195 protein-coding genes, 1 tRNA gene and 2 pseudogenes are annotated in these 230139 nt (G+C 66.0%); 87 read left to right on the forward strand and 111 right to left on the reverse strand.

Annotated features, from left to right (window positions below):
• Positions 1-966: 966 nt before the first annotated feature.
• A complete protein-coding gene (locus ACQR07_RS20450; RefSeq protein ID WP_434903976.1) occupies positions 967-2295 on the reverse strand; it encodes an O-antigen ligase domain-containing protein in 1329 nt (442 codons plus the stop codon).
• A 165-nt stretch (positions 2296-2460) separates the two neighbouring features.
• Between ACQR07_RS20450 and ACQR07_RS20455 the strand changes: the two genes are divergently transcribed.
• Positions 2461-3303: a DUF6502 family protein gene (locus tag ACQR07_RS20455; protein ID WP_434903977.1), complete on the forward strand. Its 843-nt coding sequence runs from the start codon at positions 2461-2463 to the stop codon at positions 3301-3303.
• A complete protein-coding gene (locus ACQR07_RS20460; protein ID WP_434903978.1) occupies positions 3300-4565 on the forward strand; it encodes a DUF5666 domain-containing protein in 1266 nt (421 codons plus the stop codon). Before ACQR07_RS20455 ends, ACQR07_RS20460 begins: the two co-directional genes overlap by 4 nt.
• 795 nt (positions 4566-5360) lie before the next feature.
• On the opposite strand, the gene ACQR07_RS20465 is transcribed toward ACQR07_RS20460, so the two are convergent.
• From ACQR07_RS20465 to ACQR07_RS20490, 6 genes are all read right to left on the reverse strand, one after another.
• Entirely contained in the window at positions 5361-6998 is a 1638-nt protein-coding gene (locus ACQR07_RS20465; protein WP_434903979.1) for an ABC transporter ATP-binding protein, read from the reverse strand.
• A gap of 5 nt (positions 6999-7003) precedes the next feature.
• Positions 7004-8176 (reverse strand): ABC transporter permease, encoded by a 1173-nt coding sequence (locus ACQR07_RS20470; RefSeq protein ID WP_434903980.1) that lies wholly within the window; start codon positions 8174-8176, stop codon positions 7004-7006.
• A gap of 2 nt (positions 8177-8178) precedes the next feature.
• Positions 8179-9291 carry a microcin C ABC transporter permease YejB gene (locus ACQR07_RS20475; protein WP_434865591.1) on the reverse strand — a complete coding sequence of 371 codons (1113 nt, stop codon included), beginning with the start codon at positions 9289-9291 and terminating at the stop codon, positions 8179-8181.
• Positions 9292-9294: 3 nt separating this feature from the next.
• On the reverse strand, positions 9295-11172 hold the full coding sequence (locus ACQR07_RS20480; protein WP_434903981.1) for an extracellular solute-binding protein: 1878 nt from the start codon (positions 11170-11172) through the stop codon (positions 9295-9297).
• Positions 11169-13073, reverse strand: a complete 1905-nt coding sequence (locus ACQR07_RS20485; RefSeq protein ID WP_434904187.1) for an extracellular solute-binding protein — start codon at positions 13071-13073, stop codon at positions 11169-11171. The genes ACQR07_RS20480 and ACQR07_RS20485 overlap by 4 nt, the downstream gene beginning before the upstream one ends.
• Positions 13074-13400: 327 nt before the next feature.
• The gene (locus ACQR07_RS20490) at positions 13401-13952 is read right to left on the reverse strand and encodes a c-type cytochrome (RefSeq protein WP_434903982.1); all 552 of its coding nucleotides are present in this window, start codon (positions 13950-13952) and stop codon (positions 13401-13403) included.
• Positions 13953-14220: 268 nt separating this feature from the next.
• Here ACQR07_RS20490 and ACQR07_RS20495 point away from each other — a divergent pair, with 268 nt between their 5' ends.
• Both ACQR07_RS20495 and ACQR07_RS20500 read left to right on the forward strand, forming a co-directional pair.
• Positions 14221-14961 (forward strand): 3-deoxy-manno-octulosonate cytidylyltransferase, encoded by a 741-nt coding sequence (locus ACQR07_RS20495; RefSeq protein ID WP_434903983.1) that lies wholly within the window; start codon positions 14221-14223, stop codon positions 14959-14961.
• 21 nt (positions 14962-14982) lie between these two features.
• Positions 14983-15843, forward strand: coding sequence for a prephenate dehydratase (locus tag ACQR07_RS20500; RefSeq protein ID WP_434903984.1), 861 nt, complete (start codon positions 14983-14985; stop codon positions 15841-15843).
• A gap of 2 nt (positions 15844-15845) precedes the next feature.
• On the opposite strand, the gene ACQR07_RS20505 is transcribed toward ACQR07_RS20500, so the two are convergent.
• A complete protein-coding gene (locus ACQR07_RS20505) occupies positions 15846-16865 on the reverse strand; it encodes an LLM class flavin-dependent oxidoreductase (protein WP_434903985.1) in 1020 nt (339 codons plus the stop codon).
• A gap of 370 nt (positions 16866-17235) precedes the next feature.
• On the opposite strand from ACQR07_RS20505, the gene metF reads away from it, so the two are divergent.
• Positions 17236-18153 carry a methylenetetrahydrofolate reductase [NAD(P)H] gene (gene metF, locus ACQR07_RS20510; protein ID WP_434903986.1) on the forward strand — a complete coding sequence of 306 codons (918 nt, stop codon included), beginning with the start codon at positions 17236-17238 and terminating at the stop codon, positions 18151-18153.
• The gene (metH, locus tag ACQR07_RS20515; protein ID WP_434903987.1) at positions 18153-22022 is read left to right on the forward strand and encodes a methionine synthase; all 3870 of its coding nucleotides are present in this window, start codon (positions 18153-18155) and stop codon (positions 22020-22022) included. Before metF ends, metH begins: the two co-directional genes overlap by 1 nt.
• 841 nt (positions 22023-22863) lie before the next feature.
• On the opposite strand, the gene ACQR07_RS20520 is transcribed toward metH, so the two are convergent.
• Together ACQR07_RS20520 and ACQR07_RS20525 are read right to left on the reverse strand one after the other, a co-directional pair.
• The gene (locus ACQR07_RS20520; protein ID WP_434903988.1) at positions 22864-24588 is read right to left on the reverse strand and encodes a M48 family metalloprotease; all 1725 of its coding nucleotides are present in this window, start codon (positions 24586-24588) and stop codon (positions 22864-22866) included.
• Positions 24589-24606: 18 nt separating this feature from the next.
• Complete coding sequence (locus ACQR07_RS20525; RefSeq protein WP_434903989.1) at positions 24607-25257, reverse strand: LemA family protein; 651 nt, start codon at positions 25255-25257, stop codon at positions 24607-24609.
• A 590-nt stretch (positions 25258-25847) separates the two neighbouring features.
• Here ACQR07_RS20525 and ACQR07_RS20530 point away from each other — a divergent pair.
• The 3 genes from ACQR07_RS20530 to ACQR07_RS20540 are packed head-to-tail and all read left to right on the forward strand — an operon-like array spanning position 25848 to position 28707.
• Positions 25848-26981, forward strand: a complete 1134-nt coding sequence (locus ACQR07_RS20530) for an ABC transporter permease (RefSeq protein WP_434903990.1) — start codon at positions 25848-25850, stop codon at positions 26979-26981.
• Positions 26978-27697: an ABC transporter ATP-binding protein gene (locus tag ACQR07_RS20535; protein WP_434903991.1), complete on the forward strand. Its 720-nt coding sequence runs from the start codon at positions 26978-26980 to the stop codon at positions 27695-27697. Before ACQR07_RS20530 ends, ACQR07_RS20535 begins: the two co-directional genes overlap by 4 nt.
• Entirely contained in the window at positions 27694-28707 is a 1014-nt protein-coding gene (locus tag ACQR07_RS20540) for an HlyD family secretion protein (protein WP_434903992.1), read from the forward strand. The genes ACQR07_RS20535 and ACQR07_RS20540 overlap by 4 nt, the downstream gene beginning before the upstream one ends.
• Positions 28708-28950: 243 nt before the next feature.
• Here ACQR07_RS20540 and ACQR07_RS20545 read toward each other — a convergent pair whose 3' ends face one another.
• The 9 genes from ACQR07_RS20545 to ACQR07_RS20585 all read right to left on the reverse strand — a co-directional run bounded on the left by ACQR07_RS20545 (position 28951) and on the right by ACQR07_RS20585 (position 41068).
• On the reverse strand, positions 28951-29583 hold the full coding sequence (locus tag ACQR07_RS20545) for a glutathione S-transferase family protein (protein ID WP_434903993.1): 633 nt from the start codon (positions 29581-29583) through the stop codon (positions 28951-28953).
• 60 nt (positions 29584-29643) lie between these two features.
• Positions 29644-30237, reverse strand: coding sequence for a GNAT family N-acetyltransferase (locus ACQR07_RS20550; RefSeq protein WP_434903994.1), 594 nt, complete (start codon positions 30235-30237; stop codon positions 29644-29646).
• A gap of 4 nt (positions 30238-30241) precedes the next feature.
• Complete coding sequence (glpK, locus tag ACQR07_RS20555; protein ID WP_434903995.1) at positions 30242-31744, reverse strand: glycerol kinase GlpK; 1503 nt, start codon at positions 31742-31744, stop codon at positions 30242-30244.
• Positions 31745-32099: 355 nt separating this feature from the next.
• Positions 32100-32873 (reverse strand): SDR family NAD(P)-dependent oxidoreductase, encoded by a 774-nt coding sequence (locus tag ACQR07_RS20560; RefSeq protein WP_434903996.1) that lies wholly within the window; start codon positions 32871-32873, stop codon positions 32100-32102.
• Between the two features lie 252 nt (positions 32874-33125).
• On the reverse strand, positions 33126-34268 hold the full coding sequence (gene pimD / locus ACQR07_RS20565) for a pimeloyl-CoA dehydrogenase small subunit (protein WP_434903997.1): 1143 nt from the start codon (positions 34266-34268) through the stop codon (positions 33126-33128).
• Between the two features lie 184 nt (positions 34269-34452).
• Positions 34453-35643 (reverse strand): pimeloyl-CoA dehydrogenase large subunit, encoded by a 1191-nt coding sequence (gene pimC / locus ACQR07_RS20570; RefSeq protein WP_434903998.1) that lies wholly within the window; start codon positions 35641-35643, stop codon positions 34453-34455.
• Positions 35644-35933: 290 nt separating this feature from the next.
• Complete coding sequence (locus tag ACQR07_RS20575; RefSeq protein ID WP_434903999.1) at positions 35934-37121, reverse strand: acetyl-CoA C-acyltransferase; 1188 nt, start codon at positions 37119-37121, stop codon at positions 35934-35936.
• A gap of 19 nt (positions 37122-37140) precedes the next feature.
• Positions 37141-38805 (reverse strand): dicarboxylate--CoA ligase PimA, encoded by a 1665-nt coding sequence (gene pimA, locus ACQR07_RS20580; protein ID WP_434904000.1) that lies wholly within the window; start codon positions 38803-38805, stop codon positions 37141-37143.
• Between the two features lie 169 nt (positions 38806-38974).
• Complete coding sequence (locus ACQR07_RS20585) at positions 38975-41068, reverse strand: 3-hydroxyacyl-CoA dehydrogenase NAD-binding domain-containing protein (RefSeq protein ID WP_434904001.1); 2094 nt, start codon at positions 41066-41068, stop codon at positions 38975-38977.
• Between the two features lie 229 nt (positions 41069-41297).
• On the opposite strand from ACQR07_RS20585, the gene ACQR07_RS20590 reads away from it, so the two are divergent.
• From ACQR07_RS20590 to ACQR07_RS20630, 9 genes are all read left to right on the forward strand, one after another.
• Positions 41298-42170 (forward strand): IclR family transcriptional regulator, encoded by an 873-nt coding sequence (locus ACQR07_RS20590; protein WP_434904002.1) that lies wholly within the window; start codon positions 41298-41300, stop codon positions 42168-42170.
• A gap of 66 nt (positions 42171-42236) precedes the next feature.
• Positions 42237-43034 carry an ABC transporter ATP-binding protein gene (locus tag ACQR07_RS20595; RefSeq protein ID WP_434904003.1) on the forward strand — a complete coding sequence of 266 codons (798 nt, stop codon included), beginning with the start codon at positions 42237-42239 and terminating at the stop codon, positions 43032-43034.
• Positions 43031-43741: an ABC transporter ATP-binding protein gene (locus ACQR07_RS20600; protein ID WP_434904004.1), complete on the forward strand. Its 711-nt coding sequence runs from the start codon at positions 43031-43033 to the stop codon at positions 43739-43741. The genes ACQR07_RS20595 and ACQR07_RS20600 overlap by 4 nt, the downstream gene beginning before the upstream one ends.
• Before the next feature lie 13 nt (positions 43742-43754).
• On the forward strand, positions 43755-44633 hold the full coding sequence (locus tag ACQR07_RS20605; RefSeq protein ID WP_434865565.1) for a branched-chain amino acid ABC transporter permease: 879 nt from the start codon (positions 43755-43757) through the stop codon (positions 44631-44633).
• A gap of 2 nt (positions 44634-44635) precedes the next feature.
• Positions 44636-45652 (forward strand): branched-chain amino acid ABC transporter permease, encoded by a 1017-nt coding sequence (locus ACQR07_RS20610; protein WP_434904005.1) that lies wholly within the window; start codon positions 44636-44638, stop codon positions 45650-45652.
• Between the two features lie 11 nt (positions 45653-45663).
• Positions 45664-46887: an ABC transporter substrate-binding protein gene (locus ACQR07_RS20615; protein WP_434904006.1), complete on the forward strand. Its 1224-nt coding sequence runs from the start codon at positions 45664-45666 to the stop codon at positions 46885-46887.
• 341 nt (positions 46888-47228) lie between these two features.
• Complete coding sequence (locus ACQR07_RS20620; RefSeq protein ID WP_434904007.1) at positions 47229-48452, forward strand: ABC transporter substrate-binding protein; 1224 nt, start codon at positions 47229-47231, stop codon at positions 48450-48452.
• 252 nt (positions 48453-48704) lie between these two features.
• Positions 48705-49928, forward strand: a complete 1224-nt coding sequence (locus ACQR07_RS20625) for an ABC transporter substrate-binding protein (protein WP_434904008.1) — start codon at positions 48705-48707, stop codon at positions 49926-49928.
• A gap of 28 nt (positions 49929-49956) precedes the next feature.
• Positions 49957-51237: a glycerate kinase type-2 family protein gene (locus tag ACQR07_RS20630; RefSeq protein ID WP_434904009.1), complete on the forward strand. Its 1281-nt coding sequence runs from the start codon at positions 49957-49959 to the stop codon at positions 51235-51237.
• Positions 51238-51253: 16 nt separating this feature from the next.
• Here the strand turns inward: ACQR07_RS20630 and ACQR07_RS20635 are convergent, their stop codons facing one another.
• Positions 51254-51760 carry a MarR family winged helix-turn-helix transcriptional regulator gene (locus tag ACQR07_RS20635; protein ID WP_434904010.1) on the reverse strand — a complete coding sequence of 169 codons (507 nt, stop codon included), beginning with the start codon at positions 51758-51760 and terminating at the stop codon, positions 51254-51256.
• Positions 51761-51954: 194 nt separating this feature from the next.
• Between ACQR07_RS20635 and ACQR07_RS20640 the strand changes: the two genes are divergently transcribed.
• Genes ACQR07_RS20640 through ACQR07_RS20650 form a run of 3 tightly spaced genes read left to right on the forward strand, consistent with a single transcriptional unit; the run spans position 51955 to position 55490 of the window.
• Positions 51955-52995, forward strand: coding sequence for a branched-chain amino acid ABC transporter permease (locus tag ACQR07_RS20640; protein ID WP_434865558.1), 1041 nt, complete (start codon positions 51955-51957; stop codon positions 52993-52995).
• Positions 52996-52998: 3 nt separating this feature from the next.
• Positions 52999-54768, forward strand: coding sequence for a branched-chain amino acid ABC transporter ATP-binding protein/permease (locus tag ACQR07_RS20645; RefSeq protein WP_434904011.1), 1770 nt, complete (start codon positions 52999-53001; stop codon positions 54766-54768).
• Positions 54765-55490 (forward strand): ABC transporter ATP-binding protein, encoded by a 726-nt coding sequence (locus ACQR07_RS20650; protein ID WP_434904012.1) that lies wholly within the window; start codon positions 54765-54767, stop codon positions 55488-55490. Before ACQR07_RS20645 ends, ACQR07_RS20650 begins: the two co-directional genes overlap by 4 nt.
• A gap of 26 nt (positions 55491-55516) precedes the next feature.
• On the opposite strand, the gene ACQR07_RS20655 is transcribed toward ACQR07_RS20650, so the two are convergent.
• The 6 genes from ACQR07_RS20655 to ACQR07_RS20680 all read right to left on the reverse strand — a co-directional run bounded on the left by ACQR07_RS20655 (position 55517) and on the right by ACQR07_RS20680 (position 61950).
• On the reverse strand, positions 55517-56323 hold the full coding sequence (locus ACQR07_RS20655; RefSeq protein WP_434904013.1) for a shikimate dehydrogenase family protein: 807 nt from the start codon (positions 56321-56323) through the stop codon (positions 55517-55519).
• 97 nt (positions 56324-56420) lie between these two features.
• Positions 56421-57566, reverse strand: coding sequence for an ABC transporter substrate-binding protein (locus tag ACQR07_RS20660; protein ID WP_434904014.1), 1146 nt, complete (start codon positions 57564-57566; stop codon positions 56421-56423).
• A gap of 212 nt (positions 57567-57778) precedes the next feature.
• Positions 57779-58198, reverse strand: a complete 420-nt coding sequence (locus ACQR07_RS20665; protein WP_434904015.1) for an acyl-CoA thioesterase — start codon at positions 58196-58198, stop codon at positions 57779-57781.
• A gap of 258 nt (positions 58199-58456) precedes the next feature.
• Positions 58457-59221 carry an SDR family NAD(P)-dependent oxidoreductase gene (locus tag ACQR07_RS20670; protein ID WP_172183461.1) on the reverse strand — a complete coding sequence of 255 codons (765 nt, stop codon included), beginning with the start codon at positions 59219-59221 and terminating at the stop codon, positions 58457-58459.
• 25 nt (positions 59222-59246) lie between these two features.
• Positions 59247-61148, reverse strand: coding sequence for a feruloyl-CoA synthase (locus ACQR07_RS20675; protein ID WP_434904016.1), 1902 nt, complete (start codon positions 61146-61148; stop codon positions 59247-59249).
• 1 nt (position 61149) lies between these two features.
• The gene (locus tag ACQR07_RS20680; RefSeq protein ID WP_434865551.1) at positions 61150-61950 is read right to left on the reverse strand and encodes a crotonase/enoyl-CoA hydratase family protein; all 801 of its coding nucleotides are present in this window, start codon (positions 61948-61950) and stop codon (positions 61150-61152) included.
• A gap of 622 nt (positions 61951-62572) precedes the next feature.
• Between ACQR07_RS20680 and ACQR07_RS20685 the strand changes: the two genes are divergently transcribed.
• Positions 62573-62731 (forward strand): hypothetical protein, encoded by a 159-nt coding sequence (locus tag ACQR07_RS20685; protein WP_434904017.1) that lies wholly within the window; start codon positions 62573-62575, stop codon positions 62729-62731.
• A 260-nt stretch (positions 62732-62991) separates the two neighbouring features.
• Positions 62992-63318 (forward strand): hypothetical protein, encoded by a 327-nt coding sequence (locus ACQR07_RS20690; RefSeq protein ID WP_434904018.1) that lies wholly within the window; start codon positions 62992-62994, stop codon positions 63316-63318.
• Between the two features lie 400 nt (positions 63319-63718).
• Here ACQR07_RS20690 and ACQR07_RS20695 read toward each other — a convergent pair whose 3' ends face one another.
• The 4 genes from ACQR07_RS20695 to ACQR07_RS20710 form a co-directional block, all read right to left on the reverse strand.
• Positions 63719-64198, reverse strand: a complete 480-nt coding sequence (locus tag ACQR07_RS20695) for a DUF3237 domain-containing protein (RefSeq protein WP_434904019.1) — start codon at positions 64196-64198, stop codon at positions 63719-63721.
• The gene (locus ACQR07_RS20700; protein ID WP_434904020.1) at positions 64198-65514 is read right to left on the reverse strand and encodes a TRAP transporter large permease; all 1317 of its coding nucleotides are present in this window, start codon (positions 65512-65514) and stop codon (positions 64198-64200) included. Before ACQR07_RS20700 ends, ACQR07_RS20695 begins: the two co-directional genes overlap by 1 nt.
• 6 nt (positions 65515-65520) lie before the next feature.
• Positions 65521-66030, reverse strand: coding sequence for a TRAP transporter small permease (locus tag ACQR07_RS20705; RefSeq protein WP_315722155.1), 510 nt, complete (start codon positions 66028-66030; stop codon positions 65521-65523).
• 168 nt (positions 66031-66198) lie between these two features.
• The gene (locus ACQR07_RS20710; protein ID WP_434904021.1) at positions 66199-67218 is read right to left on the reverse strand and encodes a TRAP transporter substrate-binding protein; all 1020 of its coding nucleotides are present in this window, start codon (positions 67216-67218) and stop codon (positions 66199-66201) included.
• Positions 67219-67638: 420 nt separating this feature from the next.
• On the opposite strand from ACQR07_RS20710, the gene ACQR07_RS20715 reads away from it, so the two are divergent.
• Positions 67639-68052, forward strand: a complete 414-nt coding sequence (locus tag ACQR07_RS20715; RefSeq protein WP_434904022.1) for a PaaI family thioesterase — start codon at positions 67639-67641, stop codon at positions 68050-68052.
• Between the two features lie 13 nt (positions 68053-68065).
• Here the strand turns inward: ACQR07_RS20715 and ACQR07_RS20720 are convergent, their stop codons facing one another.
• Positions 68066-68950 carry a LysR family transcriptional regulator gene (locus ACQR07_RS20720; RefSeq protein WP_434904023.1) on the reverse strand — a complete coding sequence of 295 codons (885 nt, stop codon included), beginning with the start codon at positions 68948-68950 and terminating at the stop codon, positions 68066-68068.
• A 122-nt stretch (positions 68951-69072) separates the two neighbouring features.
• Here ACQR07_RS20720 and ACQR07_RS20725 point away from each other — a divergent pair, with 122 nt between their 5' ends.
• Positions 69073-69705 (forward strand): pyridoxamine 5'-phosphate oxidase family protein, encoded by a 633-nt coding sequence (locus ACQR07_RS20725; RefSeq protein ID WP_434904024.1) that lies wholly within the window; start codon positions 69073-69075, stop codon positions 69703-69705.
• A gap of 1 nt (position 69706) precedes the next feature.
• Here ACQR07_RS20725 and ACQR07_RS20730 read toward each other — a convergent pair whose 3' ends face one another.
• The gene (locus ACQR07_RS20730) at positions 69707-70435 is read right to left on the reverse strand and encodes a glutathione S-transferase family protein (protein ID WP_434904025.1); all 729 of its coding nucleotides are present in this window, start codon (positions 70433-70435) and stop codon (positions 69707-69709) included.
• Positions 70432-70557: a hypothetical protein gene (locus ACQR07_RS20735; protein WP_434865542.1), complete on the reverse strand. Its 126-nt coding sequence runs from the start codon at positions 70555-70557 to the stop codon at positions 70432-70434. The genes ACQR07_RS20730 and ACQR07_RS20735 overlap by 4 nt, the downstream gene beginning before the upstream one ends.
• A 95-nt stretch (positions 70558-70652) precedes the next feature.
• Here ACQR07_RS20735 and ACQR07_RS20740 point away from each other — a divergent pair, with 95 nt between their 5' ends.
• Both ACQR07_RS20740 and ACQR07_RS20745 read left to right on the forward strand, forming a co-directional pair.
• Positions 70653-71351 (forward strand): helix-turn-helix transcriptional regulator, encoded by a 699-nt coding sequence (locus ACQR07_RS20740; protein ID WP_434865541.1) that lies wholly within the window; start codon positions 70653-70655, stop codon positions 71349-71351.
• Positions 71344-71664, forward strand: a complete 321-nt coding sequence (locus ACQR07_RS20745; protein ID WP_434865540.1) for a YkgJ family cysteine cluster protein — start codon at positions 71344-71346, stop codon at positions 71662-71664. The genes ACQR07_RS20740 and ACQR07_RS20745 overlap by 8 nt, the downstream gene beginning before the upstream one ends.
• Positions 71665-71674: 10 nt before the next feature.
• Here the strand turns inward: ACQR07_RS20745 and ACQR07_RS20750 are convergent, their stop codons facing one another.
• From ACQR07_RS20750 to ACQR07_RS20765, 4 genes are all read right to left on the reverse strand, one after another.
• Entirely contained in the window at positions 71675-72067 is a 393-nt protein-coding gene (locus tag ACQR07_RS20750) for a hypothetical protein (RefSeq protein ID WP_434865539.1), read from the reverse strand.
• Positions 72068-72183: 116 nt separating this feature from the next.
• Positions 72184-72534, reverse strand: a complete 351-nt coding sequence (locus ACQR07_RS20755) for a DUF3307 domain-containing protein (RefSeq protein ID WP_434865898.1) — start codon at positions 72532-72534, stop codon at positions 72184-72186.
• A 270-nt stretch (positions 72535-72804) separates the two neighbouring features.
• Positions 72805-73686 (reverse strand): DUF6537 domain-containing protein, encoded by an 882-nt coding sequence (locus ACQR07_RS20760; protein ID WP_434904026.1) that lies wholly within the window; start codon positions 73684-73686, stop codon positions 72805-72807.
• A gap of 20 nt (positions 73687-73706) precedes the next feature.
• Positions 73707-74372, reverse strand: coding sequence for a Crp/Fnr family transcriptional regulator (locus ACQR07_RS20765; RefSeq protein WP_434904027.1), 666 nt, complete (start codon positions 74370-74372; stop codon positions 73707-73709).
• A 277-nt stretch (positions 74373-74649) separates the two neighbouring features.
• Between ACQR07_RS20765 and ACQR07_RS20770 the strand changes: the two genes are divergently transcribed.
• The 4 genes from ACQR07_RS20770 to ACQR07_RS20785 all read left to right on the forward strand — a co-directional run bounded on the left by ACQR07_RS20770 (position 74650) and on the right by ACQR07_RS20785 (position 78211).
• Positions 74650-75765, forward strand: coding sequence for a cyclic nucleotide-gated ion channel (locus ACQR07_RS20770; RefSeq protein WP_434904028.1), 1116 nt, complete (start codon positions 74650-74652; stop codon positions 75763-75765).
• Complete coding sequence (locus ACQR07_RS20775; protein ID WP_434904029.1) at positions 75762-76556, forward strand: enoyl-CoA hydratase/isomerase family protein; 795 nt, start codon at positions 75762-75764, stop codon at positions 76554-76556. Before ACQR07_RS20770 ends, ACQR07_RS20775 begins: the two co-directional genes overlap by 4 nt.
• A 157-nt stretch (positions 76557-76713) precedes the next feature.
• Positions 76714-77445 (forward strand): helix-turn-helix transcriptional regulator, encoded by a 732-nt coding sequence (locus ACQR07_RS20780; RefSeq protein ID WP_434904188.1) that lies wholly within the window; start codon positions 76714-76716, stop codon positions 77443-77445.
• A gap of 82 nt (positions 77446-77527) precedes the next feature.
• Positions 77528-78211 carry an acyl-homoserine-lactone synthase gene (locus ACQR07_RS20785; protein WP_434904030.1) on the forward strand — a complete coding sequence of 228 codons (684 nt, stop codon included), beginning with the start codon at positions 77528-77530 and terminating at the stop codon, positions 78209-78211.
• Positions 78212-78880: 669 nt separating this feature from the next.
• Here ACQR07_RS20785 and ACQR07_RS20790 read toward each other — a convergent pair.
• From ACQR07_RS20790 to ACQR07_RS20825, 8 genes are all read right to left on the reverse strand, one after another.
• Positions 78881-79528 carry a nitroreductase gene (locus ACQR07_RS20790; protein ID WP_434904189.1) on the reverse strand — a complete coding sequence of 216 codons (648 nt, stop codon included), beginning with the start codon at positions 79526-79528 and terminating at the stop codon, positions 78881-78883.
• A 187-nt stretch (positions 79529-79715) separates the two neighbouring features.
• Positions 79716-80963, reverse strand: coding sequence for an acyl-CoA dehydrogenase (locus ACQR07_RS20795; protein ID WP_434904031.1), 1248 nt, complete (start codon positions 80961-80963; stop codon positions 79716-79718).
• 119 nt (positions 80964-81082) lie between these two features.
• Positions 81083-82327, reverse strand: a complete 1245-nt coding sequence (locus ACQR07_RS20800; protein WP_434904032.1) for an acyl-CoA dehydrogenase — start codon at positions 82325-82327, stop codon at positions 81083-81085.
• Between the two features lie 120 nt (positions 82328-82447).
• Entirely contained in the window at positions 82448-83575 is a 1128-nt protein-coding gene (locus ACQR07_RS20805) for an acyl-CoA dehydrogenase family protein (RefSeq protein ID WP_434904033.1), read from the reverse strand.
• Positions 83576-83695: 120 nt separating this feature from the next.
• Positions 83696-85564, reverse strand: coding sequence for an AMP-binding protein (locus tag ACQR07_RS20810; RefSeq protein ID WP_434904034.1), 1869 nt, complete (start codon positions 85562-85564; stop codon positions 83696-83698).
• Between the two features lie 41 nt (positions 85565-85605).
• Complete coding sequence (locus ACQR07_RS20815) at positions 85606-86412, reverse strand: enoyl-CoA hydratase/isomerase family protein (RefSeq protein WP_434904035.1); 807 nt, start codon at positions 86410-86412, stop codon at positions 85606-85608.
• Positions 86413-86563: 151 nt separating this feature from the next.
• The gene (locus ACQR07_RS20820) at positions 86564-87322 is read right to left on the reverse strand and encodes an SDR family NAD(P)-dependent oxidoreductase (RefSeq protein WP_434904036.1); all 759 of its coding nucleotides are present in this window, start codon (positions 87320-87322) and stop codon (positions 86564-86566) included.
• A gap of 84 nt (positions 87323-87406) precedes the next feature.
• On the reverse strand, positions 87407-88066 hold the full coding sequence (locus ACQR07_RS20825; RefSeq protein ID WP_434904037.1) for a TetR family transcriptional regulator: 660 nt from the start codon (positions 88064-88066) through the stop codon (positions 87407-87409).
• Positions 88067-88202: 136 nt separating this feature from the next.
• Here ACQR07_RS20825 and ACQR07_RS20830 point away from each other — a divergent pair, with 136 nt between their 5' ends.
• The 4 genes from ACQR07_RS20830 to ACQR07_RS20845 all read left to right on the forward strand — a co-directional run bounded on the left by ACQR07_RS20830 (position 88203) and on the right by ACQR07_RS20845 (position 92888).
• Entirely contained in the window at positions 88203-89375 is a 1173-nt protein-coding gene (locus ACQR07_RS20830; RefSeq protein WP_434904038.1) for an acetyl-CoA C-acetyltransferase, read from the forward strand.
• A gap of 172 nt (positions 89376-89547) precedes the next feature.
• Positions 89548-91083, forward strand: coding sequence for an acyl-CoA synthetase (locus ACQR07_RS20835; RefSeq protein WP_434904039.1), 1536 nt, complete (start codon positions 89548-89550; stop codon positions 91081-91083).
• 251 nt (positions 91084-91334) lie between these two features.
• Complete coding sequence (locus ACQR07_RS20840; protein ID WP_434904190.1) at positions 91335-92405, forward strand: alpha/beta fold hydrolase; 1071 nt, start codon at positions 91335-91337, stop codon at positions 92403-92405.
• 96 nt (positions 92406-92501) lie between these two features.
• Positions 92502-92888, forward strand: coding sequence for a hypothetical protein (locus tag ACQR07_RS20845; RefSeq protein WP_434904040.1), 387 nt, complete (start codon positions 92502-92504; stop codon positions 92886-92888).
• A gap of 215 nt (positions 92889-93103) precedes the next feature.
• On the opposite strand, the gene ACQR07_RS20850 is transcribed toward ACQR07_RS20845, so the two are convergent.
• Positions 93104-93826, reverse strand: coding sequence for a hypothetical protein (locus ACQR07_RS20850; protein WP_434904041.1), 723 nt, complete (start codon positions 93824-93826; stop codon positions 93104-93106).
• 201 nt (positions 93827-94027) lie between these two features.
• On the opposite strand from ACQR07_RS20850, the gene mbfA reads away from it, so the two are divergent.
• The 3 genes from mbfA (at position 94028) to ACQR07_RS20865 (ending at position 97150) form a co-directional block, all read left to right on the forward strand.
• Complete coding sequence (gene mbfA / locus ACQR07_RS20855; RefSeq protein ID WP_434904042.1) at positions 94028-94999, forward strand: iron exporter MbfA; 972 nt, start codon at positions 94028-94030, stop codon at positions 94997-94999.
• Positions 95000-95066: 67 nt separating this feature from the next.
• Complete coding sequence (locus ACQR07_RS20860; RefSeq protein WP_434904043.1) at positions 95067-95597, forward strand: cytochrome b; 531 nt, start codon at positions 95067-95069, stop codon at positions 95595-95597.
• An 83-nt stretch (positions 95598-95680) separates the two neighbouring features.
• Positions 95681-97150 (forward strand): amidase, encoded by a 1470-nt coding sequence (locus ACQR07_RS20865; protein WP_434904044.1) that lies wholly within the window; start codon positions 95681-95683, stop codon positions 97148-97150.
• Positions 97151-97338: 188 nt separating this feature from the next.
• Here ACQR07_RS20865 and ACQR07_RS20870 read toward each other — a convergent pair whose 3' ends face one another.
• The gene (locus ACQR07_RS20870) at positions 97339-98427 is read right to left on the reverse strand and encodes a Zn-dependent alcohol dehydrogenase (RefSeq protein WP_434904045.1); all 1089 of its coding nucleotides are present in this window, start codon (positions 98425-98427) and stop codon (positions 97339-97341) included.
• A 291-nt stretch (positions 98428-98718) separates the two neighbouring features.
• Positions 98719-100503 carry an acyl-CoA dehydrogenase family protein gene (locus ACQR07_RS20875; RefSeq protein WP_434904046.1) on the reverse strand — a complete coding sequence of 595 codons (1785 nt, stop codon included), beginning with the start codon at positions 100501-100503 and terminating at the stop codon, positions 98719-98721.
• 125 nt (positions 100504-100628) lie between these two features.
• Between ACQR07_RS20875 and ACQR07_RS20880 the strand changes: the two genes are divergently transcribed.
• Positions 100629-101648 (forward strand): glutathione S-transferase family protein, encoded by a 1020-nt coding sequence (locus ACQR07_RS20880; RefSeq protein ID WP_434904047.1) that lies wholly within the window; start codon positions 100629-100631, stop codon positions 101646-101648.
• Between the two features lie 89 nt (positions 101649-101737).
• Positions 101738-102439, forward strand: a complete 702-nt coding sequence (locus tag ACQR07_RS20885; protein WP_434904048.1) for an SDR family NAD(P)-dependent oxidoreductase — start codon at positions 101738-101740, stop codon at positions 102437-102439.
• A gap of 198 nt (positions 102440-102637) precedes the next feature.
• On the opposite strand, the gene ACQR07_RS20890 is transcribed toward ACQR07_RS20885, so the two are convergent.
• A complete protein-coding gene (locus ACQR07_RS20890; protein ID WP_434904049.1) occupies positions 102638-103201 on the reverse strand; it encodes a GNAT family N-acetyltransferase in 564 nt (187 codons plus the stop codon).
• Positions 103202-103280: 79 nt separating this feature from the next.
• Positions 103281-103484 carry a DUF1127 domain-containing protein gene (locus ACQR07_RS20895; RefSeq protein ID WP_434904050.1) on the reverse strand — a complete coding sequence of 68 codons (204 nt, stop codon included), beginning with the start codon at positions 103482-103484 and terminating at the stop codon, positions 103281-103283.
• A gap of 114 nt (positions 103485-103598) precedes the next feature.
• Between ACQR07_RS20895 and ACQR07_RS20900 the strand changes: the two genes are divergently transcribed.
• The 3 genes and pseudogenes from ACQR07_RS20900 to ACQR07_RS20910 form a co-directional block, all read left to right on the forward strand.
• Entirely contained in the window at positions 103599-104519 is a 921-nt protein-coding gene (locus ACQR07_RS20900) for a transcriptional regulator GcvA (RefSeq protein WP_434904051.1), read from the forward strand.
• 117 nt (positions 104520-104636) lie between these two features.
• Complete coding sequence (locus ACQR07_RS20905) at positions 104637-105950, forward strand: MFS transporter (RefSeq protein ID WP_434904052.1); 1314 nt, start codon at positions 104637-104639, stop codon at positions 105948-105950.
• Positions 105951-106037: 87 nt separating this feature from the next.
• Positions 106038-106514 (forward strand): annotated as a pseudogene (locus ACQR07_RS20910) (CinA family protein); the annotation flags it as partial.
• 406 nt (positions 106515-106920) lie between these two features.
• Here ACQR07_RS20910 and ACQR07_RS20915 read toward each other — a convergent pair.
• The 10 genes from ACQR07_RS20915 to ACQR07_RS20960 form a co-directional block, all read right to left on the reverse strand.
• Complete coding sequence (locus tag ACQR07_RS20915) at positions 106921-108261, reverse strand: HlyD family type I secretion periplasmic adaptor subunit (RefSeq protein WP_434904053.1); 1341 nt, start codon at positions 108259-108261, stop codon at positions 106921-106923.
• 13 nt (positions 108262-108274) lie between these two features.
• Positions 108275-110017 (reverse strand): type I secretion system permease/ATPase, encoded by a 1743-nt coding sequence (locus ACQR07_RS20920; protein WP_434904054.1) that lies wholly within the window; start codon positions 110015-110017, stop codon positions 108275-108277.
• 193 nt (positions 110018-110210) lie between these two features.
• The gene (locus ACQR07_RS20925; protein WP_434904055.1) at positions 110211-110480 is read right to left on the reverse strand and encodes a GlsB/YeaQ/YmgE family stress response membrane protein; all 270 of its coding nucleotides are present in this window, start codon (positions 110478-110480) and stop codon (positions 110211-110213) included.
• A gap of 123 nt (positions 110481-110603) precedes the next feature.
• On the reverse strand, positions 110604-111587 hold the full coding sequence (locus tag ACQR07_RS20930; RefSeq protein WP_434904056.1) for an ABC transporter ATP-binding protein: 984 nt from the start codon (positions 111585-111587) through the stop codon (positions 110604-110606).
• 235 nt (positions 111588-111822) lie between these two features.
• Positions 111823-113235 carry an amidase gene (locus ACQR07_RS20935; RefSeq protein WP_434904057.1) on the reverse strand — a complete coding sequence of 471 codons (1413 nt, stop codon included), beginning with the start codon at positions 113233-113235 and terminating at the stop codon, positions 111823-111825.
• Positions 113232-113429: a hypothetical protein gene (locus ACQR07_RS20940; RefSeq protein WP_434904058.1), complete on the reverse strand. Its 198-nt coding sequence runs from the start codon at positions 113427-113429 to the stop codon at positions 113232-113234. The genes ACQR07_RS20935 and ACQR07_RS20940 overlap by 4 nt, the downstream gene beginning before the upstream one ends.
• A gap of 28 nt (positions 113430-113457) precedes the next feature.
• Entirely contained in the window at positions 113458-114507 is a 1050-nt protein-coding gene (locus ACQR07_RS20945) for an ABC transporter ATP-binding protein (RefSeq protein ID WP_434904059.1), read from the reverse strand.
• Between the two features lie 211 nt (positions 114508-114718).
• The gene (locus ACQR07_RS20950) at positions 114719-115621 is read right to left on the reverse strand and encodes an ABC transporter permease (RefSeq protein WP_434904060.1); all 903 of its coding nucleotides are present in this window, start codon (positions 115619-115621) and stop codon (positions 114719-114721) included.
• A 2-nt stretch (positions 115622-115623) separates the two neighbouring features.
• The gene (locus ACQR07_RS20955; protein WP_434904061.1) at positions 115624-116577 is read right to left on the reverse strand and encodes an ABC transporter permease; all 954 of its coding nucleotides are present in this window, start codon (positions 116575-116577) and stop codon (positions 115624-115626) included.
• 130 nt (positions 116578-116707) lie between these two features.
• Positions 116708-118381, reverse strand: coding sequence for an ABC transporter substrate-binding protein (locus ACQR07_RS20960; protein WP_434904062.1), 1674 nt, complete (start codon positions 118379-118381; stop codon positions 116708-116710).
• A 193-nt stretch (positions 118382-118574) separates the two neighbouring features.
• Between ACQR07_RS20960 and ACQR07_RS20965 the strand changes: the two genes are divergently transcribed.
• On the forward strand, positions 118575-120170 hold the full coding sequence (locus tag ACQR07_RS20965) for an ABC transporter substrate-binding protein (RefSeq protein ID WP_434904063.1): 1596 nt from the start codon (positions 118575-118577) through the stop codon (positions 120168-120170).
• Positions 120171-120355: 185 nt separating this feature from the next.
• Here ACQR07_RS20965 and ACQR07_RS20970 read toward each other — a convergent pair whose 3' ends face one another.
• Positions 120356-122584 (reverse strand): CHASE2 domain-containing protein, encoded by a 2229-nt coding sequence (locus ACQR07_RS20970; RefSeq protein ID WP_434904064.1) that lies wholly within the window; start codon positions 122582-122584, stop codon positions 120356-120358.
• 102 nt (positions 122585-122686) lie between these two features.
• A complete protein-coding gene (locus ACQR07_RS20975; protein WP_434904065.1) occupies positions 122687-129613 on the reverse strand; it encodes an Npun_F0296 family exosortase-dependent surface protein in 6927 nt (2308 codons plus the stop codon).
• Positions 129614-130200: 587 nt separating this feature from the next.
• Here ACQR07_RS20975 and ACQR07_RS20980 point away from each other — a divergent pair.
• The 3 genes from ACQR07_RS20980 (at position 130201) to ACQR07_RS20990 (ending at position 133476) form a co-directional block, all read left to right on the forward strand.
• Complete coding sequence (locus ACQR07_RS20980) at positions 130201-131007, forward strand: transglutaminase-like cysteine peptidase (protein ID WP_434904066.1); 807 nt, start codon at positions 130201-130203, stop codon at positions 131005-131007.
• Between the two features lie 196 nt (positions 131008-131203).
• Positions 131204-131953, forward strand: a complete 750-nt coding sequence (locus ACQR07_RS20985) for an ABC transporter ATP-binding protein (RefSeq protein ID WP_434904067.1) — start codon at positions 131204-131206, stop codon at positions 131951-131953.
• A complete protein-coding gene (locus ACQR07_RS20990) occupies positions 131950-133476 on the forward strand; it encodes a permease (protein WP_434904068.1) in 1527 nt (508 codons plus the stop codon). The genes ACQR07_RS20985 and ACQR07_RS20990 overlap by 4 nt, the downstream gene beginning before the upstream one ends.
• 6 nt (positions 133477-133482) lie before the next feature.
• Here ACQR07_RS20990 and ACQR07_RS20995 read toward each other — a convergent pair whose 3' ends face one another.
• On the reverse strand, positions 133483-134403 hold the full coding sequence (locus tag ACQR07_RS20995; protein ID WP_434904069.1) for an alpha/beta fold hydrolase: 921 nt from the start codon (positions 134401-134403) through the stop codon (positions 133483-133485).
• A gap of 111 nt (positions 134404-134514) precedes the next feature.
• Here ACQR07_RS20995 and ACQR07_RS21000 point away from each other — a divergent pair, with 111 nt between their 5' ends.
• Complete coding sequence (locus ACQR07_RS21000) at positions 134515-135333, forward strand: MBL fold metallo-hydrolase (protein ID WP_434904070.1); 819 nt, start codon at positions 134515-134517, stop codon at positions 135331-135333.
• Here the strand turns inward: ACQR07_RS21000 and ACQR07_RS21005 are convergent.
• Positions 135330-135782 (reverse strand): cupin domain-containing protein, encoded by a 453-nt coding sequence (locus tag ACQR07_RS21005; RefSeq protein WP_434865497.1) that lies wholly within the window; start codon positions 135780-135782, stop codon positions 135330-135332. The genes ACQR07_RS21000 and ACQR07_RS21005 overlap by 4 nt on opposite strands.
• A gap of 331 nt (positions 135783-136113) precedes the next feature.
• On the opposite strand from ACQR07_RS21005, the gene ACQR07_RS21010 reads away from it, so the two are divergent.
• Positions 136114-136578, forward strand: coding sequence for a DUF4399 domain-containing protein (locus ACQR07_RS21010; protein ID WP_434865496.1), 465 nt, complete (start codon positions 136114-136116; stop codon positions 136576-136578).
• Between the two features lie 88 nt (positions 136579-136666).
• On the opposite strand, the gene ACQR07_RS21015 is transcribed toward ACQR07_RS21010, so the two are convergent.
• The 3 genes from ACQR07_RS21015 to ACQR07_RS21025 form a co-directional block, all read right to left on the reverse strand.
• Entirely contained in the window at positions 136667-139456 is a 2790-nt protein-coding gene (locus tag ACQR07_RS21015) for a methyl-accepting chemotaxis protein (RefSeq protein WP_434904071.1), read from the reverse strand.
• A gap of 205 nt (positions 139457-139661) precedes the next feature.
• The gene (locus tag ACQR07_RS21020; RefSeq protein ID WP_434865494.1) at positions 139662-140918 is read right to left on the reverse strand and encodes an aminopeptidase; all 1257 of its coding nucleotides are present in this window, start codon (positions 140916-140918) and stop codon (positions 139662-139664) included.
• Between the two features lie 104 nt (positions 140919-141022).
• Positions 141023-141418, reverse strand: coding sequence for a GFA family protein (locus ACQR07_RS21025; RefSeq protein WP_434904072.1), 396 nt, complete (start codon positions 141416-141418; stop codon positions 141023-141025).
• 308 nt (positions 141419-141726) lie between these two features.
• On the opposite strand from ACQR07_RS21025, the gene ACQR07_RS21030 reads away from it, so the two are divergent.
• Positions 141727-142293, forward strand: coding sequence for a hypothetical protein (locus tag ACQR07_RS21030; protein ID WP_434904073.1), 567 nt, complete (start codon positions 141727-141729; stop codon positions 142291-142293).
• Between the two features lie 29 nt (positions 142294-142322).
• Here the strand turns inward: ACQR07_RS21030 and ACQR07_RS21035 are convergent, their stop codons facing one another.
• A complete protein-coding gene (locus ACQR07_RS21035) occupies positions 142323-143915 on the reverse strand; it encodes a hypothetical protein (protein WP_434904074.1) in 1593 nt (530 codons plus the stop codon).
• 137 nt (positions 143916-144052) lie between these two features.
• Between ACQR07_RS21035 and ACQR07_RS21040 the strand changes: the two genes are divergently transcribed.
• The 3 genes from ACQR07_RS21040 to ACQR07_RS21050 are packed head-to-tail and all read left to right on the forward strand — an operon-like array spanning position 144053 to position 147571.
• Positions 144053-145480 (forward strand): UbiA family prenyltransferase, encoded by a 1428-nt coding sequence (locus tag ACQR07_RS21040; RefSeq protein WP_434904075.1) that lies wholly within the window; start codon positions 144053-144055, stop codon positions 145478-145480.
• A gap of 9 nt (positions 145481-145489) precedes the next feature.
• The gene (locus ACQR07_RS21045) at positions 145490-146821 is read left to right on the forward strand and encodes an FAD-binding protein (protein WP_434904076.1); all 1332 of its coding nucleotides are present in this window, start codon (positions 145490-145492) and stop codon (positions 146819-146821) included.
• 3 nt (positions 146822-146824) lie between these two features.
• On the forward strand, positions 146825-147571 hold the full coding sequence (locus ACQR07_RS21050; RefSeq protein WP_434904077.1) for an SDR family oxidoreductase: 747 nt from the start codon (positions 146825-146827) through the stop codon (positions 147569-147571).
• Positions 147572-148445: 874 nt separating this feature from the next.
• On the opposite strand, the gene ACQR07_RS21055 is transcribed toward ACQR07_RS21050, so the two are convergent.
• The 7 genes from ACQR07_RS21055 to ACQR07_RS21085 all read right to left on the reverse strand — a co-directional run bounded on the left by ACQR07_RS21055 (position 148446) and on the right by ACQR07_RS21085 (position 155666).
• Positions 148446-149162, reverse strand: a complete 717-nt coding sequence (locus ACQR07_RS21055; protein WP_434904078.1) for an SDR family oxidoreductase — start codon at positions 149160-149162, stop codon at positions 148446-148448.
• The gene (locus ACQR07_RS21060) at positions 149159-150019 is read right to left on the reverse strand and encodes an ATP-binding cassette domain-containing protein (protein WP_434904079.1); all 861 of its coding nucleotides are present in this window, start codon (positions 150017-150019) and stop codon (positions 149159-149161) included. Before ACQR07_RS21060 ends, ACQR07_RS21055 begins: the two co-directional genes overlap by 4 nt.
• Positions 150016-150891 carry an ABC transporter ATP-binding protein gene (locus ACQR07_RS21065; protein WP_434904080.1) on the reverse strand — a complete coding sequence of 292 codons (876 nt, stop codon included), beginning with the start codon at positions 150889-150891 and terminating at the stop codon, positions 150016-150018. The genes ACQR07_RS21060 and ACQR07_RS21065 overlap by 4 nt, the downstream gene beginning before the upstream one ends.
• Complete coding sequence (locus ACQR07_RS21070; RefSeq protein ID WP_434904081.1) at positions 150888-151778, reverse strand: ABC transporter permease; 891 nt, start codon at positions 151776-151778, stop codon at positions 150888-150890. The genes ACQR07_RS21065 and ACQR07_RS21070 overlap by 4 nt, the downstream gene beginning before the upstream one ends.
• The gene (locus ACQR07_RS21075; RefSeq protein WP_434904082.1) at positions 151771-152778 is read right to left on the reverse strand and encodes an ABC transporter permease; all 1008 of its coding nucleotides are present in this window, start codon (positions 152776-152778) and stop codon (positions 151771-151773) included. The genes ACQR07_RS21070 and ACQR07_RS21075 overlap by 8 nt, the downstream gene beginning before the upstream one ends.
• Positions 152779-152792: 14 nt before the next feature.
• Positions 152793-154334: an ABC transporter substrate-binding protein gene (locus ACQR07_RS21080; RefSeq protein WP_434904083.1), complete on the reverse strand. Its 1542-nt coding sequence runs from the start codon at positions 154332-154334 to the stop codon at positions 152793-152795.
• A gap of 93 nt (positions 154335-154427) precedes the next feature.
• Complete coding sequence (locus tag ACQR07_RS21085; protein ID WP_434904084.1) at positions 154428-155666, reverse strand: dienelactone hydrolase family protein; 1239 nt, start codon at positions 155664-155666, stop codon at positions 154428-154430.
• Positions 155667-155826: 160 nt separating this feature from the next.
• On the opposite strand from ACQR07_RS21085, the gene ACQR07_RS21090 reads away from it, so the two are divergent.
• Positions 155827-156465, forward strand: a complete 639-nt coding sequence (locus ACQR07_RS21090) for a helix-turn-helix domain-containing protein (RefSeq protein WP_434904085.1) — start codon at positions 155827-155829, stop codon at positions 156463-156465.
• A 156-nt stretch (positions 156466-156621) separates the two neighbouring features.
• Here the strand turns inward: ACQR07_RS21090 and ACQR07_RS21095 are convergent, their stop codons facing one another.
• The 16 genes from ACQR07_RS21095 to ACQR07_RS21170 all read right to left on the reverse strand — a co-directional run bounded on the left by ACQR07_RS21095 (position 156622) and on the right by ACQR07_RS21170 (position 173042).
• A complete protein-coding gene (locus ACQR07_RS21095; protein ID WP_434904086.1) occupies positions 156622-157251 on the reverse strand; it encodes a hypothetical protein in 630 nt (209 codons plus the stop codon).
• Complete coding sequence (locus tag ACQR07_RS21100; protein ID WP_434904087.1) at positions 157245-158639, reverse strand: YadA family autotransporter adhesin; 1395 nt, start codon at positions 158637-158639, stop codon at positions 157245-157247. The genes ACQR07_RS21095 and ACQR07_RS21100 overlap by 7 nt, the downstream gene beginning before the upstream one ends.
• Positions 158640-158809: 170 nt before the next feature.
• Positions 158810-159865: an ABC transporter substrate-binding protein gene (locus tag ACQR07_RS21105; protein ID WP_434904088.1), complete on the reverse strand. Its 1056-nt coding sequence runs from the start codon at positions 159863-159865 to the stop codon at positions 158810-158812.
• A 1-nt stretch (position 159866) separates the two neighbouring features.
• Entirely contained in the window at positions 159867-160199 is a 333-nt protein-coding gene (locus ACQR07_RS21110) for a hypothetical protein (RefSeq protein ID WP_434904089.1), read from the reverse strand.
• The gene (locus ACQR07_RS21115; protein ID WP_434904090.1) at positions 160196-160954 is read right to left on the reverse strand and encodes an ABC transporter ATP-binding protein; all 759 of its coding nucleotides are present in this window, start codon (positions 160952-160954) and stop codon (positions 160196-160198) included. The genes ACQR07_RS21110 and ACQR07_RS21115 overlap by 4 nt, the downstream gene beginning before the upstream one ends.
• Positions 160951-161757, reverse strand: a complete 807-nt coding sequence (locus tag ACQR07_RS21120; protein WP_434904091.1) for an ABC transporter permease — start codon at positions 161755-161757, stop codon at positions 160951-160953. The genes ACQR07_RS21115 and ACQR07_RS21120 overlap by 4 nt, the downstream gene beginning before the upstream one ends.
• Positions 161754-162557: an ABC transporter permease gene (locus ACQR07_RS21125; RefSeq protein WP_434904092.1), complete on the reverse strand. Its 804-nt coding sequence runs from the start codon at positions 162555-162557 to the stop codon at positions 161754-161756. Before ACQR07_RS21125 ends, ACQR07_RS21120 begins: the two co-directional genes overlap by 4 nt.
• A 100-nt stretch (positions 162558-162657) precedes the next feature.
• The gene (locus ACQR07_RS21130; RefSeq protein ID WP_434904093.1) at positions 162658-163431 is read right to left on the reverse strand and encodes an SDR family NAD(P)-dependent oxidoreductase; all 774 of its coding nucleotides are present in this window, start codon (positions 163429-163431) and stop codon (positions 162658-162660) included.
• A complete protein-coding gene (locus tag ACQR07_RS21135) occupies positions 163431-163928 on the reverse strand; it encodes a 2,4'-dihydroxyacetophenone dioxygenase family protein (protein WP_434904094.1) in 498 nt (165 codons plus the stop codon). The genes ACQR07_RS21130 and ACQR07_RS21135 overlap by 1 nt, the downstream gene beginning before the upstream one ends.
• Entirely contained in the window at positions 163918-164727 is an 810-nt protein-coding gene (locus ACQR07_RS21140) for a FadR/GntR family transcriptional regulator (protein ID WP_434904095.1), read from the reverse strand. The genes ACQR07_RS21135 and ACQR07_RS21140 overlap by 11 nt, the downstream gene beginning before the upstream one ends.
• A gap of 127 nt (positions 164728-164854) precedes the next feature.
• Positions 164855-168022, reverse strand: coding sequence for an efflux RND transporter permease subunit (locus tag ACQR07_RS21145; RefSeq protein ID WP_434904096.1), 3168 nt, complete (start codon positions 168020-168022; stop codon positions 164855-164857).
• Positions 168015-169004 carry a divalent metal ion exporter adaptor subunit IhpB gene (gene ihpB / locus ACQR07_RS21150; RefSeq protein WP_434904097.1) on the reverse strand — a complete coding sequence of 330 codons (990 nt, stop codon included), beginning with the start codon at positions 169002-169004 and terminating at the stop codon, positions 168015-168017. The genes ACQR07_RS21145 and ihpB overlap by 8 nt, the downstream gene beginning before the upstream one ends.
• The gene (gene ihpA / locus ACQR07_RS21155) at positions 169001-170269 is read right to left on the reverse strand and encodes a divalent metal ion exporter subunit IhpA (protein ID WP_434904098.1); all 1269 of its coding nucleotides are present in this window, start codon (positions 170267-170269) and stop codon (positions 169001-169003) included. Before ihpA ends, ihpB begins: the two co-directional genes overlap by 4 nt.
• 59 nt (positions 170270-170328) lie before the next feature.
• The gene (locus ACQR07_RS21160) at positions 170329-170649 is read right to left on the reverse strand and encodes a hypothetical protein (protein WP_434904099.1); all 321 of its coding nucleotides are present in this window, start codon (positions 170647-170649) and stop codon (positions 170329-170331) included.
• 121 nt (positions 170650-170770) lie between these two features.
• Positions 170771-171409 (reverse strand): LysE family translocator, encoded by a 639-nt coding sequence (locus ACQR07_RS21165; RefSeq protein ID WP_434904100.1) that lies wholly within the window; start codon positions 171407-171409, stop codon positions 170771-170773.
• 19 nt (positions 171410-171428) lie between these two features.
• Positions 171429-173042, reverse strand: coding sequence for a hypothetical protein (locus ACQR07_RS21170; protein WP_434904101.1), 1614 nt, complete (start codon positions 173040-173042; stop codon positions 171429-171431).
• Positions 173043-173317: 275 nt separating this feature from the next.
• Between ACQR07_RS21170 and ACQR07_RS21175 the strand changes: the two genes are divergently transcribed.
• The 9 genes from ACQR07_RS21175 to ACQR07_RS21215 all read left to right on the forward strand — a co-directional run bounded on the left by ACQR07_RS21175 (position 173318) and on the right by ACQR07_RS21215 (position 181348).
• Positions 173318-174793, forward strand: coding sequence for an amidase (locus ACQR07_RS21175; RefSeq protein WP_434904102.1), 1476 nt, complete (start codon positions 173318-173320; stop codon positions 174791-174793).
• Positions 174794-174914: 121 nt separating this feature from the next.
• On the forward strand, positions 174915-175685 hold the full coding sequence (locus ACQR07_RS21180; RefSeq protein ID WP_434904103.1) for an SDR family NAD(P)-dependent oxidoreductase: 771 nt from the start codon (positions 174915-174917) through the stop codon (positions 175683-175685).
• 5 nt (positions 175686-175690) lie between these two features.
• Complete coding sequence (locus tag ACQR07_RS21185; protein WP_434904104.1) at positions 175691-175873, forward strand: DUF2256 domain-containing protein; 183 nt, start codon at positions 175691-175693, stop codon at positions 175871-175873.
• Between the two features lie 4 nt (positions 175874-175877).
• On the forward strand, positions 175878-176330 hold the full coding sequence (locus ACQR07_RS21190; RefSeq protein WP_434904105.1) for a DUF3429 domain-containing protein: 453 nt from the start codon (positions 175878-175880) through the stop codon (positions 176328-176330).
• A 64-nt stretch (positions 176331-176394) separates the two neighbouring features.
• Positions 176395-177144, forward strand: coding sequence for an aspartate/glutamate racemase family protein (locus ACQR07_RS21195; RefSeq protein WP_434904106.1), 750 nt, complete (start codon positions 176395-176397; stop codon positions 177142-177144).
• Between the two features lie 358 nt (positions 177145-177502).
• A complete protein-coding gene (locus ACQR07_RS21200) occupies positions 177503-178588 on the forward strand; it encodes an ABC transporter ATP-binding protein (protein WP_434904107.1) in 1086 nt (361 codons plus the stop codon).
• Between the two features lie 27 nt (positions 178589-178615).
• A complete protein-coding gene (locus tag ACQR07_RS21205) occupies positions 178616-179662 on the forward strand; it encodes an ABC transporter substrate-binding protein (protein WP_434904108.1) in 1047 nt (348 codons plus the stop codon).
• Between the two features lie 4 nt (positions 179663-179666).
• Positions 179667-180536, forward strand: a complete 870-nt coding sequence (locus tag ACQR07_RS21210) for an ABC transporter permease (protein ID WP_434904109.1) — start codon at positions 179667-179669, stop codon at positions 180534-180536.
• Entirely contained in the window at positions 180533-181348 is an 816-nt protein-coding gene (locus ACQR07_RS21215; protein WP_434904110.1) for an ABC transporter permease, read from the forward strand. The genes ACQR07_RS21210 and ACQR07_RS21215 overlap by 4 nt, the downstream gene beginning before the upstream one ends.
• A gap of 201 nt (positions 181349-181549) precedes the next feature.
• On the opposite strand, the gene ACQR07_RS21220 is transcribed toward ACQR07_RS21215, so the two are convergent.
• Positions 181550-181891 carry a hydroxyisourate hydrolase gene (locus tag ACQR07_RS21220; RefSeq protein WP_434904111.1) on the reverse strand — a complete coding sequence of 114 codons (342 nt, stop codon included), beginning with the start codon at positions 181889-181891 and terminating at the stop codon, positions 181550-181552.
• Positions 181892-181920: 29 nt separating this feature from the next.
• Here ACQR07_RS21220 and ACQR07_RS21225 point away from each other — a divergent pair, with 29 nt between their 5' ends.
• Both ACQR07_RS21225 and ACQR07_RS21230 read left to right on the forward strand, forming a co-directional pair.
• Positions 181921-183114, forward strand: coding sequence for an MFS transporter (locus ACQR07_RS21225; RefSeq protein ID WP_434904112.1), 1194 nt, complete (start codon positions 181921-181923; stop codon positions 183112-183114).
• Entirely contained in the window at positions 183101-184456 is a 1356-nt protein-coding gene (locus ACQR07_RS21230) for an amidase (RefSeq protein ID WP_434904113.1), read from the forward strand. Before ACQR07_RS21225 ends, ACQR07_RS21230 begins: the two co-directional genes overlap by 14 nt.
• A gap of 599 nt (positions 184457-185055) precedes the next feature.
• On the opposite strand, the gene puuE is transcribed toward ACQR07_RS21230, so the two are convergent.
• The 3 genes from puuE to ACQR07_RS21245 form a co-directional block, all read right to left on the reverse strand.
• Positions 185056-186483, reverse strand: a complete 1428-nt coding sequence (gene puuE, locus ACQR07_RS21235) for an allantoinase PuuE (protein WP_434904114.1) — start codon at positions 186481-186483, stop codon at positions 185056-185058.
• A 5-nt stretch (positions 186484-186488) separates the two neighbouring features.
• Positions 186489-186845 (reverse strand): hydroxyisourate hydrolase, encoded by a 357-nt coding sequence (gene uraH / locus ACQR07_RS21240; RefSeq protein WP_434904115.1) that lies wholly within the window; start codon positions 186843-186845, stop codon positions 186489-186491.
• An 89-nt stretch (positions 186846-186934) separates the two neighbouring features.
• Complete coding sequence (locus tag ACQR07_RS21245) at positions 186935-187828, reverse strand: LysR substrate-binding domain-containing protein (RefSeq protein ID WP_434904116.1); 894 nt, start codon at positions 187826-187828, stop codon at positions 186935-186937.
• A gap of 135 nt (positions 187829-187963) precedes the next feature.
• Between ACQR07_RS21245 and ACQR07_RS21250 the strand changes: the two genes are divergently transcribed.
• The 3 genes from ACQR07_RS21250 (at position 187964) to ACQR07_RS21260 (ending at position 190847) form a co-directional block, all read left to right on the forward strand.
• On the forward strand, positions 187964-188902 hold the full coding sequence (locus tag ACQR07_RS21250) for a ring-cleaving dioxygenase (protein WP_434904117.1): 939 nt from the start codon (positions 187964-187966) through the stop codon (positions 188900-188902).
• Complete coding sequence (locus ACQR07_RS21255) at positions 188899-189531, forward strand: alpha/beta hydrolase (protein WP_434904118.1); 633 nt, start codon at positions 188899-188901, stop codon at positions 189529-189531. The genes ACQR07_RS21250 and ACQR07_RS21255 overlap by 4 nt, the downstream gene beginning before the upstream one ends.
• A gap of 110 nt (positions 189532-189641) precedes the next feature.
• Positions 189642-190847: an amidohydrolase family protein gene (locus tag ACQR07_RS21260; protein WP_434904119.1), complete on the forward strand. Its 1206-nt coding sequence runs from the start codon at positions 189642-189644 to the stop codon at positions 190845-190847.
• Positions 190848-190853: 6 nt separating this feature from the next.
• On the opposite strand, the gene ACQR07_RS21265 is transcribed toward ACQR07_RS21260, so the two are convergent.
• The 9 genes from ACQR07_RS21265 to ACQR07_RS21305 form a co-directional block, all read right to left on the reverse strand.
• The gene (locus ACQR07_RS21265) at positions 190854-192086 is read right to left on the reverse strand and encodes a carboxylate-amine ligase (RefSeq protein ID WP_434904120.1); all 1233 of its coding nucleotides are present in this window, start codon (positions 192084-192086) and stop codon (positions 190854-190856) included.
• 21 nt (positions 192087-192107) lie between these two features.
• Positions 192108-193880, reverse strand: coding sequence for an N-acetylglutaminylglutamine amidotransferase (locus ACQR07_RS21270; protein ID WP_434904121.1), 1773 nt, complete (start codon positions 193878-193880; stop codon positions 192108-192110).
• 24 nt (positions 193881-193904) lie between these two features.
• Positions 193905-194732 (reverse strand): class II glutamine amidotransferase, encoded by an 828-nt coding sequence (locus tag ACQR07_RS21275; RefSeq protein ID WP_434904122.1) that lies wholly within the window; start codon positions 194730-194732, stop codon positions 193905-193907.
• A 225-nt stretch (positions 194733-194957) separates the two neighbouring features.
• Positions 194958-195785, reverse strand: coding sequence for a type 1 glutamine amidotransferase (locus tag ACQR07_RS21280; protein WP_434904123.1), 828 nt, complete (start codon positions 195783-195785; stop codon positions 194958-194960).
• A gap of 34 nt (positions 195786-195819) precedes the next feature.
• Positions 195820-196650 (reverse strand): hypothetical protein, encoded by an 831-nt coding sequence (locus ACQR07_RS21285; protein WP_434904124.1) that lies wholly within the window; start codon positions 196648-196650, stop codon positions 195820-195822.
• 140 nt (positions 196651-196790) lie between these two features.
• Complete coding sequence (locus tag ACQR07_RS21290) at positions 196791-197639, reverse strand: dienelactone hydrolase family protein (RefSeq protein ID WP_434904125.1); 849 nt, start codon at positions 197637-197639, stop codon at positions 196791-196793.
• A 90-nt stretch (positions 197640-197729) separates the two neighbouring features.
• Positions 197730-198254 carry a hypothetical protein gene (locus ACQR07_RS21295; RefSeq protein ID WP_434904126.1) on the reverse strand — a complete coding sequence of 175 codons (525 nt, stop codon included), beginning with the start codon at positions 198252-198254 and terminating at the stop codon, positions 197730-197732.
• A 29-nt stretch (positions 198255-198283) separates the two neighbouring features.
• Positions 198284-200263, reverse strand: a complete 1980-nt coding sequence (locus ACQR07_RS21300) for an SPFH domain-containing protein (protein WP_434904127.1) — start codon at positions 200261-200263, stop codon at positions 198284-198286.
• Positions 200264-200441: 178 nt separating this feature from the next.
• Positions 200442-201131, reverse strand: coding sequence for an HAD family hydrolase (locus tag ACQR07_RS21305; RefSeq protein ID WP_434904128.1), 690 nt, complete (start codon positions 201129-201131; stop codon positions 200442-200444).
• Positions 201132-201238: 107 nt separating this feature from the next.
• Between ACQR07_RS21305 and ACQR07_RS21310 the strand changes: the two genes are divergently transcribed.
• Both ACQR07_RS21310 and ACQR07_RS21315 read left to right on the forward strand, forming a co-directional pair.
• Entirely contained in the window at positions 201239-201991 is a 753-nt protein-coding gene (locus ACQR07_RS21310; RefSeq protein ID WP_434904129.1) for a hypothetical protein, read from the forward strand.
• Positions 201992-202135: 144 nt separating this feature from the next.
• Positions 202136-204160, forward strand: coding sequence for a YgiQ family radical SAM protein (locus ACQR07_RS21315; RefSeq protein ID WP_434904130.1), 2025 nt, complete (start codon positions 202136-202138; stop codon positions 204158-204160).
• A gap of 1019 nt (positions 204161-205179) precedes the next feature.
• On the opposite strand, the gene ACQR07_RS21320 is transcribed toward ACQR07_RS21315, so the two are convergent.
• The 3 genes from ACQR07_RS21320 to ACQR07_RS21330 form a co-directional block, all read right to left on the reverse strand.
• A complete protein-coding gene (locus tag ACQR07_RS21320) occupies positions 205180-206370 on the reverse strand; it encodes a right-handed parallel beta-helix repeat-containing protein (RefSeq protein ID WP_434904131.1) in 1191 nt (396 codons plus the stop codon).
• Between the two features lie 250 nt (positions 206371-206620).
• Positions 206621-206899 (reverse strand): HigA family addiction module antitoxin, encoded by a 279-nt coding sequence (locus ACQR07_RS21325; protein ID WP_434904132.1) that lies wholly within the window; start codon positions 206897-206899, stop codon positions 206621-206623.
• A 31-nt stretch (positions 206900-206930) separates the two neighbouring features.
• Positions 206931-207401 (reverse strand): hypothetical protein, encoded by a 471-nt coding sequence (locus ACQR07_RS21330; RefSeq protein ID WP_434904133.1) that lies wholly within the window; start codon positions 207399-207401, stop codon positions 206931-206933.
• 318 nt (positions 207402-207719) lie between these two features.
• Between ACQR07_RS21330 and ACQR07_RS21335 the strand changes: the two genes are divergently transcribed.
• From ACQR07_RS21335 to ACQR07_RS21345, 3 genes are all read left to right on the forward strand, one after another.
• Positions 207720-208037 carry a hypothetical protein gene (locus ACQR07_RS21335; RefSeq protein ID WP_434904134.1) on the forward strand — a complete coding sequence of 106 codons (318 nt, stop codon included), beginning with the start codon at positions 207720-207722 and terminating at the stop codon, positions 208035-208037.
• Between the two features lie 261 nt (positions 208038-208298).
• Positions 208299-209123, forward strand: coding sequence for an SDR family NAD(P)-dependent oxidoreductase (locus ACQR07_RS21340; RefSeq protein ID WP_434904135.1), 825 nt, complete (start codon positions 208299-208301; stop codon positions 209121-209123).
• Between the two features lie 168 nt (positions 209124-209291).
• The gene (locus tag ACQR07_RS21345; RefSeq protein WP_434904136.1) at positions 209292-209687 is read left to right on the forward strand and encodes a hypothetical protein; all 396 of its coding nucleotides are present in this window, start codon (positions 209292-209294) and stop codon (positions 209685-209687) included.
• A 61-nt stretch (positions 209688-209748) separates the two neighbouring features.
• On the opposite strand, the gene ACQR07_RS21350 is transcribed toward ACQR07_RS21345, so the two are convergent.
• Positions 209749-210993, reverse strand: a complete 1245-nt coding sequence (locus tag ACQR07_RS21350) for an NF038122 family metalloprotease (protein ID WP_434904137.1) — start codon at positions 210991-210993, stop codon at positions 209749-209751.
• A 270-nt stretch (positions 210994-211263) separates the two neighbouring features.
• Between ACQR07_RS21350 and ACQR07_RS21355 the strand changes: the two genes are divergently transcribed.
• From ACQR07_RS21355 to ACQR07_RS21420, 14 genes and pseudogenes are all read left to right on the forward strand, one after another.
• Positions 211264-212214: an aldo/keto reductase gene (locus tag ACQR07_RS21355; protein WP_434904138.1), complete on the forward strand. Its 951-nt coding sequence runs from the start codon at positions 211264-211266 to the stop codon at positions 212212-212214.
• Positions 212215-212508: 294 nt separating this feature from the next.
• Positions 212509-213624: a TAXI family TRAP transporter solute-binding subunit gene (locus ACQR07_RS21360; RefSeq protein WP_434904191.1), complete on the forward strand. Its 1116-nt coding sequence runs from the start codon at positions 212509-212511 to the stop codon at positions 213622-213624.
• Between the two features lie 117 nt (positions 213625-213741).
• A complete protein-coding gene (locus ACQR07_RS21365; protein ID WP_434904139.1) occupies positions 213742-215169 on the forward strand; it encodes an SWIM zinc finger family protein in 1428 nt (475 codons plus the stop codon).
• A 2-nt stretch (positions 215170-215171) separates the two neighbouring features.
• Complete coding sequence (locus tag ACQR07_RS21370; protein ID WP_434904140.1) at positions 215172-216566, forward strand: DUF5691 domain-containing protein; 1395 nt, start codon at positions 215172-215174, stop codon at positions 216564-216566.
• A 29-nt stretch (positions 216567-216595) separates the two neighbouring features.
• On the forward strand, positions 216596-217711 hold the full coding sequence (locus tag ACQR07_RS21375) for an ATP-binding protein (RefSeq protein WP_434904141.1): 1116 nt from the start codon (positions 216596-216598) through the stop codon (positions 217709-217711).
• A gap of 1 nt (position 217712) precedes the next feature.
• Complete coding sequence (locus ACQR07_RS21380) at positions 217713-220091, forward strand: DUF5682 family protein (RefSeq protein ID WP_434904142.1); 2379 nt, start codon at positions 217713-217715, stop codon at positions 220089-220091.
• On the forward strand, positions 220088-221272 hold the full coding sequence (locus ACQR07_RS21385) for a vWA domain-containing protein (protein WP_434904143.1): 1185 nt from the start codon (positions 220088-220090) through the stop codon (positions 221270-221272). The genes ACQR07_RS21380 and ACQR07_RS21385 overlap by 4 nt, the downstream gene beginning before the upstream one ends.
• A 44-nt stretch (positions 221273-221316) precedes the next feature.
• The gene (locus ACQR07_RS21390) at positions 221317-221712 is read left to right on the forward strand and encodes a hypothetical protein (protein ID WP_434904144.1); all 396 of its coding nucleotides are present in this window, start codon (positions 221317-221319) and stop codon (positions 221710-221712) included.
• 169 nt (positions 221713-221881) lie between these two features.
• Entirely contained in the window at positions 221882-222100 is a 219-nt protein-coding gene (locus tag ACQR07_RS21395) for an addiction module protein (protein ID WP_434904145.1), read from the forward strand.
• A complete protein-coding gene (locus ACQR07_RS21400; protein ID WP_434904146.1) occupies positions 222097-223425 on the forward strand; it encodes a M48 family metallopeptidase in 1329 nt (442 codons plus the stop codon). The genes ACQR07_RS21395 and ACQR07_RS21400 overlap by 4 nt, the downstream gene beginning before the upstream one ends.
• 67 nt (positions 223426-223492) lie before the next feature.
• Positions 223493-224071 carry a glycine-rich domain-containing protein gene (locus ACQR07_RS21405; protein ID WP_434904147.1) on the forward strand — a complete coding sequence of 193 codons (579 nt, stop codon included), beginning with the start codon at positions 223493-223495 and terminating at the stop codon, positions 224069-224071.
• Between the two features lie 2 nt (positions 224072-224073).
• The gene (locus tag ACQR07_RS21410) at positions 224074-224886 is read left to right on the forward strand and encodes a TIGR04222 domain-containing membrane protein (RefSeq protein WP_434904148.1); all 813 of its coding nucleotides are present in this window, start codon (positions 224074-224076) and stop codon (positions 224884-224886) included.
• Positions 224887-224959: 73 nt separating this feature from the next.
• Positions 224960-225784 carry an NAD(+)--dinitrogen-reductase ADP-D-ribosyltransferase gene (locus ACQR07_RS21415; RefSeq protein ID WP_434904149.1) on the forward strand — a complete coding sequence of 275 codons (825 nt, stop codon included), beginning with the start codon at positions 224960-224962 and terminating at the stop codon, positions 225782-225784.
• Between the two features lie 508 nt (positions 225785-226292).
• Positions 226293-226775: pseudogene (locus ACQR07_RS21420) on the forward strand (cobaltochelatase CobT-related protein); the annotation flags it as partial.
• A gap of 135 nt (positions 226776-226910) precedes the next feature.
• On the opposite strand, the gene hisC reads toward ACQR07_RS21420, so the two are convergent.
• The 3 genes from hisC to ACQR07_RS21435 form a co-directional block, all read right to left on the reverse strand.
• Positions 226911-227978, reverse strand: coding sequence for a histidinol-phosphate transaminase (gene hisC / locus ACQR07_RS21425; RefSeq protein WP_434904150.1), 1068 nt, complete (start codon positions 227976-227978; stop codon positions 226911-226913).
• 92 nt (positions 227979-228070) lie between these two features.
• A tRNA-Arg gene (locus ACQR07_RS21430) sits at positions 228071-228147 on the reverse strand.
• A 258-nt stretch (positions 228148-228405) separates the two neighbouring features.
• A complete protein-coding gene (locus ACQR07_RS21435) occupies positions 228406-229881 on the reverse strand; it encodes a sensor histidine kinase (RefSeq protein ID WP_434904151.1) in 1476 nt (491 codons plus the stop codon).
• Between the last annotated feature and the right edge of the window lie 258 nt (positions 229882-230139).

The raw sequence follows: 230139 nt of genomic DNA on the forward strand, positions 1-230139 counted from the left end.
AGCACGGTCATCCTGCGGCTGTCACAATCTTCGCCATCAATGAGCCCAAAAACTCAATTGGCTCACGGGCTCTACGGACCGAGGTCGTAGTAGCACTATCTAATGACGACAACAGAGTCTTGCTCACGATGCATTCTCCTACAGTGCCCGTGATTGCGCCCTCTCCCCCAAGGCGAAGCGAAGCTTCGCCAGGGTGGGAGAGGGCATGTAGGACAGCGCAGCGAATGCGGTCGGGTGAGGGGTATGCCTCTACGAGCGACACTCGCTGAGAGATACCCCTCACCCAACCGCATGCTCGGATGGGCCGCTCATGCCCTCTCCCACAAGGGGAGAGGGCGCTGTATCCGGCAGCGCTGCGCTCGCAATGACGCGGAGATAGCGGCGCTTAATCCGATACACCTATCAAACAGCATGACGACGAGCGTCCGCGGTCTCGCGGCCTAACTGGCCCGAGCTATGCGACGTCATCGCCCTCGACAAACAAGAGAGGGCGCAGGGAAGGCCGGGCGCCGGTCGCACCCGTGGTTGCGTGCAAAATGCACGCGGTAGTCACCACAGGTACGGGCCGAACATCCGGCCTCCCCTGCGCGATGGGCTTACGGCTTATACGTGCTCTCCCCAGGGACCGGCTGTCTTGCCCCTGTCGGCCGCAGGGCTCATCAGCGCCCGCGACCTTGACGCCAGCATCGGGGCGCCAGGACCACACGACTTCGTCGTCCGCATGATGCCGTTCGTCCGTGCGCATCCGCACACGCAGCATCATCGCGGCCATCGCATCCCGCACCCAACGTCCGTGACGACGCGTACGCCCCTCTCGTGGGACGGGACGGAGCGATGAATGGCGCTGATTTGCCCGACGGCGCAAGTCATTTCTTTTTTACGGAATGACTTGACTGAAAATCAGAACGCGCGCCCGACGGGCAAATCATCGCAGAGCGCCGCCCCTGGCACGACCCCGCTTCGCCATCAGATGAAGCCGACGACACCGTCGCGATGGTCATCGGTGTTGCGGCTGAGGCCCGGTCGCAGGCCTTCGGGTGGAGCGCCGCCGCGCCGGAGCGCGACACCGCCGGCGACGCCGACGCCGATCACGTAGACCCATCCCTCGTTGACGTCGAAGCCCTGAGAGCTCACCAGCGAGCAGAGGAAGGTCTGCAGCACGACCATCAATCCGATCCCGTCCGTCCAGCAGGCGGTGCTGAACAGGCCGATATGGCTGCTCCACATCGCATAGAGAACGATGAGGCCAGCCAGCCCCCATTGCCATGCGACGCTCAGACTCTGGCTCTGCGGATCGCGCACGGCCCCGAGCGGCGCTGCCGGCGCCGCAGCAGCGCTCCCGGACGGACGCATGACTCCGGTGCCGTGACCGAACAACGGAGCTTCACCGAGCGATGCGAGGGAGCGCCGTAATTCCGCCAGCCGCTCCGCCGGGCCGAAGCCCGGCGATGCCGACGGGTGATGGTAGGCCACGATGGCGCCGATTGGCCTGCTCAACAGTGGCGCGGCGGCCCAGGCGACGCCTCCGGTGGCGGCGACCGCCGCCAGCAGGACCACCGCGATCCGTCGCCTGAAGCGACGCAGGATCAACGCAAGCAATAGCACGGACAGACTCATGCATGCGGTAGGGCCGGGACGCACGATCAGCTCGTGCACGAAGAACATCAGACTGAGCGCGGCGAGGCCTGCAGCGCTCCGGACCTGCCCGCGCTGAAGCCACGCGAGAGCCGCGGTCATCAGCGCAGATGCACAGAGCAGACATTGCGAGCGCCACCCAAGCTCGTGATCGGTCCAGACGCCCGAGCCCGTCGACACGTTCGCTGCGAACCAGGGGAGCATCATCGCTGCCATCGACGACGCGACAAAGCTTGCAAACACCCAGCTCGCGCGCTCCGAGCGCTTGAAATGATGAAACAGGAACGGAATGAGAAGCAGCTTCGACACCGGATTGATGGCCTGCAATCCGGCTTCCCAGGGTGCGTCGGACCAGAGCACGCCGAGATCGGCCAGCGCAAACAGCGCGAGCGGCAGCACACAGGCCGGAAGCGCCAGGCCCCTGATCAGCTCATCCCAATCGACCGACGGGATGACCAGGATCAGCCAGCCGACCATAAGGACGGCCGTCGCCGTCGTCGACCACGGCAGGGCTGCCGCCGTCAGCACCACGAGCAGGTCGGTCGTGAGGAGATAAGCGGGCGTCTCGGTCCAGGGGCGCGTCGCCCACCCGGTGTCGCCAGGATTCGGCCCGTCCGAAGCGCTGCCCTCGACGTTCATGAGATACGCCTCCTGGAGCATTGCGAACTCCTCGTTCAGCAGGCCGGCGATGGCGCCGCAACGCTTCCTGGCATCGCGGAACCACACGGTCCGTGGGTTGAACGCCCCTCCAATACGTGGGAAATTTTCACACGTCAAGGAATGTGTGGGATTGTGTCCCACTGCGCGACCGGCTAAAATTTGGCCATGGATCCGAAATCCCGGACGCCGTCGCCGTTGACCGCGACGCAGCTGCAGGCGCCGCTGGCGCGCCTGCTGCGTCCGCTCGTGCGCCTGTGCATCCGCAGCGGGATGACGTTTCCGGCGCTGGCCCAGTTGCTGCGCGAGCTGTTCGTGAACGTCGCCGAGCATGACTTCGCGCTGGACGGCAAGCCGCAGACCGACAGCCGCGTCAGCCTGCTCACCGGCATTCACCGCAAGGAGGTGGCGCGGCTGCGCGGCGCGGGTGCCCCCGTCAACGTGGTGCCCGCGACCTTGTCGCGCACCAGCGCCATCATCGCGCACTGGCTGGCCGCCCCGGAGTTCACCGACGCCAAGGGCGACCCGCTGCCGCTGCCGCGCACCGCCGAGGACGATGCGCCGTCCTTCGAAGCGCTTGTCTCGACGATCACCAAGGACGTACGCCCGCGCGCGGTGCTCGATGAATGGCTCGACCGCCAGCTGGTCGCGATCGATGCCGACGACAACATCGTGCTCACGGACACCGGCTTCGTGCCGCGCGGCGACGATGACCGCAAATGGTACTATCTCGGCCGCAACCTGCATGATCACATCGCGGCCGCAGCGGACAACGTCTCCGAGGCGACACCGCGCTTCATGGAGCGCGCGGTGCATTATGACGGGTTGTCGCCAAAGCTGGCGCGGCGGCTCGAGGCGCGCTCGCGCGAGCTGGCCATGGAGGCGCTGAAGACCGCCAATCGCGAGGCCAACCGTGCGCTCGCCAAGGACAAGGGCGGCGATGCCCGCTGGAATTTCGGCGTCTACATCTATCTGGAAGAGCCGAAGGACAGCGAGGACGGCACAACATGAGCCGGCCGCCGCTGCTCTCACGCCGGGCCCTGCTCAGCGCGCTCTGGCTCGCCGGAACCTCCGCGCTGGCGTGGGGGCAGACCCGTGGGGGCAGCGACCAGGGCCTCGGCGGCACCGGGCTCAACAGCGGCCAGGATCAGGGCATGGGCGGCACCGGCATCGTCGGCGTGATCCAGCGCTTCGGCAGCATCTTCGTCAATGGCGAGCGCGTCAGCTACGCGCCGAACGTGCCGGTGGCGATCGATGGCGAAGCCACTTCCGTGAAGGCGCTGAAGATCGGCCAGCTCGCCCGCGTGCTGGCGCGGCGGGACGCGAAAGGGACGCTCGGCACCGGCCGGATCGACGTCGTCAGCGAGGTCACTGGACCTATCGAAGCAGTCAGGCCGGGCGAGCTCACCGTGCTCGGCCAGACCGTGGTCTCGCCGGGACAAGAGAGCTGGCGCAAGGTTGGCACTCCGGTTGCGGTGTTCGGTCTCCGCCGCAGCGATGGTGCCATCGTCGCCAGCCTGGTGGATCCACGCACCACGACCACGAGCCGGATCACGGGCGTCGTAGTCCGTGACCGCAACGGCGCCCTCGCGATCGGCGGCCTGCGTCTCGTGGGTGCCGATCAGACGCTGGTCGGCCAGCGTGTCCAGGCCGAAGGCCGCGTGGCGCAGGGCGCGATGCAGGTCGCGCGTGTCAGGCCCGATGATCTCAAGGACTTCGCGCGCGCCAGCCGCTTGCTGGTCGAGGGCTACGTCCAGCGGGTCGGCAGCGAACTGCGGTTCGGCTCGGGCTATGTCGCGCGCGACAATTCGCGCTTCCAGCCTGCGGGCGAAGTGCGCGTCGTGATCGACGCGGTGCCCGACGGCGCCGGCGGACTGCGCGCCGAGTCGGTGCAGTCGGTCGACCGCTTCCCGGGCGAATCGGTGCGCGGCCCACAGGCGCCGCGTGGCCAGGGTCCGATGCAGGGCCCTGGAGGACCGAGCGGTCCGGGTCGCGGCGGCAGCCCTGGTGGTGCCAGCCCGCCGGGCGGGCCAGGCGCGCCGAACAATCCGGCCGCCCCAGGCCATCAGGGTGCGCCCGGCTTCGGCCGCGACAGCGGCATGTCCCCTCCGGGCAGCATGGGTTCACCCGGCGGCTTCAACTCCGGCGGCGCATCGAGCCCCCCAGGCTTCGGCGGCGCGCCCGGCGGTGCTCCATCTGGCGGAGGCGGCTTCGGCGGCGGCAATGGTGGTGGTGCTGGTGGCGGCGGTGGTGGTGGTGGCGGCCGGCGCTGAGCGCGACGCGGACGCTGCAACCTCTCCCCGCTCTTTGCCTATCGAATGCACACATTCGATTCGAGCTTCCCAGTCGGTTTGACGAAAAATGTGAGTCATCAGAGACGCTTGCTTTGATGGTGACAATGTCGGACGGCCCAAAGCAAGTGTTCGGCTAACCCGTTGAGGAAGAGTCGGTTTTCGAGATGTGTGAATCCGATAGCCGCTCTTTGCGGGGAGAGGTCGGATTGCGTAGCAATCCGGGTGAGGGGCATGCCACATACGCAGACCCGATCGCAGGTCCATCGGACGAGCACGAAAATGGTGAGGCGCACTCGAAGTCATTGTCGAATTGGACTGACAAATGATTCTTGGCAGATCAGCAGCACCACCCGCGTGGCTGCCCCTCACCCCGTGAAGAACGGGGAGAGGGAGCGCACCGCGCTTGCGGCAAGGACTGCACCATATTGGAGATTGACGCTTCAGTTAGTTCATTGAGCGACTCTCGGCCCGCACACGCGCTGCAACCTCTCCCCGCCCTTTGCGGGGAGAGGTCGGATTGCGCAGCAATCCGGGTGAGGGGCATGGCGCATACGTGGCTCGGATCGCAGGTCCATCGGACGAGCACGAAAATGTTGAGGCGTAGTGGGACTCATTGTCGAATCGGAGTGACAATTCATTCGCGGCAGATGAGCAGCACCGCCCGTGCGGCTGCCCCTCACCCCGACCCTCTCCCCGTAAGAACGGGGCGAGGGAGTGCACCGCGCTTGCGGTGACTACTCGGCTCAACTCCGGAGTTGGTGAACTACGAGCGCCTCACGTCGCCGCAGTCCCATTCCCCGCTGTCTCGTTCCGGAACGCCGCAGCAAACAGTGCCCGCGTGTAGTCCGTCTTGGGCGACTTGAACAACTCCGCGGCCGGGCCCTCCTCGACCACCTTGCCGTGGCGCATGACGATGAGGTGGCTGGCCAATGCAGCGACGACGCGCAGGTCGTGGGAGATGAACATGTAGGTCAGCTCGCGCTTGCGCTGCAGCTCGCGCAGCAGCTCGACCATCTGCGACTGGAACAGCATGTCGAGCGCCGAGGTCGGCTCGTCCAGCACGACGAAGGAGGGCTCGAGCACGACGGCACGGGCGACCGAGATGCGCTGGCGCTGGCCGCCGGAGAATTCGTGCGGATAGCGGAAGCGCGTCGCCGGGTCGAGGCCGACATCGTTGAGCGCCTTGACGACCTTGGCCTCGCGCGCGTCGTCGGACAGATCGGGCTGATGCACGGTCAGGCCCTCGGCGATGATGTCGCCGACGGACATGCGCGGGCTGAGCGCGCCAAACGGATCCTGGAAGACGATCTGCATGTCGCGGCGGAACGGGCGGACGTCCTTGAAGGTCAGGCCCTGGATCTCCTTGCCGAGAAACACGATCGGGCCGTCGGAGGAAATCAGCCGCAGCATCGCCAGGCCCAAGGTGGTCTTGCCGGAGCCGGACTCGCCGACCACGCCGAGCGTCTCGCCCTTGCGTACGGCGACGCTGACGCCATCGACCGCCTTGATGTGACCGACGGTCGAGCGGAACAGGCCGCGCTTGATCGGAAACCAGACCTTGAGGTCTTTGGCCTGCATCACCACGGGTGCGTCGGGCCGCGGCGGCGCCGGGTCCGGCTTCGGCTCGGCCGCGAGCAGCGCCTTGGTGTAGGGATGAACAGGCGCGGTGAACACCTGCTCGACCGGGCCCTGCTCGACGATCTTGCCGCCATTCATGACGCAGACGCGATCGGCGATGCGGCGGACGATGCCGAGATCATGGGTGATGAACAATAGGCTCATGCCGAGCCGCGCGCGGATATCGGCGAGCAGCGCGAGGATCTGCGCCTGCACGGTGACGTCGAGCGCGGTGGTCGGCTCGTCTGCGATGAGGAGATCCGGCTCGTTGGCGAGCGCCATCGCGATCATCACGCGCTGGCGCTGGCCGCCGGAGAGCTGGTGCGGATAGCTGCCGAGCCGCGTCTCCGGCTCGGGGATGCCGACCTGGGTCAAGAGCTCGAGCACGCGCGTCCGTGCAGCGCTACTGGAGATCGGACGATGCAGATGCAGGATCTCGCTGATCTGCCGCTCGATCGTGTGCAGCGGATTGAGCGAGGTCATCGGCTCCTGGAAGATGATCGAAATCTCGCTGCCGCGGATGCCGCGCATCTCGCCTTCCGACAGCGGCAGCAGATCGCGCCCTTTGAAGCGGATGCTGCCTGAGGGATGCGAGGCGACGGGATAGGGCAAGAGCTTCAGCACGGAGAGCGCGCTGACCGACTTGCCGGAGCCGGACTCGCCGACCAGCGCGACGCATTCGCCGCGCTTGATGTCGAACGAGACGTGGTCGACGGCGGTCGTCGCGCGGCCTCCCTGGTGGAACGCCACCGAGAGATCGCTGACCGACAGGAGCGGCTGGGTCATCGCATCCATGGCGTTTACCTGAACGTCTTGCGCGGATCGAAGGCGTCGCGCACGGCCTCGCCGATGAAGATCAGGAGCGACAGCATGATCGCAACCGAGAAGAAGCCGGTGAGGCCGAGCCACGGCGCCTGCACGTTGGCCTTGGCCTGCGACAGCATCTCGCCGAGCGAGGGCGAGCCGGGCGGCAGGCCGAAGCCGAGGAAATCGAGCGCGGTCAGCGTCATCACCGAGCTGGAGACGATGAAGGGCAGGAAGGTCATGGTCGCGACCATCGCGTTCGGCAACAGATGCCGCCACATGATGACGACGTTGGAGACGCCGAGCGCACGGGCCGCCTGGATGTACTCGAAATTGCGGCCGCGCAGGAATTCGGCGCGCACGAGGCCGACGAGCGAGACCCAGGAGAACAGCAGCATGATGCCGAGCAGAGTGAAGAAGCCGGGCACCAGCACCGCTGACAGAATCAGCAGCAGATAAAGATAGGGAATCGCGTTCCAGATCTCGATGAAGCGCTGGAACAGCAGATCGACCCAGCCGCCGAAATAGCCCTGCACGCCGCCGGCAGCGATGCCGATGATCGAGGAGAAGAACGTCAAGGACAGGCCGAAGAGCACGGAGATGCGGAAGCCGTAGATCAGCCGCGCGACCACGTCGCGGCCCTGGTCATCGGTGCCGAGCCAGTTGTATTCGAGGTCGCGGCAGCTCTTCAGCCCCTTCTTCTCGACCACCGGCTTGCACTGCTCTTCCGTCAGCATCCAGGTCGGCTTCGACGGCGCAGGCGTCGGCAGATCGAGATTGTGGGTGGCGTAGGAGTAGCGGATCAGCGGCCAGATCACGGTGCCGCCCTTGTCGGCGATCAGCTTCTGCAAATAGGGATCGCGATAGTCGGCCGCGGTCTCGAAGTCGCCGCCGAACGCGGTCTCCGGATAGGAGACGAAGGCAGGAAAGTAGAGATGGCCGTCGAACTTGATCAGGAACGGCCGGTCGTTGGCGATCAACTCCGCGAACAGCGAGACGAAGAACAGGAACAGGAAAATCCACAGCGACCAGTAGCCGCGACGGTTGGCCTTGAAGTTCTGCCAGCGGCGCTGGTTGAGCGGCGACGGTCGGAAGCGGTGCCGCGTCGGCGGCACGGCCTCGCCGAGCGGCGCCGGCGCGGTGGTCTCGACGGGGACGGTCTTGAGCATCGTCAGACCTCCCGCGCCTCGAAATCGATCCGCGGATCGATCCACATATAGGTGAGGTCGGAGATCAGGTTCACCACGAGGCCCAGCAGCGAGAAGATGTAGAGGTTGCCGAACACGACCGGATAGTCGCGGTTGAGGATGCTCTCGAACGACAGCAGGCCCAGGCCGTCGAGCGAGAAGATCGTCTCGATCAGCAGCGAGCCGGAGAAGAAGGCGTGGATGAAGGTCCCCGGAAAGCCCGCGATCACGATCAGCATCGCGTTGCGGAAGATGTGGCCATACAGCACCTGGTTCTCGCTGCAGCCCTTGGCGCGGGCGGTCATGACGTATTGCTTGCGGATCTCGTCGAGGAACGAGTTCTTGGTGAGCAAGGTCATCGTGGCGAAGGCGCCGAGCGCCATCGACAGCAGCGGCAGGGTGAGATGCCAGAAATAGTCGATGATCTTCCAGTACCACGGGAAGTCCGACCAGCCGTCCGACGTCAGGCCGCGCAACGGGAAGATGTTGAAGAACGAGCCGCCGGCGAACAGGATGATCAGGAGGATCGCGAACAGGAAGCCGGGAATCGCATAGCCGACGATGATCACGGCCGAGGTCCAGACGTCGAAGCGCGAGCCGTCTGCGACAGCCTTGCGGATGCCGAGCGGAATCGAGATCAGATAGGTCAGCAGGGTCATCCAAAGACCGAGCGAGATCGAGACCGGCAGCTTCTCCTTGATCAGCTGCAGCACGGTCGTGTCGCGAAAATAGCTCTTGCCGAAATCGAAGCGCGCGAAGTTCCAGACCATCAACGCGAAGCGCTCGGGCGCCGGCTTGTCGAAGCCAAACTGCTTCTCGAGCTGCTTGATGAAGGCGGGATCGAGGCCCTGCGCGCCGCGATATTTGGAGTTGATCTCACCACCGGAACCGACCTGCCCGGGCGGCCGCGCGCCGAAATCCGAGCCGCTGCCGCCGGAGATGCGCGAGGTGCCGCCGGTGTCGGCGCCGGTCAATTGCGCGATGACGCGCTCGACCGGACCGCCCGGCGCGAACTGCACCACGACGAAGGAGATGAACATGATCCCGAGCAAGGTCGGGAGCATCAGAAACATGCGACGAGCGATATAGGCAGCCATGAACTACTTTGCCTGGTCGAGCTTTGCGGCCTTGGCGGCATCGTACCACCAGATGTCGGGAGCGCCCACGCCGGATCCATATTTCGGCGGCTTCGGCGGGTGGCCGAACAGATCCCAATAGGCGATCGGGTGATTCTGCCGGTACCATTGCGGTATCCAGTAGTGGCCGGCGCGGAACACGCGATCGAGCGCGCGGCAGGCGAAGGTCAGCTCGGTACGCGTCTCCGCGGCGATCGCCTTGGCGACCAGCGCGTCGATCGCGGGATTGCTGATGCCGGCGAGATTGTAGGAGCCCTTGGTCTTGGCTGTATCCGAGGTGAAGTAGGCCCTCAAGCCGTCGCCGGGAGTCGGCGACATCGACATGCGTTGAATGGCGATGTCGAAATCGAAATCCTCGACGCGGGCGCGGTATTGGACGGCGTCGACGATCCGCAGATCGGCGTCGATGCCGAGCGTCTGCAAATTCTTGATCAAGGTGCCGTGGTGCGGCTTGAACGAGACCTCGTCGATCAGGAACTCGATGGTGAAGACCTCGCCATTCGGCAGCAACCGCTTGCCGTCCTTGACCGGCAGCCCGGCCTGCTGCAGCAGCTGTGTGGCCTTGCGCAGCAGCGCGCGATCCTGGCCCGAGCCATCGGAGGCCGGCGGCACGAACGGCTCGCCGAACACGTCGTCGGGCACCTGGCCGCGGAACGGCTCGAGCAGCTTCAACTCCTCCGGCGACGGCGGCCCGACTGCGACCATGTCGGAGTTCTGGAACGGCGACACCGTGCGCGCATAGGCGCCGTACATGATGGTCTTGTTGGTCCACTCGAAGTCGAACGCGTAGGTCAACGCCTGGCGGACGCGGGCGTCCTTGAACTTGTCGCGGCGGGTGTTGATGAACCAGCCCTGCCCGCCCGACGGCGTCTCGTCCGGCAAGAGCTCGCGCTTGACGCGGCCGTCCTTGATCGCCGGGAAATCGTAGCGCGTAGCCCAGATGCGCGAGGTGAACTCCTCGCGGAACAGATAGCTCTTGGCGGTAAAGCCCTCGAAGGCGACGTCGCGGTCGCGGTAGAACTCGTAGCGCACAATGTCGAAATTGTAGAAGCCGCGGCTGACCGGCAGGTCGGCGGCCCACCAGTCCTTGACCCGCTCGAACTCGACATAGCGGTTGACCTCATATTTGCCGACCTTGTACGGCCCCGAACCCAGCGGCACATCGAGCGTCGATTCGTCGAACGGATGATTGGCGTAGTAGGCCTTGGAGAAGATCGGCAGGCTGACGACATAGAGCGGCACGTCGCGCGCGCGCTTCTCGACGAAGCTCAACACCACGGTCGCATCGTCGAGGGCCTCGGCCTTCACGAAGTCGCGCAGCTGCACGACAATCAGCGGGTGGCCCTTCTCCTTCAGGGTGTTGAGCGACCAGGCAACGTCCTGTGCCGTGATCCGGCTGCCGTCATGGAAGCGCGCCTCGGGCCGCAAGGTGAAACGATAGGACAGCTTGTCCGGCGAGATCGCGACCGATTTCGCGACCAGCCCATACATCGCATCCGGCTCGTCGCCCGAGGCCACCATCAGCGAGGCGAACGTCATGCCCATGCCCTGCGCACCCTCGCCCTTGAGGATGTAGGCATTGAAGGAGTTGAACGTCTGATAGGACTGGTTGTAGGCCCGCACCGACGGGATCAGCGAAAACATCCCGCCCTTCGGCGCGTCTGGCTTGACGTAGTCGAAGTGGGGGAAGTCCGCGGGATATTTCAGGTCGCCGAACGCCGACATGCCGTGGGATTCGGGCCAGCCTTCGGACGCAAAGGCAGGCCTGAGCAGCGGCGTACTCAGCGCGCCCAGCCCGAGCCCGAGAACGCCGCGGCGCGACAGATCGCGGTGGGCGCTCAAGAGCGTCCACCCGTCTTGGCCGCCTTCGCAGCGTCCCACCACCAGATGTCGGGAAACGCCGCCATCCCGTACTTTGGCAGCTGGGCTGGCCGACTGAAGCGGTCCCACCGCGCCGTCCGCTGCTTGGGGTAGTTCCACTGCGGCACGACGTAGTGATTCCAAAGCAGCACCCGGTCGAGTGCCCGCGTTGCAGCGACCAGTTCGTCGCGGTTCTTGGCGAAGATCACCCGATCGATCAATTTGTCGACCGCCGGGTTCTGGATCCCCGCCCAATTCTGAGAGCCGACCATGGAGGCAGCCTTCGATCCCCAGAACTCGCGTTGTTCGTTGCCTGGCGAAAGCGACTCTGGCCAGGAATGGATGACCATGTCGAAATCCCAGTTGCGGATACGGTTCTCGAACTGAACCGAATCCACCTTGCGGACGGTTAGAGTAAAGCCGACCCGCTCGAGTGATGGCTTGTAGAACAACGCGACCCGCTCGAACGCCGGATCATCGGCGTCAGCAAGGAGTTCGATGGCGGCCGGCGCGCCGCTGCTCGCATTGACGAGCTTGCGATCACGAATTTCGTAGCCTGCTTCCTTCATCAGCTTCTGCGCTTCGAGCAGGTTGCGGCGCACCGCTTCGGTGCTGCCGCCGACGGGATTGGTGTACTCTGCCGTGAACACTTCGGCTGGAACGTCCGCGCGGACACTCTCGAGGATCTCGAGCTCCATGCCCTGCGGCAGCCCGGACGACGCCAGTTCGGTGCCATCGAAATAGCTCGAAATGCGCTTGTACTGATTGAAGAAGAGCTGCTTGTTCATCTCCTCGAAGTCGAATGCAAGATTCAGCGCCCGCCGGACGCGGACGTCCTTGAATAGATCGCGTCGGCCGTTCGGCACGAATGCCTGCATCACGCCCGAGCTGCGATTGTCAAACTCCTCGACCACGACGCGCTGGTCCTTGCGCGCAGGGAAATCGTACGCCGTCGCCCAGTTCTTGGCAGAATTCTCGGTGCGCCAATCGGACTGGTCGCCCTTGAAGGCTTCGAGCGCAACCAGGCTGTCGCGCACATAGTCGAAGCGCAGCTCATCGAAATTGTAGCGGCCGACATTGACGTTGAGGTTACGAGCCCAGCAATCGTTCACCCGCTGCAGAACGATCGTACGGCCGGGGACGAACTCCTTGATCCGGTAAGGCCCTGAACCGAGCGGCGCCTCCAGGGTCGTCGCGGCGATGTCGCGCTTCTGACCGCTGCTGTCCGTGCCTTCCCACCAATGCTTCGGCAGCACCATCAACTGGCCGACGATCTGAGGTAGCTCCCGATTGCCCGGCCCATCGAAAGTGAACTTGATGTCGCGCTCGCCGACCACCTCTGCGCGCACGACATGCTGATAATAGGCGCTGTAACGTGGATGGTTCTTCTTGAACGCATCGAGTGAGAAGATCACATCGGCCGGCGTGACCGGAACGCCATCGTGCCATTTGGCCTCGGGCCTCAGGCGATAGATCACCCAGGAATAATCGGCAGGATGCTTCACGCTTTCGGCCAGCAGGCCATATTCCGTCGAGGCCTCGTCGAGAGAACCTGTCGTCAGAGTCTCATAGACATAGGAGATCCCGACACCCAACGCGCCCTTGACGCCGGCAACCACGGGATTGAAGTTATCGAACGTACCGGCCGGGCTGAAACGAACCTGCCCTCCCCTGGGCGCATCGGGATTGACGTAGTCAAACCGCTTGAAGTCCACCGGATATTTGACATCCCCAAACAGCGACAGCGCATGCCGCCAGGCCGGATCTTCGCCCGCCTGCGCCTGCGCGGCGTCGAGGGGCGCGAGGCTGGCGGCGGCGCCGAGCGCCGGGGTCATCGCAGCGAAGGCGCTGCTCTGCAGGAGCTGTCGTCGGGTAATCGTCAAATGAGACTTCCTCTGAATAAGACCGCTTGGGAGTAGATCGTCGGCCTCGGCCGCTGCTGCTCCCTGATCCAACGTCTGATCGTAACCCAATCCACAACGGACGGATTTCGCACACCGACGCCGGAGCGCCGCAGCCCGCGAACCCGTTCCATTCAGGGGACCAATATAAGGCAAGGTTTCGACCGATAACCTTGCTTTTTCCTCATGATACCGGGTTGTGAACGAGTCGGATGCGACCAAAGGTCCCAAATGGGGCGAAATTCGCCCCACACAGCAAAACGGCCGGGCTTGGGGCCCGGCCGTTTGAAAATCAAAGGTGAACCGAGGTCACTTGGCCGCGGTCGGCAGCGGCGCCGGGCTGTCGGCCAGAGAGTTCAGATAGGCCAGGACGTCGGCCCGCTCGGAGTCCTTCTGGATGCCGGCAAAGCCCATCGCGGTGCCCGGGACGTAGCCCTTCGGATTGGCGATGAACTGGTTCAGCGCATCGATCGTCCAGGTGCCGCCCTTGGCCTTCATCGGAGCCGAGAAGTTGAAGCCGCGGCCTTCGCCGATCTTGTCGCCGACGATGCCGTAGAGATTGGGCCCGACGCCGTTCTTGTCACCCTTCGCGAAGGTGTGGCAGGCCGCGCACTTCTTGGCAGCGGCGGCGCCCTTCTCGACCGAGGCGGTTTGCAACAGCTTCTCGATCGGCTCGGCGGGGGCCGGTGCAGCACCACCACCCTTGGCGGCGCCTTCGGCTTCCTTCACCGCGATCTCGAAACCCGGCTTCTCCGGCATCTTCGGCGCGAACAGCGCGCCGGCGGAAAAGCTCGTGACCAGCACGACGAGACAGGCGGCCAGGACGGCGCCGAGGATTTTGTTCAGTTCGAAGGAGTCCATTTTGGAATCAGGCTCCGAGGGCGGATTTCAGTGTGCTCTGGTCGCGGGGCCGCGACCGTGAATCGCCGCAAGGATTCGTCCAAGGACTTGTCTCGTCCAAGGACTTGTGAAGGCATCGAGCGGAATCGAGCCGTCGCGCCTCCCCCTGCGGCAGAAGTGAGATATCGGTTTGCCCGTGCTCTGGCAACCCGTATAAGCGGGCGGTTTTTGCTGTCCCCATCAAGTCCGGCCCGCGCTGTTGCGACCGGCTCCGAGCACGCGTTACCGGATGACCAAGCCCAAGATCCTCGTGCTGATCCCCGCCCGCATGGCCTCCACCCGCCTGCCGGGCAAGCCGCTGCTCGACATCGCGGGCGTGCCGATGATCGTGCAGGTGCTGCGCCGTGCCCAGGAGGCGGCGATCGGCCGCGTGGCGGTGGCCACCGATACGCCGGAGATCGCGGACGCCGTCATCGCGGCGGGCGGCGAGGCGGTCATGACCAAGGCCGATCATCCCTCCGGATCCGACCGCATCTACGAGGCGATGTGCAAGCTCGACCCGGCCGGTGAGGCTGCGATCGTCGTCAATCTGCAGGGCGATTTCCCGACCATCGACCCGCAGAACATCAGCGACGTGCTGCCGCCGTTGCAGGACCCTGCCGTGGACATCGCGACCCTCGCCGCGCAGATCCACACCGAGGAGGAGAGCCTCAACCCGAACGTCGTCAAGGCGGTCGGCTCCCCCCTCGGCGGGCGGCGCATGCGCGCGCTGTATTTCACCCGGGCCACGGCGCCGCATGGCGACGGACCGCGGTACCATCACATCGGCCTCTACGCCTATCGCCGCGCCGCGCTGGAGCGCTTCGTCAGCCTGCCGCCCTCGCCGCTGGAGCAGCAGGAGAGGCTGGAGCAGCTGCGCGCGCTGGAGGCCGGGATGCGCATCGACGTGATGGTCGTCGATGCCGTTCCGCGCGGCGTCGATACGCCCACCGATCTCGAAACCGCACGCCGGCTGCTGTCCAAGACTTAAGCTGCTGCTACAAGGCCCCACATGAGCAAGATCTTGAAAATCGCATTCCAGGGCGAGCCGGGAGCCAATTCCCACATCGCCATTTCTGAGGCCTATCCGGCCGCCGAGGCCATGCCCTGCCCGACCTTCGAGGATGCGCTCAGCGCGATCTCCTCCGGCGAGGCCGATCTCGGCATGATCCCGATCGAGAACTCGGTCGCCGGCCGCGTCGCCGACATCCACCATCTGCTGCCGGGCTCCGGGCTCTACATCATCGGCGAATGGTTCCTGCCGATCCGCCATCAGCTGATGGCGCTGAAGGGAACCAAACTCGCCGACATCAAGACCGTCGAAAGCCACGTCCACGCGCTCGGCCAATGCCGCCGCATCATCCGCCAGCTCGGTGTCCGGCCGATCGTGGCCGGCGACACCGCCGGCAGCGCGCGGGACGTGTCCCAGCGTGGCGACAAGAGCGTGGCGGCGATCGCCTCGCGCTTGGCCGCCGAGATCTACGGCCTGGAGATTCTCGCCGAGGACATCGAGGACGAGGCCCACAACACCACCCGTTTCGTCGTGCTGGCGCGCGAGGAAAAGTGGGCCGAGCAGAACTCCGGCCCGCTGGTGACGAGCTTCGTGTTCCGCGTCCGCAACCTCCCCGCAGCGCTGTACAAGGCGCTCGGCGGCTTCGCGACCAACGGCGTCAACATGACCAAGCTCGAGAGCTACATGGTCGACGGCAATTTCTTCGCCACGCAGTTCTATGCCGACGTCGACGGCCATCCCGAGGACAAGGGACTGGCCTTCGCGCTGGAGGAGCTGAAATTCTTCTCGCGCGAGCTGCGCATCGTCGGCGTCTATCCGGCGCATCCGTTCCGGGCGACGTTCAGCGAGACGCGGGAGTAGGCTCACGCCGCCGCCTGCCGCGCCAGGCCGAAGGCGTCGGCGAGCAGGATGTAGGAGCGCTTGCGGGCGTCGTGATCGAAGATCGCGGTGATCACCATCAGTTCGTCCGCCTGGCTCGCCTTGATCATCGGATCGAGCTTGGCGCGCACCGTGGCCGGCGAGCCGACGAACAGCCGCGAGCGGTTGCGGGCGATCGAGGCGCGGTCGGAGTCCGTATATGGATAGGCCGCGGCCTCCTCCGGGCTCGGCAGCGGCAGGAACTGGCCGCGGTCGCGGCTGAGGCGGTTGAGATCCATCGACGAGGCCAGCCGCTCGGCTTCGGCATCGGTCTCCGCCATCACCACGGCCACTGCCAGGATCGCATGCGGCTGCGACCGCCAGCGCGACGCGGTGAAATGCGCGCGATAGGTGAGCATCGCATCGATCGCGTCGTGACTGGCGAAGTGATGCGCGAAGCCAAAGCCCATGCCGAGCTGCGCCGAGAGCTCGCTGGAATAGTCGCTGGAGCCGAGCAGCCAGATCGGTGGCAGCGGCGCGTCATCAGGCATCGCGATGACGTTGTTGTAGGGATGGCCGGCGGGAAACTCGCGCGTCTCCCACAAGGTCAGCTCGTGCAGCCGCTCCAGGAAATCGTCACCCTCGCGGCGATCGAGCCGGCTCCTCAACGCATAGGCCGTGGTGCCGTCGGTGCCGGGGGCGCGCCCGAGGCCGAGATCGATGCGGCCGGGGAACAGCGCCTCCAGCATTTTGAAGCGCTCGGCGACCACCAGCGGCGCATGGTTGGGCAGCATCACGCCGCCGGAGCCGACGCGGATGTGCTGCGTGGCGGCTGCGATCTGCCCGATCATGATGTCCGGCGACGGGCTCGCCACCGAAGGCAGGCTATGATGCTCGGCGAGCCAGTAGCGGACATAGCCGAGCTGATCGACATGGCGGGCCAGGTCGATGCTGTTGCGCAGCGCCGCCGACGGAGGCGTCGCAGTGGTGGTGACCGAGAGGTCGAGAACGGAAATCGGGATCATGGCCTCAACCTAATGTCTGCAAGGCCGGCCACAATGGGCCGTGCGGGGCGGTGACCTGCCGGAAATGCAGGGATCGGCCGATCATCGATTGGGACATACTATTTGTATACAATCCACAAAGCCCTGCGTCCCACCACGAAATTTGATGAGACTCACTCGTCGCGCACCATATAACACTGATATTGCTCAATTTTATCTGCCCACAAGAAATCAATATCACCATCAGAAAATTCAATAAATCTACCGTAAGTGGGCAAAATCCCATGATTGGTGGGCTGTCGCTTGCGACGCACTTCCCCTATCTTGGCGCACTCTGAGGCTGATCCCCTCTTGAGTTGAAATTTACGTCCCATCGGGAACCTGCGCTGCCATGACCGACCTCGCCACCGCCATTGCCGACGGCTCCTCCGCGCTCATCCGGCCGAAGATCTCGTTCGAGTTCTTCCCACCGAAGTCCGAGGAGATGGACCGGACGCTGTGGACCTCGATCGAGCGCCTCGCCCCGCTGGAGCCGAGCTTCGTCTCGGTGACCTACGGCGCCGGCGGCTCGACCCGCGAGCGCACCCACGCGACCATCGCGCGCATCCTGAAGGAGACCGCGCTGCTGCCGGCCGCGCATCTGACCTGCGTTGGCGCGTCCCGCGGCGAGATCGACGACGTCGTCGACCGCTATCACGAGGTCGGCGTCCGACACATCGTCGCCTTGCGCGGCGATCCGCCCGGTGGCATCGGCACGCCTTATCAGGCCCATGCCGAGGGCTATCAGAGCTCGCCCGACCTCGTCGCGGGGATCAAGAAGCGACATCCCGACATCGAGGTCACGGTCTCGGCCTACCCGGAGAAGCACCCGGAGAGCCGCGACTTCGACGCCGACATCGACATGCTCAAGGCCAAGGTCGATGCCGGCGCCACCCGCGCCATCACCCAGGTGTTCTTCGACAACGACGTCTACTTCCGCTATCTCGACCGCGTCCGCGCCCGCGGCATCGACATTCCGATCGTGCCCGGAATCATGCCGATGCATAATTTCAAGCAGGCGCGCGGCTTCGTGACCCGCAATGGCACCTCGGTGCCGGATTGGCTGGCCGAGAAGTTCGACGGCCTTGATGACGATCCCGAGACCCGCAAGCTGGTCGCGGCGACCGTCGCCGCCGGGCAGGTGCACAAGCTCGCCAAGCATGGCGTCGACACCTTCCATTTCTACACCATGAACCGCGCCGACCTCGTGTTTGCGATCAGCCATCTGCTCGGCATCCGGCCGAAGTCCGTCAACAAGGTCGCCGCCTGATGTCCGCTCCTGTATCACAAGTGCGTACCGCCTTCCTCGCCGCCGCTGCCAAGCGCATCCTGATTCTCGACGGCGCCATGGGCACGATGATCCAGGCGCTGCAGTTCGACGAGGCGGCCTTCCGCAGCGCGCGCTTCAAGGATTTCCACCGCGACCTCCGCGGCAACAATGATCTGCTGATCCTGACGCAGCCCGAGGCGATCGAGGACATCCACGCGCAGTATCTGCGCGCCGGCGCCGACATCGTCGCCACCAACACGTTCTCGGCGACCTCGATCGCGCAGGCCGACTACGATCTCTCCGACATCATCTACGAGCTCAACCGCGAGGGCGCGCGTCTGGCGCGCAATGCTGCGATCCGTGTCGCCTCGGAAGACGGCAGACCGCGCTTCGTCGCCGGTGCCATGGGCCCGACCAACCGCACCGCCTCGATCTCGCCCGACGTCTCCAATCCCGGCTACCGCGCCGTGACGTTCGACGATCTGCGCATCGCCTATGGCGAGCAGGCGCGTGGCCTCCTGGACGGCGGCGCCGACATTCTGCTGGTCGAGACGATCTTCGACACGCTCAACGCCAAGGCGGCGCTGTATGCGATCGCCGAGCTGTGCGAAGAGCGCGGCATCGACGTGCCCGTGATGATCTCCGGCACGATCACCGACAAGTCGGGCCGGCTGCTGTCGGGGCAAATGCCGGAAGCATTCTGGAACTCGGTGCGTCACGCTCACCCGCTGACGATCGGCTTCAACTGCGCGCTCGGCGCCGAGGATCTGCGCGCCCATGTCGCCGATATCGGCCGCGTCGCCGACACGCTGGTCTGCGCCTATCCCAATGCCGGCCTGCCCAACGAATTCGGCCAGTATGACGAGACGCCGGCCTACATGGCGCGACTGATCGGCGAGTTCGCCGCTTCCGGTCTCGTCAACATCGTCGGCGGCTGTTGCGGCACCACGCCGGATCATATCGCGGCGATCGCCGCCGCGGTCGCGCCGCACAAGCCGCGCGCCGTGCCCGAGATCGCGCCGCGGCTGCGGCTGTCGGGTCTGGAGCCGTTCGAGCTGACGCCCGCCATTCCCTTCGTCAATGTCGGCGAGCGCACCAATGTCACCGGCTCGGCCAAATTCCGCAAGCTGATCACCGCGGGCGATTATACAGCGGCACTTCAAGTCGCACGCGACCAGGTCGAGAACGGCGCCCAAGTCATCGACGTCAACATGGACGAGGGCCTGCTGGACTCGGAAGCCGCGATGCGGACCTTCCTCAACCTCGTCGCCGCCGAGCCGGACATCGCCCGCGTTCCGGTCATGGTCGACTCCTCGAAGTTCCACGTCATCGAGGCCGGCTTGAAATGCGTGCAGGGCAAGCCTGTCGTGAACTCGATCTCGCTGAAGGAAGGCGAGGAGAAATTCATCCATGAAGCGAAGATCGCGCGCCGACACGGCGCCGCGGTTGTCGTGATGGCGTTCGACGAGACCGGCCAGGCCGACACCTACCAGCGCAAGACCGAGATCTGCGCTCGCGCCTACAAGATTCTGGTCGAGCAGATCGGCTTTCCGCCGGAAGACATCATCTTCGATCCGAACATCTTCGCGATTGCCACCGGCCTCGAGGAGCACAACAACTACGGCGTCGACTTCATCGAGGCGACCCGCTGGATCCGCCAGAACCTGCCGCACGCCCACATCTCCGGCGGCGTCTCCAATCTGTCGTTCTCGTTCCGCGGCAATGAGCCGGTGCGCGAAGCCATGCACTCGGTGTTCCTGTATCACGCCATCAAGGCGGGCATGGACATGGGTATCGTCAATGCCGGCCAGATGATCGTCTATGACGACATCGATCCCGAATTGCGCCAGGTCTGCGAGGACGTCGTCCTCAACCGCGACCCCGGTGCGTCCGAGCGGCTGCTGGCACTGGCCGAGAAATTCCGTGGCCAGGGCAAGCAGACCAAGGAGGCCGATCTCGCCTGGCGCGAATGGCCGGTCGGCAAGCGGCTCAGCCACGCGCTCGTGCACGGCATCACCGAATTCATCGAGGCGGATACGGAGGAGGCACGCGCGGCCTCGACGCGGCCGCTCGACGTCATCGAAGGCCCGCTGATGGCCGGCATGAACGTGGTCGGCGACCTCTTCGGCGACGGCAAGATGTTCCTGCCGCAGGTCGTGAAGTCGGCGCGCGTGATGAAGCAGGCGGTGGCCTATCTGATGCCGTTCATGGAGGCGGAGAAGGCTGCCAACAAGGGCCGCGCCAACGAACGCTCCAACGCCGGCAAGATCGTGCTCGCCACCGTCAAGGGCGACGTCCATGACATCGGCAAGAACATCGTCGGCATCGTGCTCCAGTGCAACAATTTCGAGGTCATCGACCTCGGCGTCATGGTGCCCGCCGCGAAGATCATCGAGACGGCCAAGGCCGAGAATGCCGACATCATCGGCCTCTCCGGCCTGATCACGCCCTCGCTCGACGAGATGGCGTATCTCGCCTCCGAGATGGAGCGCCAGGGCCTCAACGTGCCGCTCTTGATCGGCGGCGCGACGACGAGCCGCGTCCACACCGCCGTCAAGATCGATCCGAACTACCAGGGCGGCCCGGTCGTGCATGTCAACGACGCGAGCCGCGCCGTCGGCGTCGCCTCCTCGCTGCTGTCGGCCGAGCGCAAGGACGCTTACGCCGCCGAGGTCCGGACCGAGTACCAGAAGATCGCCGCCGCGCATCTGCGCGGTCAGGCCGACAAGAAGCGGCTCAAGCTTGCTGATGCCCGCGCCAACGCGCCGAAGATCGACTTCAGCAAGGCGAAGCCGGTGAAGCCGACCTTCCTCGGCACCAGGACCTTCGTCGACTACGATCTCGCCGAGCTCGTGCCCTATATCGACTGGACGCCGTTCTTCCAGACTTGGGAGCTGGCGGGGCGCTTCCCGGCGATCCTCGACGACGCCAAGGTCGGCGAGGCCGCGCGCGCGCTGTATGACGACGCGCTGAAGATGCTCGACCGTATCGTCTCCGAGAAGTGGTTCACCGCGCGGGCCACGATCGGCTTCTGGCCGGCCAATGCCAAGGGCGATGACATCGTGCTCTATGCCGATGACGGCCGCAGCAAGGAGATTGCGACGCTGCACACGCTGCGCCAGCAGCTCGAGAAGCGCGAGGGCCGATTCAACACCGCGCTGTCCGACTTCGTCGCGCCTGTGGGCGCCGGCGTGCCGGACTATGTCGGCGGCTTCGTCGTCACGACCGGGATCGGCGAGGACGCGGTCGCCGACCGTTTCAAGAACGCCAATGACGACTACTCCTCGATCCTGGTCAAGGCGCTGGCCGACCGCCTCGCCGAAGCGTTCGCCGAGCGCCTGCACGCCCGCGTGCGCCGCGAGTTCTGGGCCTATGCGCCGGACGAAGCGCTGTCCGCGGATGATCTGATCCTGGAGAAGTACCAGGGCATCCGCCCGGCCCCGGGCTATCCGGCGCAGCCCGATCACACCGAGAAGGCCACGCTGTTCGAGCTGCTCGATGCCGAGAAGAACGCCGGCGTGCGTCTCACCGAGAGTTTTGCGATGTGGCCGGGCTCTTCGGTCTCGGGCCTCTACTTCGCCTTGCCGGAAAGCTTCTATTTCGGCGTCGGCAAGATCGAGCGCGACCAGGTCGAGGACTACGCTGCCCGCAAGGGCATGACGGTGGCCGAGGTCGAGCGCTGGCTGGCGCCGATCCTGAACTACATCCCGGCGAGGAGTGGACAGCAGACGGAGACGCCGCGCACGGCCGCATCGCCGGCTCCCGCCCCTGCCAACGACGCCACTCCCGCCGAACTCGCCAGCCACCCGCCCGGCTGCGCCTGCGCGGTGCACCTCGCTTGGCGCAAGAAGGCCGTCGGCGCGAAGTAGCCGGGGCATTCACCGCCTCCACAGCCGTCGTCCCGGCGAACGCCGGGACCCATACCGCGTGATGCATCCGTAGCGCGCGGTGGCGGAGATCGAGCGCAACAACACCTCCCTGGGGTTATGGGTCCCGGCGTTCGCCGGGACGACACCTGTTATGAGGCACTGCCATCGGCATACGGTTGCAGCAGACCAAAACGACCCAGCAGACAGCAGACACGCCGCCTCATCCTCGCTACGCATTGCGCCCGAGTTGATCCGGCAGGTCCGCCCTCGAATTCAGCAGGAGGGCGCAGGGAAGGCCGGGAGCTCGCCGCCCCCATGGCCCCCGTGCGAAAGAAAAGCACGGGGCAGGAACCACAGGTTCGGCTGGAGACATCCCGGCCTTCCCTGCGCGATGGGCTTACGCCTTATACGAGCTCTCCCCGGGGACCGGCTGTCTTGCCCCCGTCGCCAGCGGATCATCGCCGCCGGCTTGGCATCAGCGTCGGGATGCCAGGACCACACGATTTCGGCGTCCGCAACCTGCCGTTCGTCGGTGTGAGACACACTGCGGCAGATGACGGCCATCGCTCCCCGCGTCCAACGTTCGTGACGATCGCGATTCCGCCCCTCCAGGGGACACGGGATGGAGGGGTGTTGCATGTTTTCCGAAAAATCGAAAGCGAAATATTTTTGCGGGACCGACTGGACAGGGCAAATCAGCCTGATGCGACTGGCGAATTCCGATTTTGGAGCAGGCGCCAATCGTCGTGCCGGATGCCGCCCGCGGGCTGGTTAGGCGAACTGCCGGCGCAGCGTGACGTCCCCGATTTGCCCGTCGACCATGGCCATGCCGAGGAGGCGCTCAGAGCCTGCGCCGTCCGAACTCCCTGGCCGCGGGACCGGGATCATCCAATCGCCACGCCACGCTCGCCGGGTCAGCCGGCTTGGCACGCGACTTGGCAGACGCCGCGTCGATGGAGCGCGAGATGAGCCGCACATGGGCCGCCACCCACCTGACGACCCGGGGGATGAGACTGGGATTCGTCACGCAGATGGCGATCACGACGAACAGCCAGCTGGCGATCGACACGGACCAGGACTGCTTGTGAGCAGGCGCAGCCGGCGGCTGATCGGGCGCGCCGTTCGTCGGCCGGCTGCTGAAGGTGCCGCTGAGGCCCGCAGGTTGGCTCACCACCGTTGCATCCGACGCCTTCTCCGGCTTGGCCGGGCATTTCCCATCCGGATAGGACGAGCCGATGCAGAACGGGCCGGACTGCGTGACGCGCGCCATTTCGACCAGGCTGGCCGGACTGTACAGGTTGACCAGCGTGGACAGGTTGCCGTCCTTCGGCCAATAAAAATACAGCGCGCCGAAATTGCCCAGGACCAGCATGACGAACACGAGGGGCGCCACGCCGATGATGCTGCGACGCTCGTCGAGCTTCCGCTCTTCCCAGGCGACGCAGGCGTCGTGCCAGGCGCGAAACGTCTCGCGGTCGAACAGATACAGCATCAGGACGTTGGTCTCGGGCCGCGCCGGCTTCTCCAACGGCCGGCCCGACGCGTCGAGCGGATAGAGCGACATGGCCGATCGCGGCCGGCGTCCGAACTGGGGCGCCGACGGCACGCGGCTGTCGCGCCGCTGCCGTGCCGGGTTCATCAGTTCGCGACCGAGCGCGGCAATGGCGTCCAACCGCTCCGCGACGCTGGGATGGCTGCCACCGGCATGATCGGCCGGCCCATCGAACAGCAGGCCCTCGACGCGCGCGCTGCCGTGGAACATGCCGCGGCCGCCAATCTTGCTGATCGCGCTGATCAGCGCTTCCGGATAGTGCGTGATCCTGATCGCCTCGCCGTCGGCGACATGGTCCCGTCCGAGCTTCACGCTGCGCCGCGCCGCGCGCGCGAGTCGCATCGAGACGGCGGTCGCGACGCTGCTGGCGAACAGCAATGGCAGCATCGGCGGCATCAGCACGGCGACCAGGATCTGGCGCCAGTGCTCGAACCGTAGCGGATTGTTCATCTGCAGGATGACGGCGGTCCGCATCAGCGCATGATTGGCGGCGAGCAGCCTCGTGTCGCCATGCCGGATATGCGACGCCTCGTGGGCGAGCACTGCGGCGAGCTCGTCATCGTCGAGCTGGTCGAGCAGGCCGCGCGTCACCGCGATCAGGCCCGCCTTCGGGCCCTCGCCCACGGTGACGGCGTTGGGCTCGCTTGCATCAATCACGCCGAAGCGCGGCAGACGGACACCGAGGGCGGTGCATTGCTCCTCGGCGATGGCGACGAAGCGCGGCTCGTCCTGACGCGACACGAGCCGGATGCCGAGCGCCTTGGTCACGGCCTTGGCATGGCCGCGATACATCCACCAGAACATGATCCCGGTGGCGAGGGCGATCGGCAGCGCATAGCGGACGGCATAGCCGACCGGGTTCGACAGGATGGTGTGCTCGTGGTCGGCGACGAGCAGATAGATCGTCAGCGCAAAGGTGCCGATCACCTCGAACGACACGACATAGGCCAGCACCAGCCATGCCGTGCAACGCCTGTTGTACGCGGCATGCGTGACGTAGCCGTGAACGGCCATGGCGTCGCTCCCAGGGAATTACAGGCTGATCTTGACCGGGCCGGCGAATTCGGAGCGGCGCTCGCCGAGCGTGAACTTCTCGCGCGCGGTGCTCCCGCAAAGCCAGGCGATCACGTTGCTGGGGAACGCACGGCGGACCGAGTTCAGCTCCTCCACCGACAGATTGTAGAATTTGCGTGCCGCCGTGATGCGCTCCTCGACCCGGATCAGATCGCCGCGCAGCGTGCTGTAGTGCGCGGCGCTGGCGAGCGCCGGATAGCTTTCGCTGACCGAGAACAGGTTCTGCAGGACGGTCGCGATCTGCGTGTCGGCCTGGATCACCGAGCCGCCGCCCCCGCTGAGCGCCTCCAGCGCATCGACGCGGGCCTCCAGCACGTCGCGGATCACCTCGTGCTCCCTCGTCGCGAAGGCGCGGACCACCTCGACCAGATTTCCGATCAGCGCGTGCCGCTCGATCAGCAGCGCGTCGACGTCGCCGAACGCCGCGTCCGCCCGCTCGTCGAGCTGGCCCAGCAACGCGTGCTGCGCGCGGATCTTCAGCAAGAACCAGAGCACGGCGCCAGCGAGCAGCCAAGCCCACCAAAAGTCCAGCGCGACATTGGCGGCGCGGGTCATGCGCCCGGAGAAATCGATGGCTTGGAGAAAGTTATCGACTGAAAATGACGACATGCGGGGGGCCCCAAATGCGGTTTTCGACAACCTCTACATTCGGCCCTCTAAGATTCTGCACCGCGGATGGCTCAAGTTGTAACGAATGGCCGAGCGTGTCTAAGATTGCACGCCACGGAGCATCCGGCTGGCGCAGGAAAGCCAATCAGCGCGACGTAACCCGTGCGCTCACGCCACCCAGCGCCGTCGTCCCGGCGAACGCCGGGACCCATACCGCGTGATCTGTCCGTCGTCCGGGGTGGCTGATATCGAGCGCAACAACCACTCCCTGTGGTTATGGGTCCCGGCGTTCGCCGGGACGACACCGCGTTTGACGAACGGCTGACGGCTCCCACGTCAGCCCGCGCTGCCTCCGCACCCACAGCCGTCGTCCCCGCGAACGCCTGCATTCGCAGGGACGACACCGGTTGTGAGGCACCCTCGTCAGCTCGCTCGTGGATCTTAGTCTAGCCGCCGCCCCTCCCCCGTGTCTTCAGCGCCACGACCATCCCGAATGACAAACCGCCACAGTCGCCGTCATGCGATCCGGCGTGGACATCACCCGCGTAACCGGCTGAAATAGACTCGGGGCGACGGGTGGTTTTTGGTTCATGTCGTTGCAGTTCAGGCTGGCCTCGAGAAACCTGTTCCATGACAGGCTGCGCTTCATCGCGACCGTCATCGGCATCATCTTCTCGATCGTGCTGGTGACCGTGCAGATGGGCCTCTATGTCGGCTTCCGCCGCATGGTCACGACCATGATCGACCATTCGCCGGCGCAGCTGTGGATCATGCCGGTCGGCACCAAATGTTTCGAGGATCCGTCGCTGCTCGACGAGCGGCAGCGGTTCCGGGCGCTGGCGGTTCCCGGCGTCGCCGAGGCCACGCCGCTGGTGATCGGCTATGCGCAATGGCGGCTGCCGCAGGGCACGACGACGCCGGTGTTCGTGGTCGGCTCCGAGCTGCGCGGGCTGGGCCTGCATCCCTGGAACGTGGTGGAGGGCGGGCTCGACGACCTCTCGGTGCCCGGCGCAGTCGCGATCGACCAGACCTATTTCGAGCGGCTGGGCATATCAGGCGTCGAGCAGACAGCCGAGCTGCGCGACCGCAAGGTGCAGGTGATGGCGGTGAGCAAGGGCATCCGCTCGTTCACGACGACGCCTTACGTGTTCACCGATGTCGAGCGCGCGCGCAGCTATACCGGAACGACGCCGAGCAAGGCCTCGTATCTGCTGGTGCGGCTCGCGCCTGATGCCGACATCTGGAAAGTGCAGCAGTCATTGCGCGACAGCCTGGGCAATGTCGAGGTGCTGACATCAGCCGAGTTCCGCAACCGCAGCCGCTCGTTCTGGCTGTTCGGCACCGGCGCGGGCGCGGCGCTGTTCGCCGGCGCGCTGCTAGGGGTGATCGTCGGCACCGTGATCGTGGCGCAGACGCTGTATTCCAGCACGAAGGACCATCTCAATGAGTTCGCCACCCTGCGCGCGATCGGCTCGTCCAGCCGCTACATCTACACGGTGATCATCTGGCAGGCGCTGCTCAGCGCCATCGTCGGCTTTGCGGGCGCTGCCGGCATCGGCAAGATCGTGGCGGCGGCGACAGCGGAGTCGGCGCTGCCCGTCATCATGACGCCGGCGCTCACGGTGGCGCTGTTCGCCCTGACGGTCACGATGTGCGTCGGCTCGGCAATCGCGGCGATCGTCAAGGTGATGCGCATCGATCCGGCCATGGTGTTCTCGCGATGAGCGACATCGTGCTCGAGGCCACCGATCTCGTGCATCACCTCGGCCAGGGCGCCGGCCGGGTGCAGGCGCTGAAGGGCGTGAGCCTGTCGTTGAAGGGCGGCGAGCTGGTGCTGCTGATGGGTCCGTCCGGCAGCGGCAAGACCACGCTACTGTCGATCCTCGGCTGCCTGATGACGCCGGATGCCGGCACGGTGAAGGTCGGCGGTCATGCCGTCGCCGGGCTCGATGCGGAGGCGCTGGCAAAGCTCCGGCGCGAGCGCATCGGCTTCATCTTCCAGTCCTATCATCTTTTTCCGACGCTCAACGCCGAGGACAATGTGCGGCTGGCGCTCGATGTCCGCGGCGAGCGCGCCCGCGCGGCGAAGCTGGCCTCGCGCGAGGTGCTGGCCACCGTTGGCCTCGGCCACAAGCGCAAATCGTTGCCGCGCGAGCTCTCCGGCGGCGAGCAGCAGCGCGTCGCGATCGCGCGCGCCATCGTAGGCCAAACACAGGTGATCCTCGCCGATGAGCCGACCGGCGCACTCGACACCGCCAACGGCCAGGCGATCATGACGCTGCTCGCTGATATCGCGAAGGATCCATCGCGCGCGGTGCTGGTGGTGACGCATGATCCGCGCATCCTCCCCTATGCCAATCGCGTCGTTCACATCGAGGACGGCCGCATCGTCCGCGAGGAGAACGGCGGCGACTCCATGAAGAAAGTATCGAACGCATGACGAGACCGCGGATCGCAACCCATGCCTACGCGCTGATGCTGGCGGCGTCGGCCGCTCTTGCGGTCGCGCCCGCGTGCGTGACGCCGGCGGCGCGCGCCGCCAACGCCCAGGAGGAGCGCTGGCTCGCGGTGGCGCCCGGCCGTGTCGAGCCGGCGTCCGGCCTGATCAAGCTCGGCGCGCCCGTGGTCGGTCCGATCCAGGAGGTGCTGGTCAAGCCCGGGGACACGGTGTTCGCCGGTCAAGCGTTGGTACGGCTCGTCGATGCCGAGGCCCGCGCGCAGCTCGCCAGCGCCGAGGCGCAGGCGGCGATGCGCAAGCGCGTGCGCAACAAGGAATCGACGCCGTCGGGCGCCGGCCCGCGGCGCCGCGCCGAGGATGGTGTGGCCGATGCGCAGGCGGCGGTGTTCGATGCGCGCGCAGCGCTCGACAAGGCGGTCGCCGAGCGGCGCGCCGGACGCGACAGCGATGTCGACGCTGCGCGCACGCAGCTGACCAACGCGCGGGCCAAGCTTGAGCAGCAGATCGACGAGCTACGCAAGGTCACCGTCGACGCGCCGCTGCCGATCAGCGTCGAGGGCCAGCTCAACGTCGCCCGCAGCGACCTGCAGGCAGCGCGCGCGACGCTGGAGAAGCTCACCATTCGCGCACCGCTCGACGGCACCGTGTTGCAGGTCAACGCGCGGGCGGGCGAGATCGCCTCGCCGCAGGCCGCGCAGCCGCTGGTGCTGCTCGGCGACATGTCGTCGCTGCGCGTGCGCGCCGAGCTCGACCAGCGCGACCTCGACAAGATCAAGGCGGGCCAGCAGGCCGTCGTCCGCTCCGACGCCTTCCGCGGCCGCGACGTCGCCGGCAAGGTCGCGAGCATCGCCCCGCTGGTCGAAAGCAGCCGCGCCGCCGCACTCAGCCAGCGCAACATGACCGACGTCGACGTGGTCGAGGTGCTGGTCGATCTCGCCGAGCCCGGCCCGTTCGCGGTGGGCATGAAGGTGGATGTGTATTTCAAGCCGTGAGGGCTACTATAACTTTGGCCAAGCCCACCGCTGCCCACCCTCCCCTGGAGGGACCCTGGAGGGGGAGGGTCGCTCGCACGCAGAGCGGGCGAGCGGGGTGGGGTGAAGCCACGGGCGACGGCGGATGTGGAGAGATCACCCCACCCCGCCTCCCATTCGCTGCGCTCATGAGAGGCGACACTCCCCCTCCAGGGGAGGGTGGGCAGCGAGCAAGCCGCACCGCCGGGTGTTTGGACTAAGCGACTAATCCCCGCTCGGCGGAGCCAGTGGCTGCACGATGTCCTGGAACGGCGGCAGCGCCTCGCAGCGCGCGGCGTGGGCGGCCAGCGCCGGATAGCGCGTCGCGTCGAATAGATTCGGATGCGCCTCCGAGGTGAAGCGCAGCATGCAGGCGACGGCGATGTCGGCATGGCCGATCTGCTCGCCGTGCCAATACTCCGTCGAGACCGCCGCGCGCTCGGCCTCCAGCATCGCCAGCACGCCGGCGATCTGCGTCTCGCAGCGCGCGACCCACAGCGCCAGCCGGTCCTTGCGCAGCACGCGCTCGTAGATCAGGCTGACGGCCTTGTCGCCAAGGCCCGTGGCGAGCGCGATGGTGTGCAGCTGCTGGCGGCGCAGCGATCCGCTCGGCGCCAGCATGGCGCGCTTGGGCCCGATGGTCTCGTCGAGATGATCGAGAATCGCAGCCGAATCGATCAGCGCCTCGCCGTTGTCGAGCACCAGCACCGGCACCCGCAGCAGCGGATTATACGGCGCGATCTTGTCGGCATCGCCGAAGGTCGACCACGGCCTGTGCTCGAACGGCACGCCGTAGAGCTTCAGCGCAATCGCAGTGCGTCGGACGAAGGGCGAGTCGTATTGGCCGATCAGGAACATGGCTGGTTCTCCTGTGCGGCGCATTGAAGCGCTGTTCAGCGCCGTTGTCAGCTCCCAAGTTCAGGCGAGCAGCGGCACATGCGCCGCGACCTCGCGCGGCAGGGTGCCGTCGAGGCGGGGATCGGGGGCGATCTCGATCTGGCGGCGATAGGGGCGGAAGCCGGAACGCTGGTAGAAAGCGAGCGCGCGCGGGTGGTCGAAGCTGCAGGTGTGGACCCAGAGCCGCGTGAGCGGCTGCGCCCAGGCCCGGCGCAGCGCGTGGTTCATCAGAAAACGTCCAGCGCTGGTGCCGATCAGCCTGGACGTGACGCCGAACAGCACCAGCTCGCACTCGTTCTTCTTGCTGAATTCGAGCTCCAGCAGAGCCTCGTCGCCGCCGGCGTGCTCCAGCGTGCTGATCTCGACACCGTCGGCGCGGATCGTCTTCGATAGCTCCGCCTCGCTCATCCGCAGCCGCTGGGTCCAGAGCCACTCCCGCCCGACGCGCGCGTAGAGGTCGCGGTACCAGGCGGGATCAGGCCGCGCGACGCGTCTGAGGCTCCAGTCGCCAACTGGATCGGGCGGCAACACCGGCGGCGCCAGCATCTCGAGCGAAGTGACCACCGCGGCAATCTTGCCGGGCGGCACATCAAAATAGCCGTCGGGAACGGACACCGCCCTACTCGCCCTCGTCGCTCGCCAGCACGCCCTTCACCGCGCGGGCCCAGCCGGCCAGCTTGCGTTGGCGGGTGGCGGCGCTCATCGCCGGCTTGAAGCGGTGCTCGAGCCGCCAATTGTCGGCGAACTTTTCCGGCTCGGGATAGACACCCGCGTTGAGGCCGGCGAGATAGGCGGCCCCTAACGCTGTCGTTTCCTGGATCATCGGACGGTCGACCGGTGCGTCGAGCAGGTCGGCGAGGCGCTGCATGGTCCAGTCCGACGCGGTCATGCCGCCATCGACGCGCAACACAATGGTCGCCGCCGAGGCATCCGGCCAGTCGGCACGCATCGCGGCCCACAGATCGTAGGTCTGGTAGCAAACGCTTTCGAGCGTGGCGTGCGCCAGCTCGGCCGGGCCGGTGTTGCGGGTCAGGCCGAACAGCGCGCCGCGGACGCGCGGATTCCAATACGGCGCGCCCAGGCCGACGAAGGCCGGCACGAGATAGACCGACTGCATCGAGTCGGACTTGTCGGCGAGCGGGCCGGTCTCGGCGGCATGGTTGATGATGCCGAGGCCGTCGCGCAGCCACTGCACCGCCGAGCCGGCGACGAAGATCGAGCCTTCCAGCGCGTAGGTACGCTCACCGTTCAACTGATAGGCGATGGTCGTCAGCAGCTTGTTGTTCGACTTCACCGGCGTGGCGCCGGTGTTGAGCAGCGCGAAGCAGCCGGTGCCATAGGTCGACTTCATCATGCCCGGCGTGAAGCAGGCCTGGCCGATGGTCGCCGCCTGCTGGTCGCCGGCGATGCCGGCGATCTTGATCGGGCCGCCGAACAGGTCCGGCGTGGTGGTGCCGAAATCGGCGGAGGAATCCTTCACCTCCGGCAGCATCGAGCGCGGCACGCGGAACAGTTCGAGCAGCGCATCGTCCCACACGCCGCCATGGATGTTGAACAGCAGTGTGCGCGAGGCATTGGTGGCGTCGGTCGCATGCACCTTGCCACCGGTGAGCCGCCACAGCAGATAGCAGTCGACGGTACCGAACATCAGCTCACCACGCTCGGCGCGCTCACGCGCGCCCGGCACGTGGTCGAGAATCCAGGCGACCTTGGTGCCTGAGAAATAGGGATCGATGATCAGGCCGGTCCTGGCGCTGACAGCAGGTTCGTGGCCCTCGGCCTTGAGCTTGGCGCAGATGTCGGCGGTGCGGCGGTCCTGCCAGACGATGGCGCGGTGGACCGCCTGCCCGGTCGCGCGGTCCCAGACAATGGTGGTCTCGCGCTGGTTGGTGATGCCGATGGCGGCGATGTCCTTCGCCGCGAGCCCGGCCTTTTCCAGCGCATCGCGGCAGGTCATCACGGTCGACGTCCAGATATCCTCCGGCTCGTGCTCGACCCAGCCCGACGCAGGGAAATGCTGCGGAAATTCCTGCTGTGAGACCGCGGCAATCGAGATGTCGGAGCGGAACACCATCGCGCGCGAGGAGGTGGTGCCCTGATCGATGGCCAGCACGAAGGACATGGGGTTTCTTCCCGGGAGGTTGACGACGTTGGGTCGACAAGCAAGCGGATTGGAAGGGGAAGGTCAAGGTGGTTGCGCGCGACGTGGAGGCCGCAGAGATAGTCCAATCCGCTGCGCATGACTGCGCCCTCTCCCCCAAGCGAAGCAAAGCTTCGCCAGGGTGGGAGAGGGCTACACCGGCGGATGCTCCGAGCTCACTCCGGTGAGGGGTTGGTGCCACATGCACGTTCGGAGTTTGCGGAGAGAGACCCCTCACCCGGTTTCTCACTTCGTGAGAAACCACCCTCTCCCACTCCAGGCAATCGCTACGCGATTGCCGCGAGGGAGAGGGTGCAGCGGTCGTGTGGATAGACTGCTACACCGCCGCTGTCGTCACGCCGCCGTCCACAACGATCGTCTGCCCAGTCATGAAGGTCGAGGCATCCGACGCCAAGTACGCCACGGCTCCCGCGATCTCGTGCGGCTCGCCGATGCGGCGGAGCGGGGTCGTGGCGCAGCGCTGCTTGAGGCGGGCTTCGTCCTCCCACAGCGCGCGGGCAAAGTCGGTCTTGATCAAGCCGGGCGCGACGCAATTGATGCGCACGCCTTGCGGGCCCCATTCGCCGGCGAGGCTGCGGCACAGCGCGAAATCGGCGGCCTTGGAGATGCCGTAGGCGCCGATCACGGTGGAGCCACGCAGGCCGCCAATCGAGGAGACGATGATGACGGAGCCTTTGCCGCGCGCGGCCATCGGCGGGATTGCCTTGGCGCAGAGCCAGAGGTTGCTCTTGACGTTGGAGGCCATGATCTTGTCGAAGGCCTCGTCTGATATGTCGAGCAGCGGGCCGTAATACGGATTGACCGCGGCGTTGCAGACGAGGATGTCGACCTGCCCGTAGTACTTCACGGCGCCGTCGATCAGCGCGTCGACTTCGGCGCGGCGCGAGATGTTGCATGGGATCACATGGGCGTCGCCGCCATTGGCACGGATGCCGCTCGCGACCTCCTCGCAGGCCTCGGCCTTGCGGCTGGAGATCACCACCTTGGCGCCGAGCTGCGCCAGCAGCTCCGCCGACGCCCGGCCGATGCCGCGACTGGAACCGGTGATGACGGCGACCTGGCCTGTAAGACTGAAGGGATTGGGGGTCATGTCCTGCTTCCTCCGCGTCATTGCGAGGAGCGAAGCGACGAAGCAATCCAGGGCAACGCGTGACGCCCTGGATTGCTTCGCTTCGCTCGCAATGACGGCTCAAACAACCGACTCGGCGTAGGCTTTCACGCTCGTCATGCGCGGGCTTGACCCGCCTGCGGGGCCGAAGCCCCTTCGGCGCGGCGAAGGCCCGCGCATCCATCTTCGGAGAACGATGGTTTGCCGGGTCAAGCCCGGCAACGACCGATATGGTCAGATCAATCCACCCGCCTCGCTGACGCGGCGCATGTGGTAGTCGGTGTCGCCGAAGGTGCTCTCGATCATCGTCAGGCGCTTGAAGTAGTGGCCGATCTTGGCCTCCATGGTCATGCCGATGCCGCCGTGCAGCTGGATCGCTTGCTGGCCGACAAACTTGGCCGACTTGCCGATCTGCACCTTGGCCGCGGCGATCGAGGTGGCGCGCTCCTTGGCGTCGTCGAACTCGGCGGCCATGGTGGCGAACATCGACATCGAGCGGGCCTGCTCCAGCGCCACGAACATGTCGGAGGCGCGGTGCTGCAGCGACTGGAACGAGCCGATCGCGACGCCGAACTGCTTGCGCGTCTTGATGTACTCGACCGTGGTCGAGAGCGACTCGTCCATCAGACCGACCGCTTCCGCGCACAGCGCGATGCGGGCCTCGTCGACGACGCGCTCGATCAGCGGCAGGCCATTCGCGGCATCGCCGATGACGGCGTCAGCGCCCACTTCCACGCCGGTGAAGGTGATATCAGCCGCATGCAGCCCGTCCTGGGTCGGATAGCCCTTGCGGGTGACGCCCTTCGCGTCAGCCGGCACGACGAACACGCCGATGCCAGACTTGTCGCGCTGGCCGCCGGAGGTGCGTGCGGTGACGATCAGCGTGTCGGCATTCTCGCCGTTGAGCACGACGAACTTCTCGCCGTCGATGACCCAGCCGTCGCCTTTCTTCTTCGCAGACGTCGCGACATCGAACAGGTCGTAGCGCGACTGCTTCTCGAGCTGGGCGAAGGCGAACGTCTTGCTGCCGTCGATGATCCCGGGCAGGTGCGCTTCCTTCTGCGCCGCTGAGCCGCCATGGCGGAGGAAGCCGCCCGACAGCACCACGGTCGCGAGATACGGCTCGAGCACCAGCGCGCGGCCCATCGCCTCCATCACGATCATGGTCTCGACGCCGCCGGCGCCGAAGCCGCCATCGTCCTCGGAGAACGGCAGGCCGAGCAGGCCCTGCTCGGCGAGCTTGGACCACATCGCGCGACTCCAGCCGCCCTTCTCCTTCATGTACAGCTTGCGCTTGTCGAAGTCGTAAGCATCCGCCAGCAGGCCGTCGATGCTGTCCTTGAGGAGGCGCTGCTCCTCGGTGAGATCAAAATCCATGTGAGTTGCTCTCTCGAACGCGTGCGGTAATACCGCCCCAAATGTCGCCATTCATTCCGCTGTCATCCCCGCAGATGCGGGGATCCAGTAATCACCGGCGCCTGTGATCAATCACGACTGCCGCGGCGTACTGGGTCCCCCGCCTGCGCGGGGGACGACGTCCGTGTTTGTTGAACCAGTTCGGCTACAGCCCCAGCACCGCCTTGGCGATGATGTTGCGCTGGATCTCGTTGGAGCCGCCGTAGATCGAGACCTTGCGGTTGTTGAAGTAGCTCGGTGCGATCTGGGCGGTCCAGTCCATGGTCTCGTTGCTGTCGTCGTCGCCATGGATGTCATAGGGCGCGGCGAACGGACCGATCACCTCCATCAGCAGCTCGGTCGTGGTCTGCTGGATCTCGGAGCCCTTGATCTTGAGCACCGAGGAGGCCGGGTTGGGCTTGCCCTTGCCGTGCTTGCCCTCGTCGGCGACGACGCGCAGCTGGGTCAGCTCGAGCGCCTTCAGCTCGACCTCGCAGGCGGTGAGCTTCTCGCGGAACGACGGATCCTCCAGCACCGGACGGCCGCCGGATTCGACCTTGGCAGCGAGCTCCTTGATGCGGCGGATGCGCTCCTTGGAGACGCCGACGCGGGCAATTCCCGTGCGCTCGTTGCCGAGCAGGAATTTGGCGTAGTCCCAGCCCTTGTTCTCCTCGCCGATCAGGTTCTCGTAGGGCACCTCGACGTCGTCGAAGAACACCTCGTTGACCTCGTGGCCGCCGTCGATGGTCTGGATCGGCCGCACCGTGACGCCCTTCGACTTCATGCTGAAGACGATGAAGGAGATGCCCATCTGCTTCTTGGCGGCGGGATCGGTGCGGCACAGGCAGAAGATCATGTCGGCGTGCTGGGCCAGCGTGGTCCAGGTCTTCTGGCCGTTGATGATCCACTTGTCGCCACGGCGCTCCGCCTTGGTCTTCAGCGAAGCGAGGTCGGAGCCGGAGCCCGGCTCGGAGAAGCCCTGGCACCACCAATCGTCGACATTGGCGATGCGCGGCAGATACTGCTTCTTCTGCGCCTCGTTGCCAAAGGTGTAGATGACCGGGCCGACCATGCTGACGCCGAAGGCGAGCGGCTGCGGCGCCGGATAGGCCTGCAGCTCCTCGTTGAAGATGTAGTGCTGCACCGAGGTCCAGCCGGTGCCGCCATATTCCTTCGGCCAGTGCGAGACGCCCCAGCCCTTCTTGTTGAGGATGCGCCACCAGGTCACCATCTCGTCCTTCGACAGATGGCGGCCCTCGACCAGCTTCCGCCTGGTCTCGGCCGGCACGTTGTCCTTGAAGAACGCCCGCACTTCCTCGCGGAATGCCTGCTCCTCGGTCGTGAATGCAAGATCCATTGGATCGCTCCCAGATGAGTTAGTTAGATAGTCGGTTGGCGCGTCTTGCTCCGCTGTCGTTCCTGCGAAAGCAGGGACCCATAACCACCGGCCGTCATTGGGACGAAAGGCGTCTGCCAGAATGCCCCAAGCGAAATCACGCGGTATGGGTCCCGGATCTGCGCCCGCAAGCGCGTTGCGCTTGCGGGCTTGTCCGGGACGACACCTGTGGGAAATCCCGGGCGAACTTTGCCCGGGATGACAGTTGTTTGAAATCCCGCGCGAGGCTCGCCCGGGTAGAAAGCTAAGCTTTACTGCAACACCTCGAACAGGCCGGCGGCGCCCATGCCGCCGCCGACGCACATGGTGACGACGGCGTACTTGGCCTTGCGGCGGCGACCCTCGATCAAAGCGTGGCCGGTCAGGCGTGCGCCCGACATGCCGTAGGGATGGCCGACCGCGATGGCGCCGCCATTGACGTTGATCTTGTCCGGGTCAATGCCGAGCTTGTCGCGGCAATACAGCACCTGCACCGCGAACGCTTCATTGAGCTCCCACAGGCCGATGTCGTCGACGGTCAGGCCGTGGCGCTTCAGCAGGCGTGGCACCGCGAAGACAGGGCCGATGCCCATCTCGTCGGGCTCGCAGCCATGCGAGACGAAGCCGCGGAAGATGCCGAGCGGCTGCAGGCCGCGCTTGGCGGCTTCCTTGTCGCTCATGATCACGCAGGCCGAGGCGCCGTCCGACAGCTGGCTGGCATTGCCGGCAGTGACCGAGAAGCCGTCGCCGCGCACGGCCTTGAGGCCGGCAAGGCCTTCAGCAGTGGTCTCGGGACGCGGGCCCTCGTCCTGCGACAGGGTGATGTCCTTGAATGAGATGTTGCCGGTGGCCTTGTCGGTGACCGCCATCTTGGTCGAGATCGGCGCCAGCTCGTCGTTGAACTTGCCGCCCTGCTGCGCGGCCGCGGTGCGGCGCTGGCTCTCCAGCGCGTATTCGTCCTGGCGCTCGCGCGAGATGCCGTAGCGCTTGGCAACGATCTCGGCGGTGTCGATCATCGGCATGTAGACGTCGCCCTTGATCTCGAGCAGCGCCGCATCGGTGGCCTGGAACGCGTTCATCTTGTCGTTCTGGACCAGCGAGATCGACTCGCCGCCGCCGCCGACCGCAATCTCGACGCCGTCGAAGATCACCGAACGCGCCGCGAGCGCGATGGCCTGCAGGCCGGAGGCGCACTGGCGGTCGATGGTGGTGCCGCCGACCGACACCGGCAGGCCGGCGCGCAGCAGCGCCTTGCGCGCGATGTTGCCGCCGGTCGAGCCCTGCTGCAGGGCCGCGCCCATCACGACGTCCTCGATCTCGGAAGGATCGACATTGGCGCGCTTGACGGCCTCGCCGATGGCGTGGCCGAGCAAGGTCGCGCCGCCGGTGGCGTTGAGCGCGCCGCGATAGGCCTTGCCGATCGGCGTACGTGCGGTGGAAACGATGACGGCATCGGTCATGAATGACCTCCTGTTGGTGTTACGACTGTTTGCTGTGAGATGTTGATGGTTGCTGCTGGCGCAATTCGTGGCGCGACAATTTCCCGACCGGCGTGCGCGGCAGATCGTCGACGAACTCGACGGCCGCCGGCAACTCGTGCTTGCCGAGCTTGCCGGTCAGGAACTCGCGCAGCTCCTCGACCAGGAACGGCGCGAAGCCATCGCGCAGCTTGATGAAGGCCTTCGCCGCCTCGCCGCGATAGGCGTCGGGAATGCCGATCACGATCACCTCCTGCACGGCGGGATGGGTGTAGATCGCCTGCTCGATCATCTGCGGATAGACGTTGAAGCCGCCGGAGATGATCATGTCCTTCTTGCGGTCGACCAGGAAGTAGAAGCCGTCGGCGTCGACATAGCCGATATCGCCGGTCAGGAAATGATCGCCGACGAACGACTGGGCCGACTCTTCCGCACGATTCCAATAGCCCCTGGTGACGTTCGGCCCCTTGACCCTGATCTCACCGACCTCGCCGATGCCGAGCACCTTGGCCGGATCTTCCAGCGACACGACGTCCATTTCGATGCCGGGCAGCGCGATGCCGATCGAGCCCGGCTTGTCCGGTCCTTCCTTGGGATGGCTGGTGCCGGGCGAGCAGGTCTCGGTCATGCCCCAGCCGCTCTTCAGCTTCATGCCGACGCGGCGCTCCAGAATGCGCGCGACCTCGACCGGCAGCGGCGCACCGCCGGAGCCGACGCTGGTCAGCGATGACAGATCGCGCTTGTCGAGATCGGGCAGATTGGCGATCGCGATCCACATCGTCGGCACGCCCGGAAAATACGTCGCGCGCTTGACCTCGATGTCGCGCATCACGGCCTCGAGATCGAAACGCTGATGCAGCGACACGAGACTTCCGATGCGCAGCGCGGTCAGCAGCACCACGGTGAGCGCGTAGATGTGGAACAGCGGCAGCACGCAGATCACGCGATCGCCGCCGTCATGCTGGGTCCGAGTGGCGCGGCTCCAGATCTCGATGATCGAGACCGCCGAGGTGAGATTGCCATGCGTCAGCATCGCGCCCTTCGGCAGGCCGGTGGTGCCGCCGGTGTATTGCAGCAGCGCGATGTCGTCAGCGGAGATCGCAGGCCACGCCGCCGGCGCTGGCGCGCCTTCGACGAAGGCACGGTGCGTGATGACGGCAGCATTGTCCGGCAACGCGGTCTGCGGCGTGCCAACCTTGCCCCAATGATCGTCCTCGCAGACGATCAATCGATCGAGCAGACCCTTCGCCAGGAACTTCAGCGCCATCGGCAGCAGCGCGGACAGATTGGACGTCACCAGGATGCGCGCGCCGGAGTCGCTGAGCTTGTGCGACAGCGCGATCTCGCCGTCGAGCGGCGACAGATGCACGACGCGGGCGCCGGCCTTGAGCGCGCCGAAGAAGTTGATCGGATGATCCGGCGTGTTGCCGAGGAACAGCGCGATCGAGGCGCCCTTGCCATAGCCCGCGCGCAGGAACGCGGCGGCAGCCTGGTCAGCCAGCCCGGCGAGCTCGTTGAAGCTGATCGGACGATCGCGGAATTCGAGCGCATGGCGGTCGCCGAAATCACTGACGGACTTCGCGAGCAGATCCGGCAAGGTGCCGCGCGCGAGCGGCGCGTCCCAGCGGACGCCTGCGGGATAGAACTGTTCACCAGGATGGGTCATGCGCCGACCTGCTTGCCACAAATGACGGTGTCATTCCGGGATGCGCCGACAGGCGCAGGCCCGGAATCCATACTCCCGGTCGTGGTTATGGATTCTCCGACGCGCAATTGCGCGTCGTAGCTCGCGCTGCGCGCGCCCCGGAATGACCATTTGAAAGAAGCGGGCCGCCTCAAGCGGCCTTCCCCTGGGCCAGCGAGGCGAAGGTCTTGCCTTCATCGGCGAGCTGCTTCAGCAGCGGCGCCGGCTCCAGCGACGGATCGTTGGTCTCCTTGGCGTAGAAGGCGAGCCGCTCGGCGATGTGCTTCAGGCCGACGCTGTCGGCCCAGTACATCGGGCCGCCACGATAGATCGGCCAACCATAGCCGTAGAGCCAGACGACGTCGATGTCCGACGGCCGCGCAGCAACGCCCTCGGCGAGGATCTTCGCGCCCTCGTTGATCATCGGATACATCATGCGCTCGAGGATCTCCTCGTCGCTGACGGCCCGCCGCTTGAGGCCGAGCTTGGCCACCGTCTCGTCGATCAGCTTCTCGACGTCCGGATCCGGCAGCGCCGAACGCGAGCCGGCCTCGTATTTGTAGTAGCCCTTGCCGGTCTTCTGGCCGAAGCGGCCGGCCTCGCACAGCGCATCAGCGATCTCGCTCTTGATGCCGCGGTCCTTGCGCGAGCGCCAGCCGATGTCGAGACCGGCGAGATCGCCCATCGCGAACGGGCCCATCGGCATGCCGAATTTGGTGACGACGGCGTCGACCTGCTGCGGCAGCGCGCCTTCGAACAACAGCTTCTCGGCCTGCTTGCCGCGCTGGGCCAGCATGCGGTTGCCGACGAAGCCGTCGCAGACGCCGACCACGGCCGGCACCTTGGCGATCTTGCGCGCGATCGACACCGCGGTGACCAAGGCATCCGGCGCGGTCTTGTCGGCGCGCACGATCTCGCACAGCTTCATGACGTTGGCCGGGGAGAAGAAGTGCATGCCGAGCACGTCCTGCGGGCGGCTGGTCTCGGCGGCGATGGCGTCGATGTTCAGGTACGAGGTGTTCGAGGCCAGCACCGCGCCCGGCTTGGCATACTGATCGAGCTTGCCGAACACTTCCTTCTTCACGGCCATGGTCTCGAACACCGCCTCGATGATGAGGTCGGCGTCCTTGACGTTCTCCAGCCCGACCTTGCCGTCGATCAGCGCCATGCGCTTGGCCGGCGCATCGGCCGGGATGCCGCCGCGCGCCGCGGTCGCTTCCCAGTTCTTCTGCATGATGCCCATGCCGCGCTTGAGCTGTTCCTCGGCGGTCTCGATCAAGGTGACCGGGACACCGGCATTGGCGAACGACATCGCGATACCGCCACCCATGGTGCCGGCGCCGATGATGGCGACGCGCTCGACCTTGCGGCCCTTGGTGCCGTCGGGAACGCCGGCGATCTTGGCGGCTTCGCGCTCGGCGAAGAACGCATAGCGCTGCGCTTTGGACTGGTCGCTGGTCAAGAGCTTGAGGAAGCCTTCGCGCTCCCGCTTCAGGCCCTCGTCGAACGGCAGGTCGATCGCATAGCCGACGGCATCGGCCGCCGCGAACGGCGCCTCCAATCCGCGCGACTTCTTGGTGATCGCGGCGACCGCATTGGTGAAGATCGAGCGATCGGCCTTGGCGGCTGCGATCTTGGAATCGTCATCGCGCAGCTTGCGCAGCGGCCGTCCCTCGGCGATGACCTTGCGCGCGAAGGCCTCGCCTCCGGCCGCCGGTCCTTCGATGATCTCCTCGATTAGCCCCGCCTTCAGCGCCTCCGCGGCGCCGATCGGATCGCCGCCGACGATCATCTTGACGGCCAGCTCCGGGCCGACCGCGCGCGGCAGGCGCTGCGTTCCACCGGCGCCCGGCAGCAGGCCGAGCTTCACCTCGGGCAGGCCGAGCTTGGCGTCCTTGGTGGCGACACGATAATGACAGGCCAGCGCCACTTCGAGGCCGCCGCCGAGCGCGGTTCCGTGGATGGCCGCGATCACGGGCTTGGGGCTGTTCTCGATCGCACTCAGCACGTCGTTGAGCGCCGGCGGCTTCGGCGGCTTGCCGAACTCGGTGATATCGGCGCCGGCGATGAAGGTGCGGCCGCCGCAGGTCAGCACGATCGCCTTGATCGCGGGATCGGCAATGGCCGCGTTGACGTTGTCCAGGATGCCGCCGCGAACTGCGGCACTCAGCGCATTGACGGGCGGGCTGTCGATGGTGACGATGCCCACGATGTCATGACGTTCAAGCTTGGCCACTTCGCTCACACTGCGCTCCTCGAGATGACGTTTCTTTGCGGCTGGTTAATGCTGCCGCTTTGCCGGGTTACCGCCGTTAACCGGCGGCTTGTCATTCGCTCCGCGCATCGGGCTTGCTTGCGTCTACACGCTGCCAAAGCTCAATTCCGCAGTGCGAAATCTAATTCCACATCTTGACAGCCAGGGTTATTTTGAAGCACGAGCGTTGTCAACGAGGCAGCCATCAACAGCCGATGAAATGAAACGCCCAGGGAAGAAAGCTGCGACCGATCGCAACTTCGTCGTTGCGCTGTCGCGCGGCCTCGATGTGCTCCGGGCGTTCAGGCCCAATGACGGCCTCTTGGGCAACCAGGAGATCGCCGCCCGCACCAACCTGCCCAAGCCGACGGTATCGCGACTGACCTATACGCTGACCAAGCTCGGCTACCTCACGCCGGTCCCCCGTTTCGAGAAGTATCAGCTCGCGCCGTCGGCGCTGCTGCTCGGCTATGCCGCGCTGGCCAATCTCGGCGTCCGCCAATTGTCCGAACCGTTCCGCGAGCAGCTGATGCGCGAGACCGGCGGCGCGGTAGCCATCGGCGGCCGCGACCGCCTCAGCATGGTCTATATCGGCCAGAGCCGGCACGGCGTCGTCAACGTTCAGCTCGACGTCGGGTCGCGAATCCCGATTGCCACCACGGCCATGGGCCGGGCCTACATCTGGGCGCTGCCCGAGGAGGAGCGCACCGCGCTGATGCGCGAGCTGCGCGAGCATTACGGCAACCGCTGGCCCAAGATCCGCGACGGCATCGAGCGCGCCGGCGAGACCGTCGCCGAGCACGGCTTCACGATCTCGGCCGGCGAGTGGCAGGACGACGTGCATGCCGTCGGCGTCGCAATGCGGCTCAATGACGGGACGGGTCCCTACGCCTTCAACTGCGGCGCGCCCGCATTCCGCTTCACGGAAGAGCGCTTGCGGACCGACATTGGACCTCGCCTGCTCGCGATGGTAAGGAAAATCGAAGCGGCCGTGGGCGGACTCGCGCCGCCAACTAATCAATTCAGCAAAGAACCAAGCAAAAAGCACAAGCCAGGAGGGAAACTTGCCCGAGTTGCCGAGGGTATCAGATAGCCTGCGCGGTTGCGCCACGCCGGCAAATCGTCCTTCCGTCACGCTGACGATGGTGGGCGAGACGACATGACGCAGGCACAACTTGCTCACGGCGGCGATCCGCTGCTCGCGGTGCGTGACGTCAACGTCGTGTTCGGCGGCATCGTGGCGCTCGCCGGCGTGTCGTTCGACATGCACCAGGGACAGATCCTCGGACTGATCGGCCCGAACGGCGCCGGCAAGACCACGCTGTTCAACTGCCTGAGCCGGCTGTATCAGCCGTCCTCTGGCGACATCCTGATGGAAGGCCGCAGCATCCTGTCGCGCCCGCCGCACCGCATCGCCGAGATCGGCATCGGGCGCACCTTCCAGAACGTCGCGCTGTTTCCGAATCTCTCCGTGCTCGACAACGTCCGGGTCGGCACCCACGCGCGCACGTCCAGCGACATCATTTCGGATTCGCTGCGGCTCGCCTGGGTCCGGCGCAGCGAAGCGTCGGTCAATACGAAGGTTCAGGAGATCCTGGCTTATCTGGATCTCGAGAGCGTCGCCCACCGCACCGTCTCCGGCCTGCCGTTCGGCACCCAGAAGCGCGTCGAGCTGGCCCGCGCATTGGCCGCCGATCCGAAGATCCTGCTGCTCGACGAGCCCGCCGGCGGCCTCAATCACGAGGAGGTTCACGTCCTCGGCGACTTGATCCGGCGCATCCGCGACGACCGCAAGATCACCGTGCTGCTGGTCGAGCATCACATGGGCTTGGTGATGTCGATCGCCGACCACGTCGTCGCACTGAACTTCGGCCGCAAGCTCGCGGAGGGCACGCCGGCCCAGGTGCAGGCCGATCCCGACGTCATCAAGGCCTATCTCGGGAGCAAGGATCAATGACGCCGCTTCTCAACGTCAAGGATCTGCGCGCCTATTACGGCCAGGTCCAGGCCCTGCACGGGCTGTCCTTCTCGCTCAACGAGGGCTCGCTGACGACCCTGCTTGGCGCCAACGGCGCCGGCAAGACCACGACCCTGCGCGCGATCTGCAACATGGTCCGCTCCACCGGAGCGATCGAGTTCGACGGCAAGCCGCTCAACAACAAGTCGACCGAGAGCATCGTCCGCTTCGGCATCGCGCACGTGCCGCAGGGACGCGGCACCTTCACCACGATGACGGTGGAGGAGAACCTGCAGCTTGGTGCCATCACGCGCACCGACAAGGCGATCAGCTCCGACATCGAGCGCATGTATGGCTACTTCCCGAAGCTGAAGGAGCGGCACACCCAGCAGGCCGGTACGCTCTCAGGCGGCGAGCAGCAGATGCTGGCGGTGGCCCGGGCGCTGATGCTGCGTCCGCGACTGATGCTGCTGGACGAGCCGTCGTTCGGACTGGCGCCGCTGATCGTGCGCGACCTGTTCGGGATCCTCGGCAAGATCAACCGCGAGGAGAAGGTCTCGATCCTCGTCGTCGAGCAGAACGCGCAGCTCGCGCTGGAGCTCGCCGACAAGGCCTATGTGATCGAGACCGGCCGCATCGTCATGTCCGGCGCGGCCAAAGAAATCGCGCAGGACGAGAATGTCCGCAAATCCTATCTTGGCTACTGACGGAGGCCGGACAATGGAGCTCTTCACCAACCAGGTCCTGGCCGGCATCGCGACCGGGGCGATCTACGCCTGCATGGCGCTCGCCGTCGTCATGATCTACCAGGCCATCGACCATCTCAATTTCGCGCAAGGCGAGATGGCGATGTTCTCGACCTTCATCTCCTGGCAGCTGATGCAATGGGGCCTGCCCTATTGGGTCGCCTTCGTGGTGACGCTGGCGTTCTCCTTCGCCGGCGGCATCGCGATCGAGCGCGTGCTGTTCAAGCCGCTGGCCAAGGCACCGATCCTGACCCAGGTCGCCGGCTTCATCGCGCTGTTCTCGATCATCAACTCCTGCGCCGGGTTGATCTGGGACTTCACGATCAAGCAATATCCGACGCCGTTCGGCTCGACGCCGTTCCTCGGCAGCCAGCTGATCTCGACTCACCAGGCCGGCATGATCGGCATCACCGTGCTGCTCCTGATCGGCCTCTACGTGTTCTTCCAGTACACCCGCATCGGCCTTGCGATGCGGGCGGCGGCGTCGGTGCCCGAATCGGCCCGCCTCGTCGGCATCAACACCTCGTGGATGATCGCGCTCGGCTGGGGCATGGCGGCGGCGATCGGATCGATCGCCGGCATGCTGATCGCACCGGTGGTGTTCCTGGAGCCCAACATGATGGGCGGCGTGCTGATCTACGGCTTTGCTGCCGCGGTGCTGGGCGGCCTCACCAGCCCGTTTGGCGCGGTGCTCGGCGGCTTCCTGGTCGGCATCTTCGAGAACCTCGCCGGAACCTACATCCCCCATGTCGGCAATGAGATGAAGCTCCCGATCGCGCTGGCGCTGATCATCACCGTCCTGGTCGTCAAACCCGCCGGTCTGTTCGGCCGCAACATCGTGAAGCGAGTCTGATCATGAGCGCAGTCGAGGAAGTCGGATCCCAGGCGCCCGCGGTCGAGGCCGTGCCGAAGCGCGCCATGACGCTGAACGCAGGCACGGCCTTCGTGGTCGTGCTGCTGCTCCTGGTCGTGCCGCTGTTCGTCAAGAACTTCATCATCTTCCAGATGACGATGCTCTTGATCTACGGGCTTGCAGTGCTGGCGCTCAACATCCTGACCGGCGGCAGCGGCCAGTTCTCGCTCGGCCAGAGCGCCTTCTACGCCGTCGGCGCCTATACGTCGGCGATCCTGATGGAGCAGTACAACGTCAACTACGCGCTGACCCTGCCCGTGGCCGGCGTCATCTGCTTCGGCTTCGGCTTCCTGTTCGGCCAGCCGGCACTGCGGCTGTCGGGCGTGTATCTCGCGCTCGCCACCTTTGCGCTCGCCACCGCGATGCCGCAGATCCTCAAGCTCGGCTTCTTCGAGCACTGGACCGGCGGCGTGCAGGGCCTGGTCGTGACCAAGCCGGACGCGCCGTTCGGGCTGCCGATGTCGCAGGACATGTGGCTATATTACTTCACGCTGGCGGTCACGATCGCGATCTACATCTTCTCGGTCAACCTGCTGCGATCGCGCTCCGGGCGGGCCTTCATGGCGATCCGCGACAACGAGATCGCGGCCTCCGCGATGGGCGTCGACGTCGCCACCTACAAGACGCTGGCCTTCGGCGTCAGCGCCGGCATCACCGGCGTCGCCGGCGGCCTTGGAGCCATCGCGGTGCAGTTCGTGGCGCCCGACAGCTACACCATCGTGCTGGCGATCTCGCTGTTCCTCGGCATGGTGGTCGGCGGCGTCGGCTGGCTGCCCGGCTCGTTCATCGGCGCCGCCTTCATCATCTTCGTTCCCAACATCGCGGAGGGCATCTCCAAGGGCCTGTCCGGCGCGGTGTTCGGCGTTCTCTTGTTCCTCATCATCTTCCTCGTGCCCCACGGCTCGCGGCAGGTGGCGATGGTGGCTCAGCAATTGCTGGGCAAGGTCCGAAAGAGCTAAGGAGGAAAATCTTGCTCGTCATCCAACAACTACGTATCGCCGCGCTCGCGACGGCGGTCGTCGCCCTCACCTCGGGCGGAGCACTCGCCCAGAAGAAATACGACACCGGTGCGTCCGACACCGAGATCAAGATCGGCAACATCATGCCCTATAGCGGCCCGGCGTCCGCTTACGGCGTGATCGGCAAGACCGAGGAGGCGTACTTCAAGAAGATCAACGCCGAAGGCGGCATCAACGGCCGCAAGATCACCTTCGTCAGCTATGACGACGCCTACTCGCCGCCCAAGGCGGTCGAGCAGGTGCGCAAGCTGGTCGAGAGCGACGAGGTGCTGTTCGTCTTCAACCCGCTCGGCACGCCCTCGAACTCGGCGATCCAGAAATATCTCAACGGCAAGAAGATCCCGCAGCTGTTCGTCGCCACCGGCGCCACCAAGTGGAACGATGCGAAGAACTTCCCATGGACCATGGGCTGGCAGCCGAGCTACCAGAGCGAGGGCCGCATCTACGCGAAGTATCTTCTCAAGGAGAAGCCCGGCGCCAAGATCGGCGTGCTGTTCCAGAACGACGATTTCGGCAAGGACTATCTCAAGGGTCTCAAGGACGGGCTCGGCGACAAGGCCGCGTCGATGGTCGTGATGGAGGAGAGCTACGAGACGTCGGAGCCGTCGATCGACGGCCACATCGTCAAGCTGAAGGCCTCCGGCGCCGATGTGTTCTTCAGCGTCACCACGCCGAAATTCGCGGCACAGGCGATCAAGAAGCTCGCCGAGATCGACTGGCATCCGCTGCAGCTCGTGGTCAACGTCTCGGCCTCGGTCGGCAGCGTGATCAAGCCGGCCGGCTTCGAGAACTCGCAAGGGATTCTCTCGGCCGCCTACGCCAAGGACGCCGCCGACGCGCAGTGGAACAATGATCCCGGCATGAAGAAGTTCTTCGACTTCCTCGCCCAATATTATCCCGACGCCAACAAGCTCGACAGCTCGACGGTCTATGGTTACGGCGCGGCGCAGACCGTGGTGAAGGTGCTGCAGATGTGCGGTGACGACCTGACCCGCGCCAACGTCATGAAGCAGGCGGCAAGCCTGAAGGACTTCACGCCGGACACGCTGCTGCCCGGCGTCAAGATCAACACCTCGGAGACCGACTTCGCCCCGATCGATCAGCTGCAGATGATGCGGTTCAAGGGCGAGAAGTGGGAGCTGTTCGGCGACGCAATCAGCGGCGCGATCGACTAGTCGCGCATCGCCGCAAACAGCGGTGCCGACCTCTGCCTGGCCCTCCGCGCATCAGCGCGGAGGGCTTTTTTCTTGCGGGCCAGCGCTCATCGCGGAGCGGTGAGCCGACACCGTCACCTTGATCTCAAGCTGTAAGTGCAGAGCACGCACTCGTCGAGATTGCAGGGCCATCTCGCAGTCGCACATAGCTCATAGCCTTCTCCGACCGCGCAAAAACACGGGCCGTGCTGCGATGTCGCAACCGCGCCTCACCAGCTCTGCTATAGTTTCCCGGCAGAACAAGAGCTTTCGCCAAGGAAGCCGCGACACGTCATCCAGCAACGACACGGGAGAAGCGCACCATGATGTTTACGCGAAGGGCAGCCCTCGCCACGGCCGCCGCGATCGTCCTCACCTCCAGCGCCGCATTCGCGGCCGACAAGAAATACGACACCGGTGCCTCCGACACCGAAATCAAGATCGGCAACATCATGCCCTATAGCGGGCCGGCCTCGGCCTACGGGATCATCGGCAAGACGGAGGCGGCCTACTTCAAGAAGATCAACGCCGAGGGCGGCATCAACGGTCGCAAGATCAACTACATCTCCTATGACGACGCCTATTCGCCGCCGAAAGCCGTCGAACAGGCGCGCAAGCTGGTCGAGAGCGACGAGGTACTCCTGATCTTCAACTCGCTCGGCACGCCGTCGAACACGGCGATCCAGAAGTACATGAACGCGAAGAAGGTGCCGCAGCTGTTCGTCGCGACGGGCGCGACCAAGTGGAACGATCCGTCGAACTTCCCGTGGACCATGGGCTGGCAGCCGAGCTACCAGGCCGAGTCGCGCATCTACGCGAAATATCTGCTCAAGGAGAAGCCCGACGCCAAGATCGCCGTGCTCTATCAGAACGACGACTACGGCAAGGACTATCTGAAGGGCCTGAAAGACGGGCTCGGCGCCAAGGCCGCCAGCATGATCGTCATGGAGGAGAGCTACGAGACGACGGAGCCGACGATCGATAGCCACATCGTCAAGCTGAAGTCGACCGGCGCCGACGTGTTCATGAACATCACGACGCCTAAATTCGCGGCCCAGGCGATCAAGAAGGTCAAGGAGATCGACTGGAAGGCGCTGCACCTCCTGAACAACGTCTCCGCCTCGGTCGGCAGCGTGCTCAAGCCCGCCGGCTACGAGAATTCGCAGGACATCATCTCGGCCGCCTATCTGAAGGATGTCACCGACCCGCAGTGGAAGGACGATGCCGGTATGAAGCAGTTCCTCGACTTCATGGCCAAGGACTTTCCGGAAGGCGACAAGCTCGACGGCGGCACCGTGGTCGGCTACGGCGTGGCGCAGACCCTGGTGCAGGTCTTGAAGCAGTGCGGCGACGATCTCACCCGCGAGAACGTCATGAAGCAGGCGGCGTCCTTGCGCAACTTCCGCACCGAGATGCTGCTGCCGGGCATCAACATCGACACGTCTGCGACCGATTTCGCACCTGTGAGCCAGTTGCAGCTGATGCGCTTCAAGGGCGACAAGTGGGAGCTGTTCGGCGACGTCATTTCGGCCGACGCCGGCGGCTGACGACACGATCTGACGACGAGAACCTCCTGCGGCGCCACGCCGCAGGAGGCTTTGACTCTGAACATCTCTGCAATCTTTCCCAGGCATTTCCCAAGCTAGGAGTTGAACGAGCGGTGGTCATGCGCCGGCGATGGTTACGTCGCGCGCGCCGCTGCGCTATGGGGACTCGTTCGGAGTGAAACGAGTCGCCCGCGCCGCGGGCGGATCCAACAACAAGGCCAATTCAGAAGGCCCATCAGGAGCCCCATCGCGATGACCACAGCCCTCACCCGCCGCACGCTGTCCGGCCTCATCGGCCTCGCCCTGATCGGCGCGAGCTCCGGCGCCGCCCATGCCGACAAGAAGTACGACACCGGCGCCAGCGACACCGAGATCAGAATCGGGAACATCGTGCCCTATAGCGGACCGGCCTCGGCCTATGGCTCGGTCGGCAAGGCGATGTCGGCGGTGTTCAAGAAGGTCAACGACGACGGCGGCATCAATGGCCGCAAGATCAACTTCATCTCCTATGACGACGCCTACTCGCCGCCGAAGACGGTCGAGCAGGCCCGCAAGCTGGTCGAGAGCGACGAGGTGCTGTTCCTGTTCGGCGTGCTCGGCACTGCGCCCAACACCGCGATCCAGAAGTACATGAACGCCAAGAAAGTGCCGCAGCTGTTCGTCGCCACCGGCGCCACCAAGTGGAACGAGCCCAAGACCAATCCGTGGACTATGGGCTGGTTGCCAAGCTATCAGTCGGAAGCACGCATCTATGCGAAATATCTCAGCGCGCAGCAGCCGAACGGCAAGATCGCGGTGCTGTACCAGAACGACGACATGGGCAAGGATTATCTGAAGGGCCTGAAGGACGGCCTCGGCGATACGTCGAGGGTCGTGCTGGAGGAGAGCTATGAGATCGCCGAGCCGACCGTCGAGTCGCACATCGTCAAGATGAAGTCGGCCAATCCGGACGTTGTCGTGCTGTTCACGACGCCGAAGTCCGGCGCCCAGGCGATCAAGAAGCTCGGCGAGATGAGCTGGAAGCCGTTCACCATCATCTCGAACGTCAGCGCCTCGACGGCCGCCGTCATGCGTCCCGCCGGCGTCGAGAATTCGCAAGATGTGATCTCGGCGGCCTACGCCAAGGACGTGTCCGATCCGCAATGGGCGAACGACCCGGGCATCGGCGCCTTCAAGGAGCTGCTGGCCAAATATCTGCCGGAGATCAATCCCGTGGATTCGTCTGCGCTGACCGGCTACAACATCGCCACCACGATGGTCGAGGTGTTGAAGCGATGCGGCGACGAATTGACTCGCGCAAACGTCATGAAGCAGGCCGCGAGCCTGAAGCAGTTTGCACAAGGCGGGCTGCTGCCCGGCATCACGCTGACCACGGGTCCCGACGATTTTCAGCCGATCGAGCAGCTGCAGCTGATGCAGTTCAAGGGCGAGCGCTGGCAGCTGTTCGGCGACGTGATGAGCGGCGAACTCAAGTAGGATCGGCACAGCATCCGGGCGGCGCCGCATGACCAGCCGCCGTCCGTTGCTGCGCGCCATCTTCGACGCCGCGGTCGCTGCGGCGCATCCCGACGTGGTCCTGCCGGGCTTCCTGCCGGCGGCTCCGAAGGGACGAATCATTTGCCTCGCCGCCGGCAAGGGCGCGGCCGCGATGGCTGTCGCCGCCGAGCGCCATTATCTGGACACGCTGGGCTTCGATCCCGCGAAGCTGGTCGGCATCGCAACCACCCGGCACGGCCATGGCGTGCCGACCCGGCGCGTGAAGGTGATCGAAGCCGGTCACCCGATGCCCGACGAAGCCGGGCTGAAGGCGGCCGACGACACGCTGCAGCTCGCCGCGACCGCGGAACCCGACGACCTGATGCTGGTGCTGATCTCCGGCGGCGGCTCCGCCAACTGGGTTGCGCCTGTCACCGGCGTGAGCTTCGCGCAGAAGCAGCAGCTGACCCGCGCGCTGCTGCGCTCGGGTGCGCCGATCGGCGAGATGAACATCGTCCGCAAGCATCTGTCGCGGATCAAGGGCGGGCGGTTGGCCCGGGCCGGGCAGAAGGCCGAGATCGTGACGCTCGCGATCTCGGACGTGCCGCACGACGATCCCTCGGCGATCGCCTCGGGGCCGACGGTGCCGGATCCGACGACGCTCGCCGACGCCCGCGCGATCGTCGCCAAGTACAGACTCGAGGTCGATCCGGCGATCGCCCGGGCGCTCGAAGATGCCGCCAATGAGAGCTGCAAGCCCGGCGATCCCGCCTTTGCCCGCGCCGCGTTCGAGCTGATCGCGCGCCCCACCAGCTCGCTGGCGGCCGCCGTGGCCAGCGTCAAGGCCGCGGGCTATGACGTGCTCGACCTCGGCGCCGACCTCGAGGGCGAGGCCCGCGAGGTGGCCGCCGATCACGCCAAGCTGGCCCGCGAGGCCCGCGCCCTCGGCCGCCGCATGGCGATCGTCTCCGGAGGCGAGCTCACGGTGACCGTGCGCGGCCACGGCCGCGGCGGGCCGAACCAGGAATACGCGCTCGCGCTCACCGACCTGCTCAAGGACATGGACGGCGTCGCGGCGCTTGCGGGCGACACCGACGGCGCCGATGGCGGCGGCGGCAGCGCCTCCGACCCGGCCGGGGCGCTGGTCGATGCCGAGGTCATCGCGGCGATGCGGGCTCAGGGGCTGGATCCGCAGGCCTATCTCGCCAACAACGACGCCACCGCGTTCTTCGCGGCGACCGGCGGCCTGCTGCAGACCGGCCCGACGCTCACCAACGTCAACGACGTCAGGGTCATCCTGGTCGATTGAGGGCGCCACGGCGCCTTCAGTACTCCTCCGCGATCTTGGTCAGCATTCCCAGCAGCGCCTCCCGGCCGTCCGGGCCGAGCAGCTCGTTCAGCCGCGCCTCGTGCTTGGAGACCACCAGCTTCTTGGCCCGGGTGAGCACGGCGCGGCCTTTCTCCGTGAGCATCAGGATATGCGAGCGCCGGTCGTTGGCCGAGCGGACGCGGGTGCAGAGGTCGCGGGTTTCCAGGCTGTCGAGCAGGGACACGAAGTTCGGCCGGAGGATGCCGAGCGTGTTGGCGATCTCGGTCTGGTTGCGGCCGGGATTGGCGTCGAGCAGCAGCAGCACCGAGAACTGCGCCGGGGTCAGCTGCAAGGGCGCGACGCAGCGCAGGAAGTCCTCGAACACCTTCAGCTGCGCCCGTTTCAGCACATAGCCGAGCAGATCGGAGAGCTCGCCGAGCTGCACCGCTTGCGTCTCGTCGGCGGCTACGGCAGCTTCCTTCCGGCTGTCCCGCTTGCTGACGGGCTTGGCGCTATCGGCCATCACAATCCGCCATCGTCATTGCCCTGCTTCCATCCCCTGGTCTCGAGTGCCGCAGCCGGAACAGCGGCCTTGAGATTATACTCAATAATTGTTATCCACTATATCAAACACGGGCAGCCATTCAACTGCTCCGACCTACCGCGGGCGCTGGGCGCCCACGGCGCGCGGTCACCACAGAGGGGGAGCGTCCTGTCTTGAACACAACGATCTTGCTGTTCCTGTTGCAGGACGGCATTACCAACGGCGCGATCTACGCCCTGCTCGGGCTGGCGCTGGTGCTGGTCTTTGCCGTCACCCGGGTGATCCTGATCCCGCAGGGCGAATTCGTCACCTATGGCGCCCTCACCTATGCCTCGCTCGCCGCCGGCCGCATGCCGGGTACGGCGAAGCTCGCGGTGGTGATGGGCCTGATCGCCTTTGCCTTCGATCTCTATGCGATGCGCAAGACGCTGCATGCGCCCAAGATCGCACGCGCCTTCGGCCTCAACGTCGCCTTCCCCGTAGCCGTGCTGCTCGCCACGATGTGGGCGGCCGACCAGCGCATGCCGGCTGGCGTCAGCTTGGTGCTGTCGCTCCTGATCGTCGCCGCGATCGGCCTGTCGCTTTACCGCATCGTCTTCCAGCCGCTCGCCCACACCTCGGTGCTGGTGCTGCTGATCGCCTCCGTCGGCACCCATCTGGCGATGCAGGGCCTCGGCCTGCTGTTCTTCGGCGCCGAGGGCCAGCGCGGCCCGACCTTGCTGAATGCCACGGCAACGCTCGGCACGCTGCGCTTCACCGGGCAGGGCATGGTCGTCTACGGCATCACCATCGCCTTCATTGTCGGACTCTGGCTGTTCTTCGGCCTGACGCTCTACGGCAAGGCGCTGCGCGCGACCGCCGTCAACCGGCTCGGTGCGCGCCTCGTCGGCATCCGCACCACGCTGTCCGGCCAGATCGCGTTCCTGCTCGCGTCCACGATCGGCGCGCTGTCGGGCATCCTGATCGTGCCGATCACCACGCTCTATTACGACACCGGCTTCCTGATCGGCCTGAAAGGCTTCATCGCCGCGATCATCGGCGGCCTGATCAGCTATCCGCTGACCGCGGTGGCCGCCCTCGTCGTCGGCATCGTCGAGGCGTTCTCCTCGTTCTATGCCTCCAACTTCAAGGAGGTGATCGTCTTCATGCTGCTGATCCCCGTCCTGCTGTTGCGTTCGCTCGCCGCGCCCGCGGTCGAAGAAGAGAAGGATTGATCCGTGCGCGAGCGTTGGCCTTTCATCGTCTTTGCCGTGATCGTTGCGGCAATCCCGTTCATCCCCGGCATGCCGCCGTTCTGGATCGTGCTGCTCGACAATATCGGGCTGTCCGCGCTGGTGGCCATGGGCCTGGTGCTCCTGACCGGCGTCGGCGGCCTCACCTCGTTCGGCCAGGCTGCCTTTGTCGGCTTCGGCGCCTACACGACAGCGGTGCTGTCGGCGCAATATGGCGTCTCGCCCTGGCTGACCCTGCCGCTGTCGCTGCTGGTCTCCGGCTTCGCAGCCGTGCTGCTCGGCCTCGTGACGGTCAGGCTGTCCGGCCACTATCTGCCGCTCGGCACGCTCGCCTGGGGTCTGGGGCTGTATTATCTCTTCAGCAAGCTCGCCTTCCTCGGCCGCAATGACGGCATCTCCGGCATCCCGCCGCTGTCGATCGGCAGCTTCCGGATGCTCGATCCCGGCACGATCTACTTCGCGATCTGGGCCGCCGTTCTGATCTCCGCGCTGCTGACCATGAACCTCTTGGACTCGCGCACCGGCCGCGCCATCCGTGCGCTGCGCCGGGGCCACATCGCGGCGGAAGCGTTCGGCGTGTATTCGCCGCGCGCCAAGCTCTTGGTGTTCATCTATGCCGCCGTGCTTGCCGGCCTGTCGGGCTGGCTCTATGCGCACTTCACCCGCGCGGTGAATCCGACGCCGTTCGGCGCCCAGGCCGGCATCGAATATCTGTTCGTCGCGGTCGTCGGCGGCGCCGGCTATGTCTGGGGCGGCGTGCTCGGCGCGGCGATCGTCGTGGTGCTGAAGGAGGTGCTGCAAAGCTATCTCCCGCTGCTGCTGCATGGCGAGGGCCAGCTCGAGACCATCGTGTTCGGCATCCTGCTCGTCACCCTGCTGCAGCTCGCGCCGACCGGCCTGTGGCCGTGGCTGACGTCGCGGCTGCCGTTCAAGCCGGTCGCCAAGAAGCCGGACACCTCGATCCAGCTGCCGGCCCGCACCCGATCCGCCTCGGCGCCGAGCGTGCTGCTGCAGGTCGACAATGCGCGCAAGCAGTTCGGCGGCGTGGTTGCGGTCAACAACGTCTCGTTCGACGTCCAGGCCCGCGAGATCGTGGCGCTGATCGGCCCCAACGGCGCCGGCAAGAGCACGACGTTCAACCTCATCACTGGTGTTCTGCCGCCGACCTCCGGCAACATCTCGGTGCTCGGCAAGGCCGTCGGCAACGCGCCGCCGCAGGACGTCGTCAAGCTCGGCATTTCCCGCACCTTCCAGCACGTCAAGCTGGTGCCGGACATGACGGTGCTCGAGAACGTCGCGATCGGCGCGCATCTGCGCGGCCATTCCAACGCGATCTCCAGCATGCTCCGGCTCGACCGCGGCGACGAGGCCAAGCTGCTCGCGGAAGCCGCGCGCCAGATCGAGCGCGTCGGACTCGGTGACCAGATGCACCAGCTCGCCGGCTCGCTGTCCCTGGGCCAGCAGCGCATCGTCGAGATCGCCCGCGCGCTGTGCGTCGATCCGATGCTGCTGCTGCTCGACGAGCCCGCGGCCGGCCTGCGCCACATGGAGAAGCAGCGCCTCGCCGCGCTGCTGCGCGACCTCAGGGCCGGCGGAATGTCGGTGCTGCTGGTCGAGCACGACATGGGCTTCGTCATGGATCTCGCCGACCGCATCGTGGTGCTCGATTTCGGCACCAAGATCGCCGAGGGCACACCAGCCGCGATCAAGACCAATCCCGAGGTGATCAAGGCGTATCTCGGAGCCGCCGCATGAGCACCCTGCTGGAAGTCACCGACGCCCACGTCTCCTACGGCAAGGTCGAGGCCGTCAGGTCGGTCTCGCTCACTGTCGCGGAAAACGAGATCGTCACCATCATCGGCGCCAACGGCGCCGGCAAGACCACGCTGCTCAGCGCCATCATGGGCGTGTTTCCGCTCAAGGGCCGCGTCTCGTTCCTCGGCGAGGACCTCGCGCGCTACGAGATCGAGGACCGCGTCGCCCGCGGCCTGTGCCTGGTGCCGGAGCATCGCGAGCTGTTCGCGACCATGAACGTCGAGGACAATCTGCAACTCGGCGCTTTCCGCATGAGCAAGGCGCACGCGTCCAGAGGCTTCGAGCATGTCTACACGCTGTTTCCGAAGCTGAAGGAGCGGCGCAAGCAGCTCGCCGGCACCTTGTCGGGCGGCGAGCAGCAGATGCTGGCGATGGGGCGGGCGCTGATGGGCTCGCCGAAGATGCTGATGCTGGACGAGCCCAGTCTTGGCCTCGCGCCGATTATCGTCGCCGGCATCTTCGAGATCGTCGCCAAGCTGCGCCAGGAAGGCGTCTCGGTGCTGCTGGTCGAGCAGAACGCCAAGGCCGCGCTCAAGGTCGCCGACCGCGCCTATGTCATGGAGCTCGGCGAGTTCGTGCTCAACGGCAAGGCCTCGGAGATCGCGACCGACCAGCGCGTCGCGGCGAGCTATCTCGGCTTTGCCGAGACAGCGGCGAGCTGAGCCAGACAAATTGATGGGGCGCTGTCTCAGGATGGCGCCTCCTTCGACAGCAGGAAATCGACCATCACGCGCTCCAGCGCGCGGTACATGTCGGTGCCGGTTGCCGTCAGGCAGCCGCGGTCACGCGCGGCGGCGATGAAGGGTGACACCTCCGGCTTGGTGATGACACAGCCGCAATAGGCCGACGGGCTCACTGTCGCGATGTCGACCGGCAGGGGATCGCCCGGCTGCATGCCGGCCGGCGTCGCATTCGCGACCATGTCGAACCCGCTGGCATCGGTGCTGCCGATGACAGCCCGGCCCTTGCCACGTTCGTTGAGCCGCGCGATCAGCGCATCGCGCCGGCCGGCATCGCTGTCGTGGATGGCGAGCTCGCGCACGCCGGAATCGATCAGCGCCAGCGCGATCGCCGAGCCGGCGCCGCCAGCTCCGATCTGCAAGGCACGAACGCCGGAGGGATCGAAACCGGCCGCCTTGGCGGCGCCGACGAAGCCGAGACCGTCGACCATGTCGCCATGCCACCTGCCATTCGCATCACGCCGCATCAGGTTCACGGAGCCGATGAAATGCGCGCGTTCGGTCGCCGTCGCGCAGGCGCGATAGCAGGCGAATTTATGCGGGATGGTCGCGACGATGCCGTCGAGATTCTTCACCCGCGTCATCGTTGCCAGGAAGTCCGAGAGATCAGCCGTCGCGACCTGGACCGCGACCAGGATCGCGTCACTCTCTCGATCCGCAAAGGCTTCGCTGACACCCGACGGCGAGCGCACCTGCGCAATGGGGTCACCGATGATGATGTGGAGCCTCGTGGCTCCGGTCGGGGCGAAAATCATCGCGTGCCTTCCACAAAACAAAAAATTCTTCGTTCTGATAGCCGAAAGGCCGGCTCACCGAGCCGGCCTTTCCTGATGCTGCTATGGTCCGTGCGGCTCATTTCGCCGGGACGTACTTGCCGTCCTTCACGGTCAGGATGATGCGGGAGCGGTCGTCGAGGCCCGAGCGATCCTTTTCGGTGAAGTTGTAGACGCCCTGCGAGGCCGCCATGTCCTTCTCGCTCATCAGCGCCTGGCGGATCGCCTCGCGGAACTCCGGCGTGCCGGGCTTGGCGGTCTTCAGCGCCACCGGGATGACGCGCTTGAGGATCTCGAACGCATCGAAGGAGTGACCGGCGAACTGGCTGCGGCTGTTCGGGCCATACTTGCCCTCATAGGCCTTGTTCAGCTCGAGGCCGGGCTTCTTGGTCAGCGCGCTGTCGTCCTGCGTTTCCGGCGACATCACCGGGCCCGAGGCCATGATCACGCCCTCCGCCGCCTTGCCGGCAATGCGGATGAAGTCCATGCTCGCCGCGCCATGGGTCTGATAGATGAGACCCGTATAGCCGCGCTCGCGCAGCTCGGTCTGCGGCAGCGCCGCGGCGGTGCCGGAGGCGCCGACCAGGATGGCGTCCGGATTTGCGGCGACCAGCTTGAGCACCTGGCCGGTGACCGACGTGTCGGGACGCGCGAAGCGCTCCTCGTCGGCGATGGTGATGCCCATCGGCACGGCCTGGTTCTTCAGGTCGTTGAACCAGAGATCGCCGTAGGAATCGGAATAGCCGATATAGCCGACCGTCTTGATGTTGTGCGCCTTCATGTGCTCGTACAGCACCTTGCCCATGATCGGCACCGGCTGCGGCATCACCACCGACCACTTGGCGCGCTCCGGGGTGACCGGGAACGGCGCCAGGCCGAAATGCGGAATGCCGGCTTCGCTGGCGACGTTGGACACCGCGATGGTCGGCGGCGTCAGGGCCGAGCCCATGATGATATCGGCCTTCGATTCCGTGACGAAGCGGCGGGCGTTAGTGGTCGCCGTCGTCGGGTCGCCGCCGTCATCGAGCACGATCACCTTGAGCGGCACGCCGCCGATCTCCTTCGGCACGAACTCGAGCGCATTGCGCTCGGGGATGCCGAGCGCCGCGCCCGGACCCGTCGTGGTCGTGGTGATGCCGATGGTGATCTCGCTGGTCTGCGCCAGCGCAGGCGCCGCCGCCAGCATCGCAATGACGCCAGCCGCCGCCAGATAGGCCTTCCTCATTCAATCCTCCCTCAATCTTTTCGGTTCAGCTCGTGATCCGCCGATCCTGTTTGCAGTCCCACCCCTCGACTGGGGCGCCTTCCAATTGGCCGGCCGATATGTGTCCAAACGTGATCATAGCATTGAACACGAGAAGATCACGTCTCACCAGTCGACCAAAGCACGACTGCTGATCATCCTTAAGACGGTCGCATGTCGCACTCATTCCAGCCTCATCCCTCGAGAAACTTGACTCTCATCTCCTCGGGGAATGGCGCCGATTTCAGCTTGTCCGGGTCGGCCGGATCGCGCCCGACCAGCACCCGGGTCTCAAAACCTTCGATCGCCAGCGCCTCGCCCTTGAACACCTTGTGGGTGACGTCGAAGGATGAGCGCTTGATGCTCTCGATCCGGCTCTCGATCGTGATCCAGTCGCCATAGGTCGACGGGATGTAGAACTTGGCCCGGGTGTCGACCATGGGGATGCCGACCAGGCCGTAACGGCGGACGATGTCCTGCTTGGAGAACCCGGCCGCCTCGAACATGACAGACGTCGCATCGTCGAACATCGCGAAGTACCGCGGGTAATAGACGATGTTGGCGGGATCGCAGTCGCCCCACTGGATCTGCACGTCGCGGCGGTGAATGAACATATTTGGGAAGCCTCACTCCATCGCCGATGGCGGTCCGTAGGGTGGGCAAAGGCGCGCAGCGCCGTGCCCACCATTCTCAGCGGCGGTGGGCACGCTGCGCTTTGCCCACCCTACGTTTCTCTCCGTCGTCATTCCGGGGCGCGCGGAGCGCGAGCCCGGAATCCATGTCTCCACTGCGCTCGACGCCAAATGGATTCCGGGCCCGACGCTTGCGCGTCGTCCCGGAATGACAGCCATAGGAACGTCCGAGCGCGGCACTTATTTCGGCGCCATGCGGAGCGAGCCGTCGAGGCGGACGACTTCGCCGTTGAGGTAGGGGTTCTCGACCATGTGCAGGGCAAGGGCTGCGAACTCGTCGGCGTGGCCGAGCCGGCGCGGGAACGGGATCGCGGCGGCAAGCGAGTCCTGGGCCTCCTGCGGCAGGTTGGCGAGCAGCGGGGTCAGGAACAGGCCGGGCGCGATGGTCAGCACGCGGATGCCGAATTGCGCCAGCTCGCGCGCGATCGGCAGGGTCATGCCGACGATGCCGCCCTTCGACGCCGAATAGGCCGACTGCCCGATCTGGCCGTCATAGGCGGCAACCGACGCGGTGTTGATCACGACGCCACGCTCACCGGTCGCCTGCGGCTCCAGCTTGGTCATGCCGTTGGTCACCAGGCGCAGCATGTTGAACGAGCCGATCAGGTTGACCTTGATGACCTTCTCGAAATCCGACAGCGCCATCGGGCCGTCACGGCCGACGACGCGCTTGGCGACGCCGATGCCGGCGCAGTTCACCAGCACGCGCGGCTGCTGGCCGAGCGCCTTGACGGCTTCGGCGACGCCGGCTTCCGCGCCCGCAGCGTCGGAGACGTCGCAGACCACCGAGACGCCGTTGATCTCGGCCGCGACCTCGGCCGCGAGCTTGGCGTTGAGGTCGAACACGGCGACCTTGGCGCCCTGCGACGCCAGCTTGCGGGCGGTGGCGGCGCCGAGGCCGGAGGCGCCGCCGGTGACGATGGCGGCCTGATCCTTCAACAACATGTCGTTTCTCCCTAAAATGCCTTGATCAGCGGGCGAGGATGACGTCGTCGCCCGGCGTCGCGGCGTAGATGCGCTCGATCAGGTCCTTGCGGTTCTCCAGCACGGAGCGCTGGTTGATCGATCCCTTGTCGGTGACCTCGCCCTTGTCGATCGACAGCGGTGTGCCGAGCAGCACGGCGCGCGTGATCCGCGTCGAAGAGCCGGTCGCGGTGCCCTGGAATTTCGCGAAACGCTCGCGGAAGGCCGCGACGATCAGCGGATCCGCTGCCGTGGCGGCGAGATCGTCCATCGGCAGAGTCGGGTTGATCAGCCGGCAGCCGTCGAGGTCGAGCACCACGATCGCCGAGATCTCGTCGCGGTTGATGCCGGCGATGATCACGTCGCGCGCCAGCGGGGCGCAGGCCGCGACGAAGCGCGCGCGCAAGGGACCGACCGAGACCCAAGTGCCCGACGCCAGCTTGAAGTCCTCAGCGACACGGCCGTCGAAATCGAAGCCGGCATTGAGGTCGTTGGGATCGACGGGCTTCAACGCGTCGCCCATCTGATAGTAGCCCTCGGAGTCGAACGCCGCGGCCGAGACCTCCGGCAGGCGCCAGTAGCCCGGCGTCACGTTCGGCCCCTTGGCGCGTACCTCCATCTTGCCGTTGTTGGGCACGAGCTTGGCCTCGTTGCCCGACACCGGCAGACCGACATGGCCGGAGCGGCTGGTGCGCGGATTGACAGACATGAAGAACGGCGCGGTCTCGGTCGAACCGAGGCCGGTCAGCATCGGCACGCGGTAGCCCGTCTCGGCCACGGAAAGCTCGTCGAGCTCGTTCCAGACGTGCGGCGCAAGTGCTGCGCCGGAGAAGAACATCGCATGCAGCCGGCTGAAGAACGTCTTCCGCAGACCTAAGTCCTCGCGGAAATACGGCAGCAGCGACTCGTAGCCCTTGGGCACGTTGAAATAGACCGTCGGCGAGATCTCGCGCAGGTTACGCACGGTCTCCTCGATGCCGCCCGGCACCGGCTTGCCGGCATCGAGATACATCGAGCCGCCGTTGAACAGGGTCAGGCCGATGTTGTGGTTGCCGCCGAAGGTGTGATTCCACGGCAGCCAGTCGATGATCACAGGCGGCTCGTCCTTCAGGAAGGCGAGCGTCTCGCGGATCATCACCTGGTTGGCGCATATCATGCGCTGCGTGTTGATCACGGCCTTGGGATTGCCAGTCGAACCGGAGGTCAGCAGGAATTTCGCGATCGTGTCCGGGCCGATCTTCTCGTTGATAGCATCGAGGCCGGCAAACAGCGGCGAGGCGATGAGGTCGGCGAGCATCGTGACCTTGCGGCCCGGCACCGAGCCGAACGACGCCACGATCTCGGTGCCCTCGGGCACGTTCGCGATCAGCGCGTCGGCGAACTTGTCGGCGTCGTCGACGAACACCATGCCGGGCGTCAGCAGCTTCATCAGGTAGGCGAGCTTGCCGTAGTCGCGCGACACCAGCGAATAGGCCGGCGACACCGGGCAGAACGGCACGCCGGCATACAGCGAGCCGAACGCGACCAGCGCATGGTCGACCGAATTGCCCGACAGGATCATCACCGGACGATCCGGCGACAGGCCGCGGGCGAGCAGGCCAGAAGCAATGTGCCGGCTCGCCGCCAGCAAGGTCGCGTAGCTCAGCTCGCGCCAGCCTTCCGGCCCGACGCGCTCGGCCATGAACACGCGGTCGGGCGTCGCCTTCGCGAAATGATGTAGCCGGTCGGTGATCCGCTGCGGAAACTCACCCAGCGGCTGCTTCGGCCGGAGATAGATGGTGCCGTCGTCGCGGCGATCGATGGTGACGACGGGATCGTTGAACGAGATGGCCCGTAACGGATGCACACTGGCGCTGCGCGCCGTGTCGTCCGTTCCTCCCTGTGTGTTTTTTGTTGCTTGCGCAGTCATGTCACGTCGGCTTCACTTTGGCTGTCTTGTGATCGAGGAAGGCGCGGATGCGGCCCTTGGCCTCCTTGTCGCTCTGCGCGACGGTGGCCATCAGGGATTCCATCAGCAGGCCGGTCTGCGGGTTGGCCTCGGCGATCATCGGCAGGGCCTGCAGCACCGCGAAGTTGGTCAGCGGGGCGTTGCCCGCGATCTTCGTTGCCAGCTCGAGCGCCTTGGTCATCGCCGCGCCGGCGTCGACCAGATATTGCGCGAAGCCGTAGGACGAGCCTTCGGTCGCCGAATAGACGCGGCCGGTCAGCATCATGTCCATCATGCGGGCGACGCCGATCAGGCGCGGCAGCCTGACAGAGCCGCCACCGCCGACGAAGATGCCGCGCTGGCCCTCGGGCAGTGCGAAATAGGCGGACGGCTCGGCGACGCGGATATGCGCGGCGCAGGCGAGCTCGAGGCCGCCGCCGATCACGGCACCCTTCAGCGCAGCGATCACAGGCACACGGCAATACTGGATGCGGTCGAACACGCGGTGCCACATCTGCGAATGCACGAGGCCTTCGGTGGCGTCACGCTCACGCAGCTCGGAGAGATCGAGGCCGGAGGAGAAATTGTCGCCGAGGCCGTGGATCACGACGCAGCGGACGTCGTCGGGCAGGCTGGCGAAGCACTCGCCGATGGCGAGGATGATGCCGTCATTCAGCGCATTGCGCTTGGCCGGGCGATTGAGCCCGATGGTCAGGACGGCGCCCTGCTGTTCGATCTGCAGCAGAGACGGATCGCCCGCTGGCGTCGTGTCGGCGTTTCCCATCGCTTGATTGTGTCCTGTTCAGAATAGTTATGTTCTATAACGATATCGGCAGGAGTCAATGACCGGCACCTGACATCCTGTTGTGCAATGCAAAAATGAGCGGCGCCGGATCAACACCACGACGCTACACGCGGCATCGTAAGGCGCGGCGGCGCAAAGGCAAATGACATAACGACAACGGGCATGATGCGGCATTCCCGCGACGGAAACGCGCCCGGGGTTTTGCTGATGATCTTCACCCTCTGATGCAGAGGGCGCAGGGAAGGCCAGGCGCCGACTGACGCCTGCGGCCCGCCTGCTGAAAAAAATGCAGGCGGCAGAACCACAGGTCCAGCCGGAATCACCCGGCCTTCCCTGCGCGATGGTCTTCACGCTTCTTTCGTGCTCTCCCCGGGGACCGGCTGATTGACCCCGTCGCCGACGCCGCGCATCCGCGCGGACGTCCACTTGACCTCGGCACCGGGAGGTCAGGACCACACGACTTCGCGTCCGCGCCAGACCGTTCGTCCGCGCAAGCAAGGCTCACGCTGCAGCATGATTGCGGCCACCGCTCCCCGCCCCGCGTGTCGTGACGATCGCGCGCTACGCCCCTCGGCTTGGGACGGGATGCGGGGATACAATCATGATTTCTATTAATACGCAATTATTTTCTTTTTTTCAGCATCTCTATAAACGCCTGCTGCGGGCGTGGCGCGGCGGCGACGCCTCAACCTCGGCCGTCATCCCGGGCAAGCTCGGCCAACGCGACAGCGTTGGTCGGGCGCCGACCCGGGATCCATAGCCACAGGCTCTAGTTTGGCGACGATTCGTCGTCGTCCTCGCGTCCCCCGATAGATCACGCGGTATGGGTCCCGGGTCGGCGCCTCGACGGCGCTATCGCGCCGTCGAGGCTTGCCCGGGACGACAGCGGAGATTAGCCGTCGCATCATCTCCAGCCAGGCCGGTCGGACAAGTGAACGGCCGACAACGGCCCATTCAGCACGGCTTCAAAGCCAACCATGTAGACCGTCACCGTCACCACACTTCCCAATGGAGGGGACCATGGTTTCGCTGAAGACGTCTCTCGCTGGCGGCATCGCCGCAATTGCCGTGACCGCCACCCTGCTCGCCGGCGCGGCGCCGGCTCAGGCGCATGATGGGCGCAATGCGGCGCTGATTGGAGGTCTTTTGGTTGGCGCGCTCGTCGGCGGCGCCATCGCGTCGGAAGCGCAAGCCTATGAGCCCGCGCCGGTCTACCGCTCGCACTATCGCGACGCGGCGTATGACGGCTACGGCTATGAGGGCGACCGCTACGTGCCGGTTCACCGCCACCGCAATTGCGACCACGGCGGGTATGGCCGGGTCTCGGGGTGGGACGACGAGGATTAGTCCGATCTCGCCCGGCTTCGAGCGTCCGGATTGCCTTGCCCCACGCCAGGCGTCCGGACAACGCCGTCACCACCGCCGTCGTCCCGGGCAAGTCAGGCCAACGCGAAACGTTGGGTTGACGCAGACCCGGGACCCATAGCCACAGGCCGTGGTTTGACGAAGGCTCGTCGTTGCTCAGCGCTCCCCCGATGGATCACGCGGTATGGGTCCCGGGTCGGCGCCTCGCCGGCGCTATCGCGCCGACAAGGCTTGCCCGGGACGACAGCGGTGGGTGTGGCACAATTTCCAGCCACACCGTCATTGCGAGGAGCGTAGCGACGAAGCAATCCAGAGTCTTGTCTGCAGCCCTGGATTGCTTCGCTGCGCTCGCAATGACGGAGTCCGGCGTAAACAGCCCGGCCTACAGCACCATGTGCACGTCGATGACGACGCGGTCGGCGTGGCGGGCGGCGGAGCCGACGAAGACGTGCTCCATCAGCCAGCGATACTTCTCGTGGCCGGTCTCGAACCGGGGATGGGTGCGGAAGTAGATCAGCTTGGGGTCGACGGGCTCGCCGCGCTTCAGCTTCTGCAGCAGGTCGATCGGCCCGAAGCGGATGCCGCGGTTCTCGACGTAGATGGTGGCGCCGTCGTCGGTCTCGAAGGCGTATTTGGCTTCGAGGTCGATCAGCTCGCTGGGCCGGATGACCTGGAAGTCGGCGCCGAAATTGCAGATCTTTCCGCTGACGCCTTCGCCGTTGCGGCCGGGCCCCTTCACCTCGCCGCCATGGATCGGAATGATGCGGCGGACGCCGATGCCGGTCTCGCCGGCACTCGTCACATCGCCGATCGAGACGGTGAGAGTGAAGACGTAGCGGGTCTCGAGAACGGGCGCGGTCATCAGCGGGCCATCTGTTGTGGAAGCCACGTGGCGAGCAGCGGGAAGGCGATCAGGATCACCAGGCGGATCAGGTCGGTCGCGACGAACGGCAGCACGCCCTTGAAGATGGTGGAGAACGACACGTCCTTCACCACGGATTTGATCACGAACACGTTCATGCCGACAGGCGGATGGATCAGGCCGAGCTCGACGGTCATCACGATGATGACGCCGAACCAGATCGGATCGAAGCCGAGATGCTGGATGACCGGGAAGATGATCGGCACGGTGAGGATGATCATCGCCATGGCGTCCATCAGACAGCCGAGCACGAGATACATCACCATGATCAGCGCCAGCACGCCGTAGGGGCCGAGGCCGAGGCCGGTGAGGAACTCCGTCACCTTCTGCGGCGTCTGGGTCACCGTCAGGAAGTAGCCGAAGATCAGCGCGCCGATCAGCACGGTGAACACAGCGGCCGCCGTGCGCGTCGCCTGCAGCAGCGAGGCCAGGATCTTCTCCTTGTTCAGCCGTCCCGTGAACACGCCGATCAGGAACGCGCCTGTGGCGCCGACGCCGCCGGCCTCCGTCGGCGTGAAGCGCGGCAGGAACGGAAGACCATAGAGGCCGCCGATCACGAACAGGAACAACAGCATCGGCGCCCAGATGCCCTTGAGCCCCTTGATGCGCTCCGACCACGGCGGCGCCTCGCCTTTCGGCAGGAAGTCCGGCCTGACCTTGCCGATCACCGTGATGGTGATCATGTACATGGTCATCGCCAGGAGGCCCGGGATGATGCCGGCGATGAACAATTTGCCGATGTCCTGCTCGGTGATGATGCCGTAGACCGCGAGCACGGTCGACGGCGGCAGCATGGCGCCGAGCGTGCCGCCGGCCGCGATCACGCCGGTGGCGAAGGATTGCGGATAGCCGAAGCGGCGCATCTCCGGATAGGCGACCGCCGAGAACGTCGCGGCGGTCGCCACCGACGAGCCGCAGATCGCGGCGAAGCCGCCGCAGGCGGCGACGGTGGCGATACCGAGCCCGCCGCGGAGATGGCCGACGAAGCCGTTGGCGGCGCGGAACAGCTCGCGGCTCATGCCGGAGTTGGACACGAACGTCCCCATCAGCAGGAACATCGGGATCACGCCGAAGGTGTAGTCCGTGACCGTGCGCATCGAGGTCTGGCCGACCAGCTTCAGCGCCGCCGTGCCGTTGACGAGATAGGCGAAGCCGGAGACGCCGACGAGCCCCATCGCCATGCCGACCGGCACGCGCAGCAGCATCAGCGCGAACAGCGCAACGAAGCCGATGACGGCAACCGCATCCGTGCTCATGCGGCACTACTCCGTGGGCTTGACGTGAGGGTCATGAATCTCCTCGGGATGGAAGATCAGGCGATAGGTCCGGATGGCGATCAAGAGCACCGCCGAGACGTCGCCGATCCAGGCGATGGCGAAGAACGGCCAGGTCGGCATGTGCAGGTCGTAGGTGAGGACGTTGTCCTCATAGGTGCCGCGCACCTTGTCGAACAGGGTCCAGGTCTGCACCGTGACGACGAACAGCAGGACCAGGGTGGCGAAGATGTCGATCCAGCGCTGGTAGCGCGGGCCGACATTGCCCCAGATCAGGTCCACGGTGATGTGGGTGCCGCGATAGGATGTCGCAGCGATGCCCCAGAAGATCAGGATGCCCAAGAGCATGCGCCCGATGTCGAACGAATCCGGGATCGCGTAGTTCAGCGTGTTGCGCAGCAGCACCGACAGGAAGATGTCGAGCGCGACGATGCCGACGAAGAACGCGGCGATCCACTCGATCCCATCGATGATCCGGTCCATGAAGGCGCGCTGCATGGCGTCCCCGTGTCAGAAGGCTTGCATAGAGATTGAAGATCGGGAGCGAGCTGTTGCGTAACGGCAAACACCACCGGTGCGGCTGCCCCTCACCCCGACCCTCTCCCCGTAAGAACGGGGAGAGGGGGCGCATCGTCCGCCGCGCAACAGTTTGGGTATGAGAAGACTTTACTGCGCCAGCGCGTTGTACTTGGCGAGCGAGGCCTTCAGTTCGGTCATGGCGGCGTCGGCGTCGATGCCGGTCTTCTTGACGCCGTCGGCCCAGGTCTTGAACAGCGGCTCGGAGGCCTTCTTCCAGGCGGCGCTCTGCTCAGGCGTCAGCTTGTAGACCTCCTGGCCGGCTTCCGCCTTGATCTTGTCGACGCCGGCGTCCTCGAACTTGCCCCAGGGCTCGCCGACCTTGCCGGCAGCTTCCGTGTTGCAGTTGTCGTCGATCGCCTTCTTCTGCATCGCCGACATCTGGTTGTACTTGTCCTTGTTCATCACGAACACGAAGGTCGTCACGTAGAACGGCGCGTCCATGTGGTACTTCGTGACCTTGTCGACGCCGAACAGCACCAGCGAGCCGGCCGGGAAAGTGACGCCGTCGGCGACGCCGCGCTCGATGATGTCACGCACTTCGGGCGCTGACGATTGCACGTTGGTGCCGCCGAGCAGGGTGACGAAATTGGCGATGGTCGCATCCGCCGGGCGGATCTTCATGCCCTTGACGTCCTCGGGCACCACGACCTTCTTGGTACGGGTGTGGAAGGATGAGGGCGTGTGGACGAAGGCGAGGCAGTATTTGACGTCCTTCATCTCCTTCTCGGCATATTTGCGATACCAGGCGTCGAGGCCTTCCGAGCCGCCCTTGGCGTCGGAGATCAGGAACGGCAGCTCGCCGGCGCCGATGATCGGGAAGCGGCCGGGCTGATAGCCGGGATTCACATAAGTGACATCGGCGATGCCGTCGCGCGCCATGTCGTAATGGTCGAACGCCTTGCCGAGCTGCTGCGCCGGAAACACCTTGCCCTTGATGGTGCCGCCCGAGGCCTTCTCGACCGACGCGGCCCAATCCTCCAGCGCCTTTTGCAGCGGATGGCTGGCCGGGACCCAGTGCGAAATCTTCAGATCGAACGTCTTGTCCTGCGCGAGCGCGGGGGTGGTCACACCGGCAGCCAGCGCCAACGCCAGAAGCGTCTTCCTCATCGGCATCGTCTCCTTCCATGGTGGGCCTTCGAGGGCCCTTTGCTTCATTGTTATAGCATATAACCATCATTGCAAGCGCGGCGGCAGGCAGGCCACCGGTGCACGCGCCCAGCGGAGCCTATCGCTTCGGCCAGCGCAAGTCCGGCAAACGTCTGGCAAACGAAAGTCGCAGGCGCAGGCGATTTCATTAACACGTTAAGGATCTCCCTTGCACCCGAAATTGCGCGGCGGCAGCGGCACACCACGAAATTGCCGCACGGCCGGACCGGACGCCCCGCGGCGGCGTCCGAGCCCGCCCGCCGGAGCGGATGCCCAGCGTTTCAAACGGGCGCGCAAAACGCGTTTGAAACTTTGTAGGCGGTGCAAAACGCGCGCGGACGTCGTTCATTGCAGACATCAACGGCAACGATCGAGACGCGCATGAGCAGCATTCCCGCCGGATTCGAACCGCATTTCCGCAAGAGCCCGTTCACCGATCCCTGGGAGCCGCTGTTCGCGAAGAAGACCGACAAGGCGGTCATCCTCGGCCTGCGGCTCGCGACCCCGCACACCAATTCGCGCGGGCTGATCCATGGCGGCCTGATCGCATCGCTGGCCGACAATGCGATGGGCTACAGCTGCGCCCAGGCGCTGGGCTGGGAGGCGTCGCTGGTGACGATCAATCTCGCGGTCGACTATATCGGCAGCGCCGGCATCGGGCAGTGGCTCAGCGTCGAGAGCGACGTCATCAAGAGCGGACGGACGGTGTGCTTCGTGCAGAGCCTGGTGCTGGCCGACGACGCCGTGATCGCGCGCGCCAACGCGACGTTTCGTGTCGTGCCGAAAAAGCAGTGACCGGCGAACGGGCTCAGCCGAAGCGCCAGTCGCAGGTTTCGGTGACCAGATCGACGAACGCGCGAACCTTGGCGGATAGCAGGCGCGAGCTTGGAAACACGATGTGGATCGGCGCCGGCGGCGGCTCGTGTTTGGCCAGCACGCGCTTCAGCCGGCCGGCACGCAGCCCCTCGGCGGCCTGATAGGCCAGCACCCGCGTCACACCGCCGCCAGCTTCGGCATATTGAATCGCGGCGTCGGCATTGTTGGTGACGAACCGGGCACTGATCGTGACGCGCAGCTCGCCGCCGTCGGTGACGAAGCGCCATTCGCCCGCCGAACCGAACTCGACGGTCTGGTGCTTCGCCAGCGCCTCCGGCGCCCGCGGCTCGCCATGAGCCTTGAAGTAGCCGGGCGCGCCGACGACAATTCGCCGCATGCTGCCGACCTGGCGGGCGACCAGCGAGGAATCGTCGAGATGGCCGATCCGCACGGCACAGTCGACGCCGTCCTCCACCAGATTGATCTGGCGGTCCTCGAGGCGCAGCTCGGCCGAGACGTCAAGATAGCGACTCAAATAATCCGACATCACCGGGCCGACGTGCAGCCGGCCGAAACCGACCGGCGCGGAGACCACGAGACGCCCGGCGGGCTGCAGCCGCTCGCTCTCGGCGGCGAGCTCCGCCTCCGCCAGATCGGCCAGGATGCGGCGGGCGCGCTCGAGATAGCGCCGCCCGGAATCGGTCAGCGTCACCGAGCGGGTCGTGCGCTGCAGCAGCCGCACGCCGAGATGCTCCTCGAGCGCGGCGACCAGGCGCGTCACCGCCGACGGCGACAGTTTGAGCCGACGCGCCGCCGGGGCGAAGCCCCTCAGCTCGGCGACGGTGACGAAGGCCTGCATGGCGTCGATACGGTCCATCGGATCATTGCAACATTTGCAATGATCCAGTGTCAATCGTCCTGATTATTTCAGATGCCGATCGAGGTCATATTGGCTGGAACGGCGGCGATCACAGCCGCAGAGACCAAGGAGTCGTTGCGATGACCCAGACCACCATCCGAGCGCCAGGCGAGGTCATGTTCTCCCCGGCGGTGAGAGCGATCCAGGCGCACAAGGGATCACGCGAGAGCTATGCGCATGTCGAGCAGACCCGCGGCTTTCGCCACGACGTCGATGCCGATCTTGCCGCCCGCCTCGCCGAGACGACCAGCTTCTACCTCGCCACGGCCTCGGCCGACGGCCAGCCCTACATCCAGCATCGCGGCGGGCCGAAGGGTTTTCTCAAGGTGCTCGACGGCCGCACGCTGGCCTTTGCCGACTACAGCGGCAACAAGCAGTACATCACCCAGGGCAATCTGGCGGAGAATCCGCGCGCCTACATCTTCGTGATGGACTATGCGCATCGCCGCCGGGTGAAGATCTGGGGCACCGCGCGGGTGGTGGAGGATGATCCCGCGCTGCTGCAGTCCTTGATGCCCAGGGGCTACAAGGCGCGGCCCGAGCAGGTGATCCTGTTCACGATCGAGGCCTGGGACACCAACTGCCCGCAGCACATCCCGCAGAAGTTCGATGCGGCCGACGTCGCGGAAGCGCTGGCGGTGCGTGACACCAGGATCGCGGAGCTGGAAGCCGAGCTGGCCCGCTTGAAGGGCCAGTCCACGCCGTCGGTCTAGCTCAAGCGGCCTCGGCCGCCCGGCTCCATTCGAACTCGGGAAAATACCGCGCCATCATCCGCCCCGCGTAGGCGACGAGATTAGCAAATCCCTCGGTACGTCGGCGCAGCTCGGAGTCGAAGAACGGCGTGAGGATGCCGGCGATGACGGCAAACGCCGTCGCGTCGGTGCCGCAGGGGCGATCGCCCATCAGATACGGCCTTTCGCCGAGCTGCACCGAAAGCGCTCGCAACGAACGCGCGGCGAGGTCGATGTCTTCATCGGGCGCATGGCGGCCGAGGCCGGAGATCAGGTAGTTCTCGGCGACGCGGAACTGCGCGTCCTCGCGCAGCTTCTCGCGACGGTCCGCCGGCACGCCATCGAAGAAATGCGCCGGCCCCTTGGCGAAGTTGACCGGATCGACCCAGCGTGCGCCGACCAGCGCAAAATACAGATGGTGCTCGACCATGCGCTCGAACGCCCAGGCCTGCGCCCGCGCCCGCAGATCGAGCCCGGCATCGAAATCGAAGCCGTAACGGCGTTCGACATGAGCGCGGATGAAGGTCGAATCCGCGATCAGCGCGCCGCCATCGTCGATGAAAGGCAGTTGCCCCTTGGGCGAAGCGGGCGGCATCGCCCGCTGCTTCCGATAGGGAAGACCCGCCATCTTCAGCTGCACCTCCGTCTTGGTGACGAAGGGGCTGATCTCCGGCAGGCCGAAGCCCGCGCCCAAACCGAACAATGTGATCATGACAGCACTCCCGACTTCCTGAGCAGGCGCCGGACGCTACGAACATGCTGCTGCCACCATGCTGTCAGCAGCGGCAATAGCGTGGTGGCCAGACCCAGGCCATAAAGCATCATCATCGACATCACCCCTTCATTCTCGTTGTTGGCCCGGTATAAGGACGGGCTGCTGCCAGCATCCTGTCAGCATCGGCGGGGTGATCGCTTCCGCAGGACACACCATGAGACGCGCCGACCGGCTGTTCCAGATCATCCAGGTGCTCCGACGCACGCGCCGCCCGCTGACGGCGGACGCGATCGCGGCCGAGCTCGAGACGTCGAAGCGCACGATCTATCGCGACATCGCCACCCTGATCGGCCAGCGCGTGCCGATCCGCGGCGAGGCCGGCATGGGCTACATCCTCGAAAAAGGTTTTGATCTGCCGCCTCTGATGCTGACGCCGGACGAGATCGAGGCTGCCGTGCTCGGCGCGCAATGGGTGTCTGTCAATGCCGACCCGGTGCTGGCGCGCGCCGCCGAGGATCTGATGGCCAAGATCGCCGACACGGTGCCGGAGCGCTTGAGGCCGTTCGTGCTGGAGCCGGCGAGCCGCGCGCCACGGCCCTGGACGCGCGAGCCCGACCGCATCGACATGTCGCGCACGCGCTCGCAGATCCACGAGGGACGCAAGATCCGCTTACGCTATCGCGACGAGCAGGGCCGCGACAGCGAGCGCGTGATCTGGCCGATCGCGATTGGCTATCACGACGCCGTGCGCATCCTCGCCGCCTGGTGCGAGCTGCGCCGCGACTTCCGCAGCTTCAGGACGGATCGCGTCGTCGAGGCGACCTATCTCGACGACAAATATCCCGAACGGCGCGAGGCGTTGCGGGCGAAGTGGCGACGGAGCCTGGTCTGGGAGGTTCCCAAGGATGTCTGAACCGATGTCCGACGCGACTGACAGCAGCCCCTGTCAAAGCTGCGGGGCCTGCTGCGCCTATTCGTCGAACTGGCCGCGCTTCACGATCGAGGAGGATGAGGCGCTGGACCTCATCCCGCCGGAGCTGGTGAACGACAGGCTGTCGGGGATGCGCTGCGAGGGCGACCGCTGCTGCGCGCTCGACGGCGAGATCGCCCGCAGCGTCGCCTGCCGGATCTACGCCATCCGCCCCGAGGTGTGTCGGACCTGCATGCCGGGCGACGATGAATGCCGGATGGCACGCCGCAAATTCGGTCTGCCTGCGCTGAGCTGAGCGAGGTCGCTCAGGCGCTCACCGGCACGAGTTCGTCGTCGAGGTCGTCGTCGAGCGGGGTCATCACCGACAACGGCGAGGTCGAAAGCGAGATCGGCTTCCGGGTGGTCTGCGGACTGCCCCGCCCGCTCTTGCTGCTGCGCGACTGCGCGTAGAGCACCATGCCGACCCGTCCGCCGAACTGCTGAAGATCCTGCTCGCTGCAGCTCGATGCGATCGCCAGCGCCAGCGCATGCAGATGGGTGCGGCGGTAGCAGAACAGCGCCAGCATGGCCCGGACGTCCGCCGACACGGTCTCGACCAGCGCAGGCAGCCCGTTCTCGTCCGCACGATACAGCGCGCCGAGAAGCTCGTCGCCGACCGGGCAAGCATCGCTGTCGAAGGCACTTCGGCTTGGAAGCATCGGTTGAATCCTCTTGCATGAAGGATGCAACGCAAATCGCTAACGCAGGGTTAACCATGTTCAAGAGCGGGCATAGCCGGCGCGGACAGCCGCCAGAGGCCCAGCTCGGCCGTCCGTCAGCCGTTGGCCGCCATGAAGATCGAGAGCGCAAAGCCGGTGAGATGATGCAGCGCCTGGTCGACGCCGATCAGGGTCCAGAACCAGGGATGCTCGAGGGTCACCCCGAAACGCGACGAGCAGATGCCTTTCAGGCGGTCGATGGTGATGTGGATGGCGAAGTCGATCACGGCGACGAACCAGAACTTCGGCGCGACGATCAGGATCAGAACCATCGCCACGGCGAGATGGATCAGGCAATGCACCAGCAGCGGCAACGCCCAGCCCTTCCGCTGGTCCTTGCCATAGGCCATCCAGGCGTTCTGCAGGACGAAATCGGCAATGACGTGCTTGAAGGTGAGCAGCAGCATCCAGCCGACCAGCGCACCAACCGGGACCTGCGACGACAAAGAGGGAAAAGACAAAGCTGACGCTCTCGCTACACTAACCCTTGGACGCACCGGGAACTGGAGGCGTTCAGCGCAATCTGATGAGAATACCCGGCCAATTCGACGCGTATGCGACGCTTATGACATCTCCGGTAGCGAATTGCACGCGAAAGGGAACCGCGAAACGCACTCTGCTACCCCTGCCCGCACCTTCTGCGGCAGGTAAGGTTACCTCCCGCATTGCCGCGAAAATCATTCGGCCGCATTGGTCCTCGGCGTTGCCAACGCCCGTGCGCGGATCTGCGCAATGCACCGCGCCAAGGCCCCCTGCCCGGGTTCCGCCAGCGCAACGTTGCGGGCTTCGGCGATGGCGGCGGCGAGATCCGGGATCGGCAGCGCGCCGTCGAAGGTCGGCTTGGCCACGCCGTCAATGATGGCGTGCCAATCCGCCAGCCCCTGCCGGTAGGCATCACCCTGTCCCTGGATCATCGTCGCCGTCGCGATCACGGCGTGTGCCGCAGCCGGCTGCTTGTCGAGCGCGCGCGCGATCATGTGCAGCCACCGTTCGGCCCAGGCCCGTTCCTCGACATAGCGAACCGACTGCAGCCGCCAGCGCCGCAGGCCCGCCATCAGCTTGAGGCGGCGCACCGCAAACCGCGACCGGACCGAGAAGCGGACCTTGATCCGGCGCCGGCCGAGCCAGCCGATCTGCTCGAAGCCCGTCGACATCGAATCGGCGACCGCCTGCGGCAGGGCGCCGAGCAGTTCGTCGAGCCGAAACCGCCTGACGTCGTCGGTCTCCCGCCCGCCCGGCCTGCGCCCTCGCTCCAGGCTCATCAATCGCAACTGCGCGATCCGGATCAGGTCCTCATAGGCCATGCGCTCGGCAAGGTGCTGCGCGATCTCGCAGAGCATGGCCGGATCGACGTCCGATCTGCGCACGAACCGCTTGATGCGATCGACATAGAGCTGCGCGTAGGTCGCGCCCTGGTACTCCATCAGCAGATGAATGCCATCGCTCACCACCGGGACGGCGGCCTCCGGCAGGCGCTCGGGCAGAAAGGGCGCATCACCCTCGTGGTCGCCGATGATGTCGGCGAACAGGTAGCGAAGCGAGGACCGGACGCTTTCCACGGTGCTCCAGGCCCCCCGGATCACGCCGACTTGGCGACAGGCGCGGCGGCGGTCTGCTGCGCCAGCCGCCGCTCGAGCGTTTCGATGTTCTGGAACAGCCGGGCGCTGGCAAGGCGCAGGAAGTAGAACGCGAAGGCGGGATTCTGGACGTAGAGCTGCTCGACCTGGTCGTAGGACACCGACAGGATCAGCCCGCCCTCGACACATTCCAGGGTCTGGGTGCGGGTATTGGACGGCGAGATCATGCCGAATTCGCCCACGATCGCCCCTACCGGCAGCTCGATACCGGATTCCACCAGGCGAAAACGACCGCTGACGATGTAGTACATGCTGTCGGCCTTCTCGTCCTTGTAGAACAGGACCTCGCCGGCGCCGCATTTGCGCTCGGTCATGAACGGCTTCAGCCACTCCATCGACAGGTCGCTGTTGACAGACTGCTTCACGTCGCGAACCAGTTGCAGCATCTGGTGCAGGCGATAGGTGTTGAGCGGCAGCAGCACCCCGTGCAGCACCAGCACCGGATAATTGTGCACCGGCAGCGCGGTGGCGATCAGCACGATATTGGTGAGGATCGCGAAGATCCGAAGCGGGATCATCGTCCGCATCGACAGCGTAGCGACCACGAAGATCGACGCGAAGAGGCTGCCGGCGGCGCCTGCATGTTCGACCAGGTGAGAGGTATCCATCGGGATCAACCAGACTCTTAAATGCAGGAGGGCCGAATGCCTTGTTCCGGCCTCTCATGGCTAGTTTATGTGTCCATGCCCACTTCTGATATACGGCGAACAGACGACGTTTGAACCGGTAATCGACCTGGAGACAAAAAATTCCCGCAAGCCCGGTCATGCACCGGGCCGATGACGCCCATTCGGTCGCCCCGCATCGTTGACGGGCCTTCCCCGCTCGGGGCACTTTGCGACGACATCCCCTCCAGTTTTCGATAGCGACAGGCGCCCGCCTTTCATGGCCAAACCGCAGCACTTCCCTGCCCTGGGGGCATTCCTGGCGGCAACGGCCAGGCGCAATTTGACCCGGGCCACCTACCTGGCCGTTGCGCTCGGCATGGCCGCCATGGTCCTGCTGACGATGGACTCGGCCTACGAGGTGGCCGGCCGCGGGATCATCGCCCTGCTGTGGGGATGTCTTGCTTTTTTTGTCGCCCAATGGCTGGCCCGGGTTCACAAGGCCGCGCGGCTTGGCCGTGCCGCAAACTACCTGCTGTCGGGCCGCGGCCTGCTGGACACGGCGTCAGCGCTCGCCGTGCCGGCTGCGCTTGTCGCCGGGGTGCCGCCGCGTGCGGCATGGCTGCTTGCGGTCACCTGGGTCGGCAAGGTGATTCCAGGCATCCCCGGGCTGCGGCAGTTGCGGCGCGTGATGGTGGTCGAGTCGCGCTCGCTGCTCTCGGTGCTCGCGCTGTTCCTGATTGTGCTGTTTTTCGGCTCCGTCGCCGAATATGCGCTGGAGCACGACGAACAGCCGGCGACCTTCGGCACCATTCCCTCGGCGCTGTGGTGGGCGGTGGTGACGCTGACCACCACCGGCTATGGCGACGTGGTGCCGATCACGCCGCTCGGCCGCCTGGTCGCGGCCGCCGTGATGATCTCCGGCCTCGGCGTGTTCGGTCTCTGGACCGGCATTCTCGCAACCGGCTTCGCGGCCGAGACCCGCCGCGACAATTTCCTCAAGACCTGGGAGTCGGTCAGCCGGGTGCCGTTCTTCGCCAGCCTCGGTCCATCGACCATCGCCGACGTCACGCAGATGCTGCGCACGATCGACCTGCCGCCACGCACGACCGTCATCCGCAAGGGCGACCCGGGCGACTGCATGTACTTCATCGCCGCCGGCGAGGTCGAGGTGGATCTCCCAGGCAAGAAGATCCGGCTGGGCGAAGGCGCATTCTTCGGCGAAATGGCCCTGCTTGGAAACAATCTGCGCTCCGCCAATATCAGCACGATCCAGTTGTCGAAGCTGCTGGTTCTCGACCTCGTCGATTTCCGCGTGCTGATGGCGCGCCATCCGGATCTGGTGCAGAGCATCGACGCCGAAGCCCAACGCCGCGCAATGGAGAACAGGACATGACCGACGGACCCACCTCGGCAGTCGAGGACGCGCCCAGCACGCCGGTTCTGACCATCGACGGGCCGCGCGCCACCATCCGGCTCAACCGTCCCCGTCATCTCAACCGTCTGCAGGCGGAAGATCTCGGTGTGCTCATCGCATTGTTTGATCGCATCGAAGCGGATGAGAGCCTGCGCGTGCTCGTCCTGACCGGAACCGGGCGCGCCTTCAGCGCCGGCTACGACCTCGGGTCGATCGGCGGCGCCGAGACCAGCCCGGCCGGCGGCGCGGGCCCGTCCTTCGAGGCGGTCGCCGACCGGCTGGAGGATCTGGCGCTGCCGACGATCTGCCGGATCAATGGCGGCGTCTATGGCGGCTCCACGGACCTGGCGCTGGCCTGCGACTTCCGCATCGGCATCGATACGGCCGAGATGTTCATGCCCGCCGCTCGGCTCGGCCTGCACTACTACCCCAATGGCATCAAGCGCTACGTCTCGCGACTCGGGCTCGACAATGCCAAGCGCCTGTTCCTGACGGCCGAGAAGATCGGCGCCGCGGAGATGCTGCGCATCGGCTATCTCACCGGGATGGTGGCCGCCGACGCCCTCGATACCGAGGTCGATCGATTAGCAGCGCTGCTGGCCGGCAACGCGCCGGTTGCCATGCGCGGCATGAAGCGGGCCATCAACGAATTTGCGCGCGGGACGCTCGACGATGCGGCGGCCCGTCGCAGGCATCAGGACAGCCTGGTCGGACCAGAGATCGGCGAAGGCATGAAATCGTTTGCAGAAAAGCGAAGGCCGAAATTCTGAGCGCAATGCGCATCTCGGACCAACACGTTTTGCATGCATCGTGCTGTATGCAGCCGGTGTGCTGACACACGCTCAGCGAACTATCGACGTAAAGCTCCAATTTGAGGTTGACAGCCTTTTGTCCATGACTAGCTTGGACTTGGGCGGAGACTTTCACATGCAAGTGATAGACGCGTATTGGGGTCGGCGGGCTCTGGACTATGTCGACGCGATCGAGGCGTCGAAGACCAGCGCCAGCGTGCTCTCCCAATTCGAGAAGGTGATCGGCGACCTCGGCTTCCACGCCTACATCATGGCTGGCGTGCCGACCGCGGATCAATCCCTGCAGCAGACCATCCTGGCCAACGGCTGGCCGCCGGAATGGTTCGACATGTACGCGCGGGAGCAGTTTCATCGCTTCGATCCAATCCCCCGTCACTGCCTGTCGACCTTGAATCCATTCTTGTGGTCGGAAGCGCCGTATGACCGCCAGGACGAGCCGGGCGCACACAAGGTGATGACGCGCGCGCGCGACTTCGGATTGAACGAAGGCTTCTGCGTTCCGATCCATTACGACGACGCGGTGGGTGCAGTCAGCCTGGCAGGCGAGCAGCCCAACCTCGCGACCGATGCGCGCGGCGCGCTGCACCTCATCAGCATGTTCACGCATCAGCGGCTGCGTGCGTTGGCGCGTGCGGCGACCGGCCAGAACCGTCGCCTGTCGCGCATCGAAGCCGAGGTGCTGAGTTGGGCGGCACGCGGCAAGACGGCGTGGGAGACGGCGCGCATTCTCGGCGTGTCCGAACGCAACGTGCGTTGGCATCTCGAGGAGGCTCAGCGCAAGCTGGAAACCAAGAACAAGACGGCGACGGTTGCGACCGCTCTTGTCAACGGTGAGATCACGATCTGATCTGGCGTTTTTGCCACTGGATCAATCGAACCACATCGGCAATCTGCAAGCCCCATATTGCTTCAGACGACCGGGGGTTTCGATGCCTGAGATTCATGTCGTTCGAAAAGACAATCGCGCGCTCTACGAAAAATATTTTGATCCTTATTACCGGCTGCGCCACGACATCTACGTCAAGCAGCGCAAATGGATGGCCCTCGATCGCCCCGACGGACGCGAGATCGACCAGTTCGACACCGAGGATTCGGTCTATCTGTTCTGTATCGACAACGGTCAGCTGATCGGCTCGATGCGCGCGGTGCCGACGCTGATGCCGACATTGATGAGCGACATCTTTCCCTATCTGAATCTGCGCGGTCCGATTCAACGCCCGGATGTCTACGAGCTGTCACGCATCTTCGTGATCCCCGAGCGCCGCGGCGAGCATGCGGGTCCGCGCATCGACATGCTGCTGCTGACCGCGATCATGGAATACGGCATCTCGATCGGCCTGACCGGGTTCTCCATCGTGCTCGAAAGCTGGTGGCTGCCGCGGTTTGAAAAGTGCGGCTGGAAGGCGCGGCCGCTGGGCGTGCCTCATCTGATGGACGGAATGTCGGTGATGGCCGTTCTGGTGGATTGTGACGAAACCACGTGGCAGTCGCTGTGCAACCAGATCGGCCTGACGCGACCGACGTTGACCTGGCAGGGGCTCGAAGATGTCAGCCGCCTGGCCCTGCCGGAAATCTTTCTTCATCTTCCGCCAGCCGTTCAGCCAGCGCAATGAGCTGCTCACGGTGCCGCGTCAGCCTCAGTCGATGGAACGCCTTCAGGAGGCGGTGACCCAGGAGCGTCGCCTCATCCACCTCCAGGGCATAGAGGTTGGACGGCATGTTCAAGGAATCCATCGCTGACACTTCAGGTTTTTGAACCGTGACTGAACCTTCAATCGAGAAGATCATCGAGCGTCTGCAATTCTGCATCGTGGACGCTCGCGCGATGCAACTCAAAATGTTAGAAAGGATTTTGTCAATATCATTGCTTGAAGCCCACGAGCTCAAGGAAAAGTGTGCACCCAAGGCGAGCGACAGCAGCCACTAGGGATTTTTCCGGCACGTCGCGGCGCAGCGTCGAGCAGGCGCTCGCGAGGTTCCGCGCCGAGAGTGCCAGCAAGGCTTTGATTTCAGAAACGATTGGGTTTGCGTTTGCGAGGCCGCGAACGCGGCGAGCATGCAAGCCGCATCGAATTCGCCGCGATCGAGGGATGCTTGCGGAGTCCATGGCAAGCATTCTGGCAACATTTCTTAATAAATTTTCGACATACGGCATCGCTGTGCAACGCCGACCGACGCAGCGAAAACGCATTGGCCGAACGATCGACGCCGTAAGTCCTGAGCAACACGACGCAGAGTCACGCCGCGCAAGACGTCGGTGTCTCAGCCCATCACCAACCCGCTCATTCCTCGACGAAGCGCACCGTGTCGGCCAGCGGCGCGCGGCTGGTGCGGTAGGAGTTGGCCTTGTGGTCGAGGTCGGGATAGCCGAACGAAATGCCGCACACGATCCTGCGATCGTCACCGAGACCGAAGTGCTGCCGCACCAGGTCGGAATGAAACGCGAGCGCGGCCTGCGGCACCGTGGCGATGCCGAGCGCCTGCGCTGCCAGCATGAAGCTCGTGACATAGCCGCCGCAATCGATCGCACCATAGGTGCCGAGCGCCTCGTCGCTGTGGATGATCGCCACATGCGGCGCACCGAACAAATTGTAGTTCTCCAGCGCCTGCCTGGCATAGCCGGCCCTGTCGCCACGTTCGATGCCGAGCGCGTTGTAGAGCTGGAAGCCACTCTCGCGCCGCCGCTCGAGATAGACGCCGTTGTATTCGCGCGGAAACGGGAAGTCGCCCGACGCCGGCTTGCCGCCCGATGCCGCGGCGTACATCACCTTGCGGAACGCCTCGGTGGCCGGGCCGGAGGTGATCTCGACGCGCCAAGGCTGGCTGTTGCACCACGACGCGGTCTTCTGCGCAGCTGTCAGAATGCGCTCGATGGTCGCCCGCGGCACGGGATCGGCGCGGAAGCTGCGGCAGGAGAAACGTGCGGCCATCAACTCTTCGAGAATGGTGATGGGGTCTGTGTTGGCGGCCACGGCTTTTGCTTCCATCTGATTGGCTCTCGTCTCGACCGATCTCGCTCCTCATGGTGAGGAGGCGCGCAGCAGCGTCTCGAAACATGAGGCCACATCGCGGCCTCATCCTTCGAGACGCTGCTGCGCAGCTCCTTAAGGATGAGGGTCAGCTACGTCCCTTGGTCGGCACTTTGTTGAACGGCACGTCCTTATCGACCCGGATATCGCCGGTCAGGCCGAGCACGCGCTCGGCGATGATGTTGCGCAGGATCTCGTCAGTGCCGCCGGCGATGCGCATCGACGGCGAGGTCAGCAGCATCTGCTGGAATTGTCCCCCCGTCACGTCTTCGTCCGCACCGGTGAGCACGCCGGCGCCGCCTTCGAGGTCCATCGCGTAGGTCGCGATGTCCTGCAGCATCACGCCGGCAACGAGCTTGCCGATCGAGTTCTCCGGACCGGGGCGCTCGCCCTTGGATAGCGCCGAGATCGCGCGATAGCTGGTGTACTTCAGGCCGCTCGCCTTGACGGCCCACGACGCCAGCTTCGACCGCGTGGCGCGGTCGTCGATGGCGAGCCCGTTCTCGGTCATCAGGTTGGCGCAGAATTCGAACATCTCCGGGAAACCGGTAGCGAGCCGCGCACCGATCGACATGCGCTCGTTCATCAAGGTCGTAAGCGAGACGTTCCAGCCGTCGCCGACCGCGCCGAGCCGTTGCGAGTCAGGGATCACCACATCGGTGAAATAGACCTCGTTGAACTCCTGCATGCCGTTGGCCTGCTTGATCGGACGGACCTCGACACCCGGGCTCTTCATGTCCAGGAAGAACATGGTCAGGCCCTTATGCTTGGGCACGTTGGGGTCGGTGCGGGTGATCAAAAGGCCGTAGTCCGAATAGTGCGCGCCCGAGGTCCAGATCTTCTGGCCGTTGATGACCCAGTCGTCGCCGCGCTTCTCGGCGCGGGTGCGGAGGCCCGCGACATCAGAGCCGCCGGCCGGCTCGGAGAACAGCTGGCACCAGATCTCCTCGCCCGCAGCGAGCTTCGGCAGATAGCGCCGCTTGTGTTCCTCACTGCCATAGGCCATCACCGTCGGACCGCACATGCCCTCGCCGATCTGGAACGGCTGCGTCAGCTTGCCGTAGATGCCCTCTTCCTGCTGCCAGATCACGCGCTCGATCGGCGTGGCGCCGCGGCCGCCATACTCCTTGGGCCAGTGCAGGCAACTCCAGCCGGCGTCGGACTTCTTCTTCTGCCAGGCCTTGCCGACGGCGACGATGTCGGCATGCTTCAGCCGGATGCGCCCGAGCGAGGAGCTCGCGAGTTCCTCTTCCAGCTCCTTCGGCGCATTGGCGGCGATCCAGGCGCGCGCGGTCTCGCGAAAGGCGGCTTCATCAGGGGTGTCGTCGAAGTTCATGCCCTAGCCCTCAATTAGATCTGCGTAGGGCGGGTTAGCCGAAGGCGTAACCCGCCACTTGATTGACCTCGCGCGGTCCACGGCGGGTTACGCTGCGCTAACCCGCCCTACGACGGCAACTACGCCCGTCCCTTGGTCGGCACCTGGTTGAACGGCAGGTCCTTGTCGACGCGGATGTCGCCGGGCAAACCGAGCACGCGTTCGGCGATGATGTTGCGCATGATCTCGTCGGTGCCGCCTTCGACGCGGGTGCCGGGCGCGCGCAGCAGCATCGCCTGGAAGCGCCCGGCCAGCTCCGCCTCGGGACCGCTCAGCACACCAGCCGCGCCCTGCAGATCGAGCGCGAAAGCCGCGACGTCCTGCACCATCGAACCCGCGACCAGCTTGCCTATCGAGTTCTCCGGACCGGGGCGCTCGCCCTTCGACAGCGCCGAGATGGCGCGCATGCTGGTGTATTTCAGCCCGCTCGCCTTCACCGCCCAGCTCGCCAGCTTGGAGCGCACGTTGCGGTCCTCGATCGCCGGCCGATCGTCCAGCATCAGGTTGGAGCAGAAGTCGAACAGCTCGGGGAAGCCGGTGGCGACGCCGGCGCCGATCGACATGCGCTCGTTCATCAGCGTCGTCAGCGCGACGTTCCAGCCGTCATTGACGGCGCCGAGCCGCTGCGGGTCCGGGATCACGACATCCGTGAAATAGACTTCGTTGAAGTCCGAATGACCGCTGGCCTGCTTGATCGGCCGCACCTCCACCCCCGGGCTCTTCATGTCCAGGAAGAACATGGTGAGGCCCTTGTGCTTCGGCACGGTTGGATCAGTGCGCGTCAGCAGGATGCCGTAATCGGAGTAGTGCGCGCCGGAGGTCCAGATCTTCTGGCCGTTGATGACCCAGTCGTCGCCACGCTTCTCGGCGCGGGTGCGCAGGCCCGCCACGTCGGAGCCGCCGGCGGGCTCCGAGAACAGCTGGCACCACACCTTCTCGCCCGAGGCGAGCGGCGGCAGGTACTCTCTCTTATGCTGCTCTGAGGCATAGGCCATCATGGTCGGCCCGCACATGCCGTGGCCGATGATGAACATGCCGGAGAGCTTGCCGAAAGGCCCTTCCTCCTGCTGCCAGATCACGCGCTCGATCGGCGACGAACCGCGGCCGCCATACTCCTTCGGCCAGTGCAGGCAGGCCCAGCCGGCATCGGCCTTCTTCTTTTGCCAGGCCTTGGCGACCTCGAGGATATTGGCATTCTTCAGCGCGGTGCGGCCGAGCGAGGAGGCGCGCAGCTCATCCTCGTACTGCTTCGGCGCATTGGCGGCGATCCAGGCCCGCGCCTGGCTGCGAAACGCGGCCTCCTGCGGGGTGTCATCGAAGTTCATGGCTCAAACCTCTTATCTCGTAGGGTGGGCAAAGGCGCAACGCGCCGTGCCCACCGCTTCAAACCGTGCGATTGGTGGTGGGCACGCTTCGCTTTGCCCACCCTACGAATTCACTTAACCTCACGCCGCATTGCGCTTGCGCATGCGGTCGATCAGCTGGTCTTCCCAATACGACAGGCTGCCGAGGCCGAGCGCGAGCGCGTTGGCGCGGCGGTAGTACATGTGGCAGTCGAACTCCCAGGTGAAGCCCATGCCGCCATGGACCTGGATGTTGTTCTTGGCGCAGTGCTGGAACGCCTGGGTCGCGCTGATGCGCGCCGAGGCCGCGGCCTCCGGCAATTCCGGGGCGTTGGTCGAGAGCGCCCAGGCGCCATAATAGGAGTTGGAGCGCGCCAAGGTCGCCGAGACGTACATGTCGGCGAGCATGTGCTTGACTGCCTGGAACGAGCCGATCGGACGGCCGAACGCGATGCGGTCGAGCGCGTAGTCGCGGCCCATCTCCAGCGCTCGGTCGGAGCCGCCGACCTGCTCGAACGCGGTCAGCACGGCAGCGCGGTCGAGCACCTGGCTGAGGATGCTCCAGCCCTCGCCGGCAGCGCCGAGCGGCTCGGCCTTGCAATTCGCAAAGGTGAGCTCGGCCTGACCGCGCGTCGGGTCGAGATTGGTCAGCGCCTTGGCTTCGACGCCGCCGGACTTCGTATCGACCAGGAACAGCGAGATGTCGCTGTCACGTCCAGTCGACGCGGTGCGCGCGGCGACGATGAAGAGATCAGCGATCGCGCCGTCGGCGACCGGCTTCTTGACGCCGTTGATCACGCCATTGGCGGCCTCACACTTGATCGCCTTCGGCGACGGATTGCCGGTGCCCTCGAACAGTGCCAAGGTGCCGATCGCCTCGCCGCTCGCGATCTTCGGCAACCACGTTTGCTTCTGCGCGTCGCTGCCGGCGAGCATCAGCGCTTCCGCCGCGAGATACACCGTGGACGAGAACGGCACCGGCGCCAGCGCGCGGCCGACCTCCTCGGCGATCACGCACAGCTCGAGATGGCCGGCGCCCGCGCCGCCATACTCCTCGGGGATCGCGACGCCGAGGAAGCCCATCTCGGCAAAGCCTTTCCACAACGCGCGGTCATACGGCTCCTTGCCGTCGAGCACGACACGCACGGATTTCGGCGGGCACTTTTCGGCGAGGAATTTCCGCGCCTGGTCCCGCAACTGCTTCTGGTCGTCGGAGAAATCGAAGTTCATTGATGTCACTCGCCTTGAAAGTCGGATCTAAAACTCGCCGTCATTCCGGGGCGCGCGGAGCGCGAGCCACGATGCGCAATTGCGCATCGGGGAATGACGAGTGGGAAGAGACGGGCCTCATCACAGCACGATCACATCGCCGTCGGGCGTATCAGCATAGAGCCGCTCCAACAGCGCGGCGCGACGCTCCAGGCCGGCGCGCTGGTTGATGTAGCCCTTGTCGGTCAGCTCATGGCCATCGATCGACGGCGGCTCGGCCATCAGCATGGCGCGGCCGATGCGCCGGCTGCTGGCGCCTTCGCACTCTTTATTATGTGCCTGAAGTCCGCGGCGGACACAGTCGATGACAGCAGGATGCTTCACCACTTCTTCGAACGTCGCGTCGGGATTGCCGACGAGCTGGCGGCAGGCGTGCAGATTGGGCCACGCCAGCAGGCCGACATACTCACGATCCTGCCCCGCCACCAGCGCATCGTGGATCGCCGGCGTGCTAGCTGCGATCGCATCGGTGCGCAGCGAGCCGACATGGACGAAGGTGCCGGTCGTCAGCTTGAAGTCCTCGACCACGCGGCCGGCGAAGATGATGCCCTGCGCCGGATCGTTGGGATCGACGAACACGCCGGCATCGCCGATGCAGTAGAAGCCTTCGTCGTCGAACGCCTTCTTGGTCAGCTCGGGCTGGCCGAGATAGCCGGGCATCACGTTGATGCCGCGCAGCCGCAGCTCGTATTTGTCACCGGTCGGCACCATCTTCAGCTCGACGCCGGGGAACGGCAGGCCGATCAGGCCGACGCGCTCGGTGTTCCAATAGGTGCCGGTCGAGGTCGGTGCGGTCTCGGTCGAGCCCCAGCCGGTGTAGAACACGATGCGCTCGCCGGTGGTCTTCACCGCGAGCGCCTGCATGCGCTCATAGAGATCGTCCGGCAGCCGCGCGCCGCCATAGGCCATGATGCCGAGATCCTTGAAGAAGGAGCGGCACAGCGCGTCGTCCTTCTCCATCGCCGCGGCGAGTGCGGCATAGCCCGCAGGAACGTTGGCGTAGTAGGTCGGCGACACCTCACGCAGGTTCTTGATCGTCTCGTCGAACATGCCGGGCATCGGCCGGCCGTCGTCGATATACAGCGTGCCGCCCTCGATCAGCAGCGGATTGAACAGCGCGTTGCCGCCCATGGTGTGATTCCACGGCATCCAATCGAGCACCGTGGAAATCGGCGCCTCCGGGCCACGCGGCCGCGTCTGCATCATCATCGCCGCATTGGCGCACATCATGCGCTGGGTGTTGATAACCGCCTTGGGCATGCCGGTCGAGCCTGACGTGAACAACAGCTTGCCGACGGTCTCCGGCGAGATCTGCGCGATCGACGCCTCGACCGCGTCAGTGACCGGCGTTGCGGCGAGGTCGGTGAAGCTGACGCTCGGAATGCCCTCGCAGCGCCGCGCAACATGGATCACGGTGATGCCGTCGAGATCGAGTGCCTTCAGCGCCTTCTCGAAGGTCGGGCCGTCCTGCACCATCACGACGCCCGGCTTCACCAGCCCGAACAGATATTTCAGCTTGAGGTGATCGTGGCTCATCAGCGAATAGGCCGGCGACACCGGCGCCGCCGGGGAGCGTGCCTGCATCGCGGCGAAGGTCATCAGCGCATGCTCGATGGAATTGCCGGAGAGGATCGCCACGGGGCGGCCGTCGAGCTTCAGATTGAGCAGGCCCTGCGTCAGTCCGTCGACGGTCCGCTTGGCTTCGGCATAGGACAGCTTGCGCCATTGCCGCTCGGGCCCGCTGCGCTGCGCGAGCCAGGTCCGCGTCGGCGCCTCCTTGGCCCAGCGCGCCAACGGCGCGGCGAGATGCGGCTCGTAGGCCTGCAGCGGAATGCGCGACTTGATGACGATCGCGCCGTCGCTCCGCCGTTCGACGTCGATGTCGCGCGCCAGCCAGTTGACCTTGCGGAATGCCGGCTTCTCCAGCACCTTCGCTGCCGTTCCGTCCATTTTGCGTCTCCCGAAATATCGTCCTTTGCGGATCTTGATATCTAGCGGTTGGTATAGACCGGCTTTCGCTTCTCGAGAAAGGCTGTAATGCCTTCCTTGAAATCTTCCGAGCGGCTGCATAGCACTTGGTTGCGATCCTCCATGGCGATGACGGCTTCGATCGACGACGCGTCGATGCTGATGTTCAGGCATTCCTTGGACAGGCGAAGTCCGACCGGCGAGGCCGTGATCATCGCATCGATGAAGGGTGCTGCGGCGCTGTCGAGCATGTCGTCCTCGACGATCTCCGACACCAGGCCCACCATGAGCGCGCGTTCGGCGCCGATGAAGCGGCCGGTGAGGATCAGCTCGGAGGCGACGGAGACACCGACGAGGCGCGGCAGGAAGTAGCTGGTACCGATGTCGCAGCCGCCGAGCCCCAGCTTGATGAAGGCGCAGTTCATCCGCGCCGAACGCGAAGCGATGCGGATGTCGGCGGCGAGCGCCAGCGCGAAGCCGCCGCCGGCGGCGGCGCCCTGCACCAGCGCAATGATCGGCTGCGGACAGCGCCGCATCAGCATCACGATGTCGGCAATGCGGCGCTGCGAGTCCAAGGATTCGGTGACGCTGGGCGGCTCATTGACGCCACCACGCCGCTGCATCGCGGCCTTGAGGTCGAGGCCGGCGCAGAAGTTCTTGCCGGCGCCCTTGAGCACCACGACGCGCGTCGTGCGATTGCGCTGAAGGCTTTCGAAATAGACGTTGAGCGCATCGATCAACGCAGGGTCGAGCGCATTGAGGCTGTCCGGACGATTGAGCGTCACCCGGTCGACACCATTGTCATGCTCGATCAGCAGTGGTTGGGACATGGCGCTCTCTCCTCACCGTCATCCCGGCGAACGCCGGGATCCATAGCCACCGGCTTGATTGGTCAGGGCGCGGCGTCTGCCAGAGTGCCTCTCACAGACGCCGCGTAGTATGGGTCCCGGCTCAAGGCCGGGACGACAGCGGAGGTTGCCTCTAGCGCGGGGCCATGCGGATGGCGCCGTCGAGGCGGATGGTTTCGCCGTTCAGCATCGGGTTCTCGACGATGTGGACGGCGAGGTTGCCGTATTCCGAGGCGTCGCCGAGGCGGGCCGGATGCGGCACCTGAGCGCCGAGGCTCTTGCGCGCTTCTTCGTTCAGACCCATCAGCAGCGGCGTCAGAAACAGGCCGGGCGCGATGGTGTTGACGCGGATCTTCTGGCTGGCGAGATCACGTGCGGCCGGCAGCGTGAGGCCGACGACGCCGCCCTTGGAGGCCGAATAGGCGATCTGCCCGATCTGGCCTTCATAAGCCGCGACGCTCGCGGTGTTGATGATGACGCCGCGTTCCTCGCCAACCGCCTCCGCGGTCACGAGGCGCTCGGCGAACAGGCGCAGCACGTTGAAGGTGCCGATCAGATTGACGTTGATGATGCGGGCGAACTTGGCGAGCGGATAGACGCCGTCCTTGCCGACGATGCGTTGCGAGCCGCCGATGCCGGCGCAGTTCACCAGCACGCGGGCGATGCCGTGGGCAGCTTCCGCCTTGGCCAGGCCGGCCTTGACCTGCTCTTCGTCCGTGACGTCTGCATGAATGGCGACGCCGTTGAGCTCGGCAGCGACCTTCTCCGCGTTCTCCTTGCTCTGGTCGAGCACGGCAATCTTGGCGCCTTTGGCCGCCATGGCACGCGCGGTGGCGGCGCCGAGGCCCGAGCCACCGCCGGTGATGAGAACGGCAACGTTGTTGAGTTGCATGGTGCGTTTCCTCCGTTGTTATTGGCGAGTAGCGAATAGCGAGTAGCGAATAGGGAAGGCAGGATATCCCCTACTCGCTACTCCCTATTCGCCATTCGCCCCTTTCACTATCCCGCCGCAGATCAGCGCCTCCATATGGGCGATGTACTGGCGGCAGACATCATCGGTGACCGGGCCGACGCCGATCGCGCGCGACATCGCGTGGCGGCCAAAGAACAGGTGATCGCAGGCGCCGATCAGGCTGGTGTAGAACAGCACCGGATCGACGACGCGGAACTCGCCCTTGGCGACGCCCTCCTCGATCAGCCGGCGATGAAAATCCAACAGCGGCGCGACGAAGAACTTCGACACTTCGTCTGCGGCCTCGGGGCTGCTCTCATGCAGGAGATAATGGATCAGCCGGTTCATGTAGGGAAACCGGTGATAGGCGCGGATGATGCCGTTGATGTGCAGCTTGAGCTTCGCGGTCGGCGGGATCGGCTGCGCCAGCAGGAATTCGAGATGGGCAACCTCGGTCGCCGCGTCGCGCGCGAGCAGCGCCAGCAGCAGGCCGTCCTTGTTGCCGAAATGGTATTTGACCAATGCGGCGTTCGAGCCGGACTTCTGCGCGATGTCGCTGAGCGAGATCTCGATCGAAGACCTCTGGATCATCAGCTCGCTGGCGGCGACCAGCAGCTTCTCCGCGGTGGCATTCCGCCCCGCGGGAAGTTTCTCCGGCACGCTGTTCTGAAGCTGAGGTCCCAAGATCCATCTCGCGCTTGATCGGGGCAGATAAGCCGAAGCCGGAGTTGATCTCAAGAGTTAATTGATCGATTGACTAAGCCTCAATCGCGCATTTAAATCGCCGGCAATCACGAACCAAGTCTAGGGAGGAAACCTCATGGCGGAAGCCTATATCGTCGCGGCTGCACGCACGGCCGGCGGCCGCAAGGGCGGCCGTCTGGCCGGCTGGCATCCGGCTGATCTGGCGGCGAAGGTGCTGGACACGCTGGTCGAGCGCTCCGGCGCCGCGCCGGACCAGGTCGAGGACGTGATCATGGGCTGCGTGATGCAGACCGGTGAGCAGTCGACCAACATCGCCCGCAACGCAGTGCTGGCCTCGAAGCTGCCGGAGAGCGTGCCGGGCACCTCGATCGACCGCCAGTGCGGCTCGTCGCAGCAGGCGCTGCATTTCGCCGCGCAGGCAGTGATGTCGGGCGCGATGGACGTCGTGATCGCCGCGGGCGTGGAGTCGATGACCCGCGTGCCGATGGGCCTTTCCTCCACCTTGCCGGCGAAGAACGGCTTCGGGCACTACAAGAGCCCGAGCATGGAGAGCCGCTATCCGAACATCCAGTTCAGCCAGTTCACCGGCGCGGAAATGATGGCGGAGAAGTACGGGCTGTCGAAGGATGACCTCGACGAGTACGCCTATAACAGCCACCAGCGCGCGATCGCGGCGACGCAGGCAGGGCACTTCAAGGACGAGATCATTCCGCTGCAGATCACCCGTGCAGACGGCTCGACCGACACCCATCATATCGACGAGGGCATCCGCTTCGACGTCAGCCTCGACGGCATCAAGGGCGTCAAGCTGATCGCCGAGAACGGCAAGCTGACGGCCGCCAGCGCCAGCCAGATCTGCGACGGCGCGTCGGGCGTGATGGTCGTCAACGAGCGCGGCCTGAAGTCGCTCGGCGTCAAGCCGCTGGCCCGCGTGCATCACATGACCATGATGGGCGGCGATCCCGTCATCATGCTGGAGGCGCCGCTGCCGGCAACGCAGCGCGCGCTGCAGAAGGCCGGCATGTCGATCGACGACATCGACCTCTACGAGGTCAACGAGGCCTTCGCCTCGGTCCCGACAGCGTGGCTGAAGAGCACCGGCGCCGATCCGAGCCGGCTGAACGTCAATGGCGGCGCCATCGCGCTCGGCCATCCGCTCGGCGGCTCCGGCACCAAGCTGATGACCACGCTGCTGCATGCGTTGAAGGCCCGCAACAAGCGTTATGGTTTGCAGACCATGTGCGAAGGCGGCGGCATGGCCAACGTGACGATCGTCGAGCGACTGTAGCTCTCACCACCAACAACGGTGTCGTCCCGGCGAAAGCCGGGACCCATAACCACCGAATTGAATGTTGGGCAAGCTGCAGCCACCGCTTGCTCCCACCACAGGCCCCTGTGGTTATGGGTCCCGGCTCAAGGCCGGGACGACACCTTTTCCTTTTATCAGCGGTGAGCCCGTCATGACCCACCCCTCCATCCACGCCCAGAGCCATCCCGATAAGATCGCCTATCAGATGGCGGGGACCGGCAAGGCCATCACCTATCGCGAGCTCGACGAGCTCTCCAACCAGGGCGCCCAGCTGTTCCGTGCGCTCGGCCTCAAGGCCGGCGATCACGTCGCGTTCCTGATGGAGAACCGGCTTGCCTTCATGGAGATCGCCTGGGCCGCGCAGCGCTCCGGCCTCTACTACACCGCGATCAGCCGCTATCTCACCAAGGACGAGATCGCCTACATCATCAAGGATTGCGGCGCCAAGGTCTTCATCACCTCGCCGAAATGCGCCGAGCAGGTGCGCGACCTCGTGTCGAATGACGGTCCGCTGTTCTTCATGGTCGACGAGCCCGAGCCCGGCTTCCGCTCCTGGGACAAGGAAGCCGGCGCGCAGCCAAAGACACCGATCGCCGACCAGGTCGCCGGCTACGACATGCTGTATTCGTCAGGCACGACCGGACGTCCCAAGGGCATCAAGAAGGATTTCGAAGGCAATCCGATCGACCAGCCGAACCCGTTCCTGCGCGTACTCTGCGCCGACATGTGCGGCATGAATGCCGAGAGCACCTATTTGTCGCCGGCCCCGCTCTATCACGCGGCTCCGTTGCGCTTCAACATGATGGTCTCGGTGCTCGGCGGCACCTCGATCATCATGGAGCATTTCGACGCCGAGGAGTTCCTGAGGCTGGTCGAGAAGTACAAGGTGACGCAGTCGCAGCTGGTGCCGACGATGTTCGTGCGCATGCTCAAGCTGCCGGAGGACGTCCGCAAGCAGTACGACGTCTCGACCCTGAAGGGCGCGATCCATGCCGCGGCGCCCTGCCCGGTCGACGTCAAGGCCAGGATGATCGACTGGTGGGGTCCGATCCTGATCGAGTACTATGCCGGCTCCGAGGGCAACGGCGTCACCGTCTGCACCTCGAAGCAGTGGCTGGAGCATCGCGGCAGCGTTGGTCGCGCTGTCGTCGGCAAGATCAAGATCCTCGGCGAGGACGATCAGGAGATGCCGACCGGCGAGATCGGCACGGTCTATTTCGCCGACGCGCCGGTTTTCTCCTATCACAACGATCCGGAGAAGACGAAGCGCGCCTACAACGACAAGGGCTGGTCGACGCTCGGCGATGTCGGCTATCTCGATGCCGACGGCTTCCTCTATCTCACCGACCGCAAGTCCTACATGATCATCTCGGGCGGCGTGAACATCTACCCGCAGGAGACCGAGGACGTCCTCATCACCCATCCAGACGTGGCCGATGTCGCCGTGTTCGGCGTCCCCAACGAGGAGATGGGCGAGGAGGTGAAGGCGGTGGTGCAGCCGCACGACATGGCGCGCGCCGGCAAGGAGTTGGAGGAGCAGCTGATGCTGTTCTGCCGCAGGCATCTGTCGCCGCTCAAATGCCCGCGCTCGATCGACTTCGAGCCGGAACTGCCGCGCACCCCGACCGGCAAGCTGGTGAAGCGCCATCTGCGCGAACGCTACTGGCCGAAGAAGGGCGCGGCGTAGCATAGGGGCAGCGTAGCTCCACATACGGTGTCGTCCCGGCCTTGAGCCGGGACCCATAGCCACCGTCCTGAATTTTGCGAAGGCTGGAGCTGCCAGTCAGCCTCACCACATCGTCCTGTGGTTATGGGTCCCGGCTCAAGGCCGGGACGACACTGATGAGGGCCGCGATGACCTCCTTTCCCCAACTGCAACCACTCCCCCTGACTCCTGCCATTCGCTCCCGCTACGTCGACGGCATCAATGGCCTGCGCATGCATGTGCTGGAGGCCGGCTTCGAAACACCGAACCGGCCCTGCGTGCTGCTGCTGCATGGCTTTCCCGAGCTCGCCTACAGCTGGCGCAAGGTGATGCCGGCGCTGGCCGCGGCCGGCTATCACGTGCTGGCTCCGGACCAGCGCGGCTATGGCCGCACTACCGGCTGGAGCGCCGACTATGACGGCGACCTCGCGCCGTTCCGATTCACCAATCTGGTGCGCGATGCGCTCGGCGTCGTCTATGCCTTCGGTCATCGCCATGTCGCCGCTGTCGTGGGCCACGACTTCGGCAGCCCGGTCGCGGCATGGTGCGCGCTGATCCGCCCCGACGTCTTTCGATCGGTGGTGATGATGAGCGCGCCGTTCCCGGGTCCGCCGCCAGCGGCGTTCGGCATCGCCGACCGGCCGGTTGCGCCGCAAGAAGATCCCGTGCATCGCGAACTCGCGGCATTGCCGCGACCGCGCAAGCACTATCAATGGTACTACTCCATGCGGCAGGCCAATGCCGACATGGTCAGGGCCCCGCAAGGACTGCATGATTTCCTGCGGGCCTATTATCACCACAAGAGCGCCGATTGGCCCGACAACAAGCCGTATCCGTTGCAGGCGTGGAGCGCAGACGAGCTTGCCAAGCTGCCGACCTACTATGTGATGGACCTCGCCAAGACGATGGCCGAGACTGTCGCCGAGGAGATGCCTGACGCGGCGGCTATCGCGGCCAATCACTGGCTGCCTGACAGCGAGCTCGCGATCTACGCCGCCGAATATGAACGAACTGGCTTCCAGGGCGGGCTGCAATGGTATCGCTGCGGCACGTCAGGCCTGTTCGACGCGGAATTGCAGACCTGGTCGGATCGCACCATCGACGTTCCGTCTGCATTCATCTCCGGTCTGCAAGACTGGGGCATCTACCAACGGCCCGGTGTGTTTGAAGCGATGCAATCCCGAGTGTGCACCAACATGATCATGTGCGAGCTGATCGATCGCGCCGGTCATTGGGTGCAGCAGGAGCAGCACGAACGTGTCAATGAGCTCCTGCTGACGTTCCTGAACAAATCGACAGCCTGATTTCGGACGCCGTTCTGACTTATCAGGCGAATCGAGGAACGAACATTCGGGGTGCGACGTTTTGGCATTCGGGCGATGCGCATCAGGAGATGATTCATGGATAAGAAGATCGCAGGCTTGCTCGGCGCAGTTGCCGCCGTCGGCGCGCTTGGCACGGCGCAGGCGTCGGCGGCTCCAGCCCCGACCGACGTGCTGAAGGCCAATTCCTACGCCGACCTGCTCGAGCCGATTCCGAACGCCGCCAAGGTGCTGCAGGCGCTCGACGAGCAGGGACCGCAGGCGGACGAGCCGAAAGTGCAGCTCGCGCAGTGGTACCATCACCACCACCATCATCATCACCACCATCACCATGGCTACTGGCGCGGCTATGGTTATGGCCCTGGCTATGGGTACGGCTACGGCCCCCGGGTCTACGTGGTGCCGCGCCGCTACTACCACCATCATCACCACCACCACCATCACTGGTACTACGATCGCTATTGATCGTAGTAAGATGACGGTGCGGAAGGCGTCGGCCGCAAGGTCGGCGCCTTTTCTTTGAGATAGGGGCGGTAGCACATCATTGTCGAGACACGGGGCTATCACGACGAGCGAGCCTGTCAGTTTTAGTCCTCCGTCATGCCCGGGCTCGTCCCGGCCATGACGACGTGGAGACAGTCGAGTGAAAGTCCGACATCAAATGCGATGCCTGAGCCTGATCAGGACTTGCGTGCTTTCTCCTTCGCCGCGCGATGCAGATGGCGATAGGTGCCGTCGAACACGGTGTCGGTATTCGACACCCATTCGGTTTCCTTGGCGAGCACGGGTCGGCTGGCATGGATGCGGCGCGACTGCAGCTCGCGCTCGGCCGCCTCGTCGGGGCTCATCGGCTCAACCGTGAAGTTGGCCTCCTCAGGAATCACGATGACCTGTGCGAACGGCTCGCCGGGGCGGAAGACGTGCGTGCGGCCCTCGGCCGGCGCCTTGAAGACGCAGAAGAACAGCATCGGCCAGAAGTTGCGCACCAGCGCCGGCACGGCGATCGGACACGTATCGGTGCGGTCGGTATAGAAGCGCGGATGCGGCTCGGTCCGGATGGCAAAACCCTTGGGGACCTTGAGATCGAGCAGGATCTGATAGGTGTAGAACGCATCGCCGAAGTTGCGGAACGGCGGCCATTGCAGGCTCGGGCTCGGCGGCTCACCCCAATCGCCCGACAGCTCCAGCTTGCCGTCGCGCGTCGTCACCTGCAGCTCGAAGCTGTAGGGGTAAAACAGCTCGATGCCATATTGCGCACCTTCTGAAAATGGTACGCAGTGCCAAACCTGCTCATGCGAGCCATTCGCGCGCGGCTGCCGTTCACCTGCCCAGCCCGGAATATCCATCCTGGTGCGGCGCGGCGCCAAGCCAGGATCGTTGAGCCGATATTTGACGCTGTCCATTGGAACTCCTTAGGTGGCTGAGCGAACCGCGAACGACGAACTATCCTCGCAGTTCCATGACTGCAGCTTGAATGCGCCATCACGAAAGGTTTCGCGACCACGGGGCGGCGGGAGTTTGACCGCGATGCAGCAAGTTCCTATACACTTTAGAAACGTTCTAAACACATGCATGTTGAGAGCGACAGATCCGGGGATCTTGGAATGAAGAATTTCGCCGACCTCACCGAGCGCGAGATCTTGGCGATCGCGATCTCGGCCGAAGAGGAAGACGGCCGCATCTACATGAGCTTCGCGGAGGACCTTGCGGAGCGGTATCCGGATTCGGCGAAATTGTTCGAGCAGATGGCCGAGGAGGAGAAGGGCCACCGCCACATGCTGCTGGAACTCTATGAGGAGCGCTTCGGCAAGAACCTGCCGCCGATCCGGCGCGAGAACGTCAAGGGCTTCATGCAGCGCCGCCCGATCTGGCTGACCAAGAACCTGTCCCTCGACACCATCCGCAAGGAGGTCGGCACGATGGAGTTCGAGGCAGAGCGCTTCTACGCGAAGGCCGCCGAGCAGGCCAAGGATGTCGGCGTGCGCCGGCTGCTCGGCGACCTCGCGCTGGCCGAGAAAGGCCACGAGCAGGTCGCCGCCAAGCTGACCGACGAAATCCTGAGCCCCGACGTTCGCCACAAGGAGGACGAGACCCGGCGGCGCGTGTTCGTGCTGCAATATGTGCAGCCCGGCCTCGCCGGCCTGATGGACGGCTCGGTGTCGACGCTCGCGCCGTTGTTCGCCGCTGCTTTCGCGACGCATCAGAATTTTCAGACCTTCCTGGTCGGTCTCGCCGCCTCGATCGGCGCCGGCATCAGCATGGGCTTCGCCGAGGCGCTGTCCGACGACGGCTCGCTGACCGGCCGCGGCTCGCCGTTGCTGCGCGGCGCCGTCTGCGGCGCGATGACGACGCTCGGCGGCCTCGGCCACACCATGCCCTATCTGGTCCCCGATTCCTGGACCAACGCGTTCTGGATCGCGACTGCGATCGCGTGCCTCGTCGTGTTCTTCGAATTGTGGGCGATCGCCTATATCCGCGCCCGCTACATGGACACGCCCTTCCTCCAGGCCGTGTTCCAGATCGTGCTCGGCGGCATCATCGTGCTGGGAGTGGGGATATTGATCGGAGCGGCCTGAGCATGCATGGCGGAACTTCCGCCCCTGATGCTGATTGCGCCCCATCGATCGCAACAGAAGGCTCGTCATGACGCCACGCCTGCATTACGGCACGCCCGCGAAGATCCTGCACTGGCTCGTGGTGGTGCTGCTCGCCATCCAATATCCGATCGGCTGGCTGATGCCCGATCTGCACGCCAATACGCCGCCGGGCGCGCCGATGATCCTGCACATCTCGTTCGGCCTCACCATTCTCGTGCTGATCGTGGTGCGCTTCGTCTGGCGGCTGACACATCCGGTCGCCCCTGAAAGCTCGCTGCCGCCGTGGCAGCGGCTGAGCTCCGAAGCCGTGCACTGGATGCTTTATGTCATGGTGCTCGCCAGCACCATCACCGGCTGGCTGTTCGCCTCGTTCCGCGGCTGGAGCGTGTCGTACTTCTATTTGTTCCAGCTGCCGATGCTGGCCGCGCGCAACCCGGCCGGCAACCGCGCCATCGACGGGCTGCACCAGGCGGCCGAATTGCTGCTGCTGATCCTGATCGTCGTGCATGTCGGCGCCGCACTCGCTCACATCTTCATCTATCGCGACCGCGTCATGCAGCGCATGCTGCCGGGCTGACGCGCAAGTCCGCAATTTCGGTCAAGCCACCGCCATCGGCGTCAGCTACAACGGGGCTCCCTCACCCCACCGGAGTTGGACCCTTGGCCGCATCGCAATGGACGTTCGCTTCAGCCGTTGAGACGGCGAAGGCGCTGGCGGATCGCGAGATCTCCTCGGTCGAGCTGACGCAGCTCGCCATCGATCGCATCGCGCAACACGACGACAAGATCAACGCCGTCTGCGTGCGCGATTTCGAGCGCGCGCTCGAAGCCGCTCGCGCCGCCGACGAGCGGCTTGCGCGTGGCGAGCGGCGGCCGCTGCTCGGCCTGCCGATGACCGTGAAGGAGTCCTTCAACGTCGCCGGCCTGCCGACGACCTGGGGCTATCCGCAGCACAAGGACTTCATCGCGGCCGAGGACGCGCTGATCGTCACGCGCGTCAAGGACGCCGGTGGCATCGTGCTCGGCAAGACCAACGTGCCGCTCGGGCTCGGCGACTGGCAGAGCTACAACGACATCTACGGCACCACCAACAACCCGTATGATCTCGGCCGCACGCCAGGCGGCTCCTCCGGCGGCTCGGCGGCGGCGCTGGCGGCCGGCTATGGGTCGCTGTCGCTCGGCTCGGACATCGGCGGCTCGCTGCGGGCGCCGGCGTTTCATTGCGGCGTCACGGCGCACAAGCCGACCTTTGGCCTCGCGCCTTCGCGCGGCCACACGCCGCCGCCGTTCCCGCCTATGCCTGGCGAGGCCGACCTCGCCGTGGTCGGCCCGATGGCGCGCTCGGCCGCGGATCTGTCGCTGCTGCTCGATGTCATCGCCGGCCCCGATCCACTCGAGGGCGGCAAGGCCTATCGCCTCGACCTGCCCGCTGCGCGGCATGCGCGGCTGCAGGATTTCCGCGTGCTTGTGATCGCGAGCCACCCATTGCTGCCGACCGATGCAAGCGTGCGTGGCGCGATCGAGCGGCTCGCCGCCGATCTCGCCAAGGCAGGCGCCAGCGTCGTCAGCGAAAGCCCGCTGCTGCCGGACTTCGCTGCGTCCAGCCGGATCTACATGCGCCTGCTGCTCGGCTTTCTCGGCGCGATGATGCCGCCGGAGGTGCATGCCGGCGCGACCCAAGCCGCCGCACATCTTCCCAAGCAGGCCATGAGCCTGGGCGCCGAGCGCCTGCGCGGCATTGCGCTCAGCCACCGCGACTGGGTGCAGGCCAGCAACGGCCGCATCCACCTGCGCGCGCAATGGCGGACGCTGTTCGAGAGCTTCGATGCGGTGATCTGTCCGATCATGCCCATCCCGGCCTATCCGCACGATCACTCGCCCGACCAGGAACAGCGCCGCATCAGCATCGACGGCGTCGCGCATGTCTATACTGATCAGCTGGCGTGGCCCGGCATCGCCACGTTGCCCGGACTGCCGGCGACCGCGATCCCGCTCGGGCTTGCCAATGGCTTGCCCGTGGGCGTGCAGATCGTCGGTCCGTTCCTCGAGGACCGTACGCCGCTGAAGCTCGCCGAATTGATCGAGCGTGAATTCGGCGGCTTCGTGCCGCCACCGATGTTCGCGGATTAGTTGCCGCTTAGTGTCGTCGGAGCGGAGCCTCTGCAACCACCGCCGTCGTCCCGGCGAAAGCCGGGACCCATACCGCGGAATGGTTCTATTTGGCGCAACTATCAGTCATCGTCCCATAACCGGCGGTGGTTATGGGTCCCGGCTTTCGCCGGGACGACGGCTGTGTATGCAGCGCGGGCATCCGCCCATCACGCATCGAACATGATCACGCTGCGCAGCGTCTTGCCGGCCTTCATGTTGGCAAAGCCTTCGTTGATCTCGGACAGCTTCAGCTTGGCCGAGATCCAGTCCTCCAGGTGCAGCTTGCCGCGCAGGTAGAATTCAACGAGGCGGGGCATGTCGACGCGGAAGTGGTTGGAGCCCATCGACGAGCCCTGGATGCGGCGCTCCCTGAGGAAGTCGAAGCCGTGCAGCTCGATCTTCTGGCCGAACGGAATCATGCCGACGATGGTCGCGGTGCCGCCGGGCGCCAGCATGGCGAAGGCCTGCTCGGCAGTCTCCTTGCGTCCCAGCACCTCGAACGCATGGTGCACGCCGCCCTTGGTCAGCTCACGCACCTGCGCGACGACGTCGCCGTCGGCGGGATTGATGATATCGGTGGCGCCGAGCTTGGTCGCGAGCTGCAGCTTGGCCGGGTTGGTGTCGATGGCGATGATGCGGCCCGCGCCCGCGATCTCGGCGCCGTTGATCGCGGCCATGCCGACACCGCCGCAGCCGATCACCGCGACCGTCTCTCCGGCCGTCACCCGCGCGGTGTTCACGACAGCGCCATAGCCGGTGATGACGCCGCAGCCGATCAGCGCCGCGAGCTCGAGCGGCATGTCGTTGCGGATCTTCACGATGGCGTTCTCGTGCACCAGCATCTGCTCGGCGAACGACGACAGGTTGAGGAACTGGTGCAGCTTCTCGGCACGTCCCCAGGACAGCCGGTTGGAGGCGCCGGGCAGCATCTTGACCGTGGTGTCGGTGCACAGCACCGGTCGGCCCGTGGTGCAGTTGTCGCAGGTGCCGCAGAATACGGAGAGGCAGGTGACGACGTGGTCACCCGGCTTCACATAGGTGACGTCGGAGCCGACCTGCTCGACGATTCCAGCCGACTCATGGCCGAGCACCGCCGGCAGCGGATGCGGATAGAGCCCTTCGATGAAATGCAGGTCGGAATGGCAGAGCCCGGCGACCGCCGTGCGGATCAGCACCTCGCGCGGCCCCGGCTTGGGCACGCTGATGTCCTCGATCACCAGCGGCTTGTTGACCTCCATCAGCACGGCAGCTTTCATTGCGTTCTCCCTGTTTTGTTATGATTTGATCTTTCAGCGTAACGAGTAGCCCCTCCGGCGCCAATGGCTGCGCCCTCTCCCCTTGTGGGAGAGGGCTGCACAGACGTCAGCGACAAACTCGCTTGGGTGAGGGGTTCGTGCCACAAACTCACTCCGCGCCCGTGGCAACCCCTCACCCGGCTTTCATGCTGCGCACGAAAGCCACCCTCTCCCACAAGGGGAGAGGGGGCACCGTTGCCGTGGTGACGAGGCTGCTACGCATCGCAGTTCATTCCATATTTCATAGCGAGCCTACGCCGCCGAAATCAGTTCGCCAACCTCCTCCATCGTCGCATCGCGCTCGCCGAGCAGCAGCGACGCCATCGCATCATCCACCTTGTTTTCCGCCAGCCGGAACGGATCGGCCGGCATCAGCCGATGATCGACCACGAGCTTGGCCAACAACAACCTCCGTGCATCGCCGCGCATCGCATAAATGCGCGCGCTTTCCCAGCTCAGCGCGACGGCGCTGGCCGTCTGATACAGCAGGCTGGTGGCGCGGCGTGACTCGGCTTCGTTGTCGGCTCGGCCCGCGACCTCGCGCGCGAAGCCTATGGCGCGATCGACGAGACGATGCAGCTGATCGCGCCAAGCCTGCGGGACGGCGGCGCTGTCGTCGAGACGCGCATGCAGATCAGCCGCCAGCGCGGACTCCGCACCGTGGCGGCCGACCGCGCGCTTCAATGCATCGAGCGCGACGATGTTGCCGGTGCCCTCCCAGATCGAGCCGAGATGCGCATCGCGCAGCAGGCGCGCGGTGGCGAATTCCTCGACATAGCCGATGCCGCCGCGCATCTCCAAGGCATCGCCGCAGACCTTGCGGGCATCGCGGGTGGCGCGGAATTTCAGCACCGGCGTCAGGATGCGCAGCAGCGCCGCGGCGTCCTGGCTGCCCGCTTCGGCGCGGTCGAGCGCATCGGCCGTCACGAAACTCATCGACAGCGCCTGCTCGGTCGGCAGCAGGATCTTCATGAGCTGGCGACGGCCGAGCGGCAGGTCGACGATGCGTTGTCCGAACACCACGCGATTGCGCGCGACCGTGATGGCATCGTGCCATGCGCGGCGCATCAGCGCCGTCGACTTGACGCCGTTCGAGAGACGCGAGGAGTTGACCATCTCGGCCATTTGCACGAAGCCGCGGTCGAGCCGGCCGACCGCATAGGCGATGGCGCCGTCCAGCTTGATCTCGCCCGAGGCCATCGAGCGGGTGCCAAGCTTGTCCTTCAGCCTGACGATCCGATAGTGGTTCTGGCTGCCGTCATCGAGAAAGCGCGGCATCAGGAAAAGGCCGACACCGCGCGTGCCGCTCTCGGCACCTTGCGGCCGCGCCAGCAGCATCACCACTTTCGCATCGGCATTGGAGCAGAACCATTTCTCGCCATGCAGGCGCCAGTGGTCGCCCTCCGGCACCGCCACCGTTGTGAGCGTGCCGACGTCGGAGCCGCCCTCCTTCTCGGTCATGAACTGGCCGCCCTGCGTCAGCTTCCGCATGTCGGTCTGCGTCAGGGCGTCGAGATATCTGGCCTTGAGCGCGGCGCTGCCGAAGCTCGACAGCAGCTTGGCGCAGCCGTCGGTTACGTTGATCGGACAGCCGAGCCCGAACTCCGCCTGGTTGAACAGGAAGGTGAAGGCATGCTTGGCCGCAACGGGGTATTTGTGCGGCCAGCCGAGAATGCCCTTGCGGATCGACATCGCATGGATGCCGAACTCGCCGAACGCGGCGCGTTCGAGCTCGCGATAGGCCGGGTGATATTCGATCCACTGCGCGTCGCGGCCGAAGCGGTCGCGCTGGTGCAGCACCGGTCCATGGCGATCGGCCAGCCGGGCGCATTCGTCGAGATAGCCGCCAGCGAGTTCGCCGAGCCGGTCGAGATGCGGCACCAGATGACGGACCAGCGCCTCCGGCAGATGGATACGCAGGAGATCGGCCAGTGCCGGATCGGCGCGATAGAAGTTCAAGCCGGTGGTATCAGGCGCCAGCAGCTCCGGTCGCTTCCCGCCAGTCATGACGTCATCGCGCTTCAGGAACTGATGCATGATCGTTAAGCCCTCGTTCGTTTCCGCAAGTCTTCTTAGGCTCAAGTCTTCTTAGGGACTCTTCGACAGGTTGCGCCTGATCGGATACACCAGGGCACGGCGTGCGCCGAACCGGGAGCAGATCCATGACCAATCAGCCGACGGAGGTTTATCGCATCTTCGGGGCGGAGATGTCGCCCTATTCGGTCAAGGTGCGATCGTATCTGCGTTACAAGGGCATCCCGCATCACTGGATATTGCGCAACGCGGAAAGCGAAGCCGAGTACCGCCGCCACGCCAAGCTGCCGATCATTCCGCTGGTGGTCGCGCCCGATGAGACGCCGCTGCAGGATTCGACCCCGATCATCGACGCGCTGGAGCTCGAATTCCCGGACGCATCGATCCATCCCGGCGACGTGCTGATGAGCTTCATTTCGGCGCTGATCGAGGAGTTCGGCGACGAGTGGGGCAACAAATGGATGTTCCATTATCGCTGGGCGCGCGACGTCGATCAGCGCGCGTCAGCCGGCCGCATCGCCCGCATGGTCGCACCCAAGGCCGGCGAGGCCGAGTTCGGCAACGTGGCGGAGAAGATCCGCGCCCGCATGGTCGAGCGGCTATGGTATGTTGGGTCGAACGAGGTCAATGCGCCGCAGATCGAGCAGGGTTTCGTCGAGATGATCGGCCTGCTCGAACGGCATCTCGCCGTCAGGCCGTATCTGTTCGGCGCCCGGCCGGCATATGGCGATTTCGGCCTGTGGGGCCAGTTCTACGAGCTGTGGACGGACCCGACCGCCGGCGCGCTGATCGAGGGAAATGCGCCGCATCTGCTGGCCTGGATCCAGCGCATGCTGTGGCCGCGGGCGGAAGGCGACTTCGAGCTATGGCCCGAATTGTCGTTGACGCTGATGCCGATCCTCACCCGCCAGGTCGGCGCGCTGTTCATGCCGTGGACGCTCGCCAACGAAGAGGCGATGGCCAGGAATCGCGACGTCTTCAGCGTTCAGCTCGGCGACGCCGTCTGGACGCAGAAGCCGCAGAAATATCATGCGCGTTCCCTGCAGATGCTCCGGAGCAAATACGCCTTCCTGCATGACCGCAGCCGGCTCGACGTCGTGCTGGAGGAGATCGGCTGCCTCGCCGGATTGCAGCCGCGGCCGGCCTGACATCAGGCAGAATTGTGGGGATCAGCCATAGGAAGACGGCCGCCGGTACATTAGCTTGATGGCTGCGGACGCTTTCCGAGGACATCCCCATGGACATCCCTGCCTACAAGATCGCCCTGATCGTCGGTGCCGGCGAAGGGCTCTCGGCCTCGCTGGCGCGGCTGTTCGCGCGCGAGAAGATTCGCATCGCGCTGGCCGCGCGCAAGACCGAGAAGCTCGGCGCGATCTGCAGCGAGACGGGCGCCCGGGCCTACCCGTGCGACGCCACCAATCCGGAGGAGGTCGAGCGGCTGTTCGGCCTCGTGACGCGCGAAATCGGCGAGCCCGACCTCGTGGTCTACAATGCCAGCGCGCGGGCGCGCGGAGCTCTCACCGATCTGGTTCCCGCCGACGTCCAGCAGTCGATCGCCGTCAGCGCGTTCGGCGGCTTCCTGGTGGCGCAGCAGGCGGCGCAGCGCATGCTGCCGAACAAGCACGGCGCGATCCTGTTCACCGGCGCCTCCGCGAGCGTGAAGGGCTACGCGCAATCGGCGCCGTTCGCGATGGGCAAGTTCGCACTGCGCGGCCTGGCCCAGAGCATGGCGCGCGAGCTGTCGCCGCAGGGCATCCACGTCGCGCATTTCGTCATCGATGGCGGCATCAGGAGCGCGGCACGGCAGGAGCCGGCGGAGCGGCCGGATTCGATGCTCGATCCCGACGCGATCGCGGCCAGCTATTGGAGCGTGCTGCAGCAGCCGCGTAGCGCCTGGAGCTGGGAGATGGAGCTCCGGCCATGGGTCGAGACGTTCTGAGATTGGATGTCTTGTAGGGTGGGCAAAGGCGCGCCACGTGATGCGCAGCATCGCGCGGCGCGACGTGCCCACCATTGGGCCGCGCGCTCGCTGCGAGACGGTGGGCACGGCGCGTCGACAGGGGGTCATGAGGACAGAGCGGAGAACGCGCCTTTGCCCACCCTACGGACCGCCCGTGAGATGACGATCATCCTTCAATCAGCGCAAACAAACGCGCCGCGGATGGTCGGCGCTCAGTCCCTTCTCGAACTGCACCAGGGTCCAATCATCGGCATGTGGCTGGATCGTGAAGCCGGCCTTGCGGGCCAGCGCGATCATGACGCTGTTGCTGCTGAGCGCGTCGCCCGACAGCCTGACGCCGCCGAGCGCGAGCGCGCGGCGTTCGAGATCGGCGATCAGCGCCGGGCCGATGCCGTGGCCGTGCCAGCGGTCGTGCACCGACAGGCCGAATTCGACGCGGCCCGTGGCGCGATCGAGCGCATAGCGCGCTTCCGCCACGATGCCCTCGTGATCCATCGTCCCGACGAGGCTGTAGCGGTCGTTGCGGCCGAGCGCGACGAAATCGTCGAGCACGGCCTTGGGCAGCTCGCTGAGCGCGCCGAGGAAGCGCTTGTGGCGTGAGCTTGCGCTCAACGACCGCACATAGGCCTGCAACGCTTCGGCATCGTCCGAGGTGACAAAACTCAGCCTGACCGGCTCGCCGCGCCGGGTGATGATCACGTCAGACGCAGCAACGAGGTCGTCGACAGCAGGCATCGGCATGGCGGGTATCCCGGGAAAAGAAAGTTGCCGGCGCCCTCCTTTGCGAAGCGGCGCCGGCGCGGCGGCCAGAGTGAGGGGCTCAGGCCCGCCAGAACGGCTTGTCGATCTCGGCGGCGACATCGCTGCGGGACAGGCCGAGATCGTGCAGATCGCGCTCCGACCATTGCGCCAACTCATGCCGCGTGCGGTAGCGGAAACGCCAAGCCGCGAGCAGCTCGCCGACCCCTGACCAAAAGCCCTGATCATGATGTTTCGTCATTGACGAGGCGACGTAGAGGGACATGGAAGCCTCCTGGAAATAGCTTGAGGCTGTACTATCCAGGGCTTGTGCTTGATCCACAAACGACATTTACTACCGCTTCGGATGAATTAAAGTCACGCGTTGGGGAGACTGGACATGACTCGGCTGCCGTCGCTGAACGGATTGCGGGCGTTCGAGGCCGCGGCGCGGCATCTCAGCTTCACCCGTGCGGCGTCCGAGTTGAACGTGACGCAGACCGCAATCAGCCATCAGATCAAGCGCCTGGAGGACGAACTCGGGCTGCGACTGTTCGTCCGAGAGAACCGCAGCCTCGCTTTGACCCCGCAGGCGCGCGACTATCTCCCGCTGGTTCGGGCGGCATTCGACGATCTCCGGCTGGCGACCGAACGGCTGGTCCGCAAGGACAACGCCAAGGTGCTGACGGTCTCGACCATTGCCTCGCTCGCCGCCAAATGGCTGCTGCCGCGGCTGACCGCGTTCCAGGAGGCACATCCCGGGATCGACGTGCGCATCACGACCTCGACCGGCCTGGTCGATTTCCGCAAGGACGACGTCGACGCTGCGATCCGCTACGGCCGCGGCCATTGGCCGGGCGTGCGCGCCGAATGGCTGATGGCCGACGAGCTGTTTCCGGTCTGCAGCCCGGCGCTGCTGCAGGGTGACCGGCCGCTGCGCTGCCCGGAGGACCTCGCGCACCATACGCTGTTGCAGGCGAGCGCCGGCTATGACGACGATTGGCGTCTCTGGCTGACCGCGGCCGGCCTGCCGGTGGAGATGTCGCGGCAGAGCAGGCTGAGCTTCGACCTGTCGCTGATGACCGTCCAGGCCGCCATCGACGGGCTCGGCGTCGCGATCGGGCGGACCGCCTACGTCCAGGACGACATCGCCAAGGGCCGCCTCGTCGTCCCGTTCAAGATGACGCTGCCCAGCGACGCCGGCTTCTATCTGGTCACCCCTGAGGGCCGGACCGATCCACTGAAGCTGAAGGCGTTCCGGCAGTGGCTCAAGGGTGCAGCGCAGCAGAAGGGCGTCTCGCAAAATCCCGTTCAGCCTTAGGGATTTGGTATCAAATCTATTGGCTGACAAGATGTCGCATGGCAGATTGTCGCACCCATCCATCGGCCGGCGCAGAATGACTTCCGCACGAGCCACTCGACGGCAGGAGTTTCGCGCGTGTCATCCACCCCAGCCCAGCAGCCGGCCAACATCAAGTCGCGCATCGGCGCGATCCTGCGCGCCACCAGCGGCAATTTCCTCGAGCAGTTCGACTTCTTCCTGTTCGGGTTCTACGCCGCCGCGATCGGCAAGGCCTTCTTCCCGTCGACCGACGAGACGGCGTCGCTGCTCAACACGTTCGGCGTTTTCTGGCTGGGCGCGCTGATGCGCCCGGTGGGCGCCATCGTCCTCGGCGCCTATATCGACAAGATCGGCCGCCGGCAGGGCCTGATCGTAACGCTCGGCATCATGGCCGCCGGTACCGTCGTGATCGCGTTCTGCCCGACCTACGCGACCATCGGCGTCGCGGCCCCGATCATCGTGCTGCTCGGCCGCCTGCTGCAGGGCTTTTCGGCGGGAGTCGAGCTCGGCGGCGTCTCGGTCTATCTGTCGGAGATCGCAACGCCGGGCCGCCGCGGCTTCTACACCTCGTTCCAATCGTCGAGCCAGCAGGTCGCGATCTTCGTCGCCTCCATCCTCGGCTATATCCTCAGCGAGAGCATGCCGGCAGCCACCGTGACCGCCTGGGGCTGGCGCATCCCGTTCTTCGTCGGCTGCCTGATCATCCCGCTGATCTTCTTCCTGCGCCGCACGCTGGAGGAGACGCCAGCCTTTCTGGCGATGAAGAAGCATCCGACCACCAGCGAGGTGTTCGCCTCGGCGCTCGCCAATTGGCGCATCGTGCTGCTCGGCATGATGATCGCGATCCTGACCACGACCACGTTCTACTTCGTCACCGTGTACACCCCGACCTTCGGCAAGACCGTGCTGAAGCTGTCGACGGCGGACGCGCTGCTGGTGACGCTGCTGGTCGCGGTCACCAACTTCATCTGGAACCCGGTCGGCGGCGCGCTCTCCGACAAGATCGGCCGCAAGCCGGTGCTGATCGGAATCGCGACGCTGTCGCTGCTGACGGCCTATCCGGCGCTGAGCTGGCTGGTGGCGGCGCCCAGCTTCGGCAAGATGCTGGCGGTCGAGATGATGTTCTCGTTCTATTTCGGCATGTACAGCGGCACCATGCTGGGCGCGCTGGTCGAGATCGTGCCGGCGCATGTCCGCACCACCTGCTTCTCGCTCGCCTTCGCGCTGGCTGCAGCGCTGTTCGGCACCTTCACGCCATTCGCGGCGACATGGCTGATCGAGAAGACCGGCGACAAGGCCTCGCCCGGCTTCTGGCTGATGTTCGCCGCCGTGCTCGGCATCATCGCCGCGGCAACCGTCTATCGCGGCGGCCAGCAGGCAGTCGCAGCACGCGAGCCGGCGACGGCCTGATCGGCTTGTCTGTTCACATCGCGGGCGGCATCATCCGATGCCGCCCGTTTCTTTTGGCCGTGCGGCTGGAGCCGAGCGAGGTCTGTCATGAACGAACTGATTGCCGTTGCCGAACAGGTTGCCGCGCGGCTGATCGCGCGCAAGCAGACCATTGCGGTGGCGGAATCGTCTGCAGGCGGCTTGATCGCGGCATCCCTGCTCGCCGTGCCCGGCGCCTCGGCCTACTTCCTCGGCGGCGCCGTCGTCTACACCCGCGACGCCCGCCGCGTGCTGATGGACATTCCCGACGAGGCGATGAAGGGCATCCGCTCGGCCTCGGAGCCGTATGCGGCGCTGCTGGCCAAGCAGATCAGGACTCGCTTCGCGACCGATTGGGGACTATCGGAGACCGGTGCCGCAGGCCCGACCGGCAACCGCTACGGCGATGCAGCAGGGCATGCGTGCTTTGCGGTCGATGGCCCGGCGTCCGCCGTCGTGACATTGGAAAGCGGCAGCGGCGATCGTTTCGCCAACATGCAGCTGTTCGCGAAAAGCGCACTGCAGCTGTTCCTCAAGCATCTCGACACCATAATCCGCGGTCGTCCCGGGCAAGCCCGGCGACGCAAAGCGTCGGCAGGCGCCGACCCGGGACCCATACCGCGTGATCTGTCTTGAGGCAGGCTGAGCGTCGACCTGCTGCGCAAACCAACATTCGCCGGTGGTTATGGATCCCCGCGTGCGCGGGGATGACAGCGGAGTGTGTGGCACGCCGCTCGCTCCTCCAACGCTGTCGTCCCGGACAAGCCCGACGACGCGAAGCGGCGGCGGGCGCTGATCCGGGACCCATACCGCGTGATCTGTCTTAGGGCAGGCTGGATGTTGAACCAGCCCAGAAAACCAACGGCCGCCTGGGGTTATGGATCCCCGCGTTCGCGGGGATGACACTGAATTTGGGGCGCTGCCCTTGGCCGCCAAAGAGGGGCCGCAGTCCTCACTTCTCCCGGAAGGCGCGCATCAGCTGGTCGTGCAGCGGCTTCATCAGATAGGAGATGACGGTGCGGTCGCCGGTCTGGACGAAGGCTTCGGCCGGCATGCCCGGGATCAGCTTGACGTCGCCGAGACGCGCAATCTCCTCCGGCGACATCGAGACGCGGATCGTGTAGTAGCTCTGGCCGGTGCGCTGGTCGGTGGTGACGTCGGGCGAGACGCGGCTGACGACGCCGTTCAATTCCGGCGTGGTGCGCTGGTTGAAGGCCGACAGCCGCAGCAGGGTCTTCTGTCCCACCTGCAGCTTGTCGATATCCTGCGGATTGACCTTGGCCTCGACCTGCAGATCGTCGCTCTGCGGCACGATCAGCATGATGGTGTCGCCGGCGGTGATGACGCCGCCGACCGTGTGCACCGAGGACTGCAACACCATGCCATCCTGCGGCGCCCGGATGTCGACGCGGCGCAGTTGGTCCTCGGCAGTGACCTTGCGCTCGACGAACTCGCCGATCTTGTCGGTGGTCTCGCGCAGGTCCTTGGAGACCTCGCTGACCATGTCCTTGTCGACCTGGATGATCTGCAGCTCGGTCTCGCTGATCTTGCCCTTGGCCTGGGCGCGGGCGGCGATGAATTGCGCGCGCTCGCCATTGAGGCGGGCGGCGTCGCGCTCCAAGGTGGTCAGGCGCGACAGCTGCACCAGATGCTGCTCGTAGAGCTGGCGCACGCCGTCGAGCTCCTTCTGCACCAGCGTGATCTCCTGATCCTTGGCGCTCACCTGTGCCGACAGCCCCTCGATCTCCTCGGTCAGCTGGGCCACGCGCTCGCGCAGCTGCGCCTTCTGCCCGATGCGGCCGTTGACGCGGACCTCGAACAGCTTGGTCTCGCTCGCGGTCAGGCTCTTGACGTCGGGATCGCTCATGCGCTGCAGGATCTGCGGCGGAAACAGGATCTTGGCCCAGCCGCGCTGCTCCGCCTCGAGCCTGGCGGCACGCGCCTGCAGCGCGTCGAGGTTCTTGGTGACGATGGCGAGCGACGCCTTGGTCACGGTGTCGTCGAGCCGGACGACGATGTCGCCCGACTTCACCACGTCACCGTCGCGGGCGCGGAGCTCGCCGACGACGCCACCGGTCGGATGCTGCACCTTCTTGACGTTGGACTCGACCACGATCTGGCCAGGGGCAATCAGCGCGCCAGAAATCTGCTGCGTGGCCGCCCAGCCGCCCAGCCCCCCGGCCACCGCAACCACGACGGCCATGCCGACGATGAGGTGGCGCCGGATCGACTGTTTTGCGCTGTCCGGCTTCTGCAATCCCGGTACGGGGCCGATGATGACCTGGCTGCTCATGCGATCCGGCTCCTCACGACTTCGCCACGCCGGCTTCCGACACGATCTTGATCGGCGCCGGCGGGCGCGGCTGCAGCACCTGGGCCAGCACCGTTTCCTTCGGCCCGAACGCCTGCGCGCGGCCATCCTTCATGACCAGGACCTGATCGACCGCCTCGATGCCGATCGGCCGGTGCGCGACCACGACGACGATCGCGCCGCGCGCCCGCGCCGAGCGGACGGCACGCGACAGCGCCTCGTCGCCCTCGGTGTCGAGATTTGAATTGGGCTCGTCGAGCACAATCAGGAACGGATTGCCGTAGAGCGCGCGCGCCAGCGCGACGCGCTGGGCTTGGCCAGCCGACAGCGCCGCGCCCTGCTCGCCGATCTGGGTGTCGTAGCCGTCGCGCATCTTGATGATGATGTCGTGGACGCCGGCCTCCTTGGCGGCGGCGATGATGCCGTCGGCGGAGGCACTCGGATCAAAACGGCTGATGTTCTGCGCGACCGAGCCTGCGAACAGCTCGACATCCTGCGGCAGATAACCGATGTGGCGGCCGAGCTCGTCCGTCGACCACTGGTCGAGCGCCGCACCGTCGAGCCGGACATGGCCGCGCACCGGGCGCCAGACGCCGACCAGCGCCCGCACCAGCGACGACTTGCCGGACGCGCTCGGACCGATGATGCCCAAGCCATTGCCGGCCGACAGCGTAAAGCTGACATCCTGGACGATCGCCCTCTGATCGCCGGGCGCGACGATCGAGATGCCCTCGACCGCGAGCTTGCTGACCGGCGGCTGCAGTTGGGTCGGGGCTGCACGCTCCGGCATCGTCTGCAGCAGCTGGCTGAGGCGGCGCCAGCTCTGGCGGGCGGCGACAAAACTCTTCCAATGCGCGATGGCGAGATCGACCGGGGCGAGCGCCCGCGCGCTGAGGATCGAGCCGGCGATGATGATGCCGGCGGTGGCCTCCTGATGAATGACGAGATAGGCGCCGACCGCGAGAACCGCCGACTGCAGCATCATGCGCAGCACCTTGGCGATGGCGCCGAGCCCGCCCGCGACGTCGCTGGCGCGCTGATTGCCCGCGAGATATTTCTCGTTGGTCTCGCCCCAGCGCTGCATCAGACGCCCGGTCATGCCCATGGCGACAAGCACCTCGGCGTTGCGCCGGCTTGCGGTGGCCAGATCGTTGCGGCGGGCGGCGAGCCCCATCGCCTCCTTGGCCGGCGTCCGGGTGAGAAACTCGGTGACCAGCGTCAGCGCAACCAGGATGATGGCGCCGACCAGCGCGGTGACGCCGAGCATGACGTGAAATGCGAAGCAGATCGCCAGATACAGCGGCAGCCACGGCAGATCGAAGAACGCGCTCGGCCCCTGGCTGCCGAGAAAGCTCCTGATGTTGTCGAGATCGCGCAGCGGCTGCAGACCCTCGTTGCGGCCACCGGTCGAGAGCGGCAGCCGCACCACAGTCTCGAACACCCGCGCGTTGAGGCTTTCGTCGAGGGCGGTGCCGACCCGGCCGAGGATCCGGCTGCGGATCATGTCGAGCGCGCCCTGCGCGGCGTAGAGCCCGGCGGCGATGATGATGAGACCGATCAGGGTCGGCACCGACCGGCTCGGCAGCACGCGGTCGTAGACCTCGAGCATGAAGATGGAGCCGGTCAGGTACAGCAGATTGATGATGCAGCTCATCACCCCGACGCCGATGAAGGCGCTACGGCAGCCGCGCAAGGCGTCGCTGAGCTCGGATTGCCTTGCGTGCGGTGCGACCGCCATCAATACCATCTCTTCGATTGATCAAAATGAGCTGCGGCGCCGCCGATCAAAATCACAAACTGGCGGCAAACAAGGCGAAATATACTGATTCCTGCGGCAAGCGTCCAACGTCGCTCACCTTAGCGTAAATAAGCCGTACGCAGGTTGTGTCGTGACGCGCCGCGCAAACGTTCAGACGGCCGGATTCAGGGCCCTAGAGCCGGCCGCCGGTCCGCACCAGGCGGACGACAAGCAACAGGATGATGGCGCCGAGCGCGGAATAGACGATCTCCGACACCAGCCCGGTCCCCAGATGAACGCCGAGCCGTGGGAACAGGAAGCTCGCGACGAGGGCGCCGAGCACGCCGATCACGATGTCGCCGATCAGGCCGAAGCCGGTGCCTCGCACGATCTTGCCGGCCAGCCAGCCCGCGATCAGGCCGACGAACAGGATGACCAAGATACCTTCGTTCGATACGTGCATCGGATTCCCCCACTTGGCGCGGATGAACATGTCCGCGCAGGGGCCATCCTAGCGGGGCTGCCGCAAGGGTTCGACACGCCGTCCGCAGTTCCGCACATGCGTGGCGCGTTTCACCGGCAACCGTTACGTCGCCGCCACACCCACGGGCGCCTCGGCGAGAATACAGCGCGCGAACCGCTGCGGCCCGAGCTCGACGCCCGGCGGCATCGCCTCCGAGCAGCGCGGCTGGGCGAAGCTGCAGCGCGGCGTGAACGAGCAACTCTGCGGCGCCTGGTCGAGCGACGGCGGCGTGCCCGGAATGGTCTGCAGCCGCTCGCCGCGCTTGGCGCCATGGATGGTGGAGGCCAGCAGGCCGCGCGCATAGGGATGGACGGGCTGGCGCACGATGTCGCGCAACGCGCCCTGCTCCACGATCTGCCCGGCATACATCACGGCCACGCGGTCGCAGATCTCGATGGCGACGCCGATGTCATGGGTGACGAAGATGACGGACATGCCGAGCTCGCGCTGCAACTCGCGCAGCAGCAACAGGATTTGAATCTGCACGGTGGCATCGAGCGCGGTGGTCGGCTCGTCGGCGAGCAGCACCTTGGGACGGCAGGCGAGAGCCAGCGCGATCATCGCGCGCTGGCGCATGCCGCCGGACATCTCATGCGGATAGGACTCGAGACGGCGCTTGGCCGAGGGGATCCTGACAACGTCGAGCATCTCGAGCGCGCGCGCAATGCCTTCCGCATAGCTCTTGCCTTCGTGGCGCATCACCGTCTCGGCGATCTGCCGGCCGATGGTGTAGACCGGATCGAGCGCCAGCCCCGGCTCCTGGAAGACCATCGACACGGTGCGGCCGCGGAACTGCGACAGCTCCTCGTCGCCCATGGCGAGCACGTCGCGCCCCATCACTCTGACACTGCCGGAGATCTGCGTCCGCTTCCGCGGCAGCAGCCGCATCAACGCCCGCATGGTGACGCTCTTGCCGGAGCCGGACTCGCCGAGCAAACCGAGCACCTCGCCATCGCCAAGCGACAGGCTGACATCGTTCACCGCATGCACGTTGCGCTCGCCGGTAAAGCGGATAGTGAGGTCGTTGATCTCGACGAGGTTGGTCATGGCAGTTAGTTCCTGACGAACTCGGTGTCGTCCCGGGCAAGCACGTCGGCGCATCGCGCCGTCGTGCGCCGACCCGGGACCCATACTCCCGATCCACGTTCCTGGCACGATCGCCACTCCGAGCCATCGCAACATGACGGCCGGTGGTTATGGATCCCGGCTCGGCGCCCGCCGTCGCTGCGCGACGTCAGGCTTGGCCGGGACGACACCGAATGTGTGGAGCGAATGCTACGCCTCATGGCAGCGTCGGCACACGCGCGTGGAAGTCGGTCGCGCGCTGGAAGGCGGCGCCGATGGTGAGGATGGTGGCTTCGTCGAACGAGCGGCCGATCAGCTGCATGCCGACGGGCAGGCCCGTCGACGTGAAACCGGAGGGAATCGCCAGCGACGGCAGGCCGAGATAGTTCACCGGCCGGGTGAAGCGGGTGATGTGCTGGATCAAAGCTTCCGCACCGGGCGCGCCGCCGACATCGCTCTCCGCGATGGACGGCGTGACGAGTGGCGACGCCGGCGCGATGATCGCATCGACGCCGGAGGTCGCCGCGACATGCGCGGCCAGCGCGGCGCCGCGCCAGCGCAGCGCCTCGAGATAGGTCACGCCGGAAACAGCCAGCGCAAGCTGCAGCCGCATCATCACCTGCGGCCCGTAGTCCTGTGGTCGCTCGATCATCCAGCGCTTGTGAAACGCAGCGGCCTCGACCGCCAACACGAGTTGGCAAGCGGCCGTGAGCTGGCGCTGGTCGGGCAGCTCGACCTGCACGACGTCGGCGCCTTCAGTCTTCAGCACCGCAATCGTCGCATCGAGGCAGCGCGCCACTTCGGGATGGAGATCGTCGACATAGAATGACTTGGGGACGCCGATCCTGAGCCCCTTGATCGAGGCCTTGGTCGCCGCGACATAGTCCTGCACCGGCACGGCGCTGGCGGTCGGATCCTCTGGATCCGGACCGGCCATCAGGCCAAGCAGCAGCGCGCAATCTTCTGCGGTCCGCGCCAGCGGCCCGACCGTGTCGAGCGATTGCGACAATGGCATCGCGCCGGCGCGGCTGACGCGTCCCCAGGTCACCTTCAGGCCAGTGACGCCGCAGAAATTCGCGGGCGTCCGGATCGAGCCGCCAGTGTCCGAGCCGAGCGCCGCAAACGTGAGACGGGCGCCGACTGCCGAGCCCGAGCCGGACGACGAGCCGCCGGTGACGTAACCGAGCTTCCAGGGATTGTGCACCGGACCATAGTGGGCGTTGTGGCCGGTCGGACCATAGGCGAACTCGGCCATCTGCAGGGTGCCGAGCCGGATTGAGCCGGCGTCCTTCAGCCGCTGCAAAGCCGTCGAGGTGGTCGTCGCGACGAAGTCGCGCCGGATCAGCGAGCCGCAGGTCGAGATATGGCCGGCCTCGTAATACATGTCCTTGTGGGCAAGCGGCACGCCGTGCAGCGGCCCCTTCGGCCCGTCCTTCGCAAGAGCAGCATCCGCCTCTGCGGCCAGCTTCAGCGCCGGCTCGGACTCGAGCGCCATGAAGGCGTTCAGCTTCGGCTGCCACTGTGCGATGCGGTGCAGGCAGGAGCGCGTCACCTCGACCGAGGACAGCTTCTTCTCCGCGATGGCCTTCGCCACCTCGGTCAGGGTCATCAAGGCAGGTTCGGTGCTCATCGGCCCACCTTCAGGGTCTGCGCCACGACGTAGCTCGAAGGCTCCAGGTCGAACGGCAGGGTGCCGGCAACGGCGGCGAAATTGTCGAAGGCCGGTCCGATCGCGTCGGCAATCCGGGTTGCAACCTCCTTGTCGACCGGCAGGCCGGAGGCCTCCGCGATGGCATGGACTTGCTGGGGCGTGGGTTTGGTCATTCCGCTTCTCGCTGCTGATGTCCTACCGTCAGGCGGCTGGTGCGCGGCTGTGCCCCGAACCTGGGATCGCCATGTGGCAGGCGGCCTGATGGCCCATTGTATCCAGCTCCGTCAACCTTGGGGCGACATTCGCGCATGGCGCCTCGGCAAACGGACAGCGGGTATGGAAGCGGCAGCCCGGCGGCGGATCTATCGGGTTGGGCGGATCGCCGGAAAGCGGCGGCACCTCGGTGCGCCTATCCGGATCCGACGACGGCATCGCCGCCAGCAGCGCCCGCGTATAGGGATGCGCCGGTTTCGCCCAGACCTGCTCGACCGGGCCGAGCTCGACGACCTCACCGAGATACATCACCAGCACGCGGTCGGAGATATAGTTGATGACGTTGAGGTCGTGGCTGATGAACAGATAGGTCAGGCCGAGGTCGCGCTTGAGGTCCATCAGCAGATTGAGCACCTGCGCCTCGACCGACTTGTCGAGCGCCGAGACAGCCTCGTCGAGGATGACGAGCCGCGGCGACAACGCCAGCGCGCGGGCGATGTTGACGCGCTGGCGCTGGCCGCCGGAGATCTCGTGCGGGTAGCGGTTGGCGAAGGTCTCGGGCCTCAAGCCGACCTTGCCGAGCAGCTCACGCGCTAGCGCGCGCGCCGCGCCATCCGTCATGCCATGCACCTTCGGCCCGAACGCGATCGACTCTTCGATCGTCAGGCGCGGATTGAGCGAGGCATAGGAGTCCTGGAACACCATCTGCATGCCGCGGCGCAGCTCGCGCAGCGAGATCTCGTGTCCCACCTGCCGGCCGTCGAAGATGATCTCGCCGGCATCGCGCTCCATCAGATGCATGAGCAAGCGGGCCGTCGTCGACTTGCCGCAGCCGGACTCGCCGACAATGCCGACGGTCTCACCCTTGCCGATGACGAACGACACATCGTCAACGGCCCGCACCGTCTTGCGTGCGCCGAACAGCCCGCCGCGGACCGGAAAGTGTTTCGTTAATCCATCGACGCGCAGCAATGGCTGCGCCTTGCCGCCGAGGTCCTCGATCGGCGCGAGGCCTGTGACGGCTGGGGGCTCGTTCATGATAATGACCTCGCTGCCGCCGCGTGGGTCCCTTCTCCCCTTGTGGGAGAAGGTGGCGCGGACGCAGTCCGCGACGGATGAGGGGCCTCTATCCGCGGAGACAGACCCCTCACCCGGATTGCATCTGGCGATGCAATCCGACCTCTCCCACAAGGGGAGAGGTGCACCGTCGATGACGCTGGACTACTCGTCAAAATCGCCATTGCGGCCATCAGCTCCGGATATCCATCGCGCTACGCAAGCCGTCACTCAGCAGATTGAAGCAGATAGACACCGCAAAAATCATCACGCCGGGCAGCGCCGCCACCCAGGGATTGACGTAGATGGCAGTGCGCAGCGTGTTCAGCATCAGGCCCCATTCCGGCTCCGGCGGCTTGGTGCCGAGGCCGAGGAACGACAGGCCGGCGGCGAGGATCATCGACACCGAGATCAGGCCGGTCGCGTAGACGAAGATCGGCCCGAGCACGTTGCCGAGCATGTGCGCGCGCATGATCGTGAACGCATTGGCGCCAGATGCTCGCGCCGCCTCGACGAAATCGCGGTTGCGCACACCCGTCGTGACGCTCTCGGCGACGCGCGTGATCTGCGGCACGAACACGATGGTCAGCGACACTATTGAGTTGGTGATGCCGGCGCCGAGCGCGCCTGATATCGCGATCGCCAGCAGCACCGACGGGAAGGCGTAGAAGACGTCGATGGTGCGCATGATCATCGTGTTGACCCAGCCGCCGACATAGCCGGCGACGAGGCCGAGCATGGTCCCGATGCCGAAGGCGAGGATCACAGGCGAGATGCCGATCAGCAGCGACAGCCGTCCGCCGTAGATCAGCCGCGCCAGCATGTCGCGGCCGAGCTCGTCGGTGCCGAGCGGATAGTTCGGCGTGCCGATGTGGCGCAGACGGCGGATCATCGAGCCCTGATAGGGATCGGCAAGGTGCAGATACGGCGCGAGCAGTGCTGACAAGAAGATCAGCAGCAGGATCGCGACGCAGACCATGCTGACCTTGTCCCTGATGATGCGACCGCCGACGGTCGCCCAATAGCCGCGCGCCTTCGCGGCGGGCGCGGCCTGCAAGGACTGTTCGTTCACCGCGCTGGGAGAGCTGACGGTCATCGTTAGCCTCGCTTGATGCGCGGATCGATCGCGGCCTGCGCGATGTCGACCACGAGGTTGAGGATGACGAAGAACATCGCCAGCACCAGGATCGTGCCCTGCAACAGCGGCAGGTCACGCTGGAAGATCGCGGAGTTCAGCAGCAGGCCCGAGCCCGGCCACGAGAACACCGTCTCGATCAGGATCGAGCCGCCGAGCATGTAGCCGAGTTGCAGGCCCATGACCGCGAGCGCGGTCGGCGCGGCGTTCTTCAGCACGTGACGAAACACCTGTGTCTCGCGCAGGCCCTTGGCGCGCAAGGCCTCGACGAAATCCTGGCTCAGAATGTCGCCCGTCAGCGCGCGCACGGTGCGGGTGATGATGCCCATCGGGATGACGGACGTGGTGATCGCCGGCAGAATGAGGAAGCGGATGTGCGCCCAGTCCCACGCCCAGGCGCCGGAGCCGGACGGACCGGCACCGACGGCCGGCAGCCAGTTCAGCTCGACCGAGAAGATGATGACCAGCACCATGCCGAGCCAGTAATGCGGCAGCGACACGCCGGCGATCGCGATCGAGGTCGCGACCTTGTCGATCCAGGTGTCGCGGAAATAGCCGGCGACGAGGCCGAAGAACAGGCCGAGCGAGAAGCCGATGATGGCGGCAGCGATCGCCAAGGTCACGGTGTTGGAAACCGCGCGCAGCACCTCGGCCAGCACCGGACGGCCGGTCGCGATCGAGCTGCCGAGATCACCATTGACTGCGCGGCACAGCCATAGGCCGAACTGCACCGGCAGCGGCTTGTCGAAGCCATAGGCTGTGCGCAGCTGCTGCGCGAGCTCCTGCGACGCATCGGCCGGCAGCACCGCGACGAGGGGATCACCGGGCGTGATGTGGACCAGCATGAAGCAGACGAGCGCGACGCCGATGATGATCGGGATCGCATAGACCATCCGCCTTGCAGCATAAGAGAGCACGAGTCACCTTTTGCAGGTCTATCCATCGTCATGCCCGGGCTTGACCCGGGCATCCACGCGGTCCCCACCACGGGTCAAAGATGGATGGCCGGGTCAAGCCCGGCCATGACGACGAGTGGAGGATGGAGCCTTACGGCTCCACCGAGATCGGCGAGAAGTCGATGAACCAGCTCTTCGGCTGCACCACGCCTTTCACCTTCGGGCTCATCGCGCGCGGGCCGACGTCGTGGGCGACGTAGAGGAAGGCGGCGTCGTCGACCGAGGCCGCGTGCAGCTCGGCCAGCGCCTTGTCGCGCTCGACAGGATCGAAGGTCTGGCGCGCCTTCTTCACCAGCTCGTCGAACTTCGGGTTGTTGATAAAGCCCCAATTGTTCGACACCGGCGGCGCCATCGACGACTGCAGGAAGCGCACCAGCGCGAAGAACGGGTCCATCGCCGCATAGGTGACGTTGGTGGCGTTAGCACCATTGGCGGAGGCGTCCTTGGCACCGCGGCGCCAATTGGTGAACAGCGTGTTCCACTCGATGACGTCGAGCTTGACGTCGAAATAGCATTCCGCGAGCGCCTGCTGCAGATACTCGTTCATCGGCAGCGGCAGCATCTGGCCGGAGCCCGACGCCGAGGTCTGGGTCTTGACCTCGAGCTTCTTGTTCGGGCCGTAGCCGGCCTCCTGCATCAGTTTCTGCGCGGCGGCCCTGTCGTACTTGATCTCGAAGGTGACGTTGCCGCGCCAGGGATGACCCTTCTCGAAGGTGCCGGTGGCGGGCACCATCAGTCCGGCCAGCAGACCATCCTTCAGACCCTCGCGATCGATGCAGAGATTGGCCGCCTTGCGGACGCGGATGTCGTTCCACGGCGAGCCCTCGATGCGCGAGAACTGCCACGGCCAGACATGGGGCTGCTCATTGGCATAGAGCTTGAAGCCGCGCTGCTTGATCTCCGGCAGCGCATCCGGCGCCGGCGCCTCGACCCAGTCGACCTGGCCGGACAGCAGCGCCGCGGTGCGCGCGTTGGCCTCCGGCATCGGCAGCAGGATCATCTTGTCGGCCTTGGGCACGCGCGCCTTGTCCCAATAGGCCTCGTTCTTCACGAGTTCGAGCCGCTCGCGCGGCGTGAACTTCGTCATCTTCCACGGGCCGGTGCCCGAGGCATCCTTGGCGAACGCCGCCCAGGCGGCTTGCGACTTCGCCTTGTCGTCGGCGCCGGTCGCGGACTCAAAGAGCTTCTGCCACTTGCTCGGGCTCGCCATGAACAGGTTGGTGAGGTTGATCGGCAGGAAACTGTCCGGCTCCTTGGTCGTCAGCTCGACGGTGAGATCGTCGATCTTGCGCGCCGAGGCCAGCGTCGGCATCCGCGAGGCGGTGACGCCGACCTGGCTCGGATCGAATTGCGGCGCATCCTGCTTCAGCACCTTCTCGACGTTCCACACCACGGCGTCCGCAGTGAACGGCGCACCGTCATGGAAGGTGACGCCGGGGCGCAGCTTGAACGTCCACTTCGTCTTGTCGGCATCATCGACCTTCCATTCGGTGGCGAGGCCGGGGATGACGACGCTCGGCTTGTCCGCCGACGATAGGTCCCACGCGGTCAGCGCGTCATACATCGTGAGGCCGGTGAAGCGGTTGCCCTCGAAACCCTGGTCGGGCTGGCCGAGCGTGCGCGGAATGTCGGCGGCAGTCATGCCGATGCGCAGCACGGATTCCGCGGCGGCCTGCACCGGCAGCACGATGAGGGCTGCGCTCGTCATCATCGCGGCCGCAACGGCTGCGCGCTTCGTCATTGAGGTCGCTGGACGCAAAAGCACGATCAAGGTCTCCGATCCGCTGGCTAAATTCTGGGCAGCGTTATGCAACGCCTATGCCAGCACTGCTCCCGAGCGCTCCTCTGCGACGCGTGGTCACAACCGTTTGTATTCAAATGATCTGATCGGGACTTTGGCACCCGGATTGCAGGTTTCCGCATCGAATTTGATCCGGATTTCACGGAGCTTCATCCTGATGCGTATGAAATTGTCCTTGCTCGCCACTGCGCTTGCGCTCGGCCTCTCTGCCGTGGCCGCGCGCGCCGAAACCGTCTTGCGCTACGGCATCTCGATGGCCGACGTCCCGCTGACGACCGGCCAGCCTGATCGCGGCGCCGGCGCCTATCAGTTTACCGGCTACACGATCTACGATCCGCTGGTGGCCTGGGACATGAGCGTCGCCGACAAGCCCGGCAAGCTGATCCCGGGTCTCGCCACCGAGTGGAAGGTCGATGACGCCGACAGGACCAAGTGGCGCTTCGCATTGCGCAAGGGCGTCAAGTTCCACGACGGCAGCGACTTCAATGCCGATGCGGTGATCTGGAATCTGGACAAGGTGCTCAATGATAAGGCACCGCAGTTCGACAAGCGGCAGAGCGCACAGGTGAAGACGCGCCTGCCATCGGTGGCGAGCTACGCCAAGATCGACGACTCCACCGTGGAGATCACGACCAAGACGGTCGACTCGTTCTTTCCCTATCAGATGCTGTGGTTCCTGATTTCGAGCCCGGCGCAGTACGAGAAGCTCGGCAAGGATTGGGACAAGTTCGCCAGCCAGCCCTCGGGCACCGGTCCCTTCAAGCTGACCAAGCTGGTGCCGCGCGAGCTCGCCGAGCTTTCGAAGAATTCCGAATATTGGAACAAGGACCGCATTCCGAAGACCGACAAGCTGGTGCTGGTGCCGATGCCGGAGGCGCTGACGCGCACCAACGCGCTGCTCGCTGGCCAGGTCGACCTGATCGAGACGCCGGCGCCGGACGCCGTTCCGCAGCTCAAGGCCGCCGGCATGAAGCTGGTCGACAACGTCACGCCGCACGTCTGGAACTATCATCTCAGCATGCTGCCAGGCTCGCCCTGGACCGACATCCGGCTGCGCAAGGCCCTCAACCTCGCGATCAACCGCGATGAAGTCGTCGGCCTGATGAACGGCCTGGCCAAGCCGGCCAAGGGCCAGGTCGATCCGTCGAGCCCATGGTTCGGCAAGCCGAGCTTCGAGCTGAAGTATGATCTGGCCGCCGCCAAGAAGCTGGTCGAGGAAGCCGGCTACTCCAAGGCCAAGCCGCTGAAGACGACCTTCATCATCGCGCAGGGGGGCACCGGCCAGATGCTGTCGCTGCCGATGAACGAGTACCTGCAGCAGAGCTTCAAGGAGATCGGCATCGACATCGACTTCAAGGTCGTCGAGCTGGAGACGCTGTATACGCATTGGCGCAAGGGCGCCGCCGACGAGATGAACGCCGGTATCACCGCCAACAACATCGCCTATGTCACCTCGGATCCGCTCTACGCCATCGTCCGGTTCTTCGCCTCCGACCAGATCGCGCCGGTCGGCGTGAACTGGGGTGGCTACAAGAATCCGAAGGTCGATGCATTGATTGCCGAGGCGAAGCAGACCTTCGATCCCGCCAAGCAGGACGAGCTTATCGCGCAGGCCCATGCGGCGGTGGTCGATGACGCCGTGCTGGTCTGGGTGGTGCACGACACCAACCCGCATGGGCTGTCGCCGAAGGTGAAGAAGTTCATCCAGGCCCAGCACTGGTTCCAGGACCTGACGACGATCGGGGCGGAGTGAGAGCTGTCATCCCGGCCTGGCGTCGGGACGACAATGTTGTTGTGAAGGGTGGGCAAAGGCGCGCCCGTGCTCGGCGTCACCATACAAGATCTGTCGCGCGACGTGCCCACCGCCCGCACTCACCGCCGCCGATGGTGGGCACGCGTCGCCTGCGGCGCTGCTTTGCCCACCCTACATCTCAGCGGCTACTTCGATGTCAGCGCGTGGGCGCCGTTCCAGTCGTCCGGCGGCGGGTTCTGCTGGTAGTTGCCGATCCGGGCTTCGTAGAGATCGAACAGCTTCGCCAGCTCCTTCGCGTCATCGTTCTTGCGCCCACGTGCGATCGCGGCGAGCGCCTCGTCCCAGTCGCGGCTGCGATACGCGGCCAGCATCTCGATCGTCAGGTTGCGCAACAGCTGGAAGCGCTCGGAGTACATCACGTCCTCACGGCCGGCGACCGCATAGATCACCTCCGGCTCGGTCTTGCCCTTCACCATGATGAAGTCGAGCTCGAGGATCGCGAGCCTGTCCTTGACGGCCAGCGCGGTCGCCGAGCCGACGATGATCGGAAAGCCGTATTCCTTTGACTGGCCCTCGAGGCGGGAGGCGAGATTGACGCTGTCGCCCAGCACCGAATAGTCGAAGCGCTGGTCCGTGCCAAAATTACCGACGACGCACACACCGGTATTGAGACCGATGCCGATGTTGAGCGGGATGTAGACGTGACCGCCGTCCTTGGCCTCCTGCTCGCGCGCCCGGTTCAACTCGTCGACGCAGACGAGCATGTCGATCGCGGACTCGCATGCATTCAGATGATGCTGGGGATCATCGGCAGGGGCATTCCAGAACGCCATGATGGCGTCGCCCATGTATTTGTCGATCGTGCCCTCGCGCGCCAGGATCGCGTTGGTCAGCGGCGTCAGAAACCGGTTCATCAGCCGTGTCAGGCCCTGCGGATCGTGCTTGTAGCTCTCCGAAATGGTGGTGAAGCCACGCACATCGGAGAACATGATCGTCATCTCGCGCTCCTCGCCGCCAAGCTTGGGCGGCGACTGGGTGAGACGTTCGACCAGGGCGGGCGAAACATATTGCCCGAAGTGGGCGCGGATCTGCCGACGCTGGTTCTGCTCACGGACGAAATTGGCGAAGATCAGCGTCAGATAGATCGCCGTCGTCGACAGCATCGGATAGGTGAAATCGATCAGGACACGATGCTGCGCATAGGAGAACCAGGACGTGCCGATCAAGGCTGCCGCGATCACGGCTCCGACGATCACCAACGTGACGGCACCGAGCTTTGGCGCGAATACGATCACGAGCAGGCCGAGCAGCAAAGTACCGAAGAACTCGGCCGCAAGGCCCCAGGACGGCGGCTTCAGGATGGCCCCCGTCAGCACGGATTCCAGCACCTGAGCATGCACTTCGACCCCGGGTATGGCCGGGTCGACCGGCGTCGTCTTGATGTCGTTCAGACCGATGGCCGATGGTCCGATCAGGACCAGTTTCCTTGCGATCTTGTCGGGCGCCACGCGTCCCTCGAGCACGTCGATGGCCGATACATAGATCGAGGGATCATGGCCGGCATAGTGCAGCCAGATCTTGCCCGTGCGGTCGGTGGGGATCTCGAAGCCGGCGAGGCGAAGGCCGGTGATGCCGCCGATATCGGTCCTGATGAGCACCGTGTCCGAGCCGGTCGCCACACGGAGCATCTCGAAGCTGAGTGACAGCATCGTGATGTCCCGCGCCTGCATGATCATCGGCACGCGGCGGATAATGCCGTCGAGCTCCGATGGAATCGTAAACAGCCCGCGTCCGGACGCCGCATGCTCGATCACAGGAACGTTCCGCAACAATCCCGGGAAACTCTCCATGAAGGGAATGGCGTCGGGCCCGAGCGTGGCAACGCCCGTGACGGGCAAGGTCTTGTCGAGGTCGGCGCGCACCTCGTTGCTGCCGGACTCACCAACGACGATCCGCGATCGCCGCAAGCTATCCGCTAGCACCTGATCATTCGACGGCAGCGCCTTCAGCTTCTCGCGCGTCACCTCGTCGAGGTTGGGAAATGTCTCAGCCGCAAGTGCCGGATTCAACCGGTCCGGCTCGGCGAACACGACGTCGAATGCGATGACGACGGCGCCGAGTTGCGTCAGCTTTTCGACGATCTCGGCGATCCGCGTCCGTGGCCACGGCCACTGTCCCAGCTTGGGATCGGCGAGGCTCCTCTCGTCGATATCGACGATCGTGACCGGACGGACGGTCTTCACCCGCGGACTAAGAGCCTGGAAATGGTCGAAGGTACGCAGGCGAAGTTCCTGCATCGGGGCGGGATCGACTTTACGCACCGCCGCAAAGGCGACCAGCAGCAGCAGGCAGATCATGCGCGCGTAGCCGAACTTGCGCGCGAACCATCGTGGCACTGCCCTCAAACGCTTCATGCCGCTTCCGATATCATGCCGAGACCGGCGATTCGAGACTCATCCAGGAAAAGCGTGTGTCCCGCGATCCAGCTGAAAGAGCGCTGCTGCAAGGTCGAGGGCTCAGACCAGGTGGAAGCCGTCGTGATGCGCCTTGAACTGATCGAGCGTCACGCCCTTGAGCGTCAGCGTATCATGGGCCGCATCGGTGATGACGGTGTCGTGCCCGCCATTGGCCGACTGCGCCGCGCCGACGAGCGCCTCGACGCTTGCGAACAGCGAACGATCGATCTCGACGATATCCTTCGCGAGATCGAGGTCGCCGATCGTGGCGCTGCCGAAATGGGGGTTGAAGACGAAGGTGTCGTTGCCGGCCTTGCCGAGGATCGTGACGCCGCCGCCGACATTGACGAAGTTGTCGTTCTGGTCGGTGCCGTTGACGGTCGTCGCGCCATTGCCCGTCAGCGTGATCGTCAGCGGCTGCGCGCCCGACGTGCCGTGGCCGTCGCTGACCTTGGCCTGATAGGTCACGGTCAGCGTGTCGCCCGGCTGCAGGAAATCCAGGTTCACAGCGTCGGGATGGTAGCTCCAATGCAGCACCTCGGTGCCACCGTGGGAGGTTACGCTGTCGAAAGTGATCGCCCCTGCGCTGGCCAGCGCCTCGATATGGACGGTCTCCGGCAGGCTCGCCGCGCCGGAGTACTTGACCACGCCGTTGCCGATCACCGAGGCCGTCAACACGTCGCCGATGTCCTTGTCGACCACCGACAGGGTGCCAGACATGCCGCTTGCCAGCTTGACCGGCTGACCCGCGATGGTGCCGGCCGAGACGTTGTCGAGCTCGAACGCATCCTGGCTGCTCGCCAGGACGACCTTGTTGAACGGAGACAGTCCGAGGAATTCGACATAGCCGTTGGAGGCCAGCGAGTTCTGCCCGCCATTGGCGAGCAGCGGCGCCACGTCGCTGCCGGTATAGGACGCTACCAACTTGGTGCCGTTGTAGAACGAGATGCTGTTGTAGGCGTCGACCGAGCCCCAATACAGCCCGAAACTGTTCTTGGCGCTGTCGAAGGTGATGGTCTCCTGCGCGCGATTGCCGATGCTGAGATAAGCGGTCTTGTCCGCACCACCGGACATGAAGGGCGCCGCCGACACCGGCGAGGTTCCATGCACGATCCCCGCATCGCCGCTCGCCGTGAAGCTGGCATGCAGCGCCGCGCTCTGAAAGCTGCCATGGCCACGGCCGTTGTCCGACGTGCCGGGAGCTAACACGTTGTCGAACGTTTCGGTCGGCATCCCCTCCGCGTTGACCGAACTGCCGCTCGCGAGCACGGTCGCGCGCTCGGACAGGATCACGGTCTGAACGATCGGGTTGGTCTCACCCGTGATGACCGGCGCATCCTCGGCGCCGTTGACCTTGATGCTGACGGGCACGTCGACCACGCCGCCGTGGCCATCGTTGATCTGGACGGTGTAGGTCAGCGTCACATGCTGGCCGACGCCGAGATAGTCGAACACCTTGTCCTTCGCCGAGAAGCTCCAGGCCTGCGATCCGCTGCTGCCATTGCTGGACTCCTTCAGCTGACCGAGCGACAGCCAGCTCAGCAGGACCGAACTGTCCGACGGAAGGCCGCCATGCGCGCCCTCGACGGCAACGGCGGTCACCTTGACCGCATGGATGTCGGTGGCATCGGCATCGGTGAAGGTGATCACGCCAGTCGCGCCATCCAGCTGGCTGGAGTCCGAGGTGCCCGCCTGCTCGGCGATCTCGCGGGTCTGGAGCGCCGAGGTGACGACCGGCTGGTCGTTGGTACCGGTGATGGTGACCACGATTGTCGAGGTCGCACTGCCGCCCTTGCCGTCGCTGATCGTGACCGTCGAGGTGACCTTGACGGTCTGGCCGGCGCCAAGGAAATCGAGCGCGCCATCTGCGACCGTATAGGTCCAGTCGACCGTGCCGTTGTTGGTGTTGCCGCTCTGACTCAGTTGCAGCGCCTGCTCCAGCGTGGCGATCTGCCCCGAGCTCAAGTGACCGGACAGATCGGTCTGGTCGGCTCCGGTCCAGCTCACGCTCTGCGCGCCTGACAGGATGGCGGCGGTGGGGCGATCCGTCAGGTCAGCGTCGGTGAACTGAATGGTGCCGCCGACGCTGTGCGGATTCGACGCGCCGGTCTGCTGTGCCGTCTCGCCGATCGATCCGGTCTGGCTTGGATTGGCAATGACCGGCGCGGAGTCCTGGGCCGCCAGCGTGATCAGCGTTCCGCCATGGTGGTCATCGCTGCCGACGAAGTGCGCGCCCGAATAGTCGGCGCCGGTCAGGATCAGGTTGACGCTGTCGCCGTCGGCGTCGCTGACGGTCAGAATGCCGGTCGTCGAGTCGTACGCCGCCGTCGTCGTCGTCGCATCCCATCTGATCGTCGACAGATCAATCGTGTCGGAGACGTCGAGGCCGGCGATTTTGATGGAGGAGCCGACACCATCGACCGAGAAGCCGCTGTCGTCGACGACAAGCTCGCTGCCGCCAAGGCCGCTGAAGTCGATCGTCTGGGTGTTGCCGGCGCCGAAGTGCAGGATTGCGCCGGCATCGATTGCGATGGTTCCAAGGCCGGAGATCGAGCCGTTGATCTCCAACGTGCCGCCGACGACTTCGATCGTCCCGTCATTGATGATCGTGTCACCGAGGCTGCTGAGGCCGCTCGCGGTGAGCGTGCCATGAATGTACAGCGTGCCGTCGCCGACGACGTCCGTGCCGACGAGGGCGAGAACGGAATCGAGATCGACGATGAAGGTGCCGAGATTCTCGACATGCATGCCGGCCAGGGTCACGTCGCCGCCGGCAATCTCGAGCGTGCCGACGATGCCGACGCTCAGCGTGCCGCCGGTCAGAATGGTGTTGCCGTCCAACATCAGCGTCGACGGCACCGGAGCATCGCCAGCATCGTCGATGATGATCACGCCACCGTCGTTGTCGATATTGACACCGTCGAACGTGGTCACGGTCTTGGTTTCGACGTGTACGGTCCCGCGATTCACGAGGTCACCGCCCGTGACCGTGCTGTCCTCGAGCACCAGCAGGGAGTCCTGGTCGACCTGGACCGTTCCGGAGTTATCGACGGCCACCCTGGTCATCGTTGCACCCGCCGCCGAGACGACCTCGAGGACGGAGCCGGGATCGATGCCGATCGTGGCATCGCTGATCGTCGTACCGCCCTCAACGACGAGGGTCGTGGGCACCCAAGACGGGCCAGACGGCCCGTCCCCGGTGTTGACAATGCCGCCGCTCGCGCCGCCGGCATGTCCGATCTGGATTGCGCCGCCGTCGAGCGCGCTGCCGTCGACGCTGCTGTCGCCGGCCACCTCGATCAGGCCCTGGCTGGAGATCACGCCGCCAGCAATGCTGGTGGCCGCAAGCGACAGAGCGCCCCCGAGCGCGATCGTGATCGCGGCCGCCTCGGCGTTGGTGATCGTCTCGTCATCCAGCGCATTGCCGGTGCCGGACACGGCGATCACGCCGGAATTCCCGAGTGTGCCACCGCTGACCGCCGCGTGACCGCTCAACGCGATTGTTCCGCCGACCTCGTTCGTCAGCGCACCGCCGGCAATGCTCGAATTCGTCAGTGTGAGCTTGGCGGCAGTTTCGACCGTGATCGCGCCTTCCGCATTGTCGACCGCGGTGTCAACACCGAGCGCGAGTTCGCCGCCGGCGTTGACGTCGATCAGGCCGTCGTTGGTGACGCTCTCGTCCTCCAGCGCATTGCCGGCGCCAGACACGGCGATCACGCCGGAATTGCCGAGCGTGCCACCGGTCAGCGCCGCGTGACCGCTCAACGCAATCGTTCCGCCGACCTCGTTCGTCAGCGTGCCGCCGGCAATGCTCGAATTCGTCAGCGTGAGCTTGGCGGCATTTTCAACCGTGATCGCGCCTTCCGCATTGTCGACCGCCGTGTCAACACCAAGCGCGAGCTCGCCGCCGGCCTTGATGTCGATCAGGCCGCCGTTGGTGACGCTCTCGTCCTCCAGCGCATTGCCAGCGCCGGACACGTCGATCACGCCGGAATTCCCGAGTACGCCGCCGCTGACCGCCGCGTGACCGCTCAACGAGATCGTTCCGCTGGCCTTATTCGTCAGCGTGCCGCCGGCAACGCTCGAACTCGTCAGCGTGAGCTTGGCGGCATTCTCGACCGCGATCGCGCCCGCCGTGTTGTCGACCGCGGTGTCAACACCGAGCGTGAGTTCGCCGCCGGCCTTGACGTCGATCAGGCCGGCATTGGTGACGCTCTCGTCCGAGAACGTATTGCCCAGCCCGGATACATCGATCGTGCCGAAATTGCTCAGCTCGCCATTGCTGATGACAGCGCCATCGTTCAACACCAGCAGGCCGTCGGGCTGTTGCGGCGGCGCTTCTTCGCCCTCCCCGAGCGTTCCGAAGATATGAACCACGGGAGCGCCCTGGATCACGATGGTGCCGCCATCAATGCGGCCGCCATCGAGCGTCAAGCTCGCCCCGCGATCGACCTGGATCAGGCCGGAGCTGTCCTCTTCGGCATTCTCGATGCTGCCAAGCACGCTCAGCACGCCGCCGGACAGCTCGATCATCCCCGTGTTGGTGATGCCGGCTGCAGCGCCGAACTCGCCGCCACCAGCCAGCAGCACCGTGCCGGCATTGTGCAGCACGCTCTGGTCCAGCATCTGCGCCGAGCCGTCGACGGTGATGGTCGCGTTCGCGAAATTAAAGATATGCGCATCGGCCTTGGCGGTGAGCGCGCCGCTGATCGATAGCGTGCCGTGATTGTCCAGCTGCGGGACGGCTCCGCCGCCGAAATCGTTCAGGCTGACCGACTTGGCGAAGGCGTCCGCATCGATCGTCACCGCGAAGGCCGGCGTCAGGCCATGCAACTGATCGGTGATGATGATGACGTCGTCGGCTGCCGTCGGTGCGAGACCGGTCGCCCAGTTCGCGCCGTCGCTCCACAACAGAACCTGGGCGCCGCGGCCTTCGCCGGACTGCCCCTGCGTCGTCGCGATCCAGACCACGGCAGGATCGTCGGTGCCGGTGATGCTCACCGCGATCGTCTGGGCCGAGGTCCCCCCTTGAGAGTCCGTGACGGTCACCGTGTAGGTGAGCGTCAGCGTCTTCCCGGCCGGAATGAAATCGGCGACATAGACCGGAAGGTCAGCCAGATTCCAGTCGATCTTGCCGGTGCCGCTGCCGGTGCTGTCCGCCGCGAGCGACGCGGTGAGCGCCTGCTCGAACAACGCCAGCGGCCCCGGCGGAACGTTGCCGCCACCCTCCAGCACAGCGCTGCTCAGCTTGGCCGAGACGCTGTGGGTGTCGGTGAGGTCGACATCCTTGAAGGTGAGGGTACCCGAGGTCGGATCATCCGACGTCAGCGGCCCGCCCGGCACGCTGGTGCCGCCCGCGAAGGCAATGGGCTGAACGCTCGCCGTGATCGCGGGCTGGTCATTGGTGCCGGTCACCGTGATCGTGATCGGCACTTCGGTGTATTCGTTGGACGGCGCGAAATTGTTGTCGACGCGCACGATGTAGGTCAGCGTCAGCTTCTCGCCGGCCGCGAGGAAGTCGAAGGCGTTGTCGGGGACGCTGTAGGTCAGCGTCGCCGAGCCGTAATTCTTGTTGGTCGGATCCGCCGTCACCGTGACCTTCACGGCCGTCGCCAGCGCGTCCTTCAGCTGCAGCGCGTTCAACGTCCCGGTGACATCGGTCTGTTGTGCGCTCTTGTAGGCAAACGAACTGAATTTCACCGAGACGGTCGGCTGGTCGCCGGGATTGATGTCGGCGAAATTAACGCGGCTGAGAACGGTGTCGAGATCGGTGCTCACGCCGGTCTGGCCGGCCCGCTCCGTCAGCGCGAAGGCCGTCGTCAGCCGGCCGCCGATGTCGAGAACCCTGACCTCCGGCGGCCCGGGAATGTGCGACGGCGGCTCGGTTGTCGTCGTGGTCGTGGTCGTCGTCGTGATCGTGATGTCGGTGACCGCGAATTTCGGGACCGTGCTGGTGCCGTCGGCGAACTTCAGCCCGGTCAGCGTCTGCAGCGCGCCGATGTCGGTGAAATGGGTCGTCGTTTTGGGGTTGGTGTTGTTGTCGGTGAATTTGAGCGAGAAGACGTCGTTGATGAGCTTCTGAATGTCGGGCGAGAGCGGCACCGCGCTCTGATTGACAACGCCATTGCTGATCTGGATCTGCTGGCCGGCCTGGTTGACCACGGCGATCGGCTGCAGCGTCGTCTTGTCGAACAGGACGTAGGAGCCGGTGCGGCCATCGGGCTCGACGAGCACCTGGAACTTGGCGTCGGGCAGGCCGCCCTGCCCCGGCACGGTGAAGTCGATCTCGACCAGCACGGCGGTGCCGCGAATGCCCATGGTCGCGACCGGCGTGTCGACCTTCATGTCGCCATGCTTGGCCGTCTCACCGGCCACGAAGGAAATCGTCCCGGCGACCAGACTGATCAGCGACGAATTGTTCGACCCGTTCGGGTCGTACACCATCTCGTTCAGCACCATCCTCGCATTCGAGGACAGGCCGAACACCGTGCCGTCGATGAAGGTGATGCCGAGGGTCGAGTCCGTGCCGGACTGGACCACGTCACCCTTTTCGACGTTGTCGCCGTTGTGAAGGATGATCGAGACGCCGTTGCGGACCGCGGTCGCCGTGCCCTGAAGCTTGGTGACGTGACCGATCACCTTGCCGGCGCTCGGCGCGGCTCCCGCCTGGCTGACCTGCACGGCGCCCGAGAGCGCTCCGACGAGATCTCCGGTGAGATGCGCGCCGTCGGGCGACGCCAGCGGAGCGCGCTTCTCGCCCTTGAAATAGTCCGTCAGAACAATGTCGCGGCCTTGGGACGACAGGACCAGGTCGAGACCCGACCGCTTGAACTCGGCGTTGAAAAGAAAGTGGGCGTCGGGAACGACGATCGCGTCAGCCGGCGCGTGGGCCGGCGGCGCGTCGAGCCGCACATGCGCATGGGTATGCGCGGACGCGCCAAGGCCATCGGAGAAAAGCGCGGCGTCAAATTTGCCAGCGTAATTCACGGGGCCACCGACATATGGTTAATTATTACATAAGAATTTGTGCTCAATGCCTGCATATCACTGGGGCGTGTCTGGCGGAACCATCTTCAGCTTGTGCTTCCAACCCGCAAGACGAGCCTCTTTCCATGGGATTGCTGCCAACTCGACAAGTTTTTGCCTCACTTTAAAAATTCAAATCCTGAATAATGAAGTATTGAAGCAGTGAAAATCGCGCTTCGATAGTCAAAATAAGTAATACTCATATACGTTTTACTTGGCGCGACCACGCTGTCGCCACCGACTTGGCGTTATCAGCGAAATTCAAGTGTCGGTGTGTGTTCGCGCCAACAGCAATTGACAGATTGTAACGCGTACGGCCGCAACTCTGCGCGGTCAGCAGCACGCAACTTGGACGTGAATTGTTCCCGGTCTTGCGACCTTTGGCGGGTCCAACTCAGCCCTTTCGTTAGAGTTTGTCGCATCGGCGCAACACAACGTTCAGCAAGATTGCTCCGATTCGCGCGGCCAGCGCGGGAAATTAAGCGGACCCCAAGGTCCCCCGCCGGATGCTGAGGCCAACGATCCGGTTCCCTCAGGCATCAGACCGCATGAGCAGAGACCCGGCGCAGGGCGTCAAAATGAACAGTCACGCGTTGATCCGCTGGTTTATGCTGCTGGCAACCAGTGCCGCCGCCTGGACCGCCGGGCCGGTTGCCGCCGGGCCGGTCGGGCAGCCATTGGGATTGGCAACGACCCTCGAGCGCGCCGCAGAGCCGTTCGGCCTGTTGCGGCTGGACCTCGGACCGGGCCCGCTGAGGAGCAAGTGGCAGCAACTCGTCAACCGGCTGGACGATGAGCGCGTCCAGCTCGCTTTGTGCGATGGAGATCGCGAGCGCTGCGCATCATCAGCAGCCCTGCGCCTGCTTGCCATCGTCGACCAGGGTCGCGCCCGCGACGGTCGCGCCCGGCTTGGCGAGATCAACCGCGCCATCAACCTCGCCATTCGCGCCACCAGCGACTCTGCCGAATATGGCGAGATGGACGTGTGGAGCTCTCCTCTGCAGACGTTCGAGCATCGTGCCGGTGATTGCGAGGATTACGCGATCGCCAAGTTCGTTGCACTCCGGCTGGCCGGTGTCGCCGCCGACGATCTGCGGATCGTGATCCTCCGCGATGCTATCCGGGGCGAGGACCATGCCGTGACGACCGCCCGCCTCGATGGACGCTGGCTGATGCTGGACAATCAGCGCATGGCCCTGGTTCAGGACAGCGACGCGCGACAGATCCGGCCGCTGTTCGTGTTCGACGAAGTGAGCATCTCGAGCTTGCAGGAGCCCACGCTGGCGGCGGACATGACCCTCGCCGGGAGGGACTCCGGCGGGACGGCGACCCGGCGCTTTGCCTCGTCCAACTGAACGAGTGCGCGCTGGCCCCCCTCTCCCAGAACGTGATTCCGACGCTACGATGTGATGTACTCCACTCCGAGCGGCACGCGCCGGTTTCGGCGGGAACGGCCGGCAGGGATGGCGCCCAAGGATCGCAGCCGGCGGCCCGTTCACCGCGCCGCAAGGAGTTGCGTCCAATTTACAGACGCGAACCGAACGAGCGGCCATGACCCCGGACAGCCCTGCCCTCGCCGTGCGAGGATTAACGAAATGTTTCGAGCGCCCGGCGGTCGATGGACTCGACCTCGTGGTGCGCGCGGGTGAGTTCTACGCGTTGGTCGGCCCGAACGGCGCCGGCAAGACGACGACGCTGCGCATGGTGGCGGGCCTGCTGCGACCGGACGCCGGTCGTGTCGAGATCTTCGGCATCGATGCGTTGCGCGAGCCGATCGCCGCCAAGCAGGTGATGGCCTGGGTCTCCGACGAGCCGATGATCTACGACAAGCTCACCCCGCTCGAATATCTCGAATTCGTCGCCGGCCTCTGGGGCATCGATCCCGCGACATCCAACCGGACCGCGCAGGAGCTCCTGATCTCGCTCGGGCTCGAGCGCCATCTGCACGAACGCTGCGAAGGATTTTCCAAGGGCATGCGCCAGAAGGTGGCGCTGGCCGGCGCGCTGGTGCACGATCCGCTCCTGATCATCCTGGACGAACCGCTCACCGGCCTCGATGCCGTGTCCGCGCGTCACGTCAAGGGACTGCTGGCCGAACGGGTCCGCCGCGGCGGCACCGTGATCATGACGACCCACATTCTGGAGGTTGCCGAGCGCATGGCCGACCGCATCGGGGTCATCGCGGCCGGGCGCCTCGTGGCGGAGGGAACGCTGGCCGAGCTGCGTCAGCAGAACGGACAGAACGACACCAGCCTGGAAGAGCTGTTCATCGCGCTGGTCGACGTCGAGTCCGTGGCATGACCCGGACGGCCACGCTTGCATGGTTCGCCCGTCATGAGTTCCGGCTCGCCTGGCGGGAATGGCTCGGCATGATCACGGCTGGCAGACGCCGGCGGACGCGCGCCGCCATCATCGGCCTGCTTCTGTTCGGCGCCGTCATGCATCTGCCGGCCTGGGCCGTCGTCGGCCGCTACGCCGACCTGCAGCCGCCGCTCGACAAGACCTCGCTCATCGTCATCACCGCGACGATCATGCTGTCCTGGGCGCTGATGCTGTCGCAGGCGATCGAATCGGTGACGCGCGTATTCTATGCCCGCGCCGATCTCGATCTGATCATGTCGTCACCGGTGCGCCTCGCGGAGATCTTCTCGGTCCGGATCGCGGCCATCGCCCTGTCCGTCACCAGCATGGCGCTGCTGCTGGCGACGCCGTTCGTCGACGTGCTGCTGATCGAAGGCGGCGTACGCTGGCTGGCTGCCTTCGTGGTGGTCGCGGCCATCGGCCTGTCTGCGGCGGCGCTGGCGATCGCGATCACCATCATCCTGTTTCGCCTGATCGGCCCCGCGCGCACGCGGCTCGTCGCTCAGATCCTGGCGGCCGTGATCGGCGCCGGATTCGTCATCGTGTTGCAGATTGCCGCGATCGTATCCTACGGCACGCTGTCGCGCTTCGCCATCCTGACCTCGGACGCGGCGGCCGCGATCGCGCCGGATCCGGACAGTCTCGTCTGGCTGCCGGCCCGCGCGGCGCTCGGTGACGGACAGGCGCTGCTGATCCTGCTCGCCAGCGGCCTGCTGCTGCTCGGCCTCGTCATGACGGTGTTCTCGCCGCGCTTCGCCGACACCGCGATCAGCGCGGCGGCCCAGGGTGTCTCCAACCGCGCGGGGGCCCGTATCAGAGCGTTTCGCAGCGGTTCGCGGCAACAGGCGCTGCGGCGCAAAGAGTTCGTGCTGCTGCGGCGCGATCCCTGGCTGATCTCGCAGACGCTGATGCAGCTGCTGTATCTCGTGCCGCCGGCCCTGCTGCTGTGGCGCAGCTACTCCGATACGTCGCAGGCCGTCATCCTGATCACGCCGGTCATCGTGATGGCCGCAGGCCAACTCGCCGGCGGCCTCGCTTGGCTCACGATCTCCGGCGAGGACGCCCCCGAACTCGTCGCCACCGCACCCTTGACGAACGCGCGCGTGGTGCGCGCCAAGATCGAGGTCGTGCTGATCACGATCGCCGTGATCTTCGCGCCGCTGGTGCTCGCGCTCGGCTGGATCGCTCCCTGGCAGGCCCTGGTAACCGCAGCCGCCGTTCTGGTCGCCACGATCTCGTCCACCGCCATCCAGCTGTGGTTTCGCATCCAGGCCCGGCGCAGCCAATTCCGCCGCCGTCAGACCTCGTCGCGGCTCGCGACGTTCACCGAGGCGTTCTCCTCCATCGGCTGGGCGGCAACGGCCGCGCTGGCGCTCGCGCTGCCGCAAGCCGCATTGATCTGCGGCCTGATGACCGCAGCGCTGCTGTTTGCCGCCTGGAGGCTCAGCCCGGCGCGGACGTGACGGCGATCAGCGCAGCAGCTCCATGACTGCCGCGGCGAACGCCTCCGGCTCCTCCTGCGGCAGATTGTGACCGGCACGCGGGATCACGCGATGGGCAATGCGGTTGCTGAACTTCGCGGCGTGTGCCCGGCCGTCGGTCGCCGGGATCACACCGTCGCTGTCGCCATCGATCGTGATGGTCGGCACGTCGATGATGGGTTGCGCCGCCAGCCGGCGCTCGAGCTCCTGATAGAGCGGGTCGCCGTCTGCCAGTCCATAGCGGTGGCGGTAGCTGTTGATCACGACGTCGACGTGGTCGGGATTGTCGAACGCCGCCGCCGAGCGCGCGAAGATCGCGTCATCGAAGCGCCAATTCGGTGACCATTGCTGCCAGAGCAGGCGCGCAATCTCGGCGCGGTTGGCGGCGAGCCCGGCCCGGCCGCGCTCGGTCTGGAAGTACCATTGATACCAGAACGCAAATTCGCGTGGCACCGGCGCAGGCTCCAAGGCGCTGGCAATATCCTGTATCAGATAGCCGTTCACCGAGACGAGGCCGAGGCAACGCTCGGGCCACAGCGCCGCACCGATGCAGGCGGCGCGGCCACCCCAATCATAGCCCGCGAACACCGCGCGCGGGATCGCCAGCGCATCCATCAGCGCGATCAGGTCGGCCCCGACGGCCGCCTGCTGGCCCGAGCGCGGCGTGGACGGATCACGGAAGCGGGTCGGTCCGTAGCCGCGCACATAGGGGACGATGACCCGGCAGCCCTGCGACGCGAGCCGCGGCGCGACGTCGACATAGGAGTGGATGTCGTAGGGATAGCCGTGCAGCAGGATCACGACGGGACCATCCGCAGGACCAAGCTCGGCATAGGCAATGCTGAGCACCCCGGCATCGATTGTCCGCACCGGCTGCAACGCCTGCGACGATCCGCCCCGATCGGTCATGTCATCCTCCCACGCTCGCAACGGCCGGACCCGCCGTCGGGCCTCGCAGAGAGGATAGTTATGATCCGGTTTAGACGCTACACTGACCGGCGTTGTTGAAGAGGAACCGCCATGCTGCGCTCGCTGGTCTCGCTGCTTGCCGTCCTGGTCTCGTTCGCATCGCCCGCGCTGGCGCAATCCGGGCCCCGCACCAGCGAATGCCTGGCGATGGCCGGCGGGCCACCCCGCGCGATGCCGGTCAGCCTGCGGCAGGCGGCCGCAGCCGGCAACGAGGTGACGATCACCTATGCCGGCCACTCGACCTACTTCATCGACACGCCGATGGGCATCCGCATCGCAACCGACTACAGCGGGGCCTATCAGGTCGGACGCCTACCCGACGTGATCACCATGAACCGGGCGCATTCGACGCACTACACGCTGGCGCCCGATCCGCGCATCCCGCACGTGCTGCGCGGCTGGGGCGATGACGGCAAGCCGGCCCAGGTGTTCGAGCGCATCGGCGACGTGCTGATCCGCAACATCACCACCGACATCCGCCGCTATTTCAGCGACTCCATGGGCGCTGACATGATCAAGGACGGCAATTCGATCTTCATCTTCGAGGTCGCCGGCCTGTGCATTGGCCACCTCGGCCATCTGCACGTCAAGCTCGACGAAACGCATTTCGCGGCGATCGGACGGCTCGACGTGGTGATGGTGCCGATCGACGGCACCTACACGATGTCGCTCGACGGCATTTCCGAGATCACCAAGCGGCTGCGCGCATCAGTCGTGCTGCCGATGCACCGTTTCGCGACGCCGCTCGACGAGTTCATGCGCAAGATCGGCCAGCAGTTCGAGATCGACCGCCGCGCCGAGCGGACCCTGAAGATGTCGCGCGAGCTGCTGCCGTCGATGCCGACCGTGATCATCCTCGATGGCGTCTAGGCTCCGGCGAGGCTGGCGCCGCGGCGGCCTTCGGGCGTCAGGAACATGCGCTTGAGCTTATTGAGCACGCGCACCGCGAGGCCGAGCACGTAGGGCTGGGTCTTCAGGCAGAAGGCGAGCTTCTTGACGTGGCCCTCGACGTGCCATTTGGCATGCGCGCCATCGCGGAAGAAGATCACGTCGCCCGGCCCGTAGCGCTTCGGCGGCATCCCCTCGCTCTCCAGCACGATGGCGCCTTCCAGGATCAGGATCGTCTCGTCGAAATCGTAGTACCAGTTGAACTTGCCCTCGGTGCAGTGCCAGACGATCGTCGAGCCCAGGCCGTCGCTGCTGCGCGCGACGGTGCAGGAGGTCGCGGTCGGATTGCCCTCGATGATCCACGACGGCTCGATCGGGGCCGGCGTCAGGTCGACGGCGAGATTGGCGGTTTCGATCAAGGACGGGGACATCGCAAACCTCGACTGCAGAATACATGGACTGAAAAGGCCGGATGGACGCCGGCATGAGCCTGCGACCGTAGCCGGTTGCGCCTAATGGCCGCTTGCCGCGATCATTAAGATTTGAGCTGATACCCGCGACGTGCCGTCGCATCACAACCACGCCAGCGCTATAAACGTCACGCGAACGCCGCATTTTGTTCGCGGCCTCGCCAAACCTTCTGATCTACTGTTCGGCCGCACTGCAAGATGCGGTCATGCCCTTAGCGACGCATGATCCATCTGGCATCGTGCCGTCACCTTTAAAGATTTTCCGCCGCCGCAGAGACAAGGATTTCCCAGGATGCGCCGACTGAGCCTCGCCATCGCCCTCACGCTGTCCGCCGCCACCATTGCAACCACTTCGGCAGTCATGGCCGGCGAAACGCCTGCGCCCGACAATGCCAAGTCCTACTTCATCAACCTCAAGGACGGCGATACGGTTTCCTCGCCGGTCCTGATCCGCTTCGGCCTGTCCGGCATGGGCGTCGCGCCGTCCGGCACCGAGGCGCCGAACACCGGGCATCACCACCTGCTGATCGACGCGCCAGCGCTCGAAGGCGACGCGCTCAACGAGGCCATCCCGGTCGACACCGGCCACGTTCATTTCGGCAAGGGCCAGACCGAGGCCTCGGTCAACCTCGCGCCGGGTAAGCACACGCTGCAGCTCGTGCTCGGCGACTGGAGCCATATCCCGCACAACAAGCCCGTGATGTCCGAGCGGATCACCATCACGGTCGAGCCCACCACGCAGGCCAAGTCGCAATAAACAGGTCGCAACAAAGACGGGCCGGCGCGGCCTGCATTGTTGCGGGCTGCGCCATCGCCTCGTCCCGATCGTCCGATCGCTCGCTCCTCTACTCCCTGAATGCAAGCCGAAGCCCGCCCCAATGGCGGTCCCTGATGCGGATCGGCACGTCGATCTCCTTCAACGGCACGGTCACGCCGCCACCCATGTCGCGCTCGTAGCGCTGCGCGAGATGACCGTGCAGCGTGCGCGCGGCCGCCATCCCGGCGCGGTCCTTGTAGAAGCGGCGATTGCGGCAGTTCGCGACGTTCCAGACCTGCTCGCCCCGCCGTTGCGGCTGTGAGACCTTGCGATTGTGGGTCGGAATGTAGGCGTTGCGGTCGATCGCCACGCAGAACACGACATTCGGATCAGCCGCCAGCGCAGCCTCCTGGAACGGCGGCAGCAGCCGATCGCAGAGCGCCGTAAAGGGCGCATCGAACTGCTCCGGGTCGGTGCCGGGAATGCGCTGATAGCTGAAATCGAACCATTGCGCGACCGAGCTCTCGCCCGAACCGATCGACTGCTCGATCGCCGCCGTGATCTTGCCGGCGACCTCCAGCGCAACGTCGACATGCGCCTGCTCGGCGCGATCGAGCTCGGCAAGCAGCCGATCGACCGCGTCGCGCTGTGCCCGGGTGAGGTCGCGAAAGCTGAGATGGACGTCGCGATTGCCGATCGCCACGATGTCGCATTCGGCCGAGCCGAGCGCCGCGCATTCCACCTTCACCTGCTGCTGCTCGGCCAGGCCGACCACGTCCATCCCGGCGCGGAAGCGCAGGCCGCCGCCGGAGATGTCGAGCAGGGTGCCGTCGACGTGGCCGCCTCTGCCGTGCAGGCGCGCGGCGATGCTCACCGGGCGGCGCAGGTCCGAGGACCGCCGGTCGCCGAGGCTCGACGTCCGCAACGACACCATCAGATTGGCGCGCAGCTCGGAGACCCGGCCATTGGTGCCGTTCACGAGCTCCGACACCGTCTGGGTCTGCTGCTCGATCTCGGTCGAGCGGCCCGAGATGCGGGTGACCTTCTCGGCGACCATGGCGACACCCGACGAGGCTTCGGCGAGGCTTCGCGCCACCTCGCGCAACGTCGCCTCCTGCTCTTCGGCGGCGGCAGCCATCGCCGCACTGGCGCCGTCGATGCTGCCGATCGCCGCGCTGATCTTGCGGATGACGGCGGTGGAATTCGTGGTCGCGCTGGAGATGCGATCGATGCGCTGGGCGATGTCGTCGGCGGCTTCGGAGGTCTTGCGCGCCAGCGCCTTGACCTCGTGCGCGACGATCGCGAACCCGGCGCCGGCCTCGCCCGCCCGCGCCGCCTCGATGGTGGCGTTGAGCGCCAGCAGGTTGGTCTGCGCCGCCACCTCGGCGATGGTGCTGACGACCGAGGAGATCTGCTCGGCCGCATCGCTCAGCGCGGCGACTGTCGATTGAGCCTGCTGCGCTTCCCCAGCGGCTCGGCTCGCGAGCTGCGCCGTTTCGGCGGCCCGCTGCGCGATCTCCCGCCCCGTAGCCGACAATTCTTCAGCCGAGCTCGAGACCGTGGTGACGTTGCTGCTGGCGCGCGCGGACGCATCGGCCACCATGCCGGCCTCGGTTGCGATCGTCTTCGCGTCCGAGACCGCCTGCGCACTGCGGGTCGAGGCGTCGCCGCTGATGGTCATGACCTCGGCGACGGCGCAATCCAGGTCGGTTTCCAGCAACTCCCACATCTCCGCGAACATCTTCTTGCGCTCGCGCTCGGCGACCTCCTTGGCTCGCGCCTGCTCCTCCGTGAGCCGACGGTTCTCCAGCAGCTTGCCGTGGAAGATGCCGAGCGCACGCGAGATCTGGCCGACCTCGTCGCGGCGCTTCACCGGCTCCAGGCGGACATCGAGATCGTTCTGCGCCAGCCGCTCCATCGCGCGGGCCATCTGCAGCAACGGTGATGCGAGCCAGCGGCCAAACATGAACGCCGCCGCCGCCGTGATCAGCACGGTGACGCAGATCGACCAGAACACGGTGTCCTTCACGCCGGCCAGCTCGGTCTTGACGATCCCGAGCCGCTGGTCCGCCGCCGACCTGATGGCCTGCAGCGTCGGACTGACGCTCTCGTAGTGCCGCGTCAGCTCCGCAGCCTCGCCCAGCAGCTTGGTCTGGCCGCTCATGTAAGCGAGAAAGCTCGCCCGATAGACATCCATCAGCTTGATGATCTCGGCCTTGACGGATTCCGGCAGCTCGGACTTTGCGAGCTCGGCGCCAAACTCGTCGACGCGCTTGCGCAGGTCGTCGCCATATTTCGGATCGCCGCGCAGCATGAAATCCTTTTCGTGCCGGCGCATCATCAGCATCAGCACGGCAAGGCGCGGCTGATCATGTTTGGTCAACTGCGCCTCGACCGAACGAACGGCGCCGCGCAGCTTGCCTTGCAGCCCGTCATTCTCGTCGAAGCCGATGCTCTTCTGCGCGGCCACGACATTGGCGAACAGCGTCGCATAGCCGGTGATGGCCTGGCGCATCGACGCGGTCTGCCGCGCCGTTTCGTCATCGGGCGCCGCCGCGAGCACGGCGTCCACACGCTCCAGCCGCGACCCGATCGACGTGACGATCTGCTCATGCGCGGCGACCTTGGCGTCTGACGGCTTCTGCAGGAACTCCGTCGCGGTCCCGCGGGCCTGCAGCAGCCCTTCCCAGATCCCGCCGCTCAAGCCAGCCAAGGTCGCGACGCGATCTGCAATCTGCTGGCTGCGGCGCTCGATCGACAGGCCCGTGAGATAAAGGCAGCCGATGACCGCCACGCCGACGACGCCAAGGCAAAGAATTTGGCCCTTGAGCCCAAAACGAATCCGCCCCTGTGCCGAGGCGGCAAGCGTGGCACCCATGATTGTTCCCTGTGAATCAATTGAGCAACAGGGGTCAATCTTATCGATCGTGCTTAATGACGAACTAATCAAGACGCGCAGACAACAATTATTCAACCACTGAGTGCAGTAGAATTACGGTCTTCATCCAACGGCAAACGACGCTACGCACAGTATCGTGCAGCCGGCGGCTCAGAGAGTGACAGACCGCCGGCCGACTCTCAGATCAGGCCCACTCGCCCTTGCGGAACACCGGCACGCGGCGGCCGTCGGCGTGGACACCGTCGATGTCGGTCTCGGCCGCGCCGATCATCCAGTCGATATGGATGAGGCTCTGGTTGCCGCCCTGGGCTGCGATCTGCTGCGGCGACAGCGAGGTGCCATTGACGAAGCACTTCGAGTAGCACTGGCCGAGCGCGATGTGCGAGGCCGCGTTCTCGTCGAACAGCGTGTTGTAGAACAACAGGCCGCTCTTCGAGATCGGCGACGAGTGCGGCACCAGCGCCACCTCGCCGAGCCGGCGCGCGCCCTCGTCGGTGTCGAGCACCTTGTTCAGGACTTCCTCGCCCTTCGACGCCTTGGCCTCGACGATGCGGCCTTCCTCGAACTTGACCTGGATGTTGTCGATCAGCGTACCCTGATAGGACAACGGCTTCGAGCTGACGACGTGGCCGGACACGCGGCGGCAGTGCGGCGTCGTGAACACCTCCTCGGTCGGGATGTTGGCGTTGCAGACGATGCCGTTCTTCGCGGTGGAAGCGCCGCCTTCCCACTCGTGACCGTCGGCGAGACCGATCGTCAGATCCATGCCCGGGCCGGTGTAGTGCAGCGCGCTGAAGCGCTGGCCGTTGAGCCATTCGGTGCGCTCGCGCAGCACCGCGTTGTGACGCTCCCAGGCGGACACCGCATCCTCGCGGTCGACGCGCGACGCGGCAAAGATCGCATCGGCCAGCTTCGCCACCGCGACCTCCTCGGGCACGTCGGGGAAGACCAGCCTGGCCCAGGACGCGCTTGGATAGGCGATGATGTTCCAGTTGGTCTCGAAATTGGTGATCTTCTCCAGCGCCGGCTGATAGGCCTTGGAGTTGGCCTTGCTGGCGCGCGCCACCTTGGACGGGTCCTGCCCGGACAGCAGCATCGGGTTGTCGCCGACGATCGCGAGCCGCGCGGTGTTTTCGGAGAACGCCTTGGCCATGCCCTGATAGAGCCAGTCGGCGGCGCGGTCGAAGCTGGAATCATGACCGAAGCGATAGCGCGCCAGCGTCAGTTCCTCGTCGGAGAAGAACGAGGTCACGATCCCCGCGCCAGCCTTGTAGGCATGCTCCGCCACCTTCCGCACCAGCGGCAGCGCGACCGAGGGCGCCGTCAGCAACAGATCCTGCCCCGGTTGCAATTGCAGGCCGACCCGCACCGCCACCTCGGCGAGGCGGTCGAGCTTGACGGGATCGATGGCGGCATCAAAGTTGCGGGCATGTGCGGTCATCAGGGCGGTATCCAGTTTGGTTGCTTTGCGATTCATCAGAGATAAGCCAATCGAGAAGAGCGTCAATGGCATAAGGCCGTCCGCCCGTGCCGTACGCGCTCGCGTCAATCCTCCATCAGCAATCCCTCACCATGAACGTACCAGTCCGCGCGCGAGGCCCAGTGGACATGGCGGTCGGGCGTCGCGCCGAGCGGTTGATCGAAGCCGCCGGCGGGGATGATCGCCTCACGGCCGCTGCGCGTGAGATGCGGCATCGGGCTGCCGCATCTACCGCAGAATGCCGTGGCGAAGCTGCGTGCCTGCGGCAGGTCGAAGCGGACCACGCGGTCCTCGCCCTTGATCCAATGCAGCGCGGCGGCGTCGACGATCACCTCGCATGAATGCGCCGTCCCGCTCGCCTTGCGGCAGCGCGAACAATGACAATTAAGAAACCTGTCGAGCGGTCCGTCGACCGCGAAGGCGACCTCACCGCACAGGCAACTGCCACGAAAAATCGTCATTCCATCTCCCGTTCCAAGGGGGCGTTCGTTTCGGCCGCGATGATGCTCGACGAGCTAACAGGATGGATGTCGGCGGCCATCAAAACCTGACTACGTGTCGTAGCTCTCATTAGTACATCCAAGGTAGTAAGCGCTTCGTTCCATTGAATTCAGGAGTCAATGACTTGGGTTCGTTTGGAACCCGGTTCCAGCGGGCAGCTTGCTCGCGTATTTGCATGGCTCAAGGACGATTCGGTCACGTTGAGGACACGATTGGCCGTTGATTAGCCCGCGGCAGGGGGATTTCACAGTGTACAGGAGTCCTCCGAATGTACCGCGTAGTTGTTGTCGTCGCCGCATTGCTGGCTCTCTCCGTTCAAGCCGAGGCCCGTCCTCGCCACCATCATCACCATCACTATTCGTACCGTCACCACTCCGTGATGAATGCGATGGCCTCCATTCCGGGCGAAGGCCGCGTCGTCGGTGGCCGGCCGTCGGGATGTCCGCACGCCTTCTGCGGCTGCGAGGCATCGCTGTATACGTTTGGCCGCGTCATTCCCGAGCTCAATCTCGCCTCCAACTGGCGCCGCTTTCCGCGCGCCGCGCCTGCACCGGGCATGGCGGCGGTTCGCTCTGGCCACGTCATGATCCTGCAGCAGCAGGTCGCCGGCAACGTCTGGTACGTGCATGACGGCAATTCCGGCGGCCACGTCACCCGCGAGCATCCGCGCTCGATCGCGGGCTACACGATCGTGAACCCGAACGGTGGCTCGGCCATGGTCGGAGCTGCATCCCGCGTCACGCGGCAGGCCCGCGCGCCGGCGTTGCGGCGCGTTGCCCGCAACATGGTGCCGTCGAGCTGGACGGGGAGCCCCTCGCCGATGTCCTTCAACTAACAAGGCGACCATCGCGCTCACCGCTCCGTTCAGCGCGCTGCCTCGGCGCGGGTGACCTTCCACAAAGTGCAGGTCATCTCGCCGGGCACGTCGCTGGCGCTCTGTGCCAGCATCTCGGCCTCGACCCGATGCGTCGCCCGCAGCTGCGCGAACCAGCTGCGCGCGGGGGTTTCGAGCACGAGGAACGGACGATTGTCCCGCAGGATGTCCGCCGTCGTCATCACCTGGGGCATCGGCAGCCATGTCTGCAGGCCGTGCAGGATGTGATAGTCGACGGCATTGCCGCGCGACCGGTCCGGATAGTTCAGGACCACGTCCCAATCGAGCGCGAAGCGGTAGGCGTCGCGATGTGACGCGTAGGCGATCCGCGGCAGGAACACGTGCGGCGAGTCGGTGATCACCGGCAAGTCGCCCGTCACCAGGGCACGCTCGAAGAAGCCGCCGCTCGCGGCGGCGCAGACCGGCCTGCCGTGGACAGGCGTGGCCGCATGATCCAAGACGTTGCGTAGCATCAGCGCGGCGAGCACGAGTCCGATCGACAGCACCACCGCACGCCGGCGGGTTGCCGCGGCGAGCATGCATTCGCTCAGCACGACGCCGGCCAGGAACGAGACCACGAGTTGCGGCGCAAAGAATCGCGTGACCACGATCGGGAATGCGATCAGCGACACCAGCCAGCTACACAGCGCGAAGCCGGTGAAGCCGGCGGCGACGAGCACGACATAGCGGAGCGGTTGCCACGGTTCGGCGACCAGGATCGTTCCCGGCCGCAATTGCTGCCGCCGCAACAGAGTGACGGCCATAGCGGCCACGAACGGTGCCGCAACCAGGCTGATCACCATGATCAGCTGAGAGGAGAACACCACCTCGGCAAGCTCCGGCCAGCCCGGCCGCGTGATCCAGCCATAGGGGCTCGCGACCTTCAGCTGCTCACGCAGCACCGGGCTCCAGGCCAGCATCAGGACCAGCGAGGGAGCAAACGCCGACAGCGTCCTGCGTAGTGTGGCGATGTCGCGCGGGCGGCTCAGCCAGCCCGCCAGCGCGATGCAGCCAGCATAGACGATACCGAACGTATGCGACAGCGACAGCGCGGCAAACCCGAGCGCGAGGCCGAGCACGTCGCGCGGCCGTCCGTGCTCCATGAGCCGCTGCTGCAGCAGGGCGGCGAGCGCGGCCGCGGCGAAATAGACCGCATAGGTGCGGAGCTCGAAGGCCGCGAACAGCAGGTTCTCGTTCAGCGTCACGAGAATGAGAACACCGCCCCAGCAGGCCGCGGCGGACGCCACCCGGCGCCCGAGATACCACAGCCCCGCGAGGCCCGCGGCGACGAGCGCCAGATTGAGCAGCTTGAGCACGGCGACCGCGGACACCGACGCCGGCAGCCATCTTGTGAGCAGCCAGGCTACCGTAAGATACAGCGGCGGATTGCCGTCGATGCCGAGCGCGATGCCGTCCCACAGCTTGCGCAAGCTGGCCGCCTGCAGGAGATGCACCGTCAGCAGCTCGTCGGCCCACAACGGATCGTTAACCGAACGCGCCGTGAACGCCGCTGAAATGCCGATGCAAAGCAGCGTGCCGACGATGCGGAGCAGTTTTGGGGCTGAAAGGGCGGTCGAATTCATCGCTCGTGCTGCTGACTGCGCATCCATGGCCGAAAATCCTTAGCACCGGCTTTCCGTGGTCGATCTCATCGCCTTTGGTTCACACGATCTTAGGGAAGGCCGCCGCAGGATGGCGGCGGCGCCATGAGCGGTGAGACATGCCCCTTCCCTATTCCGACGCGATCGATCCGGCTCATGCCGGCGCAAGCCGTGATGCGCAACCGCGCGCCGGGCGCCCGCTGATCGTCGATGTCGACGCGGTGCTTGCGCACGCCAGCCTGTCGAGTGAGGCGATCTGGTCCGAGCTCGCGCATCACCCCTCGGCCATTTTTGCGCTCGCCGCCGCAGTGCTGCGCGGTCCCGTCGAATTCAAGCGACGCCTGGTGATCTCGGCGCATTTCGATCCGGCCCGGCTCGCCTACGACACCGAGACCGTGGGCACCATGCTCAAGGCGCTGGGCGAGGGCCGTCCGGTCTATCTCGCATCCGACCACTATGACGGAATGCTGGTCGGCGCGATCGCCCAGCATCTCGGCGTGTTCACCGCCTGGTCCGCGACCGAAAACGGCGCCCGGCTCGATCCGGAAGCGCTCAGCCTGCTGCACTCCTGGAGCAAGGGCTTCGACTATCTCGGCCAGGAGTCCGACGTGCTGCCGGACGGGGCAACGCCCATTCCACGCCGGTCCGCGGCGGCTGCAACGCTGGCCACTGCGCCGGCTGTCGGCTGGCGCGTCTGGGCCAGGCTGCTGCGCGTGCATCAATGGGCCAAGAATGCCCTGGTGCTGGTGCCGCTGCTGACCGCGCATCAATTCAGCCTGGGCGCGATGACGACGGCGCTGTTCGCTGCGCTCGCCTTCTCGCTCGGCGCCTCGGCGGCCTACATCCTCAACGACCTGCTCGACGTCACCGCCGACCGTGCCCATGCCACCAAGCGCGAGCGCCCGATCGCGAGCGGCGCGATCGCCCCGGTGCAGGCGATTGCGACAATGGCCCTGCTGCTGACGGCAGCGGTCGCCACCGCCGCCGCGATCTCGCCGCCGTTCCTCGGCGTGCTCGCGGGCTATCTCGCGCTCACCACCGCCTACTCGTTCCGCCTCAAGCGCATCGCGCTCGTCGACGTGGTCACGCTGGCCGTGCTCTACACCGTCCGCGTCGTCGCCGGCGCCGTGGCGATCGGCGTTGCGATGTCGGAGTGGCTGTTCGCCTTCTCGCTGTTCATCTTCATGGCGCTCGCGCTGGTGAAGCGCTACGTCGAGCTCGATCGGCGCAGCAGCGGCGACAGGCCGATGTCGCGCGACTATCAGCCGGACGACTTGGCGATGATCGCCGTCCTGGCCGCGGCGGCCGGCTTCAACGCCGTGGTGATCTTCACGCTCTACATCTCCTCCGACACGGTGCGCGCGCTGTACAGCCATCCGCAGCTCATGTGGGCCTGCTGTCCGATCCTCATGTACTGGATCGCGCGCGTGATGCTGTTCGCCCGGCGCGGCCTGATCGACGATGATCCCGTGATCTTCGCGCTGAAGGACCGCGTCAGCTGGCTCGCCCTCGGCAGCATGGGCGCGATCATGTTCGCCGCCCTGTAGCAAACGGCCATGAGCGACCTCGCCGGCTGGGGCAATTATCCGCGCATTCCAACCGAGCCACTGGCGCCGCTGCGCCTCGACGCCGTTGCCCCGCTGCTCGCCGGCCGTACCGGCGTCGTCGCGCGCGGCCAGGGCCGCGCCTATGGCGACGCCGCCATCGGCATGGCCGCGACGATGTCGTCGAACGGCCTGAACCGGATGCGCAGCTTTGATCCGGCGCGCGGCGAGCTCACCGTCGAAGCCGGCGTCACCATCGCCGACATTCTCACGGCCTTCGTGCCGCGCGGCTACTTCCTCAAGGTGGTGCCCGGGACCAAATTCGTCAGCGTAGGCGGCGCGATCGCCGCCGACGTGCACGGCAAGAACCATCACCGCGACGGCGGCTTCGGCGATCAGCTGATCGCGCTGCGATTGGCGCTGCCGAGCGGCGAGATCGTCACCTGCTCGCGCCACAGCCATGCCGAGCTGTTCCATGCCACGATCGGCGGCATGGGTCTGACCGGAATCATCGTCGAGGCGACTCTCAGCCTGATGCCGATCACCACCGGCTGGCTGGTGCAGGAGACCCATGTCGCTGCCGATCTCGACGCCGCCATCGCCGCCCTCGAGGCGACCGCCGGCCATACCTATTCGGTCGCCTGGATCGACTGCCTGGCCCGCGGACCCGCGCTCGGCCGCTCGCTGATCTACGCCGCCGACCACGCCAGCCCTGCCGACAAGGACCGCTTTGCGCCGGCCCGCGACGCCTTCCCGCCGCAGCGCCGATCCGGCCCGACGATGCCCGCCTTCGTGCCCAGCTTCGCGCTCAACCCGCTGACGGTGCGTGCCTTCAACGCGATCTACTACGGTCGCGGATCGCAGCAGCCGACGCCGCAGCTGGTGCACTGGGATCCCTACTTCTTTCCGCTCGATACGATCGCGCATTGGAACCGCATCTACGGGCCGCGCGGCTTCCTGCAGCACCAATGCGTCATTCCTGCCGATGCGGCGCGCAGCGTGCTCGCCGAGATCCTCGATCGTGTCGCACGGCGCGGCAGCGCCTCGTTTCTCGCCGTGCTCAAGCAGCTCGGCGACAGCCATGGCCTGATGTCGTTTCCGCTGCGCGGCTACACGCTGGCGATGGACTTTCCGGTCCAGGACTCGCTGTTCGGCTTCCTCGACGAGCTCGACGGCATCGTCGCGAAGGCGGGCGGCCGGATCTATCTCGCCAAGGACGCGCGTCAGTCGCGCGCGACGTTCACCGCCGGCTATGCCGGGATCGAGGCCTTGCGCGACATCCGCCGCCGCATCGGCGCGACGGAAAAACTCGTCTCTCACCTTTCGGCCCGATTGGGGATCTGAGCCATGACTGCTTCGAAGACCGTGCTCGTGATCGGCGGCAGCTCCGACATCGGCCATGCCACCGCGCTGCGCTATGCCGAACGCGGATGGCAGGTCGCGCTCGCGGCGCGCGACACGGCAGCGGCACGGCGCAACGCCGACGACATCAAAGCCCGCACCGGCACCGAGGTCGCCGTGCATGCGCTCGACGTCCTGGACACCGCGGCGCTCGCGAGCTTCGTTGAGGATTTTTCCGCCCTGCCCGACACCGTGATCTCGATGATCGGAGAACTCGGCGACCAGGCCCGCGCCGAGCACGACGTCGCGCATGCGGCGATGATCATGCGCACCAATTTCGAGGCGCCGAGCCTGCTGCTCGGGCTGTTTGCCAACGCCTTCGCGGCGCGCGGCTCCGGCACCCTCGTCGGCGTCAGCTCGGTGGCCGGCGACAGGGGCCGCGGCTCCAACTACGTCTATGGCGCGGCCAAGGCCGGCTTCTCGCAATTCCTGTCCGGCCTGCGCAACCGCATGGCGCTCGCCGGCGCGGTGCGCGTGGTCACCGTCAAGCCCGGCTTCGTGCGCACCCGCATGACCGCGCATCTGAAGCTGCCGGCGCCGCTCACCGTCAGCCCTGCACGCGTCGCCGCCGACATCTTCGCCGCCGCCGAGGAACGCCCGCGTGACGTGATCTATGTCGGCCGCCGCTTCTGGCTGGTGATGACGATCATCAAGCTGATCCCGGAAGCACTGTTCAAGAGGCTGAAGCTGTGATGGGCGGAGCAACGGCCTGAGGTCCGCCTCACGCGTCTCTTCCGTGTCTGCTCGCAAACGGCATGGCGACATGACGGATCGATCTCGCGGCAGGATGGCCCGAGCTATGAGAGACGAGACCCTCTTCGAACTGCGAGAGGGCGCAGGGAAGGCCAGGCGCCGACTGGCGCCTGCGGCCCGCCTGCGAAAAAAATGCAGGCGGCAGAACCACAGGTGCAGCCGGACTCACCCGGCCTTCCCTGCGCGATGGTCTAACGGCTGCTTCGCGTTCTCCCTGGTGCGCCGGGCTTTCTGGCCACCATCCCCACGCGAAGCGAAGCTCCGCCGTGGGTTGACATCAGCGTCGGGATGTCAGGACCGCGCGACTTGACCGTGCGTGACAGATCGTTCGTCGGCGCGGGCAACCCCGCGCTGCAATCCACCACGCCCACCGCTCCCCGCCCCGCGTGTCGTGACGACCGCGATACGCCCCTCCGCAACGAGGCGGGATGCGGTAGAGAACCACAAATTCCGAAAAATAGCAAGATATTTTTATTTTTCAGAATCTACAGCGAGGCGAGTTTCTTCAACGGGCGGCGGCCCGCCGTGCCCCTGGAAAGCTCATCGTGGGGAGAGATTATCCCACTCCGATCACATATGAAGATCGGAGTATTGTGCCCGTTCGCCTCCAAGTCGTCATGGCCGGGCTTGTCCCGGCCATCCACGTCGATCGGCATCCTCGGTGCGACGTGGATGCCCGGGCCTTCGCCGCGCCGAAGCGGCTTCGGCCGCGCAGGCGGGACAAGCCCGGGCATGACGGAGAAACTAACAGGCAGAATTGCGCGTCGCGGCCGCAATCCATTTTCACGACTGGATCGTTGAAGCACCACGCGCGTCACCCCGACGCGAGCTGTTTCTCCACCGCCTTGTGATCCTGCGCGAGGCCGGCGGCGAGGCCGCGGGCCATGTCGCCGACATAGATGTCCTCCTCGCCGGCCTCGTAGCCGTCGAGGATTTCTTTCGCGGCGTCGGCCGGCGTCATCTTCGGAATGGGGAGTCCGGCCGTCATGCGCGTGTCGACCGCACCGGGCAGCGCGCCGGCGACGCGGACGCCCTTCGGCGTCAGCTCGCCGCGCAGGCCTTGGGTGAGGCTCAGCGCCGCAGCCTTGGAGGCGCAATAGGAGCCCATCAGCGGCAGGTTCACCCGCGCCAGGATGGTCAGGATGTTGAGCACGGCACCGTGGTTCTTGATCAGAACCGGTGCGAAGGCGCGGGTCAGCCGCAGCGGCGCGAGGTAGTTGATCTCGATCTCCTCGGTGGCGATGGCGAGATCTGGCGCGAGCATGAAGGCGGTGTTGTGATTGATGCCGGCATTGTTGATCAGCAAGGTCGCATCGGACGCTTTTGCAGCGGCGGCGGCCGCATCGGCATCGCTGGTGACGTCGAGCTTCAGCGGCACGACCTTGTCGGTGGCCGCAAGCCCCGAGACGTCGCGCGCGGCGGCATAAACCTTCGCCGCGCCGCGCGCGAGCAACTCGGCGATGAGCGCCGTGGCGATGGCGCCGGTGGCGCCGGTGATGACGACGACGGAGTTCTTGATCGATGCACTCATGCGGCGGATCCCTGCTGCTGCGGTTGCTGACGGGACGGGGTGTCGTCGAGCCAGCCCGGCTCGACATCGGGGAGTGGAATGGCGGCCAATAACTGCCGCGTGTAAGCATGTTGCGGATGGGAGAAGATGCGGCCGACCGGGCCGTGCTCGACAACCTCGCCGCCCTTGAGGATCGCGACCTCGTCGCAGAGCACACGGATCACCGACAGGTCGTGGCTGATGAAGACGACGGTGAGCCCGAGCTTCGCCCTGAGCTCCTTCAACAACATCAGGATATGCGCCTGGGTCGAGACGTCGAGCCCGGAGACGATCTCGTCGGCGACGATGAAATCTGGCTGCAGCGCCAGAGCGCGCGCGATGCCGGCGCGCTGGCGCTGGCCGCCTGACAGTTCGTGCGGATAGCGGTCGACGAACGATGTGGGCAGGCCGACGAGGTCGAGCAGCGCCGCGGCCTTGTCGCGGCGATCGCGACGGCCTTTCAGCTGTCCGTACACTTGAAGCTGTCGAGTCAAGGTGACCGCGAGCGGCAGCCGCGGATTGAGCGAGGATTGGGGATCCTGGAAGATCATCTGGATACGCGCGCGCAACGGACGCAGCGCGGCCTCGGAGAGATGGCTGATCTCGACGCCGTCGAACTGGATGCCGCCCGACGTCGGCTCGAGCAATCGCACGAGCAGCCGCCCGAGCGTGGTCTTGCCCGAGCCGGATTCACCGACGAGGCCGAGCACGGCGCCACGCGGCACGGCGAGATCGACCGACTTGATGATTTCGCGCATGACCGGCTTGCCAAACAGCGACGCCGCGCGCGCCGGATAGGCGAAGCCGAGCTGGCCGGCGCGCAACAGGATCTCGCTCATGCCGGCCTCCCCGCCGCGAGCTGATCGAGCCGATGCGCTTCCGTCCACAGGCTCTCGATCAACGCCGGCGGCACTGGCTTCAGGCTATCAGCGGGACGATCGGCGCGCGGCGTCGCCGCCAGCAGTGCGCGGGTATAAGCATGATGCGGCTTCACCAGCACGTCCGCCGTGAAGCCGTCCTCGAGCACGCGGCCGGCATGCAGCACGGTCATGCTGCGGCAGATCTTGGCGACGACGCCGAGATCATGGGTCACGAACAGGATCGCGGCGCCGTGACGCTGGCGCATCCGCTCGACGAGCTGCAGCACCTGCCGCTGCACGGTGACATCGAGCGCGGTCGTCGGCTCGTCGGCGATCACCAGCGACGGATCGCAGGCGAACGCCATCGCGATCAGCACGCGCTGACGCATGCCGCCGGAGAGCTCGTGCGGATAGAGATGGAGAACGCCAGCGGGATCGCGGATCGCGACCTCGGCGAGCAGTTCCGCGGCGCGGTCGAGCGCGACACGCTTGGACAGCTTCAGATGCAGCTGCAGCACCGCCGCCATCTGCGTGCCGATGCGCCGGACCGGATTGAGCGAGGTCATCGGATCCTGAGGGATCAGCGCGATTCGACGGCCGAGCAGATCGCGGCGCGCCTTGTCCGGCATCGCCAGCAGGTCCCGGCCCTCGAACTGCACGCGGCCGGCTGTGATCCTGGCCTTCGCCGGCAACAGGCCGAAGATGGTGCGGCCGACCATCGACTTGCCGGCGCCGGATTCGCCGACGAGGCCGCGCACCTCGCCGGCCTCGACGCGCAAGGAGACGCCGCGCAGCACGTTGGCGGCGCCGATCGCGACGTGGAGATTGTCGATGTCGAGCACGGCGGTCATCGGCGCTGCACCGGATCGAGCGCGGCGCGCAGACCGTCGCCGAACAGATTGAAGCCGATGACGCTGACGATGACGGCGAGAATCGGCAGCGCCATGATCCACGGCGCCTGATAGACGATCTGCCGCCCCTCGGTGATCATGCCGCCCCAGCTCGCGGTGTCGCCGGTGACGGAGATGCCGACGAAGGACAGGATCACCTCGACGAGGATCGCGATGCCCATCTCGACGGCGAGAAGCGTGACGATCAGCGGCACGAGGTTGGGCACGATCTCCAGCCGCAGCACCTGCCCACGGGTCAGGCCGAGGACGCGCGCCGCAGCCGCGTAGTCGCGCGCGAGCTGGGCCTGGGTTTCGGCTCTGATGATGCGGGCAAAGCGCGTCCAGTCGACGACGACGATCGCTGCGATCACCGAGGTGAGGCCGGCGCCGATCACGGCGGCGAGCACGATCGACAGCAGCACCGGCGGAAACGCCATCCAGACGTCGATCAGCCGCGACACCAGCTGATCGATCCAGCCACCGAAGGCGCCGGCGATCAGGCCGAGCGCGATGCCGATGATCGCGGCGAGCAGCGAGGCAATCAGCGCCACGGAGACGGCCGTGCGCGCGGAATACATCAGCCGCGACAGCACGCAGCGGCCGAGGCTGTCGGTGCCCAACGGAAACGCCGTCTCGCCGCCGCGCATGAAGGCCGGCGGCAATTGCGCCGACATCAGGTCCTGCTCGGCTGGATCATGCGGAGCGATGACCTGCGCGAATAGCGCGATCAGCAACAGCAGCGCGACAAGGCCGCCGCCGATCCACAGCCGTGCCCCGCCGCGCGCAAGCGCGCGACGCCAGCGCGACGGCTGGGTTGTGATCGGGCCAGAAAGAGCCAGATCAACCATGACGCAGTCTCGGATCGAGCAGCGCCACCAGCAGGTCGACGGCGAGATTGAGCGCGATGAACAGGACGGCGAAGGTCAGGATCAGCCCCTGGATCAGCGGGAAGTCGCGGTTGATGACGGCATCGATCGCCATGTTGCCGATGCCCTCATAGGAGAAGATGCGCTCGACCAGCACGGTGCCGCCAAGCAGCAAGGTGACCTGCACGCCCGACAGCGCCACCGTCGGGATCAGCGCGTTCGGGAACACCTCGCGCTGCAGGATGGTGGCGCGCGAGAAGCCGCGAGTGCGGGCGATCTGGGCGTAGTCCTGGTCCTCGGCTTCGGCGAGCTGCGCCTTGAGGAGGCGCGCGACCAGCGCGGCGAACGGCAGCGCCAGCGCCAGCGACGGCAGCAGCATGTGGCGTAGCAGGTCGGCAGCGACGTCGAGACGCAAGGTGAGCAGGCTCTCGATCAGATAGAAGTGAGTGCGGAAGGCGACCGCGAGCTGCGGATCGAGCCGGCCGGAGATCGGCAACAGCGGCAGCAGCACGCCGAAGCCGAGCAGCAGGATCAGCGCCCACAGGAAATCGGGAATCGCGAGGAAGACCCCGTTGCCGGTGTCGAGCAGCCACTCCGCGCGGGTGCCGCGCAGCAGGCTGCCGACCAGCGCCACCGCTCCGCCCATCAGCAGCGCCATGATCACGGAGAGCGCGGCAATCTCGAGCGTCGCCGGCAGCCGCGCGCCGACCAGCTCGAACACCTGCTGGCGCAGGCTGATCGAGCGGCCGAAGTCTCCAGTGGAGACTTGGCCGAGCCAGGTGATGAACTGCGACAGCAGCGGCTGGTCGAGTCCGTAGAGCGCGCGCAGCCGTGTGATGTCAGCAGGCGAGGCGCCCGGCGGGATCATCATCGCGATGGGATCGCCGGGGACAACGCGCAGCAGCACGAACACGATGGCACCGACGCCGAACAGGGTCGGCGGGATCAGAGCGAGGCGCTTGAGAATGGCGCTCCAGCGCATCGCCCGGCTCCCTCTCAGCCTTGTGTCACGAGCTGCGGCAGGATCATGCCATTGGCCTGCGGCACCACCTTCAGCCCCTTCTTGTGCACGATCGGCTGGACATATTGCAGCAGCGGGATCACCTCGCCCTCTTCCGCAATGTACTTGTCAACCGCCTTCCAGCCCGCGATGCGCTTGGCTTCGTCCTTCTCGCCCCACAGCGGCCCGATGCGCTCGATCAGGTCCTTGCCCTTCCAGGCCGAATGCGGCGACGGGCCGAACATCGCAAAGCCGGTCGACGTCGTGGGATCGCCGATCGCATTGCCCCAATTGTAGAACGCCGCCGGGGCCAGCGCGTGGCGCGCGCGCAGCTCGAAATGCTGGGCGATCTCGTAGACCTCGATGTTGGCCTCGATGCCGACCTTGCGCCACATGCCGGCGATCGCCTGCACCATCTCGTAGTCCTTCGGCTTGAAGCCGCGCGTGGTCTGGATGGTGAACTTGACCGGCTTCGCCGTCGAGTAGCCGCTCTTGGCGAGCAGGCTCTTCGCGAGCTCGGGATCATAGGCTGTCTTGATCGACGGATCGAACGCCGCATAGCCCGGCGCTTCCAGCGTGTCGATCGGCACGCCATAGCCACGCAAGAGCTTCTCGACGATCGCCTTCTTGTCGATGGCGAGGTTGGCGGCGAGCCGGACGTTGCGGTCGAGCATCGGCTCGATGTCGGTGAGGAAGATCATGCCGATGTCGGAGATCGGCTGCGTCACGCCGGCGAGGTTCGGCTTGGCCTTGAGGCGATCGAACTCCTCGTAGGGAATCTCGAAGGTGATGTCGGAGCCACCGGACTCGATCTCGGCGACGCGGCTGGTCGGATCGGTGACGAACTTGAACACGACGGTCTCGAACGCCGGCTTCGGCCCCCAATAACCGGGATGCGCCTTCAGCCGCAGGAACGCGTTGCGCTCGAACGCATCGACCTTGTACGGACCCGAGCCGATCGGCGCCTTTTCGAAACCCTCGGCGCCGACCTTCTCGTAGTATGCCTTCGGCAGGACGTAGCCGGTGAGGAACGCCATCCACTTGAACAGCACCGGCTCGAATTCGACGACATCGGCCGTGATGGTCTGGCCGTCGATCTTGAAGTTGTTGATCTTCGACCACACGAACTGAATCGGGTTGCCGCCCTTCGGATCGGCGGCGCGGGTCAGCGACCAGACCACGTCCTCCGGCGTCACCTTGGAGCCGTCGTGCCAGGTCGCGTCGGAGCGCAGCTCCATCGTGATCTTGGTGCGGTCCTCGTTCCAGCCCCACTTGGTCAGCAGACCCGGCGTGAACGAGAGGTCAGCGGCCTGGCCGATGAAGGGATCGAAGACTGCCTGGTAGATCGACTGGATGGTCGGATTGACCGCCGACACGCCGACCGTCGGATCGAACGACGGCAGGTTGACGTTGTAGGCGATGGTCAGGGTGCCCGCGGCAGCGCGGGCTGATGACAGCGGCAGGCCGGTGCCGAGTGGCAGAGCAGCCGCGCCCGCGAGCTGCAACATCGTACGGCGAGAGATCTGATGGTCACGCATGGTGATGCAACTCCGGAATGAGCGAACGACGGACGAGCAAAGAACGGATCAGAGCAATGCATGGCGCCTTGCCGGCGCCATTGAACCCGACGATCAGCGCGGCGCGCTCTCGGCCCAGCGCTTCATCAGCGTGTTCGAGGGCAGCGATTCATCGACCAGCTTCTTGGCGGTCTCGATACCCGCGACCGGCAGCCTGGCCGGATCGAGCACGCCGATCTGCACCAGCACCGAGGCCTGATCCCAATAGATGTGCTCGTTGTAGAGCTTGTCGCCGCGGAAGCGCACGATCGCGACCAGGGGGATCTCGACATATTTGCCGGTCGGCGGAATGCCCGGCAGCATCCAGTCGATCTCGATGTCGTGGGTGAAGCAGAACAGCATCTCGTCGACGACGCGGTCGGCACCGATGGTGCGCGAGATCGGCACTAGCTTGGTATCGGCCGGCGTCTTCGGGATGAAGTGATTGGCGTAGAACCGCAACAGGTCCTTGTAGCCGACGCCGCCGGTCATGGTCGGGATGTGGTTGACATAGGGCTCGGCGACCATCGTGCCCATCGTCGCCTCCGCCGAGCGGGTAACGAATTCGAGCTCGGTGTGGCGGTCCCACAGCGACGACAGATCGTAGTGCGGGCCAAGCACCTTGCGGAACAGCGCGATCGAGCGCGAATGCGCCATCAGGGTCGCGGGCTTGTCGAAGCTGGCGCGCTCCGGCGCGGCGAAGGCGTGGTCGCAGCCGGGATAGAGATAGAACTCGGCATCGTCGCGGCCCGCAAAGCCGGCCTTGACCGCCTCGCGCGCTTCCGCCGGCGCAAACTTGTCGAGCTCGGCAAAGTGGAAGACGATCGGGCCCTTGATGGCCTTGGCTTCAGCGATATCGGCCTCGATGCCGACGCCGTAATAGCAAACGGCGCAATCGACATCGGTGCGGGCGGCCGTGAGATAGGCCAGCTTGCCGCCGAGGCAGAAGCCGAGCGCGCCGACCTTGCCCTTGCACTCGGGACGCGCGCGCAACACCTTCAGCGCATCAGCCGTATCCTTGATCGCGAGATTGACGTCGAAGCGCTGGTAGTAGCCGAACGCCTTGCCGAAATCGGCCTCGCCATAGCCGAGCTCGATGCCCGGCTCGAAGCGCCAGAACAGGTCCGGCGCCAGCACCACATAGCCTTCCTCGGCATAGTAGTCGGCGACATCGCGCATCGAGGCGTTGACGCCAAAAATCTCCTGCAGGAGCACGATGCCGGGGCCAGAGCCGGACGCGGGCACCGCCAGGTAGCCCTTGAACGTGCCGCCATCGGCGGCGGCGATGTCGATCCACTGTCCATTGCCAGCCATCGTGATGCTCCCCGGTTACGCTCGGCCGGCGTCCACAGTGGCGCCGCACCTGATGTGTTTTCTTCATTGAATTTTTAATGTAAAAATATCGGATGTAAACAGCAGAGATTGAGCATGCGCTGCACACGCGTTGTGCGAAGCGGCATCGGGAGACGGGATATTGAAAAGGACGACCAACGCCGCAGCAGCGCGCAAGTCCGCGGCCGTGAAGGCGAAATCGGCGAAGAGCAGGACGGCCCTACAGCCGGAGAACGTCGCCGGCACCGAGGACGACGGCCGATTGGATGGCAAAGGCTCGTGGCATCTCGCCCGCAGCGACGCTGAACGCAGGCTGTCGGATTTCGAGTTCGCCCTCGAACGTCTGGCGCAGTCCTATTATCGCTGGAAGGCGTCCTGCCTCGCCGCCGTCTGCGAGGTGCCGCTGACCGGTGACGACGTCGCAGTCCTCAACGTCGTCCGCATGGGCGACGAGCCGAAGCGGCTCACCGAGGTCGGGCAATTGCTCAACCGCGTCGACGTGCCCAATCTGCAATATGCCACGCGCAAGCTGGTGCGCGCCGGGCTGATCGAGACCGAGGGCCGCTCCTCGCGCAAGGAGACGCGCTACCGCGCCACAGCCCGCGGCCTAGAAGTCACCGAGGACTACGCAGCGCTGCGCGCGGCGACCCTGCCGCCGATGTTCGAAGGCCTGCCCGGCTGGATCGACGGCTGCGCGGCGACCACGGCGCAGCTCGACCAGTTGTCGGGGCTTTATGCCCAGGGCGCGCGGGTCGCGATCACGCGGCGGCACCAGCCCTAATACGCCACGCATCGACCCGCATCTTCTGAAGCGGCCGCGAGGAGGCCGACTGCGAGCCGCGCAACCAGCTGCAGCGCATTTGCCTCAGGCACGCGCTCTACGGCCATCTTTCATCGCAATTCCATAGTTCCCGCCTTCGGCGCGACTCCGCGCTGCCTACTCTTTCGGCGTCGCCGGAGGTGGTGTCGGCGGCTTCGCCTCCGGTTGCTTCGCCTCGGCCGGCTTCTTGGCCGGAGCTGCATTCTTGGCTGCGGGTGCAGCTGGCGCCGCCGGCGGCACGGGCGCTGCCGGCGCGACGGGCGCGGATTGTGCGACGTTCACCGCAAGACCGAACAATCGCCATTGGCCGTCGACCGGTGCAAAGAGAAGTTCAAAGTTTACCTGCGAGGGGACGGACGGGAAGAAGCCGGCCATGCGCATCATGCCGTTTGGCACGATCTCCGGCAGCAGGCTGAGTTGCGGATCGATGACGGCAGTGCCCGACAGGTCGAGCTTGTCATTGCGCTGCGAGGCGAAAATTTCCGACAGTCGCGCGGCAGTGTTGGCCGCCTGGAAGCCAGGCGAGCCGAGGTCGCGCAAAACGGTGTAGTTGCCGGTCTTGTTGGCCTGGTCGAGCGCCAGCAGCGCCGAGCGGATCAGCATCAGCACGCCGTTGCGATCGATGTTGGCGGGCTTGGCGTTCGGCGTTGGTTGCGGCTGCGCAACAACGACGGCGCTGCTCACGATCAGCAAGAGCAGCGCGGCGCCGGCGCGCCGCGCGATCGCTGCGAGGCCTGGACTTACCACTGGACGGAGACGGCTCCGCGGCCACCCGCGACGTTGCGCTCGAGACCGATGCCCGCGCCCGCATTGCCGACGATGGCGTAGCCCTTCGTCTCGTAGATCAGCGCGGTGCCGCCAATCGCGAACGCATTGGCCCCCTGGAAGTTGCCGTAGCCTGCTGACAGCGCGAACTTGCGGCCGGGCAGCAGCGCGGGCATCGATCCGGCGGCGAGCGCGATGGCGGTGCCGGTGCGTGCCTCGAGCCGATTGTCGGTGATCTGCGCCGACAGCGAGTTGATCTGGGTCTGGAAGCTGCCCGGGCTGAAGCTGGTCGCCGCCAGGTTGCCGGCAGCATCGGTGGTCACGAACGAGGTTGCGCCGGTCTGCGCGGCGAGGCTCGCCGCCGAGGTCAGGCCTGCCATCTTGTAGGTGTTGGTAGCGGTTCCGATCGAGACCTGGTTGACGGCAGTGGTCGTGGCCCCGGCGCCGATCGCGGTCGAGCCGGCGAATCCGGCCGTCGCGCCCGTGCCGATGGCCAGGGCGCTGACGCCGGTGGCCTGGGCAGTGTCGCCGATCGCAATGCCGCTGTTTCCGGTCACGGTGGAGTTGGTGCCGATCGAGACGGCGTTGGTGCCGTTCACGGTGTTGCCCGTGCCGAACACGGCACTGCCGGTGCTGCCGACGGCCACTGAACTGTTCGAACCGACAACGGTGCTGTTCGCCGCATTCGCAACCGTGCTGCCGCCGATCGCGACGCTCAGGTTTCCGAGCGATCTGGCCGCGTTCGCGCCGACGCCGTCGCCGCCGCCGATCGCGACGCTGTAATTGCCGGTCGACTGGACCTGGTTACCGGTGTTGGGATCGGCACCGGCGCCGATCGCGGTGCTGTAAGTGCCCGCAGCGGCGCCGGTCGCGTTGGCATTGGCGCCGATGCTGGTGACGCCGGCTGCCGGCGTGGACGCGCCCGCGAAGCTGCCGATCGTCGTCGAGTTGGCGCCGAGTGCGAAGGCACCGAAGCCCAGCGAGGTCGCGCCGCCCGAGGTGCCGACCGCAGCGCCCTGTGCCACGGACGAAATACCGCAGGTTACGTCATGCTGGTTGGCTGAAGACGATCCGGAACCGCTGACGGGCGCCGAACCTGTTGCGCTGCCGCCGCAGACGAATTGCGCGGACGCCGGATTGTCGATCGCGGGCAGCGTGACTGATCCCAACAGAACCAACAGAAACGCCGAATGGCGCAGGCGATATGACTTCTTGAAAAATTGCTTGCCGCCCATGGTGCCCCCGATATTGGCCCGTGCTGCGTTATGGATGTTGTTATTCTGCCCCCTATTATTCATAGTCAGACATATCTGGAAATAATGAGATACCTTCTTGCGGCAACTAATCTTTAACCGTGCCCGCTGCGCCACACAAAATTGGCGGATGGAACCGGAAAACGTCGCGACGGAATAAAGGGCCGCACTTTCTCAGGGAAAAGCTGCAACCAGCCGACTTCTCGGCCCGTCCGAAGCCGTCGTGACCCGCCAGCTCCCGGGGGGCCGCGGTCGGCGGCCCCCCGGGAAACCATGATGGCCCAGCGCTAGGGCTTGAACACGTAGCCGGGGCCTATCGCCGCCGCCTCGGGGATCGGCGGCAGGTCGGCGAACAGCTCGGGCTTGTCCTTCATCACCTTCAGGATGAATTTCGGCTCGATGTGCGCATTGACGTCGAACGTCGATTTGAGGATGCCGAGGCGCTGCAGCCGCTCCTCGGCGCTGTACAGCGCGCGGTAGTTGTTCGCCGACAGCCGGCGGTCCGCCTGCTGGATGTTGAACTGCATCGCGGCCTCGGCGACCTCCTGCTTGAGACCGGGAATCCAGCGCGTCGCGACCTGCGCCGCCTGCTTCGGGTTCTTGCGCATCCACTGGTCGGCCTCGGACACCGCGGCGAGAAACTTCTCGATGGTCTCGCCATTGGCCTGCACCCACGGCCGCAGCGCCACGTTGAAGCCGAGATAGGCGATGACGTCGCCGCCGCGAACCAGCTCGAATGCGCCCGGCACGTCCTTGCCGGCCACGATCGGCCAGGGATCCCAGCCGGAGAACGCATCGATGCCCTTGGCAAGCAACGCCACCGTCATGTCCGGCGGCGGCGTGTTGACGAGGGTGACGTCCTCGGGCTTGAGCCCGGCCTTCTCCAGCGTTGCAAGAATATAGAGATGGTTGATGGTGCCGAACGAGGCCGCGATCTTCTTGCCCTTCAGGGTCGAGAGATCGCCCTTCACGATCCCGGAGCCCTCGCGCGCGACGATGGCGATGGTCGCGTCCGAGCCGGCCTTGGTCGCGTTGCCGCTGTAGTTGCCGAGCGCGACGAGATCCATGCCGCGCAGGACAGCGCCGATCATGGGAACGCCGACCTGCACGATCTCGCTCTCGCCGGCCTGCAGCGCGTTGAGCGCATCGACGCCGGTGGCGTAGGGCCGCGCGATTGCGACATCCAGGCCGTGCTTCTCGAAGAAGCCGCGTTCGAGCGCGATCGGCAGGCCGATCTGATCGATGCCCGTGACCATGCCAGCCTTGAGCTTGGTCAGGGTCTGCGCAGCCGCCGGCACGCAGGCCAGCGCGAGCGCGGTTGCAGCCACCAATAGCCGTCTCATTCTATCCTCCCTCCTTGATCGGTCCGACCGACGTCACCCAGTAGGGCCGGGCGATCGCGGTCAGATCCCTTCGTTTGACACCACGCAGTTCGATCGAGCGCTCGTCGGTGCCGGACACGCGCCCGTATTGCTGGAACGCCAGCACGTGAAAGCGCTCCGGCGTGAACGGCAGCTCGATCTGGACGTTGAGCTTGTCCGAGTTGCCGGCGAGCTCGGGCGAGATCTTGCCGGGCGCCGCCAGGGTCAGCCAAAGCTGGAAGCTGCAATACGCCGCGAGCACGCCGATGACGACGCGGCCCCGGGTCGAGTTCAGCGCCTGCAGCAGGAGGCTCATGCCGCGCGCACCATCTGCAGCACCTGCGCCGACAGCCGCTTGAACTCATCGTCATTGACGAGCTGATCCCATACCCGCGGCCGCGGCAGGTCGACCGCGACCTCGTCGAGGATGCGGCCCTTGGACAGCACGACCACGCGGTTGGCGAGGAATACCGCCTCGCCGACGTCATGGGTGATGAACAGCACGGTCGGCCGGCGGTCCTGCCAGATCCGCGTCAGCTCCTCCTGCAAGGTCATCCGCGTCTGCGCATCGACGGCTGCGAACGGCTCGTCCATCAGCAGCACCGCCGGCTCGTTGGCGAGCGCGCGCACCACGCCGACGCGCTGCTGCATGCCGCCGGACAATTCGTTCGGATAGCGGTTGGCGGCATGCGACAGGCCGGCCAGCGCGAGGTAGTCGCGGGCAATGCGGTCGCGCTCGGCCTTGGGCACGCCGCGCATCTTCGGGCCGAAGCCGACATTGTCGAGCACGGTCTTCCACGGGAACAGCGCGAACGACTGGAACACGACGCCGCGCTCCGGCCCCGGGCCGTTGACCGGCGTGCCGTCGAGCAGGATCTCGCCTTTCGAATGCGGGATGAAGCCGGCGATCATGTTGAGGATCGTGGTCTTGCCGCAGCCGGACGGGCCGACCACGGAGACGAACTCGCCCTGCTGCACGTCGAGCGAGACGTCGTGCACGGCGGTGACATGGGCGCCGGCATAGGGATCGAAATAGGTCTTGCCGAGATTGCGCAGCGAGAGCGTCTTCATGATGTCACCAATCCCCAGCGCTGGCCGGTCGCGCGCTCCAGCGGCGCGAGGATCCAGGCGTCGACGACGTACCAGAGCAAACCCAGAATGATCATGCCGAGCACGATCTCGACCGTGGAGCCGGCGCGGCGCGCGTCGAACATCAGGAAGCCGATGCCCGAGGTACCGACGATCATCTCGACCGCGATCAGCGCGCGCCAGCCATAGCCGAGCCCGTTGCGCAGCCCGGTGATGATGTTGGGCAGCGCGCCCGGCAGCGTGACCTCCCAGAGGACGCGGGCGCGCGAGGCGCCGAGGCAGAGCGCGGCGCGGCCGAGATCGCGCGGCACGGATTCGACGCCGAGCACGGTATTGAGCACGACCGGAAACAGCACGGTGTAGACGATGACGAAGGTCATCGTGGTCAGCCCGAAGCCGAACCAGATCAGGAGGATCGGCAGCCAGGCGATGTCGCCGATGGCCTGGAAGAACAACAGCACCGGCCAACAGATCCGATGCGCCCAACGGCTGGTGCCGATCAGGATGCCCAAGGGCACGCCGATCGCCATGCCGACGGAGGCGCCGACGAACAGGCGGATCAGGCTATCCTGCAGATAGTCCGGCAGGATGCCCTTGTAGGTCAGCGTCACGAAGGAGCGGGCAACATCTGAGGGGCCTGGAAAGAATGCGCGCGGAAACAGCCCGGCTTCGGCCACGATGGTCCACAGCGCGACCACCGGGATGAAGGGAACGATCGCCGCGAGCGCCGGCCAGCGCCGCGTCATCCGGGCATAGCCGCCCCAGATCTGCAGCCACAGGTTCATGCCCGCCTCACCATGCCCCAGCGCTCGATCGTGGCGCGTTCGATGCGCACCAGGACCAGCCGGTCGATCAGCAGCCACAGCACGCCGATCACGATCATGCCGAACACGATCACCTCGGTGCGGTAGAAGTCGCGCGCGACGAACAGCATGTAGCCGAGGCCGACATTGGTCGCGATCATCTCGGCCGCGATCAGTCCGCGCCATGCGAAGCCGAGCCCGGTGCGGATGCCGGTGACGATGTTCGGCAGCGCGCCCGGCAGCAGCACCTCCGTCAGCATCGCCCAGCGCCCGGCGCCGAGCGAGGCGGCGGCATTGCGCAGTGTGTGCGGGATTGTCTGGACGCCGAGCAGGGTGTTGTAGGTGACGACGAAGAACACGGCGTTGAAGATGACGAACACGATGGCGCCGAAGCCGTAGCCGAACCACAAGGTCGCGATCGGGATCCAGGCGATGCCGGCCAGCACCGAGAAGAACCGGAACAGCGGCGTCAGGAACGCCGCAACCGTTGGGCTGACGCCCATCGCGATGCCGAGCGGCACCGCGGTGACCACGCCGATCAGCGTGCCGAGCCCGACCCGCAGCAGGCTGGCGCCGACATGAGCGATCAGCGTGCCGTCGCGGATCGCGTCGAGCGCCGCGCCGCTGACGGCCCCGACCGACGGGAACACCCGCGGGTTGACCTCGAACAGCGGGACGACAATGGCCCAGAGCGCGAGCAGCACCAGCAGCGGCGCGACGAACATCGCGCTGCCGGCGAGGCTCGCCGCGCCGCGCATGAGCCAAGGCGACCTGATTTTCACGCTGGCCGGCACCTCTACGTCACCTCCCTGAGTCGTCTCGTTGTGTCATCGACGTCCCGTCATGACGCCGCGCGTCTGTCCGTCGCGGCTTCGTCTCAACTCATGTGATCGCGTAGCCTCCATCGATGATCAGCACGGTGCCGGTGACGAAGGAGGCCACCGGCGAGCACAGATAGAGCACGCCGCCGAGGAGATCGGCCGGGGTGCCCCAGCGCCCGAGCGGGGTACGATCGAGGATAGGCCTGGCGCGCGCCGGATCGGCCTGCAGGGCGGATGTCAGGGGCGTCGCGATCCAACCCGGCGCGATCGCGTTGACGCGGATGCCATCAGCGGCATAGGCGATCGCGAGCGATTTGGTCAGCTGCGCGATGCCGCCCTTGCTGGCGGCGTAGCCGGGCACGAGGCCGCCGCCGAAGAACGACAGCATCGAGGCGAGATTGACGATCGCGCCCCGGGAGCGCGCCAGCAGCGGCCGCATCGCCGAGCAGACCCGCATCGATCCCGTCAGGTTGACATCGACGACGTCGGCGAAGACTTCCGGCTGCAACTCATCGCCGCGGCGGATCATGCCGGCGCAGTTGACGACGACGTCGAGCGTGTCGAGCGAACCGGCGAGCGAACGCACCGCCGCGTCGTCGCGCACGTCGAGGCGTTGCAATCTGGCGCGCCCGAGCAGCGGATCGGCGGCGGCCGCCGCGATTTCATCCTCGCTCACTCCGACGGCCGTGACCTCGGAGCCCGCCTCGAGGAAGCCGCGCGCGATGCCGGCGCCGATGCCCGAGGTGCCGCCGGTCACCAGCACACGTCGGCCGGCATACCATTGCGACGCCCATGCGCCCGATTGGTCGGCAACGGTGTGATCAGGTCCGGTCATCAGCGCACGAACTGGTCGACATAGTCGGCGCCGAGGCCGCATTCAGCATAGTGCGCGCGGCACATGTCGATCTTGGTGAAGACGTCCTCATAGCCGGTGTGGCGGTTCTGCTCGTCGAGATAGATCATCGAGCCCTGGATGTTGAAGAAGGTGATCATCTCCGGCGTGTCGTCGGGGACCGTCAGCGTATGAATCTCGCCTGGCGGCTCGAACACGTAGGAGCCTTCCGTCGCCACCCAATCGTGCTCGCGATAGAACCATTTGCCCTTCAGCACGAAGCCGTGGACCGGGTTCGGGTGCAAATGGCGCGACAGCACACCCGACTTGCGGACGCGTAGCAGATTGCACCACTGGCCCTGCCGCGTGTTCAGCATCAGCGGCCGGAACCAGACGTCCTTGGCTTGGGGCACCCAGACGCGCTCGTCGGTCGGCATCGCCACGACGGCGATCTCCGGTGACGCCAGGACGTGGGTCGATCCCTTCATGTCACGGTACATCGCGCTTCCTCTTCACTGTTCGATCGGTCTTCTTGGCAGTGTTGCCAGCGTCGCGCTTGCGCGAGGCTGCGGCGATCGCGGGGCGCCGGGTCGCGAGCCGCGACTTGGTGTAGCCGAGCACGCGCTCCATCGCCGTGCGCGCCTTTTCCGGACTACCCTCATCGATCGCGCGCGCCGCGGCGGCATGGTTCGGCAGATTGTCCTTGAACCAGCCGGCGCTGCCGACCGCGACCAGGAAGACGGTGCTGAGAATGGTGTCGACGGCGCCGCGGAAGCCTTGCAGCACCGGGTTGTGGGTCGCGTCGAGGATCGCCAGATGGAAAGCCTTGTCGGCAGCGATTGCGCTTGCGAGGTCCTTCGCGGTCTCCATCGCCGCGAGCGCCGTGTTGATGCGCCAACGGTCGTTCTTGGTCGCCCGCTCGGCGGCCAGCGCCGCCGCCGCGGGCTCGATGATCGAGCGCACCTCCTGGATCGCCAGCAGGAGATCACGGTTCGGTTCGTCCTGACCGACCAGCCAGCTCAGCACGTCGCGGTCGAGCAGGCTCCAATCATGCCGCGGCAGCACATGCGTGCCATGGCGCGGCCGAACGCTGACGAGGCCCTTGGCGGCGAGCGTCTTGATGGCTTCGCGAATGACGCCGCGTCCGACGCCGAACCGTGCCTCGAGATCGGGTTCGGGCGGCAACGCGGTGCCGACGGGAATGAGGTCCTGGGCGATCTCGCGGCCGAGCGTCGTCAGCACGGTCCGGATGCGGCCGGGCTTGACGAGGCCTGCGGTGCTCTGCCGCGCTTTGGCCAAGAGGCGTTCCTTCCCTGAGCGACCCGTCTGGCGAGGTCTGCTTGCGGGAAGGCTAGCACGGGCCAAACGGCCTTGGCAAACATCGGATGTTTAACATCCGATGTTTGGGCGGCGCAGCATGCCCGCGTCAGTACGCCGCCTCCGTCTCCCGCCTGAACAGCACATAGAGCGCCGGCAGCACCAGCAAGGTGAGCACCGTCGAGGAGATGATGCCGCCGATCACGACAGTGGCGAGCGGGCGCTGCACTTCGGCTCCGGCACCGGTGGCGAGTGCCATCGGCACGAAGCCGAGCGAGGCGACCAGCGCCGTCATCAATACTGGACGCAGACGCGCCAATGCGCCCTCCTCCACCGCGGCGAGAATGCTGTGCCCCTCCTGGCGCAGCCGCTCGATGAAGGCGATGATGACGAGACCGTTGAGCACGGCGACGCCTGAGAGCGCGATGAAGCCGACGCCGGCCGAGATCGACAGCGGCAGGCCGCGCAACAGCAGCGCGGCGATACCGCCGGTCAGTGCCAAGGGCACACCGGAGAACACCAGCGCCGCGTCGGCGAGCGAGCCCATGCTCATGAACAAGAGCAGGAACACCAGCGCGAGCGCGATCGGCACGACGATGGTGAGTCGCTTGGTGGCCGAGAGCAGCTGTTCGAACTGGCCGCCCCAGCCGATCCAGTAGCCCGGCGGCAGCTTCACTTTCTCGGCGACAGCGGCTTGGGCTTCCGCGACGAACGAACCGAGATCGCGGGCGCGGACATTGGCTGACACGACGATGCGGCGCTTGCCGTTCTCGCGGCTGACCTGGTTCGGCCCGGGCGCCGAGGCAACCGCGGCGACCGATGATAGCGGCACGTAGCGCGGCTGTGCCGCAGAATTGACGGCAGTGCGCAGCGGCGTCGTGACGTCTTCGCCGGCCGGCAGTGGGATCGGGATGGCGCGGATCGCGTCGAGATTGCCGCGCAGGCGCTCGGGCAGGCGGACGACGATGTCGAAGCGGCGGTCGCCATCGAACAGCTTGCCCACGACCTTGCCGCCGATCGCGATCTCGACCACGTTCTGCACCTCGGCGACGCTGAGGCCGTAGCGCGACAGCGCCTGGCGGTCGATCTTCACCGTCAGGATCGGAAGGCCCGCGACCTGCTCGGTCTTGACGTCCGTGGCGCCGGCGATGCCGCGGATCGCGGCTTCGACTTGGCGCGCTGCGCCCTGCAGGATGTCGAGATCATCGCCGAAAATCTTGACGCCGACATCGCTGCGCACGCCTGAGATCAGCTCGTTGAAGCGCAGCTGGATCGGCTGCGAGATCTCGTAGTTGCTGCCGGGAATCTCGTCGGCCGCGGCCTCGATCTCGGCGACCAGCTCCGCCTTCGGCTTCGACGCATCAGGCCACTCGCTGCGCGGCTTCAGCATGATGTAGCCGTCGCCCTGCGACGGCGCCATCGGATCGGTCGCGACCTCGGCGGTGCCGATGCGGGTGAACAGGTCCTTCACCTCGGGGATCTTGCGCAGCCGCGCCTCCAGCGCCTTCTGCAGGTCGACCGACAGCGTCAGGCTGGTGCCGGGAATGCGTAGCGCCGCCAGCGCGACGTCGCCCTCGTCGAGACTCGGGATGAACTCGCCGCCCATGCGGGTCGCAGCCACGCCGCTCACGGCGACGATGACGACCGCAACGGCCGCGACCGTCATGCGCCAGGCGATCACGCCGCGCAGCAGCGGCGCGTAGATCCTTCGCGCGCCGCGCATGATGAGGTTCTCCTGCTCGGAGACCTTGCCGGTGACGAAGATCGCGACGGCCGCGGGGACGAAGGTGACCGAGAACAGCACGGCGGCGCCGAGCGCCATCAGCACCGTCAGCGCCATCGGCGTGAACATCTTGCCTTCGACGCCGGTCAAGGTCAGCACCGGCAGATAGACCACGGCGATGATCAGCGTGCCGAACAGGCTCGGCCCGATCACCTCGCGCGCGCCGGCAACGATGGTCTGCAGCCGCTCCGACGTCGTGAGCAGGCCGCCCTTGCGGTGCTGCGCCTGGGCGAGGAGACGGAGGCAGTTCTCGACGATGATGACGGCGCCGTCGACGATGATGCCGAAATCGATCGCGCCGAGACTCATCAGGTTGGCGCTGACCTTGCTCTCGACCATGCCGGTGATCGTCATCGCCATCGACAGCGGGATGATGCAGGCCGTGACGAGCGCGGCGCGGATGTTGCCGAGCAACAGGAACAGGACGACGACGACGAGCGCGGCGCCTTCGAGCAGGTTCTTCTCGACGGTGGCGATCGTCGCCTCGACGAGATGGGTGCGGTCGTAGAGCGTGCGCGTGATCACGCCTTCCGGGAGCGACTTGGCGATGTCGTCGAGCCGGGCGGCGACGCGACGCGCTACGGCACGGCTGTTCTCGCCGATCAGCAGCATCGCCGTGCCCAGGATCGTCTCCTCGCCATTCAGCGTCGCAGCTCCCGTGCGCAGGTCTCGTCCCTCCGCGACCTCGGCGACGTCGCCGATCCGCACCGGCGTGCCGCCGCGGGCGCCGATCACGATGTCCTTGAGCTCGGCGGCGCTGCCGACCTGGCCGGGCGCGCGTACCAGATATTGCTCACCATTGCGCTCGATGTAGCCGGCGCCGACATTGGCGTTGTTGGCGGCGAGCGCGGCGATGACGTCGCGGAAGCTGATCTTGTAGGCCATCAGGCGGCCGGGATCCGGCAGCACGTGGAACTGGCGCTCGAAGCCACCGATCGTGTTGACCTCGATCACGCCGGGCACACCGCGCAGCTGTGGGCGGATGATCCAGTCCTGCACGGTGCGCAGATCTGTCGGCGAATAGCCGGCTCCGTCAGGCGTCTTGGCGCCGGGCTTGGCCTCGACCGCATACATGAAGATCTCGCCTAGACCGGTCGAGAGTGGGCCCATCGCGACCTCGACGCCCGGCGGGAGCTGATCCTTGATCTGTTGGATGCGCTCGTTGACCTGCTGGCGCGCGAAGTAGATGTCGGTGCCGTCCTGGAACACGACGGTGACCTGGCTCAGCCCATAGCGCGACAGCGAGCGCGTGGTGTCGAGGCGCGGCAGTCCGCCCATCGCGGTCTCGACCGGGAAGGTGATGCGCTGCTCGGTCTCGAGCGGCGAGTAGCCGGGCGCCTTGGTGTTGATCTGCACCTGGACGTTGGTGATGTCGGGCACCGCGTCGATCGGCAGCCGGGTGAAATTCCAGGCGCCGAAGGCGGCTGCGGCGAGCGAGACCAGCAGCACCAGCCAGCGCTGGCGCACGGCGAATGCGAGGATCGCATCAATCATGCTCGGCCTCGCCCTTGCCCATCTCGGCCTTCACGACGAAGCTGTTCTCGGCGACGTAATGCTCGCCGGGGGAGAGGCCGTCGCGGATCTCGACATAGGTCGGATCGGATTCACCGAGCGCGACAGGACGCGCCTCGATCTTGTCGCCCTCCTCGCGGACGAACACGACGGTCTTGTTCTCCAGCGTCTGGATCGCGCTGGCGCGCACCGCGACGGCAACGCTGCGCTTGGCGAGCACGAGCCGCGCGGTGACAAACAGGCCGGGCCGCAGGCGGCCGTCGGCGTTGGCCAGAACGACGCGCGCCAGCGCAGTCTGGGTCTCACTGGCGCCGACGGGAGCGATGTAGGAGACGTTGCCCTTGATCGGACCGCGGCCGTCATCGGGATCGATCAGCACCTCGTCGTCGAGCCGGACGCGCCGGAGATCCTGGCGATAGATCGAGAGATCGACCCAGATGGTCGAGAGATCGGCGACGACGAAGGCCGGCTTCTGCTCGGAGGCGTATTCGCCGAGCGAGATCTGGCGGTCGATGATGGTGCCGCCGATCGGCGCCTTGAGGTCGTAGGCGGTCAGGCTCTGGTTGCTCTCGATCGCCGCGAGCTGCTCGTCCTTCGCGACGCTGTCGCCGATGCGCTTCTTGATCGCGCGGACGATGCCGGGAAAACGCGGCGTGACCTGCACCAGCGCTTCCTGATTGGCCCGGAGCACGCCGTTGAAGGCCAGCGTGTCCGACAAGGTCGCCGGGCCCGCTTCGGCCAGGGTCACGCCGGCCGCGGCGAGCTTCACGTCGCTGATGCGGATGCGATCGGCACCGTGCTCGTCCTGCTCGACATGGTCCTTCGGCGCCTTGTCGGCGTGATCCTTTTCGACATGGCTGGCGGCCGCTTCGGAGTGCGGCGTCGCCTCGACGAGAAACCGCGATGCCCCGGCTCCGGCCGCGGCCGCGAGGATCGCGATGAGGATGACGGTGAATGCTCTCATCGTGCGGTCTCCCGGGCCAAGGTGAAGGGACGGCCGACCAACCCTTCGATGGTCGCCACCGCAACGTGAATGTTCTGCAGCGCCTCCTGCTCGCGCAGCCGCGCCTGCGCCACGCTGGCCTGCGCGTCGAGCACCTCGAGCAGGGAGAAGCGGCCGGCGCTGTAGCCCTGCGCGATCTCCTCGGCCGCTTCCTGTGCCCGCGGAATCGCGATCTCTCGCAGCACCGACAATTCGCGCAGCGAGCCCTGCAGCGAGTCGTAAGCGCGGCCGGCGATCACCAGCAGCGCGTTGCGGTTGGCCTTGCGCTCCGCCTCGGTCTTGGCGACGCTCTCCTGCGCGGAGAGGATGTTGCCCTGGTTCTGGTCGAACACCGGAATGGGCACGGAGACGCTCAGCCTGACCGCGTCGTCCTGGGTGTCGTTGAAGTGCCGCCAGCCGGCGCTGATGCGAACGTCAGGATAGGGCTTCAGCCGCGCCAGCAGCAGCTCGGCGTTGCGCTGGGCGTAGACCGCGGTCCAGCGGACCAGCTGTGGATTGGCGTCGATCGCGGCAGTCACCGTCTGGAACGACGGCGGCTGCGCGGTCGCCTCGAAGCGGCCGGTCACGGTCGGGAGCTTCGTAGAACTGTCGCCGATCAGCACCGCGAGTTCACGGCGCGCACTCGCCAAGGTCGCCTTGACGCGCTCGCGGTCGGCGCGCACCAGCGCCGAGGCGACCTCGGCGCGGCCGGTTTCCGCAGGCGACGACGCGCCGGCCTCGACCCGCCGCCGCAACAACGGCGTCAGCCGATCGAGCGCGGCGACCTGATCGTCGAGTATCTGGATGCGGCGCTGGGTGGCCAGCACGGTCACGAAGGCGATCGCCGTTTCCGACAACACTTCGAGCCGCACCGCCTGGCGCTGGATCTCGGCGGTCCGCAAGCCGGCCTGGCCGGCGGCGATGCGCGCGTCGCGCTTGCCGAACCATTCGAACGCCTGGCTGATCTGCAACGTTGTCTCGGCCGAGCGCGTGCCGCGATACTGGCCCGAGCCGAACGAGTTGTCCTGCTCGTAGGACAGTTCGGGATTGAGCAGCGCGCCGGCCTGCAGCCGCTGGCCCGAGGCGATGCCGATGTCGCGATCGGCCGCGGAGAGCCGCGGGTTGGCGGCGATCGCGCGCGACAGCGCCTCGCGCAAGGTCAAGGTCTGCGCCGCCGCGCCGTGCACGGACGCGGCGAGCAGGGCTGCGGCGCCAATCGCGCGCGCAGCCATTCCCGGGAATGGCATGAAGATGAACCTGTCTGGACGAGCAATGATCGACGGCGCAGGCCGTCAGGCACGATGCGTCAGATCAGGTGTTTCGGCGGCGGCGAGTCGGACTCGGACAGCACGCCGGCGCGCAGCGCCGGAACCGGCCAATCGGTGGCGGCGACGATGTCGGCCGGAACGATCGCGAGCTGCAACTGCGGCACGGCCACCGAGAAGCAGCCGTGACAATGATGATCCGAGATCGCGCGCGGATCGGAATGACCGGCCTTGTCGAGCAGCGCGGCGATCTCCGGCTTGCCGGCCGGCGCATGCGCGACGTCGAGATCGCAGCTGCCGTGCAGCGCGCCAGCAAGAAGATAGGCCCCCATCATCAACAGCACGACGATCCGGCGCAGCATGCGCGGACCGTTCGTGAGATGATGTCGACCAATGATGCGCACGGCGCCCCCTGTTCGCCCAGGCGATAGCACGCGCTCCGCCGCACTGTCGATCAGCAACAATGTAACAAGTGGAACCGCGTCACGACCCGGCAAGCGCGGGCGCGAGGATCACGCAGGCCAGCACCGCCAGGGCGGCGGCGCTGCAGCGATAGCCGATCCTGGCCGGGACGTGGGCGGCGAGACCGCGGCGTAGCGTCGCGCCGAGCACGATCCAGCCGCCGCCGATCACGATCGTGGAGCACGCCAGCGCCAGCACGAACGACCGCAGGTCAGCCCCGAGTTCCGCCGGCGGCAGCAAGGTGAAGGCGAAGATGATGGCCTTCGGGTTCAACGACGTCGTGACGAACACGCGCTGAAACGTCACCGGCATGGCCTCGCCGGCGCGATCGCTGCCATTGCGCCACAGCGCGACGGCAAGCTGCAGCAGATAGAGCACGACCGCGAAGCGCAGCGCCTGGCCGAACAGCGGCGCGGCGGCCAGCACCGACCCGAGCACGAGGCGCAGCGCCGCGATCGCCAGCAGATAACCGGCGAGCTCGGCGAGCAGCAGAGGCAACGACGCGCGCACGCCGCGGCCGGCGCCGGCGGTGGCCAGCAAAGTGTTGGTCGGGCCGGGCGTGGCGAGCAGCGCGGCGGCCGAGAGCACGAAGGTCGACAAGTCCATCGGGATCGTCGACCACGCCTGCGAACCGGCCGCATTGACGTTGATCAACGTCATGCCGCCCGATCAAGGCCGCTCAGCGCGCGAGCCTCTCCAGGCTCACATTCGCCGGCAGATCTGCGGCGAAGGCGTCGAGCGCACGGCTGAGCTCGGCGGCATCGGCGGCAGGGGTGCGATAGAAGGCGACGTCGCCGGCGGCGACCGTGACGAACGGACTGTGCAGCACGGCGACCTTGGTCCAGCTGGCGGGCACGCCGCGCGGGAACCAGCGGTCGTAGATCATGGCCAGGCCGACGCCGCGCACTACTGCGAGATCCGCCATCTCGGCCGGGCCATATTGGCCGGCGAGCCTGGCCTTGCGCACCTGCTCCGAGCCGAGCCCCCAGAGATCGAGCACGTAGTTCGGATTGCGGTAGGCGACCAGCCCGAGATCATTGACTGCGACGGGGCGGCGATAGAGCTCGCGCACGAACCGGCCCATTTGATATTGCTGCTCGTAGATGTTGCGTGAGGCTGTCGGCGTCACCCAGGCCGCGTCCATGTAGGGCCACGCGGCGAAGCCCAGCAATAGCAGCATCGGCACGTTGAGCGCCATCGACATGCTGCGATCGAGCTGAGGCCTGAGCCGGCCGGCCAGCCACAGCCAGGTCACCGCGGCCAGCGCGATGACGTACACCTCGTAACGGTGGAACCAGTCATATTGGCCGAAGGCGACATGGCCGCCGATCGCGGCGAGCACCGCGCCCGCGACGATCAGCGCGCGGCGATCGGCGCGCAGCCACCAGGCCGTCACGGCCACGGCGAGGCCAAGCAGCAGCAGACGCCTTCCGTACGGATTGATCAGGGCGATGATGAGATTGTCGGTGATCGCGCCGAGGGCGGTGGTCCGATCGTAGGCCGCCTCGACGATGCGCGCCTTCAGCAGCACCGAGCTCGGCAGCAGCGGCAGCCCGAGCGCGTGCATGCGCGCGCCATAGGCCAGCAGCGCGGCGACGATCACGGCTGCGCATCCCGCGGCGGCGCGGCGCTGCCCGAGCAGCATCAGCGCCGCGAGCGCGGCGCAGGCGAGCGCCGCCCCCTCGAAGCGGATGAGCGGCAGCAACACCAAAGCGGCGAGTTGCAGCCGGCTCGGCGTCCGCCCCTGCGCGGCCTCGGCGAGGCCGGTGAGCGTGGTCACGGTCGCCCAGACGTGCAGACTGTGCTCGAGCCCGGTCATCGGCAACGCGACCGCGCTGACGATGAAGATCAGCAGCAGCGAGATCACTACCGTGAACCACGCACGCTCGGCGACGAACAGGCCGCTCCGTTCCAGCAGTCCCATGATGGTGACGATCGTCGCGGCGGCGGCGGTCGCGCTCACCAGCAGCGCTCCCCATGGGCCGAGATGCATCGCCTCGGTGAGCGCCATCAAATAGGGCCAGATGATCGACGAGCTCGGCGAGGAGAACTCCCCGGCATTGACGCCATAGCCGCCGGCGAGGATCTGATCGGCGACGGCGAGATGGATGTAGGCATCGTCCAGCGCGAAGACGAGCCGGCCGCCGGCCAGCCAGAGGCTGACGACGAGCTCGATGACAAACAGCACGCCCCACGCCGACAGCGCGACGCCGATCGGACGCCACGAACCCGGCACCGGGCGCGAGCCCGACACCATGCGCGCGTCCGCCGCTGCGACTGCCTCGATCGTCATGCGTGATCCCGTGCCGTTCTCCGCCGCCTGCCCTGTTACCGCCAAAAGCTTAAGTCCCGCTTTCCGGCACCAGTTGCGCGTCAGCCTTTCGTTAACGAGCCGCCATCGGCGGTACGCAATGCCGCATGAGCGGGCCGTATTGGCGGCATGCACGGCGCTTGATTGACTTGGCACCCCTGCCCTCTAAGGTCCGCGCAGCCGGACAATGAACTGCGACTGATCATGGCCCGCCCCGCGCGAGGAATGACGATCGGGGCGCGAAGGATCAGATCACGATGACTTTGGCGATGAGCTGGGACGAGTGGACCCGGCATGATGGCATGGCGCTGGCCGAGCATGTTCGGAACGGCGAGCTGACCGCGGTTGAGCTGGCGAAGCAGGCGGTGGAAGGCATTGCCAAGGTCGATCCCGCGCTCTCGGGCGTGGTGGAAGTGTTCGCCGACGCAGTCCAGGATCCGATCAAGGCCGGCGCCAATGCCGACGGGCCGTTTGCCGGGCTGCCGTTCCTGATGAAGGATCTCGGGCCGACCATGGCCGGCCGGCTGCAGGAGCAGGGCTCGTTGTTCATGCGCGGCAACCGCGCGGCTGCCGACACGCATTTGACGTCGAAGATGCGCAAGGCCGGCCTCAATCTGATGGGGCGCACGACGACGCCGGAGTTCGGCGTCTGCAGCTCGGCCGAGAATCCGGCCGTCTACGTCACGCGCAATCCGTGGAATACGGACTACACGACCTGCGGCTCGTCGGCGGGAAGTGCCGCGATGGTCGCGGCCGGCGTGGTGCCGATCGCGCATGCTACCGACGGTGGCGGCTCGATCCGCATCCCCGCCGGCGTCAACGGCAATATCGGGCTGAAAGTCTCGCGCGGCGTGTTCTCGATCGCACCGCATCTGTCGGATCTCTCCGGCCTGGTCTCGATCCAGGGCTGCCAGTCGCGCAGCGTGCGCGACACCGCGGCCTTCGTCGATCATTGCCGCGGCGGCTCGCCCGGCGAGTTCATGCCGTACTGGACTACGCCAGAACCCTATGTCGAGCTGATCAAGCGCGATCCCGGCAAGCTCCGGATCGCGCTGTCGCATCAATGGGGCGACTACCGCGCCACGCCGCACATCGCGGCCGAGCTGGCGCGTGTCGGCAAGTTCCTCGAGGGCCTCGGTCATCACGTCGGCTACGCGCTGCCCGATGTCGACTACGTCAGGGCATTCGCGGCACAGACCACCTGCTACATCTCGAACTTTGCGATCGTCATCAACAACCTGCTGGCGCAGCGCAAGCTGACGCAGCCGCCGGCTGACCTGATCGAGCCGATCAACATCCGCATCTGGGAAGCCGGCAAGGACACCAGCTTCGCCGAGCGCGCGGCGATGCAGGCGGTGTTCAACACCACCTCGCGCGCCTTCGGCGCGTTCTTCGAGCAGTGGGACATCATCCTCACCCCGATCACGGCGCTGCCGACGCCGAAGATCGGCACCACGGAATATCTGACGATCAGCGACAATCCGTCCGTGCTGGACTGGTTCGACAACCTCTGGCGCAACTTCGCCTTCACGCCGCTTGCCAATCTCTGTGGCGTCCCGGCGATCTCGCTCCCGCTCGCCAGCAACGAGCACGGCTTGCCGCTCGGCATCCAGGCGATCGGCAAGCAGGCCGATGACGGCCTGCTGCTGCAGCTGGCGGCCCAGATCGAGCGCGCGATCGACGGCAAATGGAACGCCGGCGCGACGCCTGCGGTGCATGTGACCAAAGCGTGAGGGCCCGGCTCCCAGGAAGCCGATCATTTGAGCTGAAAGAGGCACATTGATCCGAGTTCGTCGTTGAGACGTTGCATCCCGGGGATAGCCGCGCGGCTGTCCGGGTGATGACGAGGGCGACGTGACGGATCAGCCGGCGGTGACGCAGGAGTCGGAGGCAGGGCCGCGCCCGGCTCCGTCTGGGCATGCCGTGAAGCTCGCGTCGTTTCCTCGCGGCGGCGTCGCCGCCGTATTCGGCGCTAGCGGCGGCATTGGCGCAGCGCTGAGTTCTGCTCTGAGCGAAAGCGTTCACTTCAACACCGTGCTCGGCCTCGGCCGCAGCACGTCGCCAGGCTTCGAGCTCACCGATGAGTCGAGCATCGCGCGCGCGGCGGAGCTGATTGCCGGCGCCGGCGAGATCCGGCTCGTCATCATCGCGACCGGCATGCTGCACGACGGCGACGCGCTGCCGGAGAAGAGCTGGCGCGAGCTCGATGGAGACCGGCTCGCCCGCGCCTTCGCCGTCAACGCGACCGGGCCGGCGCTCATCATGAAGCATGTGCTGCCGCGGCTACCCCGCAAGGGCAAGGCCATGCTAGCGGCGCTGTCGGCGCGGGTCGGCTCGATCGGCGACAACCGGCTCGGCGGCTGGTACGGATATCGCGCGTCGAAGGCAGCGCTGAACCAGCTCGTGCATTGCGCGGCGATCGAGCTCGCCCGCCGCGCCCCCGAAGCGATCTGCGTTGCGCTGCATCCCGGCACGGTGGCGACACGGCTGTCGGCGCCGTTCGCCGCGGGGTCCGGCGTTGCGCCGGCCGAGGCCGCGCGGCACCTGCTCGGCGTCATCGACCGGCTCGAAGCCGAGGACTCCGGCAGCTTCCATGACTGGCGCGGTGCGCCGGTGCCGTGGTGACGCGCATGCCGAAGATGCGACGCAAGGCCGACCTTCCGACCAAGACCTGCGCTGCGTGCGGCCGCTCGTTCGCCTGGCGGCGCAAATGGGCGCGCGACTGGGACGAGGTGAAATACTGCTCGGACCGCTGCCGATCCGCGCGCGGCCGAACCGCCGCTGCTCCAGCTGCCACGCCGCGAGGACGATAGCATCATGTTGTCAGGCATCCCCGCACCGACGCGAAGCCTCGGCCTGGCGGGCCTGATCCCCTTCATCGGCCTTGCCGTGCTGGCGATCGCCGGTGACGAGGCGATCCGGGCTGCGGCCTTGCGCGCGCAGATCGGCTACGGCGCTGTCATCGTCAGTTTCCTCGGCGCGCTGCATTGGGGCATCGCGGTGCAGACACCGGCGCTGGCAAGCTGGCCGCGCATGGCCTGGGGCGTGACGCCGTCCCTGCTCGGCTGGGTTGCGCTGCTGCTGCCGCCGCTGCCCGCTCTGGTGCTGCTCGCGGCCGTGCTGCTGGCAGCGCTGGTGTTCGATGAGTTCAGCTTCGGCGGCGACGATCGGCGCGCCTGGTTCTTGAAGCTGCGGCGGCTGCTGAGCATCGGCGCCATGCTTGCCCTGCTCGCCACGCTGATCAGCATCGTGGTCAAGGGCGCGGTCTGAGCACCGTCGTTCTGGACAAGCCGGCAATCCCTCGGCAAGCTCGCGCATCCCAGCGCGAGGCGTCATGAACATCCTGCTGCTCAATCCCAACATCCGCGCCGACATCACCGAGCTGATGCTGCAGGTCGGCCGTGAGGCCGCCGCTCCCGGCACGACGCTGATCCCCTGCACCGCAGCGCGCGGCGTGCCCTACATCGCGACGCGCGCCGAGGCGCAGATCGGCGGCGCCGTCGCGCTGGAGATGCTGGCGGAGCGCCACGGGACGTTCGATGCGGCGATCATCGCGGCGTTCGGCGACCCCGGCCTGTTCGCCGCCCGCGAATTGTTCGACGTGCCGGTGATCGGACTGGCGGAGGCGGCGATGCTGACGGCGTGCATGGCCGGGCGGCGCTTTGCCATCGTCACCTTCGCGCAGGCGCTCGGCCCCTGGTACGAGGAATGCGTCCGCATGCACGGCCTGATGGAGCGCTGCGCCGGCATCCGCATGCTCGACGGCAGCTTCAAGCAGATCTCCGACGTGCAGCACGAAAAGGAGGAGCTGCTGGTCGAGCTGGCGCTGCGCGCGGTCGAGGAGAACGAGGCCGACGTGCTGATCTTCGCCGGCGCGCCGCTGTCCGGTCTCGCCGCGCGCGTCGCGCATCGCATTCCCGTGCCGGTGGTCGATCAGGTGATCGCGGCCGTGAAGCAGGCCGAGGCGCTGCTGGCGCTGAACATGCGCAAGGCCACCGCCGGCACCTACCGCCGCCCGGCCGCGAAGCCGACGACGGGCCTACCGGAGGCGCTCGCCGCACGGCTGGAGCATCGCGATGGATAGTCGGACGGTCGGGCACTGTGAGGAAGCCCGCCTCTCTCCGCACGTCATTCCGGGGCGCCCAAAGGGCGAGCCCGGAATCCATAGCCACAGGCCGTGGTTTGGCGACGAGATGCTCGTGGCTTTTTCTTGGATCCGCACATGCAGTCGTGGGTATGGATTCCGGGCTCGCGCTGACGCGCGCCCCGGAATGACATCGGGAGAGAGTGAGCCGCGAACGCAAACTGCGCGCTCGGGGTCGACCGACTCGTCCAAGCGCATTCGGGTACCGGCCAAATCATCGTTTGTACACAAACCACCGCGACTGCCTCAAAAGGCGGCACGCTTTTTGCTTTTTCAGCTGAGTTGAGCAGGAAGCCTTATGGCCAGCGTATCGGAAGCCAAGTCGCTCGTTCTCGATCGGATCACGCACCGCTTTGCCAGCGGCACGATGGCCGTCTCCGACATCAATCTCGACGTCAAGGGCGGTGAGATCATCGCCCTGCTCGGTCCATCCGGTTGCGGCAAGACCACGTTGCTGCGCATCATCGCCGGCTTCATCGGCCAGAGCGAAGGCCGCGTCATCATCGGCAACGACGTCGTCGATGCGCTGCCGCCCAATCGCCGCGCGGTCGGCATCGTGTTCCAGAACTACGCGCTGTTTCCGCATCTCTCGATCTCAGAGAATGTCGGCTACGGGCTTGCCGCGCGCGGCGTCGACAAGTCGACCCGCAACAAGGAAGCGCAGCGCCTGCTCGACATGGTGCAGCTCGGCGCATTCGGCGAGCGGCTGCCACGGCAATTGTCAGGCGGCCAGCAGCAGCGCGTCGCGCTGGCGCGCGCGCTCGCGATCAAGCCGTCGATCCTGCTGCTCGACGAGCCGTTCGCCGCACTGGACAAGAATTTGCGGCTGGACATGCAGATCGAGGTCAAGCGGCTGCAGCGCATGGCCGGGACCACGACGCTGATCGTGACCCACGATCAGGAAGAGGCGCTATCGATGGCCGACCGCGTCGCCGTGCTGAGCCACGGGCACCTCGAGCAGTTCGGCACGCCCTCCGAGATCTACGACCAGCCGCAGACCTTGTTCGTGAACACCTTCGTCGGCACCGCGAACAGGATGAAGGGCACCGTGCTCGCGACCGATGCTGATCACGTGAAGGTCGACCTGGAAGCCGGCGGCGAGATCATCGCGCGTGCACCGAAGCCGGTTCGTGCCTCAGACAAGGTCATCGTCTGCCTGCGTCCCGAGCATCTCACCTTCGTCAGCGATGTCACCGGCTTTGCCGGCGAGATCGGCATGGCGCTGCCGCTCGGCGCCACCGTCGTCCACGAGATCAAGGCCGGTGATGGATCCAGCATCAAGATCTCGCAGGCCCGCACCGGCGACACGCCACTGCGCGACGCCGGTTCGCCGGTGCGCATCGCACCGCTCGCGCCGGGGCTCGCCACCGTTTTCCCGCAGTAAAATCAACAGGACATATCGGAGTGAAACATGATGCTTGATCGCCGCCGACTCTTGACGAGCGCCTTGACCTTGGGCGCCATGCACGCCTTCCCGGGCTTGAGCTTCGCGCAGGCGCGGCCGCTGGTGTTCGCGACCTTCACCGGCAGCTGGGAAGAGGCGCACAAGGCCGTGCTGGTTCCCGCGTTCCGCAAGGCCAATGGCGATGCACCGATCGTGCTCGACCCGATGCTGTCGGTCGACCAGATCGCCAAGGTCAACGCCGCCAAGGCCAATCCGCCGATCGACGTGATGCTGCACGATCCCGGTCCTGCGCTGGTCGCGATCGGCCAGGACCTCGTCGATCCCTACCCGGCCGACAAGAGCACCTATTTCAAGGACCTGATTCCGGAGGCGCAGGACGGCATGGGACCCGCGCCGTTCTTCCAGGTCGTCGGCTTGACCTACAACCCGGAGACGGTGAAGACGCCGCCGACCTCATGGGCCGATCTGTGGAAGCCCGAGTTCAAGGGCAAGGTCGGCATTACCAATCTGAACTCCACGCTCGGCACCGGCTGGCTGGTCGAGATCGCACGCATGCGCGGCGGCTCGGAAGCCAATGTCGACGAGGGCTTCAAGGCGCTGGAGGAACTGAAGCCGAACCTCGCCGCCGTCGCTGCCAATCCCGGCGCGCTGGCGACCTTGTTCCAGCAGGGCCAGATCGACATCTCGCCCGGCAATTTCAACGCCATCCAGATCCTGAAAGCGCGCGGCGTGCCGGTCGAGTTCGTGGCGCCGAAGGAAGGCGCGATCGCGTTCAAGACCACGATCCATGTCGTCAAGAACTCGCCGAACAAGGAACTCGCCTTCAAGCTGATCGAAGCGGCTCTGTCCCCGGAGGTGCAGACGACCTTGATGAACTCGCCCTATCTGATCGTTCCGACCAACACCAAGGTCGCAATGTCGGGCGAGATCGCCAAGGTTCTGGCCAAGGACACCGCGGAGCTGAAGAAGAAGTTCGTCTTCCAGGACTGGAAGAAGATCAACGAGCAGCGCGCGTCCTGGATCGAGAAGTTCAACCGCGACATCAAGATCTGACGCCATGAAGAGCGCCACGACGGCACCAGGGGACGTGACCAGCTTCAGCCTCGGGCTCGCATTGCCCTTGGGGTTGGTGTTCGCGGTCTTCTTCGTGCTGCCGCTGGCGCAACTGCTCTATCTCTCGCTCCACAACGACACCGCGGCGACGGTGTGGGGGTTCGGCCAGTACATCAAGTTCCTGACCGACCCCTTCAGCCTCGCCGTGCTCGGTTCGACGCTGCTGCTCGGCGCCGAGGTCACGCTCACCTGCCTCGTGCTCGGCTATCCCATCGCCTGGCTGTATCAACGCTCCGGCAGCCGGCTGCAGACCTTGATCATCATGATCGTGCTGCTGCCGCTGCTCACCAGCGTGGTCGTCCGTACCTTCGCCTGGATCGTGATCCTTGGACGCCAGGGCATCATCAACTCCGTGCTGCAGTCGCTCGGCCTGATCGGCACGCCGCTGCGCATGATCTATACCCAGGGCGGGCTGATCGCGGCACTGGCGCAGGTGCAGATGCCGCTGATGGTGCTGCCCTTGATCACCGCGATCAGCCGCATTGACCCCAATCTGTCCGACGCCTCGGCTTCGCTCGGCGCCGGCAGCTGGCGCACCTTCTTCAAGGTGATGCTGCCGCTGTCGATGCCCGGCATCATCGCCGGCTGCACCTTGACCTACGCCGCGGCGATCACCGCCTTCATCACCCAGTCGCTGGTCGGCGGCGGGCAGATGCTGTTCATGCCGATGTATCTCTATCAACAGGCCTCGACGTTGCAGAACTGGCCGTTCGCCGCCGCCATCTCGATCATCTTCCTGTTCGCGGTGCTCGCGATCGTCGCGCTGTTCTCGACGCTCGGGCGGCGCGCCCGCGGCTATGGAGACGCGCGATGAGCGGCCGGCAGCCCAACTGGGAGGCACTGAGCTTCCAGATCGTCATGACCGTCATCGCCATCCTGGCGCTGATCCTGATCGTGTCGCCATCGCTGGTCGTGGTGATCGTGTCGTTCACGTCCGGCTTCTCGCTGAAATTCCCGCCGCCGGGCTATTCGACGCGCTGGTACGTCGAATTGTGGAACGCCTGGCAGCTGCAATTCGCCGCGCGCAACAGCGTCGTGGTCGCGCTGTGGTCGACCGGGCTCTCGATCGTGCTCGGCGTCGCGGCCTCGCTGGCGATCTCGCGCTCGAAGACGCTGACCGCAAAGCTCTTGGACTCGCTGTTCATGTCGCCGCTGGTGCTGCCAGCGCTCGCCTTCGGGCTGGCGGCGCTGATGTTCTTCTCGCTGATCGGCCTGCCAGTGTCGCTGCTGACGCTGGTGATCGGCCACACCATCGTCTGCGTGCCCTATGTCGTCCGCAACACGGTAGCCGCGCTGGCGCAGCTCGAGCCGACCTTGCTGGAAAGCTCGGCGATCCTCGGCGCCTCCAGGCTCTATACGTTCCGCCGCATCGTGCTGCCGCTGATCCGCCCCGGCATCATCTCGGGCGCGTTCATTGCGTTCATGTCGTCGTTCGACAACGTTCCGGTATCGCTGTTCCTGCGCGACGCCGCCACCGACATGCTGCCGATCCGGATGTGGCAGGACCTCGAAGGCAAGCTCGACGTCACCATCGCCGCATTGTCGAGCGTCTTGATCATCGCCACCGTCGCCCTGATGGCCATCATGGAGCGCACCACGGGGCTGTCGAAGCGGCTGACGGGTTGAAATGGCGCACGTCCCATCAGCGCTCGTTCGTGCCCGTCTCCATCAGCGCCGTCATGGCCGGGCTTGTTGTCCCGGCCATCCACGTCGACCGGCGTCGCGGATGGACGTGGATGCCCGGGACAAGCCCGGGCATGACGACTATTTCTTTGGCAGGCAGGATCTTCCGACCATCAGCATACGACGGCGCGAGGCGTAGCGCGATCAAGCCCCGCGGAAGATCGAATAGCCCCAGGGCGTGAATTTCAGCGGCAAATGAAAATGCTCCTCGACCTTGTCGATCGCGAAACTAAACGGCACTGTGGTCAGGAATTTTGTCTGGACGCCTGCCCCGAAGAACTCGCCGATATGAAACAGCACCTCATACTCGCCGGCGGTGACGCCGTCGCCCTTGACGATCGGCGCCTGCAACGTGCCGTCAGCGCCGAGCTGTCCCTCGGCAAGCAGCGTGCGATCGGGCGCGACACGCCAGATCGCGACACGAAGGCCGAGCGCCGGGCGCCCGTTCGCCACATCGACCGCGTGAACCGAGATACCGCCGGCCATCAGTTGCTCCACTGTTACGTTGTCGCCGCATGATAGACGCGAAACAAGCTGCGGCGCCAGCGCCGCCGCTGTGGCCTGCGCTGGTGGCGATGACCGCGCTGCAGGCGCTGGTGTCGCTGGCGCTGTTCGCGCCCGGCACCGTGGCGCCGCGCGCCGGGATCAGCATCGAGCAGCTGTCGCTGTTCTCGACCGCGGCGTTTGCGATCAGCCTGGTGTCGTCGTTCTGGGGCGGCACACTGGTGCAGCGGCTCGGCTCGCTGCGCGTGGCGGCGCTGTGCGCGGTGATCGTCTGCGTCGGCATGTCGCTGGCGACATTCGGCTATGCCTGGGCGTTGCTGGTTGCCGGCCTGGTGCTTGGCCTTGCCGCCGGACCGGAGACGCCGGCAAGCGCGGCGCTGCTCGGGCGGCTGGTGCAGCCCGACAAGCGCGCGATGGTGTTCTCGATCCGGCAGACCGGCAGCCAGATCGGCGCCATGGCCGGCTCGCTGCTGCTGCCGCCGTTGGCCGTCGGCCTGGCGCCGAACTCTGCCTATGCCGCCGTGATCGCCTGCGCCGTCATCGGCTTCGTCGGCTTCGAGCGGCTGCGCCCGGCCTATGCGATCAAGTCAGAGCCGATGCCTTATCTCGGGCTGCGGGAGCGGCTCGCGCTCGTCAGCTCCGACCGCCGCATGGCGGCGCTCGCCGTCGCCTCGATCCCGTTCAGCGGCATGCAGGTGATCCTCAACACCTGCTACGTCAGCTTCGGCACGGTCGAGCTCGGGCTGAGCCATGTCGAGGCCGGCTGGCTGCTGGCCTCGGCGCAAGGCGCAGGCCTGATCGGCCGGCTCGGCTGGGGCGTGGTGGCGACGCGGCTGCGCTCGGCGCGCGCCGTGCTGGTGATGGCAGGTGTCGGCATGGCGGTCTGCGCGCTGCTGCTCGGGATGTTCGGCGCGGTGATGAGCACGTCGCTCCTGATCCTGCTCACGGTGGTGTTCGGGCTGACGGCGAGCGGCTGGAACGGCGTGTTCATCGCCGAGATCGCCAATCTGGCCAAACCGGGGCGTGTCGCGGAAGCCACCGGCGCCGTGCTCACCATCTCGTTTCTCGGGCTCGTCGCAGCGCCGCCACTCGTGGCCGCCCTGACGCCCCGTTTCGGGCTTGGCGGCAGCTTCGTTGCGCTCGGCGTGACGGCGGCCGCAGGTGCAACCGTGCTGCTGATGGAGCGTTCTCATGCACGCAACTGACATCGTCCGCGCCGTCACAGCGCGCGAGACATCGGCAAGAGAGATGGCCGACCAGGCGCTGACGCGCATCGCCGCCGCGCGTGATCTCAACGCCGTCGTCACGGTTGATCCCGAGCGCACCCGTGCGGAGGCCGATGCGGTCGACGCGCGCGTCGCCGCCGGAGAGCTGCTGCCGCTCGCCGGCGTGCCGGTCGTGGTCAAGGACAATATCTGGGTCGGCGGCTGGCGCATCACGCAGGGCTCGCGGCTGTTTGCCGACTTCATCGCCCCGGAGGACGCCATTGCCGTCGCCCGGCTGCGCCGCGCCGGAGCGGTCGTGGTCGGCATCGGCGCGACCTCGGAGTTCGCCTGCAAGGGCGTGACCACATCGCTGCTCTATGGCCCCACGCGTCATCCGCTTGATCGCACTCTCACGCCGGGCGGATCGTCCGGTGGGCCGGTGACCGCCGTCGCAGCCGGACTCGTGCCGCTCGCGATCGGGACGGATGCCGGTGGGTCGATCCGTCGGCCTGCGGCCCACGTCGGTGTCGTCGGCTTCAAGCCGTCCTATGGCGCCATCCCCTACGGGCCGGGCTTTGCCGAGGCCGGCTGGGGCATATCGGTGGTCGGACCGCTCACCGCCGACGTCGGCGACGCTAGGCTCGCTTTCGAAGTCATGGCAGGCCCCGACCCGCGCGATCCGCATGCCATCGATGTCGCAGCGGCCGGCCCGGCGCAGCCGCTGCGCATCGCCTTCTCACCACGGCTCGGCCTCGACGTCGCCGTTGATGGCGAGGTGAGCGTTGGCCTGCAGCGAGCCGTCGGCCGGCTGCGTGCCGGCGGGTTTTTGGTCGTCGACAAGGATCCGGTCTGGCCCGCGGGCCTCGCCGAGGATGCGATCATGCCGCTGCAGCATGCCGGACTTGCCGCGCTGTTCAGCGACGCCTTCCGCAGCGATCCTCATCAGTTCGATCCGGATATCGCCAAGCAGATCGAGCGCGGCCTCGGCCTGAGCGGCGCGGACGTCGCGCGCGCGCTCGAGGCAAGCACGCAGATCGCGCGCGCCCTTGCTGCATTTTTCCTCGACGTCGACGTGCTGTTGACACCGACGGTGCCGTGCGTGGCCTGGCCGTTCACGCAGCTCGGCCCGTCCGAGATCGGCGGCCAGCCGGCCAGCCCGCGCGGCCACGCAGTGTTCACGCCGTTCGTCAATCATGCCAGCGTGCCGGCAATCTCGATGCCGTGCGGCACCAATGCGCAGGGCCTGCCGTTCGGACTGCAACTGATCGCCGCCCGCGGCCGCGATCGTAGGCTGCTGGACGTGGCGGCGCAGGCGGAGCGGGTATTAGCTGATCGCGCTTGAGCAAGTCGCTCGCGGCTCGCTCGGTATCCACCTCTCCCCGCTCTTCTGCGGGGGCGCGACGAGCTTCGCTCGCGCTGAGAGGTCGGATTGCGCAGCAATCCGGGTGAGGGGCATGGCACATGCGGAGCCAAATCGCAGCTCCATCGGACTTATACGTCAGCGCTTATTAGCAGCACTTCCCGTGCGGCTGCCCCTCACCCCAACCCTCTCCCCGCAAGAGCGGGGCGAGGGAGCGCACCGTCTGCGGGGCGATACATCGGACTCCACGGGCAACAAGCGGCAAATCTTCGACAATCAACAAACGACTGATGGTGAGGTAGCTCGAGGACGTCACAGTGCTGCGCGCCACGATCTCGGCGCAGACGGTGCAACCTCTCCCCGCCCTTTGCGGGGAGAGGTCGGATTGCGCAGCAATCCGGGTGAGGGGCATGGCACATACGAAGCCACATCATAGCTTCATCGGACTCATATATCAGCGCCTCTTGGCAGCACCACCCGTGCGGCTGCCCCTCACCCCGACCCTCTCCCCGCAAGAGCGGGGCGAGGGAGCGTACCGCCGGTGCGGCTGCAGGCGGGTTCTTATCAGTAACGACTGACGGTCACCCCTGATCGAACTTCTTCGCCAGCCTGGCGCGGGTGATGTGGCCGATCTGGTCGACCGCGTTGGCGATTTCGGTGTCCAGGTCGTTGCTGATCCGCCGCTCCATTTCGGCGACGACCGAGGCGCGGTCGGCGTGCAGGGCAAGCGCGACGATCAGCGGCATGCCGAACTTGTCGCGGTAGCGGCGGTTGATGTCGGCGACGCGCTCGAACTCGCCGCGCGACAGCGAGGTGAAGCCGAGCCGGCCCTGCTCGCCGACCGAATCCTGCGTCATCTCGCCGGCCAGCGCCTCGCGCCCGGCGAGCTCGGGATGGGCGCGGATCAGCTTCAACTTCTCGTCCTGACTCATGGCGCGGACGACGTTCATCAGGGTCGAATGCAGCGCGTCCGCGGAATCGTCGAACGCGGAGAGCCCGGCGCTGTAGGCACGCGCGGCGATCTCGGGCGTATGCTCGAAAATGTCGCCATAGCGCTCGACGAACAGCACGCGCGACATCTGCGAGGGGCGCCACACGCCGGTCGGCGGATGCGTGCGGATCCAATGCCGCGCGATGTCGAGCCGGGTCGCGACCCAGACCTTGTCGTGGCCCATGATGTAGTCGAGGAAACGCGCCAGCGCGGCCGCGCGCCCGGGGCGTCCGACGAGGCGGCAATGCAGCCCGACCGACATCATGCGCGGCGCTTCTGCACCCTCGGCATAGAGCGTGTCGAAGCTGTCCTTCAGATAGGCGAAGAACTGGTCGCCGGCATTGAAGCCCTGCGGGGTGGCGAAGCGCATGTCGTTGGCGTCGAGCGTGTAGGGCACGATCAGCTGCGGGCCATGCGGTCCCTCGATCCAATACGGCAGCTCGTCGGCGTAGGAATCGGCGCTGTAGACGAAGCCCTGCTCGTTCAGGACGATGTCGAGCGTGTGCTCCGACGTGCGGCCCTGATAGAAGCCGAGCGGCCGCTCGCCGGTCAGCTCGGTATGCAGCCGGATCGCCTGCTCGACATGGGCGCGCTCGTCGGCCTCCGAGAAGTCGCGATAGTCGATCCATTTCAGGCCGTGCGAGGCGATCTCCCAGCCGGCCTCCTTCATCGCCGCGACGGCCTCCGGGTTGCGCGCCATCGCGGTGGCGATCGCAAACACGGTGACGGGCAGCTTGCGCGCGGTGAACATCCGCCAGAGACGCCAGAAGCCGGCGCGCGAGCCGAACTCGTAGATCGACTCCATGTTCATGTGGCGCTGGCCCGGCCAGGCCGCCGCACCGACGATCTCGGAGAGGAACGCCTCGGAGGCGGCGTCGCCATGCAGGATGTTGTTCTCGCCGCCCTCCTCGTAGTTGATCACGAACTGCACGGCGATGCGGGCATCGCCGGGCCAGCGCGGATGCGGCGGCGTCCGGCCGTAGCCGACCATGTCGCGCGGATAGGAATCAGCAGTCATCCGTCTCAGCTCCCGCGATAGGTCTGATAGCTCCAGGGCGTCGCGAGCAGCGGCACGTGATAGTGCGCAGCGGCGTCGCCGACCGTGAAGCGGAGCGGGATCAGGTCGAGGAACAGCGGCTCCTCGGCGGCGAGGCCGTGCGCCTTGAAATAGGCGCCCATGTGGAAGGTCAGCATGTAGGTGCCGGCCGTGAGCTCGTCGCCGGCCAGCACCGGCTGGTCGGTGCGCCCGTCGGCATTGCTCCGGACCTGCTTGACGTGGCGCCAGGAGCCATCCGGCTGCAGCGCGTCGAGATCGATCGCGACGTCGGCCGCGGGCTTGCCCCTCACCGTGTCCAGAATATGCGTGCTCAGCCGCCCCATCGTACTCCCCTTGTGCTGCCGCCCGACCCTAGCAGCGCCGGGTTAAAGCTTCGAGCCGTTTTGCCGGTCACCACCGGCCCAAGGCGTGGTCACGCCCCGCTCGGGCCGAAACGCTCGACCAGGAAATCGATGAACAGCCGCACCTTCACCGACAGATGCCGGGTCGGCGGATAGATCGCATAGAGCGCCAGCGGCGGCGCGGTATAGCCGGGCAGGATCGCCGTCAGCGCGCCGCTGGCCAGCGCGTCGGCCGCGATGAAGCGCGGGATCAGCGCGATGCCCTGCCCCTTGATGGCGACGTCGCGCAGCACCTCGGCGTTGTTGACGCACAACGTCCAGGCCGGCTGGATCCAGTGGTCGCCATCGGCGCCGCTGAGCTTCCACTGGTTGCCGATCATCAGGAAGCCATAGGTCAGCGAGGTGTGACGGCGCAGCGCGTCCGGGCTCGCGGGCGTGCCGTGCTTGGCTAGATAGGACGGCGCGGCGCAGATCACGCGCTCCACCGGCATGATCCGCCGCGCCACCAGGCTGGATGATTCCAGCTCGGCGATCCTGAGCGTCACGTCGAAGCCGTCCTGCACAGGATCGAGCAGATCGTCGCTGAGCACGATCTGCAGCTGCAGTTCGGGATAGCGCCCCATGAAGTCGGCCACGACCGGCCCGAGCCGCATCGTGCCGAATGACATCGGTGCGTTGACGCGCAGCAGCCCGCGCGGCGCGGCCTGCGACTGGCTGACGGCTTGATCGGCAGCATCGAGATCGGCCAGGATCGCAACCGCGCGCTCGAAATAGCGCTGCCCGGCCTCGGTCGGGCTGGCGTGACGGGTGGTGCGGACGATCAGCTGCACGCCGAGGCTCTGCTCGAGCTCGCCGATATATTTCGAGATCGCCGAGCGCGACAGCCGCAGCTGACGACCAGCCTCGGCAAAGCTGCCGCTCTCGACCACCTTCACGAAGGCCCTGAGGCTGCCGAGCTTGTCCATGGTCTCCGGACCGCCATTGTCGCCAAATCGTAGACAGAGACGTCACAAGAGCACGGATTGTCTCCAAATCAAAGCAGTCCAATATGGCGTCCAAGAGTTCAACGGCCCTTCGGGGCCTCCCGACAGGAGATCCACATGCCCGGACTGCACCACGTGACCGCGATCGCCGGCGATGCGATCCGCAATTTCGGCTTCTACACCCGCGACCTCGGCCTGCGCTTCGTCAAGAAGACGGTCAATTTCGACGATCCCGGCACCTACCACTTCTATTACGGCGACGAGACCGGCCGTCCCGGCACCATCCTGACCTTCTTCCCCTGGGCCGGCGCGCGGCCGGGCCGCCGCGGCGTCGGCGAAACCCATCAGACCGCGTTCCGCGTGCCGCAGCGTTCGCTGGGCTACTGGACGCAGCGCCTCACCGAGAAAGGCATCGCCTATGAGGCGCTGGAGAAGCGCTTCGGCGAGTCCGTCCTGCCGTTCACAGATCCCGACGGCATGGCGCTGGCGCTGGTCGGCGTCCCCGGCGCGGAGAACGAGCCCGGCTACAGCAACGGCGACATTCCGGCCGAGCACGCCATCCGCGGCTTCCATGGCGTCACCCTGCTGCTCGACTCCGCCGAGAAGACCGCCGCTGTTCTCACCGACGTGTTCGGCTTTGCCGAGCAGGGTCGCGAAGGCTCGGTGATCCGCTTCAAGGCGCCGGGCGATGCCGAGGGCAGCGTGGTCGACATCTACGAGGCCAAGGGCTTTCTGCGCGGCGCGCAGGGCGCCGGCTCCGTGCATCACATCGCGTTCCGTGCCGCCGACGATGCGGCGCAAGGCGTGATGGCGCAGCAGCTGGTGGATCGCCACGGGCTGCACCCGACCGAGCAGCGGGACCGCAACTACTTCCGCTCGATCTACTTCCGCGAGCCGGGCGGCGTGCTGTTCGAGATCGCGACCGACATTCCGGGCTTCGCGGTCGACGAGCCGGTCGCCGAGCTCGGGCGAAACCTGAAGCTGCCCGCCTTCCTCGAGACGCACCGCAAGCAGATCGAGGGCGTGCTGCCCAACCTCGAGGAGGTCGCATCATGACCGGCAGACTGTCCTTCACGCACCGCTTCCAGCCCGGAAGCAACGCGGGAGCAGCGCCGCTGCTGCTCCTGCACGGCACCGGCGGGGACGAGAACGATCTCTTGCCGCTCGGCGCCACGCTGTCGCCCGGTGCGGCGCTGCTGTCGCCGCGCGGGCAGGTGCTCGAGCACGGCATGCCGCGCTTCTTCCGCCGTCTGGCGGAAGGCGTGTTCGACGAGGACGATGTGCGGCAGCGGGCGCTGCAACTCGGCGCCTTCATCGGCGAGGCACGTCAGCGCTACGGCATCGCAGCTCCCGTAGCGGTCGGCTATTCCAACGGCGCCAACATCGCCGCCGCGCTGCTCCTGCTGCAGCCGGACGCGCTGGCCGGCGCAGTGCTGTTCCGCGCCATGGTCCCGCTCAAGCAGCCGCCGGCCGCCAGGCTGGCGCGCAAGCCAATTCTGCTGCTGTCGGGCCTCGCCGATCCGATCGTGCCTGCCAGCAACTCGGCAAAGCTCTGCACCCAGCTGATCGACGCCGGCGCCGACGTGACCCACACGACGCTGCCGGCCGGACATCAGCTGTCGCAGGCGGACATCGCACTCGCCCGCGACTGGCTCGCCGGACTGCCGCAGGCGATTGCAGCCTGACCAGCATCTGCGCTTGCGGCTTCGATCGATCCTGATCGAGAATGCTTCCATCGGTGCCAGCATCGGCCCGTGCGGTTCGATGCTGGCGGAAGGTGGGAGGATCTGGCGAGATGGCCGTCGACAAGCTGTTCATCAATGCGCGGCTCGACCGCGGCGCGCGACATGCGATCACCGTCGATGCTGGCCGGATCAGCGGGCTGCTGGCCGAAGCCGAACGGCCCGACGCGCGCGAGGTGATCGATCTCGGCGGCGCGCTGGTCGTTCCCGGCTTCGTTGAGGGCCACATCCATCTCGACACCAGCTTCTACGGCGATGCCTGGAAGCCGCACAAGCCCTGCACCAACGGCTTCGACGTGCATGAGCGCGTCACCTTCCAGGCGCAGAACATGGCCGCGGCCGCGCCGATGGACGTGCGCGCACGCAACCAGCTCGACCTCTGCATCGGCCACGGCACCACGCGAATGCGCAGCCACGTCATGGTCGACGGCTCGGTCGGTCTCAAAAGCCTTGAGACAATCCTGCGCGTGCGCGAAGAGTATCGCGACCTGATCGAGATCCAGCTGGTCGCGTTTCCGCAGAGCGGCATCCTCAAGAGCCCGGGCACACCGGAGCTGCTCGACGAGGCGATCAAACTCGGCGCGAACCTGGTCGGCGGACTCGATCCGGCGAGCTTCGACCGCGACGTCGAGAAGCATCTCGACGTCGTGTTCGGCGTGGCTCACAAGCATGGTGTCGACGTCGACATCCATCTGCACGATCCGGGCATGCTCGGACTGTTCGAGCTGGAGCAGATCGCCGCACGCACGCGGGCTCTGGACATGCAAGGGCATGTCGCGGTCAGCCATGCCTATGCGCTCGGCGATCTCGCGGCGGATCCCTTGAAGACAATTGCCGAGGTGCTGGCCACGTCAGGCGTTGCGATCATGACCAACGCCCCGGGCGCGCGGCCCTTCCCTCCGGTCGCGTTGCTGCGAGAAGCCGGCGTCACCGTGTTCAGCGGCAACGACAACATTCGTGATTCATGGTGGCCCTATGGCGACGGCGATCTGCTGAACCGGGCGATGATGGTCGGCTACCGCTCGGGCTTCTACATCGATGACGAGCTGCGTATCGGCTTCGACCTCGTCACCGACGCCGGCGCCAAGGCCTTGCGGCTGGCAGACTACGGCTTGCACATCGGCGCCCGAGCCGACTTCGTCACGCTGCATGCGGAGCACGTGCCGGAGGCGGTCGTTGCCGTGCCCAGGGGACGCGATGTCTACAAGGATGGCCGCCTCGTTGCACGCGACGGCCGGGTCCTCAGGTCAGGCGCCTAGGCTGCATCATTGCGCCGGTTCGACCGGCACCGACTCGCGCGGCGGCTCGGCGCGCGAGATGGTCGCGGCTTCGATCCAGCGCGTCACGGCAGAGAGTTGCCCGCCGGATTCACGGTAGGCCTGCAGCTGGTAGTCGGCGGAGCTGCCGAACTGCATGATGGTGCGGCAGCGCTCGACCTCTGCGAGGCAGCCGAGCGCCTCGGCATGCGGCGCGACATCGGCGATCATCCGGTTGAGGACCTCCTGGCCGGTGACCGGCCCCTCCTCGCTGACAAACAGGCAATCGGTGCCATAGCGCTGCGCCCGCCATTTGTTCTCGACCGCGATCGCCCGCTCGACATTGCCGACGGCGTCTGCGAGGTGGAGATTGAGAGACAGATGCCGCGCGAGCGCGCGATACAGCGACGCGACCGCGACGGCATCATCGACCGCGGTACAGACGTCGGGCGCGCGCAACTCCAACGTCGGATGGCGGAGCGACGGCCGCATCGCCCACCAGACATGGCTCTCGTCCGGCATCACTCCCGATGTGGTCAGCGCCGCGATGTAGCGATCGTACTCCTGCTTGGAGGCGAACAGCTCCGGCAGGCCGGTACGCGGCAATTCGTCATAGGCGGCGAGCCGGTAGCCTTTCAGGCCGGTCTCGCGCGAATTCCAGAACGGCGAGGAGGCCGACAGCGCGATGAACACCGGGATGTAGGGGATCATCGCGCGCATCACCGCAAAACGCTGCTCGGGATCGGGCAGTTGGACATGCACGTGCATGCCGCACAGCATGTTGCGCTGGGCGACGATGCGCAGGTCCTCCAGCATTTCCTCGTAGCGCGGCTTCGGGCTGGGCTGCGAGCTGCGCCACAGCGCGGTCGGATGCGTCGAGCAGGCCAGGATGGTGAGACCATACTGGCTGGCGACGCTGGCGACCTCGCGGCGCAGGAATTTCAACTCCTCGCGGGCGTCGCCCACATCGACATGGACGTTGGTCGCGACCTCGAGCTGCGCCTGCAGCATCTCGCGCATGGCCTGCCCACCGGTCGACCAGTTGGCCGCCTCGAACAAATCGTCTGGCGTCTGGATCGCGACGTCCAGCGTGCGCGCGTCGCAAAGGAAATATTCCTCCTCGATGCCGAAGGAGTATTCGGTGACGTCCTCGCTTCCGGTCGCGGAGCGGATCACGAGCCGCCGCTCGTCATCGCTCAAGTCCAGCCGGAGCCGTTCGAGAATTTTCGGGTCCAATCCCATGTGATCAATCCTGTCAGACGGTCAAATGCCCTGAGTCTGCAGCCAGGCTTCCAAGAGCGCCGCCTGCCACAATCGCGAGTGCCCCTTCGGGCTCATCTCGGCTTCCGGATTCTGCAGCATGTGGTCGATGAACTCGCGCCGATAGAGTCCACGCGTGCGCGCCTTGTCGTTGCTCATGACGTCGCGCACGTAGTCGAGGAACGGTCCGCGCAGATAGCGCAGCGACGGCACCGGGAAATAGCCCTTGGGACGGTCGATCACCTCTGCCGGCACACAGCGGCGCGCCGCCTCCTTGAGGATGTACTTGCCGCCATCCTTGACCTTCAGCTCCACCGGAATCCGCGCCGCGAGTTCGACGACCTCGTGATCGAGGAACGGAACACGGGCCTCCAGCCCGAACGCCATCGTCATGCTGTCGACCCGCTTCACGGGGTCGTCGACCATCATGATCTCGGTGTCGATCTGCAACACCTTGTCGACGGCTGAGGCACCACGATGATTGGCGAAGAATTGCTCAACCAGTTCGAGGCTCACGTCATCGCCGAGCAGATCGGGGGCAAGCAGCTGCTGCAGATCCGCATGCTTCCAGTCGAAATAGGCGTTCTGATATTGCTCGACCGGATCATTCGCCGAGAGGAAGCCGGGATACCAGCTGTAGCCGCCGAACACCTCGTCGGCACCCTGCCCGCTCTGCACCACCTTGACTCGCTTGGCGACCTCCGACGACAGCAGGTGGAACGCGACGGTGTCATGGCTCACCATCGGCTCCGACATCGCCGCGATGGCCTGGGGCAACGCCTCCAGTGCGCGATCGCCGCGGATCCTGATCTGCTCGTGACTTGTGCCGAAGGTGCGCGCGATGACATCGGAGTAGCGGAATTCGTCACCGCTGTGCGCGCCGACCGCATCGAAGCCGATCGAGAAGGTCCGGATGTCGTCATGTCCCAGCTTGGACAGCAGCGCCACCAGCAGCGACGAGTCAAGGCCGCCGGACAGCAGCACGCCGACCGGAACGTCGGCGACGCGGCGTCGGTCGACGGCGGCGGTCATGGCTTCCAGCACGGCATCGGACCATTCGTCCTTGCTCATGGCGCGGTCGGTCGGGCGCTGCTCGCCGACAATTAACTGCCAGTAGCGCTCGCGACGCTGCGTACCGTCGGGTTCGATGGTCAGCAAGGTCGCAGGCTCGAGCTTCTTGACCCCGTTGAGGATGGTGCGTGGCGCGGGAACGGCCGCATGGAAGCTGAAGAGGTGATGCAGCGCGGTTCGATCCAGCGACGTGTCGACGTCGCCACCCGCGAGCAGCGCGGGCAGCGAAGAAGCGAAGCGAAAAAAGCCCGGACCTTCGGTGTAGTATAGCGGCTTGATGCCGAGCCGGTCGCGCGCCAGCACGACACGGCCGCTGTCGCGCTCCCACACCGCGAACGCGAACATGCCCTTGAAGCGCTGCACGCAGGCTTTGCCCCACGCGTGGTACGCCTTCAGGATCACCTCGGTGTCGCCGTCAGAGAAGAAGCGATAGCCCTTGGCCTGCAGCTCGCTGCGCAGCTCGCGAAAATTATAGATGCAGCCGTTGAACGCGATGCCGAGCCCGAGCGCTGCATCGATCATCGGCTGCTGCGCGGCGGATGAGAGATCGAGGATGCTGAGGCGCCGATGGCCGAGCGCGATCCCGCCCTGCACGAACAGCCCGGCGCCATCCGGACCACGCGCCTGCATCGCATCGTTGACCCGGCCGAGCGCCGCGAGCGCGGGCTGACCGGAATGTCTGATTTCACCACAAATGCCGCACATCGCGGACCATCCAACTCCGTTCTTCTACATGCCTCCGATAACCCTCTGTGATCGCTTGCGTTCCGCGACGAGGCCGGCCTGGCCTGCGGCAAAAAGCGGAACGAATTCGGCAGGTGCGGACGCGCGCGCGACCAGCACGTGATCAGGAGGAACCTCGATCCAGTCCGGTTCCTTGTCATAGGGTTCGGAGACCGCGATCACCTGATCGCCGTCCTCGCGGTAGTAGAGCGAGTTGGCGCGATCGTTGGCAGCGAAACGGAACGCGTAGAGATCATGGCCATTCGACAGCGCCGAAGTGAAGCGCAGGTGCTCGCGCAAGCCATCCTCGTTGACAAGCTCACAGAGCGAGCGCAGGACCTTGCGCGTTGCTCCGATCGGATCCTGGTCGATGCCGGCGCCGACGATCGCGAGGAACACGGCCTCGGAGTCGGTCGTGCCGAGTCGCGACGGATAAAGCGCATCCGGAATCATCCCTTCGACCTTGCGCCGCAGCCGGTTCCAGCTGCCGACGAAGCCGTTGTGCATGAACAGCCAGCGGCCGCAGGCAAACGGATGACAGTTCTGCCGCGTCACCGCCGTGCCCGTCGCAGCCCGCACATGCGCAAAGAACAGATGCGAATGCAGGTGGCGGCAGAGATAGCGCAGATTCTCGTCCGACCAGGCAGGCCGCGTTTCGCGATACAGTCCCGGCTCCGAGTGATCGCCGTACCAGCCGAGGCCAAAACCATCGCCATTGGTGCCTGCGGTCGATTCGAGCGCGCGAATGCTCTGCGTCACCAGCGAGTGCTCAGGCTCCGTGACGTAGTGCTCGAACGCAGTCGTCTCTCCGCGATAGGCAATCCAGCGGCACATGCTTGCCCTCTCCCAACGGATGAAACGGATGAATTGAGCCGACCCGCGTCCGATGTCGCGCATGGCGAGGGAGGAACGCCTCAGACTGCGGCAGGTTCCCGCTGTTTGCCGCTGCGCGAACTCAAACGACAGGGACGACGACGTGCGCTCCTTCATGACGAGCGTATCGTCCTGCTGGACATGTCGTCGCACTTCATCCGGGGCAGACCACGTGGTCGCGCAGGTTCAGGTCCGGTCGAGCGAGGCGATCCAGTTGATGATCTCGGCCTGGCGCTGACGGTCATCGGCGATGTCCTGATCCAGCCCGAGGCGCCACAGGATATCGCGCCTGTGACGGTGATGCTGCAGCAGCGCCAAGTCCGACGCATAGCGCTCGAGCTCAGCCGCATCCGCAAAAAAGCCCTCGTTGACCAGCGGCTGACCGATGAGCAGCAGGACCCATGCGATGTCCTGGGGACTGAACTCGGGGTGATATTGCACGCCCCAGAATCGGCCACGGCCGCTGCGGATCTCCGCGGCCTGCACCTCGCTCATGGCGTTGCGCGCGGTCACCGTCACATCCGGCGGCAGCTTGGTCACGATGTCGCTGTGGATGGCCGGCGCATCGAACACGGCGTTGCGGGCGGCATGCAGAGGATGGCCCTGACCGACCTCTGTCAGCGTGATCTTGCGCGCGAAGCCGACCTCGCGGCCGGCCGGATTGAGCGAGACCTCGCCGCCGGCGGCGACGGATGCGAGCTGCAGCCCCCAGCACGAGCCGAACATCGGCACGCCCTGGGCAAAGATCTCGCGCACCAGCTCGATCTGACGCAGCGACTCCGGCTCCCGCTGATAGATGTTGAGAGCCGAGCCGGTGATGACGATGCCCTGATAGGCCTCGATCGGCTGCGGCAACCGCGCATCCGCGTCAGCCGGAGTGCAGATCTCGACCACCGCCTCCGGCGCCAAGGTGCGCAGCAGGTCGGCGTAGCTGTCCGACGGCGTGCTGCCCGCAACGTCGGCCCAGCGGCGGCGACCAGCCAGCGAGTTGCCTTCGAGCACGAGCAGTCTCATCGACGCCTCAATCTCCAAGTCGAACGAGCGCGAGTCACGGGCTCAGGACCTCGCGAAGAAAGCGCGCGGTCCGCTCGCGCACATCGGGACGGTTCAGGATGGTGTGCACGTCGGCGTCGACCACCATCACCTCGGCTTTCGGATCGTCCTTCAGCGCCGCGGTGCAGGACCCGGTGACGGAGCGATCCTTGTTCCACGGATTGACTGCCGAGAAGTAGGGATCGCGCGCCGAGATCGCGTTCAGCACCGGCTCTTTCGGGCCGATGCCGAGCCGCGGCGACGTGACGAAATAATTGTCCTCGCACGACCAGGAATAGATCAGCCGCGCGGCTGCGTCCTTGCCGGCGTAACGGCCGACCGCCACCGCGCCCTCGCTGGTGCCGGCGAGCACGACGCGCAAGCGGTCGACCCAGCTCCAGTCGCGCGACGCCTTGAGCGCGTTCTGCAGTTCGGCGAGCCGCAGGTCATGGACGCGCTCGTAGGTCGCGACGTCGATCGGCGAGGTATAGGTCAGCCGATCCGGAATCGCGAGGCTGTCGGGTGCGACCGAGGCGGCGCCGAGCTCGTCCGCGAGCCAGGCCTGAAACTCCTTGATGGCCGGCGCCACGCCGCTCGACCCGTGCATGACGACGACCAGCGGAGCGATGCCGATCACGTCAGGCGCATCCTCGGCATGCCCCTCCCAGCGCCGCCCGCCGGCCAGCGTTGCCGGCAGCACGAGATTGGCCTTCGCCCAGGTCAGCGCGAGATTCTCCGGCGACGGCTCCAGCACAGTGCCCTTGATGTCGCCGGGCTTGTCGGCCGCAGGGGCGCTCGTAGCGAGCAGCAGTGCTGCAGCGGCCAGCACATACCGGGACAACGTCATTGCCAAGTTCAACCTCTTACGGGGCACACCCGCGGGGTTCATCTCACGACATGGAGACCGGCACAAGCGTAACGGCCCCCGATGCCCGCAGGACGCCCATGCAGTCTCGCCGCCCGTTGGACGCCATCCTTGACCGGCCACTACCTGCCAAGATGGACCGCAAGGAATTCTTGCATCTCGGCGGTCGACCGCTCTGTGGCATCCGCATCATATTGCAGCCAGTGCCCGAAGAGGGACCGGCCGGGCCGGGGACTATCGAAGGAGTGATAGGCGCCGGGATAGACCTCGAGCTTGACCGGAGCGCCTTTGTCCGGACGCAGTGACATCCACTGCTGGCAGTTCTGCGCAGGCGTCCAATCGTCCTTGTCACCGATCAGAATGAGCGTTGGCACCGCGAGCCATTTCGAAGCGACGCTGCAGGCGGGATAATATGCGACGGCGGCCTTGAAGCTGAGATCATCCGGGACGTCGTAGATCTTCACATCGTGTGTCGAGGCAAGGCGCATCGCCGCCATCCCGCCCTGCGAGGAGCCGACGACGCCGATCCGCGTCCGGTCCACATACGGGAGCGACGAGAGATACGCCAAAGCCCCCCAGGCGTCGGCCTGGCGATCGGGCGCCGGACGTGTGCAGGCTTGCGCCAGGCCGCGGGGGCCAAAGCTATCGACCGCAAGCACCACGTAGCCCCAGCCGGAGAACAGCCGGGCGAAATGTTGGCGCGTCAGCTCGCTCAGTCCGGCACATCCGTGCAGGTAGACGATCGCTGCGAACGGGCCGTCGCCGGAAGGCTTCGACAGATAGCCGGAGATCGCCTGGGACGTCGCGACCACCATCTCGCCGCGCTCCAAGGCGCTGCGCTGTTGCAGCCGGCCGAGAACGTAGGACGCGGCGTTGAACGTGACCGGCTGATCGATGGTCTGGGCCGCGGCAGGTTGCTTCCAAGTGGTCAGAGCGATGAGCAGCGACGCAGTCAACCCGAACCGATGCATGCGCAAGAGCCTCGCGAGATCAGTTCCAGGTTAGGCCAGTCGCGTCGGGGTATCCATCGGGATTGGCGACTTCGCCGGCCCGGTTGATCATCAGCGCCGATCCCGGACCCGCAAATGCCAGACGCGATGGCGCGGGGTGATCGCCTCCTCCGCGAGGCCGCTCCAGACCGGGCGCAGCGCAGCCCGCGCTTCGAGCGCCCCGCCGCAATCGCGAACGACACGCAGCCGCGGCCGGGCTGAGGATCCGGCCGCCGACGTATGAACGCGCACATCTGGAGCGCTCTCGGTCTCTGCCGGCAGCAAGGCGGCCAGCGTGGCCCTCAAGCCCCGGAGAAGGACGACCACGGCACGCGACGGGCGCCCCCAGCGAAATTGCTGCGGCCTGCGCGCGGCACGGCCATCCGCGCGCGAGCGGCGGGCGCGCTGGTCGCCGGCCGACGTCCCGTCCTTGGAAGGAAGCATCACTCGAAACGAATCTTCTGCCGGACCGGCCGTAATCAACAAGTTGCGCATGGGTCTCACCTTGATCTCGGAACAGCCGACGCAGCGGCTGAATTCGCCGCGACCATCGCGCAGGAGCGGTGACGGCAAGCTGTTGCCGGATGTCAGCGACATGTCAGCTCGCCGTCCCACCTGGTTCCCTCCTACTGCCGCGCGGCGCGCGGGGCTTCGCGCTTCAGCTGCTCGAGCGCCTCGGGCATCATGCGGCCGAACATCGAGCTCAGCATCGCCGTCGGGATCAATCCCGAGTTGCCGCTCTCCTGCCCCGGCCCGCCGGACATCAGGAATTGCGGCACCAGCGGCTGGTTGATCTTGGTCAGCGCGTCGGCGAACTTGGCGAAGTTCTGCTCGGCCAGCCTGAACTCGGGCCCGCCATAGGCATCGACCGCGAGCTTTGTGGCCTGCGCATTGGCCGCACCGACCGCCAGCGCACGATCGGCTTCGCCCTGGCCTTCCAGCCGCGACTGCTCGCCGACCGCGGCGGCCGTCACCTTGCGGGTTTCGGCATCCTTCTGCGCGCGGGCGAGCGCGGCGGCACCCTCGTTCTCATTAACCTGGATCTGGATCAGCGATTGCGTCAGCGCAGCTTGCGCGGCAGCGGTCGCCTTGGCCTCGTTGAGCGTGCGCTCCTGGATCGCGGCCTTCTCCTGCTCCTGGAAGGTCTCGACCTGCTCACGCGCGACTTGGCGCATGCGCAGCTGGATCAGGATGTTCTCGATGGTCTGGTCGCCGGGTGCCGCGCGCGGCGTGCCGATCAGCACCTCCTGCAGTTCCAGCGAATAGCCCTCGAACTTCACCTTCATCTGCGCCGCCGACTCCTCCTGGATGGCGGCGCGGTTCTGCAGCAGCTCGATCAGGGTCATCTTCTGCGCGACGTTCTTGAAGAACGCCGAGACCATCGGGTCGAGCGTCTGCTCGACCAGCTTCTTCACGTCGCCGAAGCGCTGGATGATCATCGGCGCCTTCTTGTAGTCGATGTGCATCACCACCGAGAGCGGCAATGTCGGCTCGAACGCGTCCTTGGTGATCAGCGAGATCTCCGACAGGTTCTCGTCGAGCTTCATCGCTCCGACCTCGCCACGCACCCATTTGAGGATGAAGTTGACGGTCGGGATGATCTCGATCTTGCCGGCATAGGTGTTGAACGCGTATTTGCCCGGCAGCAGCGGATCCTTCCAGACGCCGCGGCCGCCATTGGAGACCAGCTCGCCATGGCGATAGGTCTCGCCGGACACGTCGGCCATGCGCGGGCCGGTGTAGAAGATGACGACGCCGACATTGCCGACCGGGATGATGGTCTTCGGCACGTTCTCGACGGTGGCGAACAGGCGGTTGATGTACCAGGTGCCCTCGACGATGACCTGCAGCTGACGGCCGCGATGGCCGCCGGCGGCGAGGAATTTCTCCGGCTCCTGAAAGTTGTTGTGGAAGGTCGCGGCGTCCCGCAGCTCGGTGCCGACCTCGGGCGCGATGATCTCGCCGGGAGGCAGCGACGGGCCGTCATGCACGGTGACGATGCCGACCAGGTCATGATCGGCCGCCAGGATGACGGGCGTGAAGCCCCAGCGCTCGGCGATCGTCAGCTGCATGGCGTCGAGCACGATGCGCTCCTGATCGCTCAGCGCGTGGCCATAGACGCGCTCGTCGGTGATGATGGCGAACTGCGTCGTGTTAATCGCATAGGTGCCCTCGCGCAGGAGCTTGCGCTGCGGGCCCTTCTGGCCGCCGGCCAAGAGAAAGCGGCGCGCGTCCTGGAAGTCGCTCCTGTCGTCGCTGTCGTTGGCGCCGAGCACCTGCGAGGCGCCGAGCGGCGCGCCGTCGCGGGCAAAGACGTAGGCGATCTTGCCCTGGCCGACCGTCACGAGATCGGAGGTGTGGATGCGGTACATGAAGGGGAAGAGCAGGTGCAGGCCGCCGCGCAGCACCTCCGGCTCGAAGCCGGCTTCGCCGTTCAGCGCGATGAAACCATCGGCCACGGAGCCGCGGATGCTCCAGAGCTTCTCGACGATGCCGACCTGGTTGTTGGGGATGTAGCGGATGACGTTGGAAAGCTTCAGCAATGCAAGCAGCGCAATGACCGCCCCGGCCGCGAGGGCCGGCTGGATCAGAGTGGTGATGTCCATGAGGGGTCTCCAAGTCGCGCATGGCCGGGGCGGCTGTTGCCGCCGCGCTGTCACCGCGCGCGATCATGCCGATCGATGTCGGCGGGCGGGAAGTTAGGCTTCTCCCGGAAATTTCAAAGGCCGTTGCAGCCGAAATATTTCGTCTCCCTCACGTGAACCTTCGCACCGATCCGGCGACTCAGTCCCCCTCCAATGTGGCGGCGACCAGCGCCAGCACCTCCGGCTCATCGAACGCGGCGGCCGTCAGCGACGCGCCCGCGGCGATCAGCGCGTCGTGGGCCAGATTGGTGCGCATGCCCACGGTGACGAGACCCGCGGCGGTTGCGGCCGTGATGCCCGCACGCGAATCCTCGAAGGCGATCGCGCGATCGGGCACAGCGCCCGCAGCGCGCAGGCCTTCCAGGTAAGGCAGCGGGTGCGGCTTGCCGTGCGGCAGCTCGTCGCCGATGATGACGGCACTGAAGCGGCCGGTGATGCGCAATCCCTCCAGGATCAGCTCGGCATTGGCGCGCGGCGCATTGGTCACCGCCACCACCGGGATCGACGCGGCTGCGGCCCGATCGAGCAGCGCCATCAGGCCCGGCAGCGGCTGCACCGCGCCGGCCGCGAGGCTGCGAAACACCGCCTCCTTCTCAGCCATGATTGCGGCGCGCCGCTCCGGCGGCTCGTTGGGCAGAAATTCGGCACCGATCGACGCATTGGAGCGTCCGAGCAGTTCGCGTGCCGCACGTGCGCGATCGAACACGTGACCATAAGGACCAAACACCGCGTTGAACGCCTCCAGATGCAGCGCATCCGTGTCGGCGAGCGTGCCATCGATGTCGAACAGCAGCGCCTGCTGTCTGTTAAGAACGCCTCGCATCAGCAAATTGACCTCAAACTCATCCGGATGTTGACGCGATCTGATCCAACTCTCGACCACAGCCAGTGTCGTTATCTCTGAAACGGCGTGAAACCGCGACGGGGGAAATTGCGATGATCGGCCATTTGAAAGCGACGTCCAGGTTGGGTTCGATAGCGAAGCTCGCCGCCTCTGCGGCGCTGCTTTCGACGATGATCTTCGCAGGCTCCGCAACGGCGCAGGCCGCGTCCGACGACATGGTCAACGGGAAATACTGCAACTCCTGGTGCAAGGCCTACCTGTCCTGGTCCAATCGCATGCTGGCGGTCACCCAGTCCTACACGCGGCCGCAGGTGCGGGTCGCGCTGCCGCAGTCCATGCCGCAGCGGGCGATGGAGCCGTCCATGCCGCAGCGCGCGATGGAACCGTCCATGCCGCAGCGGACGATGGACAGGGCCGAGAAGATGGACCCGATGATGCAGCCTCAGACGAAGCCGCGTCGGCCCGCCAACCTGAACTCGTACGCGCAGTTTCCCGCCGGCAGCCATGCCGCGGCGGCGACGATGGACCGGTCGTCCGGCGACGACGGCTCGGCGGCCTATGCCGGCGCGCAGATGGGGCGCATGCTCGCGGCCGAGGCGCCGACGCCCGCAATCGCAGGCTTGCGCGGCACCACCGCCCAAGGCCCCGACATGCGGCTGGTGTCCATGACCGACACGGGTATGACCGGCATGGCCCAGGAACCGCGGACGGTCGGCGAGGCCTCCGGCAGCACCCGCTCGCGGCTGCCGTCGGGCTGGATCATGCTCGCCACCGGGGCGCTGCTGGCGTATTTCGGCTATGGCTGGCTGAAGCGGCGCAAAGAGGCGTTCGACGACATCAATTGACGGGCCCTTGCCGGACGGCCCCGCCGTCCGGCAATACCTGCCGGGAACCATTCCGGACAAAGTGATCCAGAAAGTGATTCCAGGCCGCCCCTCGCCGGGCGGCGCTCGGTTGAACTCGCCAGCCCCTGGCTCTATGCGTGAGCGATGAACATCGCCCTCACCGCCAAGCCGCTGAGTTCCTGGCCGCGCCATCGCGCCGATCTCCGACCCGCGCCGTTCCTGCCCATGAGCCGGAAGGAGATGGACCAGCTCGGCTGGGACGTCTGCGACATCGTGCTGGTCACCGGCGACGCCTATGTCGACCATCCCTCGTTCGGCATGGCGATCATCGGCCGGCTGCTCGAGGCCCAGGGCTTTCGCGTCGGCATCATCTCGCAGCCGGACTGGCACTCGGCCGAGCCGTTCAAGGCGCTCGGACGCCCGCGCGTGTTCTTCGGCGTCACCGGCGGCAACATGGACTCCATGGTCAACCGCTACACGGCGGACCGCCGCATCCGCAGCGACGACGCCTACACGCCGAAGGGCGAAGGCGGCAGGCGACCGGACCGCTGCACGCTGGTCTATGCGCAGCGCTGCCGCGAGGCATTCAAGGACGTGCCGGTCGTGCTCGGCGGCATCGAGGCCTCGCTGCGCCGGATCGCGCATTACGACTACTGGTCCGACAAGGTGCGCCGCTCGGTGCTGGCCGACGCCAAGGCCGACCTCCTGATCTACGGTAATGCCGAGCGTGCCGTGATCGAGGTCGCGCACCGCATCGCCGGCGGCGAGCCGCCGAAGACCATCGAGTCGGTGCGTGGCACCGCGCTGTTCCGGAAAGTCCCCGAAGGCTACGTCGAACTGCACGCCGACGATCTCGACTCCGCCGACGAAGGCGCGGCGCGCGAGAAGGGCGATGTCGTCATTCGGCTGCCGTCCTGCGAGCAGGTCGAGGCCGACAAGGAAGCTTACGCCCGCGCCTCGCGCGTGCTGCACCGGGAGAGCAATCCCGGCAATGCGCGCCCGCTGGTGCAGCGCCATGGCGACCGCGACCTCTGGCTCAACCCGCCGCCGATTCCGCTGACCATGGCGGAGATGGACGCGGTCTACGACCTGCCCTACGCCCGCGCGCCGCATCCATCCTATGGCGACGCCAAGATCCCGGCCTGGGACATGATCAAGTTCTCGGTCACGATCATGCGCGGCTGCTTCGGCGGCTGCACCTTCTGCTCGATCACCGAGCATGAGGGCCGCATCATCCAGAGCCGCTCGGAAGGCTCGATCCTGCAGGAGATCGAGCGCATCCGGGACAAGACGCCGGGCTTCACCGGCGTGATCTCCGACATCGGCGGCCCCACCGCCAACATGTACCGGATGGCGTGCAAGGACCCGAAGGTCGAGGCCGCGTGCCGACGGCCGTCCTGCGTCTTCCCCGAGATCTGCCCGAACCTCAACACCTCGCATGACGATCTGATCCGGCTGTATCGCAAGGTGCGCGAGGTCAAGGGCGTCAAGCGCGTGATGGTCGCCTCCGGTGTCCGCTACGATCTCGCGGTCGAGAGCCCGGCCTACATCAAGGAGCTCGTCACCCATCACGTCGGCGGCTACCTGAAGATCGCGCCGGAGCATACCGAGCGCGGCCCGCTCGACAAGATGATGAAGCCGGGCATCGGCACCTATCATCGCTTCAAGCAGATGTTCGACGCCGCCGCCGCGCAGGCGGGGAAGAAGTACTATTTGATCCCCTATTTCATCGCCGCCCATCCCGGCACCAGCGACGAGGACATGATGAACCTCGCGTTGTGGCTGAAGAAGAACCGTTACCGCGCCGATCAGGTCCAGACCTTCCTGCCGTCGCCGATGGCCACGGCCACCGCGATGTATCACACCGGCGTCAACCCGCTGCGCGGCGTCCGCCACGGCGGCAGCGACAAGGTCGAAGCCATCAAGGGCCTGAAGCAGCGCCGCCTGCACAAGGCGTTCCTGCGCTATCACGACCCGGACAACTGGCCCGTGCTGCGCGACGCGCTGCGCGCCATGGGCCGCGCCGACCTGATCGGCTCGCGGCCGGATCAACTGGTGCCGGCGCATCAGCCGCCGGGAACGGGCAAGGCCGCCGTCACGCGCCGTCCTGTCCGGCCCGAGCCGCGCCCGCAGCGCTTCACCACCAAGGGCGTGAAGATCAGGAAGTAGGTCCGACGGCGCGGTCTTGTCATGGAGGCACGCCCTCGCATCCCCTCCGCTGTCGTCCCGGGCTTGACCCGGGACCCATAACCACAGGGAGATGTGTTGGGCATATCCTGAGCCACCTTCCTGCCTCACACGTCCGCCGGTGGTTATGGGTCCCGGCTCAAGCCCGGGACGACACCGAGTTTGTTGTAGCACCGTTCCAACTCACACCCTCCGCCGTCATCCCGGACGAGCGCGCAGCGCGCGCGAAGATCCGGGATCCATAACCACAGGAAGACGTGTTGGGCACATCCTGATCCACCTTCCTGCCTCACACATACGCCGGCGGTTATGGGTCCCGGCTCAAGGCCGGGACGACACCGAATTTGTAGGAAGGCCGTGCCAACTCACAGGCATGACGAGCACAGCGCGCGACACGCCGCACGCCTCGCATCCACTGCACGATGTTTGCAAACAGCCCACCGCAGCCCCGCGGCGCATCCGCGCCCGGGTCGTGCTGCAGACATCGCCCTCGACAATGAGAGGGCGCGGGGAAGACCGGACCTCGACTGAGGCCCGTGGCCCGCCTGCAGAAAAAAATGCAGGCGGCAGGTACCACAGGTCCAGCCGGACGACCCGGCCTTCCCCGCGCGCTGGTTTTAACGGCTGCTTCGCGATCTCCCTGGGGACCGGGCTTTCTTGCCCCCATCACCGGCGAGACGCCGTTAGGCATCATCGACCGGCTTGACCTCAGCGTCGGGAGGCCAGGACCACGCGACTTGACCGTACGTCCCAGGCTCATTCGCCGGCCCGCTTGCGCGAAGCCCCGAGCCCGACACGTCCACCGCTCCCCGCTGCTACGCTCCGTGACGATCGGCCGAAACGTCCCTCTTCATCGCAAACGGGATGGCCGAGAACATCGACCTGATTTGCCCGACGTGGCAAGCTGAGCAGCGTGCGACAAACTGGCTCGACGGGCAGTTTGCGCATAACTGGGATGCGGAGGCTGGTGGTCCGGGGGAGCCAAGCAAATAGGAAACGATCTACTTGGTTGGCGGAGAGCTGTCCCAGGAATTGCCGACGTATTCATTGTTACTCTCAGATAAGAGCCACCCATCATAGTTCAGGCCACGACACACATTATGACTAAAACTGCACTGCCAAACGTAGACACCAGCGCTCGTGACCCGATCCATTCTGAACATCGACCCACTTGATTGATTGCGATTGAATGAGCACTTACGAAACATTATGTGCTCCACATCACCAAAAAAGCTGCACAAATCAAACTCACGATTATTGGCGAACACGCAACCCGTAAACGTAATGTTCTTACTGTTTGAAATATTGAGAATTCCGTAGGAACAGTCGCGAACTGTCGAATTGTCGATATCAACGTCTGCACAATTTTCAAACTCAAAGCCATATGTCCCCGACCCGTACAAGTCGCAATTTCTAATCTTCACTTCATGACAATTCACAAACTTCAGAACACCACCCTGGCAGTATCCAGCGCTGACATGCCCTAACGTCAGGCCCGCTATCGTGATGTTCCTGCAATTCTCGAAAGTAATAACCCAAGAGTATTCCGGTTCGGCCAAGAGCGCAGCACCATCACCTTCAATCTCAAGATTTTGAGCCCCCACAATAATGAGCTCTTTGCCATCAAAAACGCTATTCCACTTCACACTTTCGGTAGAAAGCGGGAAGCCATCATTGATTAGAAGTTCGGCATTATTTATGCGGACTCTCCGGTGAGATGAAACAGTCTGCAGTAAGTCTCGAACTGTATTAACCGAGACTGGCGGCAGTTGCTGTGTCGGCTCAACAACGTCCACGGGCTTGTGAATCAGACGGACCGGCTCTGACATTTGGCTTGCATCGAAAAAAAGCTGGAAGTCGACAAACGTTGCCTTCAGCAATTCATCGCGAAGGACCTCCACAGTTGAGACGTCTAAGGTCCACCCGAGTGCACCAGTCTCGTGGTTCACAACACCTGCCCCCATTGTCAAGGTGCCATGAAACGATACGTGCAAAGGCTTTGTTCGCCTGGCCGGACTGTTCACAGGCTCAATTCGGATCAGCCAATTGTCGCGCAATACATATGGATGAACTGCAAAAGCGGGCTTCCGTTTGAAGAATGCTTCAATATAGCGCTCAGCTATTGGCTTTAGGACCCATGTAGCAAGTGCGGTAATGACCGCAACAACTGCTGTGGTTAGGTCGATCTGCATTCCCAATACACCCATAACTGGAAGGAGCGATGATTGGTCCACTCATCAATCGGGCACGACAGATCGATTCTTCAATTTTTGGTTAGGATCGAAGCTGACTTCATTTTGCTACATCGCGCGCTCAACAAATAGGGCCTATTTGAAATACGCGAATTAGCGACATAATCAGCTGCTCCGCAACCGCTTCGACCGCCCTAGCCTCGACCGCTTCTCTATCGGCTTGTCAATCTGGCCGTGGTGGCCAGCCTCCTCAAATGCGATCGAGGGTCCTGCCTAGCTCGCGCTTCGCGATCTGGAAATCGTAGTTGGTCTGCAGATTGAGCCAGATCTCCGGCGTGGTGTCGAGCGCCTTGGCGAGCCGGAGCGCAGTGTCGGCTGTGATACCGGTCTGCTCGCTGGCAATACGCTCGATCCGGGTCCGCGGCAAAGCGCAGACCTTAGCCAGCGCGCCCGCGGACATTCCGAGCGGGACCAGGAACTCCTCACGGAGGACCTCACCAGGATGCATCGGCTTCAGCTTCTTCGTCATTGCGTCGCCTTCCGACGGTCGTCCACGGTCATCATATCGGCCGGCCGGACGAAGCAAGTCCGGCACTACCGAGCCAAACTAGCAGCTCGTATCTCCTCCGGCCCAGCGGTAGATGTGGCTGCTCAGCGGGGCCGCCCATGGGGTTGGCGACCCTGATGGTCACGCGCGATCCGGAGCCGGATTTTTCGATGCGCGCCGCGACGAAGTAGTTCATCTTGATCCCATAGCTGCCGGCGACCAGGCGAAACTCCGCGAAGCCGCGGTCGCGGTGCAGCTCGCCTTCGGACTCGATCTGTCCATGGGTCGGATTGGACACGTGCTGGCCGGGCGGATAGCAGCGCTTGCCGGTCTCGTTCAGGCGCCGGAAGATCTCCTCGTAGCTCTCGGAAAAGCTCCGGCTGTCGGCCACGTCGCGCGAATTCAATCCCTCCGGCGACATCGAACATCCACCGACCACCAGCACGGCGATCGCCGCCGCAGGCAGAGCTGCCTTGATACCCATCGTCCATCCCCCTGCGCCATCGACCGCATCGCCCCCCGAGCGATCACCGGGCCACCGGATTCACATACGTCGGTTCGCTCGTGCCGGACAAGAGCCAGACGGCAACACGCGGGCACGCTGCCCGTGATCATCGTCGAGGTTGAGTTCAGGGCCCGATGACGAGCGATCCGCTCGATCGGCTTGTGACGGGCGATGGGAAGGTCGCCGAACCCGGGGGCGCGACCTCGCGATATTGCAGCACCACGACACGCCGCGGTTGAGATAATTTTAAGACACCCTTCGCTTTGATGATGGCGTCATGAGGCGGAGGGCTCGCAGGTGAAATCTGTTACCAACTGGTTGACATCGGCACGGTCGCCGCGGCTCGCATCCGCAGTCCTGACGATGGCCGTCACGATGGCGGCGGCCATGCTGCCGCGCGCTGCCGAGGCCAGGTCGTGCTCGCAGCAGGGCGACGAATGCCGGTCCTGGGCGAGGAGCAAGGTTGCGGCGCAATACTACGACCGATACGCCAACCGGTGCAGCGCCGAGACCAACGCCTGCATTGCGCGCTGCAAGACCGGGGTCAAGGTGTTCGTCGACGTCTTCGAAGGTGCGGGCAGCGCCCAGCAATATTCGATCGACGAGTGCCGCTAGCTTAGGCGGGGCGGGAAAGCCGAGATCGGAATTTGGCCTCGTTCGTCTCGACACTGTCTTGGCCGGGCTTGTGCCGGCCATCCACGTCGCTCGGCCTCCTCAAGGCAACGTCGTGGACGCCCGCGCTTCGCCGCGCCGAAGCGGCTTCGATTGCGCAGACGGGCCGAGCCCGGACACGACGGATTGACCCATCGCAGGGTTGCGCGTCGCGGGAGCCTGATATCCTCATCGGCGATCGCCCTGAGACTGGAGAGAGCGATCATGCCAACCATCGTCATCACCGGCGCCAGCGACGGCATCGGCGCAGCCGGCGCGCGGCAGCTGAAGGCGCGCGGCCACGAGGTCGTGCTGGTGGGCCGCAACGAGGCGAAGACCGCGGCGCTCGCACGCGAGCTGAATGCGCCGTTCCACACCGCTGATTACACGCAGCTGTCCGACGTCAAGCGGCTCGCGGCCGCGCTCGGCGAGCATGCTCGGATCGACGTGCTGGTCAACAATGCCGGCGGCATCATGGGTCCGCGCGAGCTCACCGCTGACGGCTTCGAGAAGACCTTCCAGGTCAACCACCTCGCCGCGTTCCTGTTGACCCGCCTGCTGCTGCCGCGCCTGGTCGCGAGCCGCGCCCGGGTGATCCAGACGGCGAGCGCCGCGGCCAACATGTTCGGCAGGACCTTCGATGCCGCCGACCTCAACAATGAGCGCAACTATACGCCGCTCGGCGCCTATGGCCGCAGCAAGCTGGAGAACATCCTGTTCACCCGCGAGCTCGACCGGCGGCACCGCGCCGACGGCATCGCGGCGGTCTCGTTCCATCCGGGCGTGGTGCGCAGCAACTTCGCCAGCGAAACGACCCCGATGATGCGCCTCGTCTATCACTCGCCGCTGAAATATCTGCTGCCCCTCAGCCCGGCGCGCAGCGCCCAGCGCCTCATCTGGCTGGCGGAGGGTGCGCCGGGGACCGATTGGGAGCTCGGCGCCTGCTATGCGGGCCGGCGCCCGATGACCGTCGCCTATCGGGATGATGGAACGGCAGCGCGCCGGCTGTGGGAGCGAAGCGAGGAGCTCGTCAAGCCATGGCTCGCCTGATCGCCGCCTACGGTCGCTGGGTGTCGCAAGCGTCCTGAGCGGCGATGGCCTGCACGAAAGCTGCTGACACGTGCAGACATGGCGCTGCTATCATCCGCAGTGCATGCGGCTCGAAGGCGATCCGAGCGGCCGCCATGACCGCGACGTTAGGTCAGCGAGGTTCCGCGCGTGAAAGTCACTGCCCTGCATCCGCTCACCGTTGCCGCCGCAGTCATCGCGATCGGCCTCGGCGGACTTGGCTACGGCCTATGGTCCATCGTGGACGATTTCGGCGCATGCACGACCGTCGAGGAGCGGTCGATCCCATCGCCCGACGGCCGGACCAGGATCGTGGTGTTCGGCCGCGCCTGCAATGCGACCGTGCCGCTCAATACCCAGCTCAGCGTCAGTCCGGTCGAGGGGCGGTTCTCGCCGGAGACGAGCCCGCCGTTTCTGGTCACGCGCGCGTCGTCCATCACCGTGGCATGGCGGTCGGACACCGAGGTGGAGGTCGATCTTCCCGGCGACGCCGTCGTGTATCGACAGGACAAGCGCGTGGGCGACATCGGCATTTCATATCATTGACCGTGCGACAGCACGGCAACGAAAGGCTGCGCTGCCGGGGATCGCCTGCCCGCGCCCCGCTTCAATGCGTACTGATGGCCTGCAGATGCATCGCGAGCATCATCGAATCATGGTGCGGCTCGGCGGCCTGCGAGGCGTAGGCCGACGTGTAGTCATGGGCGCCGGTGACGTGGGCATCGGCGCCGTTGGCCGCAGCGACGTCGGCCTGCGCATTCGCCAGCACCTGCGCGGCGCCGGCGGCATCGCCGAGCTTGGTCAGGCTGGCGGCGGTTTCGGCGGCAACGGCGGCATTGATCGCGGCGGCCTGCTGCGCGGTCTGCATCGGCGCGGCGACGCCGGCCGCATGCGGGATCTGCGCCAGCAGCGCCTGGGTGTCGGGCGTCGAGATGTTGTAGCCGAGCGCCTCCAGCACGACGAGGTCGATCGGCGACAGCGTCTGCGACGTGGTCGGATTGTAGAACTCGTTCAGCGGATCGTTGGCGCCCTGGATGCCGGTATTGAGGAAGTCGGCCGGATCCGACATCTGGCCATAATCGGCGATCTTGGTGACCCCGCCGTCGAGCGAGAAATAGGCGGCAGGGCCGGAAGCGATGTTGTTGTTGATTAGATTGTGGCCTGGCCGGGTGAAGTCGGACAGATCGAAGATGTCGAGATTGCCGGGCGAAGGCACGCGCCCGAGCGCATGCGACAGCTCGTGCAACGCGACGCCGACCAGCGACTGGGTCGGAATGTCGGTGTTGAAGATGGCGAAGCCGTCCTCCGTCGTGGTGCTGTTCGGATCGATCAGGCCGAGCACCTTGGCCTGGGCGTTGGCGACGAACACCTGGGAGTGGCCCTGGATCCCGGCGGTGGTCGGCAGATTGTCGAACACCGTGTCGCCGGCGGCGGCGTGGGTCTGCAGTTCGTTTCTGACCTGCGTGTAGCTGGCCAGCACGCCGTTGCTGACATTGGCGCCGGCGCCGCCACCGGTGCCGGCGAAATCGATCGCGAGGTTGACCGTGGCCTGGTCGGTGATCGCCGACGACAGGATCGCCGCGGCCTGCTCGATTCCGGCGCGAAAGCTCTCCGGCGCCGCCGCGGCGGCGGCATCGAAGGTGAGATTGAAGGTGAGGCCGCCGGTGTGCACCGACACCGTCTCCGAACCGTCGGCGTTGAACACGGGAGCCGAGACCGCGCCCGGCGGCAGAGCCGCGGCCGCCGGCGTCGCTGCCCCGGCCATTGCGTTCGGGGTCGCCGCCGCTGCCGGATCCAGCGCCTTGAGCGCGTCATTGCTCAATCCGAGCTGGTCATAGGTCAGCGTGTTCATTGTACGGACTCCTCCCGACGTGCTGGGATCGCCAGCTGCGAGCCACTTGCAGGCCCGGACGTTCGTCGGCAAGTGAGTGCAAAGTCTGACGCAGCCGGAACCACTTCTGGGCAATCGCGTCATGGTTTGGAACGACGCCGATTTCGCCGTCGATTGCCGCGCCGCTGGCCCGTTATGCGGCGATTGCGGTGGTCAGTCGCACCGGATCGAGGCAATCTGTCGCAGCGCCCGCCGCAGATCGAACCAACCCCATCACATCGAGAGCCTCCCATGAAGATGCGTCAGCTCGGCCGTTCCGGCCTCGTCGTTCCACCCCTCTGCTTCGGCTGCAACGTGTTCGGCTGGACGGTCGACGAAGCGGCCTCGTTCCGCCTGCTCGACAAGGTGCAGGATGCCGGCCTCGTCTTCCTCGATACCGCGGACGTCTATTCGCGCTGGGTGCCCGGGCACACCGGCGGCGAGTCGGAGAGCATCATCGGCAAATGGATGAAGCTGCGCGGCAACCGTGACAAGATCATCCTCGCCACCAAGGTCGGCATGGACATGGGCGACGGCAAGGTCGGGCTGAAGGCCGACTACATCGCGCGCGCGGTGGAGGACAGCCTGCGCCGGCTGCAGACCGATGTCATCGACCTCTATCAGTCGCACAAGGACGATGAAGCGACACCGCAGGAGGAGACGCTCGCGGCCTATGACAAGCTGATCAAAGCCGGCAAGGTGCGCGTCATCGGCGCCTCGAACTTCTCCGCCGAACGGCTGCAGGCGGCGCTCGACATCGCCAAGGCCAACAACCTGCCGCGCTATGAGAGCCTGCAGCCGGAATACAGCCTGGCCGAACGCGCGTCCTACGAAGGCACGCTACAGCAGGTGTGCGAGCAGAACGAGGTCGGCGTCATCACCTTCTTCTCGCTCGCCGCGGGCTTCCTCACCGGCAAGTATCGCTCGGAGGCCGACTACGGCAAGAGCCCGCGCGGACAGCGCGGCATTCCGAAATACATGAACGAGCGCGGCATGCGCATTCTCGCCGCGCTCGACGCGGTGACGCAGGAGACCGGCGCCCAGCAGGCATCGGTCGCGCTGGCGTGGCTGCTGGCCAAGCCGTCGGTGACCGCGCCGATCGCGAGCGCCACCAAGCCGGAGCATGTCGACTCGCTCGTCGCCGCGACGCAGCTGACGCTAACGAAAGACCAGGTCGCGCGGCTCGACGCCGCCAGCGCGTGAACCTTCGAACGTCGCACGGCTGTCTTGCGACGCGCGTTCGCGCGGCGAACGGTCGCATATGATCGTGAAGGATGCGGCATGCGCGCGCGACAATTTCGGCGCGCGCGCATCGCGCTTCCAGCACAGCTTTGGAGCAGGTTTGGCCGATTTGTAGCTTCTTGTGCATCATCACGCCGATGACAAAATTCGGCCGAGATCGAACTGTTGAGTGCACTGCCAGATTGGAACGGTTCGAAAACTACGTCCGGGGGGGCAGCTGTGGTGCGTGGTCGTGTTAGCGCAATCATTTCGGCGATCGTCGTGGCGGCAGCCACTGCACAAGGTTGCCATGCACAGGCGCAGCAGACGCCGCCGCGTCCGGCGGCCGGCGCAGCTACGATCGGCACGCTGCCAGACCGTGAATCGCTGAACTCCGGAACGGTCACGGTGATCACCGCGCCGATCGGTGGCCCGATGTCGGTGATGGGCTCCGACATGGCCGCGGTGCTCGACGAAGGCGAGAGCCTGCGCGTGCTGCCGATCCTCGGCAAGGGCTCGGCGCAGAACCTCGTCGACATCATCATGTTGAAGAATATCGACATGGGATTCGTCGCGACCGATGCGATGGAATTCGTCAAGACGGAATATAACATTCCCGACATCGCCCAGCGCGTGCGCTACATCGCGCAGCTGTTTCACAACGACGTCCATATCGTCGCGCGGCGCGAGATCCGCTCGCTTCAGGATCTCAACGGCCGCCGCGTGTTCGCAGAGCGATCGATCGGGCTGCCCGCGGCGCGGACGATCTTCCGCAAGCTCGGCATCCAGGCCGAGATCGACTCGCAGACCGATCCGACCGGCGGCCTGCAGAAGCTGATCGACGGCCAGGGCGATGCCTGGATCGCGTCGGTGTCGAAAGACGCGCCGGTCATCAAGGGCATCAAGAACGAAGGTGGCCGGCTGCATCTCTTGTCCGTGCCGTATGACCGCGTGCTGCAGGACGTCTACCTGCCGACGACGTTCTCGTCGGAGGAGTATCCGAACCTGGTGCCGCCCGGCGTCAGGGTCGACGCGGTCGCGGCGCCGACCGTGCTGATGGTCTACAACTGGCCCGAGAACACCGAGCGCTATCGCCGCACCGCGCGGTTCGTCGATGCCTTGTTCGGCAAGATCCAGATCCTGCAGTCGCCGCCGCGGCATCCGAAATGGCGCGACACCGTGCTGTCGGCGCCGGTGCAGGGGCTGATCCGCTTCAAGGCGGCGCAGGACTGGCTCGACGGCGCCGGCCAATCGCCGGCACAGAACGCCAACCCCGCCGAATTCCGCAAGTTTCTCGATGAGCGCAAGGCGCAGGCGCGGATGTCGTCGGGCGAGGCGGCGAAGCTCTACAGCGACTTCCTGAAGTGGCAGCGGAGCAAGGACCAGCGCTGAGGCACATCGCCGCTGCGCGCGACCGCGAAAACATCCGACGTCGCGCTTGAATTGTTGTGCGGCTCTCTTGCTATCTGCTAGGTCTTGCGCATCGCGCTGGGCTGGCTGGGAGAGTGAGTGTCTCTGACACGCGAACGCATCGAGGGACTGGCGCCCGACCAGGCTTCACTCGCCGCGGCGTTGAAGCTGGTGAAGCCCGCGAACTGGCCGGTCCTGGCCGCGAGTCCCGATGCCGAAATGCTGTGGGGCGAATGCCAGGGCTCCGGCGCAACGCCCTATCGCGTCGTCACGGCCGTCGACGGTGGCGGCTACAAATGCACCTGCCCGAGCCGCAAGTTTCCCTGCAAGCACGTGCTCGCCGTGCTTTGGCTGCGCGTCGACAAGCCGGAACGGTTCGAGAGCGCGAGCCCGCCGCAATGGGTCGAGGACTGGAGTGCGCGCCGGCGCGGCAGCAGCGGCCGCCCGCCGGGGAAGCCAAAGGCGGACGCCGATGAGGCCGCCGCGACACCGTCGCTCGATGCGGCGCTGAGCGAAGCCGCCGCCGTGGCGCCCGCCGATCCCAAATCGGCCGCGCGTGCGGAAGCGCAGCGCGAGCGCATCAAGGCCGAGCGCGAGGCGGCGATCCTTGCCGGGCTCGACGAGCTCGAACGCTGGATGAGCGACCAGCTCAACCAGGGCCTCGCCGACTTCGCTACGCGCGCCGCAGCCGCCACGCGCACGCTGTCGACACGCCTCGTCGACGCCAAGGCGGGAGGCCTCGCCGCGCGGCTCGATCAGCTCGGCACCGAGCTGTTTCGCATCAGTGACGAGCGCCGCGCCGATGTCGCCGCCGAGCGGCTCGGTGCGCTGACGCTGATCGCATCCGCCTATCGGCACCAGGACCGCCTTCCGGCGCCACTGCGCGAGGATGTCCGCCGCGCAGTCGGCTGGTCGGTGCGCCGCGAAGAACTGCTCGCCGACGCCAACGCGCCGCGCGCCAGCAGCGTGTGGATCGTCGCCGCCAACCTGTCCGAGGTGCAGCCGGACAAGCTGCGCCGTCTCGAGACCTGGCTCGTCAACACGCGCGACGACGGCAGCCAGCCGCGTGCGGCGGTGCTGATCGATTTCGTGCCGGTCTCCGGCGGCGGCGCCGGATTTCCGTTCGCGCCCGGCGAGGTCATCGCGGGCGAGGTCGTGTTCTATCCGTCGGCCGCGCCGCTGCGTGGGCTGCTGGCGAGCCGCAGGACGGCCGCCGCTGCATCCTGGCCGCGGCCGCTGCCTGGACTTGCGCCGGCGCTGCAGGACTACGCGACGACGCTCGCCGCACTTCCGTGGCTCGATCGCTGGCCGCTGCTGCTTGCCGGCGTCGAGCTGCGCCCTGCCGGGAAGAGCGCGCTCGCGATCACCGACGCCAGCGGCGTTGCTGTCGCGGTCGAACGCAGCCAGGTCGAGCAGATCATGCCGCTGCTCGGTCTGGATCTCTGCCTGCTGTGTCTGTGGGATGGCCGCATTGCCCAGGTGCTGGCCGCCGAGACGCCGCTCGGCCGCTGGCATCACGAGGAGTGAGGATGGCGAGCCCGATCGATCCGCCAACCCACGCCCGGCTGCGCCAGTCGTTCCTTCTCGGCCTCGCGCGACAGCCGCTGGCGGTGCCGCCTGCGCTCGCTGCGCTGTTGCCGCAAGGGCGCGAGCCCGCGTTGCCGCTGCTGGCGCTCGCCGCGCAATGGCAGCGCTTTGCCGGCGCGCCGGCTCCCGTTGCCGATACGGTGCCGGACGCGGCGCGGCGGCTGCATCAGGACGCGCGGCCGATCCTGCCCGAGCCGGCGCGGCGCGCGCTCAAGGCCTTGGCGCGCAGCGTCGAGAAGTCGCTGGCGTCGAACGTCCTGCCGTTGGCGCTGCGCCGGATCCAGGCTGCCGGTTGCCGGCTGCATCCGTTCGATCTGCCGGCCTTCCTGCCGCATGTGAAAGCGAATGCGGAGGACCTCGGCCTCGCCGAGCGCGCCTTCCTCGCACTGGTCGCCGCCGATGCCGATGACGATGCGGCAAAGGGGTTGTTCTTCGAACGGATCACCGCTGAGAACTGGACCACCTTCCCGAAAGCGCAGCGGCGCGCGTTCGTCGCCGGGCTGCGCCGCGACGATCCGGCCGCCGGGCGCGCGCTGATCGAGTCGGTCTGGAAGAGCGAGCCGGCGCCGGTGCGCGCCGCGCTGCTCGATGCGCTCGCGGTCGGCCTCGGTCCCGACGATCAGGCGTTCCTGGAGAGTCTCGGCGCCGATCGCGCCGACAGCGTCAAGCAGATCGCGGCACAGCTGCTTGCGCGGATTGCTGACCGCGGCGCGCACGGCACGCGGCTCACAGAGGCCGCGCAATGCTTCAAGCGCGCCGGGTCGCTGCTCGCCAAGATCGGCCTGGCCGCGGCGACGACGCTCACCTTCAAGCTGTCGAGCGACGGCCTGAACTGGCAGGAGACCGAGGCGCTGCGTGAGCGGCTGTTCGGCGGCCTGCAGCTCGGCGCACTTGCCACCGCCGTTGGCGCGCCGCCTGAGTTGCTGATCGCGGCGCTGCCGCTGTCCGAGCATCGCGTGCTCACGCTGCTGCTGGATGCCGCCGCAGCCGAAGGCGACGACGATGCCGTGCTGCGCATCATCGGCGCGCGCCTCGAGACCACCGAGGCGTTGAGCGGATATACGCTGATGGCTCTCGCAGCGAAGGCGCGGCAGCCGCTCGCGCCGGCCGACGCCGAGCGCGTGATCGCATCGTCGGGCTGGACCAAGGCGGTGCAGGACCTCGCCGAGGCGACGACACCTGCGGCGCAGAAGGATGACGGCCGTCTGGTGCTGATGGCCGCGCTGATGCCGTCAGCGACGATATCAGCCTTCATGGCCTCGCTCGCCGCGCTCCCGCTTTCGACCACGCGGGCGGCGAAGGATTTCACCGATCTCGTTCTCGCGTTGCCGACGTAGCGCGCGACGCAAATGCCCGGAGCATGCCGATGACCACTGCCGGTACCACTGCCGATGCGAGCCCGAAAGACGCCCAGCTGCGCCGCTCCGCCGAGGCGCTCCACGCCCACGAGCTCGATGCCCTGGCGCAGGAGGATACGCGGGCGCGCCCGGCGCAATGGCGGCTCTCGCCGCAGGCGGTCGTGACCTACCTGATGGGCGGCCGCACCAAGTCCGGCGTCGAGATCTCGCCGAAATATATCGGCAACCGCCGGCTGATCGAAACCGCGGTGGCGACGCTCGCCACCGACCGCGCGCTGCTCATCCTCGGCGTGCCCGGCACCGCCAAGTCGTGGGTGTCGGAGCATCTCGCCGCGGCGATCTCCGGCTCGTCGGAGATGATCGTGCAATGCACGGCCGGCACCGACGAGAACCAGATCCGCTATGGCTGGAACTACGCGCTGCTGCTGGCGAAGGGCCCGTCGCGCGAGGCGATGGTGGCGACGCCGCTGATGCGGGCGATGGAGGCCGGCCGCATCGTGCGCTTCGAGGAGCTGACCCGCATGCCCTCGGACGTGCAGGACACGCTGATCACCGTGCTGTCGGAAAAGCTGATGCCGATCCCGGAGATCAACGATTCCATTCACGCCACGCGCGGCTTCAACATGATCGCGACAGCGAACGCGCGCGACAAGGGCGTCAACGAATTGTCATCGGCCTTGAAACGCCGCTTCAACGTTGTGGTGCTGCCGCTGCCGGCCGATCTCGATGAAGAGGTGAAGATCGTCACCAAGCGCGTCGGCGAGATCGGCGGCGGCCTCGAATTGCCGACAATCGCGCCGGCCGACCAGGAGATCATGCGCATCGTCACGGTTTTTCGCGAGCTACGTGACGGCCAGACGCTCGACGGCCGCTTGAAGCTGAAATCGCCGTCCGGCTCGCTGTCGACGGCGGAGGCGATCGCGGTGACAATCGGCGCCTGGGCGGAGGCCGGCCATTTCGGCTCGGGCGTGATCGATGCGCAGAGCATGGCGGCCAACCTGGTCGGCGCGATCGTCAAGGATCCGGTGCAGGACAAGGTCGTGCTGCAGGAATATCTCGAGACCGTGGTGCGCGAGCGCAAGCCCTGGGCCGATCTCTACGGCGCCATCCGCGACGTGATGTGACATGGCCGCGGCAACGCCCGATCGCCTGCATCTGCTGGGTATCCGGCATCACGGCCCGGGCTCGGCGCGCGCGGTGCTGTCAGCGCTGGACGCCGCCGATCCCGCGGTGGTGCTGATCGAAGGCCCGCCCGATGCCGATGAGCTGATGGCGTTCGCCGCCTCTCCGGCGATGGTGCCGCCGATCGCGCTGCTGGTGCACGCGCAGGACGACCCGGCCAACGCCAGCTTTTTCCCGTTTGCGGCGTTCTCCCCGGAATGGCAGGCGATCCGCTGGGCGCTCAGGAAGCAGCGGCCCGTCCGCTTCATCGATCTGCCCGCGTCGCATCGCCTCGCCGAACGGGCGAAGCCAAAGCAGGCCGAGCACGGCGACAGCGAAGCGGCGCCGGAGAATGCCGGCGCACTAGCGCAGGCCGAGCCCGAGATCATCAATCCCGAATTGGCGAAGATCCGGCGCGATCCGCTCGCCTATCTGTCCACGCTCGCCGGCTATGACGACAGCGAAGCCTGGTGGAATGCAATCGTCGAGCAGGGCACGCATGGACCGGAAATCTTCGCGGCGCTGGAAGCCGCCATCGGCGCGCTGCGCGAGACGATCGATCCCCTGCCCTATCAGCCTGCGGACGAAGCGCAGCGGGAACTGCGCCGCGAGGCGCATATGCGGCTCGCCATCGCAGCCGCGCTCGCCGAGCAGGGCGGCCCTGTCGCCGTCGTCTGCGGCGCGTGGCACGTGCCGGCGCTGCGCCGGAAGGTGCCGCTGAAGGATGACCGCGCGCTGCTAAAGGGGCTGCCGCAGATCAAGGTGACCGCGACCTGGGTGCCCTGGACCGAGACGCGTCTCGCGGCCGGCTCGGGTTACGGGGCCGGCGTGATCTCGCCCGGCTGGTATGCGCATCTCTGGCAGGGCCAGCACGATGAGGCTGCCGCGCTCGACGCCACCGGCTTCACGACACGCTGGCAGGCGCTGGTCGCGGATCTGTTGCGGCGAAACGGCCGGCCGGCGTCGACGGCCTCCGTCATCGAAGCGTCGCGGCTGGCGATCACGCTCGCCGCCTTGCGCGACGTGGCGCTGCCGGGGTTGGCCGAGATGCGCGAGGCGAGCCTGGCCACGCTCTGCGAGGGCGAGATCGCACCGTTCCGGCTGATCGAGCAGCAGCTGATCATCGGCCAACGCGTCGGCGAGATCGACGACAGCGTGCCGCAGATGCCGCTCGCCGCCGACCTCGCGCGCTGGCAGCGCAAGCTGAAGCTCAAGCCCGAGGCGCTCGACAGCGACATCGCGCTCGACCTGCGCAGCGAGGCAGGCCTTGCCAAGTCGCAACTGCTGCATCGTCTCGCGCTGATCCAGGTGCCGTGGGGACGGCTGCAGGGCTCGGGACAGAGCCGCGGCACCTTCCGCGAGAACTGGCGGCTGCGCTGGGAGCCGGAGTTCTCGGTGCGTCTCGTCGAGGCGCTGGTGCATGGCACCACGGTCGCGCAGGCCGCCGGCAATGCCGCGGTCATCAACGCGCAGACCGCGACGTCGCTGAACACGGTCGCCGCCATCGTGCGCGGCTGTCTCGAAGCCGGCCTGACGCAGGCGGCCGAGACGACGATCGCACTGCTGCAGCAGCGCTCGGCCGCGACCAGCGACGTTGCCGATCTCACCGAGGCCGTGCCGCCGCTGGCCGAGATCCTGCGCTACGGCACCGCGCGCGAGCTGCCGACCGAGGCGCTGCGCCTGCTGGTGATCAGCCTCGTCGAGGCGATCTGCGCGGGCCTGGTCTACGCCTGCCGCAATTTGCAGGCCGACGTCGCGGCCGAGCTGCGCGGCAGACTGGCTCGGCTCGACGTTGCGATAGGACTGATCGAGGACAGCGGCCTGCGCGACGGCTGGCGCCGTGCGCTCGCCTCGCTCGCCACCGATGCTTCGGCGCACCCGCTGCTGAAGGGACTGGCGAGCCGCGCGCTGTACGATCAGGGCAACGTGCCGCCCGAGCAGACCGCATTGGTGCTGTCGCGGGCGCTGTCACACAGCGTGCCGACGCTCGAGGCCGGCGACTGGCTCGACGGCTTCCTCGGCCAGAGCGGCCAGGTCCTGCTGCACGACCACGCGCTGCGCCGGATCATTGACGGCTGGCTGGCCGCGATCGACGGCGAGGCGTTCAACAATCTGCTGCCGGTGCTGCGCCGCGCCTTTGCGAGCTTCGACCGCAGCGAGCGGCGGCGCCTGCTCGACGAGTTGGCCCGACAGCGGCCGCTCGTGATGTCGACGACCGCCGACGCCACGCCGTTGCAGCCGCTAGCGCCGCTGCCGGCCGGCGCTGCCGGCTTCGATGCCGCCCTGCCGCTGCTGCTGACCATCCTGGGCGTCGACCGGCCGATGAAGGACGCCACCCCATGAGCGACGATGCTGATGCCGAACGCAATCGCCGCTGGCGCCTCGTGCTCGGTGGCGACGACCAGGCCGGTCTCTCCGATCGCGACCGCCGGCTCGATGCAGCGCTCGCCGGGCTCTATGACGCCGGCGGCGGCAGCAAGCGCGGCGGCGGACGGCGCGGCGGTCTCGGCGGCTCGGCACCGCGAGTGGCAAGCTGGCTCGGCGACATCAGGGAGTTCTTCCCCGCGCCCGTCGTGCAGGTGATCCAGAAGGATGCGTTCGAGCGGCTCGGCCTCAAGGAGATGCTGCTGCAGCCGGAGTTTCTCGCCGCCCTTGAGGCCGACGTGCATCTCGTCGCCGACCTGATGGCGCTGCGCTCGGTGATGCCGGAGAAGACCAAGGCGACGGCGCGCGAGGTGGTGGCGAAGGTGGTGAAGGAGCTGATGGAGAAGCTCGACGCCAGCACCACCGAGACGATCCGCGGCGCGGTCGACCGCCGCCGTCGGACACGGCGCCCGCGTCCCGGCGACATCGACTGGCCGCGCACCATCGGTAAGAATCTGCGCCATTGGCAGGCCGAGCATCGCACCATCGTGCCGGAGACCCTGATCGGTCACGCCCGCGCGGCGCGGCGAACCAATCTCGAGGAGGTCATCCTCTGCGTCGACCAGTCGGGCTCGATGGGCACCTCCGTCGTGTACTCCTCGATCTTCGCCGCCGTGCTGGCCTCGATCCCGGCGATCGCGATGAAGCTCGTGGTGTTCGACACCAACATCATCGATCTCACCGAGGAGCTCGCCGATCCGGTCGAGGTGCTGTTCTCGGTCCAGCTCGGCGGCGGCACCGACATCAACCAGGCGCTGGCCTATTGCGAGCGCCTGGTACGCGAGCCTTCACGCACGCACATGGTGCTGATCAGCGATCTCATCGAGGGCGGCATCGCCGAGCAGATGCTGGCGCGCGCCAAGGCGCTGGTGTCATCCGGCGTCAACCTGATCGTGCTGCTGGCGCTCAACGACGACGGCCGTCCGGCCTATGACGCCAAGCATGCCGCGATCCTCGCCTCGCTCGGCTGCCCGGTGTTCGCCTGCACGCCGCACCAGTTTCCGGAACTGATGGCGACCGCGCTGAAGCGCCAGGACATCTGGTCCTGGGTGGCCGCGCAGGACATCAAGCTGGTGCGGCCCGAGGACGGCGGCGATTAGTTCGACGTGCCGGGCACTGACGGGAACCAGGCGAGCGGGACAGCATGGCGCATGTGATCCATTTCACGACGGACCGTTTCGATCCTGCCACCGAGCCACCCAATCCGATCAACCCGATTCCGGGACATTCCGTCCTGGCGTGGCTGTGCTGCGAACTCCAGGCGTTGGGCTACGACACGACCGACACCGGCGCTGAAGACTGGGGCTGGTATGCCTACACGAAGAGCGGACCGATGTCCTACATGCTGGGCGCCAGCGGAGAACCGGAATCGGGCAAGCATTTTCACTGGATCATCGCGATCACCGGACGTCGCAGCTTGCGCGACCGACTCTTCGGCCGCAATAAGATGTTGGCCGACGACGAGCTGTCCGCCACCGTCGAGCGGCTGCTCCGCGCGCAGGACGACTTTCGGATCGAGGCCATCGAGAAGGAAGCGTGAGGCACGGGGACATCAACGGCTTCGACAGCGCGAAGCGGACGATAAAGCGCCATCTGCCGACATGCGTCCTGCACCTCGGGTAGGAGCAACCGATCGTGTTTCCGCCGCCAACGGCTTGAGCAGTTGACGCGGCGTCGCTATTCTGGAGATCGAGTGGCAAGGCGCGAAGATGAGCAACAAGGCCAAAACGCGGACCGAACAGGCGCGTGCTCTGCCCCCTCAGGACCGCATCGCACTGGTCGAGGATGTACTCGATAGCCTTGATCGCGCCGACCCGGAGATTGAGCAGCTCTGGGCACATGAGGCGAGCGATCGATTGGCGGCTTACCGGCGCGGCGAGCTCGCAGCCAGAGATCTGAGCGACATCATCGCCAAGTACCGGCCGTGACAGTCCGGTTTCTCGAGATTGCCGAGATCGAACTCGATCAGGCGATCCACTTGTACAGAGCGCAGGCACCTGGGCTGGACAACGCATTGCCGACCGGACTATTGGCGGGATCGGCTGAAACGGTAATCTGCCGGCCCGCGCGCCACATCTCTGCAAGGCCTGGGCTCGACTCGCAGCAGAATGGCGCAAGGGCGCTCGGACATGGGAAGCGCAAGACATCAACGGTATGGCAGCGCGAAGCAGCGATGAAGCGTCTCGTTCTAACTTCCATCCTGCAACTCGGTCGTTACGCGGTACTGCCGCTGGTTGCCGTGGCGGGCGGATTGCTGTTCGTCTGGCTGATGTTGCTGGACGATTATACGCGGGCCGCCTTGATCGCAGCGCCCGTCATGTTCTGCGTGGTGGCGGCTGCCGTGGCGCTGGCGCTCGGGATTCTGTTCGTGCCGGCGCAACGCGAGCAAAGCAATGCCCTGGACGAGGCTTCCGCGGCTGCCCTCTGGCGAAACTGGCAGGAGCTCGACTCGTCGTTCGTCAAGCGCAGGCGTACGCTGCGGATCGATGCGGAGTTCAACGCGTCGATCAGCGAGGCGCGCGGCTTTGCCGGGCTTTTCGGGCGGCACGTCACGATGACCGTCGGCCTGCCGCTGCTGATGGTCCTCGACGACCGGGCGATCCGTGCCACCATCGCCCACGAGGTCGCCCATGCCGAACTGCGGCACACCAGCGGGGCGGCCAATCTGTTCGACTTCCTCGGCGCCTGCGAGAACGTTCTCCACTACGCGGATCCGGACCGCACCGTTACCGGCCGCATCGCGGCGCTCCTGCTGCGCGGCGTCCTGGAATGGGTCGGCCAGGAATTCCGCGTTCTCTCACGTTTGAACGAATTGGCCGCCGACCGGCGCGCGGCCGAGTTGATGGGGCGATCCGAGATGGCACGGTCGCTGGTTCTGATTGCCGGGGGTACACGGCGACTGCGCGATCTGGTGTTCTCTCCGCTGCAGACCGAGATGCTCGGCGCGATCAGCCTGCCAGCCTCCCCTCTGCAACGGATATCGGTGCGGCTCGCCGAGGTTCGCGACCATGATGAGCTTGGCGCCGCAGCCGCCAGGATCATGGCGGAGGAGCTGCAGGACGCCGATACGACTCACCCGCCGCTCGTAGCCAGTCTCGCCAATCTCGGCTATGCGACCATCCCCGCCGTCGATCCGATCGGCGCTCCGGCCATCAGCCAGATGCTCTCGCCAGACGCGGTACGGGACTTGGCAGCGAAACTCGATACAGAATGGCGCAAGACGGCCGAAAGGTGGCTTCGGGTCGGCGGATGACGTTGGGGCGCCCCGCTGGGGGCGGGCCCCAGTGGAACCCGGCGCGAGCCTGTGCTATAAGGCCCTCGTGCACGATCTCCGAAACCCTTCGGTACAGCGCGCGCTGCTCAAGGTCGACATCCAGGCCGACGAGCCGGACTGGACAGCCGCGCGACAGGATTTATGGCGGCGCATCGCCGCGCATGATTTCGAGCCCGACACGCCGTTCAACTTCACCCAGCGGCTGGCCCGCGACCATGGCTGGAGCCTCGATGAGGCCCGGGCCGCGATCGAGGCCTATCGCCGCTTCTGCTTCCTGGCGATGGTGTCACCGACGCCGGTGACGCCGAGCGAGGTGGTCGACGAGGTCTGGCACCAGCACCTGATCTACTCACGCGACTATTGGACGATCTGGTGCGGCGAACGGCTGCAGGCCGCGCTGCATCACGATCCGACGCCTGGCGGTCCGGAGGCGCAGAAGACCTACCGCCGCCAATATGCCGAGACGCTGGCGCTGCACGAACGCTTCTTCGGGCCGCCCAGCCCCGATCTGTGGCCTGCGACACACATCCGTTTCGCCGGGCCGCGCTATCACGTCACCGACCGCAATCACTGGCTCATCCTGCCACGGCCGCGCGCATGGCTGCGGCGGCTTTTCAGGAGATGACTATGGCGCTCAATCCGTTCGACTGGACGGCCGGCCCATTCCTGCTGTTCTATGTCGCCTGCGCAGGCGTCCTGTTCTTCATCGCCTTCCAGGCGCGTCACATGATCGGTCCAGCCGCAACCACGATCCATCCATTGACCGAGCTGGACCTGGCCTATCTAGCCGGCGGACCGCACCGCCTCGGCGATGTCGTGCTGCTCGGCCTGGCGGCTCAAAAGGCCGCGACGCTGACGCCGCGCGATCACAAGATCACGGTGTCCGACAAGGCACCGCTCGCCGCGTTGATCGACCGGCCACCACAGATCAAGTTCGGCGCGGAGATGTCGCGGCATGAATTCCAGCGCGCCTTGGTGCCGCTCACGATGCGCGTCGAAGACCGGCTGCGGGCGATCGGCTACGCTCCGACAGGGCCGCAGATGACGGCGTTCCGCAGCTCGCTGTTGCCCTTCGTCGGCGCACTCCTGCTGTTTGGCGTCATCAAGGTCGTCGTTGGCGCTGCGCGGCATCACTCGGTGGAATTCCTGCTCATTCTGCTCGCGGCAACTTGCTTCGTCGCCTACATCTCAACCAGAACGCCGACGCGGACACGTGCGGGCAGCGACGCACTCCGGCACTACGAAACATCTCACGCGCGCATCGCCCGCGCGCCGCGTGAGCACGAGTTGCTGATGGCGGTCGCGCTGTCCGGCGCGATGGTGCTGTCCGGCACAGCCTATGCCTCCGTGCTGGCGGCCTCGAAGACGTCGAGTAGCGGCAGCGGCTGCAGCGGTGGGGGATGCGGGGGTGGTGGCGGCGGCTGCGGCGGTTGCAGCTGACAGTCAGTTGCTCTCAGCCGTCATCGATAGCGAAGCCTTTCCTCGGACTGCGCGACGCGGCATCATGGCCGCCATGAGCGACGCAGCACAACTCGTACGGCGCGGCATCGGCCATTCGACCAATCTGGTGGGGCGCCCGTCGGAGTGGCTGGCGAGTTGCGCGTTCAACGAGACGAGCGTGCCGCTGCACATCTGGGGCGTCACCGAGATGAACCCCAGCCTGTTCACGATGCTCGACCAGGCCGAGCATCTCGGTGAAGCCGGACAGGCGTTCTCGACCTACATGATGGCGATGTTCGGCCTCGATCCCGAACAGCGCGCGGCGCCAGCTCGCGGCGAGCGTCGGTTTCGCGCGTCGTTCCTGCGCCTGATCCAGGGCTGGGGGTTCGACAGCAACGGGCCGGAAGGCGCGGTGCTGAAAGGCTGGGTCGAGAGCCGGTTCGGCTTCGGCCCCTCCTACCACAAGGAGATCATCGAACGCGTGGCGAGCCGGGCCTGGACGACCTATGTCGAAGAGAAGATGTCGAGCCGCTTCCACACCAACGCGATCTGGGTGCAGCTCGACCTGTTGTTCGAATTCTGCCAATGGGCGATCCGCCGGTTTGCCTTTCCGGGCGAGACGCACCTGACGCTCCATCGCGGCATCAATTCCTTTGACGAGCATTGGATCCTGGAGCGGACCACACGGCGTGAGGCGGTGATCCGGCTCAACAACCTCGTCTCGTTCTCGTCCGACCGCGACGCCGCCGGCTGCTTCGGTGACATGATCCTCACGGCGCGCATTCCCGTCAGCAAGATCGTGTTCTTCAACGACCTGCTGTCGTCGCACGCGCTCAAGGGCGAGGGCGAATACCTCGTGATCGGCGGCGATTATCGCGTGAGCGTCAACTATGTGTAGGCAGACGTTCACGTGTAGGCAGACATCCGCATGAGCCCGCGCGATGTCGCGGAGCGCGCGCGCCGCCTATCGTAATCTTCTGCAAATCTTTCCGGCCCCGTGATATCTCAGGAGCAGGGCGAGGTTCTGAGGTCTGGGGGACGAGTTGTTCTGGCGCGACGTTTTCTTGACAGCGCTGATTGGGCTGATGGCGTTGAGCTTTCTGCCTGCGATCCGCAAGGCCCTGCGCAAGCCGGTGAAAGGCGATCCGGACCGACCCTATCGGATCTACACGCGGGACTTCGACGTGGAGATCGACGCACACGAGGTGGACTCGTTCCTCGCGGGCCTGTCAGAGACCGAGAAGCGCTGGGCCGAGCGCTTTCCGCCGACCGACCCTGCACCGCTGGTCGCGCTTGATCGGGAGCTCACCGCAAAGCGAGCATTGGGCAAGCCGGTCCGAACCGATGCCGACAACACCGTTGTCGCCCTGCTGATCGACCATTCCGGTTCGATGCGCGGACAGCCGATGTTGTCGGCGGCCAAGGCCGCGTTGGCCGCCTCCGACCTGTTGCACTCCTTCGGTGCAACGCATGAAGTGCTCGGGTTCACGACCGCACGCTGGAAAGGCGGCCTGAGTCGGCAGCAATGGCTCAGCGATGGCAGGCCCGCTTATCCGGGACGGCTGAACGACCTGCTGCACATCGTCTACTGCAGCGGCGGCAAGACGTTGAGCGCGCAGGATAGCGCCGTGATGCTGCGACCAGGGCTGATCAAGGAGAATATCGACGGCGAAGCGCTGGCATGGGCTGCGGCGCGGTTGCGCCGCTGCAAGGAGCAGCGAAAGATCCTGATCGTGCTGTCCGACGGCGTCCCGGTCGACGACTCCACGCTGCTCGAGAACGGCGACGACTATCTCAGCCGTCACTTGCGCACCATCGCCGGCGAGATCGAGCAGGCCGGCGACATCCGGCTGCTGGCGATCGGTATCGGCCACGCAACCGCGCCGTTCTACCAGCAGGGCATCACGATCAGTTCGCCGGACGAATTGGAGAGCACCCTGCTGCAGCTGATCGAGCAGCTGCTGGACAGGCCTTGCCGATGGCCGCGCGCCGAGACGAGCGCGGGTCATGCGCCACGGGAGCTCTCAACCGTTCTGCGCCAGCACCTCGCGCAACGCGTCGGTCAACCGCGACAGCTCGGCTTTGGAGCCGATCGTGATGCGCAGATAATCCTTGATCCGCGGCGCGGTGAAATGGCGGACGAGCACGGCGCGCTCGCGCAAGGCGCTCGCCAGCGTCTGGCCCGACCGGTCCGGATGCCGGGCGAAGACGAAGTTCGCGCTCGAGGGCAGCACATCGAAGCCGAGCCGCACCAGCGCCGCCGTGAGCTCGGCGCGGTTCTCCATGATGGCCGCGCGCGCCTCTTGGAAATGCGCGTCGTCCTCGATCGAGGCGATCGCGCCCGCCTGCGCCGGACGGCCGAGCGGATAGGAGTTGAAGCTGTCCTTGACCCGAGTCAGCCCCTCGATCAGCCCGGCATCGCCGATCGCATAGCCCACGCGCAGCCCGGCCAGGGCGCGCGACTTCGACATGGTGTGCACCACCAGCAGATTGGGATGCTCGGCGACCAGGGGGATCGCCGTCTCGGCGCCGAAATCGACATAGGCCTCGTCGATCACGACGGCCGCGTCGCTGCGCGCCGACACCAGCCGCGCGATCTCCGCAAACGGCAGCGCGATGCCCGTCGGCGCGTTCGGATTGGCGATGATCACCGGCCCCTTGCGATCGAGATAGTCGTCGACGTGCACGCGCATCTCCGCATCGAGCGGAATGGTGGTGAAGTCGATGCCGAGCAGCCGGCAATAGACCGGATAGAAGCTGTAGGTGACGTCCGGAAACAGCAGCGGCGCCGGCTGCTTGAGCAGCGCGGCGAACGCATGCGCCAGCACCTCGTCGGAGCCGTTGCCGACGAACACCTGCTCGGGCGCAACCTTGTGATGGGCGGCCAGCACCTCGCGCAGGCGCGTCGCCTGCGGATCGGGATAGAGCCGCAGCGTCTCGCCAGCAGCCGCCTGGATCGCGGCGATGGCCTTCGGCGACGGCCCGAATGGGCTCTCATTGGTGTTGAGCTTGACGAGGCCCGGAATCTGCGGCTGCTCGCCGGGCACATAGGGCGACAGCCCATGCGTCAACTCTGACCAGAACCGGCTCAAGATCATCTCCCTGCAGACAAGCAACGCGCCCGCCGGACATCGAGCGGATGCGGTGAAGGCGCAAATTCATCGTGCGACGTTGTAGCGGAAAATGGCGCGCCCGGAACGATTCGAACGTCCGACCCTCAGATTCGTAGTCTGATGCTCTATCCAGCTGAGCTACGGGCGCGTCTTTCGCGTGGCGGGATACAAGCCGTGGCCGGATCCCGGAAGGCTCGAGCGGCAATGCCGGCGGGCCTCGCGAAGGGCCTCTGACTAACGGCTCGAAGGCCGCTTGGCAAGGCTGGAGCGGGACATTTTGCGACCATTTTTCCGCATGGCACCGCGCGGCCGGGCATGCCTGCCACTCCCGACAACCCGCAAGTCCGGTTTCGGCGGCCCGGCGTCGTCCCCGGAGGAAGATGGCAGATGCACGATTCGCGCCCGCTCAGGCGCTGGCGCGCTCGGTCCAGAAGGTCTGCAGCTCGACCGGCCGGTCGGGAATCGTGATTCGGAAGGTCGCGCCGAGCGTGCCCTCGACCAGCTGGATGTCGCCATCATGGGCCCGCACCAGCTCGGCCGCGATGGCCAGACCGAGGCCCGAGCCGCCGGGCCGGCCGGCGCCGCGGAAGGCCTCGAACAGGTGCTCACGCACCTTCGCCGGCACGCCCGGACCGGTATCGGACACTTCCAGGATCGTCACGGCGCCCTCGCGACGGCCGGTGATGCGGATCTGGCGCACGCCGGCATCGCCGGCGAGGCTCTCCAGCGCCTGGGCGGCGTTGCGGACGAGGTTGAGCAGCACGCGGAACAGCTGGTCGGGATCGGCGTCGATCCTCAGCCCGCGCTCGATCGCCGCGATCCAGGTGATCGAGACGTCAGGCGACAACCCGGCGGTCTCCCTCACCTCGGACACGACCGGCTCGACAGCCACCAAGCGCCGGTCCGGCGCCGGCTCCTGCACCTTGCCGTAGGACAGCGTCGATTGGCAGAACGCGATGGCACGCTCCAGCGAGCGCATCAGCTTCGGCGCAAAGCGCTGCACCCGCGGATCGGGCACGCTGGCGAGCTGGTCCGACAACAGCTGCGACGATGCCAGCAGGTTGCGCAGATCATGATTGATCTTGGATACCGCGAGGCCGAGCGCGGCGAGCCGGCTCTTCTGATTCAGCATCGAGACCAGGTCGCGCTGCATGTCGGCGAGTTCTCGCTCGGCGACGCCGATCTCGTCCGAGCGCTGGCTCGGCACGATGATGCGCGCCACGCTTTCCGGATTCTCGTGGAACCCGACGAGGCTCGCGGTCAGCCGCCGCATCGGCCGCACGAACAGGAAATGAAGTGCGAAATACACCAGTGCCGCGGTCAGGACGGCAAGCAGCAGCGACACGCCGAGCAGGTTGCGCGAGAAGCGGTACATCGCCTTCCGCAGCGGCTTCTCGTCGGTGACGACCTCGATGAATTGTGCGCGTCCCTGTGCCGGCCCGACGACACGCATGGTGTGATCGCCGGTCTCGGTCATCATCTTCAGCGAGTTCACGATCGACGACCATACGGTCATGTCGCGCATGTCGAAGTCATGATCGATCGACGCCGGAAGGTCGGCGCTGGCGAGCAGACGACGCTGTTGCCCCATCTTGATGGCGACGCCCCTGGCATTGATCGAGGTCAGGATCTGTCGCGCCAGCGAGTCCGGCACCATGCCGGAGGGTGCGGCATCGAGCACCAGCGCGGCGGTATTGGCTGCGGCGAGGCGGTCGTTGAGACGGTTGGTCCAGAAGTTCGCGATCGCGGGCACATACACCAGCACCGCCGCGATCATCACGAGCGGAATGGTTAACAGAAGCAGCTTGCCGGACAAGCCGAGCCGGCGCGACCGTTTCGGTCGCAGACGCTCCAGGATCGGCTGGTTGTCGCTGTCTGGCACGTAGAGCCCTTGTAAGAGACACCCCTACCCTTACGGGTGCGCAAGATGGGACTGCACCGGAGTCCGGTCAAATTACGGATCGCTCATGTTCCGGTTTCCATCGTTCATAATGGAACCCGAAGCTGCGCGGCCCGATCGATGCCCCGCTGTCGTGCGGGCGCCAATCTCGCGCCATTTTGACGCTGCCCTTGGGGGCACCTACAACGATCGAGCCCACGTACCAAGCCGCATCCTGCAGCCGTTGGCCCGATTGACGAA

Origin of the sequence: Bradyrhizobium sp. HKCCYLS20291, assembly GCF_051167715.1 — a bacterium.
GTDB lineage: Bacteria > Pseudomonadota > Alphaproteobacteria > Rhizobiales > Xanthobacteraceae > Bradyrhizobium.

Excerpts from the sequence above, each read along its gene's own strand:
- ACQR07_RS20450 (WP_434903976.1), bottom strand. The coding sequence starts at position 2,295 with ATGCTCCAGGAGGCGTATCTCATGAACGTCGAGGGCAGCGCTTCGGAC.
- ACQR07_RS20455 (WP_434903977.1), top strand. The coding sequence starts at position 2,461 with ATGGATCCGAAATCCCGGACGCCGTCGCCGTTGACCGCGACGCAGCTG.
- ACQR07_RS20460 (WP_434903978.1), top strand. The coding sequence starts at position 3,300 with ATGAGCCGGCCGCCGCTGCTCTCACGCCGGGCCCTGCTCAGCGCGCTC.
- ACQR07_RS20465 (WP_434903979.1), bottom strand. The coding sequence starts at position 6,998 with ATGGATGCGATGACCCAGCCGCTCCTGTCGGTCAGCGATCTCTCGGTG.
- ACQR07_RS20470 (WP_434903980.1), bottom strand. The coding sequence starts at position 8,176 with ATGCTCAAGACCGTCCCCGTCGAGACCACCGCGCCGGCGCCGCTCGGC.
- ACQR07_RS20475 (WP_434865591.1), bottom strand. The coding sequence starts at position 9,291 with ATGGCTGCCTATATCGCTCGTCGCATGTTTCTGATGCTCCCGACCTTG.
- ACQR07_RS20490 (WP_434903982.1), bottom strand. The coding sequence starts at position 13,952 with ATGGACTCCTTCGAACTGAACAAAATCCTCGGCGCCGTCCTGGCCGCC.
- ACQR07_RS20495 (WP_434903983.1), top strand. The coding sequence starts at position 14,221 with ATGACCAAGCCCAAGATCCTCGTGCTGATCCCCGCCCGCATGGCCTCC.
- ACQR07_RS20500 (WP_434903984.1), top strand. The coding sequence starts at position 14,983 with ATGAGCAAGATCTTGAAAATCGCATTCCAGGGCGAGCCGGGAGCCAAT.
- ACQR07_RS20505 (WP_434903985.1), bottom strand. The coding sequence starts at position 16,865 with ATGATCCCGATTTCCGTTCTCGACCTCTCGGTCACCACCACTGCGACG.
- metF (WP_434903986.1), top strand. The coding sequence starts at position 17,236 with ATGACCGACCTCGCCACCGCCATTGCCGACGGCTCCTCCGCGCTCATC.
- metH (WP_434903987.1), top strand. The coding sequence starts at position 18,153 with ATGTCCGCTCCTGTATCACAAGTGCGTACCGCCTTCCTCGCCGCCGCT.
- ACQR07_RS20520 (WP_434903988.1), bottom strand. The coding sequence starts at position 24,588 with ATGGCCGTTCACGGCTACGTCACGCATGCCGCGTACAACAGGCGTTGC.
- ACQR07_RS20525 (WP_434903989.1), bottom strand. The coding sequence starts at position 25,257 with ATGTCGTCATTTTCAGTCGATAACTTTCTCCAAGCCATCGATTTCTCC.
- ACQR07_RS20530 (WP_434903990.1), top strand. The coding sequence starts at position 25,848 with ATGTCGTTGCAGTTCAGGCTGGCCTCGAGAAACCTGTTCCATGACAGG.
- ACQR07_RS20535 (WP_434903991.1), top strand. The coding sequence starts at position 26,978 with ATGAGCGACATCGTGCTCGAGGCCACCGATCTCGTGCATCACCTCGGC.
- ACQR07_RS20540 (WP_434903992.1), top strand. The coding sequence starts at position 27,694 with ATGACGAGACCGCGGATCGCAACCCATGCCTACGCGCTGATGCTGGCG.
- ACQR07_RS20545 (WP_434903993.1), bottom strand. The coding sequence starts at position 29,583 with ATGTTCCTGATCGGCCAATACGACTCGCCCTTCGTCCGACGCACTGCG.
- glpK (WP_434903995.1), bottom strand. The coding sequence starts at position 31,744 with ATGTCCTTCGTGCTGGCCATCGATCAGGGCACCACCTCCTCGCGCGCG.
- ACQR07_RS20560 (WP_434903996.1), bottom strand. The coding sequence starts at position 32,873 with ATGACCCCCAATCCCTTCAGTCTTACAGGCCAGGTCGCCGTCATCACC.
- pimD (WP_434903997.1), bottom strand. The coding sequence starts at position 34,268 with ATGGATTTTGATCTCACCGAGGAGCAGCGCCTCCTCAAGGACAGCATC.
- pimC (WP_434903998.1), bottom strand. The coding sequence starts at position 35,643 with ATGGATCTTGCATTCACGACCGAGGAGCAGGCATTCCGCGAGGAAGTG.
- ACQR07_RS20575 (WP_434903999.1), bottom strand. The coding sequence starts at position 37,121 with ATGACCGATGCCGTCATCGTTTCCACCGCACGTACGCCGATCGGCAAG.
- pimA (WP_434904000.1), bottom strand. The coding sequence starts at position 38,805 with ATGACCCATCCTGGTGAACAGTTCTATCCCGCAGGCGTCCGCTGGGAC.
- ACQR07_RS20590 (WP_434904002.1), top strand. The coding sequence starts at position 41,298 with ATGAAACGCCCAGGGAAGAAAGCTGCGACCGATCGCAACTTCGTCGTT.
- ACQR07_RS20595 (WP_434904003.1), top strand. The coding sequence starts at position 42,237 with ATGACGCAGGCACAACTTGCTCACGGCGGCGATCCGCTGCTCGCGGTG.
- ACQR07_RS20600 (WP_434904004.1), top strand. The coding sequence starts at position 43,031 with ATGACGCCGCTTCTCAACGTCAAGGATCTGCGCGCCTATTACGGCCAG.
- ACQR07_RS20605 (WP_434865565.1), top strand. The coding sequence starts at position 43,755 with ATGGAGCTCTTCACCAACCAGGTCCTGGCCGGCATCGCGACCGGGGCG.
- ACQR07_RS20610 (WP_434904005.1), top strand. The coding sequence starts at position 44,636 with ATGAGCGCAGTCGAGGAAGTCGGATCCCAGGCGCCCGCGGTCGAGGCC.
- ACQR07_RS20620 (WP_434904007.1), top strand. The coding sequence starts at position 47,229 with ATGATGTTTACGCGAAGGGCAGCCCTCGCCACGGCCGCCGCGATCGTC.
- ACQR07_RS20625 (WP_434904008.1), top strand. The coding sequence starts at position 48,705 with ATGACCACAGCCCTCACCCGCCGCACGCTGTCCGGCCTCATCGGCCTC.
- ACQR07_RS20630 (WP_434904009.1), top strand. The coding sequence starts at position 49,957 with ATGACCAGCCGCCGTCCGTTGCTGCGCGCCATCTTCGACGCCGCGGTC.
- ACQR07_RS20635 (WP_434904010.1), bottom strand. The coding sequence starts at position 51,760 with ATGGCCGATAGCGCCAAGCCCGTCAGCAAGCGGGACAGCCGGAAGGAA.
- ACQR07_RS20650 (WP_434904012.1), top strand. The coding sequence starts at position 54,765 with ATGAGCACCCTGCTGGAAGTCACCGACGCCCACGTCTCCTACGGCAAG.
- ACQR07_RS20655 (WP_434904013.1), bottom strand. The coding sequence starts at position 56,323 with ATGATTTTCGCCCCGACCGGAGCCACGAGGCTCCACATCATCATCGGT.
- ACQR07_RS20660 (WP_434904014.1), bottom strand. The coding sequence starts at position 57,566 with ATGAGGAAGGCCTATCTGGCGGCGGCTGGCGTCATTGCGATGCTGGCG.
- ACQR07_RS20665 (WP_434904015.1), bottom strand. The coding sequence starts at position 58,198 with ATGTTCATTCACCGCCGCGACGTGCAGATCCAGTGGGGCGACTGCGAT.
- ACQR07_RS20670 (WP_172183461.1), bottom strand. The coding sequence starts at position 59,221 with ATGTTGTTGAAGGATCAGGCCGCCATCGTCACCGGCGGCGCCTCCGGC.
- ACQR07_RS20675 (WP_434904016.1), bottom strand. The coding sequence starts at position 61,148 with ATGACTGCGCAAGCAACAAAAAACACACAGGGAGGAACGGACGACACG.
- ACQR07_RS20680 (WP_434865551.1), bottom strand. The coding sequence starts at position 61,950 with ATGGGAAACGCCGACACGACGCCAGCGGGCGATCCGTCTCTGCTGCAG.
- ACQR07_RS20685 (WP_434904017.1), top strand. The coding sequence starts at position 62,573 with ATGATTTCTATTAATACGCAATTATTTTCTTTTTTTCAGCATCTCTAT.
- ACQR07_RS20690 (WP_434904018.1), top strand. The coding sequence starts at position 62,992 with ATGGTTTCGCTGAAGACGTCTCTCGCTGGCGGCATCGCCGCAATTGCC.
- ACQR07_RS20695 (WP_434904019.1), bottom strand. The coding sequence starts at position 64,198 with ATGACCGCGCCCGTTCTCGAGACCCGCTACGTCTTCACTCTCACCGTC.
- ACQR07_RS20700 (WP_434904020.1), bottom strand. The coding sequence starts at position 65,514 with ATGAGCACGGATGCGGTTGCCGTCATCGGCTTCGTTGCGCTGTTCGCG.
- ACQR07_RS20705 (WP_315722155.1), bottom strand. The coding sequence starts at position 66,030 with ATGCAGCGCGCCTTCATGGACCGGATCATCGATGGGATCGAGTGGATC.
- ACQR07_RS20710 (WP_434904021.1), bottom strand. The coding sequence starts at position 67,218 with ATGAGGAAGACGCTTCTGGCGTTGGCGCTGGCTGCCGGTGTGACCACC.
- ACQR07_RS20715 (WP_434904022.1), top strand. The coding sequence starts at position 67,639 with ATGAGCAGCATTCCCGCCGGATTCGAACCGCATTTCCGCAAGAGCCCG.
- ACQR07_RS20720 (WP_434904023.1), bottom strand. The coding sequence starts at position 68,950 with ATGGACCGTATCGACGCCATGCAGGCCTTCGTCACCGTCGCCGAGCTG.
- ACQR07_RS20725 (WP_434904024.1), top strand. The coding sequence starts at position 69,073 with ATGACCCAGACCACCATCCGAGCGCCAGGCGAGGTCATGTTCTCCCCG.
- ACQR07_RS20730 (WP_434904025.1), bottom strand. The coding sequence starts at position 70,435 with ATGATCACATTGTTCGGTTTGGGCGCGGGCTTCGGCCTGCCGGAGATC.
- ACQR07_RS20735 (WP_434865542.1), bottom strand. The coding sequence starts at position 70,557 with ATGTCGATGATGATGCTTTATGGCCTGGGTCTGGCCACCACGCTATTG.
- ACQR07_RS20740 (WP_434865541.1), top strand. The coding sequence starts at position 70,653 with ATGAGACGCGCCGACCGGCTGTTCCAGATCATCCAGGTGCTCCGACGC.
- ACQR07_RS20745 (WP_434865540.1), top strand. The coding sequence starts at position 71,344 with ATGTCTGAACCGATGTCCGACGCGACTGACAGCAGCCCCTGTCAAAGC.
- ACQR07_RS20750 (WP_434865539.1), bottom strand. The coding sequence starts at position 72,067 with ATGCTTCCAAGCCGAAGTGCCTTCGACAGCGATGCTTGCCCGGTCGGC.
- ACQR07_RS20755 (WP_434865898.1), bottom strand. The coding sequence starts at position 72,534 with ATGCTGCTGCTCACCTTCAAGCACGTCATTGCCGATTTCGTCCTGCAG.
- ACQR07_RS20765 (WP_434904027.1), bottom strand. The coding sequence starts at position 74,372 with ATGGATACCTCTCACCTGGTCGAACATGCAGGCGCCGCCGGCAGCCTC.
- ACQR07_RS20770 (WP_434904028.1), top strand. The coding sequence starts at position 74,650 with ATGGCCAAACCGCAGCACTTCCCTGCCCTGGGGGCATTCCTGGCGGCA.
- ACQR07_RS20775 (WP_434904029.1), top strand. The coding sequence starts at position 75,762 with ATGACCGACGGACCCACCTCGGCAGTCGAGGACGCGCCCAGCACGCCG.
- ACQR07_RS20780 (WP_434904188.1), top strand. The coding sequence starts at position 76,714 with ATGCAAGTGATAGACGCGTATTGGGGTCGGCGGGCTCTGGACTATGTC.
- ACQR07_RS20785 (WP_434904030.1), top strand. The coding sequence starts at position 77,528 with ATGCCTGAGATTCATGTCGTTCGAAAAGACAATCGCGCGCTCTACGAA.
- ACQR07_RS20790 (WP_434904189.1), bottom strand. The coding sequence starts at position 79,528 with ATGGCCGCACGTTTCTCCTGCCGCAGCTTCCGCGCCGATCCCGTGCCG.
- ACQR07_RS20795 (WP_434904031.1), bottom strand. The coding sequence starts at position 80,963 with ATGAACTTCGACGACACCCCTGATGAAGCCGCCTTTCGCGAGACCGCG.
- ACQR07_RS20800 (WP_434904032.1), bottom strand. The coding sequence starts at position 82,327 with ATGAACTTCGATGACACCCCGCAGGAGGCCGCGTTTCGCAGCCAGGCG.
- ACQR07_RS20805 (WP_434904033.1), bottom strand. The coding sequence starts at position 83,575 with ATGAACTTCGATTTCTCCGACGACCAGAAGCAGTTGCGGGACCAGGCG.
- ACQR07_RS20810 (WP_434904034.1), bottom strand. The coding sequence starts at position 85,564 with ATGGACGGAACGGCAGCGAAGGTGCTGGAGAAGCCGGCATTCCGCAAG.
- ACQR07_RS20815 (WP_434904035.1), bottom strand. The coding sequence starts at position 86,412 with ATGTCCCAACCACTGCTGATCGAGCATGACAATGGTGTCGACCGGGTG.
- ACQR07_RS20820 (WP_434904036.1), bottom strand. The coding sequence starts at position 87,322 with ATGCAACTCAACAACGTTGCCGTTCTCATCACCGGCGGTGGCTCGGGC.
- ACQR07_RS20830 (WP_434904038.1), top strand. The coding sequence starts at position 88,203 with ATGGCGGAAGCCTATATCGTCGCGGCTGCACGCACGGCCGGCGGCCGC.
- ACQR07_RS20835 (WP_434904039.1), top strand. The coding sequence starts at position 89,548 with ATGACCCACCCCTCCATCCACGCCCAGAGCCATCCCGATAAGATCGCC.
- ACQR07_RS20840 (WP_434904190.1), top strand. The coding sequence starts at position 91,335 with ATGCATGTGCTGGAGGCCGGCTTCGAAACACCGAACCGGCCCTGCGTG.
- ACQR07_RS20845 (WP_434904040.1), top strand. The coding sequence starts at position 92,502 with ATGGATAAGAAGATCGCAGGCTTGCTCGGCGCAGTTGCCGCCGTCGGC.
- ACQR07_RS20850 (WP_434904041.1), bottom strand. The coding sequence starts at position 93,826 with ATGGACAGCGTCAAATATCGGCTCAACGATCCTGGCTTGGCGCCGCGC.
- mbfA (WP_434904042.1), top strand. The coding sequence starts at position 94,028 with ATGAAGAATTTCGCCGACCTCACCGAGCGCGAGATCTTGGCGATCGCG.
- ACQR07_RS20860 (WP_434904043.1), top strand. The coding sequence starts at position 95,067 with ATGACGCCACGCCTGCATTACGGCACGCCCGCGAAGATCCTGCACTGG.
- ACQR07_RS20870 (WP_434904045.1), bottom strand. The coding sequence starts at position 98,427 with ATGAAAGCTGCCGTGCTGATGGAGGTCAACAAGCCGCTGGTGATCGAG.
- ACQR07_RS20875 (WP_434904046.1), bottom strand. The coding sequence starts at position 100,503 with ATGCATCAGTTCCTGAAGCGCGATGACGTCATGACTGGCGGGAAGCGA.
- ACQR07_RS20880 (WP_434904047.1), top strand. The coding sequence starts at position 100,629 with ATGACCAATCAGCCGACGGAGGTTTATCGCATCTTCGGGGCGGAGATG.
- ACQR07_RS20885 (WP_434904048.1), top strand. The coding sequence starts at position 101,738 with ATGGACATCCCTGCCTACAAGATCGCCCTGATCGTCGGTGCCGGCGAA.
- ACQR07_RS20890 (WP_434904049.1), bottom strand. The coding sequence starts at position 103,201 with ATGCCGATGCCTGCTGTCGACGACCTCGTTGCTGCGTCTGACGTGATC.
- ACQR07_RS20895 (WP_434904050.1), bottom strand. The coding sequence starts at position 103,484 with ATGTCCCTCTACGTCGCCTCGTCAATGACGAAACATCATGATCAGGGC.
- ACQR07_RS20900 (WP_434904051.1), top strand. The coding sequence starts at position 103,599 with ATGACTCGGCTGCCGTCGCTGAACGGATTGCGGGCGTTCGAGGCCGCG.
- ACQR07_RS20915 (WP_434904053.1), bottom strand. The coding sequence starts at position 108,261 with ATGAGCAGCCAGGTCATCATCGGCCCCGTACCGGGATTGCAGAAGCCG.
- ACQR07_RS20920 (WP_434904054.1), bottom strand. The coding sequence starts at position 110,017 with ATGGCGGTCGCACCGCACGCAAGGCAATCCGAGCTCAGCGACGCCTTG.
- ACQR07_RS20925 (WP_434904055.1), bottom strand. The coding sequence starts at position 110,480 with ATGCACGTATCGAACGAAGGTATCTTGGTCATCCTGTTCGTCGGCCTG.
- ACQR07_RS20930 (WP_434904056.1), bottom strand. The coding sequence starts at position 111,587 with ATGACCAACCTCGTCGAGATCAACGACCTCACTATCCGCTTTACCGGC.
- ACQR07_RS20935 (WP_434904057.1), bottom strand. The coding sequence starts at position 113,235 with ATGAGCACCGAACCTGCCTTGATGACCCTGACCGAGGTGGCGAAGGCC.
- ACQR07_RS20940 (WP_434904058.1), bottom strand. The coding sequence starts at position 113,429 with ATGACCAAACCCACGCCCCAGCAAGTCCATGCCATCGCGGAGGCCTCC.
- ACQR07_RS20945 (WP_434904059.1), bottom strand. The coding sequence starts at position 114,507 with ATGAACGAGCCCCCAGCCGTCACAGGCCTCGCGCCGATCGAGGACCTC.
- ACQR07_RS20950 (WP_434904060.1), bottom strand. The coding sequence starts at position 115,621 with ATGACCGTCAGCTCTCCCAGCGCGGTGAACGAACAGTCCTTGCAGGCC.
- ACQR07_RS20965 (WP_434904063.1), top strand. The coding sequence starts at position 118,575 with ATGCGTATGAAATTGTCCTTGCTCGCCACTGCGCTTGCGCTCGGCCTC.
- ACQR07_RS20970 (WP_434904064.1), bottom strand. The coding sequence starts at position 122,584 with ATGAAGCGTTTGAGGGCAGTGCCACGATGGTTCGCGCGCAAGTTCGGC.
- ACQR07_RS20980 (WP_434904066.1), top strand. The coding sequence starts at position 130,201 with ATGAGCAGAGACCCGGCGCAGGGCGTCAAAATGAACAGTCACGCGTTG.
- ACQR07_RS20985 (WP_434904067.1), top strand. The coding sequence starts at position 131,204 with ATGACCCCGGACAGCCCTGCCCTCGCCGTGCGAGGATTAACGAAATGT.
- ACQR07_RS20990 (WP_434904068.1), top strand. The coding sequence starts at position 131,950 with ATGACCCGGACGGCCACGCTTGCATGGTTCGCCCGTCATGAGTTCCGG.
- ACQR07_RS20995 (WP_434904069.1), bottom strand. The coding sequence starts at position 134,403 with ATGACCGATCGGGGCGGATCGTCGCAGGCGTTGCAGCCGGTGCGGACA.
- ACQR07_RS21000 (WP_434904070.1), top strand. The coding sequence starts at position 134,515 with ATGCTGCGCTCGCTGGTCTCGCTGCTTGCCGTCCTGGTCTCGTTCGCA.
- ACQR07_RS21005 (WP_434865497.1), bottom strand. The coding sequence starts at position 135,782 with ATGTCCCCGTCCTTGATCGAAACCGCCAATCTCGCCGTCGACCTGACG.
- ACQR07_RS21010 (WP_434865496.1), top strand. The coding sequence starts at position 136,114 with ATGCGCCGACTGAGCCTCGCCATCGCCCTCACGCTGTCCGCCGCCACC.
- ACQR07_RS21015 (WP_434904071.1), bottom strand. The coding sequence starts at position 139,456 with ATGGGTGCCACGCTTGCCGCCTCGGCACAGGGGCGGATTCGTTTTGGG.
- ACQR07_RS21020 (WP_434865494.1), bottom strand. The coding sequence starts at position 140,918 with ATGACCGCACATGCCCGCAACTTTGATGCCGCCATCGATCCCGTCAAG.
- ACQR07_RS21025 (WP_434904072.1), bottom strand. The coding sequence starts at position 141,418 with ATGACGATTTTTCGTGGCAGTTGCCTGTGCGGTGAGGTCGCCTTCGCG.
- ACQR07_RS21030 (WP_434904073.1), top strand. The coding sequence starts at position 141,727 with ATGTACCGCGTAGTTGTTGTCGTCGCCGCATTGCTGGCTCTCTCCGTT.
- ACQR07_RS21035 (WP_434904074.1), bottom strand. The coding sequence starts at position 143,915 with ATGAATTCGACCGCCCTTTCAGCCCCAAAACTGCTCCGCATCGTCGGC.
- ACQR07_RS21040 (WP_434904075.1), top strand. The coding sequence starts at position 144,053 with ATGCCCCTTCCCTATTCCGACGCGATCGATCCGGCTCATGCCGGCGCA.
- ACQR07_RS21045 (WP_434904076.1), top strand. The coding sequence starts at position 145,490 with ATGAGCGACCTCGCCGGCTGGGGCAATTATCCGCGCATTCCAACCGAG.
- ACQR07_RS21050 (WP_434904077.1), top strand. The coding sequence starts at position 146,825 with ATGACTGCTTCGAAGACCGTGCTCGTGATCGGCGGCAGCTCCGACATC.
- ACQR07_RS21055 (WP_434904078.1), bottom strand. The coding sequence starts at position 149,162 with ATGAGTGCATCGATCAAGAACTCCGTCGTCGTCATCACCGGCGCCACC.
- ACQR07_RS21060 (WP_434904079.1), bottom strand. The coding sequence starts at position 150,019 with ATGAGCGAGATCCTGTTGCGCGCCGGCCAGCTCGGCTTCGCCTATCCG.
- ACQR07_RS21065 (WP_434904080.1), bottom strand. The coding sequence starts at position 150,891 with ATGACCGCCGTGCTCGACATCGACAATCTCCACGTCGCGATCGGCGCC.
- ACQR07_RS21070 (WP_434904081.1), bottom strand. The coding sequence starts at position 151,778 with ATGGTTGATCTGGCTCTTTCTGGCCCGATCACAACCCAGCCGTCGCGC.
- ACQR07_RS21075 (WP_434904082.1), bottom strand. The coding sequence starts at position 152,778 with ATGCGCTGGAGCGCCATTCTCAAGCGCCTCGCTCTGATCCCGCCGACC.
- ACQR07_RS21080 (WP_434904083.1), bottom strand. The coding sequence starts at position 154,334 with ATGCGTGACCATCAGATCTCTCGCCGTACGATGTTGCAGCTCGCGGGC.
- ACQR07_RS21085 (WP_434904084.1), bottom strand. The coding sequence starts at position 155,666 with ATGGCTGGCAATGGACAGTGGATCGACATCGCCGCCGCCGATGGCGGC.
- ACQR07_RS21105 (WP_434904088.1), bottom strand. The coding sequence starts at position 159,865 with ATGAGACGGCTATTGGTGGCTGCAACCGCGCTCGCGCTGGCCTGCGTG.
- ACQR07_RS21110 (WP_434904089.1), bottom strand. The coding sequence starts at position 160,199 with ATGAGCCTCCTGCTGCAGGCGCTGAACTCGACCCGGGGCCGCGTCGTC.
- ACQR07_RS21115 (WP_434904090.1), bottom strand. The coding sequence starts at position 160,954 with ATGAAGACGCTCTCGCTGCGCAATCTCGGCAAGACCTATTTCGATCCC.
- ACQR07_RS21120 (WP_434904091.1), bottom strand. The coding sequence starts at position 161,757 with ATGAACCTGTGGCTGCAGATCTGGGGCGGCTATGCCCGGATGACGCGG.
- ACQR07_RS21130 (WP_434904093.1), bottom strand. The coding sequence starts at position 163,431 with ATGACCGGACCTGATCACACCGTTGCCGACCAATCGGGCGCATGGGCG.
- ACQR07_RS21135 (WP_434904094.1), bottom strand. The coding sequence starts at position 163,928 with ATGTACCGTGACATGAAGGGATCGACCCACGTCCTGGCGTCACCGGAG.
- ACQR07_RS21145 (WP_434904096.1), bottom strand. The coding sequence starts at position 168,022 with ATGATTGATGCGATCCTCGCATTCGCCGTGCGCCAGCGCTGGCTGGTG.
- ihpB (WP_434904097.1), bottom strand. The coding sequence starts at position 169,004 with ATGAGAGCATTCACCGTCATCCTCATCGCGATCCTCGCGGCCGCGGCC.
- ihpA (WP_434904098.1), bottom strand. The coding sequence starts at position 170,269 with ATGCCATTCCCGGGAATGGCTGCGCGCGCGATTGGCGCCGCAGCCCTG.
- ACQR07_RS21160 (WP_434904099.1), bottom strand. The coding sequence starts at position 170,649 with ATGCTGCGCCGGATCGTCGTGCTGTTGATGATGGGGGCCTATCTTCTT.
- ACQR07_RS21165 (WP_434904100.1), bottom strand. The coding sequence starts at position 171,409 with ATGACGTTGATCAACGTCAATGCGGCCGGTTCGCAGGCGTGGTCGACG.
- ACQR07_RS21170 (WP_434904101.1), bottom strand. The coding sequence starts at position 173,042 with ATGACGATCGAGGCAGTCGCAGCGGCGGACGCGCGCATGGTGTCGGGC.
- ACQR07_RS21175 (WP_434904102.1), top strand. The coding sequence starts at position 173,318 with ATGACTTTGGCGATGAGCTGGGACGAGTGGACCCGGCATGATGGCATG.
- ACQR07_RS21185 (WP_434904104.1), top strand. The coding sequence starts at position 175,691 with ATGCCGAAGATGCGACGCAAGGCCGACCTTCCGACCAAGACCTGCGCT.
- ACQR07_RS21190 (WP_434904105.1), top strand. The coding sequence starts at position 175,878 with ATGTTGTCAGGCATCCCCGCACCGACGCGAAGCCTCGGCCTGGCGGGC.
- ACQR07_RS21195 (WP_434904106.1), top strand. The coding sequence starts at position 176,395 with ATGAACATCCTGCTGCTCAATCCCAACATCCGCGCCGACATCACCGAG.
- ACQR07_RS21200 (WP_434904107.1), top strand. The coding sequence starts at position 177,503 with ATGGCCAGCGTATCGGAAGCCAAGTCGCTCGTTCTCGATCGGATCACG.
- ACQR07_RS21205 (WP_434904108.1), top strand. The coding sequence starts at position 178,616 with ATGATGCTTGATCGCCGCCGACTCTTGACGAGCGCCTTGACCTTGGGC.
- ACQR07_RS21210 (WP_434904109.1), top strand. The coding sequence starts at position 179,667 with ATGAAGAGCGCCACGACGGCACCAGGGGACGTGACCAGCTTCAGCCTC.
- ACQR07_RS21215 (WP_434904110.1), top strand. The coding sequence starts at position 180,533 with ATGAGCGGCCGGCAGCCCAACTGGGAGGCACTGAGCTTCCAGATCGTC.
- ACQR07_RS21220 (WP_434904111.1), bottom strand. The coding sequence starts at position 181,891 with ATGGCCGGCGGTATCTCGGTTCACGCGGTCGATGTGGCGAACGGGCGC.
- ACQR07_RS21225 (WP_434904112.1), top strand. The coding sequence starts at position 181,921 with ATGATAGACGCGAAACAAGCTGCGGCGCCAGCGCCGCCGCTGTGGCCT.
- ACQR07_RS21230 (WP_434904113.1), top strand. The coding sequence starts at position 183,101 with ATGCACGCAACTGACATCGTCCGCGCCGTCACAGCGCGCGAGACATCG.
- puuE (WP_434904114.1), bottom strand. The coding sequence starts at position 186,483 with ATGACTGCTGATTCCTATCCGCGCGACATGGTCGGCTACGGCCGGACG.
- uraH (WP_434904115.1), bottom strand. The coding sequence starts at position 186,845 with ATGGGGCGGCTGAGCACGCATATTCTGGACACGGTGAGGGGCAAGCCC.
- ACQR07_RS21245 (WP_434904116.1), bottom strand. The coding sequence starts at position 187,828 with ATGGACAAGCTCGGCAGCCTCAGGGCCTTCGTGAAGGTGGTCGAGAGC.
- ACQR07_RS21250 (WP_434904117.1), top strand. The coding sequence starts at position 187,964 with ATGCCCGGACTGCACCACGTGACCGCGATCGCCGGCGATGCGATCCGC.
- ACQR07_RS21255 (WP_434904118.1), top strand. The coding sequence starts at position 188,899 with ATGACCGGCAGACTGTCCTTCACGCACCGCTTCCAGCCCGGAAGCAAC.
- ACQR07_RS21260 (WP_434904119.1), top strand. The coding sequence starts at position 189,642 with ATGGCCGTCGACAAGCTGTTCATCAATGCGCGGCTCGACCGCGGCGCG.
- ACQR07_RS21265 (WP_434904120.1), bottom strand. The coding sequence starts at position 192,086 with ATGGGATTGGACCCGAAAATTCTCGAACGGCTCCGGCTGGACTTGAGC.
- ACQR07_RS21270 (WP_434904121.1), bottom strand. The coding sequence starts at position 193,880 with ATGTGCGGCATTTGTGGTGAAATCAGACATTCCGGTCAGCCCGCGCTC.
- ACQR07_RS21275 (WP_434904122.1), bottom strand. The coding sequence starts at position 194,732 with ATGTGCCGCTGGATTGCCTATCGCGGAGAGACGACTGCGTTCGAGCAC.
- ACQR07_RS21280 (WP_434904123.1), bottom strand. The coding sequence starts at position 195,785 with ATGAGACTGCTCGTGCTCGAAGGCAACTCGCTGGCTGGTCGCCGCCGC.
- ACQR07_RS21285 (WP_434904124.1), bottom strand. The coding sequence starts at position 196,650 with ATGACGTTGTCCCGGTATGTGCTGGCCGCTGCAGCACTGCTGCTCGCT.
- ACQR07_RS21290 (WP_434904125.1), bottom strand. The coding sequence starts at position 197,639 with ATGCATCGGTTCGGGTTGACTGCGTCGCTGCTCATCGCTCTGACCACT.
- ACQR07_RS21295 (WP_434904126.1), bottom strand. The coding sequence starts at position 198,254 with ATGTCGCTGACATCCGGCAACAGCTTGCCGTCACCGCTCCTGCGCGAT.
- ACQR07_RS21300 (WP_434904127.1), bottom strand. The coding sequence starts at position 200,263 with ATGGACATCACCACTCTGATCCAGCCGGCCCTCGCGGCCGGGGCGGTC.
- ACQR07_RS21310 (WP_434904129.1), top strand. The coding sequence starts at position 201,239 with ATGATCGGCCATTTGAAAGCGACGTCCAGGTTGGGTTCGATAGCGAAG.
- ACQR07_RS21315 (WP_434904130.1), top strand. The coding sequence starts at position 202,136 with ATGAACATCGCCCTCACCGCCAAGCCGCTGAGTTCCTGGCCGCGCCAT.
- ACQR07_RS21320 (WP_434904131.1), bottom strand. The coding sequence starts at position 206,370 with ATGCAGATCGACCTAACCACAGCAGTTGTTGCGGTCATTACCGCACTT.
- ACQR07_RS21325 (WP_434904132.1), bottom strand. The coding sequence starts at position 206,899 with ATGACGAAGAAGCTGAAGCCGATGCATCCTGGTGAGGTCCTCCGTGAG.
- ACQR07_RS21330 (WP_434904133.1), bottom strand. The coding sequence starts at position 207,401 with ATGGGTATCAAGGCAGCTCTGCCTGCGGCGGCGATCGCCGTGCTGGTG.
- ACQR07_RS21340 (WP_434904135.1), top strand. The coding sequence starts at position 208,299 with ATGCCAACCATCGTCATCACCGGCGCCAGCGACGGCATCGGCGCAGCC.
- ACQR07_RS21350 (WP_434904137.1), bottom strand. The coding sequence starts at position 210,993 with ATGAACACGCTGACCTATGACCAGCTCGGATTGAGCAATGACGCGCTC.
- ACQR07_RS21355 (WP_434904138.1), top strand. The coding sequence starts at position 211,264 with ATGAAGATGCGTCAGCTCGGCCGTTCCGGCCTCGTCGTTCCACCCCTC.
- ACQR07_RS21370 (WP_434904140.1), top strand. The coding sequence starts at position 215,172 with ATGGCGAGCCCGATCGATCCGCCAACCCACGCCCGGCTGCGCCAGTCG.
- ACQR07_RS21375 (WP_434904141.1), top strand. The coding sequence starts at position 216,596 with ATGACCACTGCCGGTACCACTGCCGATGCGAGCCCGAAAGACGCCCAG.
- ACQR07_RS21380 (WP_434904142.1), top strand. The coding sequence starts at position 217,713 with ATGGCCGCGGCAACGCCCGATCGCCTGCATCTGCTGGGTATCCGGCAT.
- ACQR07_RS21385 (WP_434904143.1), top strand. The coding sequence starts at position 220,088 with ATGAGCGACGATGCTGATGCCGAACGCAATCGCCGCTGGCGCCTCGTG.
- ACQR07_RS21390 (WP_434904144.1), top strand. The coding sequence starts at position 221,317 with ATGGCGCATGTGATCCATTTCACGACGGACCGTTTCGATCCTGCCACC.
- ACQR07_RS21395 (WP_434904145.1), top strand. The coding sequence starts at position 221,882 with ATGAGCAACAAGGCCAAAACGCGGACCGAACAGGCGCGTGCTCTGCCC.
- ACQR07_RS21410 (WP_434904148.1), top strand. The coding sequence starts at position 224,074 with ATGGCGCTCAATCCGTTCGACTGGACGGCCGGCCCATTCCTGCTGTTC.
- ACQR07_RS21415 (WP_434904149.1), top strand. The coding sequence starts at position 224,960 with ATGAGCGACGCAGCACAACTCGTACGGCGCGGCATCGGCCATTCGACC.